This window comes from Pseudomonas sp. PDM09 (genome assembly GCF_014852305.1).
GTDB lineage: Bacteria > Pseudomonadota > Gammaproteobacteria > Pseudomonadales > Pseudomonadaceae > Aquipseudomonas.
The window spans coordinates 115,344-346,029 of record NZ_JACVBI010000003.1; the positions used below are offsets into that span (position 1 = coordinate 115,344).

General features: G+C 59.1%; 193 protein-coding genes, 4 tRNA genes and 8 pseudogenes (2 of these 205 only partly in view). 136 read left to right on the top strand and 69 right to left on the bottom strand.

From position 1 onward, the window contains the following. The 8 genes from gcvP to arcD (IB250_RS09290) all read right to left on the bottom strand — a co-directional run. Window positions 1-1,697, bottom strand: the 5' portion of a protein-coding gene (gcvP, locus tag IB250_RS09255; protein WP_192343876.1) for an aminomethyl-transferring glycine dehydrogenase. The gene continues 1,171 nt to the left of window position 1, outside the view; the window shows 1,697 of its 2,868 coding nt (coding positions 1-1,697); its start codon is at window positions 1,695-1,697; its stop codon lies beyond the left edge, outside the window. Window positions 1,698-1,708: 11 nt separating this feature from the next. Then, entirely contained in the window at window positions 1,709-2,083 is a 375-nt protein-coding gene (gcvH, locus tag IB250_RS09260) for a glycine cleavage system protein GcvH (protein ID WP_192343877.1), read from the bottom strand. 430 nt (window positions 2,084-2,513) lie between these two features. Continuing rightward, window positions 2,514-4,022, bottom strand: a complete 1,509-nt coding sequence (locus IB250_RS09265; RefSeq protein WP_192343878.1) for a sigma-54-dependent transcriptional regulator — start codon at window positions 4,020-4,022, stop codon at window positions 2,514-2,516. Window positions 4,023-4,229: 207 nt separating this feature from the next. Further along, the gene (locus IB250_RS09270) at window positions 4,230-4,592 is read right to left on the bottom strand and encodes a DUF5064 family protein (RefSeq protein WP_123495482.1); all 363 of its coding nucleotides are present in this window, start codon (window positions 4,590-4,592) and stop codon (window positions 4,230-4,232) included. 12 nt (window positions 4,593-4,604) lie between these two features. Beyond that, complete coding sequence (gene arcC / locus IB250_RS09275) at window positions 4,605-5,534, bottom strand: carbamate kinase (protein WP_192343879.1); 930 nt, start codon at window positions 5,532-5,534, stop codon at window positions 4,605-4,607. A 191-nt stretch (window positions 5,535-5,725) separates the two neighbouring features. Beyond that, window positions 5,726-6,736 carry an ornithine carbamoyltransferase gene (locus IB250_RS09280; RefSeq protein ID WP_123495477.1) on the bottom strand — a complete coding sequence of 337 codons (1,011 nt, stop codon included), beginning with the start codon at window positions 6,734-6,736 and terminating at the stop codon, window positions 5,726-5,728. A gap of 69 nt (window positions 6,737-6,805) precedes the next feature. Next, on the bottom strand, window positions 6,806-8,062 hold the full coding sequence (gene arcA / locus IB250_RS09285; protein ID WP_123495475.1) for an arginine deiminase: 1,257 nt from the start codon (window positions 8,060-8,062) through the stop codon (window positions 6,806-6,808). 35 nt (window positions 8,063-8,097) lie between these two features. Further along, window positions 8,098-9,525 carry an arginine-ornithine antiporter gene (gene arcD, locus IB250_RS09290; RefSeq protein WP_192343880.1) on the bottom strand — a complete coding sequence of 476 codons (1,428 nt, stop codon included), beginning with the start codon at window positions 9,523-9,525 and terminating at the stop codon, window positions 8,098-8,100. A gap of 446 nt (window positions 9,526-9,971) precedes the next feature. Here arcD (IB250_RS09290) and arcD (IB250_RS09295) point away from each other — a divergent pair, with 446 nt between their 5' ends. Both arcD (IB250_RS09295) and IB250_RS28675 read left to right on the top strand, forming a co-directional pair. Further along, window positions 9,972-11,399, top strand: a complete 1,428-nt coding sequence (gene arcD, locus IB250_RS09295) for an arginine-ornithine antiporter (protein WP_192343881.1) — start codon at window positions 9,972-9,974, stop codon at window positions 11,397-11,399. Between the two features lie 60 nt (window positions 11,400-11,459). Beyond that, window positions 11,460-11,567, top strand: a pseudogene (locus IB250_RS28675) (DNA-3-methyladenine glycosylase 2 family protein); the annotation flags it as partial. Between the two features lie 125 nt (window positions 11,568-11,692). Here the strand turns inward: IB250_RS28675 and IB250_RS09300 are convergent. The 3 genes from IB250_RS09300 to gap all read right to left on the bottom strand — a co-directional run bounded on the left by IB250_RS09300 (window position 11,693) and on the right by gap (window position 14,772). Further along, complete coding sequence (locus IB250_RS09300) at window positions 11,693-13,024, bottom strand: CoA transferase (protein WP_192343882.1); 1,332 nt, start codon at window positions 13,022-13,024, stop codon at window positions 11,693-11,695. 194 nt (window positions 13,025-13,218) lie between these two features. Further along, window positions 13,219-13,683, bottom strand: coding sequence for a methylglyoxal synthase (locus IB250_RS09305; protein WP_123495468.1), 465 nt, complete (start codon window positions 13,681-13,683; stop codon window positions 13,219-13,221). Between the two features lie 87 nt (window positions 13,684-13,770). After that, window positions 13,771-14,772, bottom strand: a complete 1,002-nt coding sequence (gene gap / locus IB250_RS09310) for a type I glyceraldehyde-3-phosphate dehydrogenase (RefSeq protein ID WP_008013978.1) — start codon at window positions 14,770-14,772, stop codon at window positions 13,771-13,773. Between the two features lie 219 nt (window positions 14,773-14,991). Between gap and edd the strand changes: the two genes are divergently transcribed. The 11 genes from edd to IB250_RS09365 all read left to right on the top strand — a co-directional run bounded on the left by edd (window position 14,992) and on the right by IB250_RS09365 (window position 28,778). After that, window positions 14,992-16,818: a phosphogluconate dehydratase gene (gene edd, locus IB250_RS09315; protein WP_192343883.1), complete on the top strand. Its 1,827-nt coding sequence runs from the start codon at window positions 14,992-14,994 to the stop codon at window positions 16,816-16,818. Then, window positions 16,815-17,774, top strand: a complete 960-nt coding sequence (locus IB250_RS09320; RefSeq protein ID WP_192343884.1) for a glucokinase — start codon at window positions 16,815-16,817, stop codon at window positions 17,772-17,774. Before edd ends, IB250_RS09320 begins: the two co-directional genes overlap by 4 nt. A gap of 177 nt (window positions 17,775-17,951) precedes the next feature. Continuing rightward, complete coding sequence (locus IB250_RS09325; RefSeq protein ID WP_008006907.1) at window positions 17,952-18,683, top strand: response regulator; 732 nt, start codon at window positions 17,952-17,954, stop codon at window positions 18,681-18,683. Window positions 18,684-18,714: 31 nt separating this feature from the next. Beyond that, window positions 18,715-20,142 carry an ATP-binding protein gene (locus IB250_RS09330; RefSeq protein ID WP_371317148.1) on the top strand — a complete coding sequence of 476 codons (1,428 nt, stop codon included), beginning with the start codon at window positions 18,715-18,717 and terminating at the stop codon, window positions 20,140-20,142. A 227-nt stretch (window positions 20,143-20,369) separates the two neighbouring features. Continuing rightward, window positions 20,370-21,629: an AGE family epimerase/isomerase gene (locus IB250_RS09335; protein ID WP_192343886.1), complete on the top strand. Its 1,260-nt coding sequence runs from the start codon at window positions 20,370-20,372 to the stop codon at window positions 21,627-21,629. A gap of 129 nt (window positions 21,630-21,758) precedes the next feature. Then, window positions 21,759-23,066 (top strand): ABC transporter substrate-binding protein, encoded by a 1,308-nt coding sequence (locus IB250_RS09340; protein WP_192343887.1) that lies wholly within the window; start codon window positions 21,759-21,761, stop codon window positions 23,064-23,066. A 157-nt stretch (window positions 23,067-23,223) separates the two neighbouring features. Then, window positions 23,224-24,132, top strand: a complete 909-nt coding sequence (locus tag IB250_RS09345; RefSeq protein ID WP_007902369.1) for a carbohydrate ABC transporter permease — start codon at window positions 23,224-23,226, stop codon at window positions 24,130-24,132. Further along, a complete protein-coding gene (locus IB250_RS09350) occupies window positions 24,125-24,970 on the top strand; it encodes a carbohydrate ABC transporter permease (RefSeq protein ID WP_102616685.1) in 846 nt (281 codons plus the stop codon). The genes IB250_RS09345 and IB250_RS09350 overlap by 8 nt, the downstream gene beginning before the upstream one ends. A gap of 3 nt (window positions 24,971-24,973) precedes the next feature. Then, on the top strand, window positions 24,974-26,134 hold the full coding sequence (locus tag IB250_RS09355) for an ABC transporter ATP-binding protein (RefSeq protein ID WP_192343888.1): 1,161 nt from the start codon (window positions 24,974-24,976) through the stop codon (window positions 26,132-26,134). Window positions 26,135-26,330: 196 nt separating this feature from the next. Further along, the gene (locus IB250_RS09360) at window positions 26,331-27,677 is read left to right on the top strand and encodes a carbohydrate porin (protein WP_192343889.1); all 1,347 of its coding nucleotides are present in this window, start codon (window positions 26,331-26,333) and stop codon (window positions 27,675-27,677) included. A gap of 231 nt (window positions 27,678-27,908) precedes the next feature. Then, a complete protein-coding gene (locus IB250_RS09365) occupies window positions 27,909-28,778 on the top strand; it encodes a D-hexose-6-phosphate mutarotase (protein ID WP_192343890.1) in 870 nt (289 codons plus the stop codon). Between the two features lie 108 nt (window positions 28,779-28,886). Here the strand turns inward: IB250_RS09365 and IB250_RS09370 are convergent, their stop codons facing one another. Further along, on the bottom strand, window positions 28,887-29,747 hold the full coding sequence (locus IB250_RS09370; RefSeq protein ID WP_177319492.1) for a MurR/RpiR family transcriptional regulator: 861 nt from the start codon (window positions 29,745-29,747) through the stop codon (window positions 28,887-28,889). Window positions 29,748-29,975: 228 nt separating this feature from the next. Here IB250_RS09370 and zwf point away from each other — a divergent pair, with 228 nt between their 5' ends. The 4 genes from zwf (at window position 29,976) to IB250_RS09390 (ending at window position 33,899) form a co-directional block, all read left to right on the top strand. Continuing rightward, window positions 29,976-31,445, top strand: coding sequence for a glucose-6-phosphate dehydrogenase (gene zwf, locus IB250_RS09375; protein WP_008072962.1), 1,470 nt, complete (start codon window positions 29,976-29,978; stop codon window positions 31,443-31,445). Then, window positions 31,432-32,145, top strand: a complete 714-nt coding sequence (pgl, locus tag IB250_RS09380; protein ID WP_192343891.1) for a 6-phosphogluconolactonase — start codon at window positions 31,432-31,434, stop codon at window positions 32,143-32,145. Before zwf ends, pgl begins: the two co-directional genes overlap by 14 nt. A gap of 17 nt (window positions 32,146-32,162) precedes the next feature. Then, the gene (locus IB250_RS09385) at window positions 32,163-32,828 is read left to right on the top strand and encodes a bifunctional 4-hydroxy-2-oxoglutarate aldolase/2-dehydro-3-deoxy-phosphogluconate aldolase (RefSeq protein WP_008072964.1); all 666 of its coding nucleotides are present in this window, start codon (window positions 32,163-32,165) and stop codon (window positions 32,826-32,828) included. 345 nt (window positions 32,829-33,173) lie between these two features. Further along, window positions 33,174-33,899, top strand: coding sequence for an intradiol ring-cleavage dioxygenase (locus tag IB250_RS09390; protein ID WP_192343892.1), 726 nt, complete (start codon window positions 33,174-33,176; stop codon window positions 33,897-33,899). 2 nt (window positions 33,900-33,901) lie between these two features. On the opposite strand, the gene IB250_RS09395 is transcribed toward IB250_RS09390, so the two are convergent. Next, entirely contained in the window at window positions 33,902-35,083 is a 1,182-nt protein-coding gene (locus tag IB250_RS09395) for an aminotransferase class V-fold PLP-dependent enzyme (protein WP_192343893.1), read from the bottom strand. A gap of 25 nt (window positions 35,084-35,108) precedes the next feature. Further along, a complete protein-coding gene (locus IB250_RS09400; RefSeq protein WP_007949456.1) occupies window positions 35,109-35,345 on the bottom strand; it encodes a DUF3820 family protein in 237 nt (78 codons plus the stop codon). Window positions 35,346-35,549: 204 nt separating this feature from the next. On the opposite strand from IB250_RS09400, the gene IB250_RS09405 reads away from it, so the two are divergent. The 4 genes from IB250_RS09405 (at window position 35,550) to IB250_RS09420 (ending at window position 39,228) form a co-directional block, all read left to right on the top strand. Further along, a complete protein-coding gene (locus IB250_RS09405) occupies window positions 35,550-36,017 on the top strand; it encodes a PA2169 family four-helix-bundle protein (protein ID WP_192343894.1) in 468 nt (155 codons plus the stop codon). A 157-nt stretch (window positions 36,018-36,174) separates the two neighbouring features. Further along, window positions 36,175-38,163: an FUSC family protein gene (locus IB250_RS09410; protein ID WP_192343895.1), complete on the top strand. Its 1,989-nt coding sequence runs from the start codon at window positions 36,175-36,177 to the stop codon at window positions 38,161-38,163. Next, window positions 38,150-38,356, top strand: coding sequence for a DUF1656 domain-containing protein (locus tag IB250_RS09415; RefSeq protein WP_008069143.1), 207 nt, complete (start codon window positions 38,150-38,152; stop codon window positions 38,354-38,356). The genes IB250_RS09410 and IB250_RS09415 overlap by 14 nt, the downstream gene beginning before the upstream one ends. Before the next feature lie 11 nt (window positions 38,357-38,367). After that, complete coding sequence (locus IB250_RS09420) at window positions 38,368-39,228, top strand: HlyD family secretion protein (RefSeq protein ID WP_063341287.1); 861 nt, start codon at window positions 38,368-38,370, stop codon at window positions 39,226-39,228. A gap of 83 nt (window positions 39,229-39,311) precedes the next feature. Here the strand turns inward: IB250_RS09420 and IB250_RS09425 are convergent, their stop codons facing one another. Further along, a complete protein-coding gene (locus IB250_RS09425; protein ID WP_007902410.1) occupies window positions 39,312-39,782 on the bottom strand; it encodes a MaoC family dehydratase in 471 nt (156 codons plus the stop codon). 43 nt (window positions 39,783-39,825) lie between these two features. Then, window positions 39,826-40,770: an alpha/beta hydrolase gene (locus tag IB250_RS09430; protein WP_192343896.1), complete on the bottom strand. Its 945-nt coding sequence runs from the start codon at window positions 40,768-40,770 to the stop codon at window positions 39,826-39,828. Between the two features lie 257 nt (window positions 40,771-41,027). On the opposite strand from IB250_RS09430, the gene fadD2 reads away from it, so the two are divergent. Then, the gene (gene fadD2, locus IB250_RS09435) at window positions 41,028-42,716 is read left to right on the top strand and encodes a long-chain-fatty-acid--CoA ligase FadD2 (protein ID WP_192343897.1); all 1,689 of its coding nucleotides are present in this window, start codon (window positions 41,028-41,030) and stop codon (window positions 42,714-42,716) included. A 383-nt stretch (window positions 42,717-43,099) separates the two neighbouring features. Beyond that, the gene (gene fadD1 / locus IB250_RS09440) at window positions 43,100-44,800 is read left to right on the top strand and encodes a long-chain-fatty-acid--CoA ligase FadD1 (RefSeq protein ID WP_192343898.1); all 1,701 of its coding nucleotides are present in this window, start codon (window positions 43,100-43,102) and stop codon (window positions 44,798-44,800) included. A 171-nt stretch (window positions 44,801-44,971) separates the two neighbouring features. On the opposite strand, the gene IB250_RS09445 is transcribed toward fadD1, so the two are convergent. Then, window positions 44,972-45,349 carry a hypothetical protein gene (locus tag IB250_RS09445; RefSeq protein ID WP_192343899.1) on the bottom strand — a complete coding sequence of 126 codons (378 nt, stop codon included), beginning with the start codon at window positions 45,347-45,349 and terminating at the stop codon, window positions 44,972-44,974. 191 nt (window positions 45,350-45,540) lie between these two features. On the opposite strand from IB250_RS09445, the gene IB250_RS09450 reads away from it, so the two are divergent. The 3 genes from IB250_RS09450 to def all read left to right on the top strand — a co-directional run bounded on the left by IB250_RS09450 (window position 45,541) and on the right by def (window position 47,385). Next, entirely contained in the window at window positions 45,541-45,732 is a 192-nt protein-coding gene (locus IB250_RS09450; protein WP_192343900.1) for a CsbD family protein, read from the top strand. Between the two features lie 172 nt (window positions 45,733-45,904). Continuing rightward, a complete protein-coding gene (locus IB250_RS09455; protein WP_192343901.1) occupies window positions 45,905-46,849 on the top strand; it encodes a YihY/virulence factor BrkB family protein in 945 nt (314 codons plus the stop codon). After that, window positions 46,846-47,385: a peptide deformylase gene (gene def, locus IB250_RS09460; protein ID WP_008069131.1), complete on the top strand. Its 540-nt coding sequence runs from the start codon at window positions 46,846-46,848 to the stop codon at window positions 47,383-47,385. Before IB250_RS09455 ends, def begins: the two co-directional genes overlap by 4 nt. A gap of 138 nt (window positions 47,386-47,523) precedes the next feature. On the opposite strand, the gene IB250_RS09465 is transcribed toward def, so the two are convergent. Then, window positions 47,524-47,940, bottom strand: coding sequence for a GNAT family N-acetyltransferase (locus IB250_RS09465; protein ID WP_192343902.1), 417 nt, complete (start codon window positions 47,938-47,940; stop codon window positions 47,524-47,526). A gap of 342 nt (window positions 47,941-48,282) precedes the next feature. Between IB250_RS09465 and IB250_RS09470 the strand changes: the two are divergent. The 4 genes and pseudogenes from IB250_RS09470 (at window position 48,283) to IB250_RS09485 (ending at window position 51,952) form a co-directional block, all read left to right on the top strand. After that, window positions 48,283-49,225: pseudogene (locus IB250_RS09470) on the top strand (fatty acid desaturase). A 138-nt stretch (window positions 49,226-49,363) separates the two neighbouring features. Next, entirely contained in the window at window positions 49,364-50,155 is a 792-nt protein-coding gene (locus IB250_RS09475; RefSeq protein ID WP_192343903.1) for a phosphate/phosphite/phosphonate ABC transporter substrate-binding protein, read from the top strand. A gap of 238 nt (window positions 50,156-50,393) precedes the next feature. Further along, window positions 50,394-50,942, top strand: coding sequence for a sigma-70 family RNA polymerase sigma factor (locus tag IB250_RS09480; RefSeq protein ID WP_192343904.1), 549 nt, complete (start codon window positions 50,394-50,396; stop codon window positions 50,940-50,942). Next, on the top strand, window positions 50,939-51,952 hold the full coding sequence (locus IB250_RS09485; RefSeq protein ID WP_192343905.1) for an ABC transporter substrate-binding protein: 1,014 nt from the start codon (window positions 50,939-50,941) through the stop codon (window positions 51,950-51,952). The genes IB250_RS09480 and IB250_RS09485 overlap by 4 nt, the downstream gene beginning before the upstream one ends. A 250-nt stretch (window positions 51,953-52,202) precedes the next feature. Here IB250_RS09485 and IB250_RS09490 read toward each other — a convergent pair whose 3' ends face one another. From IB250_RS09490 to IB250_RS09500, 3 genes are all read right to left on the bottom strand, one after another. Beyond that, entirely contained in the window at window positions 52,203-52,946 is a 744-nt protein-coding gene (locus tag IB250_RS09490; protein ID WP_192343906.1) for an NAD-dependent epimerase/dehydratase family protein, read from the bottom strand. 43 nt (window positions 52,947-52,989) lie between these two features. Further along, the gene (locus tag IB250_RS09495) at window positions 52,990-53,622 is read right to left on the bottom strand and encodes a glutathione S-transferase family protein (RefSeq protein WP_192343907.1); all 633 of its coding nucleotides are present in this window, start codon (window positions 53,620-53,622) and stop codon (window positions 52,990-52,992) included. A 67-nt stretch (window positions 53,623-53,689) separates the two neighbouring features. Next, window positions 53,690-54,721 (bottom strand): LacI family DNA-binding transcriptional regulator, encoded by a 1,032-nt coding sequence (locus IB250_RS09500; protein ID WP_192343908.1) that lies wholly within the window; start codon window positions 54,719-54,721, stop codon window positions 53,690-53,692. A gap of 215 nt (window positions 54,722-54,936) precedes the next feature. Here IB250_RS09500 and IB250_RS09505 point away from each other — a divergent pair, with 215 nt between their 5' ends. Both IB250_RS09505 and IB250_RS09510 read left to right on the top strand, forming a co-directional pair. Then, window positions 54,937-55,470 (top strand): gluconokinase, encoded by a 534-nt coding sequence (locus IB250_RS09505; protein ID WP_192343909.1) that lies wholly within the window; start codon window positions 54,937-54,939, stop codon window positions 55,468-55,470. Window positions 55,471-55,553: 83 nt separating this feature from the next. Continuing rightward, complete coding sequence (locus IB250_RS09510; RefSeq protein ID WP_192343910.1) at window positions 55,554-56,906, top strand: GntP family permease; 1,353 nt, start codon at window positions 55,554-55,556, stop codon at window positions 56,904-56,906. A 94-nt stretch (window positions 56,907-57,000) separates the two neighbouring features. On the opposite strand, the gene alaC is transcribed toward IB250_RS09510, so the two are convergent. Beyond that, window positions 57,001-58,218 carry an alanine transaminase gene (gene alaC / locus IB250_RS09515; RefSeq protein ID WP_038982007.1) on the bottom strand — a complete coding sequence of 406 codons (1,218 nt, stop codon included), beginning with the start codon at window positions 58,216-58,218 and terminating at the stop codon, window positions 57,001-57,003. Window positions 58,219-58,355: 137 nt separating this feature from the next. On the opposite strand from alaC, the gene IB250_RS09520 reads away from it, so the two are divergent. The 3 genes from IB250_RS09520 to IB250_RS09530 all read left to right on the top strand — a co-directional run bounded on the left by IB250_RS09520 (window position 58,356) and on the right by IB250_RS09530 (window position 60,155). Next, window positions 58,356-59,018 (top strand): LysE family translocator, encoded by a 663-nt coding sequence (locus IB250_RS09520; RefSeq protein WP_192343911.1) that lies wholly within the window; start codon window positions 58,356-58,358, stop codon window positions 59,016-59,018. Between the two features lie 66 nt (window positions 59,019-59,084). Further along, complete coding sequence (locus IB250_RS09525) at window positions 59,085-59,570, top strand: GyrI-like domain-containing protein (protein ID WP_192343912.1); 486 nt, start codon at window positions 59,085-59,087, stop codon at window positions 59,568-59,570. A 96-nt stretch (window positions 59,571-59,666) separates the two neighbouring features. Beyond that, window positions 59,667-60,155: a GNAT family N-acetyltransferase gene (locus IB250_RS09530; RefSeq protein WP_192343913.1), complete on the top strand. Its 489-nt coding sequence runs from the start codon at window positions 59,667-59,669 to the stop codon at window positions 60,153-60,155. Between the two features lie 45 nt (window positions 60,156-60,200). Here IB250_RS09530 and IB250_RS09535 read toward each other — a convergent pair whose 3' ends face one another. The 4 genes from IB250_RS09535 to IB250_RS09550 all read right to left on the bottom strand — a co-directional run bounded on the left by IB250_RS09535 (window position 60,201) and on the right by IB250_RS09550 (window position 64,421). Next, window positions 60,201-62,033 carry an ABC transporter ATP-binding protein gene (locus IB250_RS09535; RefSeq protein ID WP_192343914.1) on the bottom strand — a complete coding sequence of 611 codons (1,833 nt, stop codon included), beginning with the start codon at window positions 62,031-62,033 and terminating at the stop codon, window positions 60,201-60,203. Window positions 62,034-62,118: 85 nt separating this feature from the next. Continuing rightward, complete coding sequence (locus IB250_RS09540; RefSeq protein WP_192343915.1) at window positions 62,119-62,676, bottom strand: peptidylprolyl isomerase; 558 nt, start codon at window positions 62,674-62,676, stop codon at window positions 62,119-62,121. A gap of 3 nt (window positions 62,677-62,679) precedes the next feature. Beyond that, window positions 62,680-63,483, bottom strand: coding sequence for an alpha/beta fold hydrolase (locus IB250_RS09545; protein ID WP_192343916.1), 804 nt, complete (start codon window positions 63,481-63,483; stop codon window positions 62,680-62,682). A gap of 14 nt (window positions 63,484-63,497) precedes the next feature. Continuing rightward, window positions 63,498-64,421 (bottom strand): LysR family transcriptional regulator, encoded by a 924-nt coding sequence (locus IB250_RS09550; RefSeq protein WP_192343917.1) that lies wholly within the window; start codon window positions 64,419-64,421, stop codon window positions 63,498-63,500. A gap of 49 nt (window positions 64,422-64,470) precedes the next feature. On the opposite strand from IB250_RS09550, the gene IB250_RS09555 reads away from it, so the two are divergent. The 3 genes from IB250_RS09555 to IB250_RS09565 all read left to right on the top strand — a co-directional run bounded on the left by IB250_RS09555 (window position 64,471) and on the right by IB250_RS09565 (window position 66,761). Beyond that, complete coding sequence (locus IB250_RS09555) at window positions 64,471-64,800, top strand: 3-phosphoglycerate kinase (RefSeq protein ID WP_192343918.1); 330 nt, start codon at window positions 64,471-64,473, stop codon at window positions 64,798-64,800. A 151-nt stretch (window positions 64,801-64,951) separates the two neighbouring features. Continuing rightward, window positions 64,952-65,551 (top strand): FMN-dependent NADH-azoreductase, encoded by a 600-nt coding sequence (locus IB250_RS09560; RefSeq protein ID WP_192343919.1) that lies wholly within the window; start codon window positions 64,952-64,954, stop codon window positions 65,549-65,551. 343 nt (window positions 65,552-65,894) lie between these two features. Beyond that, a complete protein-coding gene (locus IB250_RS09565) occupies window positions 65,895-66,761 on the top strand; it encodes a carboxylate/amino acid/amine transporter (protein WP_192343920.1) in 867 nt (288 codons plus the stop codon). A 108-nt stretch (window positions 66,762-66,869) separates the two neighbouring features. Here IB250_RS09565 and IB250_RS09570 read toward each other — a convergent pair whose 3' ends face one another. Continuing rightward, the gene (locus IB250_RS09570) at window positions 66,870-68,168 is read right to left on the bottom strand and encodes a mechanosensitive ion channel family protein (protein WP_192343921.1); all 1,299 of its coding nucleotides are present in this window, start codon (window positions 68,166-68,168) and stop codon (window positions 66,870-66,872) included. Between the two features lie 193 nt (window positions 68,169-68,361). On the opposite strand from IB250_RS09570, the gene IB250_RS09575 reads away from it, so the two are divergent. Next, window positions 68,362-69,708, top strand: coding sequence for a DEAD/DEAH box helicase (locus IB250_RS09575; RefSeq protein ID WP_008153197.1), 1,347 nt, complete (start codon window positions 68,362-68,364; stop codon window positions 69,706-69,708). Window positions 69,709-69,844: 136 nt separating this feature from the next. Here the strand turns inward: IB250_RS09575 and IB250_RS09580 are convergent, their stop codons facing one another. Next, window positions 69,845-70,123 carry a hypothetical protein gene (locus IB250_RS09580; RefSeq protein WP_192343922.1) on the bottom strand — a complete coding sequence of 93 codons (279 nt, stop codon included), beginning with the start codon at window positions 70,121-70,123 and terminating at the stop codon, window positions 69,845-69,847. Window positions 70,124-70,634: 511 nt separating this feature from the next. On the opposite strand from IB250_RS09580, the pseudogene IB250_RS29025 reads away from it, so the two are divergent. From IB250_RS29025 to IB250_RS09615, 8 genes and pseudogenes are all read left to right on the top strand, one after another. After that, window positions 70,635-71,417, top strand: a pseudogene (locus tag IB250_RS29025) (filamentous hemagglutinin N-terminal domain-containing protein); the annotation flags it as partial. Between the two features lie 33 nt (window positions 71,418-71,450). Continuing rightward, window positions 71,451-80,222: pseudogene (locus IB250_RS09585) on the top strand (beta strand repeat-containing protein); the annotation flags it as partial. A 1,816-nt stretch (window positions 80,223-82,038) separates the two neighbouring features. After that, window positions 82,039-82,581 (top strand): hypothetical protein, encoded by a 543-nt coding sequence (locus IB250_RS09590; RefSeq protein WP_192343924.1) that lies wholly within the window; start codon window positions 82,039-82,041, stop codon window positions 82,579-82,581. Between the two features lie 169 nt (window positions 82,582-82,750). Then, window positions 82,751-83,047: pseudogene (locus IB250_RS29030) on the top strand (DNA/RNA non-specific endonuclease); the annotation flags it as partial. Then, window positions 83,047-83,373, top strand: a complete 327-nt coding sequence (locus IB250_RS09600; RefSeq protein WP_192343925.1) for a hypothetical protein — start codon at window positions 83,047-83,049, stop codon at window positions 83,371-83,373. The pseudogene IB250_RS29030 and the gene IB250_RS09600, both read left to right, overlap by 1 nt. Before the next feature lie 431 nt (window positions 83,374-83,804). Next, window positions 83,805-85,511 carry a ShlB/FhaC/HecB family hemolysin secretion/activation protein gene (locus tag IB250_RS09605; protein WP_192343926.1) on the top strand — a complete coding sequence of 569 codons (1,707 nt, stop codon included), beginning with the start codon at window positions 83,805-83,807 and terminating at the stop codon, window positions 85,509-85,511. Between the two features lie 25 nt (window positions 85,512-85,536). After that, window positions 85,537-96,225: a hemagglutinin repeat-containing protein gene (locus IB250_RS09610; RefSeq protein WP_225603394.1), complete on the top strand. Its 10,689-nt coding sequence runs from the start codon at window positions 85,537-85,539 to the stop codon at window positions 96,223-96,225. After that, a complete protein-coding gene (locus IB250_RS09615) occupies window positions 96,222-96,713 on the top strand; it encodes a hypothetical protein (RefSeq protein WP_192343927.1) in 492 nt (163 codons plus the stop codon). The genes IB250_RS09610 and IB250_RS09615 overlap by 4 nt, the downstream gene beginning before the upstream one ends. 7 nt (window positions 96,714-96,720) lie before the next feature. Here the strand turns inward: IB250_RS09615 and IB250_RS09620 are convergent, their stop codons facing one another. After that, complete coding sequence (locus tag IB250_RS09620) at window positions 96,721-97,350, bottom strand: DUF4291 domain-containing protein (protein WP_192343928.1); 630 nt, start codon at window positions 97,348-97,350, stop codon at window positions 96,721-96,723. A 160-nt stretch (window positions 97,351-97,510) separates the two neighbouring features. On the opposite strand from IB250_RS09620, the gene IB250_RS09625 reads away from it, so the two are divergent. The 5 genes and pseudogenes from IB250_RS09625 to IB250_RS09650 all read left to right on the top strand — a co-directional run. Then, window positions 97,511-98,071 (top strand): hypothetical protein, encoded by a 561-nt coding sequence (locus IB250_RS09625; RefSeq protein WP_192343929.1) that lies wholly within the window; start codon window positions 97,511-97,513, stop codon window positions 98,069-98,071. Between the two features lie 142 nt (window positions 98,072-98,213). Next, window positions 98,214-101,292 (top strand): annotated as a pseudogene (locus IB250_RS09635) (DUF637 domain-containing protein); the annotation flags it as partial. Window positions 101,293-102,264: 972 nt separating this feature from the next. Next, window positions 102,265-102,903 (top strand): hypothetical protein, encoded by a 639-nt coding sequence (locus IB250_RS09640; RefSeq protein ID WP_192343932.1) that lies wholly within the window; start codon window positions 102,265-102,267, stop codon window positions 102,901-102,903. A 372-nt stretch (window positions 102,904-103,275) separates the two neighbouring features. After that, entirely contained in the window at window positions 103,276-103,524 is a 249-nt protein-coding gene (locus tag IB250_RS09645) for a hypothetical protein (protein ID WP_159439161.1), read from the top strand. A gap of 40 nt (window positions 103,525-103,564) precedes the next feature. After that, window positions 103,565-104,038: pseudogene (locus tag IB250_RS09650) on the top strand (hypothetical protein); the annotation flags it as partial. A gap of 286 nt (window positions 104,039-104,324) precedes the next feature. Here the strand turns inward: IB250_RS09650 and IB250_RS09655 are convergent. Further along, entirely contained in the window at window positions 104,325-105,059 is a 735-nt protein-coding gene (locus tag IB250_RS09655) for a DUF899 domain-containing protein (protein WP_192343933.1), read from the bottom strand. A gap of 202 nt (window positions 105,060-105,261) precedes the next feature. On the opposite strand from IB250_RS09655, the gene IB250_RS09660 reads away from it, so the two are divergent. After that, window positions 105,262-105,654 carry a transcriptional regulator gene (locus IB250_RS09660; protein WP_192343934.1) on the top strand — a complete coding sequence of 131 codons (393 nt, stop codon included), beginning with the start codon at window positions 105,262-105,264 and terminating at the stop codon, window positions 105,652-105,654. Between the two features lie 123 nt (window positions 105,655-105,777). On the opposite strand, the gene IB250_RS09665 is transcribed toward IB250_RS09660, so the two are convergent. The 3 genes from IB250_RS09665 to IB250_RS09675 form a co-directional block, all read right to left on the bottom strand. After that, on the bottom strand, window positions 105,778-106,647 hold the full coding sequence (locus IB250_RS09665; RefSeq protein ID WP_192343935.1) for a DUF6279 family lipoprotein: 870 nt from the start codon (window positions 106,645-106,647) through the stop codon (window positions 105,778-105,780). Between the two features lie 76 nt (window positions 106,648-106,723). Continuing rightward, window positions 106,724-107,440 carry a TorF family putative porin gene (locus IB250_RS09670; protein WP_123494648.1) on the bottom strand — a complete coding sequence of 239 codons (717 nt, stop codon included), beginning with the start codon at window positions 107,438-107,440 and terminating at the stop codon, window positions 106,724-106,726. Window positions 107,441-107,650: 210 nt separating this feature from the next. Further along, on the bottom strand, window positions 107,651-107,839 hold the full coding sequence (locus IB250_RS09675) for a hypothetical protein (RefSeq protein ID WP_017337097.1): 189 nt from the start codon (window positions 107,837-107,839) through the stop codon (window positions 107,651-107,653). Between the two features lie 351 nt (window positions 107,840-108,190). On the opposite strand from IB250_RS09675, the gene IB250_RS09680 reads away from it, so the two are divergent. Beyond that, a complete protein-coding gene (locus IB250_RS09680; protein ID WP_008076708.1) occupies window positions 108,191-109,027 on the top strand; it encodes a S1 RNA-binding domain-containing protein in 837 nt (278 codons plus the stop codon). A 188-nt stretch (window positions 109,028-109,215) separates the two neighbouring features. After that, window positions 109,216-110,148 (top strand): DMT family transporter, encoded by a 933-nt coding sequence (locus tag IB250_RS09685; protein WP_192343936.1) that lies wholly within the window; start codon window positions 109,216-109,218, stop codon window positions 110,146-110,148. On the opposite strand, the gene IB250_RS09690 is transcribed toward IB250_RS09685, so the two are convergent. After that, window positions 110,084-111,274, bottom strand: coding sequence for an MFS transporter (locus IB250_RS09690; protein ID WP_192343937.1), 1,191 nt, complete (start codon window positions 111,272-111,274; stop codon window positions 110,084-110,086). The two genes, IB250_RS09685 and IB250_RS09690, sit on opposite strands and share 65 nt — an antisense overlap. A 104-nt stretch (window positions 111,275-111,378) precedes the next feature. Between IB250_RS09690 and ptrR the strand changes: the two genes are divergently transcribed. Both ptrR and IB250_RS28830 read left to right on the top strand, forming a co-directional pair. Continuing rightward, complete coding sequence (gene ptrR / locus IB250_RS09695; RefSeq protein WP_192343938.1) at window positions 111,379-112,272, top strand: putrescine utilization regulator PtrR; 894 nt, start codon at window positions 111,379-111,381, stop codon at window positions 112,270-112,272. Window positions 112,273-112,411: 139 nt separating this feature from the next. Next, window positions 112,412-112,543 (top strand): PA1414 family protein, encoded by a 132-nt coding sequence (locus IB250_RS28830; protein ID WP_256348862.1) that lies wholly within the window; start codon window positions 112,412-112,414, stop codon window positions 112,541-112,543. A 186-nt stretch (window positions 112,544-112,729) separates the two neighbouring features. Here IB250_RS28830 and IB250_RS09700 read toward each other — a convergent pair whose 3' ends face one another. From IB250_RS09700 to speB, 6 genes are all read right to left on the bottom strand, one after another. Then, on the bottom strand, window positions 112,730-112,981 hold the full coding sequence (locus IB250_RS09700; protein ID WP_192343939.1) for an acyl carrier protein: 252 nt from the start codon (window positions 112,979-112,981) through the stop codon (window positions 112,730-112,732). A 55-nt stretch (window positions 112,982-113,036) separates the two neighbouring features. Next, window positions 113,037-113,762 (bottom strand): MBL fold metallo-hydrolase, encoded by a 726-nt coding sequence (locus IB250_RS09705; protein WP_008013544.1) that lies wholly within the window; start codon window positions 113,760-113,762, stop codon window positions 113,037-113,039. A gap of 85 nt (window positions 113,763-113,847) precedes the next feature. After that, window positions 113,848-115,227 carry a sodium:solute symporter gene (locus tag IB250_RS09710; protein WP_192343940.1) on the bottom strand — a complete coding sequence of 460 codons (1,380 nt, stop codon included), beginning with the start codon at window positions 115,225-115,227 and terminating at the stop codon, window positions 113,848-113,850. A gap of 163 nt (window positions 115,228-115,390) precedes the next feature. Further along, window positions 115,391-116,902 (bottom strand): purine-cytosine permease family protein, encoded by a 1,512-nt coding sequence (locus tag IB250_RS09715; RefSeq protein ID WP_192343941.1) that lies wholly within the window; start codon window positions 116,900-116,902, stop codon window positions 115,391-115,393. Between the two features lie 54 nt (window positions 116,903-116,956). Then, window positions 116,957-117,379, bottom strand: a complete 423-nt coding sequence (locus IB250_RS09720; protein ID WP_192343942.1) for a YybH family protein — start codon at window positions 117,377-117,379, stop codon at window positions 116,957-116,959. 9 nt (window positions 117,380-117,388) lie between these two features. Next, a complete protein-coding gene (speB, locus tag IB250_RS09725) occupies window positions 117,389-118,339 on the bottom strand; it encodes an agmatinase (protein ID WP_007905133.1) in 951 nt (316 codons plus the stop codon). 360 nt (window positions 118,340-118,699) lie between these two features. Between speB and IB250_RS09730 the strand changes: the two genes are divergently transcribed. Next, window positions 118,700-119,593: a LysR family transcriptional regulator gene (locus IB250_RS09730; RefSeq protein ID WP_008013540.1), complete on the top strand. Its 894-nt coding sequence runs from the start codon at window positions 118,700-118,702 to the stop codon at window positions 119,591-119,593. Window positions 119,594-119,597: 4 nt separating this feature from the next. Continuing rightward, window positions 119,598-120,191 (top strand): tRNA-uridine aminocarboxypropyltransferase, encoded by a 594-nt coding sequence (locus tag IB250_RS09735; RefSeq protein ID WP_192343943.1) that lies wholly within the window; start codon window positions 119,598-119,600, stop codon window positions 120,189-120,191. Between the two features lie 114 nt (window positions 120,192-120,305). Here IB250_RS09735 and IB250_RS09740 read toward each other — a convergent pair whose 3' ends face one another. The 3 genes from IB250_RS09740 to IB250_RS09750 form a co-directional block, all read right to left on the bottom strand. After that, window positions 120,306-121,670 carry an HlyD family type I secretion periplasmic adaptor subunit gene (locus IB250_RS09740; RefSeq protein WP_192343944.1) on the bottom strand — a complete coding sequence of 455 codons (1,365 nt, stop codon included), beginning with the start codon at window positions 121,668-121,670 and terminating at the stop codon, window positions 120,306-120,308. 95 nt (window positions 121,671-121,765) lie between these two features. After that, window positions 121,766-123,925 carry a type I secretion system permease/ATPase gene (locus IB250_RS09745; protein ID WP_192343945.1) on the bottom strand — a complete coding sequence of 720 codons (2,160 nt, stop codon included), beginning with the start codon at window positions 123,923-123,925 and terminating at the stop codon, window positions 121,766-121,768. Between the two features lie 151 nt (window positions 123,926-124,076). Continuing rightward, complete coding sequence (locus IB250_RS09750; protein WP_192343946.1) at window positions 124,077-125,435, bottom strand: TolC family outer membrane protein; 1,359 nt, start codon at window positions 125,433-125,435, stop codon at window positions 124,077-124,079. Between the two features lie 591 nt (window positions 125,436-126,026). Between IB250_RS09750 and IB250_RS09755 the strand changes: the two genes are divergently transcribed. Next, entirely contained in the window at window positions 126,027-132,419 is a 6,393-nt protein-coding gene (locus IB250_RS09755; protein ID WP_192343947.1) for a retention module-containing protein, read from the top strand. Between the two features lie 395 nt (window positions 132,420-132,814). On the opposite strand, the gene xopAW is transcribed toward IB250_RS09755, so the two are convergent. From xopAW to IB250_RS09770, 3 genes are all read right to left on the bottom strand, one after another. Continuing rightward, window positions 132,815-133,675, bottom strand: coding sequence for a XopAW family type III secretion system calcium-binding effector (xopAW, locus tag IB250_RS09760; protein ID WP_192343948.1), 861 nt, complete (start codon window positions 133,673-133,675; stop codon window positions 132,815-132,817). A 237-nt stretch (window positions 133,676-133,912) separates the two neighbouring features. After that, window positions 133,913-134,965 carry a sensor histidine kinase gene (locus tag IB250_RS09765; protein ID WP_192343949.1) on the bottom strand — a complete coding sequence of 351 codons (1,053 nt, stop codon included), beginning with the start codon at window positions 134,963-134,965 and terminating at the stop codon, window positions 133,913-133,915. Then, window positions 134,965-135,723: a response regulator gene (locus tag IB250_RS09770; protein WP_192343950.1), complete on the bottom strand. Its 759-nt coding sequence runs from the start codon at window positions 135,721-135,723 to the stop codon at window positions 134,965-134,967. Before IB250_RS09770 ends, IB250_RS09765 begins: the two co-directional genes overlap by 1 nt. 292 nt (window positions 135,724-136,015) lie before the next feature. On the opposite strand from IB250_RS09770, the gene pyrF reads away from it, so the two are divergent. Next, entirely contained in the window at window positions 136,016-136,714 is a 699-nt protein-coding gene (gene pyrF / locus IB250_RS09775) for an orotidine-5'-phosphate decarboxylase (RefSeq protein ID WP_192343951.1), read from the top strand. A gap of 139 nt (window positions 136,715-136,853) precedes the next feature. On the opposite strand, the gene IB250_RS09780 is transcribed toward pyrF, so the two are convergent. Next, the gene (locus IB250_RS09780; protein ID WP_192343952.1) at window positions 136,854-137,858 is read right to left on the bottom strand and encodes an NADP-dependent oxidoreductase; all 1,005 of its coding nucleotides are present in this window, start codon (window positions 137,856-137,858) and stop codon (window positions 136,854-136,856) included. Window positions 137,859-138,093: 235 nt separating this feature from the next. Between IB250_RS09780 and IB250_RS09785 the strand changes: the two genes are divergently transcribed. The 4 genes and pseudogenes from IB250_RS09785 (at window position 138,094) to IB250_RS29040 (ending at window position 142,713) form a co-directional block, all read left to right on the top strand. Then, window positions 138,094-138,855, top strand: a complete 762-nt coding sequence (locus IB250_RS09785; protein WP_192343953.1) for an SDR family oxidoreductase — start codon at window positions 138,094-138,096, stop codon at window positions 138,853-138,855. 338 nt (window positions 138,856-139,193) lie between these two features. Next, window positions 139,194-140,570, top strand: coding sequence for a PLP-dependent aminotransferase family protein (locus tag IB250_RS09790; RefSeq protein WP_192343954.1), 1,377 nt, complete (start codon window positions 139,194-139,196; stop codon window positions 140,568-140,570). Window positions 140,571-141,627: 1,057 nt separating this feature from the next. Further along, window positions 141,628-141,852 (top strand): annotated as a pseudogene (locus tag IB250_RS29035) (HAMP domain-containing protein); the annotation flags it as partial. Next, complete coding sequence (locus IB250_RS29040; RefSeq protein ID WP_412548339.1) at window positions 141,850-142,713, top strand: methyl-accepting chemotaxis protein; 864 nt, start codon at window positions 141,850-141,852, stop codon at window positions 142,711-142,713. The pseudogene IB250_RS29035 and the gene IB250_RS29040, both read left to right, overlap by 3 nt. Before the next feature lie 248 nt (window positions 142,714-142,961). Here the strand turns inward: IB250_RS29040 and IB250_RS09800 are convergent, their stop codons facing one another. Next, window positions 142,962-143,720 (bottom strand): hypothetical protein, encoded by a 759-nt coding sequence (locus tag IB250_RS09800; protein WP_185022054.1) that lies wholly within the window; start codon window positions 143,718-143,720, stop codon window positions 142,962-142,964. Window positions 143,721-144,116: 396 nt separating this feature from the next. On the opposite strand from IB250_RS09800, the gene IB250_RS09805 reads away from it, so the two are divergent. The 4 genes from IB250_RS09805 (at window position 144,117) to IB250_RS09820 (ending at window position 144,529) form a co-directional block, all read left to right on the top strand. After that, a tRNA-Glu gene (locus IB250_RS09805) sits at window positions 144,117-144,192 on the top strand. Window positions 144,193-144,194: 2 nt separating this feature from the next. Then, window positions 144,195-144,270, top strand: a tRNA-Gly gene (locus IB250_RS09810). A 104-nt stretch (window positions 144,271-144,374) separates the two neighbouring features. Continuing rightward, window positions 144,375-144,450: transfer RNA gene (locus IB250_RS09815), tRNA-Glu, on the top strand. A gap of 3 nt (window positions 144,451-144,453) precedes the next feature. Further along, a tRNA-Gly gene (locus IB250_RS09820) sits at window positions 144,454-144,529 on the top strand. A 281-nt stretch (window positions 144,530-144,810) separates the two neighbouring features. Here IB250_RS09820 and IB250_RS09825 read toward each other — a convergent pair. Next, window positions 144,811-145,677, bottom strand: a complete 867-nt coding sequence (locus tag IB250_RS09825) for an AraC family transcriptional regulator (protein WP_192343956.1) — start codon at window positions 145,675-145,677, stop codon at window positions 144,811-144,813. 410 nt (window positions 145,678-146,087) lie between these two features. On the opposite strand from IB250_RS09825, the gene IB250_RS09830 reads away from it, so the two are divergent. From IB250_RS09830 to IB250_RS09885, 12 genes are all read left to right on the top strand, one after another. After that, complete coding sequence (locus IB250_RS09830) at window positions 146,088-146,279, top strand: Flp family type IVb pilin (protein ID WP_192343957.1); 192 nt, start codon at window positions 146,088-146,090, stop codon at window positions 146,277-146,279. 155 nt (window positions 146,280-146,434) lie between these two features. Further along, window positions 146,435-146,626, top strand: coding sequence for a Flp family type IVb pilin (locus tag IB250_RS09835; protein WP_192343958.1), 192 nt, complete (start codon window positions 146,435-146,437; stop codon window positions 146,624-146,626). A 29-nt stretch (window positions 146,627-146,655) separates the two neighbouring features. After that, window positions 146,656-147,186: a prepilin peptidase gene (locus IB250_RS09840; RefSeq protein WP_192343959.1), complete on the top strand. Its 531-nt coding sequence runs from the start codon at window positions 146,656-146,658 to the stop codon at window positions 147,184-147,186. Window positions 147,187-147,188: 2 nt separating this feature from the next. Then, window positions 147,189-148,523, top strand: coding sequence for an AAA family ATPase (locus IB250_RS09845; protein ID WP_192343960.1), 1,335 nt, complete (start codon window positions 147,189-147,191; stop codon window positions 148,521-148,523). 15 nt (window positions 148,524-148,538) lie between these two features. After that, the gene (gene cpaB, locus IB250_RS09850) at window positions 148,539-149,351 is read left to right on the top strand and encodes a Flp pilus assembly protein CpaB (protein ID WP_192343961.1); all 813 of its coding nucleotides are present in this window, start codon (window positions 148,539-148,541) and stop codon (window positions 149,349-149,351) included. 75 nt (window positions 149,352-149,426) lie between these two features. After that, a complete protein-coding gene (locus tag IB250_RS09855) occupies window positions 149,427-150,764 on the top strand; it encodes a Tad domain-containing protein (protein ID WP_192343962.1) in 1,338 nt (445 codons plus the stop codon). 8 nt (window positions 150,765-150,772) lie between these two features. Beyond that, the gene (locus tag IB250_RS09860) at window positions 150,773-151,252 is read left to right on the top strand and encodes a TadE/TadG family type IV pilus assembly protein (RefSeq protein ID WP_192343963.1); all 480 of its coding nucleotides are present in this window, start codon (window positions 150,773-150,775) and stop codon (window positions 151,250-151,252) included. After that, a complete protein-coding gene (locus tag IB250_RS09865) occupies window positions 151,252-151,746 on the top strand; it encodes a TadE family protein (protein WP_192343964.1) in 495 nt (164 codons plus the stop codon). Before IB250_RS09860 ends, IB250_RS09865 begins: the two co-directional genes overlap by 1 nt. Continuing rightward, window positions 151,740-152,960 (top strand): AAA family ATPase, encoded by a 1,221-nt coding sequence (locus tag IB250_RS09870; protein ID WP_192343965.1) that lies wholly within the window; start codon window positions 151,740-151,742, stop codon window positions 152,958-152,960. The genes IB250_RS09865 and IB250_RS09870 overlap by 7 nt, the downstream gene beginning before the upstream one ends. Before the next feature lie 3 nt (window positions 152,961-152,963). Next, complete coding sequence (locus tag IB250_RS09875; RefSeq protein WP_192343966.1) at window positions 152,964-154,406, top strand: CpaF family protein; 1,443 nt, start codon at window positions 152,964-152,966, stop codon at window positions 154,404-154,406. Continuing rightward, window positions 154,403-155,389, top strand: a complete 987-nt coding sequence (locus tag IB250_RS09880; protein WP_192343967.1) for a type II secretion system F family protein — start codon at window positions 154,403-154,405, stop codon at window positions 155,387-155,389. The genes IB250_RS09875 and IB250_RS09880 overlap by 4 nt, the downstream gene beginning before the upstream one ends. A 30-nt stretch (window positions 155,390-155,419) precedes the next feature. Beyond that, window positions 155,420-156,382: a type II secretion system F family protein gene (locus IB250_RS09885; protein ID WP_192343968.1), complete on the top strand. Its 963-nt coding sequence runs from the start codon at window positions 155,420-155,422 to the stop codon at window positions 156,380-156,382. A gap of 513 nt (window positions 156,383-156,895) precedes the next feature. On the opposite strand, the gene IB250_RS09890 is transcribed toward IB250_RS09885, so the two are convergent. The 6 genes from IB250_RS09890 to IB250_RS09915 form a co-directional block, all read right to left on the bottom strand. Continuing rightward, window positions 156,896-157,168: a DUF3613 domain-containing protein gene (locus tag IB250_RS09890; protein ID WP_192343969.1), complete on the bottom strand. Its 273-nt coding sequence runs from the start codon at window positions 157,166-157,168 to the stop codon at window positions 156,896-156,898. An 18-nt stretch (window positions 157,169-157,186) separates the two neighbouring features. Then, the gene (locus IB250_RS09895) at window positions 157,187-157,897 is read right to left on the bottom strand and encodes a tetratricopeptide repeat protein (protein ID WP_192343970.1); all 711 of its coding nucleotides are present in this window, start codon (window positions 157,895-157,897) and stop codon (window positions 157,187-157,189) included. Window positions 157,898-158,010: 113 nt separating this feature from the next. Continuing rightward, window positions 158,011-159,240 carry a type II and III secretion system protein family protein gene (locus tag IB250_RS09900; protein WP_192343971.1) on the bottom strand — a complete coding sequence of 410 codons (1,230 nt, stop codon included), beginning with the start codon at window positions 159,238-159,240 and terminating at the stop codon, window positions 158,011-158,013. Between the two features lie 752 nt (window positions 159,241-159,992). Then, the gene (locus IB250_RS09905; protein ID WP_192343972.1) at window positions 159,993-160,535 is read right to left on the bottom strand and encodes a hypothetical protein; all 543 of its coding nucleotides are present in this window, start codon (window positions 160,533-160,535) and stop codon (window positions 159,993-159,995) included. An 82-nt stretch (window positions 160,536-160,617) separates the two neighbouring features. Continuing rightward, entirely contained in the window at window positions 160,618-161,421 is an 804-nt protein-coding gene (locus IB250_RS09910) for a putative hydro-lyase (protein WP_192343973.1), read from the bottom strand. A 91-nt stretch (window positions 161,422-161,512) separates the two neighbouring features. Then, complete coding sequence (locus tag IB250_RS09915) at window positions 161,513-162,460, bottom strand: LysR family transcriptional regulator (protein ID WP_192343974.1); 948 nt, start codon at window positions 162,458-162,460, stop codon at window positions 161,513-161,515. A gap of 276 nt (window positions 162,461-162,736) precedes the next feature. Here IB250_RS09915 and IB250_RS09920 point away from each other — a divergent pair, with 276 nt between their 5' ends. Next, entirely contained in the window at window positions 162,737-164,020 is a 1,284-nt protein-coding gene (locus IB250_RS09920) for an MFS transporter (protein ID WP_185022051.1), read from the top strand. Window positions 164,021-164,139: 119 nt separating this feature from the next. Beyond that, window positions 164,140-165,381, top strand: a complete 1,242-nt coding sequence (locus IB250_RS09925) for an OprD family porin (protein ID WP_192343975.1) — start codon at window positions 164,140-164,142, stop codon at window positions 165,379-165,381. Between the two features lie 62 nt (window positions 165,382-165,443). Here IB250_RS09925 and IB250_RS09930 read toward each other — a convergent pair whose 3' ends face one another. The 3 genes from IB250_RS09930 to IB250_RS09940 all read right to left on the bottom strand — a co-directional run bounded on the left by IB250_RS09930 (window position 165,444) and on the right by IB250_RS09940 (window position 167,573). Further along, the gene (locus IB250_RS09930; RefSeq protein ID WP_192343976.1) at window positions 165,444-166,082 is read right to left on the bottom strand and encodes a LysE family translocator; all 639 of its coding nucleotides are present in this window, start codon (window positions 166,080-166,082) and stop codon (window positions 165,444-165,446) included. Window position 166,083: 1 nt separating this feature from the next. Further along, a complete protein-coding gene (locus IB250_RS09935) occupies window positions 166,084-166,854 on the bottom strand; it encodes a 2OG-Fe(II) oxygenase (protein WP_008070203.1) in 771 nt (256 codons plus the stop codon). A 92-nt stretch (window positions 166,855-166,946) separates the two neighbouring features. Then, window positions 166,947-167,573, bottom strand: coding sequence for an alanyl-tRNA editing protein (locus IB250_RS09940; protein ID WP_192343977.1), 627 nt, complete (start codon window positions 167,571-167,573; stop codon window positions 166,947-166,949). Window positions 167,574-167,663: 90 nt separating this feature from the next. On the opposite strand from IB250_RS09940, the gene IB250_RS09945 reads away from it, so the two are divergent. Beyond that, entirely contained in the window at window positions 167,664-168,662 is a 999-nt protein-coding gene (locus IB250_RS09945) for a LysR family transcriptional regulator (protein ID WP_192343978.1), read from the top strand. Between the two features lie 194 nt (window positions 168,663-168,856). Here IB250_RS09945 and IB250_RS09950 read toward each other — a convergent pair whose 3' ends face one another. Together IB250_RS09950 and IB250_RS09955 are read right to left on the bottom strand one after the other, a co-directional pair. Beyond that, the gene (locus IB250_RS09950; RefSeq protein WP_007905217.1) at window positions 168,857-169,264 is read right to left on the bottom strand and encodes a PA2817 family protein; all 408 of its coding nucleotides are present in this window, start codon (window positions 169,262-169,264) and stop codon (window positions 168,857-168,859) included. 100 nt (window positions 169,265-169,364) lie between these two features. Then, window positions 169,365-171,812, bottom strand: coding sequence for an acyl-CoA dehydrogenase (locus IB250_RS09955; protein ID WP_192343979.1), 2,448 nt, complete (start codon window positions 171,810-171,812; stop codon window positions 169,365-169,367). Between the two features lie 248 nt (window positions 171,813-172,060). Here IB250_RS09955 and IB250_RS09960 point away from each other — a divergent pair, with 248 nt between their 5' ends. The 4 genes from IB250_RS09960 to IB250_RS09975 all read left to right on the top strand — a co-directional run bounded on the left by IB250_RS09960 (window position 172,061) and on the right by IB250_RS09975 (window position 175,228). Further along, entirely contained in the window at window positions 172,061-172,720 is a 660-nt protein-coding gene (locus IB250_RS09960; RefSeq protein ID WP_192343980.1) for a transglutaminase-like domain-containing protein, read from the top strand. A gap of 43 nt (window positions 172,721-172,763) precedes the next feature. Beyond that, window positions 172,764-173,387: a glutathione S-transferase family protein gene (locus tag IB250_RS09965; RefSeq protein WP_192343981.1), complete on the top strand. Its 624-nt coding sequence runs from the start codon at window positions 172,764-172,766 to the stop codon at window positions 173,385-173,387. A gap of 132 nt (window positions 173,388-173,519) precedes the next feature. Next, window positions 173,520-174,452 (top strand): ABC transporter ATP-binding protein, encoded by a 933-nt coding sequence (locus IB250_RS09970; RefSeq protein WP_123494600.1) that lies wholly within the window; start codon window positions 173,520-173,522, stop codon window positions 174,450-174,452. Then, a complete protein-coding gene (locus IB250_RS09975; RefSeq protein WP_007905224.1) occupies window positions 174,449-175,228 on the top strand; it encodes an ABC transporter permease in 780 nt (259 codons plus the stop codon). The genes IB250_RS09970 and IB250_RS09975 overlap by 4 nt, the downstream gene beginning before the upstream one ends. 166 nt (window positions 175,229-175,394) lie before the next feature. Here IB250_RS09975 and IB250_RS09980 read toward each other — a convergent pair whose 3' ends face one another. Continuing rightward, window positions 175,395-175,910 carry a DUF2062 domain-containing protein gene (locus IB250_RS09980; RefSeq protein WP_192343982.1) on the bottom strand — a complete coding sequence of 172 codons (516 nt, stop codon included), beginning with the start codon at window positions 175,908-175,910 and terminating at the stop codon, window positions 175,395-175,397. A 136-nt stretch (window positions 175,911-176,046) separates the two neighbouring features. Here IB250_RS09980 and IB250_RS09985 point away from each other — a divergent pair, with 136 nt between their 5' ends. From IB250_RS09985 to IB250_RS10040, 12 genes are all read left to right on the top strand, one after another. Then, window positions 176,047-178,281 carry a DNA internalization-related competence protein ComEC/Rec2 gene (locus IB250_RS09985; RefSeq protein ID WP_192343983.1) on the top strand — a complete coding sequence of 745 codons (2,235 nt, stop codon included), beginning with the start codon at window positions 176,047-176,049 and terminating at the stop codon, window positions 178,279-178,281. A 97-nt stretch (window positions 178,282-178,378) separates the two neighbouring features. Further along, window positions 178,379-179,014, top strand: coding sequence for a MotA/TolQ/ExbB proton channel family protein (locus IB250_RS09990; RefSeq protein WP_007904057.1), 636 nt, complete (start codon window positions 178,379-178,381; stop codon window positions 179,012-179,014). Next, window positions 179,011-179,439, top strand: coding sequence for an ExbD/TolR family protein (locus IB250_RS09995; RefSeq protein WP_007904055.1), 429 nt, complete (start codon window positions 179,011-179,013; stop codon window positions 179,437-179,439). Before IB250_RS09990 ends, IB250_RS09995 begins: the two co-directional genes overlap by 4 nt. Continuing rightward, window positions 179,439-180,449: a tetraacyldisaccharide 4'-kinase gene (gene lpxK / locus IB250_RS10000; protein WP_192343984.1), complete on the top strand. Its 1,011-nt coding sequence runs from the start codon at window positions 179,439-179,441 to the stop codon at window positions 180,447-180,449. Before IB250_RS09995 ends, lpxK begins: the two co-directional genes overlap by 1 nt. Before the next feature lie 25 nt (window positions 180,450-180,474). After that, window positions 180,475-180,660 carry a Trm112 family protein gene (locus IB250_RS10005; protein WP_003179363.1) on the top strand — a complete coding sequence of 62 codons (186 nt, stop codon included), beginning with the start codon at window positions 180,475-180,477 and terminating at the stop codon, window positions 180,658-180,660. Continuing rightward, entirely contained in the window at window positions 180,657-181,421 is a 765-nt protein-coding gene (gene kdsB, locus IB250_RS10010; RefSeq protein WP_123494595.1) for a 3-deoxy-manno-octulosonate cytidylyltransferase, read from the top strand. The genes IB250_RS10005 and kdsB overlap by 4 nt, the downstream gene beginning before the upstream one ends. Next, window positions 181,421-181,885 carry a low molecular weight protein-tyrosine-phosphatase gene (locus tag IB250_RS10015; protein WP_192343985.1) on the top strand — a complete coding sequence of 155 codons (465 nt, stop codon included), beginning with the start codon at window positions 181,421-181,423 and terminating at the stop codon, window positions 181,883-181,885. Before kdsB ends, IB250_RS10015 begins: the two co-directional genes overlap by 1 nt. After that, window positions 181,882-182,901: a UDP-N-acetylmuramate dehydrogenase gene (gene murB, locus IB250_RS10020; protein WP_192343986.1), complete on the top strand. Its 1,020-nt coding sequence runs from the start codon at window positions 181,882-181,884 to the stop codon at window positions 182,899-182,901. The genes IB250_RS10015 and murB overlap by 4 nt, the downstream gene beginning before the upstream one ends. A gap of 236 nt (window positions 182,902-183,137) precedes the next feature. Continuing rightward, window positions 183,138-183,608 carry a (2Fe-2S)-binding protein gene (locus tag IB250_RS10025; RefSeq protein ID WP_192343987.1) on the top strand — a complete coding sequence of 157 codons (471 nt, stop codon included), beginning with the start codon at window positions 183,138-183,140 and terminating at the stop codon, window positions 183,606-183,608. Beyond that, complete coding sequence (locus tag IB250_RS10030) at window positions 183,605-185,926, top strand: xanthine dehydrogenase family protein molybdopterin-binding subunit (RefSeq protein ID WP_192343988.1); 2,322 nt, start codon at window positions 183,605-183,607, stop codon at window positions 185,924-185,926. The genes IB250_RS10025 and IB250_RS10030 overlap by 4 nt, the downstream gene beginning before the upstream one ends. After that, the gene (locus IB250_RS10035; RefSeq protein ID WP_192343989.1) at window positions 185,926-186,909 is read left to right on the top strand and encodes an XdhC family protein; all 984 of its coding nucleotides are present in this window, start codon (window positions 185,926-185,928) and stop codon (window positions 186,907-186,909) included. Before IB250_RS10030 ends, IB250_RS10035 begins: the two co-directional genes overlap by 1 nt. Further along, the gene (locus IB250_RS10040) at window positions 186,906-187,499 is read left to right on the top strand and encodes an NTP transferase domain-containing protein (RefSeq protein ID WP_192343990.1); all 594 of its coding nucleotides are present in this window, start codon (window positions 186,906-186,908) and stop codon (window positions 187,497-187,499) included. The genes IB250_RS10035 and IB250_RS10040 overlap by 4 nt, the downstream gene beginning before the upstream one ends. Window positions 187,500-187,694: 195 nt before the next feature. Here IB250_RS10040 and rne read toward each other — a convergent pair whose 3' ends face one another. Continuing rightward, window positions 187,695-190,889, bottom strand: coding sequence for a ribonuclease E (gene rne, locus IB250_RS10045; protein ID WP_192343991.1), 3,195 nt, complete (start codon window positions 190,887-190,889; stop codon window positions 187,695-187,697). Between the two features lie 700 nt (window positions 190,890-191,589). Here rne and rluC point away from each other — a divergent pair. From rluC to sppA, 3 genes are read left to right on the top strand one after another with little or no spacing between them, the layout of a single operon-like run. Further along, window positions 191,590-192,552, top strand: a complete 963-nt coding sequence (gene rluC, locus IB250_RS10050; protein WP_008014368.1) for a 23S rRNA pseudouridine(955/2504/2580) synthase RluC — start codon at window positions 191,590-191,592, stop codon at window positions 192,550-192,552. Beyond that, on the top strand, window positions 192,539-193,201 hold the full coding sequence (locus IB250_RS10055) for an HAD-IA family hydrolase (protein ID WP_192343992.1): 663 nt from the start codon (window positions 192,539-192,541) through the stop codon (window positions 193,199-193,201). Before rluC ends, IB250_RS10055 begins: the two co-directional genes overlap by 14 nt. Window positions 193,202-193,227: 26 nt before the next feature. Next, complete coding sequence (gene sppA / locus IB250_RS10060; RefSeq protein ID WP_192343993.1) at window positions 193,228-194,217, top strand: signal peptide peptidase SppA; 990 nt, start codon at window positions 193,228-193,230, stop codon at window positions 194,215-194,217. A 149-nt stretch (window positions 194,218-194,366) separates the two neighbouring features. Here the strand turns inward: sppA and IB250_RS10065 are convergent, their stop codons facing one another. After that, the gene (locus IB250_RS10065) at window positions 194,367-194,945 is read right to left on the bottom strand and encodes a Maf family protein (protein ID WP_192343994.1); all 579 of its coding nucleotides are present in this window, start codon (window positions 194,943-194,945) and stop codon (window positions 194,367-194,369) included. Window positions 194,946-195,049: 104 nt separating this feature from the next. Here IB250_RS10065 and IB250_RS10070 point away from each other — a divergent pair, with 104 nt between their 5' ends. The 17 genes from IB250_RS10070 (at window position 195,050) to IB250_RS10150 (ending at window position 208,804) form a co-directional block, all read left to right on the top strand. Then, window positions 195,050-195,577: a YceD family protein gene (locus IB250_RS10070; RefSeq protein WP_004371317.1), complete on the top strand. Its 528-nt coding sequence runs from the start codon at window positions 195,050-195,052 to the stop codon at window positions 195,575-195,577. Between the two features lie 13 nt (window positions 195,578-195,590). After that, window positions 195,591-195,773: a 50S ribosomal protein L32 gene (rpmF, locus tag IB250_RS10075; RefSeq protein ID WP_003179396.1), complete on the top strand. Its 183-nt coding sequence runs from the start codon at window positions 195,591-195,593 to the stop codon at window positions 195,771-195,773. Between the two features lie 4 nt (window positions 195,774-195,777). Next, window positions 195,778-196,788, top strand: a complete 1,011-nt coding sequence (plsX, locus tag IB250_RS10080; protein WP_192343995.1) for a phosphate acyltransferase PlsX — start codon at window positions 195,778-195,780, stop codon at window positions 196,786-196,788. Between the two features lie 124 nt (window positions 196,789-196,912). Next, window positions 196,913-197,851, top strand: a complete 939-nt coding sequence (gene fabD / locus IB250_RS10085) for an ACP S-malonyltransferase (RefSeq protein ID WP_052964852.1) — start codon at window positions 196,913-196,915, stop codon at window positions 197,849-197,851. A gap of 16 nt (window positions 197,852-197,867) precedes the next feature. Then, complete coding sequence (gene fabG / locus IB250_RS10090) at window positions 197,868-198,611, top strand: 3-oxoacyl-ACP reductase FabG (RefSeq protein WP_192343996.1); 744 nt, start codon at window positions 197,868-197,870, stop codon at window positions 198,609-198,611. A gap of 191 nt (window positions 198,612-198,802) precedes the next feature. After that, a complete protein-coding gene (gene acpP, locus IB250_RS10095; protein WP_003175607.1) occupies window positions 198,803-199,039 on the top strand; it encodes an acyl carrier protein in 237 nt (78 codons plus the stop codon). Between the two features lie 108 nt (window positions 199,040-199,147). Further along, window positions 199,148-200,392: a beta-ketoacyl-ACP synthase II gene (gene fabF, locus IB250_RS10100; protein ID WP_008067780.1), complete on the top strand. Its 1,245-nt coding sequence runs from the start codon at window positions 199,148-199,150 to the stop codon at window positions 200,390-200,392. Then, window positions 200,392-201,207, top strand: a complete 816-nt coding sequence (pabC, locus tag IB250_RS10105) for an aminodeoxychorismate lyase (protein ID WP_192343997.1) — start codon at window positions 200,392-200,394, stop codon at window positions 201,205-201,207. Before fabF ends, pabC begins: the two co-directional genes overlap by 1 nt. Before the next feature lie 3 nt (window positions 201,208-201,210). Further along, window positions 201,211-202,437, top strand: a complete 1,227-nt coding sequence (gene mltG / locus IB250_RS10110) for an endolytic transglycosylase MltG (protein ID WP_192343998.1) — start codon at window positions 201,211-201,213, stop codon at window positions 202,435-202,437. A gap of 19 nt (window positions 202,438-202,456) precedes the next feature. After that, the gene (tmk, locus tag IB250_RS10115) at window positions 202,457-203,089 is read left to right on the top strand and encodes a dTMP kinase (protein WP_008067785.1); all 633 of its coding nucleotides are present in this window, start codon (window positions 202,457-202,459) and stop codon (window positions 203,087-203,089) included. Next, window positions 203,082-204,068 (top strand): DNA polymerase III subunit delta', encoded by a 987-nt coding sequence (locus IB250_RS10120; RefSeq protein WP_008067787.1) that lies wholly within the window; start codon window positions 203,082-203,084, stop codon window positions 204,066-204,068. The genes tmk and IB250_RS10120 overlap by 8 nt, the downstream gene beginning before the upstream one ends. Before the next feature lie 43 nt (window positions 204,069-204,111). Then, entirely contained in the window at window positions 204,112-204,468 is a 357-nt protein-coding gene (locus IB250_RS10125; RefSeq protein ID WP_008014345.1) for a PilZ domain-containing protein, read from the top strand. Window positions 204,469-204,482: 14 nt separating this feature from the next. Continuing rightward, window positions 204,483-205,274 carry a TatD family hydrolase gene (locus IB250_RS10130; protein ID WP_123494576.1) on the top strand — a complete coding sequence of 264 codons (792 nt, stop codon included), beginning with the start codon at window positions 204,483-204,485 and terminating at the stop codon, window positions 205,272-205,274. 383 nt (window positions 205,275-205,657) lie between these two features. After that, the gene (locus tag IB250_RS10135) at window positions 205,658-206,296 is read left to right on the top strand and encodes a TetR/AcrR family transcriptional regulator (protein WP_008067794.1); all 639 of its coding nucleotides are present in this window, start codon (window positions 205,658-205,660) and stop codon (window positions 206,294-206,296) included. A gap of 139 nt (window positions 206,297-206,435) precedes the next feature. Next, complete coding sequence (locus tag IB250_RS10140; protein WP_192343999.1) at window positions 206,436-207,404, top strand: GTP 3',8-cyclase MoaA; 969 nt, start codon at window positions 206,436-206,438, stop codon at window positions 207,402-207,404. 217 nt (window positions 207,405-207,621) lie between these two features. Next, a complete protein-coding gene (locus IB250_RS10145; RefSeq protein WP_192344000.1) occupies window positions 207,622-208,227 on the top strand; it encodes a DUF4823 domain-containing protein in 606 nt (201 codons plus the stop codon). 16 nt (window positions 208,228-208,243) lie between these two features. Next, window positions 208,244-208,804: a DUF1285 domain-containing protein gene (locus IB250_RS10150; protein ID WP_192344001.1), complete on the top strand. Its 561-nt coding sequence runs from the start codon at window positions 208,244-208,246 to the stop codon at window positions 208,802-208,804. Between the two features lie 59 nt (window positions 208,805-208,863). On the opposite strand, the gene IB250_RS10155 is transcribed toward IB250_RS10150, so the two are convergent. Beyond that, the gene (locus tag IB250_RS10155; RefSeq protein WP_192344002.1) at window positions 208,864-209,736 is read right to left on the bottom strand and encodes an esterase/lipase family protein; all 873 of its coding nucleotides are present in this window, start codon (window positions 209,734-209,736) and stop codon (window positions 208,864-208,866) included. Window positions 209,737-209,983: 247 nt separating this feature from the next. Between IB250_RS10155 and IB250_RS10160 the strand changes: the two genes are divergently transcribed. From IB250_RS10160 to IB250_RS10205, 10 genes are all read left to right on the top strand, one after another. Further along, window positions 209,984-210,700: a FadR/GntR family transcriptional regulator gene (locus tag IB250_RS10160; RefSeq protein WP_050683259.1), complete on the top strand. Its 717-nt coding sequence runs from the start codon at window positions 209,984-209,986 to the stop codon at window positions 210,698-210,700. Window positions 210,701-210,829: 129 nt separating this feature from the next. Then, on the top strand, window positions 210,830-211,705 hold the full coding sequence (locus IB250_RS10165) for an SMP-30/gluconolactonase/LRE family protein (RefSeq protein ID WP_192344003.1): 876 nt from the start codon (window positions 210,830-210,832) through the stop codon (window positions 211,703-211,705). A gap of 269 nt (window positions 211,706-211,974) precedes the next feature. After that, the gene (locus tag IB250_RS10170; protein WP_123494571.1) at window positions 211,975-212,793 is read left to right on the top strand and encodes an SDR family oxidoreductase; all 819 of its coding nucleotides are present in this window, start codon (window positions 211,975-211,977) and stop codon (window positions 212,791-212,793) included. A gap of 130 nt (window positions 212,794-212,923) precedes the next feature. Continuing rightward, entirely contained in the window at window positions 212,924-213,928 is a 1,005-nt protein-coding gene (locus IB250_RS10175; protein ID WP_192344004.1) for a substrate-binding domain-containing protein, read from the top strand. Between the two features lie 66 nt (window positions 213,929-213,994). Continuing rightward, window positions 213,995-215,539 (top strand): L-arabinose ABC transporter ATP-binding protein AraG, encoded by a 1,545-nt coding sequence (gene araG / locus IB250_RS10180; protein WP_192344005.1) that lies wholly within the window; start codon window positions 213,995-213,997, stop codon window positions 215,537-215,539. A gap of 9 nt (window positions 215,540-215,548) precedes the next feature. Continuing rightward, window positions 215,549-216,517, top strand: coding sequence for an L-arabinose ABC transporter permease AraH (gene araH, locus IB250_RS10185; RefSeq protein WP_123357792.1), 969 nt, complete (start codon window positions 215,549-215,551; stop codon window positions 216,515-216,517). 264 nt (window positions 216,518-216,781) lie between these two features. Continuing rightward, window positions 216,782-217,495, top strand: a complete 714-nt coding sequence (locus tag IB250_RS10190) for a GntR family transcriptional regulator (RefSeq protein WP_192344006.1) — start codon at window positions 216,782-216,784, stop codon at window positions 217,493-217,495. Beyond that, window positions 217,492-218,499, top strand: coding sequence for an ADP-ribosylglycohydrolase family protein (locus IB250_RS10195; RefSeq protein ID WP_192344007.1), 1,008 nt, complete (start codon window positions 217,492-217,494; stop codon window positions 218,497-218,499). Before IB250_RS10190 ends, IB250_RS10195 begins: the two co-directional genes overlap by 4 nt. Window positions 218,500-218,710: 211 nt before the next feature. Further along, window positions 218,711-220,177, top strand: a complete 1,467-nt coding sequence (locus IB250_RS10200; protein WP_192344008.1) for a purine-cytosine permease family protein — start codon at window positions 218,711-218,713, stop codon at window positions 220,175-220,177. Continuing rightward, entirely contained in the window at window positions 220,170-221,099 is a 930-nt protein-coding gene (locus IB250_RS10205; protein ID WP_192344009.1) for a PfkB family carbohydrate kinase, read from the top strand. The genes IB250_RS10200 and IB250_RS10205 overlap by 8 nt, the downstream gene beginning before the upstream one ends. Window positions 221,100-221,249: 150 nt before the next feature. Here the strand turns inward: IB250_RS10205 and IB250_RS10210 are convergent, their stop codons facing one another. The 5 genes from IB250_RS10210 to IB250_RS10230 all read right to left on the bottom strand — a co-directional run bounded on the left by IB250_RS10210 (window position 221,250) and on the right by IB250_RS10230 (window position 224,477). Next, entirely contained in the window at window positions 221,250-221,630 is a 381-nt protein-coding gene (locus IB250_RS10210) for a Rho termination factor N-terminal domain-containing protein (protein WP_192344010.1), read from the bottom strand. Window positions 221,631-221,742: 112 nt separating this feature from the next. After that, on the bottom strand, window positions 221,743-221,997 hold the full coding sequence (locus IB250_RS10215) for a hypothetical protein (protein ID WP_007903936.1): 255 nt from the start codon (window positions 221,995-221,997) through the stop codon (window positions 221,743-221,745). 54 nt (window positions 221,998-222,051) lie between these two features. After that, entirely contained in the window at window positions 222,052-222,366 is a 315-nt protein-coding gene (locus IB250_RS10220) for a hypothetical protein (RefSeq protein ID WP_192344011.1), read from the bottom strand. Between the two features lie 140 nt (window positions 222,367-222,506). Then, window positions 222,507-223,712, bottom strand: a complete 1,206-nt coding sequence (locus tag IB250_RS10225) for an MFS transporter (protein WP_192344012.1) — start codon at window positions 223,710-223,712, stop codon at window positions 222,507-222,509. Window positions 223,713-223,799: 87 nt separating this feature from the next. Then, a complete protein-coding gene (locus tag IB250_RS10230; RefSeq protein ID WP_192344013.1) occupies window positions 223,800-224,477 on the bottom strand; it encodes an HD domain-containing protein in 678 nt (225 codons plus the stop codon). Window positions 224,478-224,834: 357 nt separating this feature from the next. Here IB250_RS10230 and IB250_RS10235 point away from each other — a divergent pair, with 357 nt between their 5' ends. The 6 genes from IB250_RS10235 to IB250_RS10260 form a co-directional block, all read left to right on the top strand. Further along, complete coding sequence (locus IB250_RS10235; protein WP_095634928.1) at window positions 224,835-225,317, top strand: GNAT family N-acetyltransferase; 483 nt, start codon at window positions 224,835-224,837, stop codon at window positions 225,315-225,317. Window positions 225,318-225,532: 215 nt separating this feature from the next. Then, on the top strand, window positions 225,533-226,525 hold the full coding sequence (locus IB250_RS10240; protein WP_192344014.1) for a 2-dehydro-3-deoxygalactonokinase: 993 nt from the start codon (window positions 225,533-225,535) through the stop codon (window positions 226,523-226,525). Window positions 226,526-226,544: 19 nt separating this feature from the next. Beyond that, window positions 226,545-227,165 carry a 2-dehydro-3-deoxy-6-phosphogalactonate aldolase gene (locus IB250_RS10245; protein ID WP_192344015.1) on the top strand — a complete coding sequence of 207 codons (621 nt, stop codon included), beginning with the start codon at window positions 226,545-226,547 and terminating at the stop codon, window positions 227,163-227,165. A 46-nt stretch (window positions 227,166-227,211) separates the two neighbouring features. Continuing rightward, window positions 227,212-228,360 (top strand): galactonate dehydratase, encoded by a 1,149-nt coding sequence (dgoD, locus tag IB250_RS10250; protein WP_007903915.1) that lies wholly within the window; start codon window positions 227,212-227,214, stop codon window positions 228,358-228,360. Window positions 228,361-228,561: 201 nt separating this feature from the next. Beyond that, entirely contained in the window at window positions 228,562-229,872 is a 1,311-nt protein-coding gene (locus IB250_RS10255) for an MFS transporter (RefSeq protein WP_192344016.1), read from the top strand. Between the two features lie 60 nt (window positions 229,873-229,932). Then, on the top strand, window positions 229,933-230,686 hold the 5' portion of the coding sequence (locus IB250_RS10260) for an IclR family transcriptional regulator (protein WP_008012044.1). The gene runs 50 nt beyond the window's last position; the window shows 754 of its 804 coding nt (coding positions 1-754); its start codon is at window positions 229,933-229,935; its stop codon lies beyond the right edge, outside the window.

The following is a 230,686-nucleotide window of genomic DNA, read 5'->3' on the forward strand; positions in this document are numbered from 1 at the left end:
ATCGAGTCGTAACCGGTGGCGGCGCAGAGCATCGCTTCCAGTTCATCGGTCAACTGCTGATAGCCGGCGCTTTGCTCGGCCGGGGCGAACGGGTGCAGGGCTCCGAATTCAGCCCAGGTGACCGGGATCATTTCGCTGGCGGCGTTGAGTTTCATGGTGCAGGAACCCAGCGGGATCATGGTGCGATCCAGGGCCAGGTCCTTGTCGGCGAGCTTGCGCAGGTAGCGCATCAGCTCGGTTTCCGAGTGATAACGGTTGAACACCGGGTGGCTGAGGATCGGCGATTGGCGAACCAGCGCAGCCGGGAGGGTGCTGTCGACCGAGGTGGCGAGGGTGGCGAAGTCCGGCAGGGTTTTGCCGTCGGCCAGCACGCTCCACAGGGTTTCAACGTCAGCTTGCGACGTGGTTTCGTCCAGCGACAGGCCCAGACGTTCAGCATCGACGACGCGCAGGTTGATCTGCTGAGCACGCGCCTGGTCGTGCAGCTTGGCGGTGTTAACGCCGGTTTTAATTGTCAGCGTGTCGAAGAAGTTGGCTTGCTCGACGGTCAGACCCAATGCGCTCAAGCCTTTGGCGAGGATCGCGGTCAGGTGATGAATGCGCTGGGCGATCTGCGTCAGGCCTTTCGGGCCGTGGTACACGGCGTACATGCTGGCAATGTTGGCCAGCAGAACCTGGGCGGTGCAGATGTTGCTGGTGGCTTTCTCGCGGCGGATATGTTGCTCGCGGGTCTGCATGGCCAGGCGCAGGGCCGGCTTGCCGAAACGGTCCACGGAAACGCCGACCAGACGGCCTGGCATGTCACGCTTGAACGCGTCTTTGGTGGAGAAGTAGGCCGCGTGCGGGCCACCGAAACCCAGCGGCACGCCGAAGCGTTGCGCGCTGCCGATGGCCACGTCGGCGCCGAATTCGCCTGGCGGAGTCAGCACGGTCAGGGCCAGCAGGTCAGCCGCGACGGCGACCAGCGCGTTGGCGGCGTGGAAACGCTCGGTCAGTTCGCGGTAGTCGAACACATCACCGTTGCTGGCCGGGTATTGCAGCAAAGCGCCGAAGAACGCGCTGACGTCGGTCAATTCGCGCTCGTCGCCGACCACCACGTCGATGCCCAACGGCTCGGCGCGGGTGCGCAGCACGTCGAGGGTTTGCGGGTGGCAATGCACCGAGGCGAAGAACGCGTGACTGCCTTTGTTCTTGCTCAGGCGTTTGCAGAAGGTCATGGCTTCGGCAGCGGCGGTGGCTTCGTCGAGCAGCGAGGCGTTGGCGATCGGCAGGCCGGTGAGGTCGCTGATCAGGGTCTGGAAGTTCAGCAGCGCTTCGAGACGGCCTTGGGAAATTTCTGGCTGGTACGGAGTGTAAGCGGTGTACCAGGCCGGGTTTTCCAGCAGGTTGCGCAGGATCGGCGACGGCGTGTGAGTGCCGTAGTAGCCCTGACCGATGTAGGTCTTGAACAGCTGGTTTTTGCCGGCGATGGATTTGATCAGCGCCAGGGCATCCGCTTCACTCAGGCCGTCTTCCAGGCCGAGGACGCTGGTGCCTTTGATGCTCTCGGGAATGACGCTGGCGCTCAGGGCTTCCAGGGAGTCGAAACCGAGGCTGTTGAGCATGGCTTGCTCATCACCGGCACGCGGGCCGATGTGGCGGGCGATGAATTCGTTGGCGGTGCTGACATTTACAGAAACAGGAAGTACTTGAGTCATGTCGGCGCTCCTCAGGCTTGGGCAATCAGACGGTCGTAAGCGTCTTGATCCAGCAGTTGGCCGACAGCCGAGGCGTCGGTTGGCTTGAAGCGGAAGAACCAGCCTTCGCCCAGCGGATCTTCGTTGACCAGTTCAGGGCTGCTGTCCAGCGCCGGGTTCACTTCCAGCACTTCACCGTCGAGTGGCATATACACGCTGCTGGCGGCTTTTACCGATTCCACGGTGGCGGCTTCAGCGCCTTTGTCGTAGGACTGCAGCTCAGGCAGTTGTACGAAAACCACGTCGCCCAGGGCGTTTTGTGCGAAAGCGGTGATGCCGACGGTGACGGTGCCGTCAGCTTCGGTGCGCAGCCATTCGTGATCTTCAGTAAAACGCAACTCGCTCATGGAAACTCCTAAGGGGGCCAGACTCGTCTGGTGGACGCGATTGAATGCTCGGCAATGCCGTACTTTATGGATGGTTACTAAGCAAAAACGCGGCCAATGTTATTTATTCTTTATAAATCAATAAGTTATTTGTTTTTGCGGAAGAGGGAGAAGGGCTCGCTGTAGCGAAATCGCTACAGCACAGACTGAAGAAAAAAGCTGAGGTGGATCAAAGCCTTGCACAGCGGCGATCAGGAGAGGGTGTATCGATATCATTCCACTGTAGCGCTTTCAGTACAGATGGAGGTCGTTTTTGAATTCTGTTTTGAAGGGGATGCAATACGTGTGGGAGCGGGCTTGCTCGCGAAAGCGGTATAACACTCAACATGAATGTTGACTGACACTCCGCCTTCGCGAGCAAGCCCGCTCCCACATTTGACCGAGTGATGTTTTAAGGCTTATTGGGTATGCCGTACTTACGCAACCGATGGGCGATCGCGGTATGGGAGGTTTGCAGGCGGCTGGCCAGTTGGCGGGTCGAGGGGTAGCTGACGTAGAGCTTTTCCAGCAGGGTTTTCTCGAACTCTTCCATGGCCTGTTCGAGGCTGTCGACCTCGCGGTCGCTCTGGCGCGCCACGGAGGTGCCAGCGATGTCGAGGTCGCCGATGTCCACCAGGCTGCTTTCGCAAATCGCCGCGGCGCGGAAGATTACGTTCTGCAATTGCCGCACGTTCCCCGGCCAGCGATTGTCTAGCAGCGCCGGATAAGTGCCCGGCGCAAGGCGACAGACCGGGCGCTGGATCTGCGCGCAGGCCTGCTGCATGAAGTAGCGTGCCAGCAGCAGAATGTCCTGGCCCCGTTCGCGCAACGGCGGGACTTCGACATTCAGCACGTTGAGGCGATAAAACAGGTCTTCGCGGAAGGTACCTTCACTGACCATTTTTTCCAGATCGCGGTGAGTCGCGCTGAGGATCCGCACATTGACCTTCACTTCGCGATCGCCACCAACCCGTCGGAAGCTGCCGTCGTTGAGAAAGCGCAGCAGTTTCGCCTGCAAATACGGCGACATTTCACCGATCTCGTCGAGAAATACCGTGCCCTGGTTGGCCAGTTCCATCAGCCCCGGTTTACCGCCCCGTTGCGCGCCGGTGAAGGCACCGGGGGCATAGCCGAACAGCTCGCTTTCGGCGAGGTTTTCTGGCAATGCCGCGCAGTTCAAGGCCAGGAACGGCGAACCGTGGCGGGCGCTGATGGCGTGGCAGGCGCGGGCCACCAGTTCTTTACCGGTGCCGGTCTCGCCCTGGATCAGCAACGGTGCATCGAGGGCCGCAACCCGTTGGGCGCGAGCCTTGAGCGTACGAATCGCCGGGGATTCGCCGAGCAGGGCATCGAAGCCTTCGGCGTGATCGTGGTGCAGCGCCGAGAGGCGTTCGCCGATGCGGTTCGGTTGATACAGGGTCAGCAGCGCGCCGGCGTCGGTTATCGGCGTGGCGTCCAGCAGCAGGGTCTGGCCGTTGACGGTGATCTCCCGCAGCGGCAGGCGGAAGCCGTTTTCCAGCAACGTGTCGAGCAGCGCCGGGTCGGCAAACAGCTCGCTGATACTTTCACCCGCCGGTTCGCGGCCGTACAGGGCAATCAGTGCCGGGTTAGCCAGCAGCACCTTGCCAGCGCTGTCCAGAGCCAACACCGGGTCGGTCATGGCGGCGAGCAACGCATCGAGCTGCAAGTGACGGCGCTGGCCGGGAAGGATGTCGACCACCGTCACCGCTTGCACGCCGCGCACGCTGAACAGTGCGTCGCGTAGCTCTTCGAGCACTGCCGGGCTCAAGGTCGGGGCGTCGATGTAGACGTTGGGCGGGACCATTTCCACCGCATCCAGATTGAGATTGCGCCCACCGAGCAGGGCCAGGACTTCCTGGGTGATGCCGACGCGGTCGATGAAGCTGACGTGGATACGCATGGGGCGGTTGGGTTCTGGAGTGCGAAGGGTGGCAAGTATGCCTTGGGGCGGGCCAATGGTGAAATCCTGCGCAGGACTTCAGGGCTACACCGAACCAATGTGGGAGCGGGCTTGCTCGCGAAAGCGGTATAGCAGGCAACATTTAGTCGACTGACACTCCGCCTTCGCGAGCAAGCCCGCTCCCACAGGTTCAGCGTTCATCCAGGGTTATTCGAAGTTCTCGAGGTTTACCGGGTCGCCGGATTTCATATCCAACTGCTTCCGGATGTCTTCAAACATTAAATCGTAATGCTTGTGAACCGAGCCGATCTGGCTGTGTGTCTTCGGGATTCCGTACTTCTCGGCGATTTTCGTCACGTTGTTGGCGAAGTTGTAAGCCTCCTCCTTGGGCAGAAAGAAGGTCTCCGTCATGTCTTTTCCCTGCATGCTGCCGTGCATGGTGAACAGAATCCCTTTGCCTTTCTTGGGATCCTGCGAGACTTCATAGTCGAGGTGCACGTTGTAGTTGACATCATCCGGGGTCAGCGCGTGGCGCTCGATGTGCAGATGACCGGGCTCAAACGTTGCCATTGACGTCTCTCCTTACAAGTAAGTTATGCCAGGTGTCGCCGTACTGATACGCGTGCCGGCCTTGCCCTGGACGATCGCTTCGATGTCCGAGAGTGAACCGATCACCGCGGTTTTTCCAGTATGGCGGGCGAACTCGCAGGCCGCCTGGACCTTCGGTCCCATGGAGCCGGCGGCGAAGCCGAGTTTTTCCATCTCATCGGGGTGGGCCTGGGCGATGGCTTTCTGGGTGGGTTTGCCGAAGTCGATGAACGCCGCATTGACGTCGGTGGCGATCACCAACAGATCGCTTTCAAGCTGTTCGGCCAGCAGCGCCGAGCACAGGTCCTTGTCGATCACCGCTTCCACGCCTTGCAGTTTGCCGCTGGCGCCATACATCGTCGGGATGCCACCACCGCCCGCGCAGATCACGATGCTGCCTTTTTCCAGCAGCCACTTGATGGGGCGGATTTCGAAGATGCGTTTAGGTTTCGGGCTGGCCACCACGCGACGGAACTTGTCGCCGTCCGGCGCAATCGCCCAGCCTTTCTCGGCGGCGAGTTTTTCCGCTTCGGCCTTGGTATAGACCGGGCCGATGGGTTTGCTCGGATGCTGGAACGCCGGATCGTTGGGGTCGACTTCGACCTGGGTCAGCAGGGTGGCGAACGGGACTTCGAAGTCCAGCAGGTTGCCCAGTTCCTGTTCGATGATGTAGCCGATCATGCCTTCGGTTTCGGCACCCAGCACGTCCAGCGGGTAAGCGGACACCTGGGTGTAGGCCGCCGCTTGCAGCGACAGCAGGCCGACTTGCGGACCATTGCCGTGGGCGATCACCAGTTGGTTGCCGGGATGGACCTTGGCGATCTGTTCGGTGGCGATCCGGATGTTGGTGCGCTGGTTGTCCGCGGTCATGGGTTCACCCCGGCGGAGCAGGGCGTTACCGCCCAGAGCAACGACGATACGCATAATTCAGTCCTTTCAGAGAGGGAGCGAACAACACGATGATCGTTCCCTCGCTGATCGTTCCCACGGTCCCCGTGGGAATGCCGCCCGGGACGCTCTGCGTCCCATGTGACGCGGAGCGTCACCGGATGCATTCCCACGCAGAGCGTGGGAACGATCAGCGGAGAGCGTAGGAACGATCACCGCGTCAGTCTTTAAATATCCGCCAGCGCCGACACCAGAATCGCCTTGATGGTGTGCATGCGGTTTTCCGCTTGCTCGAAGGCGATGTTGGCCGGCGATTCGAAGACGTCTTCGGTCACTTCGACGCCGTTGGCCAGGTGCGGATAGCGCGCGGCAATGTCTTTGCCGACCTTGGTTTCGCTGTTGTGGAACGCCGGCAGGCAGTGCATGAATTTCACGCGCGGGTTGCCCGAGGCCTTCATCATCTCGGCGTTGACCTGGTAGGGCAGCAGTTGCTCAATGCGCTCGTCCCACGCCTCCACCGGCTCGCCCATCGACACCCAGATGTCGGTGTGGATGAAGTCCACGCCCTTGACCGCTTCCTTCGGGTCTTCGGTGATGGTGATGCGCGCGCCGCTTTCCTCGGCGAAGGCTTTGCACTGATCGATGAAGTCCTGATGTGGCCACAGCGCTTTCGGTGCGGCGATGCGCACGTCCATGCCGAGTTTGGCGCCGATCATCAGCAGCGAATTGCCCATGTTGTAGCGGGCATCGCCGAGGTAGGCGTAGCTGATGTCGTGCAACGGCTTGTCGCTGTGTTCACGCATGGTCAGGGTGTCGGCGATCATTTGCGTCGGGTGGAATTCAGCGGTCAAACCGTTGAACACCGGCACGCCGGCGAACTTCGCCAGTTCTTCGACAATTTCCTGTTCGAAGCCACGGTACTCGATGGCGTCGAACATCCGCCCCAGCACGCGGGCGGTGTCTTTCATGCTTTCCTTATGGCCGATCTGCGACGACACCGGGTCGATGTAAGTGACGTGGGCGCCCTGGTCATGGGCCGCGACTTCGAAGGCGCAGCGGGTGCGGGTCGAGGTTTTTTCGAAGATCAGCGCGATGTTTTTGCCTTGCAGGTGCGGACGCTCGGTGCCGGTGTACTTGGCGCGTTTGAGGTCACGGGACAGGTCCAGCAGGTAATTGAGCTCGCGAGTGGTGTGGTGCATCAAACTCAGCAGGCTGCGGTTGCGCATGTTGAAAGCCATGATTGGATCTCCTTGGGTATCGGTTATCCCCCGGGCCGCGCTGGATAAGCGGCGGCCAGGGTTTGAGAGTTAATAGTCGATAGGGTCACGGATGATCGGGCAGGTCATGCAGTGGCCGCCGCCACGCCCGCGACCGAGTTCACCGGCGCTGATGGTGATGACCTCCACACCGGCCTTGCGCAGCAGGGTGTTGGTGTAGGTGTTGCGGTCGTAACCGATCACCACCCCGGGTTCCACGGCCACCACGTTGTTACCGTCGTCCCATTGCTCGCGTTCGGCGGCGAAGGCGTTGCCACCGGTTTCCACCACGCGCAGCGCTTTGAGGTTGAGGGCCTTGGCCACGGTGTCGAGGAAGCTGGTTTCTTCGCGGCGAACGTCGACGCCGCCCGGTTTGCTTTCGTCAGGGCGCACACTGAAGGCGACGATCTGGCTCACCACTTCCGGGAAAATGGTCACAAGGTCGCGGTCGCAGAAGCTGAACACGGTGTCCAGGTGCATCGCGGCGCGGGACTTCGGCAGGCCGGCGACGATCACCCGCTCGACGGCTTTGTTCTTGAACAGGTTGACCGCCAATTGGCCGATGGCCTGGCGGGATGAACGCTCGCCCATGCCGATCAGCACCACGCCGTTGCCGATCGGCATCACGTCGCCGCCCTCAAGGGTGGCGCTGCCATGGTCCTGATCCGGGTCGCCGTACCAGATCTGGAAGTCGGCGTTGGTGAACTGTGGATGGAATTTGTAGATGGCGGTGGTCAGCAGGGTTTCCTGACGGCGCGCCGGCCAGTACATCGGGTTGAGCGTCACGCCGCCGTAGATCCAGCAGGTGGTGTCACGGGTGAACTGGGTGTTGGGCAGCGGCGGCAGAATGAAGCTGGAGTGACCGAGAAATTCGCGGAACATCTGGATGGTCTTGCCACCAAAGCTGTCCGGCAGGTCATCGGCCGAGACACCGCCAATCAGAAACTCGGCGATCTTGCGCGGCTCCAGGCTACGCAGCCAGGATGCGGTTTCATTGACCAGACCCAAGCCCACCGAATTGGCGGTGATCTTGCGCTCCAGGATCCAGTCCAGCGCTTCAGGAATCGCAACGATGTCGGTCAACAGGTTGTGCATTTCCAGCACATCGACGTTGCGCTCGCGCATTTTGGTGACGAAGTCGAAATGGTCACGCTTGGCTTGAGCCACCCACAGCACATCGTCGAAAAGCAGTTCATCGCAGTTGTTCGGGGTCAGCCGCTGGTGGGCCAGGCCGGGGGAGCAAACCATGACTTTACGCAGTTTGCCGGCTTCGGAATGGACGCCGTACTTAACTTTTTCGGTGGTCATTACAGTGATCCTCCAGATGACAAATGGGTCAGGTGTTACAGGGTCAGGAAGCCGTCATACAGCCCGTAAGCCGCCACCAGGGCGCCCACGACGACCGCTGCGAAAATCAGCTTCTCGACGTTGGTGAAAACCGGTTTGTTGACTTCAAGCTTGGCCTTGGCGAACAGGACCGCGCCGGGCGCATAGAGCAAGGCGGAGAGCAGCAGGTATTTGACGCCGCCGGCATAGATCAGCCAGACCGCGTAGGTCAACGCGATGGCGCCGATGAACAGGTCTTTCCTGCGCTCGGCCGCAGCGTTTTCATAACTCTCGCCGCGCACCGCCAACAGCAGCGCGTACGCCGCCGACCACAGGTACGGCACCAGAATCATCGACGTGGCGAGGTAGATCAGCGACAGGTAAGTGCTGGCCGAGAACAGCGTGATGATCAGGAACAGCTGGACCATGGCATTGGTCAGCCACAGCGCATTGACCGGCACATGGTTGGCGTTTTCGCGGCGCAAAAAGGCCGGCATGGTGTGGTCCTTGGCGGCGGCGAACATGATCTCCGCACACAGCAACACCCACGACAGCAGCGCACCGAGCAAGGAGATGATCAGGCCGACGCTGATCAGCACCGCCCCCCAATGACCGACCACGTGTTCCAGCACCGCGGCCATGGACGGATTCTGCAGTTTGGCCAATTCCGGTTGGGTCATGATGCCCAGCGACAGCACGTTCACCAGCACCAGGAACAGCAGCACGGTGATGAAACCGATGACGGTGGCTTTACCCACGTCGCTGCGTTTTTCCGCACGGGCCGAGAAGATGCTCGCGCCTTCGATGCCGATGAACACCCAGACGGTGACCAGCATCATCTTGCGCACCTGGTTCATCACACTGCCCAGGTCAGGGTTTTTCAGGCCCCAGATGTCGGCGGTGAAGATGTCCAGTTTGAACGCGAACACGGCGATCAGCACGAACAGCAGCAACGGTACGACCTTGGCGACGGTGGTCACCAGGTTGATGAACGCCGCTTCCTTGATGCCCCGCAGCACGAGGAAATGTACGCCCCAGAGCAACACAGACGCGCCGATCACGGCAGCAACCGTGTTGCCTTCGCCGAAGATCGGAAAGAAGTAACCGAGGGTGCTGAACAACAGAACGAAGTAACCAACGTTACCCAGCCAGGCACTGATCCAGTAACCCCAGGCGGAGGAGAAACCCATGTAGTCGCCGAAACCGGCCTTGGCGTAGGCGTAAACACCGCCGTCAAGATCTGGCTTGCGATTGGCCAGGGTCTGGAACACGAAGGCCAGGGTCAACATACCGACGGCGGTAATTGCCCAACCGATAAGAACGGCGCCCACGTCGGCACTGGCGGCCATGTTCTGGGGCAGCGAGAAAATCCCGCCACCGATCATCGAGCCGACCACCAGCGCAACCAGGGCGCCAAGTTTCAGTTTTCCTGGGGATTCAGACATTGCATGACTCCAGTGCAGGAGAAAGAGAGAAAACAGATTAATTTCGTTTGCTTTTCAATCATCTGACTTGGATCAATGCATGATCACATTCCATTGTTAATTAATGACTTATGTCGTTTTTATAGGCGTAAGGTTATTGCCGGAAGAGCTCTTTCCAGAGGCCTCGGCTGACGGTTGTAGAAACAAAGCGCATCGATTGAAGTTTAGACGCTAGTTTGTTTTTATGTTTTGGCAAGTGATCAGTTCTGATTTTGGAGTGATATGGATTTATTCGAATATACAGACAAAACTGCGATTTCCAGTCAGCGCGTTAGCGTGATCAGCTATAAGTAAAAGACAGAGGTTGGCGTTAATGGATAAACGTTATTACGCTTTATCTATTTAGTTAAAACTAACAATGTGACGGTCTCGCGGTGATAGTCGCGGCGGGAAATGGAGACGCCCGAATGCCGCAACCGACGCAAAAGCTTCGCCTGAGTGCGCTGATCGCTTTGGTGGTGGGATCGATGATTGGCGGTGGGATTTTTTCCTTACCGCAAAACATGGCAGCGCGTGCCGATGCCGGGGCGATATTGATTGGTTGGGCGATTACTGCTGTGGGCATGCTGACTCTGGCCTTCGTCTTTCAGACCCTGGCCAATCGCAAGCCGGAACTGGACTCCGGGGTGTACGCCTACGCCAAGGCAGGTTTCGGCGATTACATGGGTTTCTCGTCGGCCTGGGGATACTGGATGAGTGCCTGGCTGGGCAACGTCGGTTATTTCGTCTTGCTGTTCAGCACCCTCGGTTATTTCTTTCCGGCCTTTGGCCAGGGAAACACACCCATCGCCATCGGCTGCGCGTCGGTGCTGCTGTGGGCGGTGCATTTTCTGGTGCTGCGCGGAATCAAGGAAGCGGCGTTCATCAATCAACTGACCACCGTGGCCAAGATCGTGCCGCTGATCATGTTCATCGTCATCGCCGCCGTGGCCTTCAAGGCGGACATCTTCACCCGCGACATCTGGGGTCGCAGCAACCCGAATTTCGGCGGCGTGATGGACCAGGTGCGCAACATGATGCTGGTCACCGTGTTCGTCTTCATCGGCATCGAAGGCGCCAGCGTGTATTCGGCGAGGGCGCAGAAACGTTCGGACGTGGGCCGGGCGACGGTCATCGGTTTTATCGGTGTGTTGGCGCTGCTGGTGCTGGTGAACCTGTTGTCGCTCGGCATCATGAGCCAACCGCAATTGGCTACCTTGCAGAACCCGTCGCTGGCGGCGGTGCTGGCACATATCGTCGGCCCTTGGGGCGCGCTGCTGATCAGCATCGGCCTGGCTATTTCACTATTGGGAGCTTTGCTGTCCTGGGCGTTGCTGTGCGCCGAAATCCTTTTCGCCACCGCGAAAGACAAGACGATGCCAGCCTTCCTGAAAAAAGAGAACGCCAACCATGTGCCGGTCAACGCACTGTGGCTGACCAACGTGATGATCCAGATTTTTCTGTTGATCACGCTGTTTTCCGCCGGTACTTACACCAGCCTGATCTACCTCGCCTCGTCGATGATTCTGGTGCCGTATCTGTGGTCGGCGGCGTATGCGGTGTTGTTGAGCGGGCGAGGAGAAACCTATGAGCATGCTTCGGCCGAGCGCACGAAAGACTTGCTGATCGGTGGCATTGCCCTGTGTTACGCGGTTTGGTTGTTGTATGCCGGTGGCGTGAAATACCTGCTGCTCTCGGCGTTGTTGTATGCACCGGGGGTGATTCTGTTTGCCCAGGCCAAGCGGGAGCAGGGCAAACCGCTGTTTACGTCGGTGGAGAAGGGGATTTTCAGCTGTGTGGTTGCCGGGGCGGGGTTGGCAGCCTATGGGTTGTACAGCGGGTTACTGTCGTTGTGAGGTTGTTGCTGGCGTAACAGCCTTGCGGCTGTTGCGGGGGATGGATGCGTTTCCGGGTGGGGGCTGACGGCTCGGGAATTTTGGGTGCGGACCGAGGCTTGGCGGCCCTATCGAGGGTATGCGGCGCAGGTGCTTTGGACATCGCTGAGCCGGCCGGATTTGAGCTGAGCTGAGCTGTGTAGTGAACCTACGGGCCCCTTCGCGAGCAAGCCCGCTCCCACATGTGATCGCATTCCTCCAGGGAAACCCGGTCAACTGTGGGAGCGGGCTTGCTCGCGAAGGGGCCCGAACAGTCACCACCACTGCGCGCGATGGGAACCCAATTCCCCGGCCGGCAGCGCCCACTGTAGCGGTGTCCCGGTGATTTTCAGCGGCACATGAAGCCGATGCGCCGGCCCCCAAGGCGTCTGTTCAACCAACATCCCTTGATCGCTTTGATCCTCCACCCGCAATGCCTCATCGGTCCCTGCACCCTGTTCAATCAGCAACCTGGCGGTCCGCGCCAACGACAACCTGGCCGACCCGCCACGTCCCAATAACGTGATCGCCGCCGCTGCCATCAAATACCCGGTGGCGTGATCAAGCGCCTGCACCGGCAGCGGTGTCGGCTGGCTCGCTTTCTTCCACTGCATCCCCGCTTCGGCAATCCCGCTGCTCATCTGTACCAAACTGTCGAACCCTCGACGGTTCTGCCAAGGGCCGCTCCAACCGTAGGCGTTGAGGCACACATCAATCAGGCCCGGCGCCAGTTTTTGCCGCACGGCGACGCCGTAGCCCAACCTTTCCAATGCATCGGCGCGGTAGCCGTGGAGCAGGATATCGGCGTCCTTGAGCAGGCATTCGAACACCGCACGATCAGTCTTGTCGTGCAGATCCAGGCGCGCACAGCGTTTGCCCAAAGTGACTTCCGGCACCACGCCCGGTTCGTTCCAGGTCGGTGGGTCGATGCGCAACACATCGGCGCCGAGGCCGGCGAGAAAACGGCTGGCGATGGGGCCGGCCAACACGCGGGTCAAATCCAGCACCTTGATGCCCGCCAGCGGTTGCGCCACCGAACCCCGCCACGGCTTTGCATTTTCGCCGCTGTCGGCGCTGAACTGAATCAACGGCTCGGCATTCACCGCCAAACCTTGGGGATGCGCTTGCCATTGCGCCCAGCTGCGCATTTCGGCCGCGCAACCACCAGCATCGACTACGGCCTGTTCCAGATCGCTTTTGGCCCATTGCGCAACCTTGCTCGCCATCGCGGCGCGGTCGGCACACGCGCCGAGCACGCTTTCAGCGGCGGCCCGGTGATGAGGTGCGTTGGTATGCAGGCGGATCCAGCCGTCCTTGGTCGCATAGTCGCCGGCGATCGCATCCCACAACGGTGGAACGCTCCAGCCCACGGGGCGGATCGACGTCGCGAACCAGAACGATGCCAGGCGCCGGTCGACTTCAAGAGTGGGCAAACGGCCGGTGTGTTGTTGCAGCCATTCACTGACAGCCTGACCGGCAGCGGCAATGCTGGCGCAGGCAAGGTCGGTGACGGCAAACGCCGAGGGCAGGGCGCCCCTCGAGGTGAACGGGATGGGTGTGTGGGGCAAGCCGAGTGCGGCTTGAATGGACGTGAGTAAATCAGTCATCGAAGGCCCTCCGGAGCGAGAGCCCGAGCATAGATCAAAAAACTGGCGGGTCGGATGAAATCCTGTGGGAGCGAGCCTGCTCGCGATAGCGGTCTTTCAGTCGACATCATGGTGAATGTCAGTCCGTCATCGCGAGCAGGCTCGCACACAGGGGATTATGTGTCAGGAGGGTATCGAGAGTGATTCCGGGCGCTTTACCCGCGCCCTAGCAAATAGGTCGCGTAATCCGGAATGCGGTGTTCGTGAGCCTGATCCATCAACGGACTGCTGAGCAGGTAATCGGCGCTGCACTCGTTGCAGGCCACCGGGATGTTCCACACCGCCGCGACCCGTAGCAGCGCCTTGATGTCCGGGTCGTGGGGTTGCGGTTCGAACGGGTCCCAGAAGAACACCAGCATGTCGACCCGCTGCTCGGCGATTCGCGCGCCCAGTTGCTGATCGCCGCCCAGCGGACCGCTGATCATGCTTTCCACCGGCAGGTCGAGGCGTTGTTGCAACAACAACCCCGTCGTGCCGGTAGCGACCAGTTCATGTTGCGCGAGTTTGTTTTTTTGCCGCTCAGCCCAGTCGAGCAAAAATACCTTGCAGTGGTCGTGGGCAACCAGGGCAATACGCTTGCGCGCTGCCAGGGTTTTTTGCGTAAAGCTGATACCGATCATTGCTTGCTTCTCCAGACGAGAATGCGCCTGGGACGACGCATTTTTCGGCGTTTTCACATACCTGCGTCGACATAGGTGTCGAGCCGTTTATTCTGCGTTGCAGAGCGCCAGGCAGTTATCGAGCATGCGGTTGGAGAAGCCCCATTCGTTGTCGTACCAGGCCAGCACTTTGAGCAGCTTGCCGCTGGACTTGGTGTGGTTGGCGTCGAAGATCGACGACAGCGGGTTGTGGTTGAAGTCGCTGGAAACCAGCGGCAGGGTGTTGTAGCCGAGAATCTTCGAGTGCTGGCTGGCTTGTTTGAGCATCGCGTTGACTTCATCGGCCGACGCTTCGCGCTTGAGCTGCACGGTCAGGTCCACCAGCGACACGTTGATCACCGGAACACGCACCGCCATGCCGGTCAGTTTGCCCGCCAGTTCCGGCAGCACCAGGCCCACCGCTTCAGCGGCGCCGGTCTTGCTCGGGATCATGTTCTGGGTGGCGGAACGGGCACGGTACGGGTCGGTGTGGTAGACGTCGGTCAGGTTCTGGTCGTTGGTGTAGGCATGGATGGTGGTCATCAGGCCGCTTTCGATGCCCAGCTCGCGGTGCAGCACCTGGGCCACCGGGGCCAGGCAGTTGGTGGTGCACGAGGCGTTGGAAATGATCTGGTGCGATTGGCGCAGAATGTCGTGGTTAACCCCATAAACCACGGTGGCGTCGGCGCCTTTGGCCGGGGCCGAGATAATCACTTTGCGCGCGCCGGCCGTAATATGCGCGGCGGCTTTGGCACGGTCGGTGAACAGACCGGTGCATTCGAACACGACGTCGACCTTTTCCGCGGCCCAGGGCAGTTCGGCCGGGTTGCGAATGGCGCTGACCGAAATACGGTCGCCGTTGACGGTCAGGCTTTCCTGATCGTGCTGGACATCGGCATCGAATGTGCCGTGAACGGTGTCGTACTTGAGCAGATGAGCATTCATCGAGCTGTCGCCCAGGTCGTTGATCGCTACGATCTGCAGATCCTGACGATAGCCTTGGGTATACAGTGCGCGCAGGACATTACGGCCGATACGGCCAAAACCATTGATTGCAATTCGAAGAGTCATTTACAGCGCCGCCGTCGTTTTGTTGTTGGAATTACAAGATTATTCGCAAAAAAATAGAAAACAAGCCTTTTTAGTGGCAATATTTTGTTTTATCTACAACGAGTGACCTGAATCAACTGGTCCGAATGATCAAGAAAACCGTCTGTCACCCCGATCACAGCGGTGCTTGGTCAGCATAGACAATCAGGTCGCCACATCCGTTAGCCTGGAGTTCTACACATGCATCCCCGCGTCCTTGAGGTCACCGAACGGCTTATCGCCCGCAGCCGCGCCACGCGTGAGGCTTACCTTGCATTGATCCGCGGCGCCGCCAGCGACGGCCCGATGCGCGGCAAGCTGCAATGCGCCAACTTCGCCCATGGCGTAGCCGGGTGTGGCAGCGACGACAAGCACAGCCTGCGGATGATGAACTCCGCCAACATCGCCATCGTTTCGTCATATAACGACATGCTCTCGGCGCACCAGCCGTACGAAGTCTTTCCTGAACAGATCAAAAAAGCCCTGCGCGAAATCGGCTCCGTCGGCCAGTTCGCCGGTGGCACCCCCGCGATGTGCGATGGCGTGACCCAGGGCGAACCGGGCATGGAACTGAGCCTGCCGAGCCGAGAAGTGATCGCGCTGTCCACCGCTGTAGCGCTGTCCCACAACATGTTCGACGGCGCGTTGATGCTCGGCATCTGCGACAAGATCGTGCCGGGCCTGATGATGGGCGCGTTGCGTTTCGGTCATCTGCCGACGATTTTCGTGCCGGGCGGGCCGATGGTGTCGGGCATCTCCAACAAGCAGAAAGCCGATGTGCGTCAGCGCTACGCCGAAGGCAAGGCGACGCGCGAAGAGCTGCTGGAATCGGAGATGAAGTCCTATCACAGCCCTGGCACCTGCACTTTCTACGGCACTGCCAACACCAACCAGTTGCTGATGGAAGTCATGGGCCTGCACTTGCCGGGCGCCTCTTTCGTCAACCCGAACACCCCGTTGCGTGATGCCCTGACCCGCGAAGCGGCGCACCAGGTCACCCGCTTGACCAAGCAGAACGGCGACTTCATGCCGATCGGCGAAATCGTCGACGAGCGTTCGCTGGTCAACTCCATCGTGGCCCTGCACGCCACAGGCGGCTCGACCAACCACACCCTGCACATGCCAGCCATCGCCATGGCCGCGGGCATCCAGTTGACCTGGCAGGACATGGCCGACCTCTCCGAGGTGGTGCCGACCCTGAGCCACGTGTACCCGAACGGCAAAGCCGACATCAACCACTTCCAGGCGGCGGGCGGCATGTCGTTCCTGATCCGCGAACTGCTGGAAGCCGGCCTGCTTCACGAAAACGTCAACACGGTGCTGGGCCACGGCCTGAGCCGCTACACCAAGGAACCGTTCCTCGATAACGGCGAACTGGTCTGGCGCGAAGGTCCGATCGAAAGCCTCGACGAAAACATCCTGCGTCCGGTCGCTCGCGCATTCTCGGCAGAGGGTGGCTTGCGGGTGATGGAAGGCAACCTTGGCCGTGGCGTGATGAAGGTCTCGGCAGTCGCGCTGGAAAACCAGGTCGTCGAAGCGCCAGCCATGGTGTTCCAGGACCAACAGGACCTGGCCGATGCGTTCAAGGCCGGTTTGCTGGAGAAGGATTTTGTCGCGGTGATGCGCTTCCAGGGGCCGCGTTCCAACGGTATGCCGGAACTGCACAAGATGACGCCGTTCCTCGGCGTGTTGCAGGATCGCGGTTTCAAAGTCGCGTTGGTGACTGACGGGCGTATGTCCGGCGCCTCGGGGAAAATCCCGGCGGCGATCCACGTCAGCCCCGAAGCTTATGTGGGCGGCGCTTTGGCGCGAGTGCAAGAGGGCGATATCATCCGCGTCGATGGCGTCAAAGGCACCCTGGAGCTTAAGGTGGACGCCGAAGAATTCGCAGCGCGCGAACCTGCCAAGGGTCTGTTGGGCAACAACATTGGCAGCGGTCGCGAACTGTTTGGTTTCATGCGCATGGCCTTCAGCTCCGCAGAGCAAGGCGCCAGCGCCTTTACTTCTGCCCTGGAGACGCTTAATTGAAACTGGCTCTGGTCGGTGACATCGGTGGCACCAACGCACGTTTCGCGTTGTGGAAGAACCAGCAGCTGGAATCGGTCCAGGTGCTGGCGACGGCAGACCACGCCAGCCCGGAAGAGGCGATTGCGCTCTACCTGAGCGGGCTCGGTCTGGCGCCGGGTTCGATCGGTTCGGTGTGCCTGTCGGTGGCGGGCCCTGTGAGTGGCGATGAATTCAAGTTCACCAACAATCACTGGCGGCTCAGTCGCCAAGGGTTCTGCAAGACCTTGCAGGTGGATCAACTGCTGTTGATCAACGATTTTTCGGCGATGGCCCTGGGCATGACCCGCTTGCAACCGGGCGAATTTCGGGTGGTCTGCGAAGGCACGCCGGAACCGTTGCGGCCAGCGGTGGTGATCGGCCCGGGCACAGGCCTGGGCGTGGGCACGTTGCTCGATCTGGGCGAGGGCCGTTTTGCCCCGCTGCCGGGGGAGGGCGGTCACGTCGACCTGCCACTGAGCAGCCCGCGAGAAACCCAACTGTGGCAACAGATCTTCAATGAGATCGGCCATGTCAGCGCTGAAACCGCGTTGAGCGGCAGTGGTTTGCCGCGGGTCTACCGGGCGATCTGCGCAGTGGACGGTCACACGCCTGTGCTCGACACGCCTGAGGCGATCACAAAGGCCGGGCTGGCGGGCGATCCGATTGCCCTGGAAGTGCTCGAGCAGTTCTGCTGCTGGCTCGGTCGCGTGGCTGGCAACAACGTCCTGACCACCGGGGCGCGCGGCGGTGTATACATCGTTGGCGGGGTGATTCCACGGTTTGCCGATTTCTTCGTCAAAAGCGGTTTCGCCCGCTGCTTCGCCGACAAGGGCTGCATGAGCGATTACTTCAAAGGCATTCCGGTGTGGCTGGTGACCGCGCCGTATTCCGGGTTGGTGGGCGCGGGTGTGGCGTTGGAGCAATCCATTCCAGCCTGAAATGCAATCCAGTGTGGGAGCGAGCCTGCTCGCGATGACGGAGTGTCAGTCAACAAGTATGTTGAATGTGATGGCCCCATCGCGAGCAGGCTCGCTCCCACAATTGGTTTTGCGGTGTTTGTAGATTTCTTGCTTAAGGCATAATCCAACCAATTCAAACAACAAGGATGCCGCCCCGTGAGCTCAGTCAACAAGTCGATTTTGTTGGTCGATGACGATCAAGAGATACGCGAGTTGCTGGACACCTACCTGACCCGCGCCGGTTTCCAGGTCCGTACCACGCCCGATGGTGCAGGCTTTCGTCAGGCCTTGAACGAGGCGCCGAGCGATCTGGTGATTCTCGACGTGATGCTGCCGGACGAAGACGGGTTCAGCCTCTGCCGCTGGATCCGCCAGCACCCGCGTCAGGCCCATGTGCCAATCATCATGCTCACCGCCAGCTCCGACGAGGCCGACCGCGTCATCGGCCTGGAACTGGGCGCAGACGACTACCTCGGCAAACCCTTCAGCCCCCGTGAATTGCAGGCGCGCATCAAAGCCTTGTTGCGCCGCGCGCAGTTCGGTCAGGAGCGTTCCGGCAGTGAAGTGCTGGCCTTCGATGACTGGCGGCTGGACATGGTCAGCCATCGGCTGTTCCATATCGACGGCGAGGAAGTGATTCTCTCGGGCGCCGATTTCGCGCTGCTGAAACTGTTCCTCGATCACCCCCAGGAAATCCTCGACCGCGACACCATCGGCAACGCCACCCGTGGCCGTGACCTGATGCCGCTCGATCGCATCGTCGACATGGCGGTCAGCCGTTTGCGCCAGCGCCTGCGCGACACCGAAAAGCCGCCACGGCTGATCCGTACCGTGCGTGGCAGTGGCTACCAACTGGCAGCCAACGTGGTTGCCAGCAATGGCCACTGAGTTCCTGCGCAAGCTCGCCGGGCGGGTGCCGGTGCCGCGCTCGCTGCTCGGGCGCATGTTGCTGCTGACCCTGCTGGCGGTGCTGTTCGCCCAGACACTGTCGAGCGTGATCTGGGTGTCGCAATTGCGCGCCACGCAGCTCGAAGGTCTGGTCACCAGTGCTCGCAGCCTGGCCCATTCGATGACGGCCAGCGTCAGTTATTTCCGCTCGTTGCCGGTGGCGTTTCGGCCGCTGGTACTCGATCAGTTGCGCAGCATGGGCGGCACTCGATTCGTGGTGACCCTCAATGACAAACCACTGGGCATGGAAGTGCTGCCGATCACCCCGCGCAAAGCAGCGGTGCTCAAAGCGGTGGACGAAGTGCTGCGTCAGTCGTTGGGCCAGGACACCGACATCTCGGTGACCTTCGTCAGCCCCGAAGACCTGCGGATTTTCAATGGTGGCTTGAAGCTCGATGAGTTGCCGCGCTCCTGGGCGCATTACGCGTTGACCCTGGAGCCGGTGAACCCGCCGGTACTGGTCACGCAAATCCAGATGGCACCGGGGGAATGGCTATACATCGCCTCACTGTTGCCCGAACCCTATACCAGTCTTGAGGAACAAGGCCTGCCGGCGCAGCAGGTCTGGTTCATCGTGCTCACCAGCGGTTTCCTGCTGCTGTTCATCGGTCTGTTGGTGCACTGGCAGAGCCGACCGCTCAAGCGATTGGCGCGGGCGGCGCGGGACATGTCTCTGGGTGCCGAAGTCGAACCGGTGGCCGAGGGCGGCGGCAGTGAAGTGGTGGAAGTGGGTCGCGCCTTCAATGCGATGCGCGAACGTATCAGCCGTTACCTGACTGAACGCAGCCAATTGTTCAGCGCGATTTCCCATGACTTGCGAACGCCGATTACCCGGCTGCGATTGCGGGTGGAATTGCTTGAAGACGAAAAACTGCAAGCCAAGTTCGGCCGTGATCTGGATGAGCTGGAGTTGCTGGTAAAGGGCGCGTTGCAATGCGTGAAAGACACCGACATCCACGAGAACATCGAGCCGGTGGACCTCAACCATGTGCTCGACTGCCTGGTGGAACCGTATCTGGCGCCCAACGGCAACGGTCGCGTGACCCAGCATGGCCGGGCGCTGGCGCCGTATCCCGGCAAGCCGCTGGCGCTCAAGCGTTGCATCGGCAACCTGATCGACAACGCCTTGAAATATGGGCAGAACGCGCATCTGCACATCGATGACGATGAGAGCGCGTTTGTCCTGCATGTCGACGATGAAGGGCCGGGCGTACCTGAGCAGCGGCTGGAGCAGGTGTTCGAACCGCACTTCCGCTTGGCCGGACAGCAGCAGGGTTATGGCTTGGGGCTGGGGATTGCGCGCAACATTGCCCATAGCCATGGCGGTGAAGTCAGCCTGCAAAACCTGCGTGAAGGCGGGTTGCGTGTGACGTTGCAGTTGCCGCGTAGTGTTGATTAGCGGCACCGCGTTATCGTTCTTCGCGAGCAAGCCCGCTCCCACATTGGATTTGTGTACGACGCAGAACCACTGTGGGAGCGGGCTTGCTCGCGAAGGCGTCAGTCCCTTCAATACATCCCTCAAGGCAAATGTCACAGCTCGGTGACATAACTCGCCCCCTTCGTTACCTGCCCGCCATCGCCCGTTGTTTAGACTCCCCCAGTCATAACAACAAAAAAGGTCTTCCCATGGACACCTTCCAACCCGCCTTCAGCAGTTGGCTGAACGCGCCTGCCCATCAGCAATGGCTCGCCGCCGAAGGCCTGCGCCTGCTGGCATTCGCCAAGGCTGCAAAGCTTGCCGAAGGCTTCGGCAATCTCGATGAAAAGGGTCGCCTGGCGGCCAACGCGCAAGCTGAAACCATGAACACCGCGCGCATGACCCACAGCTTCGCCATGGCCCACATCCAGGGCCTGCCGGGTTTCGCCGAGCTGGTGGATCACGGCATCCAGGCCCTCAGCGGGCCGCTGCGTGATGCCGAACACGGCGGCTGGTTCGCCACGCCCGAACACCGTGACGGCAATACCGGCAAAGCCGCTTACCTGCATGCTTTCGTGGCGTTGGCCGCGAGTTCTGCGGTGGTCGCCCAGCGCCCCGGCGCACAAGCGCTGCTGGACGATGCAATCCACATCATCGACAGTCATTTCTGGAGCGAAGAGGAGGGCGCGATGCGCGAATCCTTCAACCGCGACTGGAGCGTCGAGGAAGCCTATCGCGGCGCCAACAGCAACATGCACGCCACCGAAGCCTTTCTCGCCCTGGCCGATGTCACCGAGGACAACCGCTGGCTGATTCGCGCCCAGCGCATCGTCGAGCGCGTCATTCATGATCATGCCGCGGCCAATGATTATCTGGTGATCGAGCATTTCGACCGCGACTGGCAGCCGTTGCGCGACTACAACCACGACAACCCGGCTGACGGATTCCGCCCTTACGGCACCACGCCGGGCCATGGTTTTGAATGGGCGCGGCTGTTGCTGCATCTTGAAGCTGCGCGGGTGCAGGCCGGGATACTTACACCGGGTTGGCTGGCAACCGATGCGCAAAAACTCTTCGAGCACAATTGCCGTCACGGTTGGGGTGTCGACGGAGCGCCGGGGATTGTCTACACCCTCGACTGGGACAATCGCGCAGTGGTTCGTCATCGCCTGCACTGGACGCACGCCGAAGCCAGCGCTGCCGCCAGTACGCTGCTCAAACGCACCGGTGATGAGCAATATGAGCGCTGGTACCGGCTGTTCTGGGAATTCTGTGACAGTCATTTCATTGACCGTTGCGATGGTAGCTGGCATCACGAACTCGATCCGCTGAATCGTCCGAGCGCCGATATCTGGGCCGGTAAACCCGACCTCTATCACGCCTGGCAAGCCGTATTGATCCCACGCCTGCCGCTGGCGCCGAGCATGGCCACTGCGCTGGCGCAGTTGTCCCAGAGCGTTGCTGTGTAACCAGCTATGTAACCATGTGGTGACATTCGCGCGTCCCTTCGTTACCTGCGAAGGGGCATCCCCTGTTTAGAATCCTATGCAGCGCAAGCACCAGACTTGCATGCATAACAACAAGAAAGGTACTACTAGATGAATGCGATTTCTCGCCTCGCTACTGTCATTTCTCTCGCTTCACTGCTTCCTGTTGCTGCATTCCCCGTCAGTGCCCTTGCCGCCGATGCCAAAGGTTCGGTGGAAGTCGTTCACTGGTGGACGTCTGGTGGTGAAAAAGCAGCCGTCGATGTGCTCAAGGCCCAAGTCGAAAAAGACGGTTTCACCTGGAAGGACGGCGCAGTTGCCGGCGGTGGCGGCTCCACGGCCATGACCGTACTCAAAAGCCGCGCCGTGGCCGGTAACCCGCCGGGCGTTGCCCAGATCAAGGGGCCGGACATCCAGGAGTGGGGCAGCACTGGCCTGCTCAGCACCGACACCCTCAAAGAGGTTTCCAAATCCGAAGGCTGGGATAACCTGCTGATCAAGAAAGTCTCCGACACCGTGAAATACGAAGGCGATTACGTCGCCGTGCCGGTGAACATCCACCGCGTCAACTGGCTGTGGATCAACCCGGAAGTCTTCAAGAAAGCCGGGATCGACAAAGCGCCGACCACCCTCGAAGAATTCTATACCGCTGGCGACAAGCTGAAAGCCGCCGGCTTCATTGCGCTTGCCCACGGTGGTCAGCCTTGGCAGGACAGCACCGTGTTTGAAGACGTGGTGCTCTCGGTCATGGGCGCAGACGGTTACAAGAAAGCCCTGGTCGATCTGGATCAGAAAACCCTCTCGGGGCCTGAGATGGCCAAGGCCTTCACCGAGCTGAAAAAAATCACCGGCTACATGGACCCGAACCGCGCCGGTCGTGACTGGAACATCGCTGCCGCCGACGTCATCAACGGCAAGGCCGGCATGCAGATGATGGGCGACTGGGCCAAGAGCGAATGGACCGCCGCGAAGAAAGTCGCGGGCAAGGACTACCAGTGCGTGCCATTCCCTGGCACCGAAAAAGCCTTCACCTACAACATCGACTCGATGGCTGTGTTCAAGCTCAAAGCTGATCGCAAAGGCGACATCGCCGCCCAGCAAGACCTGGCCAAGGTCGCTCTGGGCAAAGACTTCCAGAAAGTCTTCAGCATCAACAAAGGCTCGATCCCGGTGCGTACCGACATGCTTAACGACATGAGCGCGCTGGGCTTCGATTCTTGCGCTCAAGCGTCCGCCAAGGATTTCCTGGCCGACGAGAAGACCGGCGGCCTGCAACCGAGCATGGCGCATAACATGGCCACTTCCCTGGCTGTGCAGGGCGCGATCTTCGATGTGGTCACCAACTTCATGAACGACAAGAACGCTGACCCGGCCAAGGCCAGCGCGCAACTGGCCTCGGCTGTCAAAGCCGCCCAGTAATCCCTGACGCCGCGTGACCCCTGTGGGAGCGGGCTTGCTCGCGAATGCGGTCTGACATTCAACACGAATGTCGACTGATACACCGCCTTCGCGAGCAAGCCCGCTCCCACAAGGGATCGCCGTGCCGATTTCATTCCTCTTCACCTGGATTATCCCGATGAGCTCTGTGGCGGTTTTCAGCAAAGCCTCACCGTTCGACGCATTGCAGCGCTGGCTCCCCAAACTGGTTTTGGCGCCAAGCATGCTGATCGTCCTGGTTGGTTTTTACGGTTACATCATCTGGACATTCGTTCTGTCCTTCACCAATTCCAGCTTCATGCCGAGCTACAAGTGGGTCGGCCTGCAGCAATACATCCGCCTGATGGACAACGATCGTTGGTGGGTCGCGAGCAAGAACCTCGCGGTGTTCGGCGGCATGTTCATCGGCATCAGCCTGGTGCTGGGGGTGTTCCTCGCCGTGCTGCTGGATCAGCGCATTCGCAAGGAAGGCTTCATCCGCACCGTTTACCTGTACCCGATGGCGCTCTCGATGATCGTCACCGGTACTGCGTGGAAATGGTTGCTCAACCCAGGCCTGGGTCTGGACAAAATGCTGCGTGACTGGGGCTGGGAAGGCTTCCGTCTCGACTGGCTGGTGGATCAGGATCGCGTGGTGTATTGCCTGGTGATCGCCGCCGTGTGGCAAGCCTCCGGGTTTGTGATGGCGATGTTCCTGGCCGGCCTGCGTGGCGTCGATCAATCGATCATCCGCGCGGCGCAAGTCGACGGTGCGAGCCTGCCGACCATCTACCTGAAGATCGTATTGCCGAGCCTGCGCCCAGTGTTCTTCAGCGCTTTCATGATCCTGGCGCACATCGCGATCAAGAGCTTCGACCTGGTGGCGGCGATGACCGCGGGTGGCCCGGGCTACTCGTCTGACCTGCCGGCGATGTTCATGTACTCCTTCACTTTCAGCCGTGGCCAGATGGGCATTGGTTCGGCGAGCGCCATGATGATGCTCGGCGCGATCCTGGCGATTCTGGTGCCGTACCTGTACTCCGAATTGCGAGGCAAACGCCATGAGTAATCAACTCGGAAAACCGGGCATCAGCTTCAGCCGCATCGCGATCTACGCAACTCTGTTGCTGGCCGCGGCGATCTATCTGGTCCCGCTGGTGGTGATGCTGCTGACCAGTTTCAAATCCCCGGAAGACATCCGCACCGGCAACCTGTTGAGCTGGCCGCAAGTGATTGACGGCATCGGCTGGATCAAGGCCTGGGACAGTGTCGGCAGCTACTTCTGGAACTCGGTGAAAATCACTGTGCCGGCGGTACTGATCTCTACGTTCATCGGTGCCATGAACGGCTACGTGCTGTCGATGTGGCGCTTCCGTGGTTCGCAACTGTTCTTCGGCCTGTTGTTGTTCGGCTGCTTCCTGCCGTTCCAGACCGTGCTACTGCCAGCCTCGTTCACCCTCGGCAAGATCGGCCTGGCCAACACCACCACGGGCCTGGTGCTGGTGCACGTGGTCTACGGGCTGGCGTTCACCACGCTGTTCTTCCGTAACTACTACGTGAGCATTCCGGATGCGCTGGTCAAGGCGGCGCGGCTGGATGGCGCGGGCTTCTTCACGATTTTCTGGAAGATCCTGCTGCCGATGTCGATCCCGATCGTGATGGTCTGCCTGATCTGGCAGTTCACGCAGATCTGGAATGACTTCCTGTTCGGCGTGGTCTTCGCCAGTGGCGATGCCCAGCCGATTACCGTGGCCCTGAACAACCTGGTCAACACCAGCACCGGGGCCAAGGAATACAACGTTGATATGGCCGCCGCGATGATCGCCGGGCTGCCGACACTGCTGGTCTACATATTCGCTGGCAAGTATTTCCTGCGTGGGCTGACGTCCGGCGCGGTCAAGGGGTAGAACATGGCAACTCTCGAATTACGCAACGTCAACAAGACCTACGGTGCCGGTTTGCCGGACACCCTGAAAAACATTGAACTGAAGATCAATGACGGTGAGTTCCTGATCCTGGTCGGTCCATCGGGCTGTGGTAAGTCCACGCTGATGAACTGCATCGCAGGACTTGAAAACATCAGCGGCGGCGCGATTCTGGTGGACGACGCCGACATCAGCGGCATGAGCCCGAAAGATCGCGACATCGCCATGGTGTTCCAGTCCTACGCGCTGTACCCGACCATGAGCGTGCGCGACAACATCGCGTTCGGCCTGAAGATTCGCAAAATGCCCACCGCCGAAATCGACGAAGAAGTCGCTCGTGTGGCCAAGCTGCTGCAGATCGAACACCTGCTCAGCCGCAAGCCGGGCCAGCTTTCCGGTGGTCAACAACAGCGCGTGGCCATGGGCCGGGCGCTGGCGCGGCGGCCGAAGATTTACCTGTTCGACGAACCGCTGTCCAACCTCGACGCCAAGCTGCGGGTCGAGATGCGCACCGAAATGAAACTGATGCACCAGCGTCTGAAAACCACCACGGTCTACGTGACCCACGACCAGATCGAAGCCATGACCCTGGGCGACAAAGTGGCGGTGATGAAGGACGGGATCATTCAGCAGTTCGGCACGCCGAAAGACATCTACAACAACCCGGCCAACCTGTTCGTGGCGAGCTTCATCGGTTCGCCGCCAATGAACTTCATTCCTCTGCGGTTGCAGCGTAAGGAAGGTCGTCTGGTGGCTCTGCTCGACAGCGGTCAGGCGCGCTGCGAATTGCCGCTGGGCATGCAGGACGCCGGGCTCGAAGACCGCGAAGTGATCCTCGGCATGCGCCCGGAGCAGATCGTGCTGGCGAACGGCGAGCCGAATGGTTTGCCGACCATTCGTGCCGAAGTGCAGGTCACCGAACCGACCGGTCCCGACACCCTGGTGTTCGTCAATCTCAACGACACCAAAGTCTGCTGCCGCCTGGCACCAGACGTCGCGCCGGCCGTGGGCGAGACCCTGACCCTGCAATTCGATCCATCGAAAGTGCTGTTGTTCGATGCCAAGACCGGTGAACGCCTGGGGGTGGCCGGCCTGCCAAAAACCGAAGCTCACAGCGCCAACGTAGCCCAATTCAAAGGCCGCTGAAGATCAAAAATGTGGGAGTGAGCCTGCTCGCGATGACGGACTGACATTCAGCATCGATGTCGACTGATACACCGCTATCGCGAGCAGGCTCGCTCCCACAGGGGGAATCCGTGGCGCCCGGACTGTCGTGCGTCACGACCGTTGTAAACCGCGTTAGATAAAAACAGTTAATAACAATAAAGACGAGGATGTAGGGATGAAGAAGAACAACAACGCTCAGCTTATCTGCCAATTGTCAGCTCTTGCGATGATGACTATGGCCGGTAGCGCACACGCGGCTGACGCGTTCAGTGCCGACTCGCAGTGGATGACCGGGGATTGGGGCGGCGAGCGGACCAGGCTGATCGAGCAAGGTATCGACATCAAGGCCGACTACGTTGGTGAAGTGGGCGCCAACCTGCATGGCGGCTACAACGACGACAAGACGGCGCGTTACGCCGACCAGTTTGGCTTGGGCGTGGCGCTGGACCTGGAAAAACTGTGGGGCTGGGATAACACCCAGGCGAAGATCCAGCTCACTAACCGGAACGGCCAGAACATCTCCAATGACCGTGTCGGCGACCCGCGTGCCGGCACCTTGAGTTCCTCCCAGGAAGTCTACGGCCGTGGCCATATGGTTCGTCTGACCCAACTGTGGATCAAACACCAGTTTCTCGACGGTAAACTGGACGTCAAGGCCGGTTACTTCGGCGAAGGCGAAGACTTCAACACCTTCCCTTGCGAGTTCCAGAACCTGGCATTCTGCGGTTCACAAGCGGGTAACTGGGCGACCAACATCTGGTACAACTGGCCGGTCATGCAGGCAGCGCTTCGCGTGAAGTACAACATCACGCCTGAGTTCTATGCGCAGATCGGCGCGTACAACCAGAACCCGTCGCAACTTGAGCACGGTAACGGCTTCAAGCTCAGCGGCAGTGGTACCGAGGGCACCGTCTTGCCGGTTGAATTGGTCTGGTCGCCGAAGGTCAACAACCTGCCGGGCGAATACCGTGTCGGTTACTACAAGAGCACTGCCAACGCCGATGACGTACGTAAAGACGACAACGGCGACGATGCCGCGACCAGCGGCAACGCCTATCGCAGTCACGATAGCAAGCACGGCTACTGGTTCGTGGCGCAGCAACAACTCACCACCCACAACGGTGACGCTTCGCGCGGTCTGAACATCGCGGCCAACGCCACCTTCCACGACAAGGACACCAACTTCGTCGACAACTACCAGTCGCTGATGTTTGTGTACAAGGGGCCGTTCGATGCACGTCCTAAAGACGATGTCGGAATCGGTTTCGCCCGTATCCATGTCAACGATGACGTGAAGAAAAACGCCGAGTTGGTCAACGCTGCCAATGGTGTCACCGACTACGAAGACCCGCTGTTCTCGCCGTTGCGTTCCACCGAGTACAACTACGAGATCAACTACGGTTTCCACGTTACCAACTGGCTGACCGTCCGTCCTAACCTGCAATACATCACTCACCCGGGCGGTGTGGATGAAGTCGACAACGCTCTGGTGGCTGGTCTGAAAATTCAGTCGGTGTTCTAACGCTGTTGCGATAAGCTCCTCTCTATGTGCGCATTTTTGCGGACGGCCATGGCTGTCCGCTTTTTTTTGGGGGCAGCGCACCCCTTGGACAGATCGTTCCCACGCTCTGCGTGGTAACGCCGCTCTGGACGCTCTGCGTCCATCGTATGTGACGCAGAGCGTCACGGGATGCATTCCCACGCAGAGCGTGGGAACGATCAGGTAGAAAAATGATTTTCAGGACCGCGGCACATGCTTGAGCATCCGCTACAACGCTTCTTCAAATCCTTGCGCGAACGTCCGGTGTTTGCGTGGGAGCGCTATCAGATGCGCGATGTGCTGGTGATCGACCATCCGCTGTGTCAGGCGGTATTCAGTCGGCAGGGCGCGCAGTTGCTGCACTTCCAGCCAAAGGGTCAGAAACCCTGGCTGTGGTGCGCGGCGAAGTGGCCGCATGTCGGTGCGATTCGCGGCGGTGTGCCGGTGTGCTGGCCGTGGTACGGCCGTCATCCGAGCGAAAACGCCTGGCCGTCCCATGGCTGGGCGCGTTTGCTCGACTGGAAACTGCTCGACAGCAGCGCTGATGACGATGGCGTGCACCTGCACTGGCAGTTACAGCTGTGCGACTGGCAAGCGGACTTGCACGCGCACTTGGGTGAACGCATGGATTTGCACCTGAGCACCGAGCATCAGGACGACATGCCGTGCCAGTTGAGCCAGGCGTTGCACGCCTATTGGCGTATTGGTGACGTGGGTGAGGTAGCGCTGTCTGGGCTCGATGGCGCACAAGGTTACGACCAATTGAGCCGCCAGGTTTGCCAGCAGGAAGGCGAGTTGCGGGTCGACGGCGGTTGTCAGCGAGTGTTCCAGCATGACGGCGAATTGCAGCTCAAGGATCACGCCTGGCAGCGGCAATTGTGCATCGACACCGGTGACCATGCAGACACAGTGGTCTGGCATCCGGGCTCGCGGCCATTGCTGGGCGTGAGCTGGAACGAGATTTTAGAGTTTGTTTGTGTGGAAGCGGCCAGCGGCGGGACCGACAGCTTGAGCCTGGCACCGGGTGAGCGGGCGCATTTGAGTTTGCAGGCGCGGGTGATCGTTCCCACGCTCTGCGCTTGATCGTTCCCACGCTCTGCGTGGGAATGCAGCCCGTGACGCTCCGCGTCACTGGACGCGGAGCGTCCCTAGAGGCGTTCCCACGCAGAGCGTGGGAACGATCGGTATGAGTTAATTAAACTCATCACCAATCGGATACCGACTGGCATTCAGGCTTTCCTTGATCTTGCGCAAATGCGGCTGGAAATCCACGCCCCGGCGCAGGGTCATGCCGGTGGCGAGTACATCGAGCACGGTCAGTTGAATGATCCGCGACGTCATCGGCATGTAGATATCCGTGTCTTCCGGCAGCGGAATGTTCAGGCTCAAGGTGCTGGCCTTGGCCAGCGGCGAACCCTCCGCCGTCAGGCCCAGCACCGAAGCACCGTTTTCCCGGGCGATGCGCGCCACTTCCACCAGTTCCCGGGTGCGGCCGGTGTAGGAAATGATCACGAACAACTCACCTGTGTGGGCCACCGAGGCAATCATGCGTTGCATCAGCACGTCGGCATGGGCGGTCACTGCCAGGTTGAAACGGAAGAACTTGTGCTGGGCATCCAGCGCCACCGGAGCCGAAGCGCCGAGGCCGAAGAAGTGGATCTGGCGGGCCTGGATCAACAGGTCGACGGCGCGGCTGATCAGGCTCGGGTCAAGCGCCTGCAACGCACTGTCCAAAGAGGCGATGGCGCTGCCGAAAATCTTTTTTGTATACGCTTCCGGATTGTCATCGGCTTCCACCGCCCGGCTGACATACGCCGCGCCACTGGCCAGGCTCTGGGCCAGCTGCAGTTTCAGTTCCGGGTAGCCGCTGACGCCGAACGAGCGGCAGAAACGGTTCACCGTCGGCTCGCTGACCTTCGAGGCCTGGGCGAGGGCGGCAATGCTGAACCGGGTGGCCTGCTCCGGGTTGAGCAGAATCACTTCGGCGACTTTGCGTTCAGCCTTGTTCAGGTCTTCAAGGCGATTCTGGATCTGTTCCAGTAAATTTCGCACGCGATCCATTTCATGTTCCTTAGGTCAGCAGCGCAAATAAGCGTTCGACTAATGCAAATTGGGCCTTTGATACGGCCCATAACGGTGGCCTATCCTACTGATGGCTCCGACCGACCACCACTCGGAATCTGTATTTTGCGAAAATGTTGTGGTTATTACTACATTTTCCCTTGAGTGATGCCTTGAAAAAAGGTATTTGTAGCTTAACTTGATAAAAGAACAAACATCATGCCTTCGATTACGGTTGAACCTTGCACCTTTGCCTTGTTCGGCGCTCTCGGCGATCTAGCCCTGCGCAAGCTGTTTCCTGCCCTTTATCAACTCGATGGCGCCGGCCTGCTTCATGAGGATACGCGCATTATCGCGCTGGCCCGTGAACCCGGCAGCGAGCAGCAGCATCTGGCATTCATCGCCACTGAACTGCGCCGCTACGTGGGCGCCAAAGAGCTGGATGAAGCGGTGGTCGAGCGCTTCCTGGCCCGTTTGAGCTACCTGCACGTCGACTTCCTCAAGGCTGACGATTACGTCGCCCTGGCCGAGCAGGCCGGCAGTGCCCAGCGGGTGATTGCCTACTTCGCCACCCCGGCGGCGGTGTATGGCGCTATTTGCGAGAACCTGTCGAAGGTCGGCCTGACCGAAAACACCCGCGTGGTGCTGGAAAAACCCATCGGTTCGGACCTGGAATCCTCGCGCAAGGTCAACGACGCCGTGGCGCAGTTCTTCCCGGAGAACCGCACCTACCGCATCGACCACTACCTGGGCAAAGAGACCGTACAAAACCTGATCGCCCTGCGTTTCGCCAACAGTCTGTTCGAAACCCAGTGGAACCAGAATTACATCTCCCACGTGGAAATCACCGTGGCCGAGAAGGTCGGGATCGAAGGCCGTTGGGGCTATTTCGACAAGGCCGGGCAGCTGCGGGACATGATCCAGAATCACCTGCTGCAATTGCTCTGCCTGATCGCCATGGACCCGCCGGCCGACCTGTCCGCCGACAGCATTCGCGATGAGAAAGTCAAAGTCCTCAAGGCGCTGGCGCCGATCAGCCCGGAAGGCCTGACCACTCAAGTGGTGCGCGGCCAGTACATCGCCGGGCACAGCGAAGGCAAATCGGTACCCGGGTATCTGGAAGAGCCTAATTCCAACACCCAGAGCGACACCGAAACCTTCGTCGCCCTGCGTGCCGACATTCGTAACTGGCGCTGGGCCGGTGTGCCGTTTTACCTGCGGACCGGCAAGCGCATGCCGCAAAAGTTGTCGCAGATCGTCATCCACTTCAAGGAGCCGTCGCACTACATCTTCGCCCCTGAGCAGCGCTTGCAGATCAGCAACAAACTGATCATCCGCCTGCAACCGGATGAAGGCATTTCCTTGCGCGTGATGACCAAAGAACAAGGCCTGGACAAGGGCATGCAGCTGCGCAGCGGTCCGTTGCAGCTGAATTTTTCCGACACCTATCGCAGCGCGCGGATTCCCGACGCCTACGAACGGTTGTTGCTGGAAGTGATGCGCGGCAATCAGAATTTGTTTGTCCGTAAAGATGAAATCGAAGCCGCGTGGAAGTGGTGTGACCAGTTGATCGCCGGGTGGAAAAAATCCGGCGATGCGCCCAAGCCGTACGCGGCCGGGTCGTGGGGGCCGATGAGCTCCATTGCACTGATTACGCGGGACGGGAGGTCGTGGTATGGCGATATCTGAATTGAAACTGCCTCAGGGCGTTAGCGCCCATGAGTTCAAGAGCCCGGTGCTGCTGGCCGAAGGCCTGGCATTGACGGTGGCCAAGCAACTGAGCGACGCCATTGCCGCACAAGGCGCCGCGACGCTGGTGGTGTCTGGCGGGCGCAGCCCGGTGGCGTTTTTCCAGCACCTGGCCAAGCAGAAGCTGGACTGGTCGAAAGTGGTGGTCAGCCTGGCTGACGAGCGCTGGGTGCCGGTGGAACATGCCGACAGCAATGCCGGTCTGCTCAAGCGTTACCTGTTGCAAGGCCCGGCGGCCAAGGCTCAGTTCCTGAGCCTCTACAGTGCCACCGCCAACCTGGAGCAGGCCGCCGAGCAGGCTGATCGCTTGCTCGCCGAATTGCCGCCGATCGACGTGCTGGTGCTGGGCATGGGTGACGATGGTCATACCGCGTCGCTGTTCCCCAACAGCCCGAACCTGGCCGATGCCTTGAAAGTCGACGGCACCCGCCGTTGCTGGCCGATGCTGGCGCCGACCGTGCCCCATCAACGCCTGACCATGAGTCGCGCGCTGCTGGCTTCGGCGAAGCACACCGTTCTATCGATTTCCGGTCAGTCCAAGCTGACCACCCTGAATGCCGCACTGGCCGGTGACGATGTCGCCGCCATGCCGATTCGGGCGTTTCTGCAACCTACGTTAGAGATTTACTGGTGCCCATGAACCAAGGATCAGCCGCTATGACAAACACATCCCCGACCGTTTCCATGGCGGACAAAGTTGCCCTGATCGACAGCCTTTGCGCCAAGGCGCGGATCCTGCCGGTGATCACCATCGCCCGTGAACAGGACGTACTGCCGTTGGCCGACGCCTTGGCGGCCGGTGGCCTGACGGCGCTGGAAGTGACCCTGCGTTCGCAGTTCGGTCTCAAGGCGATCCAGATCCTGCGCGAGCAGCGTCCGGAACTGGTAACCGGCGCCGGCACCGTACTGGATCGCAGCATGCTGGCCGCTGCCGAAGCGGCCGGTTCGCAATTCATCGTCACACCGGGTATCACCCGTGACCTGCTTGAAGCCAGTGTCGGCAGTCCGATCCCGTTGTTGCCGGGCATCAGCAATGCCTCCGGCATCATGGAAGGCTATAGCCTGGGTTATCGCCGCTTCAAGCTGTTCCCGGCGGAAGTCAGCGGCGGCGTCGCGGCTATCAAGGCCCTGGGCGGTCCGTTCGGCGAAGTAAAATTCTGCCCGACCGGCGGCGTCAGCCCGGCCAACATCAAGAGCTACATGGCGTTGAAAAACGTGATGTGCGTGGGCGGTAGCTGGATGCTTGACCCCGAGTGGATCAAGAACGGCGACTGGGCCCGCATCCAGGAGTGCACCGCCGAGGCGTTGGCCCTGCTGGACTGATTTACCGGATTTTTACCAAACACTTCGTTGTGTGTTCTACGGCTTTACGGTGCGCTTGGTCGGTGCACCGTTTTTTTTTGCCTGCTGAAAATTTCTGTGACTGTCGAAACGCTCTTTGTAGCAGCTGCCGAGCCTGCGAGGCTGCGTTCGGCTGCGTAGCAGTCGTGAGTCCGGCTGATGCGGTTTTCCTGATGCACCGCAAGCTCTGGTTTGACGACTGCTACGCAGCCGAACGCAGCCTCGCAGGCTCGGCAGCTGCTACACGACATCACGCGATACATAGTTACCGCATCTCGTCGCTCGTCCGGCGTTAACCTGCGTTCATCTTATGGAAGAGAGAACGTCATGGACGACAATACTGCAATGACATCCCCACCTCCGGCTTGCCAACTGTCACCCGAACAGATCGCCGGCCCGTATTTTCGAAACCCGAAACTGATCAGACGCAACATCAGCGAAGGCATGGATGGCATCCCCTTGGTTCTGCGGCTGACGATCGTCGATGCGATGACCGGTCAACCGGTCACCGGGGCGGTGGTCGATATCTGGCATTGCAACGCGCGCGGGGCGTATTCGGGGTGGAGCAAGATCAACCCAGACAAGAAAGTCAGCGTCGGCGATATCGGGTCGATCCCGCGTACCGATGATGATACCTACCTGCGTGGTGGGCAATTCACGGACAAAAACGGCATCGTCCGGTTTACCACGATCTATCCGGGGTTTTATGCCGGCCGAGCGCTGCACATACATGTCGCGGTACGCATCACAGCCGGCAACAACTATCTCGAAGAACGCCATGTCGCCTGGGTTGGCCAACTCTACTTCCCGGACGTAGCGTCGAGATCGGTGCTTGATGCCAGAGAATACGGCGGGCGCACGGTATCAGCGCTGACAAACGATGAAGATTTTCACTACAAGCACCGAGGCGGCGAAGCCTCGACCTTGAATGTCCATGCCATCGGTCGAGACTCGAACGACGACGGCTTTTTCGGGCACATGACCATCGGCGTCGACACGTTTGCGGTGTCATCGCAAATCAAGCCCGAGGACTTCGACAAATACACCGTGTGACCTCAGCGCAATTCAGTCAGCGCCCGTGCCAACCGATCCATGTCGGCTGCGGTGGTGGTGAGGCCCGGCGTAATGCGGATGCACGGGCCACACGCCGCACCGCTGCGCATCACGGTAAACAGGTTGTAGTCGTTGAGCAGGCGCTCGACCATCGCCTGCTGATCGGCATGCCGGGTAAAGCGCATCGAGGTGATGGCGCAATACAGGCGCGGGTCATCGGGGGTCATGATTTCGATCCCCGGTAACCCCCGAACGGCATCGACCCATCGGTTGCGCAGGTAATTGAGCCGCATGCCCTTGGCGACGGAACCGCCCATGGCGTGATGTTCTTCGAACACCAACGGCAGGGTAAGCAGGGCCGGAATATTGGGCGTGCTGTAGGGCATGCGGGCGCGAATGTCGGTGACCGGGAAATGCATCTCGCCCATGTCCGGGTCAATATCGGCCAGGCGCTCGGGGGCGATGTAAATGAAGCCCAGCGTCAGCGGCGCACCGATCCATTTGTGCAAGTTGTAGCCAGCAAAAGCGATGCCCAGTTTCTCGAGATCGAACTCGATCTGACCGAGGGCATGGGCGCCGTCGAGGATCACATCGATCCCGTGTTCCCTGGCGGCAGCGGCAATCGCCTGCACCGGCATGACCAGTCCGGTACGATGGGTGACGTGGGTCAGCGCCATCAGCTTCAGTCGCGGATAACGCACGAAAGCTTCGCGGTAAGCGGTGAGTAAACTGTCGAAACTGGCGGGGTGGTGGTGTTCGATCTCGATCACTTCCACGCCTCGATAACGTGCCAGCCAACGCATTGCACCCTTGACCGTGTCGTACTCCAGATCGCTTATCAGCACCTGATCGCCCGGTGCCAGGCGATTGTAGTTGCGGATCAGCGATTGCAGGCCATCCGAGGCGTTGCAGGTGAAGGCAACGGCTTCGGCGGGGGCACCGATCAGCTCGGCCAATTGCGCACGAATCTTGACGCTTTCGCCCTGTTCGAAGCGTTGGCGCACATGCACCGAGTTGCCGCGGTTGATGAGTTCGATGTTGCGCTGATACTCCTCGACCACGGTGCGCGACATGCGCCCGAAATAACCGTTTTCCAGGTTCAGGGGGCCGGGTTCGACGGCGTAACGGTCGGCAAAGGTCTGCCAAAAGGCTTCATCGCGGGTACGGCGGGTGTTATCGGGCATGAGCAACTCGGTGAGGTAGGGCGGGTCAGTGGCGAGGCGCGGGTTTGCCGTGTTTGGCGCGCAGGGGTTCGAGCAGTTCCGACAAGCCGTTGTGGTCGATTTCCTGCATCAAAGCCAGCAAACCGCCGAGTTCACCGTGGGGGAAACCTTCGCGAGCGAACCAGTTCAGGTACTGACCGGGCAGGTCAGCGATGATGCGGCCCTTGTATTTGCCGAAGGGCATTTCGCGGGTAATCAGCAGTTCGAGCTTTTCGGGATTCATCATCAGTCATCTTGATTCAAGGCAGTCTGGAAAATACAGGCATTCTGCATGCAGGCCAAATGACAGATCATGCAAAAAAAGCGGATACAGATTCCTCGTTAAAACCTAACCAATTGAAATATAAGTAAAAAGTTATCAATTCAAAGCTGGCATGCAGGCTGCAACTACTTATTGCATCTTTCATCAACCGCAAGGAATTGAAAAATGACCGACATTAATAAAGAAGCGATCTCTGTACTCAACGACCTGATTGAAACCAGTAAAGACGGTCAGGAAGGGTTCAAGACTTGCGCTGAAGACATCAAGCATCCAGAACTTAAGAACCTGTTCATACAGCGCTCCGCCGACTGCGCTGCTGCCGCTGCCGAGCTGCAGGCTGCCGTGCGTTCCCTGGGCGGTGATCCGGAAACCTCCACCAGTGTCAGCGGCGATCTGCACCGTCGCTGGGTCGATGTGAAGGCGATGTTCACCGGCAAGGATGAAGAGGCGGTGCTGAACGAAGCCGAACGCGGTGAAGACCACGCGCTGAAGGCGTACAAGGAAGCGCTGGAAAAAATCAACAAAGACAACCTGGTGAGCATTCGTGACATCGTTGAACGCCAGTATCACGGCGTGCAACGCAACCACGATCAGGTGAAAGCCCTGCGTAACCAGGCTCGCGCACGCTCATAAGCGTTCGTTATCTGTCAAAAACGCCAGCCAGTCTGGCGTTTTTTTATGTTCGGGATTTAACACTGGACGGGATATAGATAGCTAGCTAATAATTTGTCATTCAAATCATCTCGCCTAACCGGGCTATCGTTAAACCGTCCTTTCAAGAGTGTCCTACGTGCCTATCACTTTGCAGGCCTTGTTCGCGCCTGACCGCCGCGCCTTGCAGTTCGCGATCAAGACTTTGATCGGCGGCGGCCTGGCACTGTGGCTGGCGTTGCGCTGGGGGCTGGAGCAACCGTCGTGGGCGTTGATGACGGCATTTATCGTCGCCCAACCGTTGTCCGGGATGGTGGTGCACAAGGGTTTGGCACGGCTGTTGGGTACGCTGGTCGGGACGATCATGTCGGTGGTGTTCATGGGCCTGTTCGCTCAGACGCCCTGGCTGTTTTTGCTGGCGTTGGCGTTGTGGCTCGGGCTGTGTACGGCGAGTTCGACCTTGCTGCGCAGCGCCTGGTCCTATTCCTTTGTGTTGGCCGGTTACACGGTGGCGATCATCGCATTGCCGGCCATTGCCCATCCGCTGACGGTGTTCGATCAAGCCGTGGCGCGCTGCACGGAAATCTGCCTGGGCATTCTCTGCGCCACCGCTGCCAGTGCGTTGCTCTGGCCATTGCGGGTCGAACGGCAACTGGCGGACCAGGCGCGAGCTGCCTGGCAAAGCGGCATGAATGCCGCGCGTGCGACATTGGCCGGCGACGCTCAGGCGCGTAAAGGCTTACTGGAAATACTCGGGAAAATCGTCGCGGTCGATGCCCAGCGCGAGCATGCCTGGTTTGAAGGTAGCCTCGGTCGGCAACGAGCGCGGGCCATCAGCGGTTTGAGTCAGAAGCTGTTGATGCTGTTGCGCATCGCCCGTTCGGTACGCCGTCAATGGAATCAATTGGAACTGCTCGAAGCCGAGCAACTGATGCCATGGATGACCGAGGTTCAAGAAGCGATTGGCGCTTGTGATACCGCCCAGTTGCAAGCCTTGCGCCCCAGATTGCTCGACGCCTCCCACGATGCACGCATCAGTGCTGCGCAAAGTTACTGTCTGGCCCGTTTCACTTTGTTGCTCGATACCGCCATGGCGGCCTGTACTGCATTGAAAGCGGTGCAGGAGGGGCGTGAAACGGCCGACCCGCCGAGAACCCTTACGCCGCATCGCGACCTGTCATTGGCGCTGGTCTTTGGCGCGCGCAGTGCACTGGCGTTTCTGGTGGTGTCGGGTTTCTGGCTGGCGACGGCATGGCCTGCGGCGTCGGGCGCTCTGGTGCTGACGTGTGTGGTGTGCAGTCTGTTTGCCAGCCGCGAGAATGGGGCGCAAATCGGCATGAGCTTTCTGCGCGGCATCCTGCTGGCGATTCCATCGGCGTTTATCGTCGGGCAGATTCTGCTGCCGCAATGGAGCGGGTTTGCGCTGCTGTGCATGGGCATGGGCGTGCCGCTGTTTCTCGGCGCGCTGGGCATGGCCAAACCGCAGATCGGCGCCACGGCCACGTCCTTCTGTCTGCACTTTATTGTGCTGGTTTCGCCGCTGAACACGATGAAGTTCGATGTCGCGAATTTCTTCAATAGCGCTCAGGCCATGTTGATCGGTGTCGGCGCTGCCGTATTGGCGTTTCACTTGCTGATCATGCGTAACCCGACATGGCATGGCCGACGCTTACTGGCGGCGACCCTCGCCGATCTGGTGCGCCTCACCCGACGCAATCTGCGCGGCGCCGAAAGCTGGTTCGGCGGGCGCATGGCCGACCGTTTGCTGCAACTGGCGCGGCATTATCCCGAGTTGCCGGAGCCGGCGCGCAGCCGCTGGGATGACGGCTTGCTCGGCCTGGACATCGGCGATGAGTTGCTGCATTTGCGCTTGAGTCTGGCGGCCGCACAGGTGCCGGTCAGTGCGCCCCAGCGGCGTTATCTCGAGCAACTGGAAAAAGTCCTCGGGCAAGGCCCGGCCGGCAATCGCGCCGAGGCGCTGGCGCAACCCAGCGAAGCGTTATTGAAAACCTTGTACGCGTTACCGCCCAGCGACGCGGTGAAACTCGCCCAGGGCGCTGTGCTGCAATTGCAAAGCAGCTGGCGTGCCTGGTGTCACCAACAGGAGCAAAGCCATGGGCTTGCGTGAGTGGTCGGTGGGCGGCGTGCTGCTCAGTCCGTTTCTGATTGATGTGTTGCTGGCGTTGCTGGTGACCGGAGCGTTGCGCATGGTATTGCGCCTGACCCCGGTCGGCCGCTGGATCTGGCACGAAGCATTGTTTGATTGCGCCTTGTACGTCTGTGTATTGACTCTGATCACCGTCGTACTCGGGCCTTTATAAAGGAGTTGAATATGCGTACATCCGTACGTGTCGCGATAACCCTGAGCCTGACGGCGCTGGCGATTTTTGCCGGCTTCCATCTGTGGCAGTACTACATGTTGACGCCCTGGACTCGCGACGCGCGGATCCGCGCCGACGTCGTAGTCATCGCCCCCGACGTGTCTGGCTGGGTGCGAGAGCTCAAGGCTTTCGATAACCAACAGGTCAAGGCTGGCGATGTGTTGCTGAGTATCGACCGTGATCGTTTCGAAGCCGCGCTGGAGAAGGCGCAAGCGGTGGTGCAGACCCGTCAGCAGCAACTCGGTTTGCGTGAACACGAAGCCAGCCGCCGTGCCAGTCTCGGGCCGCAGGCGATCAGTGCCGAACTGCGCGAGAACGCGCAAATCAATGCGGGCATCGCCCGGGGCGAACTGCGCGAGGCTCAGGCTGAAGCCAAGGTCGCGCAACTCAACCTGACCCGCAGCGAGGTGCATGCGCCGCGCAGCGGTCACGTCACCAACCTGCGTCTGGCCCAGGGTAATTACGTGAATGCCGGGCAACCGGTGATGGCGTTGATCGACGATTCGACCTTTTATGTGCAGGCGTATTTCGAAGAAACCAAACTGCCGCGAATTCGCGTCGGCGATCCGGTCAAAGTCTGGCTCATGAGCGCCGGGGAGGCGTTGCAGGGGCACGTCGAAAGCATCAGTCGCGGGATTACCGACCGCAATACCACGCCCGATGGGCAGTTGCTGGCCGAGGTGGAACCGACGTTTAACTGGGTACGCCTGGCGCAGCGGATTCCGGTGCGGATCAAGCTCGACACGTTGCCTGAAGGGATCAGTTTGAGCGCGGGGATGACGGCGAGTGTGCAGGTGCAGGAGGGACGGTAAGATCAAAAGATCGCAGCCTTCGCAGCACCTACACCGATCTCTGTAGGAGCTGCCGAATGCTGCGATCTTTTGGGGCTTGTAAATCAGCCGATGCTGATCGCCGGCAACGTCGGCAACGTCACGGTCTGTTGCTTGCGCGGCGCCAGAATCTCTGCCTCGCCATCCACGACCAACTCATCGCGCTGGTTGAACACCCGAGTGGCGATACGTACACGAAACTTCGGCAGTTTCTCGAGAATTTCCAGGCGCACAGTCAGCGTGTCGCCAATTTTCACCGGCTTTTGAAAGCTCATCGTCTGACCGATATAAATCGTCCCCGGCCCAGGCAACTCGCAAGCCACCGCCGCGCTGATCAACGCGCCGCTGAACATGCCGTGGGCGATACGCTCCTTGAACATGCTGGCGGCGGCGAACTCGGCGTCCAGGTGCACCGGGTTGTGGTCGCCGGACATCGCGGCGAACAACTGAATGTCGCGCTCTTCGACGGTCTTGCTGTAGCTGGCGGTCTGGCCGACTTCAAGGGCTTCGTAAGGCGTGTTGGTAACCTGGGTCATCTGTCTCGATTCCTGTGACGAATTAAAAAAAATCCACAAAAAACTATTCGGTTCTGGGTGGCCGGCGAGCGCTCAAGTCCTGGGCGATCCAGTTCAGCACATCGGCAGTCACTTCATCGCGATTGATTTCATTGAACAGTTCATGCCGGGCCTGCGGGTAAATAGTCAGCTGCAGGTTCTGGCAGCCAGCGTCGCGCAGGGCGTGGGCCAGATCTTTCAGACGTTTGCCTTCGCTCACCGGATCACATTCGCCGCCGATCACCAGCAGCGGCAGGCCCGGATCGATCTGGGCGAGATTGGACGCTTTGCTGATTTGCTGCAAGCCGCCGAGCAAATCGATCCACAATTGATTGGTGCAGCGAAAGCCGCAGAGCGGGTCATTGGCGTATTTGTCGACTTCGGCCGGGTCGCGGCTCAGCCAGTCGAACGGCGTGCGCGCCGGTTTGAATTTCTTGTTGAATGAGCCGAACGACAGCCATTCGATCAGCGCACTGAGCCCCTTGGGCCCTTGGCGCAGGCGTTCGAGGCGAGCAATCTGTCGCGCTGCGCGATAGAGCGTTACGGGCTGGAAGTTCGAGCCGCTGAGAATCGCCCCGTGCAGGCTGGCGCTGTGGTGCAGCAAATAGGCCTGGGCGATGTAGCTGCCCATGCTGTGGCCGAGCAACACGATCGGCACGCCGGGATGCTGTTGGCCGATATGTTGGTTGAGGCTGGCCAGGTCGCCGACCACTTTGCACCAGCCATCATCATCGGCGAAATGGCCCAAGGTGCCGTTTTCGGCAGTTTTGCCATGTCCACGCAGGTCGGGCGCATAAACGCCGTAATCCTGATCACAGCATGCTTGCGCCAGACGGGCGTAACGGCCGCTGTGTTCCGCCATGCCGTGGGCCAGCAGGATCACCGCCTTGAGCGGCGCGGCCGGCAGCCACTGGTTGACGAAGAGGCGGCTGCGGTCACTCGCGGTCAGCCAGAAGGTGTCGTGGATCATGGCGATTCCTTTGCGTTGGGCTGCATGAGGCTGCCGGGTGGGAAACAGCCTCGATGCATTGTATAGCGCATCCCGTCGCCTACTGTCTGATCAGGCCACGGCGGGGCAGCAAGATTCACGCGATCAATGACGACCGTGCGCATATTTGCCTGATTCGTTATAGCTGCTAGTGTCCGGGAAGCACCGCTTTTTCGCTTCCTGTTTTTGAGAAAGGACGGAGCGGCCCCGGATAGGCTCAGGTAAAGAGGACAAGAACAATGCAACCTGATTTCTGGAATGACAAGCGCCCGGCCGGCGTGCCCCTGGATATTGATCTTGGAGCCTATAAGTCGGTGATCGAGGTGTTCGAGCGTTCCTGCAAGAAATTTGCCGACCGCCCGGCGTTCAGTAACATGGGCGTGACCCTGACCTACGCCGAACTGGAACGCTACAGCGCCGCGTTTGCCGGGTACCTGCAAGCCCACACCGACCTGGTGCCGGGGGATCGCATCGCGGTGCAGATGCCCAACGTCCTGCATTACCCGATTGCCGTGTTCGGTGCCTTGCGCGCCGGGCTGATCGTGGTCAATACCAACCCGCTGTACACTGCGCGGGAGATGCGTCATCAGTTCAAGGACTCCGGTGCCCGGGCGCTGGTTTACCTGAACGTGTTCGGACAGAAGGTCCAGGAAGTGCTGCCCGACACCGACATTCAGTACCTGATCGAAGCGAAGATGGGCGACTTGATGCCCACCGCCAAGGGTTGGCTGGTCAATACCCTGGTGAGCAAAGTCAAGAAAATGGTCCCGGACTATTCCTTGCCGCAGGCCATTTCCTTCAAGAGCGCGCTGCGTCTGGGCCGGGGCCTGGGCATCAAACCGCTGAAGGTCGGCCTCGACGACATCGCCGTGCTGCAATACACCGGCGGCACCACCGGGCTGGCCAAGGGCGCCATGCTGAGCCACGGCAACCTGGTGGCGAACATGCAGCAGGCGCGGGCGTGTCTGGGGCAATTCGGCGCCGACGGTCAGCCGCTGCTGCGCGAAGGGCAGGAAGTGATGATTGCGCCGCTGCCGCTGTACCATATCTATGCCTTCACGGCGAACTGCATGTGCATGATGGTGACCGGCAACCACAACGTGCTGATCACCAATCCACGGGACATTGGTAACTTCATCAAGGAACTGAAGAACTGGCGGTTTTCGGCGCTGCTGGGGCTCAACACGCTGTTCGTCGCGCTGATGGACCACCCCGACTTCAAGACCCTGGATTTCTCCAGCCTCAAGCTCACCAACTCCGGCGGCACCGCGCTGGTCAAGGCCACGGCCGAGCGCTGGGAGCAGCTCACCGGTTGCCGCATCACCGAAGGTTACGGCCTGACCGAAACCTCGCCGGTGGCCTGCACCAACCCTTATGGCGACAAGTCGCGCATCGGCACGGTCGGCCTGCCGGTGCCAGGCACAACCCTGAAAGTGATCAACGATGAAGGCGTCGAGCAACCGCTGGGTGAGCGTGGCGAACTGTGCATCAAGGGCCCGCAGATCATGAAGGGCTACTGGCAGAAACCCGAAGCCACCGCCGAAGTGCTGGACGCCGACGGCTGGTTCAAGTCCGGCGACATTGCGGTGATCGACCCTGACGGTTTCGTGCGCATCGTCGATCGCAAGAAAGACATGATCATCGTCTCGGGCTTCAACGTGTACCCCAACGAGATCGAAGACGTGGTGATGGCTCACCCGAAAGTCGCCAACTGCGCGGTGATCGGCGTGCCGGACGAGCGTTCGGGGGAGGCGGTGAAGTTGTTTGTGGTGGCCCGTGAATCAGGTGTCAGCCTTGAAGAGCTGAAGGCCTACTGCAAGGAAAACTTCACGGCGTACAAAGTCCCCAAGCACATTGTCTTGCGAGAGTCGTTGCCGATGACGCCGGTGGGCAAGATTCTGCGGCGGGAGTTGCGAGAGATCGCCTGATCGTTGAATGGCCGCGCTTTGCGCGGATCGCGGGCAAGCCACGCTCCCACACGTTCAGTTTGTGCACAAAGAATGTGTACGACGCGGACCTTGTGGGAGCGGGCTTGCCCGCGATGCTTTTAAGGGGTTGAAGCCCCTATTTCAAAGGCTTTCAAGGTGCTATAGAATTTTTGCTCTAAAAGTGACTATTGATTAGTCAAGAGTCAAAAATGTGACTATGGAGGCCGTTTTTGGCTCTAGTCGGCCCTTGGCAAAGCTGCTACTCTCGGCGCGCTTTGTGACTTCTCGGCCTTGTTAAAAGCCAGACTCACCAATAATCAAACACCAATAATAATCGCATCAAATGCGGTATTTGAATTCGCGTTGCTGAGGAGTGGGCTTCCATGATCGAAGACTTTTGGAAGGATAAGTACCCAGCTGGAATTGCTGCCGAGATCAATCCAGACGAGTATCCGAATATTCAGGCAGTGTTGAAGCAATCCTGCCAACGCTTCGCTGACAAACCGGCATTCAGCAATCTGGGCAAGACAATCACCTACGGTGAGCTGTACGAATTGTCCGGTGCCTTTGCCGCTTACCTGCAACAGCATACCGATTTGCAACCAGGCGATCGAATCGCCGTGCAACTCCCCAACGTGCTCCAGTACCCGGTCGCCGTTTTCGGTGCCATCCGTGCCGGGCTGATCGTGGTTAATACCAACCCGTTGTACACCGCGCGGGAAATGGAACACCAATTCAACGATTCCGGTGCCAAAGCCCTGGTCTGCCTGGCCAACATGGCGCATCTGGCCCAGACCGTCGTGCCGAAAACCGGCGTCAAGCATGTGATCGTCACTGAAGTGGCCGACCTGCTGCCGCCGCTCAAGCGTCTGCTGGTCAACAGCGTCATCAAGTATGTGAAGAAGATGGTCCCGGCGTATCACTTGCCCAAGGCCATCAAATTCAATGACGTGCTGCGCAAGGGCCATGGCCAGCCAGTGGCGGAAGCCAACCCGACCAGCAGCGACGTTGCCGTGCTGCAATACACCGGTGGCACTACCGGCGTGGCCAAGGGGGCGATGCTGACCCATCGCAATCTGGTGGCGAACATGCTGCAGTGCAAAGCGCTGATGGGTTCCAACCTCAATGAAGGTTGCGAGATCCTGATCACCCCGCTGCCGCTGTACCACATCTATGCGTTCACCTTTCATTGCATGGCGATGATGCTGATCGGCAACCACAACATCCTGATCAGCAACCCGCGCGACCTGACGGCGATGGTCAAGGAACTGTCGAAGTGGAAGTTCAGCGGTTTCGTCGGCCTGAACACGCTGTTCGTCGCGCTGTGCAACAACGAAGCGTTCCGCAAGCTGGATTTCTCCAGCCTGAAAATCACCCTGTCCGGCGGCATGGCGTTGCAACTGGCCGCGGCCGAACGCTGGAAAGAGGTTACCGGTTGCCCGATCTGCGAAGGTTACGGCATGACCGAAACCAGCCCGGTGGCCACGGTGAACCCGAGCCAGAACATCCAGATCGGCACCATCGGTATTCCGGTGCCATCGACGCTGTGCAAAGTCATCGACGATGCCGGTGTTGAACAGCCGTTGGGCGCCATCGGTGAACTGTGTGTGAAAGGTCCGCAAGTCATGAAGGGCTACTGGCAGCGTCAGGATGCCACCGATGAAATACTCGACAGCGAAGGCTGGTTGAAGACCGGTGACATCGCGCTGATCCAGCCTGACGGTTACATGCGCATTGTCGATCGCAAGAAAGACATGATCCTGGTGTCTGGTTTCAACGTGTATCCCAATGAGCTTGAAGACGTGCTGGCGACTTTGCCGGGCGTGCTGCAATGCGCGGCCATTGGTGTGCCGGACGAGAAGTCGGGCGAGGCGATCAAGATCTTTATCGTCGCCAAACCGGGTGTGACCCTGACCAAGGACCAGGTGATGGAGCACATGCGCGCCAACGTCACCGGCTACAAAGTGCCGAAAGCCGTGGAATTTCGCGACGCGCTGCCGACCACCAACGTCGGCAAGATCCTGCGCCGCGAGCTGCGCGACGAAGAGCTGAAGAAGCTTGGCGTGAAGAAAGTCAGCGCCTAGTCAGACAAAAGCCCCGCAGATGCGGGGCTTCTTGTTCTGGCCGGGACATTTTCAGCGCCTGTCAGGCCGCCTTCGCGAGCAAGCCCGCTCCCACATTTGATCGCATTCCTTCTGAAGGAACTCGGTTAAATGTGGGAGCGGGCTTGCTCGCGAAGCTTTTAGCTTTTGCTGTTACTGGCGGAACTGCGCGAAATCAACGTTGGTACCGGCCGGGCGCATGTCCTGCAGGTAGGAGTCCTTGTCGGCGCTCAGTTCCAGGCTCAGGGCTGCCTTGCGCTTGCCTTGGTTGCGCACCACCAGGCCTTCGAGTTTCTCGCGCAGGAACACCGTCGGCACTTTAAGGTGCAGCAGTTCGTCGGTATCCGGGGTGTGCATCAGCAAGTGAATCCATTCGTACTGACCAACGGCCAGGCGCGCGACCGGAATATCGAACCAGAAGATATTGCGGTTGCGGTTCAATTCGGTGAAATGGCAATTGTTGACGCCAAGCACAGCACCGCCGAGTTCCTGGTTTCTGCGGGCAATGGCCTGCTTTTTATCGAGTTTCATAACGTTCCTACGGGATTGGATCTTCAGCGCCATGGCCTGAATACGTTGCGCATTCTCGGGGCAAAGGCTGCAAACATAAAGCCCAACCTGCGAAATGTCCGGTTAATAAATAAATGAAACTCCGGGCAAAGGCCCCCGGTCAATCCTTGTGTAACTACTTTCCCCATTGAAATGTTCGCAGGAGAAATACCATGGGCAGCACTGGCGATAAAGTTAAAGGCATGGCAAACGAAGCGGCCGGCAACGTCAAGCAAGGCGTCGGCAAGGCCACCGGCAACGAAAAACTGCGCTCCGAAGGCGTGGCGCAGGAGAGGAAAGGCGAAACCCAGCAAGCGATCGGCAAAGCCAAGGATGCTCTCAAAAAAGGCATCGATAAGGCGTAATCCGGCATTTGACGAGTAACAGAAACGGCCATCCGAAGATGGCCGTTTTTGTGTTGGATAGGCGAGATATACCCTGTGATTGTTTCAAAGTCGCCAAGTAGGCTACTTTGTTGTAGAAAACGGCCCCTGAGTCGCCATGACTTCAACCTTTTTGCGGCGAAAGGAGACGCTAATGTTTTTTCCGACCATGAAAGGTTTGCCCCTGCATCGGGTGATGATGCGTACGGTCACCGAATTCGTCGACGACGAGATGTCGACCTATGCCTCGGCGCTGGCCTATCAAATGCTGTTCTCGCTGTTCCCTTTTATCCTGTTTCTGATCGCCCTGATCGGTTTTCTGCATTTGCCGGACTTCTTTTCCTGGCTGCGCCTGCAATCAGAGCTGGTTCTGCCACCCCAGGCGCTGGAGCAGGTGAACCCGGTGATCGACCAGCTCCAGCAATCCAAGGGCGGCTTGCTCTCGGTGGGTATCGTGATCGCCCTGTGGACCGCGTCCGCCGGTGTGCGGCTGATGATGAGTGCGATGAACGCCGCGTATGACGTGGTTGAAGGCCGTCCGGTCTGGAAACGTTTTCCACTGTCGATTTTCTACACCATCGGCATCGCCGGCATGTTGCTGATTGCTGCCGCCCTGATGGTGCTCGGGCCGCAGGTGATGGGTTGGATTGCCTCGCAAGTGGGCCTCGAAGATTTTATCGTGACCCTGTGGACCATCGTTCGCTGGCCGGTGATCGTGGTTCTGTTGATGATGGCGGTGGCGCTGATTTACTACGTCATGCCTGACGTCAAACAAGAGTTTCGCTTTATCACCCCGGGTGCGGTGTTGTCCGTGGTGGTCTGGATCATCGCTTCGCTGGGCTTTGGTCTCTATGTCAAAACCTTCGCCAATTACAACGCCATGTATGGCAGTATCGGCGCGATCATCGTGTTGCTGCTGTACTTCTATATTTCCGCTGCCGTGCTGTTGCTCGGCGCGGAAATGAACGCGGTGATCGAGCACATGTCATCCGAAAGCAAGAAACACGGCGAAAACGTGCCCGACGAACCCAAACACCACGTTTCGGGACTGGGACGGGACCACTCAATCAAGACGACCACTGACGAAGCCCTGAAATGATCCGTGAAATTCTGAAAATGGGCGATGAACGCCTGCTGCGCATTGCCCCACCGGTGCCGACAGAAATGTTCGACAGCCCTGAGTTGTGGCAATTGATCGACGACATGTTCCAGACCATGGAAAGTGTCGGCGGAGTCGGCCTGGCCGCGCCCCAGATCGGTGTCGACCTGCAACTGGTGATCTTTGGTTTCGAACACAGCGAACGCTACCCGGACGCCGAAGCGGTGCCGCAGACGATTCTGATCAATCCGCTGATCACGCCATTGAGCCCGACCCTCGAAGAAGGTTTCGAAGGCTGCCTGTCGGTGCCGGGCCTGCGGGGTGCGGTGGATCGTTATCAGCAGATTCGTTATGAAGGCTTCGATCCCAAGGGCGAGCCGATCGTGCGCATTGCCTCGGGATTTCATGCGCGGGTGGTGCAGCATGAATGCGATCACCTGATCGGCCGGTTATACCCGTCGCGCATCAGTGATTTCAGCAAATTCGGCTTTACCGAGGTGATGTTCCCGGATCTGGACCCAGCGGCGGACGACTGAGATCGTCCTTCGAATCCAACACAAAATCAATGTGGGAGCGGGCTTGCTCGCGAAGGGGCCGGCACATCCGACATCTCTGTCGACTGACACACCGCTTTCGCGAGCAAGCCCGCTCCCACATTTAATCTTTACAAGTCTCTAGTGCTTCGGTTCCAGCCCCATCGCAATCATCGGTTTGCTCCGCGCATAACGGCTCAACCGTTCAGCCATGGCGTAGGGCAGGGGCGGGTCGAAGGTAAAACCGCGACGTTCATAAAAACCACGCAGATCCGGATGGCAGAACAACCAGACGGGTTCTTCGAGGTGCTTGATGGCGTGGGCGATCAACGTCGCGGCGATCCCTTGCTCGCGACAGCGCGGGTCGACGAACAACCCGGTCAGCCAATGCCCGCCGGCCACTGGCCGCAAACATAACGCCGCAATGATCTCATCGCGTTTTGCGACCCACAGCCGAGCGTCGCGGACTGCTTTCATCGACGATTGGTGGGCGCGGTAAAACTTGTTCATCAACGGCCATAACGGCTCGTCGAGCAAGGTGTACTGGGTGTTGGGCATGGGCCTGGACTTTCAGTGCGCAAAGCGGGTGATTATAAAAGAACGCTGGCGCCGCGATAGGTGTATACCTGATCTCACGTCCCGTATGAGTGGAGTATGTATCATGGCCAAAGGCATGGATTCAAAGAAAGCGGCAAAGAAGAAACCGGCGAAAACCGCCGATGAAAAACGTGCGGACAAGAAGGCCAAGAAGGTGGGCGTGTTCGGCCACTGATCCCGCGTCAACGGAGCCCGAGTCCTCGGGCTCCTTGTTTTTCAGGCCTATCGAAATAACCAGATAATCTGCAAGAAATCCCTGCGCCATTGCACAGAGGGGGACTGGTTCCCGATCTGAGCAAAGCCATGCCCCATTATTTTGATGCTGCCCACCGTGAAGAAATCGAAACCCTGCGCCAACGCTTGACCGCTCGCACCGAGTGGCCGACCTGGCTGCTGTTGATCGGCGTGTACGTCGGCTGGTTCAGCATTGTCCTGGGCAGCGCCCAATTGGGGCTTTGGTGGAGCACGTTGTTGCTGATTCCACTGATGGTGTTGTGGTTGTCGGTGCAGCACGAATTGCTGCACGGCCATCCCACCCGTTGGCAAACGCTGAACAAAGTCCTCGGTTATGCGCCGTTCGCGGTCTGGTATCCCTACACCTTAGTACCGCGACAGCCATTTGCTGCATCACCGCGACGAAGACTTGACCGTCCCCGGTCGCGACCCGGAAAGCCGTTACCTGAGCGCAGAACAATGGCAGCGCCGTTCACCATTCGAACAAGGCCTGCTCTGGCTGAACAAAACCGTGCTCGGGCGCTTTGTCCTCGGTGCGCCACTGGCCTTGCTCGCGCTGGCCCGGGAAGAGCTGCAACGGCTAAAAACGGGTGAGCGCCAGACCTGGTTGATGTGGTTGACCCACGGCGCGCTGACGCTGCTGATGCTGACGTTCATCGCCCGCTATAGCGTGCTGCCGGTCTGGCATTACCTGTTGCTGATCAGCGTGCCGGCGGTGTCGATTGCGATGATCCGCTCTTACTATGAACACCGTCCCCACGTGCAACCCGAGCACCGCACCGTCATCAACGAAGCGGCATGGCCGTGGCGCTGGCTGTTCCTGAACCTCAACCTGCACCTGGTGCACCACGACTTGCCGGGCCTGCCCTGGTACGACCTGCCGCGGGCCTATCGCACGCGCCGCGAGCAATGGCAGGCGCGCAGTGGCGGATTTCTGGTGCAGGGTTATGTTCAGTTGATCCGACAGCATGGGATCAAGGCAATTGACAGTCCGCGGCATCCGTTTAGTTGATGCATGGCCACCATTGAACCCTGTAGGAGCGGGCTTGCCCGCGATTGCTATTTCACATCCAACACACCTGGTGACTGGTCCGGCGCTATCGCGGGCAAGCCCGCTCCCACAGGGTTATTTGTTGCCTAGAGGGTTTCAATGACACAACACCTCGCTGAATTACTGATGTACATCGCCCCCGAGCCGATCCGCCAGGCCAACGAGCGTTGGCTGGCGCGGATTCTCGAACAGCTCGGCAGCACTCGCCTCGATGCCGAAGGGCTGTCGCTGATGGACCTTTGGCTGTCCCCGCACCTGCTGCTGACCCAGACCTGCGGCTATCCCTTGATGACGGCTTTACGCGGTCGCGTCCGGGTTATCGGTCGTCCTCGTTACGAACTCCCGGACAGCAACGGTGGTAACCATTGCAGCCTGTTATTGACTCGCGCCGATGATCCTCGATGTAGCTTGTCGGCCTTGCGAGGCAGTCGTGGTGTGATCAACGGCGAAGACTCCAACAGCGGGATGAACCTATTGCGTCACCGATTGGCACCGTTGCAGCGCGACGGAGAATTTTTTGCCACCGTCGCCATCAGCGGCAGCCACCGCGAAAGTCTGCGTTGGCTGCGTGATGAGCTGGCAGACCTGGTCGCCATCGACAGCGTGACTTTCGCTTATCTCGCGCAATATGCGCAGGCCGAGGTCGAAGGCCTGCGCGTGTTGGCGCGCACGGCGTTCAGCCCGACGCTGCCCTACATCGCGGCCGCTGGCACCACCGATGAACAGGCTGAACAGCTTCGACGGGTGATGAACACGTCATTGCATGAGTTGCCCGATGTCGCGGAAATCCTCGGCCTGCAAGAAGTGCTGCCGGCTACCGAAAGCGACTATCAAGTCATTCTCGATTATCAGCAGGAGGCCGAAGCGCTGGGGTACGGGCGGTTGCGATGAGGCTTGAGGCTTGTGCCGACAGTTCCGTCAATCGCGGGCAAGCCACGCTCCCACTGATTTCGGGTGGACTTGTGGGAGCGTGGCTTACCCGCGATAGCGATGTATCAGGCGCCGCTTATTTAAATTCACTTATGGAATATAAAAATTCGTTTTAAGTATTATTAATGAATAAGGCTCCTTGCTAGGATCGCGCCACCGGATCACCGGACATTCAGCGACCCTAACCCATGGAGCCTCTATGTCCGGCGCCGACCTTTCTCATCGCAACGACGTGGGCGGATTGTTCCGCGCCCACTATGCCTGGCTGTGCGCACGGCTACGCCATTACCTGGGGGCCAGTCCCAGCGTCGAAGACATCGCCGCCGAGACCTTCGTGCAGTTGCTCGAATCGCCAGGTCTGACGCCAATTCGCGAACCTCGCGCCTTGCTCACCACCATTGCCCGTCGGTTGATTTATCAGCTGTGGCGTCGTCGCGATCTGGAACGCCAGCACCTCGATCAGCTACTGCTGATTGACCCGCTCGGTGGACCATCGCCTGAAGACCTGGCGCAGTTTTTCCAGGCCCTGACACGCCTTGAACAAACCCTCGGCCGCTTGCCGGGCAAGGTCAGGGCAACGTTCCTGCTGTCGAGAGTCGACGGCCTGACCTACCCACAAATCGCCGCCGAACTGGGCATTTCCCAGCGCTCGGTCAGCATCTACATGACCCGCTCCCAGGCACTGTGCGCCCAGCACAGTGCCAACGAACCCTTGAACCGATTACCCCTGACCCAGAGGTCCGCATGAGATCGATCAAAACCCTGCTCGGCAGTTCGCTGCTGGCCCTGAGCCTTGTGGCTGGCCACGTTTCAGCCGCAGAAAAAACCACGCCCATCCACTTTGGTGACATCACCTGGGAAAGTGGCAGCCTGATCACCGAGATCCTGAGGTTGATCGTCGAGAAAGGCTACGGCTACCCGACCGACACTTTGCCGGGCAGTACCGTCAGCCTCGAAGCAGCGTTGGCCAAGAACGATATTCAAGTGATTGGCGAAGAGTGGGCCGGGCGCAGTCCGGCCTGGGTCAAGGCGGCATCGGAGGGCAAAGTGTTTGGTTTGGGTGATACGGTCAAAGGCGCCACCGAAGGTTGGTGGGTACCGGAATACGTGATCAAGGGTGACCCGGAACGTGGCATTAAACCTTTGGCGCCGCAGCTGAAATCCGTCGCCGATCTGGCGCGCTACAAGGACGTGTTCCGTGACCCGGAAGACCCAAGCCGCGGACGTTTTCTCAACAGCCCGACCGGTTGGACGTCAGAGATCGTCAACAGCCAGAAACTCAAGGCCTATGACCTGACTGCCAGCTACGTCAACTTCCGCACCGGTTCCGGCGCTGCGCTGGATGCCGAGGTCGCTTCATCGATCCGCCGTGGCAAACCGGTACTGTTTTACTACTGGTCGCCGACGCCTCTGCTGGGTCGATTCAAACTGGTGAAACTCGAAGAGCCGCCGTTCGATGCGCAAGCCTGGAAGACCCTGGCCGATGCCAACAACCCGAACCCCAAGGGCACACGTTCGATGCCGGCCAGCCTGGCTATCGGTGTGTCGGCACCGTTCAAGGCGCAGTACCCGGACCTGGTGGCGTTCTTCGAAAAGGTCGATTTGCCGATCAATCTGCTGAACCAGACCCTCGGGCAGATGAGCGAAAAACGCCAGCCACCGCGTCAGGTCGCCGAAGCGTTTTTGCGCGATCAGCCGCAGGTGTGGAAGGCCTGGGTGCCGGGTGAGGTGGCCACGAAGGTGAGTGAAAGTTTGTAGTTTTTGTCTTGTGTTTTTTAGTGCCTGAACTGCCGCCTTCGCGAGCAAGCCCGCTCCCACAGTAAATTTGTTGTGAACACACTATTGGTGAACACCGACAATCAAAATGTGGGAGCGGGCTTGCTCGCGAAGACGGCGGCACAATCAACATTGATGTCGTCTAATACACCGCTTTCGTTGGAACACCGCTGGGAGCAAGCCCGTTCCCCCAGCGCAAGAACCACGTTGTCCGGATTCTGAAAAAGCACAGTCAAGGAAACCCGATGGGAATGTCGAACTCCTGAAATGCATCATCCACCGGCCTATAACCCAACACCCGGGTAGTTTCACTGAGGTCCAGGCGTTTGAAACGGTTATTGGAAATACCGTGGGCGATCAGGTGTTGCACACCTTTGACCTCTACCGAGAGTTGCAGTAACTGCACCGCATCACGAGGGCTCAGCCAGGCGCTCAGGTCACGAGCGTTGGTCAATTCGTGACGGTCCGCAAACTCGAAAGCGCCGATGCGTATGGCGATGCTCGATAGGTTGTGTTTGGCAGCGTAGAACGCACACAAGGCTTCGCCATAACACTTGCTGACGCCATACAGATTGGCCGGCATCACCTGCATGCCCGGTGTGATCTGCCGGTCCACCGGATAACCCTCGATGGTCTGCGCGCTGCTGGCGAACACCAGCCGTTTACAACCCGCCGCCACGGCGGCTTCGAACAGGTAAGTGGTGGCCAGAATATTGTTGGGCAGTAACTCATCGAAAGAGGCGGTGGCGTGAGGGATGCCAGCCAGATGCACGATGACGTCGATTCCCTTCAGCTCTTCGCTTATGGCGGTGAGGTCGGACAGGTCCTGGCGTACAAAGCGATGCGGTGCATCGACATTGAAGTCGGGCTCGATGCGATCCGTCAGCACGAAGGTGTAGCGGTCCTGCGAAGCTTCGAAAAAGGTTCTGCCGATTCTGCCGCAGGCGCCGGTCAGCAGTACGTTGAGTCCGTTCATGGGGTTCTCTTTTTATGGAAGGGCAGAGGGGGCGGATTTGGCGTTATGGCACGCCATTGCAGGCGTGTTCCATAAACCCCGGCCGCAACGCCAGTCGTTGGCAATAGGCGTCGACGGCGGGATAGTCCGGGCGTTCCATCGGGGTCATCCGCCAGCGGTTGACCGACAATCCGATGAGGATATCGGCCAGTGTGAATTGCGGTCCGGCGACATATGCTCCGGTCGCCGCGAGTTGCTGTTCGAGGATGCCCATTTTCGCGTTCCAGCCGCGAACGCCATCGGCAATCCGCTGCGAGTCCTGGAAGTTCGGCAATTGCCTGACCAGCGCAAAAAAAGCGTAGCCCCAAGACGGGTTGAGTTCGGTGGCTTGCCAGTCCATCCACTGCTCCACGCGAGCGCGGGCCGCTGGTTCGATGGGCAACAGGTCAGTGTTTTGGTGTTTGCCGGCCAGGTACCGGCAAATGGTATTGGATTCCCACAGCACGCCGGCTTCGTCGATGAGGACCGGCACTTGTGCATTGGGGTTGAGCTGGAGAAACTCCGGGCTCTGGGTCGATGCGAAACCGCTGCCCCAGTCTTCGCGTTCGTATGAAACGCCCAGTTCGTCGCAGGTCCACAGGACTTTTCTGACGTTGATTGACGAGGCCCGACCCAAAATCTTCAGCGTATGTCCCATTGAGCTTCTCCGTTTGCTGTTCCAGGTCTCGGGAATCTAGCACGCGGAGCGTGGGAATGGTCGCGCTTCAGGTGCTCTCGCGCACCTTCAATTCAAACCCCATATCCTGCACCGGTCTGGTCACTGAATTGCCGGCCAGCAAGGTCAGCATCAGCTCTGCGGAGCGACGGCCAATGGCTTCTCGTGGGGTGCTGATGCTGCTCAGGCGCGGGACCATGTGTTCGGACATGGGCAAGTCGTTGAATCCGAGAATCGCCACTTGTTCGGGGATCTTGATCCCGCAGCGCAACGCTTCGAGCAACGCGCCCTGGGCCAGGTCGTCGTTACCGAAGAAGATCGCATCGACGTCTGGATGGGCAGCGAGCAGTTGCAGGAACAATTCGCCGCCCAGACCCACCGACGAGGCTCGCGGTGTCAGCACTTCCAGGGCTGGATCATACAAACCGGCCTTTTGCAGCGCGCGGCGGAAACCTTCGCCACGCAGTAGCGTTCGTTGATCGAGTTGCGCGCCGATGTAGGCCAGGCGTTTGCGACCGCGTGACAGTAAATGCCCGGCAGCGGTTTCGCCGGCAGCGACTTGCGAAAAGCCGACGCAATTGAGCCCGGCCGCGCTGTCCAGTTCCATCATGTAGACGCAGGGAATGTTGCTGGCCTCGATCATCCGCCGCGAACTTTCGGTGCGGTCGAAACCGGTCAGCAACAGGCCGCGAGGCTGATAAGCCATGTAATTGCGCAGCAGGTTTTCTTCTTCATCACGCGAGTAATGGAAGTTGCCGATCAGCACTTCGAAGCCCTTTGGTCGCAAAACCTGATGAATGGCTTCCAGCGTGTCGATGAACAGCAGGTTGGACAATGACGGCACCAAAACCACCACGGAATGGCTCTGGGCCGAGGCCAGAGCGCGGGCGGCAGGGTTGACCACGTAGTTCAGGTCGAGGGCGGCCTTCTGGACTTTTTCCACCAGTTCGGTGGCCACCGTGCTGACGCCGCGCAGCGCGCGGGAGGCGGTAATCGGGCTGACACCGGCCAGGCGCGCGACTTCGTTGAGGGTAGGGCGGCCAGTGGTGCGAGTATTTTTATCGTTTTTAGGGGTATTCATCGGACGGCTTGCCAAACAAAATTCAAGGCACTAAGGTAGCGCTGTCTCGATGCAGCTGCAAATGCGTGAACGAGGTTTGCCTGATCCTCGCTTTTTGGCCTCGAGAACGAACATGCTGCAACCCACAAAAATGACAAGAAGGCGTCGGCAACTTCTGCTTTTGCACTTGAGTCTTACGTAGCAAAGGTAGCGCTGTCTGCGCGCTGAGGTGTTACATGAATCATCCCATCACCGCCCTGGTCATCATGGGCGTTGCCGGTTGCGGCAAGACCTGCGTCAGCCAGTCCCTGTGCCAGCTTAGCGGCGCGACCGCCATTGAAGGCGATACTTTCCACCCTGCCGCCAATATCGAAAAGATGAGCGCGGGTATCCCCCTGAACGATGAAGACCGTGCCGGCTGGCTCGACAGCCTGTGCGATGAACTGCGCCGCGTCGATGCCAAAGGCGAGCGCCCGGTGCTGACCTGTTCGGCCCTCAAACACAGTTACCGCGAACGCTTGCGCAGTGCCTTGCCGGGCCTGGGCTTCGTTTTTCTTGAGCTGTCCCCCGAAGTCGCCGCCGATCGTGTGTCTCATCGGCCGGGCCACTTCATGCCGTCGACCTTGATCGATAGCCAGTTCGCCACACTTGAATCGCCCGTTGGTGAGCCCCTGACCCTGGCTCTGGATGCGTCCAGCCACAGCGTCGATGAATTGGCGAAGCAGGCTCATGCATGGTGGCTCGATCATGGCTTGAAACTCGCCAGTTGAGTTTTGCTCCAAGAGATAGCGCTGTCCTGACGGCATTTGAATAATTGCTTTCATAACAACAACAAACAACGGAGACACCCCCCATGTTTGGCATGTCCCACGAGTCATTCCTGCTGCTAGACGCAGTGGTCACAGTGATCGGGCTTATCGTCCTGATCACCAAGTTCAAGTTGCACCCATTCCTCGCACTGATCATCGCCGCCGCCTTCCTCGGGCTGACGTCCGGCATGCCGATCGGCACCATCATCAAGGCGTTCCAGGATGGCTTCGGTGGGGTACTCGGTTTCGTCGGGATCATCCTGGCGCTGGGCACGATGCTCGGCAAAATGATGGCCGAATCAGGCGGTGCGGATCAGATTGCGCAGACGTTGATCCGCGCCTTCGGCAAGGACAAGGTGCAGTGGGCCATGATGTTCGCCGCGTTCCTGGTCGGCATTCCGCTGTTCTTCGAAATCGGCTTCGTGCTGCTGATTCCGCTGGTGTTCATCGTGGCTCGTCGCACTGGCGTGTCGATCATCAAGATCGGTATCCCGCTGCTGGCTGGTCTGTCCGCGGTACACGGCCTGGTGCCGCCGCACCCGGGTCCGCTGCTGGCCATCGGTGTGTTCGGTGCCGACATCGGTAAAACCATTCTGTACGGCCTGATCGTTGCGCTGCCAACGGCCATCATCGCTGGCCCGATCTTCGGTACGTTCATTGCCAAGCACATTCCCGGTCATCCGAACCAGGAGCTGGTGGATCAACTGGCGCGCGAAACGGATTCGGCTGAACTGCCGAGCTTCGGCATCACTCTGGTGACCGTGCTGCTGCCGGTGTTCCTGATGTTGCTCAAGACATTTGCCGACGTGGTGCTGCCCGATGGCAACATCTTCCGCGCTTTCATGGATCTGATTGGTCACCCGATTTCGGCGTTGCTGCTGGCATTGCTGCTGTCGCTGTATACCTTCGGCTACAAGCAGGGCATCGGTTCCAGTCAAATGATGAAATGGCTGGATGCCAGCCTTGCGCCGACCGCCGCGATCATTCTGATCATCGGTGCCGGTGGTGGCTTCAAGCAGATGCTGGTGACCAGCGGTGTGGGTGATGTGATCGGCCACATGGCGGTGAACGCACAGATCTCGCCGATCCTGCTGGCCTGGCTGGTGGCGGCGGTGATTCGCATCGCGACCGGTTCAGCGACCGTGGCAACCATTACCGGCGCAGGCATCGTGGTGCCGGTGGTGGGGATGATTCCGGGCGTGAACCGTGAGCTGCTGGTACTGGCCACCGGTGCCGGTTCGTTGATCCTGTCCCACGTCAACGACGCCGGTTTCTGGCTGGTGAAGCAGTACTTCAACATGACCGTGGCGGAAACCTTCAAGACCTGGACCGCGATGGAAACCATCCTGTCCGTGGTGGGCCTGGGCTTCATCCTGCTGTTGTCGTTGTTCGTCTAAGCACACTGCACTGATGCATTCCCACGCAGAGCGTGGGAATGATCAAGCACAAAAAAACCGCATCGCTGCGGTTTTTTTGTGTCTGTTTGATAAATCAGGCGTTGGTTTTCTGAACCAACCCATCCGCCCGAAACATCCCGCGAATCCCGCGCACGGCCTGACGAATCCGGTCCTGGTTTTCGATCAGCGCGAAGCGCACATGATCATCCCCATACTCGCCAAATCCCACACCCGGCGAGACACAGACCTTGGCCTCGGCCAGCAGCTTCTTGGCGAACTCCAGCGAACCCATGTGTGCGTATGCCTCGGGAATCTTGGCCCAGACGTACATCGACGCTTTCGGGTTTTCGACCATCCAGCCCAGTTCATGCAAGCCTTTGACCAGCACGTTGCGACGCTGCCGATACTGATCGGCGATGTCTTTGACACATTGCTGATCGCCTTCCAGCGCCGCGATGGCCGCGACCTGCAGCGGGGTGAACGTGCCGTAATCGTGGTAGCTCTTGATCCGCGCCAGGGCGTTGACCAGTTCCGGGTTGCCGACCATGAAACCGATGCGCCAACCAGCCATGTTGTAGCTCTTGGACAGGGTGAAAAACTCCACCGCGATGTCCTTGGCGCCGGGCACCTGCATGATCGACGGGGCTTTCCAGCCGTCGTAGACGATGTCGGCGTAGGCCAGGTCGTGCACCACCAAAACGTCGTACTGTTTGGCGAGGGCGATCACCCGCTCGAAGAAATCCAGCTCCACGCACTGGGCGGTGGGGTTGGACGGGAAGCCGAGGATCATCATTTTCGGTTTCGGGATCGAGCCGCGAATCGCCCGTTCCAGCTCGGCGAAGAAATCCACGCCAGGAATCAGCGGCACCGACCGCACCTGGGCACCGGCAATCACGGCACCGTAGATGTGAATCGGATAGCTGGGGTTCGGCACCAGCACGGTGTCGCCCTGATCGAGGGTGGCCAGCATCAAATGCGCCAGACCCTCCTTGGAACCAATGGTGACAATGGCTTCGGTTTCCGGGTCGATGTCGACTTCGTAGCGATCCTTGTACCAGTTGGAAATCGCCCGGCGCAGGCGCGGAATCCCTTTGGACGTGGAGTAGCCGTGGGTGTCTTCACGCTGGGCAACAGTGACGAGTTTTTCGACAATGTGCGGCGGCGTGGCGCCGTCGGGGTTGCCCATGCTCAAGTCGATGATGTCTTCGCCACGACGACGGGCGGCCATCTTCAGCTCGGCAGTGATGTTGAAGACGTAAGGGGGGAGTCGATCTATGCGCGCAAAGCGGCGCGGCGAACCTTGTTCGGCCATTGTTGCCTCGGATAACGTAAGCGCCCGGAACCGTCCGAGCGACGCTGGCCACTGCGGTGGCCTGTGCGGAATGTAAGGGCAGCTGTGGCAGACTGTCCAGCGTCTATGTAAACAATTTTTGCGAAGGAAATCGGTTGATGGAATTTACCAGCGGCTTTTTGCTGAGCCTTTCGCTGTGCCTGGACATCGGTGTGGCCAATATCGCAATGATCACGTTGGCGATGCAGCGCGGCTATTTCCAAGGCTTTGCCCTGGGTCTGGGGACGTGTGTCGGCGACCTGATTTACGCCGTGCTGGCATTGGCCGGGATGACCGTATTGCTGCAATACGAAACCGTGCGTTGGGTGTTGTGGATTGGCGGGTCGGCGCTGCTGCTGTATTTCGCGGCGAAGATGATTTATTCGGCGATTCACCATGAAGCGCTGTTGGCGCAGACCGCTGAAGTCGGTCACAACTCCCACCGCAAGGCGTTCTTTCGCGGGATTTTCCTCGCCATGTCCTCCCCCAGCGCCATTCTCTGGTTCGCCGCGGTAGGCGGAACACTGATCGCCCGTTCCGGCGGCGGTGGCGCGGTCAGCTCGGCGCTGTTTCTTGGCGGTTTCTTGTGCGCCGGTGTGCTCTGGTGTGTTGGTCTGTGCTTCGCTGCGAGCCACGGCGGCAAATTGCTCGGGGACAAACTACTGCGTTATTCCTACATGGCTTCGGCAGCGATCTTCTGTTATTTCGCGGTCTACGTGATCCTATCGGGTTACAACGAGTTCATCGGCCCAGGCGCCATCGAACAGTTGCATGCACTGTAATTTGGCGAATCGGGTTTGGCTTCTATACTCCCAGCCGAACCCACCTTTTGTACTAGGAGTTGAGTCATGGATGAGCAAACAGGCGCCGAGAAGGTCGAGCCACGCTTCGAAAACGGGCACTTCATGCTCATAGCGGGGCTTGGTGGACGATTTACTGCGGATACGACCAAAGCGATCCCCGATCTATGGGAGAGATTCATTCCCGAGATGGGCAAAATTCCCGGTCAGAAAAGCGAAGTAACCTACGGCATCTGCTGCAATCCGGATGGCAAGGGTGGTTTCGAGTACATCGCCGGTGTCGAAATCAGCAAGCTCGACGACCTGCCCGAGAAGTACCGCTGGATCGAAGTTCAGCCTCAGAAGTATGCAGTCTTCGAACACAAGGGCTCTCTGGATGCCTTGCCCCAGACCTTTCAATACATCTGGAAAACCTGGCTGCCGAAGTCCGGTCATGAAGCGGCGGACGCTCCGGAGTTCGAACGCTACAGCGACGATTTCAACCCCAAGCTCAATACCGGCGTGCTGGAAATCTGGCTGCCGCTCAAGGCGTAATGAGCGGGTCGAGTGGCGGATCGGTGATTCGCCTCTCGATGTCGTATTGATGCTGATTTATGATCCCAACCTTTCCCACGCCGATTCCGAACTGCCATGAACACCGTCATCCGCCACGTCAGCCCCGCTGACCTGGACCGTTGCTATGCCATCGAAACCGTTGCCTACGAAGGCGATGAAGCCGCCACCCGCGAGAAAATCGCCACCCGCATCGCCACCTGGCCCGAGGGCTTCATCGTTGCTGAAGTGAATGGCGTTGTAGCCGGTTTCATCAATTCCGGTGCGGCATTTCAGGTGGAGATGTCGGACGAAGCGTTCAAGGAACTGATCGGCCACGACCCGGCCGGCCCGCACGTGGTGATCATGTCGGTGGTGGTGCATCCGGACTATCAGGGGCAGGGTCTGGCGAAACGCTTGATGAGTGAGTTTATCCAGCGCATGCGTGCACTGAACAAGGCCAGCATCCACCTGATGTGCAAAGAGCGGCACATTCCGCTTTATGCCGGGTTTGGTTTTGCCTACATCAAGCCCTCGGCGTCCGATCATGGCGGCATGGCGTGGCATGAGATGGTGTTGACGCTGTAACCCGTGTGGGAGCGAGCAAGCCCGCTCCCACAGGTTGGTGTTGCCTCAATCGATCCCGACAAACCCCCCGGTCTGGTGCTGCCACAACCGCGCATACAAGCCGCCATGGGCCAGCAGTTCGGCGTGGCTGCCGGTTTCGGCGATTTTGCCGTTTTCCAGCACCACCAAGCGGTCCATCCGTGCGATGGTCGAGAGGCGGTGGGCGATGGCGATCACGGTCTTGCCCTGCATCAGGGTTTCGAGGCTTTCCTGGATCGCTGCTTCGACTTCCGAGTCCAGGGCCGAGGTGGCTTCGTCCATGATCAGGATCGGCGCGTCCTTGAGCAGCACCCGGGCGATGGCAATCCGCTGACGCTGGCCACCGGAGAGCTTCACACCGCGTTCACCGACATGAGCATCGAAACCGGTGCGACCTTCAGAGTCCGACAGCAACGGGATGAACTCGTCGGCCCGGGCCTTGTGCACCGCTTCCCAGAGTTCGGCATCGGTGGCGTCGGGTTTGCCGTACAGCAAATTGTCGCGGATCGAACGGTGCAGCAGCGAAGTGTCCTGGGTGATCATGCCGATGCGTTCACGCAGGCTTTCCTGGCCGACTTCGGCGATGTTCTGGCCATCAATGAGAATCCGCCCACCCTGCACGTCATAGAGGCGCAGCAGCAGATTGACCAACGTCGATTTGCCGGCACCGGACGGGCCGATCAGGCCGATTTTCTCGCCGGGTTTGATCGTCAGGTTGAGGTCGCTGATGATCCCGCTTTTCTTGCCGTAGTGGAAATCGACGTGATCGAAACGCACCTCGCCACGGGCCACCTTCAAAGGCTTGGCCTGCTCGCGGTCGGTGATGCTGACTGGCTGGGAAATGGTCTGCAAACCGTCCTGAACCATGCCGATGTTTTCGAAAATGCCCGTCACCACCCACATGATCCAGCCAGACATGTTGACGATGCGGATCACCAGGCCCGTGGCCAAGGCAATTGCACCCACTGAGATCAACGACTGCGTCCACAGCCACAGCGCGAGGCCGGTGGTGCTGACGATCAGCAGGCCGTTCATGCTGGTGATGGCCACGTCCATGCTGGTCACCACACGGCCAGCCAGTTGGGCTTTTTCGGTTTGTTCCTTGATCGCTTCGCGGGCGTATTGCTGTTCGAAGTTGGTGTGGGCGAACAGCTTCAGGGTGGTGATGTTGGTGTAGCCATCGACGATCCGTCCCATGAGTTTGGAGCGCGCATCGGACGACACCACCGAGCGTTCCTTGACCCGTGGCACGAAGTAGTAGAGGGCGCCGATGAAGGCGGCGATCCAGGTCAGCAGCGGGATCATCAGGCGCCAGTCGGCTTCGGCGAACAGCACCAGTGAACTGATCGCGTAGATCAGCACATGCCATAGCGCGTCTACCGCTTGCACAGCCGAATCGCGCAACGAGTTGCCGGTCTGCATGATGCGTTGGGCGATGCGCCCGGCGAAGTCGTTCTGGAAGAAATTGAGGCTCTGTTTGAGCACGTAACTGTGGTTTTGCCAGCGGATCAGGCTGGTCAGGCTAGGGCTCAAGGTCTGGTGCACCAGCAAGTCATGCAAGCCGACGAATATCGGGCGCAGGACCAACGCCACCACCGCCATCCAGGCCAGTTCGATGCCGTGTTCCTTGAAAAAATTGACGTTGGGCGTGCCTTGGGCGAGGTCGATGATGCGGCTCAGGTAGCTGAACAGTGCCACTTCGATCAGCGCGCCGAACAGGCCGACGATCAACAGGACGGCGAAACTCGGCCAGACCTGCTTCAGGTAATAGGTGTAGAAGGGGAGAACCCGATCCGGCGGAGCCGCCGTCGGTGCATCGCGGAATATATCGATCAGTTTTTCAAAACGGCGATAAAGCATCAGTTCTCCGCCCGTGCACGGGCTCTCCTTTAAACGATATGAGCGGCGCCGGAGACCGACAGCCGCTCAAGCACTCCTGTGCAGATTAGTCTATGCGTTTGGCCGACTTGATGAAGACCGGGTCGGCCGGCACGTCTTTCATGCCGCTTTTGGTGGTGGTCTGGGAGTTCACGATGACATCGACGACGTCCATCCCTTTAACGACTTTACCGAACACGGCATAGCCGTCGCCCTGGTCGAGAAAGTCGTTGTCTTTGACGTTGATGAAGAACTGGCTGGTGGCCGAATCCGGGACGGACGTACGAGCCATGGACAGGGTGCCACGCACGTTATGCAGGCCGTTCTTGGATTCGTTCTTGATCGGCGCCTTGGTTTCTTTTTGCTGCATCTGCTGAGTGAAACCGCCGCCCTGGACCATGAAGCCCGGAATCACACGGTGAAAAATCGTGTTGTTGTAGAAGCCGCTGTCGACGTACTCAAGGAAGTTCTTGGTACTGATCGGCGCCTTGACCGGGTCCAGTTCGATTTCGATCTGGCCATTGGTGGTTTCCAGCAGCACGTGCGGCGCCTTGGCGGGCGCGGCGGCCATCAGGTTGGCGGCAAACAGAACGGAGCCGGCGACGAGGGCGATTTTTTTCAGCATAAGTCAGTGATCCTGAGTAGTGGTGTCGACTGCGGTGAGAAACTCGAGCAGCGTTTGGTTGAAGCGTTCCGGTTGATCCAGCGGGGTGGCATGGCGCGAGTCGGCGATCACCACCAGCCGCGCATCGGGCAGCAGTTTTACGTACGTTTCCTTCACCGAGACCGGAGTGTAATCGTGGTCTGCGCTAACGATGAGGGTTGGACAGGTGACTCGCGAAAGTCGTTCCTGAACCCCCCAGCCTATGAGGGCATCGAAGCTGGCGAGATAAGCATGTTTGTGGTTCTTTGCCCAGCGCACGGCAATTTTTTGCCGCAAATCGGCTTGGTCGGGTTTGGGAAACAGCATGCGTCCCACGGCTTTGCCGATTGTTTCCATGCTCAGCAGTCGGGCCATGCTCCAGCGTTTGATTAGCCACCAGTAGTCACTGGGTTTTTGCATTTTGACTTGCGGCTGGCTATTGACGATGCACAGACTTTTGAGCAATTGCGGCTGATCCACCGCCAGTTGAAAGCCGATTATGCCACCCATGGAAAGCCCTACATAATGTGTCGGGCCCAGGTGCAAGTGTTCAATGAGAGCGATCAGGTCGGCGCTGAATCCGGCGATGCTGTAACGCTCACGGGGTTTGTCGGAGCGCCCGTGGCCGCGTACGTCCGGGACGATCACCCGGTAGCGGGCTGACAGCGCCGGGATCTGCATTTCCCAGTCCAGGGTGCTGGAGCCCAACCCGTGAACCAATAGCAACGGCGTGCCGTGGCCATATTCCTCATAGTGCAGGTTGCAACCTTCATGTTCGAAATAGGCCATACGTACACTCCATGTCAGGCTTGTTCAGGGGCGGCGAAAGGTGCATCCAGCGGCGCGGTATCAAAGGTGCGCAGCAGTTCGATGAGAATCTGCGTCGCCGGGCCCAAGGGTTTGTCCTTGTTCGAATACAGATAGAAGCTCGGGTTGCGGCTGCCACCCTGGTCCAACGGTAGCACTTTGAGCGTACCTTCCTTGAGTTCGCGCTCGATCATGTGCCGGGGCAGCCAGGCGAAACCCAGGCCGCTGCTGACGAAAGTCGCGGCGGTGGCCAGGCTGCCGACGGTCCAGCGCTGTTCGGCGCCGAGCCAGCCGACGTCTCGCGGTTGCTGACGGCCGGAGTCGCGGATCACCACTTGCATCTGGCTTTCCAGGTCCTGGAAGCTCAGTTCGCGGTTCAAGCGATGCAAGGAATGCTCGGGGTGGGCGACCGCGATGAATTCGACGTCGCTCAATTCTGCGCCCAGATAACCGGGAATACTGAACCCGGTGATGGCCAGATCGGCCACGCCTTCAAGCAACACTTCCTCGACACCCGATAACACTTCTTCGCGCAGACGCACCCGGCAGCCACGGCTTTGCGGCATGAACGCGGTCAGGGCGCGAACGAGGCGGGCGCTGGGGTAGGCGGCGTCGACCACCAGCCGCACTTCCGCTTCCCAGCCTTGCTCCATGTGATGGGCCAGGTCTTCCAGTTGGCTGGCCTGTTTCACCAGTTGTCGGGAACGGCGTAACAACACGCCGCCGGCCTCGGTGAGCACCGCTTTGCGGCCGTCGATGCGTAGCAATGGCACACCGAGCTGGTCCTGCATGCGCGCTACGGTGTAGCTGACCGACGATTGCGAGCGGTGCAGCGCTTCGGCGGCCTGGGCGAAACCGCCGTGATCGACCACGGCCTGCAATGTTCGCCATTGATCAAGGGTCACGCGGGGCGCTTTCATGTTGAGCTCCTCTTGTCCTAAGCTGGCAGTCCTTATTGGAGGCTGCTGAATGAAAAAACTTTGTTGTGTGATGGCGGGTTGTGCGGCGTTGGCGATGTTGCCGCTGACGGCGTTTGCCTATCCGATCGACGTTCAAAAGCAATTGAACGGCTTGAGCATCGATTACAACGCCTTTGATACAGATGCCGATATCGCCTCCATTCAGGTGAACAACTACGGCAGCACCGATGCGATCTGCAGGGTGGTTTTCAACAATGGCCCGGAAGCGCCGCGTAACCGCACAATCGAAGTGCCTGCCGGTAAACACAAAAACGCCACCGCCAAGTTCACCCGCACCATCATCAAGATGCGTATCAACCTGACCTGCACCCCGAAATGACATCGAGCGGAGCGGCCCAGCTGGGACATGCTCCGCTTATAAACGAATTTATCGATGCTTTATAGCAGTTATTTGCGCTTTTTCATCGATATGACTCTGTTTAACCTTCACTCCATCGACCTACAGCATTCTCAGATGGAGGCTACATCCCATGTCCCGCGTTCTGATCATCGAAAGCAGCGCCCGTCAGCAAGACTCGGTTTCCCGCCAGCTGACCCAGACCTTCATCAGCCAGTGGAAAACCGCACACCCGGCCGACCAGATCACCGTCCGTGACCTCGCCACCACCCCGGTGCCGCACCTGGACATCAACTTGCTGGGCGGCTGGATGAAACCTGCCGAACAACGCAACGACATCGAGCAGGCCTCGCTGGAGCGCTCCAACCTGCTGACCGACGAGCTGCTGGCCGCCGACGTGCTGGTGATGGCGGCGCCGATGTACAACTTCGCCATCCCTAGCACCCTCAAAGCCTGGCTCGACCACGTGCTGCGTGCCGGTGTGACCTTCAAGTACACCGAAACCGGCCCGCAAGGTTTGCTCAGCGGCAAGCGGGCTTATGTGCTGACTGCTCGCGGCGGGATCTACGCCGGCAGCACCGCCGATCACCAGGAACCGTACCTGCGCCAGGTCATGGCCTTCATCGGCATCCACGACGTCACGTTCATTCACGCCGAAGGCATGAACCTGGGCGGTGACTTCCAGGAGAAAGGCCTGAACCAGGCCAACGCCAAGCTTTCCCAGGTCGCCTGAGCCGTTAATCGCCAGATAATCGCTGGATGGTCTAGTGACCTGGCGCAACCCTTCAAGCCTGCACGCGCATCGAACCTCCCTTTGCACTTGTTGCTCCTGAGTGCTCTAGCCCGATTGAACGCATTAGCGAGATCGGGCTTTTTTTTGCCTGCGATTTAATGAATGAGCACACACCCCTGTGGGAGCGGGCTTGCTCGCGAAGAGGGCGTGTCAGTCGACATTAATGTTGCCTGACCCACCGCATTCGCGAGCAAGCCCGCTCCCACAGGGTTTTGTGTGTTGGCTGACTGTCGCGATGACGGGCAAAACCCGCTATCGTCGCGCCATTCGAAATGAGGCGACCATGGGCTATCTACTTTTTGTCACGCTGATCCAGGCGTTTTCCTTCAGCTTGATCGGCGAATACCTGGCCGGGCATGTCGACAGTTACTTCGCGGTGCTGGTTCGGGTGTTGCTGGCGGGGCTGGTGTTCATTCCGCTGACGCGCTGGCGTCAGGTCGAGCCCGCGTTCATGCGTGGGATGTTGCTGATCGGGGCGTTGCAGTTCGGCGTGACTTACGTCTGCCTGTACCTGAGCTTCCGGGTGCTGACGGTGCCGGAGGTGTTGCTGTTCACCATCCTCACACCTTTGCACGTGACCCTGATCGAAGATGCGCTGAACCGGCGCTTCAATCCGTGGGCCTTGATCGCGGCATTGGTGGCGGTACTCGGGGCGGCAGTGATTCGCTATGACCGGATCAACCCGGATTTCTTTATGGGTTTCCTGCTGCTGCAACTCGCCAACTTCACCTACGCCGCCGGGCAGGTGCTCTACAAACATCTAGTGGCCCGCCATCCGAGCGATCTGCCGCATTACCGACGCTTCGGCTACTTCTATCTGGGCGCGTTGGCGGTGGCGTTGCCGGCGTTTCTGCTGTTCGGCAAACAGAACTTCCTGCCCGAAGCGCCGCTGCAATGGGGCGTGCTGCTGTTCCTCGGCCTGGTCTCGACCGCGCTGGGTTTGTACTGGTGGAACAAGGGCGCGTGCCTGGTGAACGGCGGGACGCTGGCGGTGATGAACAATTTGCATGTGCCGGTTGGGTTGCTGATCAACTTGCTGATCTGGAATCAGCATGAAGAGCTGGGGCGGTTGTTGTTTGGTGGGTCGGTGATTCTGATGGCGGTGTGGATCAGTCGGTTGGGTGTACGCCAATCAGTAACAGCACGCTGAACCTGTGGGAGCGGGCTTGCCCGCGAATGCGGTATGACATTCAACATAGATGTCGGCTGACACTCCGCCTTCGCGAGCAAGCCCGCTTCCACAAAGGGATATGTGGTGCTACATGATGTGTTTTTCCGGCTCGGGAATGTGGCTCGCGCCCAACACCGCCGGGAGTAACCCCGACCGCAAATCCCCGCCGCTCGGCTGCTGATAAAGGCTCAAGCCAAACTCCGGCAGCACCGCCAGCAGGTAATCGAAAATATCCCCCTGAATCCGCTCGTAATCGGCCCACACGGTGGTGCGGGTGAAGCAGTAGATTTCCAGCGGGATACCCTGAGCGGTGGTCTGCATCTGGCGAACCATGCAGGTCATGTTCGGCTGGATTTCCGTGTGACTCTTCAGATAGGCCAGCGCATAGGCGCGAAAGGTGCCGATGTTGGTCATCCGTCGACGGTTGGCCGACATCGCTGCGACGTTGCCTTGAGCTGCGTTCCAGGCCTTGAGTTCGGCCTGTTTGCGGTTGATGTAGTCGGTCAGCAGATGCACCTGAGACAGCTTCAGCTCTTCGTCATCGCGAATGAACCGCACGCCGCTGGCGTCGATGAACAAGCTGCGCTTGATCCGGCGGCCACCGGACTGCTGCATGCCGCGCCAGTTCTTGAACGACTCGGACATCAGGCGCCAGGTTGGAATCGAAACGATGGTCTTGTCGAAATTCTGCACCTTGACCGTGTGCAAGGTGATGTCCACCACGTCACCGTCGGCACCGACTTGTGGCATCTCGATCCAGTCGCCGACCCGCAGCATGTCGTTGCTGGTCAGTTGCACGCTGGCGACGAACGACAGCAGGGTGTCTTTGTAGACCAACAGAATCACCGCCGACATGGCGCCCAGACCCGACAGCAGCAACAGCGGCGAACGGTCGATCAGCGTGGCAACGATGATGATCGCGCCAAACACGAACAACACCATTTTCGCCAGTTGCACGTAGCCTTTGATCGAGCGGGTGCGGGCGTGTTCGGTGCGGGCATAGATGTCCAGCAGGGCATTGAGCAATGCGCTGACGGCCAGCACCAGGAACAGAATGGTGAACGACAGCGCCACATTGCCAAGGAAGTTAAGGGCGGTTTTGCTCAGCTCCGGCACCAGGTGCAGACCGAACTGGATCACCAGCGAGGGCGTCATCTGCGCCAGGCGATGAAACACTTTGTTGTGGCGAAAATCGGTGATCCAGTGCAGCGACGGCTGGCGACCGAGGATTTTGGTCGCGTGAAGAATGAGGTAGCGCGCCACTCGTCCGAGCACCAGCGCCACCACCAGCAGCAACATCAGCGCGAGCGTGGAATGCAGGAGCGGGTGCTGATCGAGAGCACCCCAGAGGTCTTGGGCGTTGAGCCAGAGCTGTTTGATATCCATGGGTGAAAACGGTTCTTCTGTAGGACGCGACGGGGCGATTAGAGCATTTAAGACGTTCCGGATGACGTTTTGAGACAAAACAGGTAACAAAAAAACCACTGTTTGCAGCCGTTTGTATAAAGAAACTCGGCCTTCGCGCTCGAAACCGTTACCCTATGCAGCTGTTTTTTTGTATTTCTTCGAGGTAGCACCCGTGTTTTCCCAATTCGCCCTGCACGAACGCCTGCTCAAAGCCGTGGCCGAGCTTAAATTTGTCGAGCCAACGCCTGTGCAAGCAGCGGCTATTCCGCTGGCGCTCCAAGGGCGTGACCTGCGGGTGACGGCGCAAACCGGTAGCGGCAAAACCGCTGCATTCGTTTTGCCGATCCTCAACCGCTTGATCGGCCCGGCCAAAGTCCGCGTCAGCATCAAGACCCTGATCCTGCTGCCGACCCGCGAGCTGGCCCAGCAGACCATCAAGGAAGTCGAGCGCTTCGCTCAGTTCACCTTCATCAAGTCCGGCCTGATCACCGGCGGTGAAGACTTCAAGGTCCAGGCTGCCATGCTGCGCAAGGTGCCGGACATCCTGATCGGTACGCCGGGCCGGATGATCGAGCAACTGAACGCCGGCAACCTCGACCTCAAGGAAGTCGAAGTGCTGGTGCTCGACGAAGCCGACCGCATGCTCGACATGGGCTTTGCCGAAGACGTGCAGCGTCTGGTGGAAGAGTGCACCAACCGTCAGCAGACCATGCTGTTCTCCGCCACCACCGGCGGTTCGGGCCTGCGCGAGATGGTCGCTAAGGTTCTGAACAACCCTGAACACTTGCAGCTGAACAACGTCAGCGATCTGAACGCCACCACTCGTCAACAGATCATCACCGCCGACCACAATCAGCACAAAGAACAGATCGTGAACTGGCTGCTGGCCAACGAGACCTATCAGAAGGCCATCGTGTTCACCAACACCCGGGCCATGGCCGACCGTATTTACGGCCGTCTGGTGGCGCAGGAATACAAAGCGTTCGTGCTGCACGGTGACAAAGACCAGAAAGACCGCAAGCTGGCCATCGACCGTCTGAAGCAAGGCGGCGTGAAAATCCTCGTGGCCACCGACGTCGCCGCCCGTGGCCTGGACGTGGAAGGCCTGGACCTGGTGATCAACTTCGACATGCCGCGCAGCGGCGACGAATACGTTCACCGCATCGGTCGCACCGGCCGCGCCGGCAACGATGGCCTGGCCATCTCGCTGATCTGTCACGGCGACTGGAACCTGATGTCGAGCGTCGAGCGCTACCTCAAGCAGAGCTTCGAGCGCCGCACCATCAAGGAAGTCAAAGGCACCTACGGCGGACCGAAAAAGGTCAAGGCCTCGGGCAAAGCCGTTGGCGTGAAGAAGAAAAAGGTCGACGCCAAAGGCGACAAAAAGAAAACCGGCGCCAAGGCCCCGACCAAGCGCAAGATCGCCAACCGCCCGAAGACCGACGCCCTGTCGCTGGTCAGCAAGGACGGCATGGCGCCTTTGAAACGCCGCAAGCCGGAAGCGCCAGCGGCTGAATAAAGCGCTGTAGCGTTCCCATAAAAAACCCGGACAGTGTCCGGGTTTTTTTACGTCAAAAAATCGCAGCAGCTCTTACAGCTGCGCGCTCAAACCCATGTAGGAGCTGCCGAAGGCTGCGATCTTTTGATCTCGCCGTTCAGCTCTCGGCTTTCTTCTCCGCCGACTGCAACTCCTTGAGACGCTGATCAATCAACTGGCACTTATCCGGCAGATCCTTGCTGGCCGTCTCCAGGTCCATCTTCTGCAACTCATCATTGATCTCCTTGGCCTTGGCCGGGTTTTGCTCCGTGATCTTGGCGACTTCCTTGGCCAGTTGTTCGCGCTTGGCGGTGGCTTCGTCGGGCGGGCAGGCCCAAACGGGGAGGGCACAGGCGAGGCTGGCGGCGAGGGTCAGTTTCAGCAGGGTGGTTTTCATGAGTGAGCCTCATTTATCAATGTCACGGCGTTATTGAGTGGAGGGTTTTTCCACCCGGAAAGTTCAGGTCATGAACCAAAACCCGTGAGCTAGAGCGTTTGTCGAAAAACACTCGGAACGGCTTATTGACGTCAGAATGATGGCAACTTAACATCGCGCCATCACATTGATATCACTTCGCCGTTTTCGAGGGACCGAACAGACCATCCGCTCTCTGATGCAATGGTCGTTTACGCCACGCTTTGGACCTTCTGACCCAAGCGCGCATTTATCCCCTTTGACGTATTCGCTCTGCAAACGCCCCCAGCATTTGCCGTGTCGGGACGGCTGTGTCTGTGAATTGTTCATTCCACTCCTGCTGATCGAAACGAGACCTTTTGACATGGACGTTCGCCATTACGCCTTCCTCGCTGGCCAGCCTTCTGCTGCGGTTAAAAACCGCGAGCACTTCTGGGGCATGCCCAAGCGCGGGTTGGCGTTCCTGTTGGCCAACGTCATGTTCTGGCAGCCGATGTGGGCCCAGGCGGACGGGATTGTGGTGGCTTCGCCGGGCACCAGTCTCGGTCAGGCGGGCAACGGTGTACCGATTATCCAAATCGCCACGCCCAACGGCAGCGGCCTGTCGCATAACCAGTTCCACGATTACAACGTCGGCAGCCAGGGCGTCATCCTCAACAACGTCGCCAACCAGACCGGCGCCACGCAACTGGGCGGCATCATCGTCGGCAACCCCAACCTGACCAACCGGGTCGCCGCACAAACCATCCTCAACGAAGTGGTCGGCGGCAGCCCCAGCCAGTTGCGCGGTTACACCGAAGTGGCGGGGCAGTCGGCGCGGGTCATTGTGGCGAACCCCTACGGCATCAGCTGCAACGGCTGCGGCTTCATCAACACCCCGCGCGTGACCCTGACCACCGGCAAGCCGGTGCTGGACAACGGTCGCCTGGATCGCTTCCAGGTCGATCAGGGCGGCGTTGCCATCGACGGCGCCGGGCTGAACGCCAGCAACGTCGACCGCTTCGAAATCATCACCCGCAGCGCCAAGATCAACGCCGAGATTCAGGCCAGGAACCTGACCATCGTCGCCGGTCGTAACGACGTCAACGCCGACAGCCTCAATGCCACCGCCCGCGCCGATGACGGCAGTGGCAAACCGGGGTTGGCCATCGACAGTTCGGCCCTCGGCGGCATGTACGCCGGGGCGATCAAACTGGTGGGCACCGAAGCCGGGGTCGGGGTGAAACTCGACGGCAAACTGATCGCCAGCGGTGGCGACATCCAGCTCGATGCCAACGGCCACTTGAGCCTGGTCGACACCTCCGCCACGAACGGCGCAGTCAACGTCAAAGCCGCCAGCCTCGATGCGCGCGGCCCGGTCTATGCCGGTACGGCGCTGAACGTGCAAACCCAAGGCAACCTGACCAACCAGCAAACCCTCGCAGCCCGCGACAGCATCACGCTGAGTGCCGGTGGTCATCTGACCAACAATGGCGTCATCGAAGCCGGAGTCAACGCTGACACCAGCCGCAATGCCAACGGTGATGTGAGTCTGAGTGCGCAGAACCTCACCAACACTGGCAAAAGCGTGATCGCCAGCCGCAATTTGACGGTCAATATCAGCCAGACCCTGAACAACCAGAACGGCACCTTGAGCGCCGGGCAAACCGCCAACATTACTGCAACCACACTGAACAACCGCAGCGGTCAGGTCCTGGGTGACCTGGGTTTGAACATCGACCTCAGCGGCGCACTGGATAACCGCGATGGTGTATTGGGTTCGGGCAAGAGCGTGGATCTCAAAGCTGCCAGCCTCGACAACCGCGACGCCGGTGTGGTGGTCAGCGATGGCAGCCTCACCGCGCGCATCACCGGTTTGCTGGATAACCAGAACACCGGTGAAATCAGTGCCAAGGGCATCATCGATGTGCGCACAGGCAGCCTCGACAACCGTGGTGGCAACGTCAGCGGTCAAGACACGCTGACCATAACCGGCAATTCTGCCGACAATCGCGGCGGGGTGATCCAGGCCGACAAACAGTTGAAGCTGCAAGTTGGCCAACTGGATAACCGTGACAAAGGCTTGATCAGTGGCAAGGCCGGTATTGCCTATGACGGTACTCGCCTGGACAACAGTGGCGGTTTGCTCAGTGCCATCGGCGCAGTCACCCTCAATGCCGGTGAAGTGCAAAACGCGACCGGGCGGATCTCCAGCCAAAGTGACCTCACCGCCACCATTGGCCTGCTGCAACAACAAGGCGGAGCATTGGTCGCCCAAGGCAATCTGAGTCTGACCGGTGCGACCCTCGATAACCGCAATGGCGGCCTGATAGGCACCACCAAAGCGCTGACGCTGAAAGTTGACGACATCGACAACCGTGCAGGTGAGCTCTCCAGCAGCTTGTTGCTGAACATCAAAGGTCAGCGCCTGGACAACAGTGACGGCGGGAAAATTCTGGCCGCTACCGATCTGCAAATGGTCGTTGCCAAACTGATCAACCAGAACAAGGGCCTGATTGTCGCCAAGGGCGCGACGACGCTGACCGGCACCACGCTGGATAATACCGGCGGCACCTTCGACAGCCTCAATGGTTTGGTGATTACCCTCGACAATGCCTTGCTCAACGGTCAGGGGTTAATCAGCAGCGAAGGAACGTTGACCGTCGACGCGGGCAGCCTCGATAACAGCGTCGGCAGCCTGGGCAGTGCCGGTGCGTTGTCCGTGACCAGTCGTGGCGGCTTGCTCAATCTGGGCGGCTCGATCAGCACCGACAACACCTTGACCCTCGACAGCGTCAGCCTGGATAACAGCCAGAAAGGCCTGATATCCGGTAAAGACGCCACCCACGTCATCACTGGCAACGTTGATAACAGTCAGGGCGGTCGCCTCATCAGCGGCGCCACCCTGGAGCTCACCGCCAAGCAGGTCAACAACGCCGCCGGACGCATTGCCAGCCAGCAAGCGTTGACCGCCTCGGTCACCGGGCTCAACCAACAGGGCGGTGAGCTGTTCAGCCAAACCAGCCTGAGCCTGGACCTGAACAACGGCCAACTGAACAACCAGAGCGGTCTGATCAATGCGCCGTTGCTGATGTTGAAAAACCTCAAGGACGTCAACAACCAGAACGGTGAAATCTCCGGCGCTCAAGCCTTCACACTGGTCGCTCAGAACCTGGACAACAGCAATGGCAAGTTACTGAGCAATCAGGGGCTGACCCTGCGCATCGAAAAAGCCCTGAACAACCTCAAAGGCGTGATTTCCGCCGCGTCCCTCGATAGCCACAGCGACAGCCTCAACAACAGCGAAGGCTTGATCAGCAGTCACGACCGGCTGGAGCTCACCACCGACAACACGCTGGATAACCAGCAAGGCACGCTCATCGCTGACGGTGAACTGTTGCTCACCGCCGACACCCTGGACAACCTTGGCGGCAATATTGCCGGCAAGGCCGACGCCACCGTTCAGGTCAAAACCCTGAATAACCAGAAAGGCAAATTGATCACCACCGGTGTGCTCAAGCTGACCGCCGACACCCTCGACAACCGCGAAAAAGGTCTGCTGGGTTCCACCAAAGCCATGACCCTGACGGTCGATGACCTCGATAACCGTGGCGGTGAAGTCAGCACCAACGCCGATTTGTCGGTCACCGGTACAAAACTCGACAACAGCGATGGCGGCCAGGTTTTCACCGGTCAGGCGCTGACCCTCACGGTGGACCAGTTGCTCAACCGCAACAAAGGCTTGCTCAGCGCCACGACCCAGTTGAACCTGCAAGGACGTTTGCTGGATAACAGCGGCGGCAACCTGCTCAGCGTGCAGAACATGCACTTGAACCTGACCGGCGCCTTGGACAACAGCCTGGGCCAGGTCAGCAGCGAAGGTGCATTGACCGTCAAAACCACGCAGTTGACCAATACCCAGGGCAGTCTTTCCAGCGCGGCCGATCTAATGCTCACCAGTGATGACAGCGTCAGCAACCAGGGCGGTGAACTGGTTACCGATGGCGCGCTCACGCTCATCAGCGCCAGTCTCGACAACCGTCAGCAAGGCAGCATCAGCGGCAAAGGCGCGGTGAAGGTCACCACCGGCGCGTTCGATAACAGCCAGGGCGGCCGACTCAACAGCGCCAGTACCCTGAACCTGATAGCGGGCCAGGTTACCAACCAGGACGACGGCCGTATCGGCAGTCAGGGCGCCTTGACCGCTTCGGTCACCGGGCTGGATCAGCGGGGTGGCAAGCTGTTCAGCAACAGCAGCCTCACCCTGGACCTGAACAACGGCCAACTGAATAACCAGAACGGCCTGATCAATGCTCCCGGTGCCTTGCTGCTCAAACAACTCAAGGGCGTCAACAATCAGGGCGGTGAAATATCCAGCGGCGAAGCCTTCACGCTAACTGCGAAAAGCCTGGACAATAGCAACGGCAAATTGCTGAGCAATCAGGGCCTGACCCTGCGCATCGCCGAGGCGCTGGACAACGTCAAAGGCCTGATCGGCGCTGCGTCCCTCGACGTGCACGCCGCCAGCCTGAACAACAGCGGCGGCAGCCTGACCAGCCGCGGCGATCTGGAACTGACCGTCGACGGAGTGTTGCGCAACGATGCCAAGGGCCTGATCAACGCAGCTCAGCTACTCAAAATCGGCAGCGCCGAATTCAATAACCAGAGCGGCACGGTGCTTGGCGCCAGCGCCGTCATTCTCAACGCCATGGCGCTGAACAACCGCGACAGCGGGTTGATCAACAGCCAGGGCAAACTGACCCTGACCGCCACCAACCTGGACTCCAGCAACGACGGCGAAGTCTCGGCCAAGGGCGACATCGACCTGACCCTGACGTCCCTGACCCAGAATGGCGGCCGCCTGCTTGGCGAAAAAGCCGTCACCGTGGAACTGGCCAACGGCGATTTCGACAATCGCAACGGCCTGCTCACGGCCAAGGGGCCACTAACGCTCAAGCACCTGCGCGATCTCAACAACCGGAACGGCGAAATCTCCAGCAACCTCGGTTTCGATGTGATTGCCCGTGCCCTGGATAACAGCGCCGGCAAGCTGATCAGCAGCCAGCTACTGACGGTCAACGGCACCAGCCTGGTCAACCAGAAGGGTCTGATTTCCGGCTGGCAGGGCCTGACCGTCAACGGCGATAGCCTCGATAACCGCGACAGCGGCACACTCTCGAGCAGCAACGGTGATGTTGCCGTGGACCTCAAGGGCGCCTTGCTCAACAGCAATGCCGGGGCACTGGTCAGCCAGGGCAGCCTGAGCGTCAAATCAAAGAGTCTGGATAACAGTAACAAAGGCATCCTCAGCAGTGCGGCAGGGCAGACCCTGACCCTGGGTGAGTCCCTCAACAACAACCAGGGCGGCCTGATCGACAGCGGCGCCGCACTGGACATCACCGCCGGCGCATTGACCAACGCGGGCGGTACGATCAACGCGCAAAAGGCAATCAATGCCACGGCCACCGGCCTGGACAATACGGGCGGGAGCATCGCCGGTAATGGCGCGGTGACGCTGGATCTGCTCGGTGCATTGACCAACACCAGCGGCAAACTGGTCGGCGCCGGACCGGTGCTGATCAAGGGCGTTACCGACCTCGCCAACCAGAACGGCCAACTCGCCAGTCAAAGCACCCTGACCCTCTTGACCGGTTCGCTGGACAACAGCAACAACGGCACCCTCGCCGCCAAGGACGCCTTGCAGATCACCGCCAGCGGCGCGGTACGCAACGACGTCAACGGTTTGATCTACAGCCAGAACGCCGGCCTGAACTTGCAAGCCGCCAGCCTGGCCAACGGCAAAGGTACGATTCAGACCAAGAACGGCCTGACCCTCGACATCAGCGGCGACCTCGATAACCAGAGCGGCAAAGTTATTGCCGAGAACGGCTTGGTGATGGTCAAAGCCGCCAACATCGACAACCGCGGTGGGGTGCTGTCGAGTATCAAAGGTGCCCTCGAGGCGCGAGCCGTCGGCATGTTGCGCAACGGCTACGACCTTAACAACAACCGCCAGGGCGGGATCATTCAAGCCCAGGGTCTGACGCTGTCGGCACTGGCCGGCCTGGACAACAACGGCGGGCGGATCTCGGCGCAAGCCACCGACGCAAGCATCACCACCGCCGCGTTCGACAACCGCAACGGCGTGCTCTATGCCAAGGGCCTGGCCGGCGTGATCGGCACCAGTCTGGACAACGGTAACGGTCAGATTGCCGGTAACCGCATCGACCTCAGCCTCAGCGGCGCCCTAGGCAACCGTGCCGGTATCGTTGAAAGCGACACCACGCTGACGGTAAAAGCTGCCAGTGTCGATAACCAGACTGGCCGGCTTCGCTCTCTGGGCACTACCGGTAAGACCAGCTTCCAGATCGGCGGCCTGCTGGATAACCGTAATGGCGTACTCGAGACCGCCAACACCGATCTGACCTTGGCCGTTGGCAGCTTTCTCAATACCGGTGGCCAACTCAATCACGTCGGTCTTGGCCGGTTTGATGTCTCCACCGCCAACGTCATTGGCGCCGGAGGCGGCATCACCACCGCCGGCACCCTGGATCTGAATGCCGATACCTGGACCAACTCCAGCGTCATCCAGGCCGGGCGCTTGAATGTCAATGTCGGTAATTTCAGTCAGACCGCCAGTGGCAAGCTCCTGGCCTCTGACTACTTGCAAGCTCGTGGCGGCAACTGGACCAACGATGGCCTGATCGCCAGCGATGGTGTGGTGGATATGCAGTTGGGCGGTAGCTATAGCGGCAATGGGCGGATGTCGAGTATTGGCGCTCTTTCCCTGACCGCGGCGCAGTTGAACCTTAGTGCTGCCTCAAGCATTGCTGGTGGTGGTGATTCCATAGTCAAGATCGGCGGACAGCTGACCAACGCCGGGCGACTGACTTCCAATGCTGACCTGACAGTCGAAGCCGGCAATCTTGCCAACTATGGAACGCTGGGGGCCGCTCAAAACCTCAACCTCAATACTCCGTCACTGCTCAATGATCGCGGGCTGATTTTCAGCGGCGCCGACATGACATTGGGCGTTGGCAACTTCAACAACCAGAACGGCGACCTGTACGGTCTGCGTGATGTCGTCGTCAAAGGATACGGCGCAGCAGCCCAGGCTAACCAAGTGTCGAACATCTCCGGCTCTATGGAGAGTGGTGGCAAGTTCACACTCAACGCCGGGTCCTTCACCAACCGTACTTCGGGGGACGACGGTACGCAGAACTTTGCCCTGACGCGTACTCTGGTTTCCGGTTTCCTGGCCGTTCAGTGCGGCGATTGCAGTGGCGACCACTACGACGTCAATTACATCGCCCGGGAAGTCTTCGAAGGCGGACAGGACAGCGACACCACGGCATCCGCCTTGTTGACCGCAGGCGGTGACTTCGTCTTCAACGGTGGCAATTTCCTCAATAGCAAAAGCACTGTCAGTGCGACCGGCAACATCACCATCAATGCCAACAACCTGAAAAACATTGGTACGGTCAGCGGCAGCATCGAGCGCACGCGTACCTATCGGACTGGTCGGGTCACCGATGGAACGGTCAATCGCTTCATGCCGCAGGTGGTGGCATACAACCAGCGTAACAACCCGGATTTCCCGAACCTTTACTACATCGACGGTTCTGGAGGTTTTAGTTTAGGTACTGCTTCGTCTAGCTCCCGCCCGGAGGGTGGCCGGGAGGGTGGCAGGATCGAAACAGTCGTGGTCAAGGACACCGTGACGAATCAGGTGGTGACCAATACCCTCTCGGGTTATTCCTACGGCTCCACCAGCCCGCAATCCCAATACGACCGCAACAACCTGGTGGAACTGCCGACCGGCCTGCAGAACTACACCCTGGTCAGTGACATTGAAACCGCGCGTGATGGTGGAAGCGTCACCGCCGGGCGCAATGCCGTTATCCAGGCTGGCGGCAACGTTTCAATCACGGCTACCCAGGATCTGCAGAACAGTGTCATCCACCAGGACTACGGTTCCACCGGCGGCACCAATAAAGTCGCGGATACCAAGGCAAGCGGTGCCGGCACCACTGTCATAAGGCTCAATAGTCAACTGCCGCCCGATCTCGCCCAACAACAAGTCAACCCGTTGACATTACCGGGCTTTAGCCTTCCCACGGGGGAGAATGGCCTGTTTCGTCTGAGCACTCAGGACGCGAGTGGCTTGGCGCCGGATGCGGGCACGCTGCAGCCGCCGGGTTGGACTATGGGCAGTGAAAACGTCGTCACGCAAGGACACGCGGTCGCCGCTGTCAGCGGTGGTCCGCGCAGTTTGCTGGTAAACACCCCGGCGATCCTCACCAGCAGTGATCCCGCCATAGACCCGGTTAGCCACACATCGACGGCGACTGCGAGCGGCGCTAGCACACTCGACGTTTCCGTGAAGTCGGCCGGTCCGCGCAGAGGCGGACTGGGCAACGATACCAGGTCCACGATCGGCATTCGTCCTGTGAATCGCGTCACCGGTTTGCCGGACGTGAAAGCGCCGGCCAACGGCCACAAATACTTGATCGAAACCAATCCGGTACTCACCAACCTCAAGCAGTTCATGAGTTCGGACTACCTGCTGAGCAACCTCGGCTACGACCCGGACACCAGCGCCAAACGACTGGGTGACGGCCTCTACGAACAGCGCCTGATCCAGCAAGCAGTCGTCGCTCGCACCGGCCAACGCTACATTAACGGCCAGACCACCGACGAAGGCCTGTTCAAGTACCTGATGAACAACGCCATCGCCAGCAAGGACGCCCTCAATCTGTCGGTGGGTGTCAGCCTCACCTCGCAACAAGTCGCGGCACTGACCCACGACATCGTCTGGCTCGAAGAGCACGAAGTGAACGGCGAAAAAGTGCTGGTGCCGGTGCTCTATCTGGCACAGGCCGAAGGCCGCCTCGGCCCGACCGGTGCGCTGATTGCAGGCAACGACGTAACGCTGATCGCCGGTCAGAACCTCGACAACGTCGGCACGCTGCGCGCCACCAATAACCTGTCGGCGACGGTGGGCAAGGATTTGGTCAACAGCGGGTTGATTCAGGCGGGTAATCGTCTGGATGTGTTGGCGGGGAATGACGTAATCAACAAGTCGGGTGGCATTCTTGCGGGTCGTGATGTGAGCGTGAACGCGATCATGGGCGACGTGCTCAACGAGCGAACCATTACTTCGCAAGACAGCAAAACACGCTTCGGTACGCAACATCACGACTTCGCTGACAGCGCTGCACGCATCGAAGCCGCTAATGACCTTAGCGTCTCGGCGGGGCGGGACATCAACAATATTGGTGGTGTGCTGCAGAGCGGCCGTGACATGGACCTGAATGCCGGACGGGACCTCAACGTGTCCTCGGCGCAGGTCACCAACAGTGTATTCCGCGACAAAAGGCACAACAGCAGCGACATCACTCAATTGGGGGCGAGCGTCAGCGCCGGTCGTGACCTGTCGGCCCAGGCAGGGCGTGATATCAGCGTGATCGCCAGCCAGATCGATGCCAAGCGCGACATCGCGATGGCGGCGACCGAGAACATGATCATCAGCTCTGCCGCGGATGAGGAGCACTCCCTGTCCAAGAGCAAAAAGCTCACCAGACAGGAAGATCACGTCAGCCAGGTCATGTCGGGTATCACGGCCGGCGGCGATGTGGCATTGAGTGCCGGTGATAATCTCGCCGTGGTCTCCAGCCGCATCACCGCTGGCGACGAAGCGTATCTGGTAGCGGGCGACAGACTCGACGTCCTCGCGGCGCAGGACACTGACTACTCGCTATACGACAAAAAGAAAAAAGGATCCTTCGGCTCGAAGAAAACCAAGCGCGATGAAGTCACCGATGTGAAGAACATCGGCAGCGAAATCACCTCCGGCGGCAACATGGTGCTCGCCAGTGGCGGTAATCAGCATTACCAGGTTGCCAAGCTCGATAGTGGCAACGACCTGACTATCAGCAGTGGAGGTGCAATCACGTTTGAGGGCGTGAAGGACTTGCATCAGGAGAGCCACGAGAAAAGTAATTCCAGCATGGCCTGGAACTCAATGTCGGGCAAAGGCAATACCGACGAGACCCTGCGGCAAAGTCAATTGGTGGCTCAGGGGCAATTGGTGATCAGGGCGGTTGATGGCCTGAACATCGATATTAAACAGATCAACCAGAAATCGGTCAGCCAGACCATTGATGCAATGGTGCAGGCAGATCCGCAACTTGCGTGGCTTAAGGACGCCGAGACGCGTGGGGATGTGGACTGGCGTCTGATCAAGGAAACCCACGAGTCGTTCAAATACAGCAGTTCGAGCCTCGGCCAGGGCGCGATGCTGGCGATCATTATCATTGTCACGGTGTTGACGGCGGGCACCGGAACAGCAGCAACTGTTGGCGCAACTGCAGGCACAGCGGCTTCTGGTGCGGCAACGGCAGCAGGGGTGTCAGCGGCCACTGCAGCGTCTATAGGCGCCGCTGCATCGGCTGCCGCAACGGCAAGCTTTTCGGCGGCGGTTGCGCAAACTGCTGTCAGCGCGATAAACAACAAGGGCGATCTGGGTGGCACCTTCAAGGACGTCTTTTCATCGGAAAGCCTGAAAGGCTATGTACTCGCTGGGATTACGGCAGGTATTGCATCAAAGTTCGGGTTCACACCTACGGACCTGAAGTTCGACTTGGCCAGCGCTCAAACCGTTGCGATCAAGACTGCGGCCGATGCGTTGGCAAAAACTGCCATCATGGGCGGCAGCCTCAAGGACAATCTGGTTGAATCCGCGTTGGGGACAGGCATCAGTATTGCCGGAGCAATCGGGGCCAACAAAATTGGCGATGTAACCCTGTTTGAAAACGGCAAGTTGACAAAAGTCGCGATGCACGCTGCGCTGGGTGGCCTGATGGCTGAGGCGATGGGGGGCGACTTCCGTACCGGGGCGATTGCAGCGGGGGCGAATGAAGCGCTGGTTGATTTCCTGGCTGACAAGTTGTTGCCGGTCGGAGTCGACAGAAACAGCCTCGAGTACCAACAAGGGATTAATAAACTGCTGGCGGCCTCTCAACTGATCGGCGTGTTGACGGCGGCCGTTACGGGGGGCGATGCGTCATCCGCCGCTGCAGTGACGGCAAACGCAACGCAATACAACAACCTCGACCACCCTTCGGCTGAGCGATTGCTTAAAGAGCTTGAGGGCTGCCGGGCCACACAGGGTTGTAGTGCCGAGAACATTCGCGAGATTGTCGGGAACTATGAAGATCTGTCGACCAAACGTTCGATGGCCATCAATGCCTGTGACAGCAGGGCTTGTGTAGAGTCGATCCAGAAAAGTGCGGTTTCACTGGAATCACCGGTGGCCAAGGATTTGATGGACTTCCTGCGGCGTAATATTTCCTACGATATGGCCGGGCTCCTCACTGGGAATCCAGGGGTAATTGCTGTTCCATCGCAGGGTGTTGATGGTTGGGGAGCGCTGTTTACTTCGGATAAGCAAATGGCCTTTGCGAAGAATCTCAAGGAGGGCTGGCTGACGCCTGCCGAGTTGGCCGGTGTCGATCAATGGGTCAAAGAGACCAGTTGGCTGGACCAAGCCGCTGGACAGCCGCTTTCTCTGAACGAGCGAGCAACGCTGATGACTGAACTCCAGACGGCAGTAGGTATCTTGCTCATTGGTAAGAGCTCGCCCCCTTCGACATCTATCGAATTCGGGAAAAAACTCACACGGAATAGCTCAGGCCAAATTGAGGCTCAAACGACGCCTGCGCAAGCAATTAAAATGCTTGAATCCAATGGTTACACCAAGTCGTTTTCGAAGGATGGTACGGTATCAATTCTGGTGAAGGGGGATAGGACCTATAGGTTTTATCCAAAGTCAACATCAACGAACGAGCCGACGGCATCACTAGATATTGCCGGAATTAAAAAAACGATAGTCAAAATCAGGCTGAAAGGAGAGTGATATGACGGTGCATAAGCTTGAGTCAGAAGACTCTCATCATATAACGCAAGACTTATCAACTGTTATTAATTTTGCGACAGACCTACCGGCCATGGTTTTTCGTGCGAGCGATTTTGAGTTTTGTTTTTTTGAAAGATCGTTAGTCAGTTTTTCAGATGTTTTGATTGAGCTGATTTCTGCGAGTTATGAAGACTTTTCATCAGATGTGTTTATAAGGTTTGGTGGGAGCTCGGAAAATACATGTTTTTTGCTGGACGGTGTTGATGTTGAGGGGGATGTGGAGTTCATAAATAAAGGATTTCGTGATTTTTTTGCAGGCGAGGTTGATTACCCAATGGTCATTGGGGATCTAGAATTTGACTGGCTAGCATTTGAGAGCGCACACGAAGAGTTTGGAGTGTTGGCAGTGAAATCCGGTCTTAATGTCTCATCGTTTTCCAAGATGCTTAAGAAAAACTTTATAAGCTCAAGAGCTTTTCAGAAGCTTGCGGGTCAACATGAGGTAATGAATAAGATAGTTAAAGCATTTCACGGTTATTTTTGAAGTGAAACAGGCGCCCCAAAGGTCGCCCATTTTCATTCACTTCGCAGCCTGTGCTCGTAACCGTCTACCAATCACATCCATGGAGAAGAGAAAGGGGATGGATTTATTTGGCTGGCTTGATCAGAAAATATATCTGTCCCCTTTTTCCCTTTAGTATCAACAATGTACAACCGGCAAATGTGGTCTGGATAACGATGAGGGTGGCCACCTGCTTGCGAGTGTATTGGACGGACCAGGCGAGAAAATCAATCTTGTTCCTATGGACGGTAATCTTAACAAAGGCACCTGGAAATCGATGGAAAACGCTTGGGTGAAAGCGGTAGATGAAGGTAAGAAGGTCAATGTTAAGATCGAGCCTGTATATGGTGGTAAAGGGGTGCGGCCAGATCGATTCGTGATCAGTTACTCTATCAATAGGGGGCGGCCGGTTACCATCGACTTCAAGAACGCCCCGGGAGGTGTTTGATGGCGCAGGAACAGGATTTATTGCAAGAGATCGGGCAACTGTTGGTTGACGCAGGCCCCGAAAGCGCCAATGTAATTGTCGTAAGGGCTGAGTTGTATCCAGAAGGTGACGCTTGTAGGTACGAATTCGACTATGTCGATAGCAGCGACAAGACTGATTGGTTCAGACCAGCCGCTCGGGCGGTAGGGGATTTGACAGAGCTTTTGGTCAAGTTAAGAAATAGCTCACTTTTAAGTGGAGGGGCTGTTTGGACGAAATGTGAAATAAATTTAGATGTTCTGCGTAATAAGTTGAAGATCAATTACGGATATGACGAGATTGTTTGAAAAGCGGGGACAGACCTGGAGGGATCCCCGCAAATCTACTCCAACGCCTGTGCTTGTCGATGGGGGATAAACGGGGCAGACCAAATTTATTCTGAGAAAGAGGCAGTGCTTCTTCGATTAAACGTGCACTGTCCCAGATTTTCGTCCGGTGAAATTACCGTAGAAAAATTGGCGCGAAAAGGGTGTCCCATCCTGAATAAGATTTACACGTACGCGCAATATAAAACGGGCGACCCAAAGATAGTCCGTTTTTCATTTACCCTATCAGCCCCCCATCGCCGCAATGATCCTGCCTAATAAAAGGCGAGCGAAACACCCCCTACCGTCCGTCAACCCCCACCCCCAAATGGATCCATTCATTGACGCCAGAATAATGGCCATCTAACATCGCGCCACTATTCTGCTATCACTCTCCATTCGAGGGAACGAACATGTACCCACCCGCCCTCGTGGCGAGGTTGTGCCTGGCTTTGCTGTGCCTTTCTCCGCTGAATCTTGCTCACGCCGCCCCCACCCCCGGTGAAACCGATCTGATCCGCGAACGTCAGGATCGCTTGCTCGAAGAGCAGCGTCGGCGTCTCGAAGAGCTCAAGGAGTTACCCGGCAAGGAAGCCAAACCCACACCACCGACGGCCCCGGCCGACGCCCGTTGTTTCCCCATCAAGGACATCGAGCTCAAAGGCGCCGACAGTCTTTCGGACGGCGAAAAAAATCGCCTCCTCAAGCCTTATATCGGTCAGTGCCTGGGCGTCACGCAGCTCAACGAGTTGCTGAAAGTCATCACCGATCACTACATCGAAAAAGGCCTGGTCACGAGCCGGGCCTATTTGCCGCAGCAGGATTTGTCCGGTGGGCATTTGAAGGTGCTGGTGGTCGAGGGCAGGCTCGAAGGATTGAAGGGCGCGGAGGGCAGCAAGCTGTCGGACCGCGAATTGGGTATGGCTTTTCCCGGCAAGAGCGGTGAGCTGGTCAATCTGCGGGAAATCGAGCAGATGGTGGATCAGTTGAACCGCTTGCCGTCGAATCAGGCGCAGATGGAATTGTCGCCGGGCAAGAACGTCGGCGGCAGCGAAGTGCTGGTCAAGAACACGCCACAGAAGCCGTGGCGTGCAGGGTTGTCCCGCAGCAATGACGGCCAGCGCAGCACCGGCGAACAGCAGTGGGGCACGACGTTTGATTGGGACAGCCCGCTGGGCCTGGCTGATCAGTTGATGCTGCGCGGCGGTCACGATGCGATGTCCGATCACCAGCACACCTCCAACAACGCGATGCTCAATTACAGCGTGCCGTGGGGCTGGTGGAATTTCAGTTACACCTACAGCCAGAGCGAATACCGCTCGCAAGCGCAGGCCAACGGTTTCAACTTCAAACAGACCGGCGACAGTGAAAACCATCAGCTGCGCGCCGAGCGGGTGATCCATCGCGATGCCCTGAGCAAGACCTCCCTCAGCACCGGTGTCTCGTACCTGCGCACCAATAATTTCATCGAAGACAGCAAACTCAAGCTGAGCAGCAACCGCATCAGCGAAGCGCAGTTCGGCATTAACCACGGTCGACGGGTCGGCAGCGCCTTCGTCAACCTCGACCTGGGGATGCAGGAAGGCATCGGCATTCTGGACGCCCAGGGCAACGGTGATCCAGGCCCCGGCGAGCCGAATGCGCGTTACCGCAAATACACCGCCACCGCGAGCTATTTGCAGCCGTTCAAAGTGTGGGGCGAGTCCTTCAGTTTCAGCAGCCTGATGACCGGCCAGCGTAGCGAAGACGTGCTGTTCAGCCCGCAACGCACCAGCCTTGGCGGGCAATCGTCGATCCGTGGTTACAAGGATCAATCCTTGTCCGGCGACAGCGGCGGCTACTGGCGCAACGACCTGCGCTGGAGCCGCCCGGTGACCCTGGAATGGCTGCGCCCGGTGTTCGCCGAATACGGCACCAGTCTCGGCTACGACCAGGGCGTGATCCGTGGCGACCGCTACAACGGCGATCAGCACGGGCGCATGTCGAGCAACTCCGTGGAGCTGTTTGCCCGAGGTCAGCACCTGGCCGCCAGCGTGACCTTTGCCCATTCCCTGGAACGCCCGGACACCCTGACCGAGCGTGAAGCGCCGATCTATTTCCGCGTGGATGTCTTCCTCTAAATTCTGCTTTAACGGGATTCAAATCATGGACGTTCGTCAACTGGCCCTTCTGGCTGGTCAGCCTTCTGCTGCCATCAAAAAACGCGAGCACTTCTGGGGCATGCCCAAGCGCGGGTTGGCGTTCCTGTTGGCCAACGTCATGTTCTGGCAGCCGATGTGGGCCCAGGCGGACGGGATTGTGGTGGCCTCGCCGGGCACCAGTCTCGGTCAGGCCGGCAATGGGGTGCCGATCGTCAATATCGCCACGCCCAATGGCACGGGCCTGTCGCATAACCAGTTTCACGATTACAACGTCGGCACCCAAGGCGTGATCCTCAACAACGTCGCCAACCAGACTGGCGCCACGCAACTGGGCGGTATCATCGTTGGCAACCCCAACCTGACCAATCGGGTCGCGGCGCAAACCATCCTCAACGAAGTGGTCGGCGGCAGCCCCAGCCAGTTGCGCGGTTACACCGAAGTGGCGGGGCAGTCGGCCCGGGTGATCGTCGCCAACCCCTACGGCATCAGCTGCAACGGCTGCGGCTTCATCAACACCCCGCGCGTGACCCTGACCACCGGCAAACCGGTGCTAGACAACGGTCGGCTGGATCGCTTCCAGGTCGATCAGGGCAGCGTTGCCATCGACGGCGCCGGGCTGAACGCCAACAACGTCGACCGCTTCGAAATCATCACCCGTAGCGCCAGGATCAACGCCGAGATTCAGGCCAGGAACCTGACCATCGTCGCCGGTCGTAACGACGTCAACGCCGACAGCCTCAACGCCACCGCCCGTGCCGATGACGGCAGCGCCAAACCACAACTGGCCATCGACTCCTCGGCCCTTGGCGGCATGTACGCCGGGGCGATCAAACTGGTGGGCACCGAGGCCGGAGTCGGGGTGAAACTCGACGGCAACCTGGCCGCCAGTGGCGGAGATATCCAGCTCGATGCCAATGGGCATCTCAGCCTCGCGCAGACGTCGGCCACAGGCGCAGTGAACGTCAAAGCCATCAGTCTCGATGCCCAAGGCCCGGTCTACGCCGGCACCGCCGTCAACGTGCAAACCCAAGGCAACCTGACCAACCAGCAAACCCTCGCCGCCCGGGACAACATCACGTTGAGTGCCGGCGGTGTACTGACCAACAACGGCATTATCGAAGCCGGAGTCAACGCTGACACCAGCCGCAACGCCAACGGCGATGTGAGCCTGAGCGCGCAGAACCTCAATAACACCGGCAAGACGGTGGTGGCCAGCCGTACCCTGACGGTCAACACCAGCCAGACTCTGAGCAATCAGGGCGGCACATTGAGCGCCGGGCAAACCGCGAACATCACGGTTGGAACGCTGGACAATCAAAATAACGGGCGGGTGTTGAGCAAGGGCAATCTCAACCTTACGGGCAGTCAGGTGCTCAACGGCCAAGGACTGATTAACAGCAGCGGTAATCTCAACGCCACCCTTGGCCACCTGAACAACCGCAATGGCGAGGTGTCCAGCACGGGCATCACCACGGTTGTGGGCCAGAGTCTGGACAACAGCGATGGCAGCCTTGTCGTTCAGCGCGGGCTGGATATTCGCCTCGACAATGCGTTGAGTAACGTCGAAGGCCTGATCAGCAGCGAAGGCACTCTGACGGTCAACGCGGCCAGCCTAGACAGCACTCGCGGCAGCTTGTCGAGCGCCGGCGCGCTGACGCTGACCACCACGGGAGTGCTGAACAATCAGGACGGTTCGATCACCACCGACAGCGGCCTGACCCTCAAAAGCCAAAGCCTGAACAACCGCCAGAGCGGCCTGATCAGCGGCAAAAACGCGACCACCGTCACCACGGGTACGTTCGACAACACTCAGGGCGGGCAATTGATCGGCGGCGATACGCTCGATTTGACCGCGACCCAAGTCAGCAACGGTGTTGCCAGCCGAATCGCCAGCGACAAGGCCCTGACCGCCAGTGTCACCGGTTTCGATCAGCAGGGCGGTCAGCTGTTCAGCAAAACGTCCCTGAGCCTGGACCTGAATCAGGGCCAACTGAACAACCAGAACGGGCTGATCAACGCACCGTTGCTGATGTTGAAAAACCTCAAGGACGTCAACAACGGCGGCGAAATTTCCAGCGCCGAGGCCTTCACACTGGCCGCGCAGAACCTGGACAACAGCAACGGCAAATTGCTGAGCAATCAGAACCTGACCCTGCGCATCGATCAGGCGCTGACTAACCTCAAAGGCCTGATCAACGCCACCACCGGCCTGACAATCAACAGCAGCGGCCTGAATAACCAGAACGGTTCTTTGCTGGGCAGCGCCATTGCCATCGACTTCGGGGCGGCCACCGGGGACCTGAACAACAGCGGCGGTCTGATCACCACCGCAGGCTTGCTGAGCCTCCAGCACCTGCGCGACCTGAACAACCAGAACGGCGAAATCTCCAGCAGCCAAAGCCTCGACCTCACGGCCCGCGCCCTGGATAACAGCGGCGGCAAGCTGATCAGCAGCAACCTGCTGACGGTCAACGCCGACACGGTACTCAACCAGGGCGGCCTGATCTCCGGCTGGCAAGGCCTGAGCCTCACCAGCAACAGCCTGGACAACCGCAACAAAGGCACGCTGTCGAGTCACGACGCCGATGTGGTCGTCAGCGTCAGCGGTGCGATTCTCAACAGTGGCGAAGGTGCGCTGGTCAGCCAGAAAATCCTGAGCGTCAACGCGGCCAGCCTGGACAACAGCAACGGCGGCATTCTCTCCAGCGCCGGCGCCCAGACCTTGACCCTCAGTGGTCTGCTGAACAACGCCCAAGGCGGTTTGATCGACAGCGGCGCAACCCTGGCCATGCAGGCCATGACGCTGGGCAATGCCGGCGGCACGGTCAACGCAAAACAGGACCTCAGTTTCACCGGCACCATACTGGATAACACCGGCGGCAATCTGATCGGCAACGCTGCCGTGACCCTGGACCTGCTCGGCATCCTGACCAACACCAAAGGCAAGCTGGCCAGCGCCGGCCCGCTACTGGTGCAGCGTGCCACGCAAATCAATAACCAGGGTGGCCAGCTCACCAGCGAAGGCTTGATGACCCTGCTCACCAGTGGCCTGGACAACCGCAATCTCGGCACCATCGCGGCCAAGGATCTACTGACCATCACCTCGGACGGTACGCTGCAAAACAGCGCCGCCGGCCAGATCTACAGCCAGAAGGGCGACCTGCAAATCCAGGCCGCCAGCCTCGCCAACGCCAAGGGCACCCTGCAAAGCCAAGGGGCTTTGAACCTCACGGTCAGTGGCGATATCGACAACCAGAGCGGCCGCATCGTCGCCACGGACGGTGACCTGACCATCAAGGCCACCAACCTCGACAACCGCGGCGGCGTGCTCGCCAGCCTGCAAGCCGCGTTCACGGCCAACCTGAGCGGTGTGCTGAAAAATGGCTATGACCTGAACAACAACCGCCGCAGCGGCGTCACCCAGGCCCAGCGCCTGAACCTGACCGCTCTGGGCGGCATCGACAACTACGGCGGGCGTATCGCTGCGCAAAGCGGCGACGCGATCATCGTCACGGGCAACTTCGACAACCGCAACGGCGGCCTCTACGCCAAAGGCAAGGTCAACGTCACCGGCCACAACTTTGACAACAGTGGCGACAATGACGGCCAGATCGCCGGTCAACAGATCGACCTCAATCTCAGCGGCGCCCTGAACAATCGACTGGGCATCATCGAGAGCGACACTACCCTGGCGATCAAGGCCGCCAGCCTCGACAACCAGACCGGCCAACTGCGCGCCCTCGGTACCAATGGCAAAACCAGCTTCCAGATCGGTGGCCTGTTCGACAACCGCAACGGCACCCTGGAAAGCGCCAACACCGACCTGTCCATGGCGGTGGGCAGTTTCCTCAACGGCGGCGGCAGTTTGTTGCACGTGGGCAACGGCACCTTCGACATTTCCACCGCCAACGTCACCGGCGCCGGCGGCAGCATCGTCACCCGTGGCGGCCTGACCCTCAACGCCGACAGCTGGACCAACAGCAACGTCATCCAGGCCGGGCGTCTGAAGGTCAACGTCAACAGTTTCACCCAGACGGCGAGCGGTCAGTTGCTGGCCTCGGAGAGCCTCGTCGGTACCGGTGTCAACTGGTTCAACGAGGGATTGATTGCCAGTGACGGCAGCCTGCAGCTCAACCTCAGTGGTGCCTATACCGGTGCAGGTCGAGTCACCAGCCTGGGGAGTCTTTCGCTCAGCGCGGCCAGTCTGAATCTGGCCGAAGCCGGCCGAATTGCCGGCGGCGGGCCCACAGATATCAGTGCCTCCGGCCCGATCATCAACTATGGGCGGATCACGTCAAATGACGATCTGCTGCTCAATACGGCATCCCTCAGCAACTACGGCACCGTGGGAAGTGCACAAGACCTTACGGTTAACGCCTCGCAATTGCTCAATCAGCGGGGCCTGATTTTCAGCGGCGCGGACATGCAGCTGCGTAGCAATACGCTGACGAACAACTATGGCGACATTTACAGTCTGGGTGATTTGACCGTCTCCCGGAACGCGGCGGGCGAGCGGGCCGACGCTATCGAAAACATCTCCGGCAGCCTGGAAAGCGCCGGTGACATGCGCTTGCTGGCAACTTCAATCAGCAACCGCAGGGACGTGCTGACCTTCGCGGAGCAACGGGTGAATGGCACTATCACCCACAGCTGTAGCCATTGCTCGGACGAGTGGAACGTCTGGTACTACGTCACTGAAGTGTATGAGCGCACGGTCGATAAAGACTCGCCGTCGGCCTTCCTGACCTCCGGAGGCAATCTCGATGTCACGGGATCGAGCTTTCTCAATCAATACAGCTCGGTGTCGGCTGCCAACAACATCAACATCACGGTCGATACCTTCAAGAATGAAGGGGTGAACCTGGAGACCATTACCTATCGCAGTCACTACAGAAATCCGGCCGACCAGGAGCCGGGAAGCATCTACCTGGGGTTGATCGATCCGGGCGGTGCGGTCAACGAGTACAACAAGTACAGCGCCAAATACGTGCCGTTATACCGGCGGGCCAATGGCGGTTACTTCTACCAACAGGAGAGCGGATTAAGCACCGAACTCAACCCTGATTACGATCCGTCGAAAAACCTGCCGGTGCCTGAAGCGGTCACCAAATATGGGGTTTTCTCGGCCACGCAAACCGCCAGCACCGGTAAAAGCATCAACGCCGTTATTCAGTCCGGTGGCAGTACGACCATCACCGCTTCGACTTCTTTCAACAACAGCGTGCAAACGGTCAACGCGCCCATTGTCACCAGCGACAGCAAGGTGGACGCCACCGGCACCCAACGCGCGACCACTCCATTCATCGTCCACCTCAACAGCCAACTCCCACCGGACCTGGCCCAACAACGGGTCGATCCCCTGACACTGCCGGGCTTCGTGTTGCCGCAAGGTACAAACGGCCTGTTCCGCCTCAGCACGCAAGGCACGGCTTCTGGCGCCGCCAACAACGGTCCGCAAAGCTGGACCCTGGGCGGTGCCAGCATCAGCCCGACCCAGCGGCAGCAAACGGTACCCGCCACCAGCGCCGTCACGATCAACCGTGTGCAAGGCCTGCCGAACAATGCCGGCAAATCCCAGCCGCACAAATACCTGATCGAAACCAACCCGGTACTCACCGACCTCAAGCAGTTCATGAGCTCGGACTACCTGCTGTCGAACCTCGGTTACGACCCGGACACCAGCGCCAAACGACTGGGCGATGGCCTCTACGAACAACGCCTGATCCAGCAAGCGGTAGTGGCCCGCACCGGCCAACGCTTCATCGGTGGCCAGACCTCCGACGAGGGCTTGTTCAAATACCTGATGAACAACGCCGTCGCCAGTAAACAGGCACTCAACCTGTCGCTCGGCGTCAGCCTGACCTCCGAACAGGTCGCAGCCCTGACCCATGACATTGTCTGGATGGAAACTGCCGAGGTGAACGGCGAGCAAGTGCTGGTGCCGGTGCTCTACCTGGCCCAGGCCAACAACCGTTTAGCACCCAACGGGGCGTTGATTGCCGGCAACGACATCACCCTGATCGCCGGCAAGGACCTGAACAACGCCGGCACCTTGCGCGCCTCCAACAACCTGTCGGCCACCGCCGCCAACGACCTGGTCAACAGCGGCCTGGTGGAAGCCGGCAACCGCCTCGACCTGAAAGCCAGCAACAACCTAGTCAACAAGGCGGGCGGCATCATCGCCGGCCGTGACGTCACGCTCACCGCCACCCGGGGCGACGTGATCAATGAACGCACCGTCAGCAGCTACGACGACCAGAACGGCCAATGGTCCTGGTCCCAGGGCTTTGCCGACAGCGCGGCACGGATCGAAGCGGCCAACAGCCTGACCATCAATGCCGGGCGCGACTTCAACACCATTGGCAGCGTGGTCAACAGCCGGGGTGAGCTGACGATTAAAGCGGGCCGGGACGTGAACATCGTGTCGGCGCAAAAGAGCAACAGCATCACCGATGGCCGGGATCATAACGATGCGTCGGTGACGCAGCTTGGCGCGCAGGTCTCCGCGGGTCGCGACCTGACCATTGACGCCGGCCGCGACCTGAGCGCCATTGCCAGTCAGATCGATGCCCAAGGCGACATCGCCATGGCTGCCGCAAACAATCTGACCCTGGCCTCGGCGGCGGATGAACAGCACTCGTACGAAAAAACCAGGAAGGCCGCCAGGCAGGAAGACCATGTCAGGCAGGTATCTACGACCGTTAATGCGGGAGGCAGCGTTGCCCTCAATGCGGGCAAGGATCTGGATCTGATTGCCAGCCGAGTGAGTGCGGGGGATGAGGCCTATTTGTTTGCGGCCAATAACCTGACGCTGCAGAGCGCAGAAGACAGCGATTACAGCTTCTACAGCAAAACCAAGAAAAGCTCCTCGGGCAAGAAGAGTCGACTCGACGAGGTGGCCAGTACCACCAATATCGCCAGCGCAGTGACCTCCGGCGGTAACACCACCCTGCTGGCCGGTAACGACATGCTGATCAAAGGCAGCGAGATCGCAGCCGATAAAGGCGGAGTGCAACTGGTAGCTGGCAACGACATCCAGATCGTTGCTGCCACAGACTCGAACAGCGCCCGCCATGAAAGCAGCTCCAGTAAAAGCAGCTGGGGTGGCTTGAAGTCGAGCAAGGTCAAGGATCAGGTTTCCGAGACGCAAACCACTGCTGTCGGTAGTGTGATCTCGGGTAATACCGTGGATGTGGTGGCCAATCGCGACGTCACAATCACCGGCTCATCGTTGGTAAGCACACAGGATCTGACTGTGCAGGCGGGTCGTGACGTCACCATCAACGCAGCGGAAAACACCTTTACCCGCAATGAACTTCATAAGGAAAAGAACCGCGACCTGACCGGCGTACTGACAGCCAACAACCTGGGCGTCGATGACATCATCGGTAACCAGCACCTGTCGATCAGCAGTCAGAATCACACCGGCCAATCGTCTCAGACTACGTTGACCGGTAGCACCATCGGCTCCAGCGAGGGCAATGTCAGTCTCACCAGCGGTCGTGAACTGAGTGTGACTGCCAGCGATTTGATCAGTACCAAGAATATGAGCCTGATCGGTTCCAAGGTGACTATCGCTGCCGGCATGGAAAGCGCGAGCCAGAGCAGCACTGATAAATCCAGCAGCTTGGCGGTCGGTCGGGTCATTGGCGGCATGATCGTTGATACGGTCAATACGATTCGCAGTTCAGTTGAAGCGGCCAAAAACGCAGATGACCCACGACTTAAAGCGGTCAAGTTGGCTCAAGCAGCCATGGCATTCAACGATCTGGGAGGAATGGGCGGTGACGCCGAAGGCGCAGGCGCGGACTATGGGAAAAAGCAGGGTACTGCCAGCAATGGATCTCTGATCAAGATTGGCACCGAACTGGCGAACACCCACAGCAAAAGCACTAGTGAATACACCAGTCAGAGTGCCAAGCAAAGTACGATCAACGCTGGCAAAGGCTTATTGATTCTTGCGGATGGCAGTGCCCCGGGAACAGTCGGTGATATTCATGTCATCGGCAGCAGTTTGAAAGCCACCGACACCGTGTTGCTGGCAAAAAACAACATCATACTGGAAAGCGCGCAGAACGCTGCCGACTGGGCTAACAACAGCAGCAATAACAAAACTGCCATCGGCGCCAGCTTCAACTTGGGTGCGCAGAACGGATTTACCCTTGACCTTGGAGCGTCCATTGCCAAGAGCATGGGAACCGGTAGCTCGGTTACTCAGGTAAACACTACTCTGGATACCGGCTCTCTCTCCTTGCACAGTGGGAATGACACGACCCTAGCAGGTGCGCAAGTTCGGGCCGACAGCATCAAGGCGTTGATCGAGGGTAACCTCAACATCACCTCGCGTCAGGACACCGAGACCCAGAAGAACAAACAGGGCAGTGCCGGTTTCGGTGGCAGCATCTGTATTCCGCCGTTCTGCTACGGCGCACCGGTGACCGCATCCGCAAGCTTGGCCGCTGGCAACATGAACAGCGACTATAAGGCAGTGACAGACCAGAGTGGTTTGTTTGCTGGCAAGAATGGTTACGATATCACCGTCGGTAAAAACACGACCTTGCAAGGCGCGGTCATTGCCAGTGAGGCATCAGCCGACAAGAACCTGCTCAGCACTGATCGCCTGATCGTTAGTGACATCAAAAATATCAGCGAAATCAGTGCCCAATCGGCGGGGGTCTCGGCCTCTTATGGCGGCAGTGCCGGCTCAAGTGTGGGTGGTAGCGTTCCACTCTCGTTGAGCGATTCGGATCACAGCAGCACCCGCAGTGCTGTCAGCGAAGGCACCATCATCGTGCGCAACGCCGAGGGTGCGAATGATCTGGTTGGTCTGAATCGCGATACCGCAAACGCCAATCAGACGCTGGATAAGCCTGATGAAAAAGCGATCCAGGAACGGATCGATCTTATTCAAAGCACGGTTTCGCTGTCGAAAGACATCATCGGCAAAGTAGCCAATGCCCAGCAGCAAGCCGCCAGCGACAGAGCCAAGTCAGCGAGCAGTGACAAAGAGCGCCAAGCAGCGATTGATGACTACAACAGCTGGGGTGTGGGTGGTGATAAACGCTTCATGGCAGATATCGCCGCAGGCGTGATTGCCGCAGGCTTGGGTAGTGTAGGAGGTGCCACAGCGGTAGGTCTGGTTGCCAATACCACAGCGGCAGATACCTACAAAAAAATCGGTGATTACGCCGATCAACAGCTAGCAGATGCAACGCGAAGCAAAGACAAAACCCTGCAAGCGGCATGGGCTGAAGGAGGCTCTGCTCGCATCTTGTTGCACAGTTTGGCAGGAGCCTTACAAGGCTTGTCCAGTGGCATGGCGGTAAATGGTGCCATTAGTGCAGGCGCGTCGGCGGCGATTATGCCGGCATTGGATGAAGTGCTGAAAAACTTCGGAATTGGCCTGGAAAGTCGAGATGCGTTCGACACTTTGATTGCAGCAGGACTAGGGGCTGCTGCGGGTGGCGGTAGTTCGATTGCGCAGATGGGTGGGGCTACCACTGCTGGCAACATCGAAAAATACAATCGTCAATTCCACCCAACAGAAGCAAGGCTTATCGAACAGGAAGCGCCAAAACTTGCGACCCAACTTGGCATCTCTGTGGCTGAAGCTGAGCAACGCATGGCTCGTGCATTCGCCTTTTATACGGATGCTCAGTGGCAAAAAACGATTGGCGGCGCCGACAGCCAGTTCGATGCGGCCACGCTAGAGCACCTCGGCATTGCTCTCTCGCCGCTGGCGGGTCGTTATGACACCGTTGTGTCAGTACTCGAGAATGGGAATAAGGCTTATACCGTCGATGAAACGCTGAGTTTGATAAAAAACTACAATGTGGTTCATTCAGCTGACTTTAAAAACTATGATATCAACATCGGCTATCTCGGCGATCCCGACGGGTTCGATACAAATAGCCTTGTTGACTTCTACAACCTGAATCTGGATTTTAGTGGAAAAAAAGCCGGGGTCTTTGATCCTGTTACGGGAACGGTGGCGGGTGGCGCTTTAAGTGTCTGGACTGGCTTGCGATCAATGGCATCTATGGGCAATGAGCTTCTGTCCGGCCATGCGTTAAATGCTGCAAATAGTCTTCTAGATCCGTTTGTCGATCCAGATGCGTCAATGGTTTCCAATTGGTTGGCCACCTACAGCGGCCAAAATTTTGTCTTCGGGCTACAAAACAACAGCTATCAGAAGGCCTTGCAGACGGGACAGAATGTTGCTGATCTTGCTACGCTTATAATACCGGGGGCGGGAGAGGCTGCAGGATTCGGGAAAATAACTAAAACTTCTGTGTTGGGTGGGAAGCTTGTAGATGAGGAGATTTTCTTTCGTGCTATGAGTCCGGAACATTATGATACGTTGTTAGAGACAGGGAAGGTGTCGGCAACAGGGGAAACATTTATTTCACCTACACAGGGTTTTTCTTCAACATATACAGGTGTTCTAGTGCAATTTAATTTGTGGCCAGGTGCTCTTGATGCGCTTTCCGGACTAGGAGTCCGTGATGCCTCTAAAGCGGTTAAAAATGCATATCCAGACATGCCGCCAATGTCTTCACTGCCTGAAGGTTGGTCTTTTACCAATGTATATTTCAAAAAGGAAAGGGACCAAATTAACATCGGTCTAGGTAAAGGGTCGGGGTTGGATGTTTTTAATTATTATATAAAGTCATTTTCGGAGATTAAGCGATGAACCATGAGCAGCAAAAATTGGTGTTTGATCTTATGTTTAAAAGAATTTCAAAGGAAAAGTTTATTGAATTGTTTTTCGTGGGAAGGGACATCCCGGAAGATTACGTATGCCAGGAGCTAAAGGCTGCGCTTGCAATTAAAGATGCTGATAGCGTGGAATGTTTGCTGATTGTTGGTTTTATATTTGGCTTTTCGAGGGAGTGTCCAGATGTTTTGAGCCGGCTGTTAGTTGAAGATTGGCATGTTTGCCATGAAGATATTGCCAGTGCACTTCAGTCGCTTAAATATCCTGGTGCTGTTGATTATTTGTTTGAGGCTGCCCTGGCTGATTACCCGTATATAGGTTCTGAATATTCTTTAGGTGTTAAATGCATACACGCGCTACATGATGTGGGTACAGATAGCGCTAAGGAAAAACTGCGAATTTTGGCACAGGCAGAAAATCCTGTTCTGTCCGAGCTTGCAGGCCGACTACTAGCATCTATGTAATGGATTTTTAGTTAAAGTTTGGTTTGGAATATATTATGTTGTTTGTTGTTGGGTGGTATGTTTTTTCGAGCGGAAGCATTTTTCGTGCTTTTTCGATTTTGTTGTCAAGGACCAAGTCGTGAATATTGTGCGCCAATGATGTTATATCAGTTATGTTCTGTATCCATTCATTGACGTAAAGCTCTACGGCTTGCCTGCTTAGGCCTATCTGAATCGCGCGGTGTGTTTGCGGTTGTAGGTACAAGTCTCGTTCTGGATCCCACTGTATGCGGACTGGTGTATTTTCCTTCACATTGAGCCATTCCTCTTTGCTCATTAATTCGTCGGGATGGCTGGGGCAGCTATGGGCTAATGCCCACTCGAAGCCTTCTCGTGAAATATCGATTGCCAATATTCGGGACTGCCCCGCCTCCTTCAGACCCCAGCCGGCTCGGTACATCATCCATAGAAATGATGGCTTTATCCATGTCATCCGCTCCATCTTGAACGGCGGTGACGCGAAGGTACCAAGGGTCAGCGCTGCATCGGCGATAGCATCCGAATAAGCCTGGTAGACGCGAATTGTCTTATCGTCGTACAAGCCGCGAATCTGGCGGAGAGGTGTAATTTGAGAGGCGAACCCCAACTGATTTTGCATGCTCGTACTCAACATCTAATGAAAATAAAGGATTGACTATGTCTTGGGGTATTTTTGACTCAAGGGACGGATTTTTTTTTGTATCTCGACTTTCTTGGCGCATTGCGTCTTGAGACAAGTTTTCCCATCAGCCAAAAATCCCGTAAAAGGACATTCATACGTGAACAAAATCTCACTATTGCTACTAACCCTGATTCTGGCATTACCAGGCTGCCATTCCAACGTCAGAGACTCTTCCCCTAGCCTACTGAAAGACGGTGTCCAGCTGCACCAGAACAAGGTGACAGTCGATGCGCAGCACGCCAAGGTCATCATGAAAGCCTCAGGTAACACTTCTCCGGTAGAGTTCGCAATCAGGCGCGCAGCGGATCCTGACCAGCGTATGGAGGTGCTTGGAACCGTGGTGGATTCAGGCCAGGGGAAGGTGTTCGGCTGGATCGCCAAACTTAACGAAGTGGCCAACAGCGCGACTGTTAAACGCTTCCCACAGCTGGAAGTACAGGCCGATACCGATCAGCCGTTCCAGGTGTCGGGTTATTCAAAGGGTGGGGGAGTCGGGAATACTTACAGCTGCGGTCCGCTCAAAACCACTTTCACGCCGGAAAGAAGCAAGGTCTATTTGGTGGAGTTCCAGTTTGTTGGTAGCCGCTGTGAGCAACATGTCTACGATGTTACCCAGCCTGAGCAGCGCATTCCCGTGACGAGCACACCTTCAGCGTAAGGGGCAGATTTAATTATTTGTTTTTGGCTGAGGTAAGCAAGTACAGATCACGTTTTTTCTGAGGGTGGGGTAGTACTCCTTCGATTTCTTTCTGGCCTGGATGGGCGAAACACTGCCGGCCAGCACCCACGTCGTCAGCGGCGAGTCTCTGGATGCAATCATCCAGGCGGGTGGAAACGTCACCCTCGATGCCTCCCAGAACATCAACAACAGTTTGGTCCGCCCGTTCTATGCTTATGTGGCGGCGGGTCGTACCCAAACCGACACCGGCGCGGGCAGTGGCTACTCGACGCGGATTCAGATCAACCAGCAACTCGCCCCCGATCTGGCCCAGCAACAAGTCAACCCGCTGGCCTTCCCGGCTTCAGCCTGCCCAGCAACCAGAACTGCCTGTTCCGTCTGAGCAGGAAGGCAGCACCCACCCGACCGGCACCGGCCCGCAAAGCTGGACCATGGGCGGTGCCAGCATCACCCCGACCCAGCGGCAGCAAACGGTACCTGCCACCAGCGCCGTCACGATCAATCGTGTCCAGGGTTTGCCGGACAGCAGCGCGCCGTCCAAACCGCAGAAATACCTGATCGAAACCAACCCGGTACTCACCGACCTCAAGCAATTCATGAGCTCGGACTACCTGCTGTCGAACCTCGGTTACGACCCGGACAACAGTGCCAAACGACTGGGCGATGGCCTCTACGAACAACGCCTGATCCAGCAAGCGGTAGTGGCCCGCACCGGCCAACGCTTCATCGGTGGTCAGACCTCCGACGAGGGCTTGTTCAAATACCTGATGAACAACGCCGTCGCCAGCAAAACGGAGCTCAACCTGTCTCTGGGCATCAGCCTGACCTCCGAACAAGTCGCGGCGCTGACCCACGACATTGTCTGGATGGAGGAGCACGAAGTGAACGGCGAGAAGGTGCTGGTGCCGGTGCTCTACCTGGCCCAGGCCAACAACCGTTTAGCACCCAACGGGGCGTTGATTGCCGGCAACGACATAACCCTGATCGCCGGCAAGGACCTGAACAACGCCGGCACCTTGCGCGCCTCCAACAACCTGTCGGCCACCGCCGCCAACGACCTGGTCAACAGCGGCCTGGTGGAAGCCGGCAACCGCCTCGACCTGAAAGCCAGCAACAACCTAGTCAACAAGGCGGGCGGCATCATCGCCGGCCGTGACGTCACGCTCACCGCCACCCGGGGCGACGTGATCAATGAACGCACCGTCAGCAGCTACGACGACCAGAACGGCCAATGGTCCTGGTCCCAGGGCTTTGCCGACAGCGCGGCGCGGATCGAAGCGGCCAACACCCTGAACATCAATGCCGGGCGCGACTTCAACACCATCGGCAGCGTGGTCAACAGCCGGGGTGAGCTGACGATTAAAGCGGGCCGGGACGTGAACATCGTGTCGGCGCAAAAGAGCAACAGCATCACCGATGGCCGGGATCATAACGATGCGTCGGTGACGCAGCTTGGCGCGCAGGTCTCCGCGGGTCGCGACCTGACCATTGACGCCGGCCGCGACCTGAGCGCCATTGCCAGTCAGATCGATGCCCAAGGCGACATCGGAATGGCTGCCGCAAACAATCTGACCCTGGCCTCGGCGGCGGATGAACAGCACTCGTATGAAAAAACCGAGAGTGTCACCCGCCAGGAAGACCATGTCAGTCAGGTATCCACGGAGATCACCGCGGGGGGTAGCGTTGCCCTGAAGGCGGGCAAGGATTTGACGCTGATCTCGAGCAAGGTCACCGCTGGGGATGAGGCCTATCTGGTGGCCGGTGACAAGCTCGAACTGCTGGCGGCGCAAGACCGCGACTACACGCTGTATGACATGAAGAAAAAGGGCGGCTTCGGCGCCGAGAAAACCCAGCGCGATGAAGTCACCGATGTAAAAAACATCGGCAGTGCAATCACCACCGGGGGCAACCTGAGCTTGGTCAGCGGTGGGGATCAGCGGTATCAGGTGGCGAAGTTGGAGAGTGGTAAGGACATCATCCTCGACAGTGGTGGGGCGATCGTTTTTGAAGGGGTGAAGGACCTTCATGATGAGAGCCATACCAAGAGTGATGGTGATCTGGGGTGGTTCGAAGCCAAAGGTTCGGGCACCACAGACGAAACTCTCCGTCAGAGCCAGCTAGTCGCCCAAGGACGACTGGTGATCAAAGCGGCTGGCCAGATCAGCATCGATGTCAAACAGGTCGACCAGCAAAGCGTCAGCCAGACCATCGATGCGATGGTCCAAGCCGACCCGAACCTTGCATGGATGAAACAAGCAGAAGCGCGTGGTGACATCGACTGGCGTCAGGTGAAGGAGATCCACGAGAGCTTTAAGTACGACAATTCAGGGTTAGGGGCGGGGGCGAAGATCGCCATCGCCATCCTGATGTCTTTCATCATGGGCCCGGCGGGGCTAGGCCTGGTGGGCGGCGGTGCCGCGGGCGCGTTTGCCACAAGCCTGGCGACTACTGCCGTTACCAGCACCATCAGCAACAAAGGCAATCTTGGCGCGGCGTTCAAAGAAACCTTCAGCGCTGACAGCCTCAAGGGCGCCGCCATTGCCGACTTCACTGCGGGCATGCTCGATTACGCGGACGCCAACTGGTTCGTCGGTGCGGCGGAAGGTGCAAAGTCCGCGAGCATTCTTACTAGCACCAACTTCACCGACATTGCGATACGGGTGGGTGGCCGTGCGGTGATCTCCAGCGGCATCTCAACCGCCATCGGGGGTGGCAGTTTTGGCGACAACTTCAGTGCGGCGCTGCTGGGTGAGGCTGGCAATGTGGCCATGGCTACCGGGTTTAACTGGATCGGCGACACCATCAAGTTTCCGGACGGGAGCCTCGAGAAAGTTGTCGCTCATGCGTTGATGGGAGGCTTGCTGTCGAAGGCGACTGGTGGTGATTTCGCGACTGGCGCTGCAGCGGCAGGGCTGAATGAAGCGTTGATGAATCAACTGGTCAGTATTGCGGATGGCAACGACCAGTTGCACGTAATGATGTCGCAGTTGACGGGGCTTGTGGCCGCAGCGGCGGTGGATGGGGATCTTCAGCAGGGAGCAGATATTGCGAAGAACGCCACGCAGTACAACTGGCTGCTACACAAAGAAGTTGCTGAGGCGGATAAAGCTCGAGCAGCTTGTGGTTCGGGGCCTGGTGCTCAAGTGTGCCAGGACAACATCACCCGGGCAATAGCAGCATTGGATGCCGAAAGACAACGTGATATGGAGGAGTTTGGGCGTCAGATTCAGCTGCGTGGACTACAAGAAGGGTGGACGCTCGATGAAATAAATGCGGCCAAGGCTAGATATTTTTCAGGCATTGACACAAAAGAACTTACAACTGTCTACCCCCCGTCGATGGAGCCTGGGTTTCTGGCCAGAGAAGGGTTGACGGGGTTCAAGGACCGAGCTGTTGCGTGGCCAGGAGGGGTGGTTGACACAGCAAAATCGGCTTGGAATGCCATTTCATCCCCTTTCGATACGATTGGCGGGATAGCGCTCGGGATTAAGGACTGGATTACCAGTCCGATCCCGTCGCATGCGCTAGAACGGGAGTTTGATAAAGTGGCGACCGCCTCTGCCCAGCAGTTAGGTGGTATGGTTTTTGACACGACTACTGGGTTTGCCACAGCTTATATTGGTGGGAAAGCTGTTGCGTGGGTTGGTGGGAAATGGGTTGATGCAAAAGCCCCAGGTGATACTGTTGTGCGCAGCGATAATGATTTTTCATCACCGGTCGGGGGAAATGGAAAACCAAAGGCATATATCAATGAGAATGGCGATTTGGTTCCTCCTAACCCAGAAGGGACCGGCAGCGTTCAAACACATGTGCGTGGAGGTGGTTCTGAAAACTCTCCCTACATCTCCGTAACCGACCCGAACGCTGCCTCGAATCCTAAGGACTACGGCACGCATAAAATCGAAATCGACGTGACGCGATTGCAGCAGGATATTGATTCCGGTGTATTGCCAAATACCAGGTTCTTGAGCAGCCGTGAAATCGCGGCCGAGTTGCAATCAAGGGTAGATGCGGCACGGGAGAAATACACGAACAACCCGTCCACGAAAAATGAGACTTCATTGACGAGAGCAGAGGCAGACTTGAGGAACGCCACACGTGATGGAGAGTGCTTGATCAAGGGCTGTGTCCCGGCCGACTATATTAAATTTATCGATAAATAGGTATTTGTCATGGATCGGAAAACAAACGACCTGCTTAATAGTATTCCGGAACATGCAGATTATGCTGCTGATGCAGGAGACCTGGACCCCGAGGATATTCCGCAGGAAAGAATGGATGCTGTGAAGGGGTTGCTTCTTCACGCAGATAATGATGTGGTGCGCTTCCTAGCTGCGAAGTTATTGACCAGTTGGGGGGTCCATGAAGGCCTGATTGCCTTGGAGAAGAGCATGGAAAGACCTGGAATTATCGAAGGCATCTATTCTCATAGGCTGCATGGATACGATGACACTTATCGTCAGATACTTATGGCAGTGACCATGTATTTTGCCAATATGGCTGACAGGGGGGGAAGAGAGGTGGCGAGAACCCAAGTCTACTCGCCCTTGTCGAAAATCATAGCGTTGGCGGGCAGCAAACCTTTTGAAATAGCCGATGTTTTTGCCTTCGTGAAGCGTGAAAGATATCTGGAGTATATACCTCCTATTGAACAGCATCTTGTTTCGATAATTGATCATCCAGAAATACATCGTTGGAAGATTTATGATGCTATCGAATTGTTAATGGATTTTGATCCTGAGTTTGTCATGTCTCTGTTGAAAGAAAAAAACAAGACGATTGATGATTTCAAACCAACAGTACAGGATTGACGCCAGTAAGCGGGAGGCAGGGATCAGGTCGACTCCTAGATGACTCTCAGACCACGTTTATTCTGGGACCGTAAAGGGGACGCCCATTAGCCGGTCTCAAGTCAAGGTTAAAAGCCTCCGCACCCTGCGGTTTTTAACTGCAGGGATTGCTCTTTAACTCAACCTGATCGGTTGAACCCGTCGAACCCGTTTCCTCTTCATTGGCTACGACCGAGTCGTGCCTGACACCCATGTGGATCAAGCGGTAGCGATACAGCGAGCACCGCCCTGGCAGTTTATTTTCTAAGAGTGGTGGCCAGAAAATAGGCCAGAAAATAAATCTGAGAATCATCTGGCCGGAATGGTTTGATAGTATTAAATGGGACTGATGAGATGATTGACTCAAAAACTGGTGAGCGAATTTTGGTCCAGCTGGATGAGGTTTATGGTCCATATATTCGCGTGTCAACATTTCAAGATGGTGGCGCACTGGAAGAAGTTTTGGATGAGATTTATTATGTGCTTTATTGGAAAGGAGTCCCTGAGGATCTCAAAGACTTTGGCGGTAATGAATACTATTTTGGCGGTGCTGCTGATCCGGTAAAGTTGCAAGTTATTCTGGATGCCATTGAGTTTAACTGACGGCGGGGAACCGAAACGGGATGGATTTGTTTGCTAAGGGTTAAAAGACGGTGTCCAGCTTCGTCAGAACACGGTGATGGTGGATGCGCAGCACGCCAAGGTCATCATGAGAGCCTCCGGTTATACGCACCCGGTAAAGTTTTCGATCAGGCGCGCAGCAGATCCCGACCAGCGCATGGAGGTGCTTGGAACCGTGGTGGATTCAGGTCAGGGGAAGGTATTCGGCTGGATCGCCAAACTTAACGAAGTGGCTAACAGCGCTACGCTTAAACGCTTCCCGCAGTTGGAGGTTGAGGCCGATGCCGATCAGCCATTCCAGATGTCGGGTTATTCGAACGGCGTGGGTGTTGGGAATACCTATAGCTGCGGTCCGCTCAAAACCACATTCACACCGGAAAGAAGCAAGGTCTATTTGGTGGAGTTCCAGTTTGTTGGTAGCCGTTGTGAGCAGCATGTTTACGATATAACTCAGCCTCAGGAACGCATTCCCGTGATGAGCATGCCTTCTGCGTAAAAGACGTTAGTTTATTGGTATTCACTATGTAAATCGGGCGGCCCATAGGTCGCCCGTTTTTCATTCTCTCCGCAGCCTGCGCCCGCAGCGGTCTGCCAATAACATCCATCAATTCACAATCATCACGCAAGCTCGTGGGAGCGAGCCTGCTCGCGAAATCGGTGTATCAGTCGACATCAATGTTGAATGTCAGTCAGTCATCGCGAGCAGGCTCGCTCCCACAGGGGATTTGTGGTGTTCACGGATGTTGTGTTCAACCCGAGCCAATGCCCGCGATGGCTGCGGTCTACCCCCCATGACAGCAACTGGCCGGCGCCTTGTCCTCATACCGATCGTGATGCCGCACCCAGTCCATAATCTCCTCTTCATTACGCCCCTTGGGCGTGAGGTCCAGATAGTTATAGGCACCCACCAGCAAATCCAAACCTCGGGCATACGTTGAATAGGTGTGAAAAATCTCCCCCGCTTCATTGCGATAAAACACGCTGAGCCCTGGGAGTTCTTCTTCAGCCCCGTCGGATTTTTCGTAGTTGTAGGTAGCTTTTCCAGCGGCGACGTCTTCGGCCCGGGCTGAGACGCCAAAGTCATAGTTGAAGTCGCAGCCTTCGGACGAGACCCAGTCGAATTTCCAGCCCATGCGCCGTTTGAAAAGCTGGAATTCGGCGAACGGTGCGTGGGAAACCGCGACCACGGCTACATCGTGATGGGCCAGGTGTTGGTTGGCGCCGTCGATATGGTCGGACAGGAACGAGCAGCCTGGGCAGCCTTCGTCCCAGCCTGCGGCGAACATGAAGTGGTAGATGATCAATTGGCTGCGCCCGCCGAACAGGTCGGCCAGGCTCAGTTCGCCGTTGGGGCCCTGAAAGCGGTAGGGTTTGTCGATTTTCACCCAGGGCAAAGCGCGGCGTTCGGCGCTGAGTTTGTCTCGTTCCTTGGTGAAGGCTTTTTCGTGGGCCAGGTGTTGTTTGCGGGCAGCGAGCCATTCTTCCCGGGACACGACCGGATGGTTCTGAATGTTCATGGTGATTTCTCCTGCATGCTTTGGCGAAAGTCGATCCGCGCAGAGGGGTAAACCGTCTTACACAGCCTAGTCGTTTGGCCTGTGCCCTATTCGACATACCGCTGGTCGGTAGGGCGAAATACCTCGGCTGAACGGCTGCCCACAGCGTCGGTCACAACCTATGAAGGCCATCTCATTCGTGGGTACTGGAGGTTGAATCAGGATGACGATTTATAACTGGGATTTGATTGAACGCTTGCTGCATGAAGTGCAGAACGGCGCTGGCCACAGTTTCACCCCACGGCCTTATGCCGAGCAGTATGCGGCGGAGAAAGCTGCCGCGGGTGAGCCGTTTGAGAACCTGGATCACCTGAAAACCGTGGCTGGCGAGTATGAAAAATTACTGCTGCTGCGGGGTTATATCGAGCCTCGGCCTGAGGACCAGGGTGGTAATGGCGAGAATTACATTTTGACGCCCAGGGGCTCGAGTTTGTTGAGCCTGATCGATAGCAGCATTCCGGGTAATGAGCATCCGCGGCAGGTGCTGGATGAACAGGAAGATGCGCTGGAGGAATTGACGTTTGATGAGGTGGCGTCGAAGGCGCAGATTGCCTGATTTTGTAGCGACAGCAAAAGCTCGCAGCCTTCGGCAGCTCCTACATGGAGTCGCGTACACCCTTAAACATCGGGCGGACACAAATTCTGTAGGAGCTGCCGAAGGCTGCGATCTTTTGATCTTCTAGTCTTGCCGCGCCGCTTTCAGGCATTTCAAATCAGCGAAATCCTTGCGCACACCTTCAATTTTTTGCAGCAACCGTTCACGTTGAACCGGTGTGCTGTCGGCCATCACGTCCACCAGCAACGCCCGAGCCTGGGCTTCGGTGTTGGCGTAGGCCTGGCGGTAAGCCGGCGTCCACAAACTCTCGCGATTTACCAGAAGTGTCTCGATTCGCTGTGGGAATTCCGGGCTCTGCCGCTGCGCGACTGCCGCGCTGAATTGCTGTTGCCAATGGGCGCGGTTGGCAATCCATTGCTTGTTCTGATCACCCAAGGCATTCGACCAGGCCACGACCCGTTGCTGTTGGCTTGGGTTGAGCGGGCCGAGCCAGTCATTCAGGCGTTTCTCCATGCGCTTGCTCCGCTCTTTGATCTGTTGCTCCAGAGACGGCTTGAGGTAGGCCTCCTGGCGTTTGCGTTGGTCCTTGGTGAAGGCGTCGTTCATTTCCGCGACTTGCTTGTCATCAAGGCCCTGCAACAGCTCGATGGCCGACGGGGTGATTTCCCGGGCGGTATCGGCGATGGCCTGTTTGGCTTCCTGGGTGCGGGTTTGCAATGCGGCGTCGGTGATCTGGTTGGCCTCGACCATGGCCTGCAAACGATCCAGCCAGTCGAGGTAACCGGGCAGTTGCGTGGTGCAGTGCCAGCTCAGGTGTTCTTTGAGGCGCTCGTTGAACCAGTCTTTTTGCTCGTGATTCATCTCCAGGTAGTCGCTGAGCGTCCAGGGAATGATCACGTCGAGATTGCGGTAAGCCAGGCCCACGCGGCTGCACGCGGCGACAGTGAGGCTGAGGGTGATGATGACGCCGAGCTGTTTCCACCAGTGCGACATGGCGAGTCCTTGCGAAGACCTGGTTTCTTAAGGGTTCTCTTGTGTGATCGCGGGATAAGCCCGGCAGTTCAGCCAATTAATAGAAGCTGTGCGCAGCCTTGAGCGTCACCAGGCCGTCGCACTGGCTATTGTGGCCAGAATAAGCGGAACAATCGCTGCCGCTCAGGCTTGAATCACTGTAGATCAAGTCCAGATCGATGCCCATGAATGGCCGGGACAATTTCACTGACCAGTCGGTAAAACTGCCTACATACCCATCGTCGACGGACACCGGTGTGTTGAGTTGGTGGGTGGTGTATTTCAGGCTGATCCCGATGCCGAACGGCTGATTGCCACTGAGGTCGGCGAACAGGGTGCTGTTCTGTTTGTCCGGGTCGTTGCTAAAGGCCGCGCCGAAGCGGCTGCCCAGCAGGGTCAGGCCGCCGAACAGCTCCTGGCTGTCGAGGGTGTCCACTTTCGGGTAGCTGTATTGGATCATGCCCACTTCGTAGCCGAGGGAGTGATCGAAAGGCTGTTTAAAGCCCATGTAGGAATCGACTTCAAGGTTGCTCGACGGGCTGAGTCCCATGCTGGGGGACCATTGACCTACATAGAAGCCGCTGTCGTGGCTCAGGTCGAGGCCACCGTGGAACGAGCCGGTCGTCGAGGGTTTGACCAGCCCTTGGGCCATGCTGCGGCTGGGGGTGGTCGCGAGCTTGAGATCGAAATCGCCCAGTTCGCGCTGGAAGACTTGTGCTTGGGCGACCGAATACCACAGCAGGCTGCCGAGCAGAAAAAGAGAGGGCTTGAGCATGCGTCACTCCATGAACAGCGAGGAGCAGGTCCTGAAAACCTGCTGAAACGCTTGATCCAGACACGTGCAAGCATACCGGCGAATGTTCGGCATCGAGGGCCGTTCGTCGATTTTTGAAATATTGATTTGTTTTATGGGGTATTGCGGGAGGGTTCCAGTCCAAGCGCTTCGAAGCTCAAAGCGCTTAGGGACCAGTTAACGCGGGGGAAATTACTTCTTGCCCAGCGTGATCTGCTTGGACGGGCCGAACGTCTGGCCGCTGACGCCTTTGGCAATTTGCTGGATCTCTCCGCCGGACTTGAGGAACGCAGCGATCTGGTTGTTGATCGATTCGCTGGTTTCAACGGCTGGAGCTGGCTTTGCTTTGCTGTTGGATGCTTTTACACGCATGGCGGCCATTAACCTGTAGAAATTAACTTGGCCAGGCATCGTACAGGAAATACTTGACAATTGCTTGGTAAATATCCTCCCGAAATACACCTTGGAGCAACGCAATTTATCGCAAGTTATTATTCGCAATGTTCCCGTAAGCTGCTGTTTTAACTAAGAACCCAAGTGAGGAAAAAGCGCTTTTCGGATGGGCTGGCGAGGGGGAGGAACAGCCGAACGGCCTGACGAGCGGCCAAACGCACGCGGCAAAACCCAGGAAAATTAAGGCCTTCGACGGATTTTCTTGTGCCACCGGACCGGCCGCCGAACGCGGCCCGCAAAACCGGGTAGAATGCCGCCCACGCAATGAGGGTATTGGACATGGCTTTAGTCGGGCGCTACAACAGTTTGCAAGTGGTTAAACACACTAACTTCGGTTTATATCTGGACGGTGGCGCGGATGGCGAAATCCTTCTGCCTAACCGTTATATTCCCAAAGATATTCCCAGCGAAGATGAAGACTGGCTAAACGTTTTTATTTATCTGGACAGCGATGACAAACTTATCGCAACGACCGAAAAGCCGAAAGTTCAAGTCGGTGAATTCGCCAGTTTGAAAGTTGTTGAAGTCAACAGCATCGGCGTGTTTCTGGATTGGGGTTTGCCGAAGGACCTGCTGCTGCCGTATTCCGAAGAAAAGCGCCAGATGACCGCCGGCGAGTACGTCGTGGTGCATGTCTACCTCGACAAACACACGCGACGCATCACCGCGACGGCGCGTCTGGACCGCTACCTGGACAAGACCCCGGCCAATTACACCCCGGGTCAGGAAGTTGATTTGCTGGTGGCCGAAGCGACCGATATGGGCTTCAAGGCAATCATCAACAACAAGCACTGGGGCCTGATCCACAAGAACGAAATCTTCAAGTTCATGCGCGCCGGTAAAGAAGAGAAGGGCTTTATCAAAGAAGTCCGCGCTGACGGCAAGATCAGCCTGAGCCTGCAACCGGTGGGCGAGGAAGCTGCCACTAGCCTGAACTCGAAGATTCTTGCCAGGTTGCGCGACAACAACGGCACTCTGCCAGTCAGCGACAAGAGCGACCCGACGCTGATCAGCAGTATGTTCGGCGTCAGCAAGGGCAACTTCAAAAAGGCCATTGGTGCGTTGTACAAGAACGGCCAGATCGTCATTCACGCTGATCGTATCGAACTCAGCTGACCCTACGCCGGCCACGGCCGGATGACGCACGTGATGATTTAAAGGTCTTTTGCAGACACCTTTTTCTGTCCATCTGGTTAATAATCGACGGCATAATTTTTCGCCCCGGCACTCTGTTCAGTCAGAAGGTCGGGGCTTTGCGTTTACTGTCGAGTCACTGCCATGGATTGTGTTATCGAGGTGTTCCGGTGAGCGCCACCCGGCGTAGCGCCGATGGATTTGCCCTGCAAGTGATGGTCGGGTTGTGCCTGATCTGGGGCGTGCAGCAGGTGATGATCAAGTGGGCCGCGCCCGACATCGCGCCGGTCATGCAAGCGGCGGGGCGGTCGGGTATTTCCGCATTGCTCGTAGGATTGTTGATCTGCTGGAAGGGCGGTTGGGATCAGGTCGGTAATACCTGGCGCGGCGGCTTGCTGGCGGGTGCGTTGTTTGGCCTGGAGTTCTTCTTCATTTCCGAAGGCCTGCAATTGACCACGGCGGCGCACATGTCGGTGTTCCTTTATACCGCGCCGATCTTCACCGCATTGGGCGTGCATTGGCTGCTGCCCAGTGAACGTTTAAGACCGGTGCAGTGGCTGGGGATTGTTCTCGCCTTCATCGGCATTGCCATTGCGTTTGCCGGTGGCGTGTCGTGGGACAACCTCGACCACCGCATGCTGATGGGCGATGCGTTGGGCGTGCTGGCTGGCGCGTCGTGGGGCGCGACCACCGTGGTGGTGCGCGCCTCGCGCCTGTCGGAAGCGCCGGTGACGCTGACGCTGTTTTATCAACTGATCGTCGGCTTCGTCGGCCTGCTGTTGATCGCGATCCTCAGCGGGCAGGTCACTCCTGTCAGGCTGACCACTGTTGCCGTGGCCAGCGTGCTGTTCCAGGGGTTGGTGGTGTCGTTCTTCAGTTACCTGACCTGGTTCTGGCTGCTGCGTCGTTATCTGGCGGCGAACCTGGCGGTGTTTTCGTTCATGACGCCGCTGTTCGGCGTCACATTCGGCGTGGTGCTGCTGGGCGAAGAACTGAGCCTGAACTTTGTGATCGGCGCGGTGCTGGTGCTGCTCGGGATCACTTTTGTGAGCGCAGAGCAGTGGGTCCGCCGTCGTTTGCGCAAAGCACTTGGGCAACCCTGACCGGGCGCAGCAACAAACCTCCTGCGATGAGCAAACCGCTGCCGGCGATCACCAGCGCGGGTTGCAATCCACCGCTGAAATGACTGCTCAGCGCGGCCAGCAACGGCCCGCTGAGCTGACCCACGGCGAAGCACGCGGTCAGCAGCCCGGCGTTGCGCTGGGTGGCATGGGGCGCCAGTTCCCGGGAGCGCTGCATCACCAGTTGCATGCAGGCCAGGAACGGCCCGCCACACAAGATCACCCCCAACGCCAGGCCGGCACCGCTACCCAACAGGCAGGCGAAGACCCCGGCCGCTTGCAACCACAATGTTGCCATCAGCCAATGGCGAGTGGCATTCGGGTTGTGCCGACGCAGGCTCACCAACACCACCCCGATTGCCGCCGCCAGACCGAAGCATGGCCAGAACAGATCGGCTTGCCATTGCCCATGGAACTGTGCGCTGGCCATTTGCGAGAGGAAAGTGGCCGGGATGATGTAGCCCAAACCGTATAACCCATAGATCACCGGTAAACGTCCGACACCTTGGGCACCCGATGTGACGGCAGATGGGGACGCCGTAGAAAGAGCGGCCGGTTGCGGCAGGAACGGCAGAATCCCCAACAGCATCACCACCCCGACTCCGGCATACACCAGCCACAAGACTGCGGACGTCTGCCCCAGCAGGTTCGAGCCCAAGGCCAACAACCCTGTCAGAAAAATCCCCAGACCCGGCCCGGCAAAGACCAGGGCGCCAAGCCGCGGACGACCGGCCGCCGCTGCCAACGGTTGACTCAATGCAGTAATCATCACCAACACCCACGCACTGGCCACGCCTGTGCCGAAACGCAATGCCAGATGCGACCAGAACCCGTTGGCCCAGAACGAGGCCAGAGTCAGCAGCACACAGAGCCACAAACCGCCGAGCAGGCGTCGACGAACCTGGTCGGGGCGACGAGCGAACATCGCGTCCACCGCGCCGACGAAGTAGCCGAGGTAGTTGGCGGCGGCAATCAGACCGGCGGCAGTCAGGTCGATCTGGCCTTCGCTGAGCAAGTGCGGCAGTTGCGGGGTCAGGGCGAAACGCCCGATGCCCATGGCCATCATCAGGGCGATGAAGCTGGCGGTTAAGCGAATCAGAGGGGACATGGTCTGAGTTCCGTTTCGAGGATCAATGACCGTCAGGCTAGGACTGATTGACTTTCTTTAAAAATGAATAATAGTGAGAAACTTGTTCTGATTTGGAGAATTGCGTGGAATTCAGCCAATTGCGGATTTTCCAGGCGGTGGCGCAGGAGGGCTCCATTACCCGCGCTGCTGAACGATTGCATCGCGTGCCGTCCAACCTGTCGACCCGGCTCAAGCAGCTCGAAGAGCAACTCGGTGTCGAACTGTTCGTACGTGAGCGTCAGCGTTTGCAGTTGTCACCTGCGGGAAAAGTCCTCTTGGACTACACCGCCAAGCTGTTCGCCTTGCACGACGAAGCCCACGCGGCAGTGCAGGGCGGGCAACCGGCCGGGGACTTCGTACTGGGCACCATGTACAGCACCGCCGCAATTCACCTGCCAGAGCTGTTGGCGCGTTATCACCGCAGCTATCCGGCGGTGAACCTGCAAGTGCAATCGGGCCCCAGCGGCGAATTGCTCGAAGGTCTGCTCACCGGGCGCCTCGATGCGGCGCTGGTGGACGGTCCGCTGGAACTGGCCGGGCTCGACGGCGTGCCGTTATGCCACGAACGGCTGGTATTGATCAGCGAGGCCGATCATCCGCCGGTACGCAGTGCACTGGATGTCGAAGGACGTTCGGTGTTCACGTTTCGGCAGGGCTGTTCCTATCGGATGCGTCTGGAAGCCTGGTTTGCCCATGACCATGCAGCCATGGGCCGGGCGATGGAGATCGAGTCTTATCCGGGAATGCTTGCCTGCGTGATTGCCGGCTCCGGCGTAGCGCTGATGTCGGAGTCGATGCTCGCTAGTCTGCCGGGGCGCGAAAGTGTGGCGGTGCACCCGTTGGCCGAGCCGTTCGCCAGCGCGACCACGTGGCTGATGTGGCGCAAAGGCATGGTCGGGGCCAACCTGAATGCATGGATCGAGCAGCAGCAGGCGGTGTATCCGTCGGCAGCGATTCAGACCCAGGCAATTGCTTGAACGGGCGGTCTGGGATTTGGATCAATTTAGTAACAGATCATTGCGATCTTGGGCGAGCATTGCGTAGGACTTCGGACTATTATCAGTGCGAAGGGGCTACAGAACTTCAGCCGCTCGGCACTACCCTGAAGGGGGCACCATGAAAGAGAAAATCCAAAACTGGCTGCATGACCTGGGTGTCGCACTCGGTTTGATCGAACCGCCTCTGCAACCCATACCCATTCGCACTGACGACGAACAACGTCGCCGCCAGCAGCAGCGCCGCCGGTAATTCTGGCAAATCACCTGTGGCGAGGGAGCTTGCTCCCGCTGGGGCGCGCAGCGGCCCCATTCATCGCCACAGAGGTGGATCAGGTCGAGCACGGATGCAGCTTGCGATTGCTGCGCAATCGAGCGGGAGCAAGCTCCCTCGCCACAGAGGTTCATTCGTCATATCGGTGGTATCTGACAACCCGTCTCAATACCGCCCGATCTCAATCAAAAACCGGCTCAAGTCGTCGACGGTCGTCGCAGTCTTGAGCATCCGGTCTTCTTCGGCGGTAAACGCTGTCAATCCCAGCTTATCTTCCAGATGGAAAATCAGATCTTCAATGTCTTCTTTATCCAGTCCCAACTGCACCAGAGGGGTGTTGTCGTCGAAGTCATCCCGGCCCTCGAGCAGGCGGCTGATGAAGCGGTGCACGGCTGTATGAACGGCGTCTCTTGTCATGATTGTTCTTCGAGGGCGTTATTGTTGTTGTCCCTGGTGCTGAGTACAGCAGGCTTCAGGCGTGTCGGCGCTGCCACTCGTCAATCATCGTGCGCAAATACTCCCCGGAAAAACTCCCGAAATGCCCGCCATGCACGGTGCGGATCGGCAGCGCACGCAAGCGTTGCAGGCTGCGGGCGTAGTCGTCGAGGTTGGAGTGATAGGCGTCTTCGATCAGTGGCCCGTCGTAAATGATGTCGCCGCTGAACAGGGTTTCGGTCGCCGCTTCAAACAGGCTGATGCCGCCCGGTGAATGACCCGGTGTGTGCAGCACTTGCAAGACCCGATCACCGAGATCGAGCACGTCACCTTCTTCAATCAAACCCGTGGCCGGTGCGGCTTTGACCCGGTATTCGGCGTAGCACAACGGGCAGTCGGGGTGAGCCTCGAACATGTCGTCACCGACGAAAGCCTTGCTCAGGGTGTTGTCGCCATCGGGCTCGGCGAGGATCTGTGCTTCGGCCGGGTGCACCAGCCGTTCGGGAAACTCGTGATGGCCGGCGATGTGGTCGAAATGGCAATGGCTGGCCACCGCCACCAGCGGTCGTTCGGTGATCCACGGCAATTGCTCGCGCAGGCTGACCAGCCCGGAACCGCTGTCCAGCAGCAAATCCTTGTCACGCCCCTGAATGTGCCAGAGGTTGCAGCGGTAAAAGGGCCTAATGTAAGGCTCGTGAATCAGGCGTATGCCGTCGCTGAGCTGTTTGACCTCGAACCACTGATCGCGAGAAACAATCTTCATTAAAGGTTTTCTCCAGACGAAAAAAAACGGGTGTGGCAACCGACGCCACACCCGTCGAAGAAAGCATCAAGTCGTTATGTTCAGCTTAGGCAGGGCTGGCCACCACTGCCGGGCGACGGGACAGCAGGCTGACCACCACGAAACTCACCAGGCCTACGCCGAGGCTGTAGTAGATCGGGGTGTTGGCGTCCATGCCGTCCTTGACCATGAACAGCAGCGCGGTGGCGAAGCCCATGCCCATGCTGGCGATAGCGCCGGCGGTGGTTGCGCGTTTCCAGAAGATTGCACCGATCAGCGGGATCAACATGCCGCCCACCAACAGGTTATAGGCCAGGGTCAGGGCACTGATCACGTCGTTGACGACCAGCGCGATACCCAGCACGGCGATGCCGGTCAGCAGGGTGAACAGGCGGTTGACCGCCAGGCTCGACTGTTTACCGCCGCGCAGTTTCGGCAGCAGGTCTTCGGTCAGGGTGGTGGCCGCGGCGAGCAGGCCGGCGCTGGCGGTGGACATCATGGCCGCCAGGGCAGCCGCAATCACCAGGCCACGGATTCCGTCCGGCAGGGACAGTTTGACGATGGCGGCAAAGGCGTTGTTGACGTTGTCCAGGTCCGGGATCAGTACATGAGCGGCCATGCCGATCAGGGCGCAGGCCAGTCCGTAAAGGATGCAATAGAAGCCTGCGAATGTGCCGGCGACCTGAGCCACTTTGGCGCTCTTGACGGTGAACACACGCTGCCAGATGTCTTGGCCAATCAGGATCCCGAAGAAGTAGATCATGAAGTAGGTGATGATGGTGTCCCAGCCAATCGTGGTGAAGCTGAAGGCGGTTGCCGGCAGTTTCAACACCAACTCATCCCAACCACCGACGCGGTACAGGCAGATTGGCAACAGGATGAACATCAGGCCCACGGTCTTGATGACGAACTGGACGATGTCGGTCAGGGTCAGGGACCACATGCCGCCGATCGCCGAATAAATCACCACCACGCCACCGCCGACCAATACCGACAGCCAGAATGGCAGGTCGAACAGCACTTGCAGCACGGTGCCAATGGCCAGGATCGAGACCACGCCGATCATCAGCGCATACGCCAGCATGATCACCGCGCTCGCGGAGCGGGCCATCGGGTTGTAGCGTTTTTCCAGCACCTGGGTAACGGTGTAGATTTTCAGTTTCAGCAGCGGTTTGGCGAGGAACAGGTTCAGCGCCACGATCCCGCAACCGAGGGCCGCGCAGAGCCAGAAACCGGAGATGCCATGGACGTAACCCAGGCGCACGGTGCCGACGGTAGATGCGCCGCCCAGAACGGTCGCGGCCATGGTGCCCATGTACAGGCTCGGGCCGAGGTTACGACCGGCGACCAAAAAGTCTTCGTTGGTCTTGGCCTTGCGCATGCCGTAGTAGCCGAGTATCAGCATCGCGGCGGCGTAGATGAGTACGACGAATAAATCCAAAGCCATGATGGCGTGTCTCCGATTGTCTTTTTTATGGTGAAACAAAGATGGTTCTGTGGACCGGCCCCTGTGGGAGCGAGCCTGCTCGCGATAGCGATTTATCAGTCACATCAATGTCGGATGTGCCGCAGTCATCGCGAGCAGGCTCGCTCCCACAGGGGTGTCGGTGTCAGGCTGGCTGACGCATTTCAGGTTTTGCGATGGTGTGTGCGCCCTTGCTGCGTGCATCGTTGGGGCCGAACACCGCAGCCGGTTCCGGGAACAGACTCAGCAGCGTCAGGTACACCACGGAGGCCAGGCCCAGCGTCACCGGCAGGGATATGTCGATGCCCCCGGCCAGATCACCCAGCACACCAACAAACTGCCCCGGCAGGTTCACGAAGCACAAACCCACCAATGCACTTGGGATCCAGGCACCCAGGCCGCGCCAGTTCCAGCCGTGGGTGAACCAGTAACGGCCGCCTTTCTCGCCACGGGTGAACACTTGCAGGTCATCCGGGCAGTAGAAGCCGCGACGCACCAGCAGGCCGATGATCATGATCACCATCCACGGGGTGGTGCAGGTGATGATCAGCACGGCGAAGGTCGACACGCTCTGCACCAGGTTCGCCGCAAAGCGCCCGATGAAGATGAAGGCAATCGACATCACGCCGATCAGCAACGTTGCCTTGACCCGCGACAGCACCCTCGGGAACACGCTGGACATGTCCAGCCCCGTGCCATACAGCGACGTGGTGCCGGTGGACATGCCGCCGATCACCGCAATCAGGCACACCGGCAGGAAGAACCAGCTTGGTGAAACCGCCAGCAGACCGCCGACGTAATTGTTGGCCGCGATGTAGTCCGGTGCCTTGATCGCCACGATGGTGGCAGTGGCGAGGCCGAACAGGAACGGGATGAAGGTGGCGATCTGCGAGATCACCACGGCGGCCATGATCCGGCGCTTGGAGGTGTCACGCGGGATGTAGCGCGACCAGTCGCCGAGGAACGCCCCGAAGGAAATCGGGTTGCTCATCGCTACCAGCGCAGCGCCGATGAAGGCCGCCCAGAAACCCGGTTGACCGAGACTGACGTTGCCGGCGTAATTCACATCGAAGGGACCGGCGAAAGCAAAGATGCCCAACAGGAACAACAGGCTGGCGCTCCACACCGCGATCTTGTTGACCCACAGCAGGAAGCGGAAACCGTAGATGCACACCGTCAGCACCAGGATCGCGAACAGACCGTAGGCAAGGCCCAGGGTCAAGTCGGTTTCCGGCAGGCCGATCAGGCGTTTTGCGCCACCGATCAACGCATCGCCCGAGCTCCACACCGAAAGCGAGAAGAAGGCGATGGCGGTCAGCAGCGACAGAAACGAACCGACGATCCGCCCATGCACGCCAAAGTGTGCACCGGACGACACGGCGTTGTTGGTGCCATTAAGCGGACCGAACAAACCCATCGGCGCAAGGATCAGCGAACCCAGCAACACGCCCAGCACAATCGCCCAGACGCCCGCCTGGAAAGACAGGCCGAACAGCACCGGGAAACTGCCGAGCACGGCGGTGGCAAAGGTGTTGGAACCGCCGAAGATCATCCGGAACAAGTCCGTCGGGCCTGCGGTGCGTTCGTTGTCCGGGATCTGTTCGACCCCGTGGGTTTCGATTTGCGTAAGGCTTTGGTCTTTGTTGTTGTTATTCATGATCTGCTCCGATCATAAAGGCGCGCTCATCGTGTGTGAGCGTCACCTGTTTGGCTAAGGGGGTGGCAGCCCTTCCGGCATTGCGGACAAATGTTCGTGGCAGGCCAGCCATAGGCCTTGTTGTTCTTGGCCAGACGTCTGTTTTTTGAAAACAATCGTCTCGCGTTCCTGGCTGAAGTGTTGCTCCCCTTGCATGCGCAGCTCGGTGGCTACGTCATGGATGAAAATCGCCACGTCACCTTGCAGGCTGACGAAGGCGTTGCTCGAGGTGCACGACAGCACCTCGAAGCCATCCTCGACGCGCCAGGTGTCCCACAATGCCTGATAGGCATCGCGCGACAGCAGGGGCTGCTCGAGGGTGTAGAACACGAAGCTGGCATCAACGCTGAATGCGCCGAAGTAAGCTTCGCGATCGTTACGGGCAAAGGCCGATACCAGCTCGGCGGCGGCGTTGAGAACCTGATCACGTTCGCTCATGACCGATCCTCAGCGATGGACCACGCCCGGCAGTACGCAGAGCATTTCGTACAGCAGATTGGCGCCCAACAGCGAGGTATTACCGGTGGTGTCGTACGCTGGCGAGACTTCCACCAGATCGCAGCCGACCAGGTCGAGGCCTTGGCAGCCGCGCACGATTTCGATCGCCTGAATGGTCGTCAGACCGCCGATTTCCGGGGTGCCAGTGCCTGGTGCCCAGGCCGGGTCGATACCGTCGATATCGAAACTCAGGTACACCGGACCGCCGCCGACTTTCTCGCGAACTTCGGCCATCAGCGGTGCCAGGGATTTGTGCCAGCATTCTTCAGCCTGAACCACACGGAAGCCTTGATTGCGGCTCCAGTTGAAGTCATCAGCGGTGTAACCCTGAGCGCGCAGGCCAATTTGCACCACGCGGTCGCAATCCAGAAGGCCTTCTTCTACGGCGCGACGGAAGGTGGTGCCGTGGGCGATCTTCTCGCCGAACATGTGATCGTTTACATCGGCGTGAGCGTCGATGTGCACCAGACCGACCTTGCCGTGCTTTTTATGGATGGCGCGCAGGATCGGCAGGGTGATGGTGTGATCGCCGCCGAGGGTCATGGGAATCACATCGTGTTCGAGGATGTTGTCGTAGGCCTCTTCGATGATCCGCACGGCGTCCAGCAGGTTGAACGTGTTGATCGCCACGTCACCGATGTCGGCAACCGACAGCGAGTCGAACGGCGCGGCGCCGGTGGCCATGTTGTACGGGCGAATCATCACCGATTCCGCACGGATTTCACGCGGCCCGAAACGGGTGCCGGGGCGCAGGGACGTGCCGATGTCCAGGGGGATGCCGATAAAGGCAGCGTCCAGGCCGGCGGCGGATGGCAAATGGGGAAGTCGCAGCATGGTGGCGATGCCGCCGAAGCGCGGCATTTCGTTGCCGCCCAGTGGTTGGTGAAGAATCTTGTCCACGGGTAAGGCCTCATCGTCGTTGTTTTATTTATGTCGGTTGCACGCTCGGGGAGAGACGGGCACCGCTGTGGGCCGATTCTGCGAAATGTAGTGACCGGGAAGAATCGCTATGGGCAAATACTTAGTTCAGATTTTTCTAAACTAATGGGCGCAGCGGCGATAGACTTGCAGTGCTCATGTAGCAGCTGCCGAGCCTGCGAGGCTGCGTTCGGCTGCGAAGCAGTCGTAAAACCTGAGCACGAGGATTACCCGAAACACCGCGTCGCCTGATTTCACGACTGCTTCGCAGCCGAACGCAGCCTCGCAGGCTCGCAGCTGCTACAGGCGTCATCGTCTGCGTGTTTTCTGCTGGAGTCCCCCATGGCCAACGCTTTACCCGACCTGAAACTATTGCGCATCTTCGTCAGCGTGGTCCGCCATCAGGGGTTCGCCAACGCCCAGCAAGAGCTCAACCTCTCGACCTCGGCCATCAGCACTTACATGAGCCAGCTCGAAGCGGCCTTGGGCCTGGTGCTTTGCCATCGCGGTCGCGGTGGTTTCAGCCTGACCAGCAAGGGTGAGCTGTTCCATCAGGAAACCCTGCGGCTATTGGCCGAACTCGAAGGTTTCGAACAATACGCCGCCGCCCTCAAAGGCGAGCTGCGCGGCACCTTGAACCTGGGCGTGATCGACTCCACCGTCAGCGATAAGGCCTTGCCCTTCGCCGAAGCCATCGGCGCCTACAGTCAGGAGCACCCGGCGGTGCATTTGCATCTGTCGGTCATGAGCCCCTACGAGCTGCAACTCGGCGTGCAGGACAACCGCCTCGACCTGGCCATCGGTGCCTTTTCCACGCGCATGAGCGGTCTGGTCTACATGCCGCTGTACCGCGAGCAACACTGGCTGTATTGCAGCAGTCGCCATCCGCTGTTCACCGAGCGGCGTATTCCCGAGCAAGTCATCACCCAACAGCGCATGGTCGGTCGCGGCTATTGGAGCCAGGCGGAACTGGCCCGCCACGGCTTCAAACACAGCGCGGCGACTGTGGAAAGTATGGAGGCCCAGTTGATTCTGGTGCTGTCCGGCGCCTACATCGGTTACTTGCCGGAGCACTACGCCCAGGCGTGGGCCGACAAAGGTGATTTACGCGTGCTGCTGCCGGCGACGTTCGGTTATCAGGCGCCGTTCTCGATGATCGTGCGCCGTGGCCGCAGCCGCGAACCGCTGATCCAGACCTTCCGTGATCTGCTTAAAGCACAACTGAATCAGGCTTAAGACGATGTCCAGAATCCAGTGCCCACGCTGTCTACGCCCGCAAACCCATTGCCTGTGCCCGCTGATCCCGAGCCTCGACAGCCGCACCCGGGTGTTGCTGCTTCAGCATCCAAGCGAAGTGAACCATGCGCTGAACACCGCGCGATTGGCCGCGTTGGGGTTGAAGAATGCCGAGTTGATCGTTGGCGAGGTGTTCGAGGATTTGCCGGTGCTGTTGAATCAGCCGGGCTATCAGGCGCGGCTGCTGTTTCCCGCCGAGGATGCGCAACCGTTGCAGGCTTACACCACCCATGATGAACCGCTATTGCTGGTGGTCCCGGACGGCACCTGGCGCAAGGCGCGCAAAATGCTGCACCTCAATCCATTGTTGTCGGCGTTGCCCAGGGTGACATTGGCCGAGGGCGGGGTGTCGCGTTATCGCTTGCGCAAGGCTCCGGGGCCTGGGGCGTTGTCGACGGTGGAGGCGATTGTGCAGGCGTTGCAGATTCTCGAAGCACCGACCACTTTCGAGCCGTTGTTGAAACCGTTCGAGGCGTTGATCGAGGGGCAGATTGCGGCGATGGGGGAGGAGACCTACCAGAAAAATCACGGGCGATGATCGTTCCCATGCTCTGCGTGGGAATGCATCCAGTGACGCTCTGCGTCACATCCGGGAAGGGACGCGGAGCGTCCCGGGCGGCATTCCCACGCGGAGCGTGGGAACGATCACTGACTACCGCTCGCGCATCGCCTCGGTCCGAGCTTTCAACACCGGTTTAAGCAGATAATCCAGCACGCTTTTCTCCCCGGTAATAATGTCCACCGTCGCCACCATCCCCGGGATGATCAGCAGCGGTTTCGCATCCCCGCCCAAATGATTCTTATCGGTGCGCACCTGAATCAGATAAAAGCTGTTGCCCTTGTCATCGGTGATGGTGTCCGCGCCAATTAACTCCAGCTTGGCACTCAGCCCGCCGTAAATCGTGTAGTCGTAAGCGCTGAACTTGACCATGGCTTTCTGGCCCGGGTGCAGGAACGCCACGTCTTGAGGGCGGACTTTGGCTTCGATCAGCAGGTTGTCTTCCAGCGGCACGATTTCCACCATGTCGTTGCCCGGCTGGACCACGCCGCCGATGGTGTTGACCTTCAGCATTTTGATAATGCCGTGAACCGGCGACACCACGGTGGTGCGCGTCACCCGGTCGTCGATGGCAATGCTTGTCGCAGTGATTTTCGACAGGTCGGTGCGTTTCTCATTCAGCTCTTTTGCCGCGTCCGAACGGAAGGATTGTTCCGACTCGTCGATCTTGCTTTTGATCTCATTGATCGCCGATTCGGCACGGGGAATCGCCAGGGTCGTGGCATTCAGCGAGCCGCGGATTTCCACCGCGCTGCGTTTGAGCCGCAGGATTTCCACCGGCGAAACCGCTCCGGTGCCCACCAGTGGCGCCGACATGTTCATTTCTTGTTGCAGCAGCGCCAGGCTGGAACTGAACTGCCCCTGTTTGGAACGGAATTCCGCCAGTTCCTGGGTTTTCTGCCGAAGTTGTTCGGTCAGCGTGCGCTGTTCGCTGGCCAGTCGGCGCTGGCGTTGTTCGTACAGCGAGCGTTCGTCCTCGGCCACTTGTGGCGCCTTGGCGATGACTTCCGCAGACAGCTTGAACGGCCGACCTTCCGCTTCGGCCGATAACCGTTCGACCTGTGCAGTCAGTGCATAACGATCCGCTTCGCTTTCACCTTTGTTCGACAGAAATCGCGTGTCATCCAGGCGCAGCAAGGTGTCGCCCTTGTTCACCATTTGCCCTTCGCGCACGAAGATTTCCGTGACGATGCCGCCCTCCAGGTTCTGGATCACCTGAATCTTGCTCGAGGGAATCGCCTTGCCTTCGCCCGTGGTGACTTCCTGCAACACGGCGAGCTTGGCCCAGACCAGCGAGGTGATCAGCAGCGCCGCCGCCAGCCACACGGTGATCCGCGACCAGCGCGGCGAATCCTGCAACGAGGCGCCGGCGGTTTCCGGCATGAATTCGCTTTCGGCACTTTTGCTGAAACTGCCGAGGTAGCTTCGGGCCGCTGAATCCGGTGTTTGAGCAGACATGGGCGATACCCGTCAGTTAGAGAAATAAAGCCGAACACAAACCTGTGGCGAAGGAGCTTGCTCCCGCTCGGCGGCGAAGCCGTCGTAAAGTGCCCCTAAACCGTCGCAGAGCCGACACGGCCCTTGCGCAGTGCATCGATGACCGCTTCTTTCGGGCCGTCGGCGACGATCCGCCCGTTGTCCAGCACCACCAACCGGTCCACCAGGCTGAGCATTGAGGTGCGGTGAGTGACCAGCAGCAGAGTTTTGCCCTGAATCCAGCCGTGGAGTTTTTGCCGCAGGACGTCTTCGCTGCTGTTGTCCATGGCGCTGGTGGGTTCGTCGAGCAGCATGATCGGTGGGTCGAGCAACAAGGCCCGCGCCAGCAACACTGCTTGGCGTTGACCGCCCGACAGCAACTGACCGCGTTCACCCACCGGCCGGTCGAAGCCCTGGGGATGTTGGCGAGCCAGTTCGGTGACGCCGGTCAGTTCGGCGACTTCAAGCATCCGGGCATCGCTGATGTAGCGCGCGCCGAGGGTCAGGTTGTCGCGCAGGCTGCCGGCCAGCAATGGCAGGTCGTGGGCGACGTAACCGATCTGTTGGCGCAGGTCGGCGACGTCCAGTTGCCGCAGGTCCAGGCCATCGAGCAGCAACTGGCCTTCTTCCGGTGCATAGAAACCCATCACCAGCCGCGCCAACGTGCTTTTGCCTGAACCACTGCGGCCGATGATGCCGATCCGTTCGCCCGGCTTCATGCTGAAGCTGACGTTAGCCAGGGCCGGAGCATTCTGGCCGTTGTAGTGGAACGTCACGCCGCTGACGTCGAGTGCGCCTTGCAGTTGCGTGCGCTCCAACGGCCGCTGTTTAGCGTCACGTTCTTGCGGCAACGACATCAGCGCATCGGTGCTTTTCATGGTCAGTTGTGCTTGCTGATAACGGGTGATCAGCCCGGCGATCTGTCCCAGCGGCGCGAGCACGCGGCTGCCGAGCATGTAGGTCGCCACCAGCGCACCAACGCTGAGGTTACCGGCAATGATGCTGTAGACCCCGGCGACGATGGTCGCCATACCGGAGAACTGCTGAATGAACAACGTGCCGTTGGTGGCCAGCGCCGAGAGGTTGCGCGCGTGGCTGTCGAGGCGGGTGAGGGCGCCGTGGGTGCTTTCCCATTTGTGCTGGCGTTCGCTTTCGGCGCTGCAGGCCTTGAGGGTTTCCAGGCCGCCGAGGGTTTCGATCAGCAAGGCCTGACGTTCGGCGCCGAGGCTCAGACTCTTCTGTACGGTGTCGCGCAGACGTGCCTGAATCACCATGGCAAAGATGATCGTGATGGGGAAGGCCAACAGCGGAATCACCACCAGCCAGCCACCGAGCAGGCCGATTACCACCAGCATCAGTACCGCGAAGGGCAGGTCGATCAGGCTGGTCAGCGTGACGGCGGTGAGAAATTCCCGCAGGCCCTGAAAGTCATGAATGCTCTGGGCGAAACCACCGATGGTTGCTGGCCGCGCTTTCATCGCCATGCCGGTGATGCGTTCGAACAAGGTCGCCGAAAGAATCACGTCGGTTTTCTTCCCGGCGGTGTCCAGCAAGTGCGCGCGAACCACCCGCAGCACCAGTTCGAAGCCAGTGCCGATCAGCAAGCCGATCGACAGCACCCACAACGTTGAAGTGGCTTGGTTCGGCACCACTCGGTCGTAGGTCTGCATCACGAACAGCGGCACCATCAAGCCCAGCAGGTTGATCAGAAAGCTCGCCAGAATCGCATCGCTGTACAGCCACTTCGACAACTTCAACGTGTCGCGAAACCATGCCTCGACTCGTGGCACCAGCGGCGCGCGCAAATCTTCGAGTTCATGCCGCGGCCGGGCGAACAAGGCCTGGCCGCTGTAGTTGGCGGCCAGCTCGTCCGTGCTGACCCATTGTTCTCCACCGTCGGCTTCGCTCGGCAGAATCAGCGCCTGACCGTCATCGCCGAAGCGACGCAAGATTGCGCAGCGGCCATGGTTGAGGATCAGCATCACAGGCAGGTTGAGCGCGGAAATCTCCCCCAGTTCACGGCGCAGCACGCGCGCCTGCAAACTGGCCCGGGCCGCTGCGCGCGGCAGCAGGTCCAGGCTCAAACGTTGGTGTGCCATTGGCAGCCCGGCACTCAGGCTGGCGCGACTGACCGTCGCGCCATGAAGTTTGCAGAGAATCAACAGACCGTCCAGAAGCGGGTCGTCGAAGCTCAGACGCGGATCGACGCCAGTGTTGCCGGGTTCCATGCTGGTCACTTGATCGCTCCCGTTGCGCTGCGGCAATTGGCATAAATATCGACACATCTCCCCCGTGTAGGAGCTGCCGAAGGCTGCGATCTTTTGATTTTGCTTTTAAAGATCAAGATCAAAAGATCGCAGCCTTCGGCAGCTCCTGCACGGGGTTATTTCATTTCAGTTCAGGCAAACGAGCTTCGTTTTTCACTTCGGTGGCGGCGATCGCATCGGCGGGCAGCACCACCCGTTGTTTGCTCAGCAACTGACCCATGTTCGCCAGCACGCGGTACATCGAAAACTCCTCGGTGTAGCGCACTTCGGTGTAGCGGCGATTGGCGTTGTAGAGCTCGTTTTCACTGTCGAGCAAGTCGAGCAAGGTCCGTTGACCCAGGCCGAACTGATCCTGATACGCGGCCCGCACACGGGTGGTGGTTTCGGCGTATTCACGGGCGGTCGGGGTTTGTTTCTTGGCGTTGAGCATGGCGTTCCAGGCCAGGTGGATGTTCTCGTTGAGTTGGCGCAGGGCGTTGTTGCGGATGTCCAGCGCCTGGTTGATCTGGTGCGCGTCGGAGGCCAGCCGGGCCTTGTCGCTGCCACCGCGGAACAGGTTGTAGTTCATCACCACACCCACTCGCCATTCGTTGTCGTGGCCTTCGTCGCCCTGAATATTGTTATTCGCGCCCACCGCTGCTTCAGCGTCAAAACGCGGGTAGAACGGCGACTTGGCGACTTCGTACTGGCTTTCAGCCGATTGCACATCGGCCTGGGCGGATTTCAGGTACGGGTTGTTTTCCACCATGCTCTGTTGGGCTTCCGGCAGGGTGGCGGGCAATTCGCCGCGGGTCGATGGCGGTGCTTCGAGTTCATCGGGCATGCGCCCCACGACGCTGTAGAAATTTGTCTCGGCATCGGCCAGATCGACTTCGGCGGTATCGAGGTTGTTTTGCGCCAGCGCCCGGCGGGCGGTGGACTGGTCGGAGTCGGCGTTGCTGCCGACCCCTCGCTGAGTGCGCAGGCCGATCTGATCATTGACCCGCATGTGCGCTTGCAGGTTGTTCTTGGCCAGGGTCACCAGTTCGCGACGCTTGAGCACTTCGAGGTACACCTCGACAGTGCGCAGGGCCAGATCCTGGGCGGTGCCCTGAGCGTAATAGGCCCGCGAGTTGGCCACGCCTTTGGTGCGCGCGACTTCGTTGGAGGTGTTGAAACCGTCGAACAGCATCTGCCGCAGGCGCAGTTCCGATTGGGTGTAGTTGAGGATTTCGGTGTGGTGATTGCCCTGCGCCCGAGTGGTGGTGTTATCGCTGTACCCGCGCCCGTAGCCGGCGTTCAAGTCCACCGATGGATAAAAGCCCCCTTTGGCGACTTTAATCTGCTCGTCGGCCGAGAGCCGGGCATCGACCCGCGACGCCAGTTCCGGGTGGGTCGCAATGGTGCTCTGGATCGCCTCGGTCAATGACATCGCCTGAGCCTGAGAAGTGCAGGCCATGGCCAGCAAAATCGCGCTGCAGAGGGGGGTTAAAACGCGCATGGATGCCTCTCCCTGATTCCTGATGGTACTTAGTGAGTCGCCAAATATTTGACGTTATTTTTAAGTGAAACCGTCTCACCCTTGTTACAACAGAGCTAAGAACATCCTGACGCGAAGCTAAGAAGGATTTCTCATAACGCTTATGCCGAAAAAAACTTATGCGCTCTGAAAAATCCAGCACATTGTTCAATGCGAAAGCCTTTGTTTATGAGCTCTCAGGAGCATCGAAGGGCTTGAGGAAAGTTCAATTCACTTTTCGACACAGAGCGAAGAAGTGCTGGAGGGGAGGGAAGCGAGACGGTTTAGAGGCGACAATTTTTTGTCACTCGAGTGATTCAAAACCGTTACGCATCGTTAGCAGGGCGGTTATTTTGGAAGTGGATCCCGATGCCGTTGATTGCACAGGGTTTTATCCCGATCCAGAAGTTCCCCTTGCGAGCGACACGCCTGGCGAAAGTGTCGGGAGGCAGTGGTTTACCTCAGGTAAACGCTTTCTCGGCAAACGATCCGTCAGGCCAACCTGCTTGAACCATGGGCACGTTCTTCGCGCAAACAGGATGCCGACAGCAGTTGGCAGCGGAGGAAATGCACATGGCAACGCTCATCGGTATCGTCAGTAAGGTCATCGGTCAGGTGTACGCAGTGGCGGGTGATGGCACCCGACGCACCCTGGTCGAGGGCGATCGGCTGTTTGCCGGCGAGCAACTGGTCACCGGGGCCGAAGGCGCGGTGGCGGTGCAGTTGAAAAATGGCCAGGAGCTGACCCTGGGGCGTGACAGCAGCCTGCAGATGACGGCCCAATTACTGGCGCATCAGGTCCCGCACGTGGAGACCTCTGAGGCGATAACGCCGAGCCAGGCGCAATTGACCGATGTCGAGCAGCTGCAAAAAGCCATTGCCGCCGGTGCCGACCCGACTCAGACGGGTGAAGCCACTGCCGCCGGACCGGGCTCGGGCGCACCGGGTGGATTGGGCGGCGGTCACAGTTTTGTGTTGCTGGAGGAAGTGGCGGGCCGGGTCGATCCCACGATTGGTTTCCCCACCGCGGGCTTCAACGGTATTCCCGAATTCCCCCTGGCGCGCCGGGACCCGGACAACGGCGACAACGGCGACAACGGCGCAGGTGGTGCGGGGGGAGCAGGCGCGCCGAATAACCCGGTTACCCTCATTGGCCTGTCGGCGGCGGGGGGCGAACTGACCCTCAATGAAGCCCACCTGGCGGAAGGTTCGGCCAGCAACCCCGGAGCGCTGACTCAAAACGGTACCTTCACAGTCATTGCCGCTGATGGGCTGACCAGCCTGAACATCGGCGGGATCAACGTGATCAGTGGCGGTGTGCCCGCCGGTTTTCCGCAGTCGATCACCACTCAATTGGGCAACACCCTGACGATTACCGGCTACAACCCGGCCACCGGCGTAGTGAGTTACAGCTACACCCTGGTCGACAACGAAACCCACTCGGCTGGCGATGGCGCCAACAACCTCAGTGAACAGTTCACCGTGGTCGCGAGTGACAGCAATGGCGATACCGCCACCGGTTCGCTGGACGTCAACATCACCGATGATGTGCCCAAAGCCATTGATGACACCAACGCCAATACTGCCTCGGAAACCTTGCTGACCCTGACCGGCAGCGTGCTGCCCAACGACATCCAGGGCGCCGATCGCATTGCCACCGGCCCCGACAGCGGACCGGTCATCGGCGGCACGTTCAACGGGACTTACGGCACCCTGCTACTCAACGCCAACGGCACCTATACCTACACCCTGAACACCAGCGATGCCGACTTCAAAGCCTTGAACGGTGGGGGAAGCGCTACCGAGAGTTTCGTTTACACCCTCACCGATTCCGATGGCGATACCAGCACCGCGACGCTGGTGCTGGAGATTCACAACAACGATGACCCGGTGACCCTCGATGGCCTGAACGTCAACGGCGGCGAACTCAACGTTTATGAGAAAAACCTCAGCGACGGCACCAGCCCCAACACACCCGCCTTGACCCAGAGCGGCACCTTCACCGTCACCGCCCTCGACGGTTTGCAAACCCTGACCGTGGGCGGCATCGCCGTGGTCACCGGTGGCGTGGCCGGCGGTTTCCCGCAATCGATTGTCACTGCACTCGGCAATACGCTGACCATCACCGGTTTCAACAGCACCACAGGCGTAGTCAGTTACAGCTACACCCTGACGGATAACGAAACCCACCCGAACGCGGACGGCACCAACAGCATCACCGAGAACCTCAACGTCGTTGCCACCGACGTCGATGGCAGCACGGCATTGGGTCAGATCAACGTCAACATTGTCGATGACTTGCCCACCGCCAACCCTGATCTCGCCACGATAGCCGAAGGCGCAACGGCCTCGGGCAACGTGCTGAACAATGACGTCGGTGGCGCCGACGGCCCGGCAATCAGTGGTGCGGTGGTTGGCGTGCGCGCCGGCAGCGACACCTCGACTTCGGCTATTGGTGGCTTGAACACGCAAATCAACGGCACCTACGGCTACCTGACTCTGGATGCCAACGGTAACGCCGTGTACCACAGCAACCCGAATTCGGTCAGCGCACCGGGCGCCACGGACGTGTTCACCTACACCGTGCGTGATGCCGATGGCGATGAAAGCACCACGACCATCACCATTAACGTGGCCGATTGCACCCTCGTAGCGGCCAGCGACAGCGACGTGACGGTTAACGAAAAAGCCCTGGATCTGACCCAGGATGGCCAGGACCTGGCAGCAGGCACCGTCACCGGCAGCGAGCCGGGCAATGCCGGTGAAACCGGCTCCGGTACATTGGTGGGCTCGGTTACCGGCGCCACTGGCACGATCACTTACACCTTGGTCGGCAGCGCCACCGGGACTTATGGGCAAATCCTGCTCAACCCCGACGGCAACTACACCTACACCCTGACCTCCCCACCAACGACCACGCCCCACGCCAACGACGGGCCGAATACCCTGAGTGAAAGTTTCACCTATCAAGCGACTGATCCCTTGGGCAACAGCGTCACCAGTACCATCGTGATCAACATCATCGATGACGTACCCACCGCTCATGCCGATGCAGTCTCGGTGGCGGAGGGCGGGACGGTCAGCGGCAATGTGTTGGGCAATGATGTGCTCGGTGCCGACGGCCCTGCGTCGGGTGGTGCAGTGGTCGGCGTGCGCGCCGGCAGCGACACCTCGACCTCGGCCATCGGCGGTTTGAACACGCAAATCAACGGCACCTACGGCTACCTCACACTGGATGCCAACGGCAACGCCGTGTACCACAGCAATCCGAACTCGGTCAGCGCACCGGGTGCCACGGACGTGTTCACCTACACCGTGCGTGATGCCGATGGCGATGAAAGCACCACGACCATCACCGTCGACGTGGCCAACTGCTCCCTCGTTGTGCCCCCCGATACCGACGTGACGGTTCAGGAGAAAGCGCTGGATTTGACCAAGGATGGCCAGGACCTGGCAGCAGGCACGGTCACCGGCAGCGACCCTGGCAATACCGGCGAAACCGCTTCCGGCACGCTGGCCGGTTCCATCACCGGTGCCACTGGCGCAATCACTTATACGTTGGTCGGTAACCCCACTGGCACCTACGGGCAAATCCTGCTCAACCCGGATGGCAGTTACACCTACACGCTGACCTCCGCACCCGCGACCACGCCCCATGCCAACGACGGACCGAATACCCTGAGCGAAAGCTTCACCTATCAGGCCACCGATTCTCTAGGCAACAGCGTCACCAGTACCATCGTGATCACCATCGTCGATGACGTGCCGACTGCTTACTGCGATTCAGTCGCGGTGGTAGAGGGCGGGACCGTCAGCGGTAATGTGCTGGCCAACGATGTGCTCGGTGCTGACGGCCCGTCAGTGGGAGGTGCAGTGGTCGGCGTGCGCGCCGGCAGTGACACTTCGACTTCAGCCATTGGCGGCCTGAATACGCAAATCAACGGCACCTATGGCTACCTGACGCTGGATGCCAGCGGTAACGCCGTGTACCACAGCAACCCTAACTCGGTCGGCGAGCCGGGCGCCACGGATGTATTCACTTACACCGTGCGTGATGCCGATGGTGATGAAAGCACTACCTCCCTGACCATCGACGTCCATAACAGCTGCCTCGTAACGGTCCCCGATACCGACGTGACCGTCTACGAAAAAGCCCTGGATTTGACCAAGGACGGCCAAGACCTGGCAGCGGGCACGGTCACCGGCAGCGAGCCTGGCCACACCGGTGAAACCGGCTCCGGTACGCTGGTCGGTGCGGTCACCGGCGCCAGCGGAGCCATCACTTACACCCTGGTTGGCAGCGCCACCGGCACCTACGGGCAGATCCTGCTCAACCCCGACGGCAGCTACACCTACACCCTGACCTCTGCGCCAAAAACTTCGCCCAACGCCAATGACGGCGCGAACACCCTGAACGAAAGCTTTACCTACACAGCCACTGATGCCGTGGGCAACAGCACCACCGGCACCCTTGTGGTCAGCATTGTCGATGACGTGCCGTCTAACACCGTCGCCTCGGACCGTTCGGTGCCCGCGGTGCAGATCGACTCCAACCTGCTGCTGGTGATCGACGTGTCCGGGAGCATGGACGATCCCTCCGGCGTATCGGGCTTGTCGCGGTTGGACCTGGCCAAGCAGGCGATCAGCGCACTGCTCGACAAGTACGACAATCTGGGCGACGTGAAGGTGCAGATCGTCACCTTCAGCAGCAGCGCCACGGACCAGACCTCGGTGTGGGTCGATGTGGCGACGGCCAAGTCGATCATCGCGACGTTGACGGCGGGTGGCGGGACCAACTACGACGTGGCCGTGGCGACCATGCAAACCGCGTTCGATACCTCGGGCAAACTCACCGGGGCGCAGAACGTCGGCTACTTCTTCTCCGATGGCAAACCCAACGAAGGCGACATCGGCACCGCGGATGAGGCCGCGCTCAAAGCCTTCCTCGACGCCAATGGCATCAAGAACTACGCCATCGGCCTGGGCAGCGGCGTCAGTAATGACAGCCTCGATCCAGTGGCCTATGACGGCAGCACGCACACCGACACCAATGCCGTGGCAGTGACCGACCTCAATCAACTCAACTCGGTACTCTCGGGCACCGTGCAAGGTGCGCCGGTCACCGGCTTGCTGCTGGGCGAGGGCGAGGGCGGTACGTTCGGCGCCGATGGCGGCTTCATCAAAACCGTCACCGTCGATGGCACCACTTATACCTATGACCCCAAAGGCAACAGCAATCAGGGTTCGCTGATCTTCAGCGGCGGCGTCAACCACGGCACCTTCAACACCGCCAACAACACCTTGAGCATCGCCACCGACAACAGCGGCACGCTGCTGGTGAACCTCGACACCGGCGAGTACATCTACCTCTCGCAGAAAACCACGGCCGTGACGATCACCGAACACATTGGCTTCACTGCCAGCGACAACGACGGCGATCTGGCCAACTCTACGCTGGTGATCAACGTGATTCCGAACACGCCACCGTTGGCGGTCGATGACCATGTCATCACCAACGTGCTGTCGGGCAGCATTGTGCTGCCGGGCGAACTGCTGCTGGCCAACGACAGCGACGTCAATGGCGATGCGCTCACGGCAACGCCGGCCACCTTCAATACCGGGTGGGTGCTCAAGGGCGCGGACTTTACCGGCACCAACCCGAACTTCAGTTTCACCGGAAACAACCAGGCCGTGACCATCGCTCGCAGCGCATTCGTCGCCAACACGGCAGCCATGACCGCGGTACTGGTAGTCAGCGGGGCATTGGGGGCGGTCAGCAACAACAATACCAACGACGAGGACCAGATCACCGTCAACCTCAAACAGGGCGAAACCCTCAACCTGGACCACAACCTGGCGGCCGGTCACGTCACCATGGAGTACTCGGTCAACGGCGGCGCTTTCATTGCCATCGCTGACGGCCAGACCATCACCGCTTCTGCGGACGGCACGTACCAGATCCACATCACCAACATCGACGACGGTGGTCCGGGCAACAGCGGCAAGGGGTCGGAAAGCTACCAGTTGACCATGACTGTCAACTACGCCGGGGCTCATGACAGCACCCCGGATTTCCACGGCACCTACACCGTCAACGACAACCACGGCGGCAGCGACTCGGCCAATGTGACCATCAGCTATCAGGACGGCCATACGCTGACCGGCACGTCAGGTGACGACGTACTGGTGGCCGGCGCTGGCAACAACGTCATCAATGCCGGCGACGGCAACGACGTACTCACCGCAGGTGGAGGCAACAACGAAATGCACGGTGGCGCCGGTAATGACTTGCTGTTCAGCGGAGCGGGCAATGACCTGCTCGATGGCGGCACCGGCAACGACACCGCGAGCTACGCCCATGCCACCGCCGGGGTCATCGCCGACCTGAGTCTGATTACCGCGCAAAACACCCTTGGCGCGGGCACCGACACCCTGACCGGCATCGAAAACCTCACCGGCTCGAACTTCAACGACAGCCTCATGGGGGATAACAACAGCAACATCATCAACGGCGGTTTGGGCAACGATGTGCTCAACGGCGGGGGCGGCGACGACTTCCTCATCGGCGGCCTGGGCAACAACACCCTCACCGGCGGCAGCGGCGCCGACACCTTCCAGTGGCTCAAAGGCAACAGCGGCCACGACGTCATCACCGACTTCACCCCAGGCACCGACAAACTCGACCTGTCGCAACTGCTGCAAGGGGAAAACGGCACCGCGGCATCGCTGGATGACTACCTGCACTTCACTGTCAGCGGCAGCGGCGCATCGGTCATCACCAGCATCGACGTCAGCGCCATGGCCGGCGCTACGCCGAACCAGACCATCGACCTTGCCGGTGTGAACCTGGCCAGCCACTACGGCGTCACCCCCGGGGCGGGTGGGGTGATTGCCGGCGGCGCGGATACGGCGACGATCATCAACGGCATGCTCAATGATCATTCGTTGAAGGTGGATACCGTGTGAGTTGAAACGACAAAACCCGCCATTCCGGTTGCACGGGAGGGCGGGTTTTTCATGGTGGGTGTTTTGAGCATCAGAGGATGTGTTGCCTGCAGAACAGCCATCGCGAGCAGGCTCGCTCCCACAGTTGACTGCATTCCCTCTGTGGGAGCGAGCCTGCTCGCGATGACGCCCCTATCAACACCGCATTACTCATGATCGACATAAAACCCGTGGCGAGGGGGGCTTTCTGTGGCGAGGGGGCTTGCCCCCGTTGGGTTGCGAAGCGACCCCAAAACCTGCAATCGCGGTTTTCAGGCAAACCGCACTCGCCGGTTTTACGACTGCTGCGCAGCCGAACGGGGCGATGCGGCGTTCCGACAAGCCCCCTCGCCACAAACTCTCGCGAAGCTTTTGACTCAGGTCGCCTCGTTCAGGTATTTGCCCACGGTCGCCACGTTGTCGAGTGAATACTGCTTGCTCAGGTTGGCGATCATTTTGTTCAGGGCTTCGGTCACGTTGAACTGATTGGTGGAGCTGTCAGTGTTCTGCTCGCGGCCGGCTTGCAGGGCGGTTTTCAGTTCATCGCTGCTCACGCCACCGCTGCTGTCGCTGTCCAGGATCTTGAGCAGTGCGGCGCTGGTGTCGGTGCTGGTCGACGAGGTGCTGTCGCTGGCCAGGGCGCTGCTCAGTTCGGTGGCTGTGACACTGCCGTCGCTGTCGGTATCAAGCTGGCTGAACAGCTCTTCGCTGGACACCTGCTGAGGTGGTGGAGGCGGTGGGGTCAGGCTGGCGACAAGTTCGTCCTGACTGACGGTGCCGTCTTCGTTCTTGTCCAGGGCCGAGAAGATTTCCGTGCTGTCGGCCGTGCTGTCGGCCGTGCTGCCGGCATTGCTCAGGCCGCTGCTCAGTTCATCGCTGCTGATAGCGCCGTCGCCGTCAGTGTCCAGAGCGCTGATCAGCGCATCGGCCAGTTCGGTGCTCGGTGCCTGATCATGCGGTGGCGGTGGAGGGGCCATCGCGGCCATTTCCTCACTGCTCAGGCTGCCGCTTTCGTCGCTGTCCAGGTCGCTGAAGTTCTTGCTCAGGCTGACCAGCAAACCGTCATCGGTTTTCTGCGACAGGGCGCTCGTGAGCTCGTCCTGATCCACCGCGCCGTCGCTGTTGCTGTCGAGCTTGGCGAGCAGTTCTTTCTGGAATTGCTGGCTGCGGGCGCTGTTGGTGGAGGTGCTGCTGGTGCTGGTATAGCTCGTGTAGTTGCTGCTGACACTGCCGATCATTGTGCTCACTCCTTGGAATGGGAAACCGGTGAGTGCACCGGCTTATGCAGCCTCAAGGGGTGAGTTGTCGTGGGTATGTGGGGTTTGTACCGATGGGTACACAAACAGATATCAGGCCCGCCTACGATCTTGTGGGAGCGGGCTTGCTCGCGAAGACGGCGGCACAGTCAACATTGATGTCACCTGACACACCGCTTTCGCGAGCAAGCCCGCTCCCACATTGGATTTGTGTGTGATTTAGACGCGCGGCAGGCGGATGACCGCCGTCAGGCCGCCACCGGAGGTCTCTTCCAGACTCAACTGCCCACCCAACCGCTCCGCTGCTTCCCTTGCGATGGTCATGCCCAGGCCGACGCCGCCGGAGTTGCGATTACGTGAACCTTCCAGGCGAAAGAATGGCTCAAACACCGCTTCACGTTTATCCGCCGCGATACCCGGGCCATGGTCGATGACCCGGATCACCAGTTCCTCGCGACTGTCCTCAAGCGTGATCAGCGCGTCCCCGGCGTAACGCAGGGCGTTGTCCAGCAGGTTATTGATGCACGAGCGCAAGGCCATCGGCTGAACCTGCAACGGGGCGCAATGGCCGCTGGCCTGGACATTGGAACCCTGGTCCTGGGCGTTTTCGCTCAGGGATTCCACCAGCGCCTGCACGTCCATCCATTGTGGCGCCTCACTGGTGCGCTGTTCGTGCAGGTAGGTGAGGGTGGAATCGAGCATGCTGATCATGTCGTTCAGGTCCTGACGCATCTGGCCTTGCAGTTTGTCGTCGTCGATCTGTTCCAGCCGCAGCTTGAGCCGCGACAGCGGCGTGCGCAGGTCATGGGACACCGCGCCAAGCATCCGCGAGCGCTGCTGCACCTGTTCAAGAATGCGCTTCTGCATCAGGTTGAAGGTGTGCGCCGCTTGCCGCGCTTCCCGTGGGCCCGACTCATCCAGCGGTGGGCTATCGAGGTTTTCACTCAGGCGCTCGGCGGCGTCGCTCAGGCGTTGAATCGGGCGGGTCAGCAGCTTGGCGCCGTACCAGGCGGCGATGATCAGCGAGACAAACTGAAAGGTCAGCGGCACCAGCGGCCCGCCGAACCACGGCCGTGGCGGCCGATTGCCGAAGCGCGGGTCCGGTGGTGGGCGTTGTCCGTCGACGTGCTCGGAAAATTCCGACGGCGCAGGCGGGGGAGGCGGTGGACCGTAATGCCTGAACCAGAAGAACGCCAACAGGTGCGCCAGTACGATCGCCAGCAGCAGCACACCAAACAGGCGGCCGAACAGCGTATCGAAGCGCGTACGCATCAGCCGATATCTCGTGCGTCGAACAGATAACCCTCGCCTCGAACGGTCTTGATCAGCTGTGGGGCTTTCGGGTCATCACCCAGTTTCTGGCGCAGGCGCGAGACGAGCAAGTCGATGCTGCGATCAAACGCTTCGATCGAGCGGCCACGGGCGGCGTCCAGCAGTTGTTCGCGGCTGAGTACCCGGCGCGGACGTTCGATGAATACCCAGAGCAAACGGAATTCAGCATTGGACAACGGCACCACCAAGCCATCGGCGGCGATCAACTGGCGCAGCACACTGTTCAGGCGCCAGGTGTCGAAGCGAACATTCGCACGCTGTTCGGTGCGGTCGTCGCGCACCCGACGCAGAATGGTCTGAATCCGTGCGACCAGTTCCCGCGGCTCGAATGGCTTGGCCATGTAGTCGTCGGCGCCCAGTTCCAGGCCGATGATCCGGTCAGTGGGTTCGCAGCGGGCGGTGAGCATCAGGATCGGGATGTCTGATTCGGCGCGCAACCAGCGGCACAGCGACAAACCGTCTTCGCCGGGCAGCATCAGGTCGAGCACCACCACGTCGAAATGCTCGGCTTGCAGCGCCTGACGCATGGCAGCGCCATCGGTGACGCCGCTGGCCTGGATATTGAACCGGGCCAGGTAGTCGATCATCAGTTCACGGATCGGGATGTCATCGTCGACGATCAGGGCGCGAATGCTCCAGCGTTTATCGTCGGCCGGCGCTTTTTGATCGTCGTTCAGAGGTGCTGGGGAGTTGTGCATGCGTGCGTTCATCTGCCAGATAGGCTGCCAACCACAAAGATAGGCTGCGAGGTTGTGGCTTCAGCATAGGCGTCCGGCCGTGAGGCGGGAAGTGCTGTAGGACCTGTTGCGGCTGCCGAGGGTAGCGCCGAAGGGTGTTGTAGGCGTGTCGTGTGTGTACCGAACTCGACACAATTGCCGCAGGAGCTAGTCTTGTCTAAGCCGCGATGACGAATTACCGATCACCGGGTCCCGCAGCGGCGCTGGTTCCGCTACAATGCGCGCCGATTTCGACTTGCCTGAGAGCCCACTCATGTCCGCCTGCCAGACGCCTATCATCGTCGCCCTGGATTTCCCTACCCGTGACGCCGCACTGAAGCTGGCCGATCAGCTGGACCCGAAGCTGTGCCGGGTCAAAGTCGGTAAAGAACTGTTCACCAGTTGCGCCTCGGAAATCGTCGGCACTTTGCGCGACAAAGGCTTCGAAGTGTTCCTGGACCTCAAGTTCCATGACATTCCGAACACCACCGCCATGGCCGTCAAGGCCGCTGCGGAAATGGGCGTGTGGATGGTCAACGTGCACTGCTCCGGTGGTCTGCGCATGATGGCTGCCTGCCGTGAAGTGCTCGATCAGCGCAGCGGCCCGAAACCGCTGTTGATCGGCGTGACCGTGCTGACCAGCATGGAGCGTGAGGACCTGGCGGGTATCGGTCTGGACATCGAGCCGCAGGAGCAGGTGCTGCGTCTGGCCGCGCTGGCGGAAAAAGCCGGGATGGACGGTCTGGTCTGCTCGGCCCTGGAAGCCCGGGCCTTGAAAACCGCGCACCCGTCGCTGCAACTGGTGACCCCGGGGATTCGTCCGGCGGGCAGCGCCCAGGACGATCAGCGCCGCATCCTGACCCCGCGTCAGGCGCTGGAGGCTGGTTCCGACTACCTGGTGATCGGCCGTCCGATCAGCCAGGCGGCGGATCCGGCGAAGGCGTTGGCCGATGTAGTGGCAGAGCTCGCTTAACCAAACACTGAAGATCCAAATGTGGGAGCGAGCCTGCTCGCGATGAGGGAGTGTCAGTCGACATGAATGTTGGCTGATCCGCCGCCATCGCGAGCAGGCTCGCTCCCACATTGGTTTTGTGGTCATTTCAGGGTATGGGTTAAACCTTCAACACCAACTTCCCGAAATTCTCGCCGCTGAACAACTTCATCAGCGTCTCCGGGAACGTTTCCAGTCCTTCAACGATATCTTCCTTGCTCTTGAGCTGCCCCTTGGCCATCCAGCCGGCCATTTCCTGCCCGGCAGCAGCGAACTGCGCGGCGTAATCCATCACCACAAAGCCTTCCATCCGGGCGCGGTTGACCAGCAGCGACAGATAGTTGGCCGGGCCTTTGACCGCTTCTTTGTTGTTGTACTGGCTGATGGCACCGCAAATCACCACCCGCGCCTTCATGTTCAGACGATTCAGCACGGCATCGAGAATATCGCCGCCGACATTATCGAAATACACATCGACGCCTTTCGGGCACTCGCGTTTGAGGCCAGCGTGTACATCTTCGTTTTTGTAGTCGATGGCACCGTCAAAACCCAGCTCGTCAATCAGGAATTTGCACTTGTCCGAGCCGCCGGCAATGCCGATCACCCGGCAGCCTTTGATCTTGGCAATCTGCCCGGCAATGCTGCCCACCGCGCCTGCCGCGCCCGACAGCACCACGGTGTCACCGGCTTTCGGCGCGCCGACATCGAGCAGGGCGAAGTAGGCGGTCATCCCGGTCATGCCCAGCGCGGATAAATAACGCGGCAGCGGTGCCAGTTTCGGATCGACTTTGTAGAAACCTCGTGGCTCGCCGAGGAAGTAATCCTGCACACCGAGGGCGCCGTTGACGTAGTCCCCCACGGCGAAACCCGGGTTGTTCGAAGCGATGACTTTTCCTACGCCCAATGCACGCATCACTTCGCCAATGCCGACCGGAGGGATGTAGGACTTGCCCTCGTTCATCCAGCCACGCATGGCCGGGTCCAGGGACAGGTATTCGTTTTTGACCAGAATCTGACCCGCCGCCGGTTCGCCAACCGGTACTTCTTGATAGGTGAATGTTTCACGGGTGGCCGGCCCCACGGGACGTTTGGCGAGCAGAAACTGGCGATTGGTCTGGGTAGTCATGACAGGCACTCAAGATGAATGAAGTCTTGTTGATAGACCTTCATGGGCGATGTCGCAAGGTTGGCTGACGCTGCGAATGCACATCGATCCAGTGCGGTGATAGTCATGGCGCCCGTTCTATCACTGCAACTCATGGGCACCCAACCGGCCTTCTGATAGTGCTGCCGCGCCACACGCCCCTGTGACTAGACTGGCCACACGCGATCCCCTGCATCTTCCTTCTGAGGACATAACAATGAGCATGACGTTTTCTGGCCAGGTTGCCGTTGTGACAGGCGCGGCCAATGGTATTGGCCGCGCGACCGCTTTGGCGTTCGCCGCCGAAGGTTTGAAAGTGGTGGTCGCCGATCTGGACGCAACCGGTGGTGAAGGCACTGTGGCGCTGATTCGCACCGCCGGCGGTGAAGCGACCTTCGTGCGCTGCAACGTCACGGTGGAAAGCGATGTAAAAAATCTGATGGACGAGGTGGTGAATACCTACGGCCGTCTCGACTATGCCTTCAACAACGCTGGTATCGAAATCGAAAAAGGCAAACTGGCCGACGGCACAGTCGATGAGTTCGACGCGATCATGGGCGTCAACGTCAAAGGCGTCTGGTTGTGCATGAAGTATCAGTTGCCGTTGCTGCTGGCCCAGGGCGGTGGCGCGATCGTCAACACCGCTTCGGTCGCTGGCCTGGGCGCTGCGCCGAAGATGAGCATCTACGCAGCCTCCAAGCACGCGGTGATCGGCCTGACCAAATCGGCGGCCATCGAATACGCCAAGAAAAAAATTCGCGTGAATGCGGTGTGCCCGGCGGTGATCGACACCGACATGTTCCGTCGAGCCTATGAAGCGGACCCGAAAAAGGGCGAGTTCGCCAATACCATGCACCCGGTCGGGCGTATCGGCAAGGTCGAAGAAATTGCCAGCGCGGTGCTGTACCTGTGCAGCGATGGAGCGGCATTCACCACCGGTCATTCGCTGGCGGTGGATGGTGGGGTTACGGCGTTTTAATGCTGCAGGCCGCAATGCACTCCTTGTAGCAGCTGCCGAGCCTGCGAGGCTGCGTTCGGCTGCGCAGCAGTCGTGAGTACGGCTGACGCGGTCTGCCTGACGTACCGCAATCTCTGGTTTTACGACTGCTGAGCAGCCGAACGCAGCCTTCGGCAGCTGCTACAGATCGCATTGAGGCTTATCTGACAGGTAATACGATTGACGCCGGTTCCGCGAAGACGCCAATCATTGTGTTTCAAATGGTTAGAACCGAGGGTTTTGACGGCGTTGTCGCACATCCCCTGAAGCGCTCCTGTGATTAACTGTTCCCCGCAAAACGGACAGGAGTTTGCTTGCTCATGGAGTTGAGAATCGATCGGGAGGCATTGGTGCCTGTCGTGCAGCAAATCGTCGACGCATTGGCCGACTGGCTCCGTCGCGGCGAGGTGACGCCGGGGGGACGTTTGCCTTCCGTGCGACAAATCGCGCGGATCAATCTGCTCAGTCAATCCAGTGTCGTCGAGGCCTGTGAACGGCTGGTGGCTCAAGGGGTACTGGAGACGCGAAACGGGGCGGGTTTCTTTGTCGCGGCAACGGTGCTGGCCGCTCAGGAGCAACGCGATCTTCCCTGGTCCGAAGGGGTTGAGTCGCAAAGTGGTCTCGTCGGCGAACTGAAACTGGGTTGCGGCGGACTACCCGAAAGCTGGCGCGAGACTGACGACCTGAGCTACGCCATACGCCAGGTCAGCCGCACCGACATGGCCGGGTTGTTCAACTACAGCACGCCGCTGGGCCTGCCTGCTTTGCGCCAGCAGATCCTCAAGCGGTTGAAACAACTGAGTATCGAGGTGGATGAAAGCCGAATATTGACCACGGCAGGGGCCAGTCATGGGCTCGATCTGATTGTGCGCACGCTGTTCAAACCGGGCGATTGCGTGGTGGTGGAGAGTCCCGGTTATTCGATGCTGTTCGATCTGCTCAGGCTGCACGGGGTCAGCATGATCGAGGTGCCACGAACCCCGCGCGGGCCAGACACCGAAGCACTCGAGGCAGTGCTGATGAAGTACAAACCCCGTGGCTTGTTCATCAACAGCTTTTATCACAACCCCACTGGCAGCAGTTTGACCCCGGGGGTGGCTCAGCAGGTCCTGCAACTGGCCAAAAACCATGGCGTGCGGGTGATCGAAGACGACGTCTATGCGGATTTTCACAGCGGTCCCGGCACACGCCTTGCGGCACTGGGCATCGATGACAACGTGATCTACGTCGGCAGCTACTCCAAAACCCTCAGCAGTTCGTTGCGGGTTGGCTTTGTAGTGGCCAGTGCCGATGTGATTTCGCGACTGGCGCAGGTCAAGATGATCAGCAGCATGGGCGCTTCACGGTTCAGCGAGTCGGTGCTGGCAAGTCTGTTGGCCAGCGGTGCCTACCGCAAATTGGTGCAGCGTCAGCGCCAGCGTTTAAGTATTGGCAGGGAAGCAGCCTTGCAGGTCCTCGAAGACGCGGAGTGGGAGGTTTTCGGCAAACCGGTTGGCGGCCTGTTCATCTGGGCGCGATCGCGCAACGCTGACTATGCCCAGGTGCGCACTCAGGCTCGGCGCTTCGGTGTCCTGCTGTCTTGCCCGACGGCGTTCAGTCCGACCGGCCAGGCTCATGACTGGCAGCGGATCAACATAGCTTATGCCTGTGATCCTCGCGCCCGGGCATTTTTTCAAGCCACCGCCAGGGTCTGTTGACGTTTGGTGACGAACCGCGTTGCGCTGCCAAACGTCAACAGACCCTGAGGATCGACCTCGAGCGTTCTGAAAGCGACGCGGGCGTAGCTTTTTGCCATTATTCCGCAGCCAGAGACTTGTGTTGGCACAAGCCCGTTGCGAATCTGCATCAACAGATAATGGCAGGGGACTAAGCGCAATGATTTCGGCCGTGCAAGGACGTTTTGCCAACCTCGGTATGGCGAAAAAACTGGGTGTCGGGTTTGTACTGGTGCTGCTGTTGACCGCACTGGTAGCGGCCATCGGCGTATGGTCCCTGCAAACCATCAGTCAGCGCTTCGACGGGCTCAAGCAGATGTCGTCGCTCAACAGCGGTTTGCTCAAGGTTCGCCTGCTCGAGCAGGAATACGCCTTGCACGGTAATCCGAAAACCGTGGACGCCTTGCACGCCGGGGTGGACGCTCTGATCGCTCTGGCGACCCAGCTCAAGGCCCAGTCAGCGGCCAACGTGCCGGTCATGAATGATGTCGAACAATCTCTGGGGGCCTATCGCAAGGCTTTTGACGAGTTTGTCTCGCTGAGTCAGGCCAAGGACCTGGCACTGGAAATGGCCAGTTGGTCGGTGTCCAGCGTGGCCAATAACCTGGACGTGCTGCAGGCGGGGCTCGCCGATGATGGTGCCTATAACTTGAAGGAATCCGAGGGCAAGGACGGCGCGCAATTCATCGAACAAGCCAATCAGGTCAGCCAGGTTGCACGGCTGATGTTGCAGGCCATGAACGAAGCACGCGTACGCCTGGACCAGAGCCGCAAGGGCGACGACAGCGGCGGGCAGGGCAAGATCGAGCAGGCCGATCAGGCGCTGACCCAGGCCGAGCAACTGAAAACCACGATCAAGGATGAGGGTTACCAGACTGTCCTCAATGAAGTGTCCGGTCACATCGCCGGTTTCAGTGAAAAACTCGCCGAGTACACCGGACTGTTGGCAGAGGAAAAAACCGTCTACGAGCAACTCCACCAGCGCGCCGCTCAAGTGGTGGAACGGGTGGATCAGGCCTACGTTGCCGAAGACCTGTCGATGCAGGCAGAGCTGAAAAAGAACTCGCTGTTGATCATCGGTTCTTCGGCACTGGCCTTGCTGGTGGGGCTGATTGCTGCGTGGGTGATCACCCGGTTGATCGTCGCGCCGCTGCGCAGCGTAATTGGTGTTGCTCAACGGATCGCCGCGGGCGATTTGAGTGCAACGATTGAAGTGACCCGCCGTGACGAGATCGGCCAGTTGATGCAAGCCATGCAGCAAATGGGCGCAGGGCTGAGCAGTATCGTCAGTGGGTTGCAGGCCGGTATCGAACAGTTGGCAAGCTCTGCTCAATCGCTGTCGGCGGTAACCGAACAGACCAACCTTGAAGTCAGCAGCCAGAAGGAAGAAACCGAGCAGGTCGCCACCGCGATGAATCAGATGACCGCCACGGTGCACGACGTCGCACGTAACGCGGAAGAGGCTGCTCAGGCGGCGCAGACTGCCGATGGCAAGGTTGAGAGCGGTCAGCAGGTGGTGCGTCAGAGCATGGTGCGGATCGAACAATTGGCGGACTCGGCCACCTCGGCCAGTTCCAGCATCGAAAGCCTCAGTGCGGAAATCCAGAACATTGGCACGGTACTCAGCGTGATCAAAAGCGTTGCCGAGCAAACCAACCTGTTGGCGCTCAATGCGGCCATCGAGGCCGCGCGGGCTGGCGAGCAGGGCAGGGGGTTTGCGGTGGTAGCCGATGAAGTTCGGGCGTTGGCCAAGCGAACCCAGCAATCAACCGAGGAAATCGAACGGCTGGTCAGTGCCCTGCGCTCGGCGGCGCAGTCGTCGGTGCAGCAGATTCAGAACAGTGGCGAGTTGGTGAAGCTGGCGGTGAGCGATGCATTGCAAACCGAGAGCGCGTTGGGAAGCATTGCGGTAGCGGTGTCGTTGATTCAGCAGATGAACCAGCAGATCGCAGCGGCTGCGGAAGAGCAGAGTTCAGTGGCCGAGGAGATCAATCGCAGTGTCACCAGTATCCGCGCCAGTGCGGATCAGTCGTCGCTGGCGATGCAGGGCAATGCCGCGTCGAGTATTGAGTTGGCGCAGCTGGGGGTTGAACTGAAGGGGATGGTGGGGCACTTCAGGCTCTGAGCAATGCAGGACTCAAGGCTAATGCCAGTTAGTTAAGCGCCGCAATTCATGTGGGAGCGGGCTTGCTCGCGAAGAGGGAGTGTCAGTCAACCTCAATGTTGACTGTGCCGCCGCCTTCGCGAGCAATCCCGCTCCCACAGGTGCTGCACCTTAACTGACCGGCATTAGGGCTCAAGGCCCTATTGCCCATCGTCGGCAAACGGCGCGCAAAAAAAGCCACCTTTCGGTGGCTTCGTTGTTTGTTCTGATCAGTCGTAGATCGCTTTTTTCTTCCAGTCGGCGTCAGCCTCGACGTCTTTGAGGCCTTCAGTCAGTTGGTTCATCTCGCCTTCCACCGGAGCGATCTTGTCCATGACCTGGGCGTTGGCGCGGGCCAGGAGTTTCTCCAGGTATTCCAGCTGTTCTGCGTAAATCTGCGGTTCCTGTTGTTTGCGCAGGTATTGCACGCCGCGTTCGAAGGCCAGACGAGCCTGGCCGGGCTGGTTCTGCTGCAGCGAGTGCTGGCCCAAGTTGTTGAAGAATTCGATGTGCAGCAGGACCAGGATGTGGCGCACTTCACGGATCCAGCGCTTGGCTTCGTTGGGCGGCAGGAAACCGTCCTGTGCCGCGCGGGTGATCTGGCCATGCAGGGCTTCGAGCAAAAAGCGCACGTCTTTGGCTTTGGCTTCGGTCTGGATCGGTGCCGGCGGGTTGTTGACCGGGATCGATTCGCCTTGGGCGACGAGGGCACTCAACTCGGCAATCCGTGCCTTTAAGGTGCTGTTGGATTTTTCCAGGTTCAGCAAGCGCTGGCAGACGTTCAATTCAAGACGGGTCAACAGCAGCTTGAGGGTCGGTGTCATCAACTGACCGGGGAAGGTCTCGGTGATTTCACCGCAGCGACGCAGACGGTCATTGAGTTCAACCTTGGTGCGGGCCTTTTCCAGCTTATTGTTCTCCACCACATGGTTCATGTAGCCAATGGCGATCAATAGTGCGATCCCGGCTACGACTAGCAGGGTGATCATGAGTGGTGTCACCGGTAAGACCTCTTTTATTAGGGTTCGCGTGCGAGTCGAGTGTAGTAGCTTGGCATTTGGGCGCCTAGGGTCGCTCGACGAGTTGAATCGGCAATGGCTCTGCTTATATCGGCCGTAACGCCGCATAGATAAGTAAATAGCGTGCGAGGTGCACATTGCCATCATCCGGGCCGGGACTATAGCGCCTTGCTGGATGCCAGAATATAGGCGCCAAAGGTCAGTCGACGGAAAAGCCTCAATCGCTGCTGAAAGCAGGGCGAAGTCATTGATTTAAATAAATTTATATCTGGGGGTTGACGACCCCTCAATCCATCCATAGAATGCGCGCCACTTACAGCGTAAAGCACACAGCGAAACGCGGTAGGGAGTGAATGTTGTACGTGTGTCCCCTTCGTCTAGTGGCCTAGGACACCGCCCTTTCACGGCGGTAACAGGGGTTCGAGTCCCCTAGGGGACGCCAATGCGGGAATAGCTCAGTTGGTAGAGCACGACCTTGCCAAGGTCGGGGTCGCGAGTTCGAGTCTCGTTTCCCGCTCCAGTTTTAAACGGCTTTGCTTTCGGGCAGGGCTGAGTGAAACCAGAACCAAATCTTCGGATGCGGATCTGGGCACCGAAACACACACCATGTGTTCCGGGCAGCGTGTCCCCTTCGTCTAGTGGCCTAGGACACCGCCCTTTCACGGCGGTAACAGGGGTTCGAGTCCCCTAGGGGACGCCATTTGCGGGAATAGCTCAGTTGGTAGAGCACGACCTTGCCAAGGTCGGGGTCGCGAGTTCGAGTCTCGTTTCCCGCTCCAAATTCAAAAAAAACGCCGCTCATTGAGCGGCGTTTTTTTATGCGCGTTATTTGTCATTTTCATTGATTGGAATAAAAACCTTCGGGTAATCCGTAGCAGCTGCCGAGCCTGCGAGGCTGCGTTCGGCTGCGCAGCAGTCGTAAAGTCAGAATTCGCGGTGTGTCAGACAGTCTGCGTCGGCCGGAATCACGACTGCTGCGCAGCCGAACGCAGCCTCGCAGGCTCGGCAGCTGCTACAAGGAATGCGTCGTGGCTGAAATTGTGTGAGGGTAAAAACCGCCTCAACTTCCGAGGCTCTGTACCAGGCTTTCGAGCACTTCAGCGGTTGTATCCTCCAGCGCCGGTTGCGCTGCTACTGCTCTGAGTTGGCAGGTCAAACGGTATTCGCTGGGCGTGCAGTTGACGAACTGCTTGAAGGCGCGAGCGAAGTAGGACGGATCCTTGAAGCCGGCTTCATAGCCGATGCTGGTAATAGGCATCTGGCTATTGTCGAGCAGTTGTTTGGCGAAGCTCATGCGCTTGTTCAGGATGTAATCGGTAAAACCGACGCCATTGGCTTCCTTGAACAGGCGGCTGAAGCGAAAGGTCGTCATGCCGCAGCGCTTCGCCAGCTCCCTCTGATCGATGCTGTCGCGAAAGTGCTGGTCGATGTACAGCATGACGTGGCTCAACGCCTGGTGTTTTTGGTGTCCCGAGGTCAATCGGATGCTGTCCGGCAAGGTCGGGGAGTGATCGATCAGCGATGTCTGGCCCTGGCCGTTGGCATTTCTGCGCAACTCGCACAGCTGCACCACTGCTGTCAGATAGCGCTTCCTCTCGGTGGCCGAAAGGGGGAGCACCATGTATTCCCAGACACTGGAACGCATGGCCCAGACAGCCAGTTCTTCCGAGTGCTGCACGGTGAACATGGTGATGGGGATGGTGGGGGTGGTGCGTTTGATCTCCAGCAACAGCCTCAAGCCTGGTGTGTCGGGGCGATCAAAATGGATGCAGATCATGTCTGCCTGTTGGCCGTGGGGCAATACGGAGTTTTTCGCCAATTTGCAGTCGCAGGCGCTCTCGAACTGCGCGATGAGTTCCTTGGTGGAACGATCGTGGGTCAGATCGAACCACAGTAGCGATGGCCTTCTGGTCAAATTGGACGTCATGTCTCTACTCTGCGGTTCTTCGTGCCCCTCTTCGCAGAGTAGTATTGCTAAGGTGCTATCACTTTGCAGACTAAATGCTGATAAGAAAGTCGAATGTTAGTTCTATTTGCTCTATGTGTTGCCTGAAGTCTGTCTAGGGCAACTGTTTGTTGACGTGGCTTGGCACACACGGCGTCAACCGCTCGTCGCTTGTGAATCAATGGCAATCGCCTTTGCCTGCCACTTCTCGTTTTGCCCCCTCTTATTACTTCTTCAAGGGCCAATGACCCGTATTTGGCTCAGCCGCAAAAAAGTCCTAGTGATGTGCAAAATCTTCCTAACGCCCATGCCTTGCCCCTGACTAGTGTTGCATCCAGGCAGCACAGAACGTACTGCCTCCGGAAAAACAACATTCGAGTGAGGTGGGCAAAATGAATCTGCAAACAATCAAGGCTTCGGTAGTGAAGTTCGCCAAAGATGAAGATGGCCTGACCATTGTGGAATACGCCGTGGCCGGTGGGCTGATTACGGTGGCTGTTGCCGCAATGTTCGGCAAATTGGGCACCGAGGTGACCGCCAGGATCACATCGCTGTGCGCTGCGGTCAAAGGCGCTGCCTGCTGATAACGGCAACTCACGGTAGGGGGGGGCGGCGACCTCCATGGAGCAACCAGTTGTTACTGTTTCGCTGATAGAGCAACTGGGCAACTCAATGGATTTCGCGCTGTCCCCGCCAATGTACTTCTGATCCGTATGACCGCCGAAGTGAGGCACACAAAATGACTCTGCGAACAATCAGAACTTCGATAAGCAAGTTCGCCAAAGATGAAGATGGCTTGACCATTGTGGAATACGCGGTGGCTGGTGGGCTGATTACGGTAGCTGTTGCCGTAATGTTCGGTAATTTGGGCACCGAGGTGAACACCAGAATCACAGCGCTGTGCGCTGCGGTTAAAGGTGCTGGCTGCTAACGATAATTCCGGTAGGGGAGAGACGCGCCATGTCCATGGAATTGCTGGTATCCACTGTTTTACTGCTAGGACTATTGGGCGTGGCGGTGGCGAGCGATCTACTTCGCCACCGTATCCCCAACGCGCTGGTCCTGTTAGGCCTTGCCCTAGGATTGGCCGGTCAGATTTATTCAGCTGGTGTCAGCGGATTGGGTGACAGCCTGTTGGGCATCCTGATCTGTTTTGGGCTGTTTTTGCCCATGTATGCCTCGGGTGGAATGGCCGCCGGCGACGTCAAGTTAATGACCATGGTCGGCAGTTTTTTACCGGTTCATTACGCATTGTGGGCTGCCTTATTCAGTCTGATAGCCGGTGGCGTATGTGGTTTTCTGATAATTCTGGTTCGCGGTCAATTGCGTCAGACCTTCGGACGTTATTGGTTGATTCTAAGAGCGCAGGCCTATTTTGCGCCGACTTCAGATGAAGTAGCCGGTAAGCCTTTCCCTTATTCGATTGCAATCTTGATAGGCACTTTGAACAGCGTCTACTGGCAACTCGTTGCCGGTGGATTGGGAGCTTAGTCATGCACGTCATCGTCGATAGTGATGCCTACCCCAGCGATCGGGAAGCGGTGCAACGACTGGCGCCTCAGCCGTGCACAATCCGCGAAACCGGTCTGACCGACAGTTTTCTTGGAGAATTGGTTTGCAAGCATTTGCATGACGCCGGCGTGCTGGACATGCCGCGGCTGGTAGAGCGCCTGGCGCTGACCGGCGCTGTACTTGAAGAAGTCCTGGCGTTCTTGCGCAAGGATGGTCGTGTCGAAGTGCTGGGCCAGATGGGGCCGCAAACGACGAGTGGGCAGATGTTGCGTTATGGTCTGACCGAGCGCGGTCGCAGTGCCGCCCGTGATGCCTTGTCGCGCAGTGGCTACATCGGCGCGGCACCTTTCCCGGTGAGTTCCTACCGCTCCCTGATCAAAATCCAGACCATTCACCATGGCCGCATCAACTCCAACGATATGCACAACGCCCTTGCTGGCGTGGTGCTTACCGAAGGTATGCTCGATCAGTTGGGCGTGGCGCTGAACTCCGGGCGCGCGATCATGATTTATGGCCCCGCGGGTACCGGCAAGACGTATGTCAGCAGTCGGCTGATTCGTCTGTTCGCCGAGGCCATCTGGGTGCCTCATGCCATCGTGATCAACGAGTCTGTGATCGAGATCTATGACCCGCAGGTGCATCAGCGCCTGGATGACAACAGCCAACAAAAAAATCTGATGCTCAACGAAGGGATCGACCGTCGTCTGCTGTGCTGCAAACGCCCGATCGTCATTACGGGCGGCGAGCTGAGCATGGAGCAGCTGGATGTTCGCTATGACCCTTTCACCCGTCAGTACCAGGCTGCCTTGCAACTCAAGGCCAGTAACGGCCTGTTCATCATCGACGACATGGGACGCCAGCGCATGGCCCCCGCCGAACTGTTGAACCGCTGGATCGTCCCGATGGAAGAGAAGCGCGACTTCCTCAACCTGGGCGGTGGTCGGCATTGCGAGCTGCCGTTTGATCTGATTCTGGTGTTCTCCACCAACCTCAATCCTCTGGAGCTGGCTGATGAAGCCTTTCTCCGTCGGATTGGCTACAAGCTGCAATTCGGTTACCTGAAGCCTGAGGAGTACGAAAAGATCTGGCGTCAGGAAAGCGAGCGCCTGGGCATTCCTTTTGACCCGCTGCTGCTGCGTTATGTCCTGCAAAGGCTTTATGCAAGTGAAGGCATGCCCCTGGTGCCTTGCCATCCCCGCGATCTCCTGAACATGGCGCTCGATCGCCAGCGTTACATGGGTGGTTCCGGACCATTGTCACCGCAAGAGTTGGAATGGGCCTGGCACAACTACTTCGTCCAGCTCGACTTTCTTTGATACGGAGATACTGACATGAGCTCTCGTACTCTTACCCTGGTAGGCGTTTCCCTGGTCATGGGCCTTGGTGCTGCATGGATGGCTGACTCCTGGCTGAGCGCCCGGCTCAATGCCAGCCCGGATGATCATCTTCGAAGCGTGGTGGTCGCCACGGTAGAAATTCCCTTCGGCCAGATGGTCGAGGCCCAGCAGGTCACGACCATGCGCATGCCCATGGACACGATCCCGGACGATGCCTTCGACTCCAGCGACAAAGCAGTGGGCAAGATCGCAACGTTCGACATCCTGAAGGGCGACATCATGCGCGGCGCGCGTCTGAGTGAGCACTTGGGTGGCAGCACCCTGGCCTCTCTGATTGCTCCGGATAAACGCGCCATCTCGGTACGTGTGGACGATGTGGTCGGTGTGGGCGGGTTCCTGTTGCCGGGCAACCGGGTCGATGTACTGGCGACCAAAACTACTAGTGCCGGCAGCAACAGCGCCGTGTCCAGGACCATCCTTGAAAACCTGCGTGTGCTGGCGGTGGACCAGACGGCAGGTACCGACAAGACCCAACCAGTGGTGGTGCGTGCAGTGACGCTGGAGATGTCGGCTGCCGAGGCAGAAACCCTGGTCACGGCGCAGACGGAAGGCAAGTTGCAACTGGCTTTGCGCAACCCGCTGAACCTCGAGAAAAAGACCGCAGTCATCGCACCTGCCGCTCCGCCGGTCATGGCAGTGGCCACCGCCACGGTGCCAAAACGCGTGGTGCACCGCAGCAGCGGCGAGGGTGGCGGTGCCATCACCATTATCCGCGGGATCGAAACCAAAGTAGTCAACATTCGCTGACAGAACGCAACAGGCGCCTGGACACCCAGGTATTGGCGGAGCCGATCCGGATCAGTATCGGTAAATGAGGGCTTGATGATGAATCTTCGAATTCAGCAGCCGTTCACTGCGACGCCAAGGCGCCAGGAAGGTTCGGTGAGCGTATTGATGGTGATCGCGTTGGCGGTGATGGCGATGATGGCAGCGTTGGCTCTGGACGGTGGGCACATCATGCTGAACAAGACCAGGCTTCAGAATGCGGTGGATGCCGCCGCCCTGAGTGGCGCCAAAACCCTGAGTCAGGTGGAAGGTGGTGCCAACAGTGCCAGCACGACGCGGGCTGCGGCGCTCAATACGCTCAACCAGAATGCCAATGCCGCGGGGAACAACGAATTGGCTACGGCTGTCGCCGGCAACCCAGGCGCATTTGCGGTAGTTGAGCTGGCAAGCAGCGTCTATGGGCCGTTCTCCTATCCTGGACCGGTGGATGCCAAATACGTGCGGGTCTCGGTACCGAACTATAGCCTGACAGGATTTTTCTGGAGTTTCGTTCAGTCATTTGGCGTGGTGGGGAACAAGGCCGTGGCGGCGATCGCCACCGCTGGACCCAGCCCCACTAGCCCGTGTGACCTCGCACCGTTGATGATCTGTGGCGACGCGAGCCAATACAACCCGGCCACTGGCATGTTCTGGGGGTTCCAGTTTGGTGATTTGCAGGTGTTGAAATCGGCGGCTGGCAATTCGTCCGCCATTGGCCCAGGCAACTTTCAGTTGCTCGATTTTGGTTCGGGTGGCAGTTCGGTCAGAGAAGATCTGGCCGGAGGCGGCTCGGTCTGCCGCAACGTGGGGGAAACGGTCCAGACCTCACCCGGCAACATGGTCGGCCCTGCATCTCAAGGCTTGAATACGCGCTTCGGTATCTACAACGGCCCGGTCAGTGCCTCGGACTATCCACCAGACCTGGTGACGTCGTCGAGCAACCCAGCGATCACCTACAACGACTCAGTCACCCCGGCGCAGACGCTGTACAAGGGGCAACCTGTCACTTCAAGCGGCGGCGATCTCACTGCAGGCAGCAATACGATAATGGACTATAACGACTGGAAGGCAAGCGTTGCCGCCTGTGTGGCGGGATCCGGCAGCGGCTGTGAGAGCAACGGGGTATTCGAGCGCCGGATGCTCAAAGTCGTCGTTGGCGACTGCACCGGCAAACAGGGCGGTTCAACCACGATTCCCGTCCTGGGCTTTGGCTGCTATTTCGTGGTGCAGCCAATGAGTAGCGGCGGCACGCAAGCGCAGATCTTCGGCCAGTTTGTGAAGGAGTGCGAAGGCGATAACGTGGCAGGCCCCTCGCCTTACAACGATTCCGGCCCGCAGATCATCCAGCTCTACAAAACCTATCTCGGCAACGGCACTCCGAGCACTGACTCGTAGGAGGCGTCATGAGACATCACACTTTTAAACGACCGCAGGCACAGCAAGGCGTGGCCTTGGTGGAGTTCACCCTGGTGTTGCCGCTGTTGCTCCTGTTGTTGCTGAGCCTGGGCGAGTTCGGCCGCATGCTTTACCAGTACAACGTACTGCTACAGGCCAGCCGTGATGCCGACCGTTTCGTCGCCAGCCAGGCCTGGAACTCGACACTGGGCATTATCACGTTGAGCAGCGCGCTCCAGACCCAGACAAAAAATGTAGCGGTGTATGGCGTACCCAGCCAGACCGGCACCCCTGTGGTGTCTGGGCTGACGACCGCGAACGTAGTGGTCGCTGCAGAGGGCGCCAACCATGTTCGAGTCACCATCACCTATAACTTCTGCCCGGTGATTGGCAGTGGCAATTGTAATGGAGCGATTCCGGGGTTCTTCGGTAATCCGATTGCGCTGAGTATTCCGCTGGTCGCCACCACTGTCATGAGGGCTTTGTGATGAATCGCAAACGCATGCACGGCACCTATGTCGTGGAATTCGCCATCATCGGTATGCTCGTATTCACGCTGTTGTTCGCCGTGCTGGAAATGGGCCGACTGTACTTCACCGTCAATGCACTGGATGAAGCCGCTCGCCGTGGTGCACGCCTGGCGGCAGTGTGCAACATCAGCGATCCAGTCGTTTTGCGACGGGCGATCTTCAATGCCGCGACCGACGCCGGTACCAGCCAGCTGATCACCGACTTGACCACCAGCAACCTGACGCTGACCTACCTGGACGAAAACGGCGCCTTGGTGACCAACCCCGCCGACACGAGTGGGACCAACGGTTTTCGTGCCATCCGCTATGTCCAGCTGAGCCTGCAAAACTTCGTTTTCAATCTGTTCATTCCCGGGTTCGGCGTGCCCATTACCTTGCCCACATTCAGGGCAACCTTGCCACGCGAAAGCCTTGGGCGTCATTCCGATTCCGGGGAGATCACACCATGCTGAATACCAAGGAAACTCCAGTCTCCAGCTCGACCGGCAAAGCCGGGCTGCGGTTGCTGATCAGCAGCCGCGATGCCACCTCTTTGCGCGACCTGCAGAGTGTCTGCCAGCGCATGCCTTGCCTTGAGGTGAGCACTCGCCTGGTGAGCAATGGCCATGTCGACCCGCTCTACGGTCTGGACCGGATGCCCGATCTGTTGCTGTTGCGCGTCAGCCACCTGTGGCGCGAGGAACTGGCGGCGTTATTGCAACATCCAGCCCATGAGCGTCCGCCGATGTTGGTGTGCGGCCTGCTGAGCGAACAGGAAGCCATGCGCCTGGCGATGCAGGCTGGCGCCCGGGATGTGTTGCCAGAGCCCATCGCCGAAACAGAACTGGTCGCCGCCTTGAATCGTCTGGTCACGGAGGTCCGGACCGGCAGTGGTGCAGAAGGGAAGCTGATCGCCGTGATGAGCGCCAAGGGCGGTTCCGGTGGAACCCTGGTGGCCTGCAACCTGGCTCAGCAGCTCAGTGCCAAGGGCGGCAGCACGCTGTTGCTGGACATGGACCTTCAATTTGGCAGCGTCACGCATTATCTGGATGTGGCGCAGACACACAGCCATCTGGAGGTGCTGCATCAGATCGACGGCATGGACAGCGTCGCGCTACGCGGTTTTTGCAGTCACTTCAGCCCAACATTGCATGTACTGGGTGGTCGGGCCGGTGAGTTGTGTCTGCCGCAAGATGCCCAACCCGAGCAGCTTGATGCCCTGTTGAAACTGGCCCGCGCCAGCTACGACTGGGTGGTGATCGACCTGCCGCGGCAAATCGACCACCTCACCGGCTCCGTGTTGGAACAGGTGGACCGGGTGTACGTGGTGGTGCAGCAGAGCGTCAGTCATCTACGGGATGCCAGCTCCCTGGTGCGAATTCTTCGCGATGACCTGGGTGTGCGCGGCGATCAATTGCAGATCGTGGTCAACCGCTTTGACAAGTCGGCAGCGATTAGCCTCAAAGACATCGGTGAGGCGCTGCGCTGCACCAATCTGTCGAAATTACCCAACGACTTCAACCTGGTCAGCCAGAGTCAGAACACTGGCGTGCCGTTGGGGCTGCATGCGCCGAGAGCAGCGATTACTACCGCTCTGCGCGACATGACCGAGGACCTGGTCGGTCAACAGGTGGCCGGGAACAAAGGCTTACTCAAACGCGCCTTCAACCGTTTTTTCGGGGGATGACCCATGATCAGCGACTTTCGTAACCGCTTGCGCAAACAGTCCGGTAAACCCGCCGCTTCGTCGGCTACTCAGCTGGGCGACGACCTGCTGGACCCGGCAGAGGAATTAATGGCGTGGGAACGTGCGGCGCCGGACGTTCTTTACGAAACCAGAAGCCAGGTTACCCCGGTGGAAGCCGAGTGGCGGGAAAAGATCTACCAGCAGTTGCTCAAGGTCATGGACCTGTCCTTGCTGGACTCCCTTGAACAGGCCGAGGCCACGCGGCAGATTCGCGACATTTGCCAGCGCTTGCTCGATGAGCATTCGGCGCCGGTGAGTTCTGTCAGCCGCCAATTGATCATCAAGCAAATCACTGACGAAGTGCTTGGCTTGGGTCCCCTGGAACCGTTGCTGGCCGATCACAGCGTGTCCGACATTCTGGTCAACGGCCATGCCTCGGTCTATGTCGAACGCTTCGGCAAACTGCAACGGACCGATGTGCGCTTTCGCGATGATCAGCATTTGCTGAACATCATCGACCGCATCGTCTCCAGCCTGGGTCGTCGTATCGACGAGTCCTCACCGTTGGTGGACGCCCGGCTCAAGGACGGTTCGCGGGTTAACGCGATTATTCCGCCGCTGGCCATCGACGGCCCGAGCATGTCGATTCGCCGCTTTGCGGTGGACCTGCTCAATACCGACAGCCTGATCTCGGTGGGGACGTTGACCCCGGCCATTGCCCTGCTACTCAAGGCGATTGTGCGCGGACGCTTGAACGTGCTGATTTCCGGCGGTACCGGCAGCGGCAAGACCACCATGCTCAATGTGCTGTCCAGTTTTATCCCGCAAAACGAGCGGATCGTCACCATTGAAGACTCGGCCGAACTGCAACTGCAGCAGCCCCATGTGGTGCGCCTGGAAACCCGCCCTTGCAACATTGAGGGACGAGGCGAGGTGAGTCAGCGGGAGTTGGTGCGCAACAGTTTGCGGATGCGCCCGGACCGCATTGTGATCGGCGAAGTGCGCGGCGCTGAAGCGCTGGACATGCTCACCGCGATGAACACCGGTCACGACGGCTCGCTGACCACCATCCACGCCAACACTGCACGTGATGCGTTGGGACGAATCGAGAACATGGTGTCGATGACCGGTGCGACCTTCCCGATCAAAGCCATGCGTCAGCAGATCGCTTCGGCCATCGATGTGGTGATTCAGCTGGAGCGTCAGGAAGACGGCAAGCGCCGACTGGTCAGCGTGCAGGAGATCAACGGCATGGAAGGCGAGATCATCACCATGACCGAAATTTTCTCCTTTGCGCGTCAAGGCATGGGCGAGAACGGCGAAGTGCTTGGCGATTATCGCCCCAGCGGCATGATCCCGGCCTTCCGCGATGTGCTGGCCAAGCGCGGCATCGAATTGCCGCTGACGATGTTCAGGCCTGAATGGATGGAGGCACGACAGTCATGAACAATATTCCTGGTGAATTCATTCTGATGTTCCTCGCCATGGTGTTTATCGCCGTGTTTCTTCTTTCCCAGGGCGTGGTGGTGCCGGTGTTCGGCGAGGCCGGCAAGATGCGCAAGCGCATCCGCGGCCGCTTGCATGTGATGGAGAAGGCCAACAATCTGCCCAACATGCAGACGGTATTGCGGCAGAAATACCTGACGCGTTTGTCACCACTGGAGGCCATGCTCGAGCAGTTGCCTTTTATGGCGAGCCTGACCCAGATGATCGAGCAGGCCGGCCATGAATATCGCGCTTATCGGGTGATAGTCCTCGGGCTGTTCCTGGGCGTCTGTGCGGGTATCTCGATCTGGATGATCTCGTCGGTCTGGTGGATGGCGCCGCTGGCGGCGTTCGGGGCGTTCTGGGTACCCCTGCTGAAAATCTCTCGTGACCGGGGCAAACGTTTCGCTGAGTTTGAGGAAGGTCTGCCGGATGCACTGGATGCCATGTGCCGTGCTCTGCGCGCCGGGCACCCGTTCAACGAAACCCTGCGCCTGGTCGCCGAAGAGCACAAAGGGCCGGTTGCACATGAGTTCGGCCTGACCTTCGCCGATATCAACTATGGCAACGATGTACGCCGGGCCATGCTCGGCCTGCTGGAGCGCATGCCAAGCATGACAGTGATGATGCTGGTGACCTCGATCCTCATCCATCGCGAGACCGGCGGCAATCTGACAGAAGTGCTGGAACGTTTGAGCCGGCTGATCCGCGGGCGTTACCGCTTTCAGCGCAAGATCAAGACCCTGTCGGCCGAAGGGCGGATGTCGGCCTGGATACTGGTGGCCATTCCCTTCGTGCTGGCGATTGCGATCATCGTTACAAGCCCCACTTACTTGCCTGTGCTGCTCAACGATCCCTTAGGCCACAAGCTGATCATCGGGGCTTTCTGCGCCATGTTGATCGGGATCTTCTGGATAAAAAAAATCATCCGGATTCAGGTTTAAGCGGTAGTCGCTACCGGGAGGTATAGGATCATGGACTTTTTACTCGGTTTGTTCAGTCGGGTCACGGGGAACGAAGAGCTGGCGCGCATATTGTTTATTAGCGTGGTCGGTTTTAGTGCGGTGCTTGCGGCTTCTGCTGTGATGTTGCTGATGTTGGGCCTTCAAGACCCGGTGCAGCGTCGCCTGGCGTTGATCAAGCGTGGTCATTTAGGCAATACGACCGGGCAGGACGCTCCAGGCAATCTGCAACTGTTGCTGGAGCGGGTCGGTCAGCGCTTTGCCTCGAGCGAATCGGCTCAGGCATCTGCCACCCAGACCCTGTTGACGCACGCGGGGTACCGTTCTGCTTCGGCGGTGCAGATGTACTGGGCGGTGCGTTTGATGTTACCGCTGTTGCTGGTCGGCGTTGCATTGCTGCTATTACCTTTGATTCCCAAGGTTTCGCTGACCATTGGCCTGCTGTTGGTGGTCATGGCGGCGGGTATCGGATGGCTGCTGCCGGCCCTGTATGTCGGCAAGCGCAAGCAGGCGCGTCAAAACCGGCTGCGCGCCGCGTTTCCGGATGCACTGGACCTGATGGTGGTGTGCGTGGAGTCGGGCCTGGCCCTGCCCACGACCATCGAGCGGGTGGCTGAAGAAATGTCGGTCAGTCAGGTTGAGCTGGCTGAAGAGCTGGCCCTGGTCAATGCGCAAATCCGCGCGGGCATTTCCAGTACCGAGGCGCTCAAGCAACTGGCCGTGCGCACCGGTCTTGATGACGTACAAGGGTTGGTCAGTCTGTTGGCGCAGAGTATTCGCTTCGGTACCAGCGTGGCCGATACCCTGCGCATCTATGCCGATGAGTTCCGTGACCGGCGTACGCAGGCTGCCGAAGAGGCAGGGGCGAAAATCGGCACCAAGCTGATATTTCCGCTGATCTTCTGCCTGTGGCCGAGCTTCTTCCTGGTCGCCATCGGCCCGGCCTTGATCGGAGTAATGAAAGCATTTGGTTGAAATAACGGACGGAGGCTGTCGAGTACGATGGCCTTGCCACTCAAGCCTGATCTGCAATTTCCTTCCATAGGTCCACATCCCTGTAGGAGCTGTCGCAGGCTTCGATCTTTTGATTTTTCTGGCAGGCAATTCGTTGTCCAGGCCTCTGAATCAAAAGATCGCAGCCTGCGACAGCTCCTACAGGGATTTGCGCATATCTGTTCATCACGACTGGGCGCTGATTGTCGCGATACGCTCGGTGACAGGCTGATCAAGGCGCAAGTAATGGGTTACCAGACACATCCTCCTGGAACACCGAGCGGGCAGGAGCTGGCGAAGCCTGCAATCTTTTGATTTTGATGGCCGAGGGATTGCTGAAGAGCAACGATCGCAGCCTTCGGCAGCTCCTACGGGAGAATCCGGGCAGGATTGGAAAATGTGGATATCAATACTTTTCTGCATACGTCATTAAGCCCGGCTTGCAGCCAGGCTTACTCTGGACGATGCCAGAGGCTGATCACCCATTGACGTATTTCAGTTGCTGCTGCTGGCGGCGTCGCCGCCTACATCCTGGTCAAAAAACTCCGGAATCGGGTAGTTGAAGCTGTTCAGCCAACGCTGCATGGCCAGGTCGCGTTCGGTGGCCGAAGCGGTTTGCAGTTTGGGTGAAGCAACTATCCCGCGAATCTGTAGCTGCATCCACTGCTCGGTGCCTTTTTGCTCCTTCGAAGAGGGGCCTGGTTCAAAAGCCCAGGCACTGGTGGACAGGCAAGCCATGCACACGATCAACAGCCTCTTGGTATTCATCTCGACTCCTCGTACGTTTTACTTGGTCGCACTGGATGAGGCATCGGCTACCTCAGTTCTGCGATTCCCCTCGGAAGCCACCGCTTTTTTAGCAGAAGCCTTGAGTTTTTCCGCGCGGGTTTGAGCCTCTGCGACTTGCTGAGGGCTTAAGCTGGCGCGGGTCACGAGTTCGGAAGCTGCCTTCCAGTTATCCTGATAGATCAGCAGCGTCACCATATTGATTGCCGCCAGTGAATTGGACTGTTTGAGCTCCATGGCGGTCATGAACTCAAAGCGTGCTTCAGGGATCCGTCGCTGATTGAGGTAGACCACCCCCAGGTCATTGCGCATCCTTTCGTCGGTGGGGGCCATCTTCACCGCACGCTCAAGGTGAGTGGTAGCGTTGGCGTAATCATTTTTGGCCGCGGCCAACTGGCCCAAGCCATGTTCCCCGTCGGCGGCCAGACAGGTGCCGAGCAAGCTTTGATACAACGGCCCCGCCTCGTTACGCCCCATCAAGCGCAGCACCCGAGCCTTGCGCAGGCGAACCTGAACCAGGTTGTCGGGCAAACCTTCAAGATTTGCCAGGCTGGCATACAAACGGCCTTCGCTGACCATGTTGTCGGCCAGGCTCAGGGCCAACTCTTGATCCGAAGCGGGCTTGGCACATTCAGACGGTCGCGAAGACAGGCCATTGCTGGCACAACCTGTGAGCATTATTGTCGCCGCTATTGCAATGACTGCTTTCATCGAGTGTCCTCTGGCTACAACACGTTGAACGCCTGGCCAATGGCAATAAAGCTGGCTTGGCAAGCGTTCAAGATCACCGTTACGAGTGAGGGCGAGGCAAGTCTGATTCAGGCTCATTGCGAGAGCCCGGAGCGACTGTCGAAATCGCCATTTTCGAGGAAGAACATACGATAGAAGTTCGGGTCGTAATTGCGCAGTTGTTCGCCAGGCAATGACGGTAGTTGTGCATTGGCAGCCAGTGGCTGGACCAGATGCGGAGTCACGATCATCAGCAGTTCACGCTCTTCACGGTTGATGCTGTTGTCGCGGAAGAACGCGCCCAGAATCGGGATATCGCCCAACCCTGGAAACTTGTTCACCTGGGAACTGTTGCGGGTGCTGATCAGGCCGCTGATGACGAAGCTTTCGCCGTCCGCCAGGGAGATGCTGGTGTCGGTACGTCGAATGGTCAGTGCCGGAACGATGGTGCCGGCGATGCTTACGGCGTTGGTGAAGTCCAGTTCGCTGACTTCCGGCGCCACCTTCAGCGCGATACGGTTTTTCCCGATGATGGTCGGGGTCAGGGTCAGGCGAATACCGAATTCCTTGTACTCGATAGACACGTTATCGCTGCCTGAACTGGGTACCGGAATCGGCACTTCACCACCGGCCAGGAAGCTCGCACTCTGCCCGCTGAGCGCTACCAGGCTTGGCCGTGCCAGGGTGTAGGCGAAACCGCTGCCTTCCAGTGCGTTGATTGACACTAGAGTATCGCTGGACGCAAAAGCGAAGTTGAACATGCCGTTGTTCACCGGCACCGACGGCGTGACAATGCCGCCGATGGTGGGCAAGGTTCTCGGTGAGCCGAACAGGAAGTTGCCTTGGCGGCCAAAAATCGAGGCATTGGCTTCCTTGAGTTTGGTCCGGCTGACTTCAACGAAGCGGATGTCAGTTTGCACCTGGATCGGCAACAGCGGGTCTTCGGAAGGCACTGTCGAGACGCTGGTGAGCGCCGCGGTGGCCTTGCCCTTGACGAACACCATGCTTTGGCGCGGCGTTGCCGAACAGGCAGTCCAGACCATCAGGCTGGTGGTCCCCGGCGCCATACCGGTGAGCAAGAAAGCATTGGGGTTGTTGCCGCTGGGTTGCACGTCGGCGATTTTAGGATCGCCGACTGCCAGCTGTGTCACCGGGACGGGGACGCGCAGTTCATTCTGAAGCCCCTGACCGACCTCAAACGTTGTCGGCATATTATCCAGTTGCGAACAATTGGCCGGCGCGGCCTGAGCCGCATTCACGCTGAGGCCCGTCCAGAACAGACCATGGATAATTCGCTTGAAAGCGGGCACGGTACGATAGCTCATTAAGTGCATCCTCGCTGAATAGCCATCTTTGAGGCAAAACCAGGTTGCCTCGGATCACTACAAGGGGCCTTGGTCGGCCCTCTACCCCGCCAGACCCCTGACTAATGGCCCCGGCAACATTCTTTGGTGCTACATGCAAGCAGCTGCAATACGCTGTTCTGACTGAACGGCGAGCGACCTTCGCTATAACGGTTTTTAGTGATCCAGATGCCTGGGCTGTCAACCCGAACGATATGCGCAGGCTCGACAGCAGCTAAAGACGGCACTTTGCGCCGACCTGACTCCCCTAAAAAGCAACCGGCAATTAACGCACTGAGCCGGAAAACGCTTGTCAGGATCATAGTGAGGTAACTCCTTTTGCCAATCCGCTATCTGATCGCTGAACCTAACGTGGCATTTCGAACCGTTATGTTTTCTTCTTGTTTGAAAGGTAGTTCAACCAAGGCAAAGCGCCATGCTTCGAACGAAAACTTTCGATACAGATGTTGGTTTTTTTTCTGAAAAGCACGGTCAGGCCACGCAATCATTGGTATTGCGCCGGATGCTGATGGAATAAGGGGTGCTTTACGGTCCTGCGAGTTTTTCTTTGGGTTTTGCGCTGCATATTTCACAAAAACGCCACTCATTGAGTGGCGTTTTCAGACGTGCCGGTTTGTACTTTTCGGATGCTGACCAATCGTAACAATGGCATCTGGCGGGATATGACAAGGAAGCTGAATATGACAGATTGTGTAGTTCTACACCTGCGAAGTTCAGGTTGGCGTATTGGCCGTAAGGTACTGGATCACCTCTTCAAGCATGTCTATATCAGGAGCATCACTCACTAACGCTTGCGAACTGCACCATGGGTAATCCAGATGCGATACCCACTCCATGATGCAGTGCAGATCAGTCGCTGGCAGGGTTTTCATGTGCTCAATGGTGATAGTGAGCCTCTCGACAAGCCCCGACTCGGGGCTGAACTGCCACTCATACAGACCGCAACCGACTCGAACTTCGCCGCCGCTCTTGTCGGACATGCCGACCAGCCATTTGCACTGGAATGTTTTGGCCTGCGGTTCAGGTGGACGTCCCAGGCAAAAGGTATAGACGTTTTCGAAAGTCTGGCCGAATCGCCTGACGAGCACATCGCCGATAGATCCGAGGCCTTCAACGTGGGGTGGAAACGAGATAGATCCGGTGTGCACGACCATGTCCAGGATCGCGTCTGGCGCAAAAGCCTGGGGTAACAAATGTGGGCGGTTACCGTCCTTGGCTTTTATGTACTGTTGAATCGATTGTTGAGCAGTGTTCATTGTTTGTCCGTGGCATCCATATCAGGTTGAAAACAGGCCAATCCAAGGCTCACGTTACTATTCCACGCGAGCCCGCACTCATTTACAAAGCGCTATTCAAAACATCCGTTACCAGCATGCAGCCGGGGGCGTGGGTGATGCACAGCGGCGGACGCGAAGTTTGCACCACCGATTGCGGGGTCACACCGCAGGCCCAGAATACCGGGATTTCGTCGGCTTCGACTGGCACGGCATCGCCGTAGTCCGGGCTGCTTAGTGAATCGATGCCGATCAGCGCCGGATCACCGATGTGTACGGGCGCGCCGTGGACGTTGGGCATGCGTGCGGTGATCTGGATCGCCTGGATCGCCGCGGCGGCCTGCATCGGGCGCATGCTCACCACCAGCTTGCCGCTCAGGCGCGCGGTAGGGCGGGTGTCTATGTTCGTCCGGTACATGGCGACATTGCGCCCCAGATCGATGTGCCTGAGGGCGATGCCGGCATCCAGCAGCGGTTGTTCGAAGGAGAACGAGCAACCGATGGCGAAGGCCACCAGATCGTCCTGCCACAAATGCTCGATATCCGACGGTTCTTCGCTCAGTTCGCCATGCCGATAGACCCTGTATCGGGACACCTCGTGGCGGATATCAATGGCTGTGCCGAGATTGCGAAAATACGGATCACCCGGTTCGGTAACGTCGAGCACCGGGCAAGCCTGCCGATTGAGCGTGCAATACCGGAGAAACTCGTTAGCCCAATCATTGGGTAGAATCACGAGATTGGCTTGCACCCGACCTTGGGCCAAGCCGCTGGTGTGGCCCTGATATTGTCCGGCAGCGATGCATTGGCGCAGGGCCAGTGGAACGCTGTGCCTCAGTTGTTCGAAAGACAGAGTGGGTTGGCTCATCACGGCATCTCTTCAGGTTCGATGACCCTTTTTAGAAAACCATGACGATGCCGTCCAACCAGGAATGTTGTTACCCCCCGACAACTAAAAGTTATTCAAGAGTCCGTCGGCTGTTGAGACCGGGTGCCGGAACCATTCGAAGCGGGCCGACATCCGCAGCGTATTGGGAGACCACCTGGCGGCTCATGTCGACGATGCTCTCGATCAACTCCAGGCCGACGCCGGCGCGCCACGAAGCCACGACATCCAGTTGCGGCAAGCGAGTGCCCGGTTCCAGCTGAATCAGCTCGCCGCTGGCCAAGGGCTTGGCCACCAGCGCGGCCGGCAAGGCGCCAATACCGAATCCGTCACGAATCAGCCGGGTCATGGCCGACACCGAGTTGACGCAACTGACGCGTGGCGTGCTGATGCCGTGGGCGTGCAGCAGGTTGAGTACATCCTGATGCGGCCGGGAGTTTTTAACGAAGGTGATGATGCGCTCACTGGCCATTTCGGCCAGTGAGGCATAGGGGCGGGCATAGATTGAGTTACTGGCGGCGATCCAGTGCATGGGATAGTGCGCCAGTTCGAGGTTGCGCACACTTTCGTGGCGGATCAGGTCCGTCTGGAACACGATGTCCAGATAGCCCTTTTGCAGCTGATCGCACAGATTACGCGCGGCGTCGGCCGTGATCTCGATCTCCACGGCGGGGAAGGTCTGCATCAAGGTCGACATCAACGGGCTGAGCCAAGTGTGGATCACCGTATCCATCACACCGATGCGCACCAGGCCCTGTTGCGGGTTGGTGTTATCCAGTGAGTGTTTCAATGCTCGCTGAACCTCGAGCATCTGCTCGGCGTAGTCGAGCACCTTGAGGCCTTCCAGCGTTAGCGATACCCCGCGCGAATCGCGCACGAACAAACGCAGGCCCAACTCTTCTTCCAGCGAGGCAATCCGGCTGGAGATAGCCGCCTGAGTGCTGAACATTTTCTCTGCGGTAAGGCTGAAGCTTTGCAGGCGTGCGACCCAGACGAAGGTTTCGAGAAATTTGAGGTTCATGGCAGTTCTCGTGGTGGGGCGTTCACTGTTTTTCCACAGAGAACCGTGGTGGGGGTGCAGTAATTGTTACTCCAGAGTTCGTCGCCGGGGGTATCAAATTTTCTTATGCATAACCTCGTTTTTTTCCCGTTTGACGCAGTTTGGCCTTGGCGCGAAGAATCCGCTCCACGACGCAGCCACTGCGTCTGCCCCCCCACGACAACGCCTTCACAAAAAAATAATGAGGCGTGTCCGTCATCTTCGCTTGCTGCCGCAGGAACTCCCATGGAAAAGACCATGACTGACCACGTGCTTTCAGGTTCGGGCCGCACCGGCCCGTTCAGTTGGTACGGCCCCCTGTCGAAAAATGAAAAGCGTACCTTCTGGAGTTGCAAGATCGGCTATGCCCTGGATGGCATGGACACACAGATGCTCAGTTTCGTCATTCCGACCCTGATCGCCACTTGGGGCATCTCCAAGGGCGATGCCGGGATGATTGGCACTTGTACGCTGCTGGCCTCGGCAGCGGGTGGCTGGATCGCCGGAATACTGTCCGACCGCATCGGTCGGGTGCGCACCTTGCAACTGACGGTGCTGTGGTTCGCCTTCTTCACTTTCCTCTGCGGACTGGCACAGAACTACGAGCAACTGCTGGTGGCCCGGACTTTGATGGGCTTTGGCTTCGGTGGTGAATGGACAGCGGGTGCGGTGCTGATTGGCGAGGTGATTCGTTCCAAGGATCGCGGCAAGGCAGTGGGCATGGTGCAGGCCGGATGGGCGCTGGGGTGGGGGCTGACGGCATTGCTCTATGCCGGATTATTCAGCTTTCTGCCACCAGAAGAGGCCTGGCGGGCGCTGTTCATGATCGGGTTGGTGCCAGCGCTATTCGTATTGGTGATCCGCCGACTGGTCAAGGAGTCGGACACCTTCGAGCAGGCCTGCATTGAGCGCAAGGCCAAGCCTGAAAAGGATTCGCGTTGGGCCTTCTTCGAAATTTTCGCGCCTCGGATGCTCAGTACCACCTTGCGCGCTTCGTTGTTGACCACTGGTGCGCTGGGCGGTTATTACGCGATCACCACCTGGTTGCCGACCTACCTGAAAACCGAGCGCGGCCTGAGCGTGCTCGGCACTGGCGGCTATCTGGCGATGGTGATCGTCGGTTCCTACATTGGCTATGTGACCAGTGCGTTGCTGACCGATGCCATCGGCCGAAAGAAGAACTTCATCCTGTTTGCCGTCGGCTCCATGGCGATCGTTCTGGCTTACACCCAACTGCCCATCGACAACACCTGGATGCTCTGGCTGGGCTTTCCATTGGGTTTTTTTGCCTCGGGCATTTTTGCCGGCATGGGCGCTTTTCTGACCGAGTTGTTTCCGACCCGCATGCGCGGTTCGGGCCAGGGCTTTTGCTATAACGCCGGGCGTTCCATTGCGGCGCTGTTTCCATTGTTCATCGGTGCGCTGAGCGAAACGTTGCCGATTGGTACGGGGATCGGAATCTTCGCTGCCGGTGCCTATGGCGTGGTGATTCTGGCCGCGTTAAGCCTGCCGGAAACCCGCGGTCGCCAACTCGAATCCTGAACCCCGACACGTCTGGGCCATTGTGCCCAGACGTCGCTGATCCATTGCTAATCGACAAACATCGGCCGCGATCGCAACGCCCCCGAGAGGGCTCGCTCGCGTCCGTAACAGGAGCAGGCATGAACTATTTGCTTTCCACCCAACGGTTGTACCTCCCGGTCGGCACATTGCTCGGGTTGAGCTTGCTCGGCGCACCGGCCGCTCAGGCGGATTTCATTACCGACAGTAAAGGCAGCCTGGAAGCACGCAACTTTTACTTCAATCGCGATTTCCGCCAGGACGGCTCGCGAGACAAAGCCGAGGAATGGGCACAGGGTTTTCTGTTGCGGATGGAGTCCGGGTATACCGCTGGCACGCTGGGGTTTGGTCTGGATGCACTGGGCATGGCCGGTTTTAAACTGGACTCCGGCGGCGGCACGGCGGGCACCAATCTGTTGCCGCCGGATTTGTCGGGCGGCTCGCAGGATCGCTATGGCGAGTTGGGCCTGACCGCCAAAGTGCGTTTGTCCAAGAGCACCCTGAAGCTGGGGACGTTGCAGATCAAGGATCCGGTGGTGAACTCCAACGACACTCGCCTGTTGCCGTCAACTTTCAAAGGCGGCCTGGTCAATGTGCAGGAAATAGACCGTTTGAAGCTCACCGCCGGTCAACTCACGCAGATAAATTTTGTCGATTCCACTGACTACCAGGACATGACTGCCAATCGCATCGGCGGGCAAAGCGACAAGTTCCAGTTCGCCGGGGCTGACTATCAATTCCTGCCGAACCTGACAGCGCAGTACCGCTACGGCAAGCTGGAAAATATCTACCAGCAAAACTACCTCGGATTGGTGCACCTGCTGGATCTGGGGGCCGGTCAGTCGCTCAAGAGCGACGTGCGCTATGCGCGCAGTATTGAAGATGGCAACTTTCGTGACCTCGACAACCAGGCTCTCGGTGCGATGTTTACTTACAGTCGCGGCGGTCACGCGCTGGGCTTCGGCTACCAGCGCATGAGCGGCGATGATCCGTTTCCGTACATCGGCCGCAGCGATCCGTACCTGGTCAACTTCGTGCAGATCAATGACTTCGCCAACGTTGACGAACACTCCTGGCAAACGCGCTACGACTATAACTTCGCCGCATTGGGTGTGCCGGGGTTGAGCTTTATGACCCGCTATATCTCGGGGGATAACGTGCAGCGCAGTGCTGCGGGTGAAGGCAAGGAATGGGAGCGCGACACCGATATCGCTTACGTGGTGCAGGACGGTACGTTGAAAGGCTTGGGCTTTAAATGGCGCAACGCGTCGGTGCGTTCGAACTTTGGCAATGATCTGGATGAGAATCGCTTGATCGTCAGCTATACCCTGGCGCTTTGGTAAGTGTCTGGGTTATCGAGGAAATGATATCGACGGCCCGCCAGTCAGACTGGCGGGCGGTTTTGTTACATCGACAGAATCAACCGGCCAGCGAACAGAATCAGGATCACCCCCATGGTTCGTTCGAACCAGTGCCCCATGCGCATGAACAGCAGTCGCACCCGGGCGCTGGAAAAAAACAGCGCCACGATCACGAACCACAAGGCATTCACGAAACACATCCATAGCCCGTACAGCGCCTGAATCTGCAGCGGTGTCGTGGCGCTGATGATCGTGGTGAAGATCGCCAGGAAAAACAGCGTGGCCTTGGGATTAGTGGCGTTGGTCAGAAACCCCGTGCTGAAGGCCTTGAACAAGGTCTGCCGTTCAGTTGACGCGTCTGCATCCTTGTCGCCTTCAATCGCTGATTTGGGTTTGCTGCGTATCAGGCTCACGCCGAGGTACAAAATGTAGGCCCCCCCCACAACCTTGGCCACCGTCAACAACCAGGGCGTGGTATGCATCAGCGCGCCGACGCCGAGCAAGGTGTAAAGCACATGCACGGAAATGCCCGCGCCGATGCCCAGCGCCGTGCAAATCCCCACTAAACGGCCGAAACGCACACTTTGGCGGATGGTCACGGCAAAATCCGGTCCGGGGGCGACCACGGCCAGAAAGTGGATGGTTGCCAGCGCCAGAAACTCGCCCAGGTAATTCGAAAACATCTCAGCTCCAGAAAGTCAGGGGTGAAGCATTGCCGCGATAGCCGACAAAGAAGGAAAGGCTCAATCGCGGATCGTCCACCCCCGGGGTCACCGAGTGCATGCAGCGCGAATTGAACATGATGAAATCACCCGGCTCAGGACGAATCTCCAGGGTCGGAGGGCCGAGCAAAGCCGGGTCGATGCCGTAACTGTCGCCACGCATTTCATCGAACTGGTCCGGAGAAATGTCGTGGTCCCACATCTGCAACGCGCCGCCCTCGGTCGGCATGTTCAGGTAGACGTTGCAGGCGAACTGCGCTTCCAGGCTTCTGGCCTGGAAGCTGTCCGGGGCGTCCTTGGCGAAAATGTCGTGATGGGCGAGGAAGCACACCCCGGGCTTAACGACCCGGGACAGGCCCACATACATCTTGCGGCCATAGAGATTTTCCAGATGCGCCCCCGCCGGCCAAGACTCGTCGAGCATGCAGCGCAACGTGTCGACAGGAGAGGAGTAGGGCGCACAACGGCTGCGCAATTCGGCGATATTGCTGGTGGCGCGCTCGAAATAGTCCTCGATCAGCAGCGGCTGGTTTTCCGCTTCATAAAACGCCATGCCAATGCGGCCGATACTCGGCGCGTTGATGTAGCCTTCGAAGCCGGGGGCGAGGATCTTGTCGCCGATCTGGATCGCCAGCGGCCCAGGCAACAAGCCCTTGACGCGGATGGCGAGGACTTCTTCGTTGGCCAGTTTTTGTATGCACGTCTCATCGAGACGCTCGACGTCAAGCATCATGTCTTTAGGTCCATCTATCGATAGTCAACAGAGCCCGCGAATGCAGGCTCCCCCGGCGTCAGGCGATGACGGGGCCGACATCGCCCAAATGTTCAGTCCACGCTGTAGTGGACTGACAGCGTTCCCTTTTTCTGTGAAAGGGAAGCGATCGTGACCGTGCCCAAATCCTTCAGGCTCCGTACATGGGTGCCGCCGCAACCGTAGGCGGGCAGTTCACCGAAACCGATTTCCCGGGCGCCTTCGCGCAACGACGTCAAGCGCGGCAGGTCATGGGCGATCCATTGCGTGACGCCGTGTTGAATCGTCTGGGCATCGACTTCCTGCGCGCTATCACCCGGTTTGAACTGAACGCGTCCTTCATCGGGCCAGTGATGAGCCTTGATCGGCATCCAGCCCATTGCCTGGACGAAGTGACCGATCAGGTGACCCGCCGAATGCATGCGCGTGTTGAACCGGCGTCGTTGCTCGTCAACCCGAATCTGGGTCATGCCGAGTTTTACCGGGTGGTCGACAAAATGGATGATCCGGTCCGGATCCTGAACCACGCGCAGCACCTGGCTTTCGCCGATCCAGCCGGTATCCCAGGGTTGCCCGCCGCCTTGAGGATGAAACAGTGTGGCCCGCAACACCACAGCGAATTCGTTCTCCTGGGGTGTGCATTCCAGGACTTCCACGTTGGCCTTGAGCTCATCACTATGGAAGAAGAGGCGAAGCGTCATATTCCATGCTCTTATTAAAGTTTCTATTTTTATTATATGAACCGTGGAATTGCGTGATAATCCGTTCAATCATCAAAGGACTGTTGCGCTGTGAGCATAAATCTTCCCCTGACGTTGCTCGGTGAAATGGCGATTTTCGTCAAGGTTGTCGAGACTGGCAGTTTCTCCGAAGCGGCACGCCAACTAGGTTCTTCACCCTCGGCGGTAAGTCGCAGCATTTCGCGGCTGGAGAAGGCACTCGCCACGCGGCTGCTGCAGCGAACCACGCGCAAGCTGCGCCTGAGTGACGGTGGCGAAGAGGTGTTCAAGCGTTGCCAGGAGATGGTCAGCGCGGCGAAGTCGGTGATGGAAATCAGCGGTCAGTTCACCCATGAAGCGGAAGGGCTGGTGCGTGTCAGCGTGCCCAAGGCTGTCGGGCGATTCGTGATTCATCCGCACATGCCCGAATTCCTGCGGCGCTATCCCAAAGTGAATGTGGAGTTGTTGCTCGAGGACCGTCAGATGGATTTGATCGACGACAACGTCGATCTGGCGATCCGTATTACCGACCGCCCGCCCGCGGGGCTGGTGGGGCGGCAGTTGTTGACCATCGATCATTTACTCTGTGCAACGCCACAGTACCTGGCCGAACACGGCACCCCGACTCATCCCCATGATTTGCTCAACCACAGCTGTATCTATCTGGGCGAAACCCCGAGCGATGCGCGCTGGAAATTCAAGAAAGGCAGCAAAGCCGTGACCGTCGGCGTGCGCGGCCGTTATGCCGCCAATCACACGGGGGTGCGGCTGGGCGCGGTATTGCAACACATCGGAATCGGCAGCCTGCCGTACTTCACCGCCCGTTATGCGCTGGAACAAGGGCTGATCGTTCAGGTTCTGCCAGACTGGACTTTTCTGGCGTCCTACCACGGAGGCGCCTGGCTGCTGCATTCGCCCACCCGCTATCTACCGCCCAAGTTACGGGTGCTTATCGATTATCTGGTGGAGTGCCTGGAGAAGGAGCCGACCTTGAGCCGGCCGGGCAAACCGGGTGCATTGGGCAAGGTCGCGGCAGAGTATGAGTTGCCCGAAAGTGATGGGCTGCTTTGACGGGCCTCTTCGCGAGCAAGCCCGCTCCCACAGTGGACTTCTGTCGTACACAGAATCTGTGTCCACTGAAGATCAAATGTGGGAGCGGGCTTGCTCGCGAAGACGGCAGCCCAAACACCACATCACTCGGCAATGCCAAAAAAAAAGGCCCGCATGAATAACCATGCGGGCCTTTGCATTTGCTGACAGTGGAATCAGTGCTTGCTGTCCTGGTTCGACATCGCCAGCAGCTGTTTTTCCTGATTCCAGTCGAACGGTTCGTCGTTCTGTTCGGCTTCGAAGCGACGTTCTTCAAGGGCCTGGTACAGGTCGATTTCATCATCGGGCATGTAATGCAGGCAGTCGCCGGCGAAATACCACAGCAGGTCGCGCGGGACCAGGTGGGCGATTTGCGGATAACGAGTGATCACCTGACACAGAATGTCCTGGCCCAGGTATTGGCTTTCGATCGGGTCGACCGGCAGCAATGCACGCAGTTCGTCGAAGCGCTCCAGGAACAAGGCATGGCTTTCTTCGGGAACCTGTTCGGCCTCACCTACGGCGACCAGGATGCTGCGCAGGTGGTCGAGCAAGACGAGATGATCGGCAACGACGTTGGACACGAGATAAGTCCTCAAGAGCAAAACGGGCGCGGGAGTATAAAGCTCCTGCGCCCCTTTTCACATATTAAAGAACCCCATGCAAGACACAGGGTCCGCCGGATCAGCGGACCTTGCCTTTGGCCAATACCAGCTCCTTTGGGTCGAAATCATCGACATCGATCACCTTGCGTCGCGCCACTTCTGCCTCGCGCAAGGTCTGGGCTTCAAGCGGTTGCAAGACGCCAGCCTCCAGGGCGGCATCAATGGGAGACTCTCCGACAGTGGGTTTGACCTGGCGACTTTTCAGTGCCGTATTGAGTTTTTTCTGTAGCGGCTTGGCGGCGTTCAACAAGTCGCAGGCGTGCTGCAGGGCGCCGACCGAATCTTCTGGTGATTGCGGGCGATAGCAGCCGCCCAGCAACTCCTCAAGCGTTGGATCGCCCTTGGGACGGCCGATGACGGCTGCGACATTGGCCGCCAGTCTGTCCGACGGGCCTCTGTGACGACGACCGAACGGGAACACCATCACCCGCAGCAGGCATCCGAGTACCTTGTTCGGGAAGTTGGTCAGCAGTTCGTCCAGCGCACGTTCGGACTGACCGAGGCTCTCTTCCATGGCCCAGGCGAACAGCGGATGCATATGCTCCGGCGAATCGAGATCGTGATAACGCTTGAGTGCGCCGGAGGCCAGATACAGGTAGCTGAGTACATCGCCCAGACGTGCGGACAGCCGTTCGCGACGTTTCAAATCACCGCCCAGCAGCATCATGCTCAGGTCTGCAAGCAAGGCAAAGGCCGCGGCCTGACGGTTGAGGGCGCGGAAATAGCCTTGGCTGAGCCTGTCCCCGGGCATGTGTTCGAAATGCCCGAGGCCGAGGTTCAGCACCAGCGTGCTGGCGGCGTTGCACACGGCAAAACCAATGTGGTCGAGCAGCAGTGCATCGAACTCGATCAGTGCCTGTTGTTTGTCTTCGCGATGGGCGAGGGCCATTTCCTTGAGCACGAACGGATGGCAGCGAATAGCGCCCTGGCCGAAGATCATCAAACTGCGTGTCAGGATGTTCGCACCTTCAACCGTGACGGAAATGGGCGCACCTTGCCAGCCACGCGCCAGGTAGTTGTTCGGGCCCATGATGATGGCCCTGCCGCCGTGAACATCCATGGCGTGGCTGATGCATTCGCGGCCGCGTTCAGAGAGGTGGTATTTGATAATGGCCGAAGGTACCGACGGTTTTTCGCCGAGGTCGACCGCGTTGGCGGTGAGCATCCGTGCGCTGTCCATCAGCCAGGTACTGCCGCCGATCCGCGCCAGTGCTTCCTGAATCCCTTCGAAGGCTGACAGCGGTGCGTTGAATTGTTCGCGAACCTGCGCGTATTGGCCTGTCACCAGACTGGTGAACTTGCCCGCAGCAGTACCGATGGCAGGCAGCGAAATGGAACGCCCGACCGACAGGCAGTTCATCAGCATCATCCAGCCTTCGCCGAGCATCTCCTGACCGCCGATGATGAATTCCAGCGGTACGAACACGTCCTTGCCGGAGTTCGGGCCGTTCATGAACGAGGCGCCCAGCGGCAGGTGACGGCGACCGATTTCTACACCGGGGGTCTGGGTTGGAATCAAGGCGAGGCTGATCCCCAGGTCGACTTTGTCGCCCAGCAGATGGTCCGGGTCATAGGCCTTGAAGGCCAGGCCGATCAAGGTCGCAACCGGGCCGAGGGTGATGTAGCGTTTTTCCCAGTTCAGACGCAGGCCGAGGGTTTCCTTGCCCTCCCATTCACCTTTGCAGATGACCCCGGTGTCGGTCATCCCGCCGACGTTGGAGCCCGCCATCGGGCCGGTCAGGGCAAAGCAGGGGATATCTTCGCCACGGGCCAGCCGTGGCAGGTAATGATTGCGTTGTTCGTCGGTGCCGTAATGCAGCAGCAGCTCCGCAGGTCCCAGGGAGTTGGGCACCATGACGGTCGACGCCAGGTCGCCGCTGCGGGTGGCCAGTTTCATCGCCACTTGGGAGTGGGCATAGGCCGAGAAGCCTTTGCCACCGTACTCTTTGGGGATGATCAGGGCAAAAAAGCCATGTTGTTTAATGTGATCCCAAGCCTTGGGCGGCAGATCCAGCAACTGGCCGATCTGCCAATCGCTGACCATGGCGCAGAGCTCTTCGGTCGGGCCATCGATGAACGCTTGTTCCTCTTCGCTCAGTTGCGCTTTTGGATAAGCCAGCAGCTTGTTCCAGTCCGGGCGCCCGCTGAACAGCTCGCCGTCCCACCAGACCGTGCCCGCTTCAATGGCTTCACGTTCGGTTTGCGACATCGGCGGCAGGTTTTTTTGAAACCAGCCGAATATCGGCGTCGTGAAGAGTTTTCGGCGCAGGTCCGGCAGCAACAGGAAAGCGGTCACGACCGCGAGCATTACCCAGAAAATCAGCATGAGCCAGACGGGGGCATGGCTGAAGATGCCCATCGCCAGCAGATAGGCCGCAATGATGCCCAAGGCGGGCAGAGGCGCGGTGCGGCGATGTGCCAGGTAGGCAATCCCGACCACCAGAACCAGTATCCACAACAGCAACATATTCAATTCTCCATGAAGCCAGGGGCAAAACCACTTTCAGAGCTTAGACGGCATCCATAAAAGTGGGGGGCCAGCGCATGAGTCTGAGCGTGTAGGAAGCAACGGCTGAAATTCGTCAGTTATTTCGAGGGCGGACGGTTAAGCGCTGTTATCGACAGCGCGGCAAACGCTGATATTTGGCCGAAACGTCGTTATCTCTGTGCTGAAGGTGTCGCTAGACTCGTGGCTTCCCCCTGGAGATTGTTGCCATGCATGCGTATCTGAGCCCCGGCCGCTTCATCGACAGTGACCACCCCTCGGTGGTGGCGTTCGCCGAAAAACACCGTGGCACCGGGCGCGATCCGCTCGAGCAGGCGATCAATCTCTATTACGCGGTGCGCGAGGCCGTACGCTACAACCCTTACACCTTCAGCCGCGATCCAGAAACCTTGCGCGGCAGCTATGCGCTGGCGGCGGGGGAGAGTTATTGCGTGCCCAAAGCCACGCTGCTCGCCGGTGCAGCCCGGCATTGCGGGATCCCGGCGCGTATCGGTCTGGCAGATGTGCGTAATCATCTGTCGACGCCGCGTCTGCTCGAACTGCTCAAAAGCGATGTATTCGCCATGCACGGCTACACCGAGTTGTATCTGAACGATCGTTGGGTCAAAGCCACGCCGGCTTTCAATCAACAACTCTGCGAACTGTTCAATGTCGCGCCGCTGGAGTTCGACGGGATCAATGACAGTGTGTTCCACCCCTTCAATCGTGACGGCGCGCAGCTGATGGAGTACCTGATCGATCACGGCCAGTTCACCGATGTGCCTGAAGCGTTCTTTTTCGAACACCTGGAAAAGTGCTATCCGCATCTGTTTGGCGAGCAGCTGCCGGTGCTGCTGGGGGACATGCAGAGCGATTTGAGTCGCGCCTGATCCGGCGTATGCTGCCTGCGCATTCATCCAAAAAGGGGCGGTCATGCTGAAGATCTGGGGTCGGAAAAATTCGTCGAATGTCAGGAAGCCGTTGTGGGCGGCCGAAGAACTGGGCCTGGCCTATGAAGCCATCGATGCCGGCGGCGCCTTTGGTGTAGTCGACACGCCTGAGTACCGCGCGATGAATCCCAACGGCCGCGTGCCGGTGATCGAAGACGACGGTTTTGTGCTGTGGGAATCCAACACCATCGTCCGTTACCTGATGGCCCGTCATGCCAGCGGTACTGCCTGGTATCCGACAGACCTGCAAGCCCGAGCCTCTGCCGAAAAGTGGATGGACTGGACCACCTCAAGTTTTGCCGCCCCGTTCCGCACGGTGTTCTGGGGCGTGTTGCGCACCCCGGAAGACCAGCAGGACTGGCCGGCCATCAAGGCTGCAATCAAGGAGTGCGACGGTCTGCTGTCGATGGCCGATCAAGCGCTGGCGGCCAAACCGTATCTGTCGGGCGATGAGATCGGCATGGGCGACATTCCCCTGGGCAGTTTCATTTATGCCTGGTTCGAGATGCCGATCGAGCGCGCGCCGCAGCCTCATCTCCAAGCCTGGTATGCGCGATTGAAACAGCGTCCGGCCTATCAGAAGGCGGTCATGACCGCGTTGACTTAATACTCACTATCGACACGCTTGACTGTACTTGTGCGGCAGCGACAAGCACCATTGCGCTCATGCGCCGCGGTTGCATTGCTCGCCGCTCGCCCTTATTTATTCCTTTCTTCCCTTCTTGGTGCGTAATCCGATATGAGTTCCGCTCTGTCCATCCGGCAGCTAACCAAAACCTACGGCAACGGTTTCCAGGCCTTGAGTGGTATCGATCTGGACGTCGCCGAAGGTGACTTTTTTGCCTTGCTCGGCCCGAACGGTGCCGGCAAATCCACGACCATCGGCATTCTCTCGACCCTGGTGAACAAGACCAGCGGAACGGTGAATATCTTCGGTCACGACCTGGACAAGGAACCGGCGGCGCTCAAGCGCTGCATTGGTGTGGTGCCCCAGGAATTCAACTTCAACCAGTTCGAAAAGACGTTCGACATTGTCGTGACCCAGGCCGGTTACTACGGCATCCCGGCGAAAATCGCCAAGGAGCGCGCCGAGCAGTACCTGACCCAACTGGGCCTGTGGGACAAGCGCGATGTGCCGTCGCGTTCCCTGTCCGGCGGCATGAAGCGCCGACTGATGATCGCCCGTGCGCTGGTTCACGAACCGCGCCTGCTGATCCTCGACGAACCGACGGCGGGGGTGGACATCGAATTGCGTCGCTCGATGTGGACCTTCCTCACCGAACTGAACAAGAAAGGCATCACCATCATCCTCACCACCCACTATCTGGAAGAGGCTGAGCAGTTGTGCCGCAACATCGGCATCATCGACCACGGCACCATTGTCGAGAACACCAGCATGAAGCAGTTGCTCAGCCAGCTGCATGTCGAAACCTTCCTGCTGGATATGAAGAATACGTTGCAAGTGGCCCCGCAGTTGCTCGGCTACCCGGCCAAACTGATCGACAGTCATACCCTGGAAGTCCAGGTCGACAAGGCCATGGGCATTACCGCGCTGTTCACCCAATTGGCGCAGCAGAACATCGAAGTGTTGAGCCTGCGTAACAAAACCAATCGCCTCGAGGAGTTGTTCGTGTCCCTGGTGGAGAAGAATCTGTCGAAGGTGGCGGTATGAGTTCCGAGCTGCAACCCAACCTCGTTGCCCTCAATACCATCGTCTACCGTGAGGTCAAACGCTTCACCCGGATTTGGCCACAGACCCTGCTGCCGCCGGCCATCACCATGGTTCTGTACTTCGTGATCTTCGGCAATCTGATCGGTCGGCAGATCGGCGACATGGGTGGTTTCACCTACATGGAGTACATCGTGCCGGGGCTGATCATGATGTCGGTGATCACCAACTCCTACGGCAACGTGGTGTCGAGTTTCTTTGGCAGCAAGTTCCAGCGTTCCATCGAAGAATTGATGGTGTCGCCGGTGTCGCCCCATACGATTCTGATCGGCTACACCCTGGGCGGCGTGCTGCGCGGGTTGATGGTCGGGATCATCGTGACCCTGCTGTCGTTGTTCTTCACTCAATTGCAGGTGCATCACTTGGGCGTGACCGTTCTGGTGGTGGTGCTGACGGCGACGATTTTCTCGCTGCTGGGTTTCATCAACGCGGTATTTGCGCGCAACTTCGATGATATTTCGATCATCCCGACGTTCGTGCTGACGCCGTTGACGTACCTGGGCGGGGTGTTCTACTCGATCAGTTTGCTGCCACCGTTCTGGCAGACCGTGTCGCTGGCCAACCCGGTGCTGCACATGGTCAATGCGTTCCGTTACGGCATCCTCGGTGTATCGGATATCAAGATCAGCGTGGCGATCACCTTCATGCTGATAGCGACCGTTGTGCTGTATATCGGTTGTGCGCGGTTGCTGGTGAGTGGGCGTGGGATGCGTACCTAAGGAACACCGCGTCGCCTGCTTCGCGAGCAAGCCCGCTCCCACAGGATTGGTGTTGCCCACATATTTTGTGATCAACCGAACCCATGTGGGAGCGGGCTTGCTCGCGAAGGCGTCAGCACAAACACCGCAAAAAAACGGCCTCCACATTGGAGGCCGTTTTGCATTCTTACATCCGGCTACGCTTACGCCGCTTCCACTGCCGACTCACCCACCAGCGCCAATACATCATCACCAGGCAATAAGCGAGGGCACCCAGCACCAACCCCGTCACCACCGAGCCAAGCAAGAACGGTTGCCACAGGCTCGAGAGTTCGCCGCTGATCCATTCCCAGGTCAGCTCATCCGGCAGGCTGCGGGCGGGGACGTCCATCAGCCAGGCGCCGGTCTGGTAAGTGCAAAAGAACACCGCCGGCATGGTGATCGGGTTGGTCAGCCAGACCAGGCTGACAGCAATCGGCATGTTGCCGCGTACCACAATGGCAAGGATGGCCGCCAACAGCATCTGCAACGGAATGGGCAGGAACGCCGCGAACAGACCGACCGCCATGGCCCGCGCGACGGAGTGGCGATTGAGGTGCCAGAGGTTCGGGTCATGCAGCAGGGTGCCGAGAAAGCGTAAGGATTTGTGTTCCCTGATGCTGGTCGGGTCTGGCATGTAACGTTTGAACAAGCGCCGGGGCATAAGGCTTCTCGGTCGGTTAAGGCGGCAAGTATGTCTTGATTCTACGAGTCGCCCATTCAGACTTTGTGACAATTGATAACGACGGACGTGCGGCGCACCGGCTAAGCCTAGGGAGGGGACTCTCAAGGACGGGCTTATGCGCACAGGGATGATGGCGCTGGCGTTGGGTCTGTTGGCCCTGCGTTTTTTACCGGTATTAGCGCCGGCGGGGTTGTGGCTGTTGTTGCCGGTAGTGGGTTTGATGTTGTTGCCGTTTCGCACCTTCCCCCTGGCATTTTTGCTGTTCGGCTTCAGTTGGGCGGGCGCGAATGCACAGTGGGCGCTGAATGATCGCCTGGCAGCGACGCTTGATGGCGAGACTCGCTGGCTCGAAGGTCGTGTGACCGGGTTGCCGCAGCAGGCCGAGGGCGTAGTGCGTTTCGAACTGACGGACAGTCAGTCGCGTCGCACCAGACTGCCTCGGCACCTGCGGCTGGCCTGGTATGGCGGGCCGCCCGTCAACAGCGGCGAGCATTGGCGGCTGGCGGTCAAATTGAAGCGTCCTGCCGGGTTGCTCAACCCGCATGCGTTCGATTACGACGCCTGGTTACTGGCCCGGCACATCGGCGCCACCGGGACCGTCAAGGATGGCCAGCGACTGATGGACGCGCAATGGGCCTGGCGTGACGGCATCCGTCAGCGTTTGCAGGCCGTGGATGCCCAGGGACGAACGGGGGCGCTGACGGCGTTGGTGCTCGGGGATGGCGCCGGGTTGAGTCGTGAGGACTGGCAGGTGCTGCAAGACACCGGCACCGTGCATTTGTTGGTGATTTCCGGGCAGCACATCGGTTTGCTGGCGGGAGTGATGTATCTGCTGATTGCCGGGTTAGCGCGTTTTGGCTTATGGCCCAAGCGCTTGCCGTGGCTGCCATGGGCATGCGGACTGGCGTTCGCGGCGGCGCTCGGTTATGGGCTGCTGGCCGGTTTCGAAGTGCCGGTGCGGCGAGCCTGCCTGATGATCGGTCTGGTGCTGTTGTGGCGACTACGGTTTCGTCACCTTGGCGCATGGTGGCCGCTGCTGTTGGCGCTTGACGGTGTTTTGCTGCTGGACCCGCTGGCGAGTCTGAAACCGGGTTTCTGGTTGTCCTTTGCGGCGGTCGCGGTGCTTATTTTCACCTTTGGCGGGCGATTGGGGGCGTGGCGCTGGTGGCAAACCTGGACCCGCGCTCAATGGCTGATTGCGATCGGCCTATGCCCGCTGCTGTTGGTGCTGGGGTTGCCGATCAGTCTCAGCGGGCCGCTGGCCAATTTGCTGGCGGTGCCCTGGGTCAGCCTGGTGGTCCTGCCGCCGACTCTGCTTGGGACGATGTTGTTGCCCGTTCCTTATGTGGGCGAAGGATTGCTGTGGTTGGCCGGCGGTCTGATCGATCTTTTGTTCAAGGGGTTGGCGTTGATCGCCGGGCAATTGCCCGCGTGGGTGCCGGTGGCGGTCCCGTTGTGGGTATGGGCGCTCGGCACACTGGGGGCTTTTCTGCTGTTATTGCCGCGAGGCGTACCGTTGCGCCCGTTGGGCTGGCCAATGTTGCTGTTACTGGTTTTTTCGCCCCGGCACACGTTGCCTGAAGGCATGGCCGAGGTCTGGCAGCTGGATGTCGGTCAGGGTTTGGCAATCCTGGTGCGTACCCGCCATCACACCTTGCTGTATGACGCCGGGCCGAGGTTCGGCGATATCGACCTGGGTGAGCGGGTGGTACTGCCGTCATTGCGCAAACTAGGCGTGAACGGCCTCGATCTGATGCTGATCAGCCACGCCGATGCCGATCACGCCGGCGGTGCGCGAGCCATTGCCAACGCAATACCCGTGAAGCAAGTCCTGAGTGGCGATCACCCGGCCCTGCCAGACGAACTGCACGCCGAGGGCTGCGAGAGCGGTCAGCAATGGGCCTGGGACGGGGTGAAGTTTCAACTCTGGCAGTGGTCATCGGCCAGCGACAGCAATCAGAAATCCTGCGTGCTGCAGATCGAGGCCAACGGCGAGCGGTTGCTGCTGACCGGTGATATCGATAGCGCGGCCGAGCGGGCGCTGCTCGACGGTCCATTGGCGGTGCCGACGGATTGGTTGCAGGCTCCGCACCATGGCAGTCGCAGTTCGTCTTCGATGGCGTTGCTCAGCGTATTGCAACCCAAAGCGGTGCTGATCTCCCGTGGTAACGGCAATTCTTTCGGTCATCCCCATCCCACGGTCGTGGCGCGGTATCAAAAGCGCGGGGTGACGATTTACGACAGCGCCGAGCAAGGTGCCATTCGTCTGCAACTGGGGCGCTTCAAGCCGCCGTGGACGATGCTTCAAGAACGGCGCTTCTGGCGTGATCTGCCACCATCCAGCCAGTAACCCGAACTGTCGAAGCCCGACCGGATACGACATCGCGGTCTTCGGTGCGTCCACCCCCTATGTTAGAGTGGCGCACTTTTTCGAGGGGACTGTCACTGTGTGGGAATTGGTCAAATCCGGCGGCTGGATGATGCTGCCGATCATTCTGAGTTCCATCGCGGCCATGGCGATCGTTGCCGAGCGTCTGTGGACCCTGCGTGCCAGCCGCGTGACCCCGGAGCACTTGCTCGGGCAGGTCTGGGTCTGGATCAAGGACAAACAACTCAATAAAGAAAAACTCAAGGAACTGCGTGCCAACTCTCCGTTGGGCGAGATCCTGGCCGCCGGTCTGGCGAATTCCAGGCATGGCCGCGAGATCATGAAAGAGTGCATCGAAGAAGCCGCTGCGCGGGTGATTCACGAGCTCGAACGCTACATCAATGCCCTCGGCACCATTGCCGCCATGGCCCCGTTGCTGGGGCTGCTGGGTACGGTGCTGGGCATGATCGATATTTTCAGTGCGTTCATGGGCACGGGCATGGGCACCAACGCCTCGGTGCTGGCCGGTGGTATTTCCAAAGCGCTGATCACCACCGCTGCGGGCCTGATGGTCGGCATCCCGGCCGTGTTCTTCCACCGCTTTCTGCAACGCCGGATCGATGAACTGGTGGTGGGCATGGAGCAGGAAGCGATCAAGCTGGTTGAGGTTATACAGGGCGACCGCGACGTGGACCTGGCTGAGGGCAAAGCGTGAAATTCCGTCGTAAACCACGGGAGACGATAGACATCAACCTCGCGTCGCTGATCGACGTGGTGTTTATCCTGCTGCTGTTTTTCGTTGTGACCACCACATTTACTCGTGAAACCCAGTTGCGCGTCGACCTGCCGGAAGCGGTCAGCGGTTCCCCGGCCGAAGACCAACAGGCCAAGCAACTGGACATCGCCATCAGCGCCGAAGGAGTGTTCTCGGTCAACAACCAATTGTTGCCCAAGAATGACCTGACCAGCCTGATGGAAGCGCTGCAGAAGGAATCCAACGGCGACACCAACCTGCCGCTGTCCATCAGCGCCGATGGCAAGACCCCCCATCAGTCCGTCATCACTGCAATGGACGCTGCCGGCAAACTCGGTTTCAGTCATTTGCGCATGACCACTGTCGAGGCGGCGCCGGCATCCTGATGGCCATGTCCGATCGATTGCTCGCTGCGTGGTACGAAGGCCATCCGGCGCTGAAGCTGTTGCAGCCTCTGGAATGGCTGTATCGGCGTGTGGTCATCGGCAAGCGCGAGCGCTTTCTGGCGGGTGAGGGCGAGATCTATCAGCCGCCGGTGCCGCTGATCGTGGTCGGCAACATCACGGTGGGCGGCACCGGCAAGACGCCGCTGATTCTATGGATGATTGAGCATTGCCAGCGCAGCGGTTTGCGAGTTGGCGTTGTCAGCCGTGGTTACGGCGCCAAACCTGCGCAATTGCCGTGGCGGGTCGAGGCGGATCAAGGTGCGGACGTGGCGGGCGATGAGCCATTGTTGATCGTCCAGCGCACCGGCGTGCCGCTGATGATCGACCCGGACCGCAGTCGTGCGGTAAAAGCCTTGCTGGCGAGCGAGCCGCTGGACCTGATCCTTTCCGACGACGGCATGCAGCATTACCGGCTGGCCCGGCACCTGGAACTGGTGCTGATCGATGCCGCCCGGGGGCTGGGCAACCAGCGCTGCCTGCCTGCCGGGCCGTTGCGTGAACCGATCGAGCGTCTGCAAAGCGTCGATGCGGTGCTTTATAACGGTGCCACGGCCGACCGCATCGACGGTTTTGCCTTCCAGCTGCAACCCACGGCATTGGTCAATCTGCAAAGCGGCGAACGCCGGCCCCTTGACCACTTCCCCCCAAGCCAGGCCATTCACGCCGTGGCCGGGATCGGCAATCCCCAGCGTTTCTTCACGACCCTCGAAACGCTACACTGGCGGCCAGTGCCGCATGCATTTGCCGACCACGCGGAGTACAGCGTGCAGGCCTTGAATTTCACACCGTCATTGCCAGTGGTGATGACGGAAAAAGACGCGGTGAAGTGCCGTGCCTTCGCCGCCGCCGATTGGTGGTACCTGGCGGTCGATGCTGCGCCATCGCCGGCCTTCGTGGCCTGGTTCGATACGCAGCTGATGCGCCTGTTGCCGGCTCGTCTTTTGCCTTAAATCCGTTTCTATCCAGGGAATGTTCATGGACACCAAATTGCTCGATATCCTCGCTTGCCCGGTCTGCAAAGGCCCGCTCAAGCTCAGTGCCGACAAAACCGAGCTGATCAGCAAGGGCGCTGGCCTCGCATACCCGATTCGCGACGGCATCCCGGTGATGCTCGAAAGCGAAGCGCGCACCCTGACCACCGACGAGCGTCTGGATAAATGACCACAGCCTTTACCGTTGTCATTCCATCGCGCTATGCCTCCACCCGTCTGCCGGGCAAACCCCTGCTGCTGATCGCCGGCAAGCCGATGATCCAGCATGTCTGGGAACAAGCGAGCAAAAGCAGTGCCCAGCGCGTGGTCGTTGCCACTGACGATGCGCGCATTGTCGAGGCCTGCAAAAGCTTTGGTGCCGAAGTGGTGCTGACGCGCGAAGACCATAATTCCGGCACCGACCGTCTGGCCGAAGTCGCAGCGAAACTGGGCCTGGCCCCGGACGCCATCGTGGTCAACGTTCAGGGCGACGAGCCGTTGATTCCGCCGAGCGTGATCGATCAGGTTGCCGCCAACCTGGCCGCCCACACCGAAGCGCGCATGGCCACCCTGGCCGAGCCGATCGAAGACGTGGAAACCCTGTTCAATCCCAACGTGGTCAAGGTGGTCAGCGACCTCAATGGCCTGGCGCTGACGTTCAGTCGTGCCACCTTGCCGTGGGCTCGCGATGCATTCGCCAAGAGCCGCGAGCAATTGCCGGAAGGTGTGCCGTATCGCCGCCACATCGGCATTTATGCCTATCGCGCCGGTTTTCTGCATGACTTCGTCACCTGGGGCCCATGCTGGCTGGAAAACACCGAAGCGCTGGAGCAACTGCGGGCGCTTTGGCACGGCGTGCGGATTCACGTCGCCGATGCGCTGATCGCCCCGCCTACCGGCGTCGATACCATTGAAGACCTCGAGCGCGTTCGTCGCTTGCTGGAGGCCTGATGCGGGTTCTGTTCGTCTGCCTGGGCAATATCTGCCGTTCCCCTACGGCCGAAGGCGTGTTGCGGCACAAACTGCGTGAGGCGGGGCTGGCCGATCAAGTCGAAGTGGCTTCCGCCGGCACCGGTGACTGGCACGTCGGCAAGGCCCCGGACAAGCGTAGCCAGGCCGCGGCGAAACTGCGTGGCTACGACCTGTCCGCCCAACGCGCGCGGCAAGTCAGCCGTGCCGATTTCGCCACCTACGACCTGATTCTGGCGATGGACAACAGCAACCTGCGCCACCTCAAGGCCTTGCAACCGGCCAAGGGCAAGGCCGAGCTGGACCTGTTCCTGCGTCGCTACCAGTCGGAAATCGATGAAGTGCCGGATCCTTATCACGACAGCGACCAGGGTTTCGAACAGGTACTGGACCTGATCGAGCGCGCCAGCGATCTGCTGGTCATCGAATTGAAGGGCCGGTTATGAGTTTGCAGATACAAGCTCAGGTATCGCTCAAGCCGTTCAACAGCTTTGGCGTGGATGTTCAGGCCCGGCTGTTCGCCGAAGCCCATAGCGATGCCGACGTGCGCGAAGCGCTGGCCTATGGGTTGGAACATGATGTGCCGGTGCTGGTGATCGGTGGCGGCAGCAACTTGTTGCTGACCGCCGATGTGCAGGCGCTGGTGCTGCGCATGGCCACACGAGGGATTCGCCTGCTGAGCGATGACGGTAACCAAGTGGTGATCGAAGCCGAGGCGGGCGAGCCGTGGCATCCGTTTGTGCAACATACCCTGGCGCAAGGGTTGGCGGGACTGGAAAACCTCAGTCTGATTCCCGGCACCGTGGGCGCGGCACCGATGCAGAACATCGGCGCTTACGGTGTCGAGATCAAAGACGTTTTTGCCGGCCTGACGGCCCTCGATCGCCAGACCGGCGAGCTACGGGACTTCACGCTGGCCGAGTGCAACTTCGCCTACCGCGACAGCCTGTTCAAACAGGAGCCGGGGCGTTGGTTGATCCTGCGGGTGCGTTTCACCCTCACGCGCACCGCGCACCTGCACCTGGAATACGGTCCGGTTCGCCAGCGTCTCACATCGCTGGGCATCGATCACCCGACGCCTACCGATGTCAGCCAGGCCATTTGCAGCATTCGCAACGAAAAGCTCCCGGATCCGGCGGTGCTCGGCAATGCCGGCAGCTTCTTCAAGAACCCCTTGGTGCCGGCGACATTGGTCGCGCAACTCAAGGAGCAATACCCGGAGCTGGTGGCCTACGCGCAACCCGACGGGCAAATGAAACTGGCGGCGGGATGGCTGATCGAACGGGCCGGCTGGAAAGGCTTTCGCGACGGTGATGCCGGGGTGCATAAATTCCAGGCGCTGGTGCTGGTCAACTACGGCACCGCAACGGGCCTGCAATTGTTGAGTCTGGCGCAGCGTATTCAAAAAGACATTTCAGAACGTTTTCACGTCGACCTGGAAATGGAGCCCAATCGGTATTGAGGCTACGCTTTCACGGCTGATTTCAAAGCCCTGTACATCTTCAAATGTGCAGGGCTTTTTTGTTAATGCTGGGTTAACTTAGCTACCTAACGATGCAAGCATTTGCTCCACCAAAGGCCCGGTGCAGACGTTGCCGTCCGCATAAGAGAGCCCATTAGCCTGAGTCGATCTGCGTGAAGGAACCCACGCGGCAGATTGCTCGACCCCATAACCTCTATAACTATGCGGGCGTGCCCATGATTACCCTGAAACTCAATGGTCAAGATCATCAACTCGATGTCACCGAGGACATGCCGCTGCTCTGGGCGATCCGTGACGTGGCCGGTTACAACGGCACCAAATTTGGCTGCGGCATGGGCCTGTGTGGCGCCTGCACCATTCATATCGACGGCGCGCCTGCGCGCAGTTGCATCACGCCGATCGGCTCGGTAGTCGGCCAGAACGTCACCACCATCGATAACCTGCACGCCGACCCGGTTGGCAAAGTCGTCCAGCAAGCCTGGCTCGACAGCGCCGTGGCCCAGTGCGGTTACTGCCAGGGCGGGCAGATCATGTCGGCCACGGCGTTGCTGAAAACCAATCCGAACCCCAGCGACGAGCAGATTGAAGAGGCGATGGTCGGTAACATTTGCCGTTGCGGCACCTACAACCGGATCAAGACCGCCGTCCGCCAGGCATCCACTCACCTGAAGGAGGCCAAGGCATGAGTCAGCTTCCCAATGATTTTGCGCTGAGTAACCTCAGCCGCCGTGGCTTCCTCAAAGGCGTGGGCGCCACCAGTGCCCTGGTGCTGGCTGCCAGTTGGGGTTGGCAGGACGCGCTTGCCGCCGAAAAAGACAAGAAGTTCGGCGCCGACGGCATGCCCAACGGCTGGATCGATGATCCAAAGGTTTACGTCAGCATCGCCGCCGATGGCAGCGTGACCGTGGTCTGCAACCGCTCGGAAATGGGTCAGGGCGTACGCACCAGCCTGACCATGGTAGTAGCTGATGAACTGGACGCCGACTGGGCGCTGGTCAAAGTGCAACAGGCGCCGGGCGACGAAGTGCGTTTCGGCAACCAGGACACCGACGGTTCGCGCAGCATGCGTCATTGGTACGAGCCGATGCGCCGTTGCGGGGCTGCCGCGCGGACCATGCTTGAGCAAGCCGCCGCCGCGCAGTGGAAAGTGCCGGTCAGCGAGTGCCATGCGCAACTGCATAAAGTCATTCACCAACCGACCGGTCGTGAACTGGGCTACGGCGCATTGGCCGCTGCTGCCGGGGCACTGGCGGTACCGGCCCGCGACAGCCTGCGGCTCAAGCAACCATCGGAATTCCGTTACATCGGCAAGGAAGGCTCCAAGGCCATCGACGGTGCGGACATCGTCAACGGCCGGGCGGTCTACGGCGCCGATGTGCATTTCGACGGAATGCTTTTCGCCACCATCGCGCGTCCAGCGGTCTATGGCGGCAAGGTCAAATCCTTCGATGCCAGCGCCGCGATGAAAGTCCCGGGTGTGATCAAGGTCCTGCAAGTCGAAAGCCGTCCATTGCCGTCTGAGTTTCAGCCTTTGGGTGGTGTGGCCGTGGTGGCCAGCAATACCTGGGCGGCGATCAAGGGCCGCGAAGCGCTGAAAATCGAATGGGATGACGGCCCCAACGCCAGTTATGACTCGATCGCCTACCGCAAGGAACTCGAAGCAGCGTCCCTCAAACCCGGCAAAGTGGTGCGCAATACCGGCAGCATCGACCAGGCCATGAGCAGTGCCGACAGCACCCTCGAAGCCTCTTACTACCTGCCGCACCTGGCGCAATCGCCAATGGAACCGATGGTCGCCATCGCCCGTTTCAAGGACGGCGTGTGCGAAGCCTGGGCTCCAAGCCAGGCGCCGCAAGTCACCCGCGAACGGATCGGCGAACGCCTCGGCATTCCATTCGATAACGTCACGTTCAACGTCACCTTGCTCGGCGGCGGTTTCGGTCGCAAGTCCAAGCCGGACTTCGTCGTTGAAGCGGCGATCCTGGCCAAGGAGTTCCCGGGCAAGGCGGTGCGGGTGCAATGGACCCGTGAAGACGACATCCACAATTCCTATTTCCACACCGTGTCGGCCGAATACCTGAAGGCCAGCCTGAACAAGGACGGCCTGCCGTCCGGCTGGCTGCACCGCACGGTGGCGCCGAGTATCACCGCACTGTTCGCGCCGGGCATGAACCATGAGGCGGCTTTCGAGCTGGGCATGGGCTTTACCAACATGGCTTACGCGATCCCCAACGTGCGCTTGGAAAACCCTGAAGCGACGGTCCATACCCGGGTTGGCTGGTATCGCTCGGTGTCGAACATTCCCCACGGTTTTGCGATTCAGAGTTTTGTCGATGAACTGGCCCACAAGGCTGGCCAGGATCCACTCAAGTACCAGATCAAGTTGCTTGGGCCGGACCGTCAGATCGATCCGCGCACCTTGAGTGAAGAGTGGAACTACGGCGAATCTCCCGAGCGTTATCCAATCGACACTGCACGGATGCGTATCGTGCTCGAAACCGCCGCCAAAGCGGCCGGTTGGGGGCGTGAGATGCCCAAGGGTCGAGGCTTGGGCTTGGCGGTGCACTATAGTTTTGTCACTTATGTGGCGGCGGTGATCGAGGTGGAAGTCAAAGACGATGGCACGCTGATCGTGCACAAGGCCGACATCGCCGTGGATTGCGGCCCGCAGATCAACCCCGAGCGGATTCGCTCGCAGTTCGAAGGTGCCTGCGTCATGGGGCTGGGCAACGCTGTACTGGGGGAAATCAGCTTCAAGGACGGCAAGGTTCAGCAGGACAACTTCCACATGTACGAAGTGGCGCGCATGTCCCTGGCGCCGAAGGAAGTCGCCGTGCATCTGGTCACGCCACCGGGCAATGTGCCGTTGGGCGGAGTTGGTGAGCCGGGCGTGCCGCCGATTGCGCCAGCGCTGTGCAACGCGATCTTCGCCGCCACCGGCAAGCGCATCCGTAATCTGCCGGTACGCTATCAGTTGCAAGGTTGGCAGAAGGCGCAAGCCTGATGGACAGCGTCGATCTGAACGTCCTGCGCAGCGTGCTGGAATGGCGCCGCGCCGGTCAGCGGGTGATGTTGTACAGCGTGGTCCAGACCTGGGGCACCGCACCCCGGGCACCTGGCGCCATGCTCGCCTTGCGTGAAGACGGCGTGGTGATTGGCTCGGTGTCCGGTGGCTGTGTCGAGGATGACCTGATTGCCCGGCTGCACGATGGCCGTATCCCGGCCGAGGGGCCGCCGGTGCAGTTGATTACCTATGGCGTCACTCGGGAGGAGGCCGCGCGGTTTGGTTTGCCATGTGGCGGCACGTTACGCCTGACCGAGGAGCGCGTCGGTGATCCGGCGTGGGTTGCCGAATTGCTGACCCGCTGCGAGGCCCATGAAATCGTTGCGCGTGAGCTGAATCTGGCGACCGGTGAAGTAATCCTGCAGCCAGCGAGCAAGACCGATGCGCTGGTGTTTGACGGACAGACCTTGCGCGCCATTTATGGTCCGCGCTGGCGGCTGTTGCTGATCGGCGCCGGCCAACTGTCGCGCTACGTTGCCGAGATGGCGCGGCTGCTGGATTTCGAAGTGCTGATCTGCGATCCGCGCACCGAGTTCGTCTATGGCTGGGAAGAGCAACACGGTCGCTTCGTCCCGGGCATGCCCGACGAAGCGGTGCTGACCATCCAGACCGACGAGCGCACAGCGATTATCGCGCTGACCCACGATCCACGCCTGGATGACATGGCGCTGCTCACGGCGCTGGATTCCAAGGCATTTTATGTTGGTGCGCTGGGTTCACGGGTCAACAGTCAGAAGCGCCGGGACAATCTGGCTCAGCTAGGCTTGTCACAACAGGCCATCGAGCGCTTGCACGGCCCGATCGGTTTGCACATCGGCAGCCATACACCGGCGGAAATCGCCTTGTCGCTGCTGGCCGAAATTGTGGCGATCAAGAACGGCGTCGAGCTGAAACAGAAGAGGCCGTTGCAGGAGGGCGTATGAGCGACTCCATTGGCGTTATCGTTCTGGCCGCAGGGCAGGGCAGTCGGTTTCGACAGGTGGCGGGCGACGAGAAGGACAAGCTGCTGGTGGATTGCACCGCTCGTGACGGCGTCACCGTGCATTCGATGATCGAGCAGGTGCTGGTAAATCTGCCGGCCACGCTTGAGAAGCGCGTGCTAGTGACCACGGCGGATCGCCCGCAAGTGATTCGCATGGCTCAGGCTTATGGTTGTGAAATTGTGCGGATCGAGTCGACCGGTCTGGGCGACAGCATTGCGGCGGGTGTGGCGGCGTGCTCACAACTCGGTGGCTGGCTGATCGTGCTGGGGGATATGCCGTTTATCCTGCCGTCCAGCATTGAGCGGGTTGTCGCGAATATTGCCGATGATGCCATCAGCGTGCCGGTGCATGAGGGGCAATATGGGCATCCGGTGGGGTTCGGGCGAAGCTTTGGTCCAGGGTTGATGGCGTTGACCGGTGATCACGGTGCCAAGTCGCTGTTCGCACAGGCGAGGGTGGTCGAGGTGGCGGTGGAGGACCCCGGGGTGTTGTGGGATGTGGATGTGCCTGAGGCGTTGATCTTCGTCTGATGGATGATCGTTCCCACGCTCTGCGTGGGAATGCCTCAATGGACGCTCTGCGTCCGCTTGGGACGCGGAGCGTCCCGGGCTGCATTCCCACGCAGAGCGTGGGAACGATCCACAACGCGGTCCCGCTACTTCCCTGCAAACATAAAAAAGCCCCGCCTGGGATCACCAGGCGGGGCTTTTTAATGGCCGATGGAATCAGGCGAGGGGTTTAGGCTCGTGCTCTTTTTCCTGGGCTTGCTCGTGTTGCTCCACCGCTTCCTGAACGGAGCGCGGTGCTTCGTCGAACGCGGATTCAACCGGTTCGGCAGGGACTTCAGCGGCCGGGGCAGGGGCTGCCTCGACAACTTCAGCAACAACCGGGGCTGGCTCGGCAGCGGCCGGAGCAGCAGTGGCAGCCAGTTCGGCTTCCTTCTGCAGACGCTCGGCTTCACGCTTGCGACGACGTACTTCACGCGGGTCGTTCGGCGCACGGCCACTTGGGGTCAGAGCGCTGACAGGGGCGGCTTCAGCCACCGGTGCAGCCTCTTCGGCAACAACGGGCGCTTCAACAACCGCTGGAGCAGGCTCGGCAGCAGCAACCACTGGCTCGGAGACCATGGCTTCGGCAACCGGAGCTTCAGCGACTGGCGCTGGCGCTTCGACCGCTACAGGTGGCTCGGCAACCCAGTTGAACGTGGTTTGCTCTTCGCGAACTTCACGTGCCGGTTCAGCCGGCGCTTCAACCACAGGCTCGGTAGCAGCCACTGGTTCAGCGACGACGGCCGGCTCAGCGGCAGCTTCAACTTCAGGCTGGGCTTCACGAACCGGTGCCACTTCGATTTCCGGAGCAGCGGTGACTTCTACTGGTGTGGTTGCTTCAACGACTGGCGCTTCAACCGGAGCAGTTTCCAGCGTGGCGGCAGTGGCGCGTTCAGCTTGCTCGTTGGCTTGTGCTTCAGCAGGCGCGCTGATCACGGAGCTGGCAACGGCTGCGGTAACAGCCAGGCCGGCGGCCAGATCGGCAGCGCTTGGCGTTTCGGCGTTTTCAGCTGATTCGGACTCTTCCGAACCTTCGATCACATTGCCGTTGGCATCGCGTTGACGCTCACGACGGTTGCTGCGACGACGCTGGCCACGGGAGCGGCGGCGCGGACGATCGCCTTCGGCGCCTTCCTGACCGTCTTCCTGCAGTTGCTCTTCGTTGGTGGGCAACTCTTCTTCAGCAACGGCAGCAGCAGCTTGCTCGGTACGTGGCTGACGTTCTTCACGCGGTGGGCGTGGAGCGCGTTCTTCACGTGGCTGACGGGCTGGACGCTCTTCAGCGTTGGCAGCGGCGGCCGGAGCGGCATCCAGAGGCTCGCGCAGTTCACGAACCGGACGTTCTTCACGCTCGCCACGTGGCTTGCGATCTTCACGCGGGGCGCGCGGTGCACGTTCTTCACGAGGGGCGCGTGGTGCGCGCTCTTCGCGCGGAGCGCGTTCCTGGGCAACTGCTGGAGCTTCTTCGCGGGCTTCACGTGGCTCACGTGGTGCGCGTTCTTCACGCGGTGCACGTTCCTCACGAGGCTTGCGCTCTTCATCGCGGCGACCGTTACGGTTGCGGCTCTGCTGACGGCCGTTACGGCGCTCTTCGTTGCGAGCAGGGCGTTCGGTGGCTGGCTTTTCAACCACAACCGGCGCAGCAGGCTCTTCCTTGGTGGCGAACAGGCTGACCAGCGACTTCACCAGGCCTTTGAACAGGCTTGGCTCTGGGGCAACGGCCGGTGCAGCCACCGGCGTCGCGACGACTTCGGTCGGAACCGGAGCGTTGGCGCGGGCCGGAGCGGTCTTGACCGCGGCTTCCTGGCGAACCAGGGTGCGGGTCGCGGCGGCTGGCTGGACTTCTTCGACCTCGGCAGCGGCAGCGGCGATTTCGTAGCTGGACTGGCCGACCGCGGCTTCCGGGCTGTCATCGCGCAGGCGCTGAACTTCGAAGTGCGGCGTTTCGAGGTGATCGTTCGGCAGAATGACGATGCGGGCACGGGTGCGCAGTTCGATCTTGGTGATCGAGTTGCGTTTTTCGTTGAGCAGGAAAGCTGCGACCGGAATCGGCACTTGTGCGCGAACTTCGGCGGTGCGGTCTTTCAGGGCTTCTTCTTCGATCAGGCGCAGGATCGCCAGCGACAGCGATTCAACGTCACGGATGATGCCGGTGCCGTTGCAACGCGGGCAGACGATGCCGCTGCTTTCGCCCAGCGATGGACGCAGGCGCTGACGGGACATTTCCAGCAGGCCGAAGCGCGAGATGCGACCGACTTGCACGCGAGCGCGGTCGGCTTCCAGGCATTCGCGGACTTTCTCTTCCACGGCGCGCTGGTTCTTGGCAGGGGTCATGTCGATGAAGTCGATGACGATCAGGCCGCCGATGTCGCGCAAGCGCAACTGACGGGCGATTTCTTCGGCGGCTTCAAGGTTGGTCTGCAGTGCGGTTTCTTCGATGTCGCTGCCTTTGGTGGCGCGCGCCGAGTTGATGTCGATGGACACCAGGGCTTCGGTCGGATCGATAACGATGGAGCCGCCGGAAGGCAGTTCGACGACGCGCTGGAAGGCGGTTTCGATCTGGCTTTCGATCTGGAAACGGTTGAACAGCGGAACGCTGTCTTCGTACAGTTTGATTTTGCTGGCGTACTGCGGCATCACCTGACGAATGAAGGTCAGGGCTTCGTCCTGGGCTTCAACGCTGTCGATCAGTACTTCGCCGATGTCCTGGCGCAGGTAATCGCGGATGGCGCGGATGATCACGTTGCTTTCCTGGTAGATCAGGAATGGCGCGGAACGGTCCAGCGAAGCTTCTTTGATGGCGGTCCAGAGTTGCAGCAGGTAATCGAGGTCCCACTGCATTTCTTCGCTGCTGCGGCCAAGGCCGGCAGTACGAACGATCAGACCCATGTCGGCCGGGGCAACCAGACCGTTCAGGGCTTCACGCAGTTCGTTGCGCTCTTCACCTTCGATGCGACGGGAGATACCGCCGGCACGCGGGTTGTTCGGCATCAGCACCAGGTAACGACCGGCCAGGCTGATGAAAGTGGTCAGGGCGGCGCCCTTGTTGCCACGTTCTTCTTTTTCGACCTGAACGATGACTTCCTGGCCTTCGCTCAGGACGTCCTTGATGTTGACGCGGCCTTCGGGGGCTTTCTTGAAGTATTCGCGGGAGATTTCTTTGAGGGGCAGGAAGCCGTGGCGCTCAGAGCCGAAATCGACAAAGGCAGCCTCAAGGCTTGGTTCGATGCGAGTAATCCGGCCTTTATAGATGTTGGCCTTCTTCTGCTCGCGTGCACCGGATTCGATGTCCAGGTCGTAGAGGCGCTGGCCATCTACCAGTGCAACACGCAACTCTTCGGGTTGAGTTGCGTTAATCAGCATTCTTTTCATGTAGTACCGTCGGTTTCCGGGCTGCCGGAAACGGCGTTCGGCACACACGACTTCTCACGGTCGGTGTCAGGTGCGTCAGGAGTGGTTGGCCACTCCAGTGTCTAGCGAACCCCGGCCAATTGGGCCGGTGTCGCGACGTACGCGTCCTGCTTGCTGTGGCTACTTAAGCACTCAGTCAGGAGGAGGAATCAACCGGCGGCTGTGGACGAGATGAAGCGTCTTGATAAAGCCTATTGCTACACAGTCCAGCGGTTGTGCATCTCCACCCTACACGTATCCCTGATAATTCGGGTGCTGCCGCGCGCAGAATCCGCAGCGGGTTGGCATTTACCGTGAGCTCCGAAAGGGGAGGTCACGCATCATGGCTAATTTAGGCGGTGTTTCCGAAGCGTTCGCTCGGGGTCGTTCGCAGCTGACTGCACTTTGTGAACTGGCCGTGAATATTTGCTCGGAAGGCGAGTGAAAACTCTGCTTTGCGGCATGATTCAGGCCTTATGTCACCTGCGCTCGTTACAACTGCAAACTCTGCCGTTACGTAGCGAAAGCCCCGTAGGACGGCCTCTCGTCCTCGTGAATTGCGTTGGTCAGGGCCGGTTTTTGACCGTTAGTCCGCTGTCCAGGCCACTTTTGGCGGCGTTCGCGACTATAGCAGCAATGATTAAGTGCTTCAATTCCATAAAAAATTGTTATCATCCGCGCCATGACGACTACTGCCCCTTCGACCCCAGCCGTACAACTGCTGGAGGTCTCGCCGGAATATGCCGGCCAACGTATTGATAACTTCCTTCTCGCTCGGCTCAAAGGCGTGCCCAAGACCTTGATTTACCGCATTTTGCGCAAGGGCGAAGTGCGGGTGAACAAAGGTCGGATCAAGCCCGAATACAAGCTGCAGGCGGGCGATATCGTGCGCGTGCCGCCGGTTCGCGTGCCTGAGCGCGACGAACCCGTACCCTTGGCCCAAGGGCTGCTGCAGCGGCTTGAAGCCTCGATTGTCTACGAAGACAAGGCGCTGATCGTGGTCAACAAGCCTTGCGGCATTGCGGTTCATGGCGGCAGCGGCCTGACTTACGGAGTGATCGAAGCCTTTCGTCAGTTGCGTCCCGATTGCAAGGAGCTCGAACTGGTTCATCGTCTCGATCGTGATACCTCCGGCCTGCTGATGATTGCCAAAAAGCGCAGTATGTTGCGCCACTTGCACACGGCATTGCGCGGCGATGGCGTCGATAAGCGCTATATGGCGCTGGTGCGCGGCAACTGGGCGGCCTCGATCAAGCAAGTCCGGGCGTCGCTGGGCAAGAGTAATCTGCGCTCCGGCGAGCGCATGGTCGAGGTGGACGAGGAGGAGGGCAAGGAGTCTGTGACCGTGTTCAAGGTCCTGCGTCGTTTTGGCGACTTCGCTACCCTGATCGAAGCCAAGCCGATCACAGGTCGCACTCACCAGATTCGCGTCCATACTCTGCATGCCGGACATTGCATCGCGGGTGATACCAAGTACGGCGATGAAGGTTTCAGCAAAGAGATTCGTGATCTCGGCGGCAAGCGTCTGTTTCTGCACGCCTACATGCTGACGGTGCCACTGCCTGATGGTGGTGAGCTCAAGTTGCAGGCGCCGGTCGACGAGATGTGGGCCAAAACCGTGGAGCGCTTGAGTGCACCCTACTGATTACAAGCTGCTGATTTTCGATTGGGACGGCACGCTGGCTGACTCCATTGGTCGGATTGTCGAGGCAATGCATGTCGCGTCCGAGCGGTCCGGTTTTCAGCTGCGTGATGATTTTGCCGTCAAAGGCATTATCGGTCTGGGCTTGCCGGAAGCGATTCGCACCCTGTACCCCGAGATTGGCGACACCGAGCTGATAGCATTCCGTCAGCACTATGCGGATCACTACATTGCGGCGGAGGCCGAGCCTTCCCCGCTGTTTGAGGGCGTTGTCGAGTCTCTCGAAGCGTTTCGTGTCGAGGGGTATCATCTGGCAGTAGCGACCGGCAAGGCTCGTCGCGGGCTGGATCGGGTGCTGAAGTCTCACGGTTGGGAAGATTATTTCGATATCACCCGTGCCGCTGATGAAACCGCCAGCAAGCCCCATCCGCTGATGCTTGAGCAGATTCTCGCCCATTGTGAGGTTCGTCCGGAGCAGGCGCTGATGGTCGGCGATTCGTCGTTCGACCTGCAGATGGCGCGCAACGCGGGCATGGATTCGGTGGCGGTCAGCTATGGCGCTCAATCGATCGACGCCTTGAAGCTATTTGAACCGAAACTGGCCATTGATCGTTTTTCAGAGTTGCACGCCTGGCTGAGTCAGCGGGTTTAATTGGTTTTTTTGCTGGGGTGCATGGCATGACCGACGAATGGAAAGCGCCCGCCAAGGCGAGTGCGGAAACGGGTGACGAGAAAAGCTGGAAGCTGCTGGAAAAAACCTTGCTGGCTGGTGTGCAGGAACAGCGCCGGTCTCGTCGCTGGGGGATATTCTTCAAGTCGCTGACTTTTTTGTACCTGCTCGGCGCGTTGATTCTGTTATCGCCGTTGATAGGCATGGAGAAAGGCGCAAGCCTCGGCTCTGGCTACACGGCGCTGATCGATGTGACGGGCATGATTGCCGACAAAGAGCCGGCCAGTGCCGATAATATCGTCGGCAGTCTGCGTGCAGCCTTCGAGGACAAGAAGGTCAAGGGTGTGATTCTGCGGATCAACAGCCCTGGCGGCAGTCCGGTGCAGTCGGGTTATGTCTACGACGAGATCCGTCGTTTGCGCGGCCTGAATCCAGATACCAAGGTTTATGCGGTGATCTCGGATCTGGGCGCTTCCGGTGCCTATTACATTGCTAGCGCCGCGGATCAGATCTACGCCGACAAGGCGAGCCTGGTGGGTTCCATCGGTGTGACGGCGGCCGGTTACGGTTTTGTCGGGACCATGGAAAAGTTGGGTGTGGAGCGTCGTACCTACACCTCTGGGGAGCACAAATCGTTCCTCGATCCGTTCCAGCCGCAGAAGCCTGCGGAAACCCAATTCTGGCAGAGCGTGCTCGATACCACTCATCAGCAGTTTATCAGTAGCGTCAAGAAGGGTCGGGGTGATCGCCTTAAGGATAAAGAGCATCCAGAGCTGTTTTCCGGGCTGGTCTGGTCCGGCGAGCAAGCGCTGTCGCTGGGCTTGATCGATGGTCTGGGTAATGCCAGTTCGGTTGCGCGCGATGTGATCGGCGAGAAAGAACTGGTGGATTTCACTGTTGAGGAATCGCCATTCGATCGCTTCTCGAAAAAGCTTGGCGCCAGCGTGGCTGAGCATTTGGCGATGTGGATGGGCTTTCAGGGGCCGTCGTTGCGCTGATCTTCTTGCTGCATAAAAAAAACCGGCTTTTTGCCGGTTTTTTTACAGTCAAAAGATCGCAGCCTCGTTTCACTCGACAGCTCCTGCAAGGGAATACGCATTTCAATGTAGGAGCTGTCGAGTGAAACGAGGCTGCGATCTTTTGACCTTTAAGGTATCTGCATGCCTTCGGCCAGCAACATGTCCACCAGGCGAATCAACGGCAGGCCGATCAGGCTGGTGGCGTCAGGGCCTTCGGTGCTTTGAAACAGGCTTACCCCCAAACCTTCGGCCTTGAAGCTGCCAGCGCAGTCATAGGGCTGTTCAGCGCGCAGGTAGCGTTCGATGCGCGCTGCGTCGAGCGTGCGCATGTGTACGGTAAAAGGCACGCAGTCGACCTGGCAGTGGCCGGTCTGGCTGTTGAGCAGTGCCAGGCCGGTCAGGAAGGTCACGCTGGCGCCGCTGGATGCGAAGAGTTGTTCGCGGGCCTTTTCGAAGGTATGGGGCTTGCCGATGATCCGCTCGCCGAGTACCGCGACCTGATCCGAGCCGATGATCAGGTGGGCCGGATGACTGCCTGCCAGTGCACGGGCTTTTTCTTCGGCGAGGCGCTTTACCAGTTCGATGGCTGATTCGCCCGGGCGATGACTTTCGTCGATATCCGGCGAGCTGCACGTGAACGGCAACTGCAAACGGGCCAGCAATTGCCGGCGATAGGCCGAGCTTGAAGCGAGTAATAAAGGCAGCATGCGCATCTCCAAAGGGCAGGGGCGAATTCTAGCGCAGGCTCAAGTGACGGGCAGGGCTGAATTTCCTTTGACATGGCTGGGGGCATCCCTATAATGCTGCGCCTATGTTGAATGACCCGATTCCACCTCACGTTGACCCGCGCAAATTGGCTGACCGTGGCACCACCCTTCAAGGTGAACTGCTGCTGGCCGATTTGGAGAGACTCTGCGACCCGCTTTCCGATACTGTCGGTACGGTGCAGGCTAAATTCGTTTTTGAACGAGATGAACGTAAATCTGTGGTAATTCACAGCTTTATCGACACCGAAGTCAAAATGGTTTGCCAGCGTTGTCTTGAGCTGGTCACCCTGCCGATCCATAGCGAATGCAGTTATGCTGTGGTGAAGGAGGGTGCGAATACCCAGTCGTTGCCGAAAGGTTATGACGTGCTGGAACTGGGCGAAGATCCTTTGGATCTGCAGTCACTGATCGAGGAGGAGCTTCTGCTCGCCTTGCCCATTGTGCCTGCTCATCATCCGGAAGAATGCCAGCAGCCGGCGGGTCTCGATGAGCCCGAACCGAGCGAGGACGAGGTAACGCGGTCCAACCCGTTCAGTGTATTGGCGCAGTTAAAGCGTGACCCAAACGTTTAGGAGTTAATCAATTATGGCTGTTCAGCAGAACAAAAAATCCCGCTCTGCCCGTGACATGCGTCGTTCGCACGACGCTCTCGAGGCTAGCACCCTGTCTGTAGAAAAAACCACCGGTGAAGTTCACCTGCGTCACCACGTATCGCCAGAAGGCGTATACCGTGGCCGTAAAGTGATCGACAAGGGCGCTGACGAGTAATCACTTGTCCGCTCAAGTCATCGCGATTGACGCAATGGGCGGGGACTTCGGTCCCCGCAGCATTGTTCAGGCCAGCCTTGCTTGTCTGTCTGCTACACCCTCGCTGCACCTGACCCTCGTCGGTCAACCCTCCCTTCTTGAAGAACTGCTCGCCAGCCAATCGGCTGTGGATCGCGCGCGCCTGTCGATTACGCCGGCGTCCGAAGTCATCACCATGGACGAAAAGCCTGCCCAGGCCTTGCGCGGCAAACCCGATTCGTCGATGCGCGTGGCGCTGGAGTTGCTGCGAGACGGCAAGGCCCAGGCCTGCGTCAGTGCCGGCAATACCGGTGCCCTGATGGCGTTGTCGCGGTTTGTGCTCAAGACCTTGCCGGGCATTGATCGACCGGCAATGATTGCGGCCATTCCGACACAGAAGGGCTACTGCCAGTTGCTCGATCTGGGTGCCAACGTCGATTGCAGTGCCGAGCACTTGTTGCAGTTTGCAGTGATGGGCTCGGTCGCGGCAGAAACCCTGGGCATCGTTCGCCCGAGGGTCGCATTGCTGAACATCGGCACCGAAGATATCAAGGGCAATCAGCAGGTCAAACTGGCGGCCACCTTGTTGCAGGGTGCTCGTGGCATCAACTACATCGGGTTTGTCGAAGGTGACGGCTTGTACCGTGGCGAAGCGGATGTGGTGGTGTGTGACGGCTTTGTCGGCAATATCCTGCTCAAGTCCAGCGAAGGCCTGGCGACCATGATTGCCGGGCGCATCGAGGCGTTATTCAAGAAAAATTTCGCGTCCAAAGTGGTGGGTGCGCTGGCGCTGCCGCTGATGAAACGCTTGCAGGCCGAGCTGGCGCCGGCGCGACATAACGGCGCAAGTTTCCTCGGTTTGCAGGGAATTGTCGTGAAAAGCCACGGTTCGGCGGGGGTGCAGGGTTTTCAAAGTGCGATACAGCGAGCGCTGATCGAGATCCAGGAAAACCTGCCTGAGCGGCTTCATGGGCGCCTGGAAGATTTGTTGCCTTAGGCGTTTTCGTCGGACAATGCTTAAATGTGACCGCTCAGTTCAATGGGCCATCCAACTGTGAGTTTCTTGCGTTCCAGAAACGGGACGTCATTCTCCGACGACAAGATCATTAGGGGCTTGTTACATGTCTGCTTCCCTCGCATTCGTCTTTCCAGGACAGGGTTCGCAGTCCCTCGGCATGTTGGCCGAGTTGGGCGCGCAACATCCGGTGGTCCTCGAAACATTCAAAGAAGCTTCCGATGCTCTGGGTTACGACCTGTGGGCACTGACCCAGCAAGGGCCGGAAGAACAACTCAATCAAACCGATAAAACCCAGCCGGCCATTCTGACCGCCTCGATCGCCTTGTGGCGCCTGTGGCTGGCTGAAGGCGGCGCGCGTCCGGCTTACGTTGCCGGTCACAGCCTGGGCGAATACAGCGCCCTGGTGGCTGCAGGCAGTCTGAGTCTGGGCGATGCAGTGAAACTGGTAGAGCGTCGCGGTCAGTTGATGCAAGAGGCCGTTCCGGCCGGGCAGGGCGGCATGGCTGCAATCCTGGGTCTGGAAGACGCCGATGTGTTGGCCGCCTGTGCCGAAGCGGCGCAAGGCGAAGTGGTGAGCGCGGTCAACTTCAACTCCCCGGGCCAGGTAGTCATCGCTGGCGCCAAGGCGGCGGTCGAGCGCGCCATCGAAGGCTGCAAGGCACGTGGCGCCAAGCGCGCCATGCCATTGCCGGTCAGCGTGCCGTCCCACTGCGAATTGATGCGTCCGGCCGCCGAGCGGTTCGCCGAATCGATCGCAGCGATCGACTGGCAGGCGCCGCAGATCCCTGTGGTACAGAACGTCAGCGCTAACGTGCCGGCGGATCTGGAAACCCTCAAGCGCGATCTGCTTGAACAGCTCTACAAGCCTGTACGCTGGGTCGAGTCGGTCCAGGCGCTGGCGGCCAAGGGTGCGACCGAACTGGTTGAGTGCGGGCCTGGCAAAGTGCTGGCCGGTTTGAACAAACGTTGCGCCGAAGGCGTGTCGACCTCTAATCTCAATACCCCAGATGCTTTCGCTGCCGCCCGCGCAGCGCTGGCCTGAACAAGGAGAGGCTTGCATGAGTCTGCAAGGTAAAGTTGCACTGGTCACCGGTGCCAGCCGTGGTATCGGCCAGGCTATCGCTCTGGAATTGGGTCGTCAGGGTGCTATTGTCATCGGCACCGCGACTTCCGCTTCGGGGGCCGAGCGTATCGCTGCGACCCTGAAAGAAAATGGTATTCAGGGCACTGGCCTGGAACTCAATGTCACCAGCGACGAGTCCGTAGCGGCCGTGCTGGCGAGCATTCAGGAGCAATTCGGTGCGCCGTTGATCCTGGTCAATAATGCCGGTATCACCCGCGATAACCTGATGATGCGCATGAAAGACGACGAATGGCATGACGTCGTCGATACCAACCTGAACAGCTTGTTCCGTCTGTCCAAGGGCGTTCTGCGCGGCATGACCAAAGCCCGTTGGGGACGAATTATCAGTATTGGTTCGGTTGTGGGTGCCATGGGCAACGCAGGCCAAGTAAACTACGCTGCCGCCAAGGCCGGTCTGGAAGGTTTCAGCCGTGCACTGGCGCGTGAAGTCGGTTCGCGTTCGATTACGGTAAACTCGGTGGCCCCAGGGTTCATCGACACCGATATGACCCGTGAACTGCCCGAGGCGCAGCGTGAAGCCTTGCAGACGCAGATTCCGCTGGGTCGTCTGGGGCAAGCTCAAGAGATCGCGTCTGTGGTCGCTTTTCTTGCATCTGACGGTGCGGCTTACGTTACTGGGGCTACAATCCCGGTGAACGGCGGGATGTACATGAGTTAAATGTGACGGATTGCTTCAAAAAAATGTCATACGAGCTGTCTAAAATCCGTTATAAAGCTGCAATCTATTTATAGACAGAGGGTCGCCGGGTTTGAGGAGTGAAGCTTTCAGTTGAAAAACTGAAAAGTCTTTCTATACACTTACCCACCGGCCAGCTGCCTGAATTTGTCCATTAGGAGTGAAAACAAGGTATGAGCACCATCGAAGAGCGCGTCAAGAAAATCGTTGCTGAGCAACTGGGCGTTAAAGAAGAAGAAGTGGTCAACACTGCTTCCTTCGTTGAAGACCTGGGTGCCGACTCCCTTGACACTGTTGAGCTGGTGATGGCTCTGGAAGAGGAATTCGAGACCGAAATCCCTGACGAAGAAGCTGAGAAAATCACTACTGTACAAGCAGCAATCGACTACGTTACCAGCCATCAGGCGTAATAGTTTTTAGTCGTCGCTCGCTGTCATGGAAAAACCGCACTGCCATCCTGGCGTGCGGTTTTTTCTTTAGGCCTGATGCAAAGTCGTCATTTGAAAAAGGAGAGTGCTGTGTCGCGTAGACGCGTCGTAGTCACCGGTATGGGTATGTTGTCGCCACTGGGCACGGATGTGCCGAGCAGCTGGCAGGGCATTCTGGCTGGCCGCAGTGGCATTGGTCTGATCGAACACACCGACCTTTCTGCCTATTCCACCCGTTTTGGCGGCTCGGTAAAGGGCTTCAATGTCGAGGAATACCTGTCGGTCAAGGAAGCTCGCAAACTCGACCTGTTCATTCAATACGGTCTGGCTGCAGGTTTTCAAGCCGTGCGTAACGCAGGCCTTGAGGTCACCGACGCCAATCGCGAGCGGATCGGCGTGGCCATGGGCTCGGGTATTGGCGGTCTGACCAATATCGAAGAGACCAGCCGCACACTGCATGATTCCGGGCCACGACGGATTTCTCCGTTTTTCGTGCCTGGCTCGATCATCAATATGATTTCCGGTTTCCTGTCCATCCATCTTGGGGCACAGGGACCTAACTACGCCATCGCAACGGCGTGTACCACCGGTACGCACTGCATCGGCATGGCGGCACGCAACATCATGTACGACGAAGCCGACGTGATGATCGCCGGTGGTGCCGAGATGGCCGCGTGTGGTCTGGGCATGGGCGGCTTCGGTGCCTCCCGCGCACTGTCGACCCGCAACGACGAGCCGACCCGCGCCAGCCGTCCATGGGACAAGGGCCGTGATGGCTTCGTGCTGTCCGACGGTGCCGGCGCACTGGTGCTCGAAGAACTGGAGCACGCAAAGGCCCGTGGCGCGACCATCTACGCCGAGCTGATCGGCTTCGGCACCAGTGGCGATGCTTACCACATGACTTCGCCACCGGCCGATGGCGCGGGTGCTGCGCGTTGCATCACCAATGCCTTGCGCGATGCGAAGATCAATAGCGATCAGGTTCAGTACATCAACGCCCACGGCACTTCGACCTCGGCGGGCGACCTCGCCGAAGCCTGTGCGATCAAATCCGTGTTCGGTGATCACGCCTACAAGCTGGCGGTCAGTTCGACCAAGTCCATGACCGGTCACCTGTTGGGTGCGGCGGGCGCGGTCGAGGCGATTTTCAGCGTACTGGCGATCAACAGCCAGGTAGCACCGCCGACCATCAACCTCGATGAGCCGGACGAAGGCTGCGACCTCGACTTCGTACCCCACACCGCGCGTGGCATGGATATCGACGTGGTGCTGTCCAATTCCTTCGGATTTGGTGGTACCAATGGCTCGCTGGTGTTCCGCCGGTTCGCTGACTGATGGACAGCTGGGTCGACGGTCAACCGGCTGACGCTTTGTCGCTGAAGGATCGCGGCCTGGCTTATGGTGATGGTCTGTTCGAGACCATTGCGGTCAAGGGCGGGCAGCCGCTGCTGCTGGATCGACATCTGTCGCGTCTGGCGGAGGGGTGTTCGCGCCTGGCGATTGCCGCCGATCATCAACTGATCCGCGCGGAGCTGCTGGCCTATGCCGCCGCGCTGAGTGAGGGCGTGCTCAAACTCATCCTCACCCGCGGCGACAGCCTGCGCGGTTATGCCGCCGATCCCTCGGCTCAGGCTCGACGTATTCTGCAAGGTAATCCTCCTGCAACTTATCCGGCTATTCATGCGGAGCAGGGTGTTCGCCTGTTTCCGTGTGCGACACGGCTTTCCAAACAACCATTGCTCGCCGGCCTCAAGCATTTGAATCGTCTGGAGCAGGTCATTGCCCGTTCCGAATGGCAGGACACCGAGCATGCCGAAGGCTTGATGCTGGATCAGGTCGGGCGGGTGATCGAAGGCGTGTTCAGTAATCTGTTCCTGGTACGCGATGGCGTGCTGGTGACCGCCAATCTCAAACGCTGTGGCGTGGCGGGCGTGATGCGTGCCGAATTATTGTTTCAAGCCAAGTCATTGGGGATTCCCACGCAAATCACCGATATCACCCTCGAGCAGCTGCAATGGGCTGACGAGGTCTTTGTCTGCAACAGCGTGTATGGCGTTTGGCCGGTGCGCGCCTATGCCGCACTGAGCTGGCCGGTTGGGCCGCTCACCCGTAAACTCCAAACCATTGCCCGTGCGCTACTGGATGCTTGATTCGTGAGACGTAAATTCTTGCTGCTGCTGGAAACCGGATTGGTTCTGGCGGGGCTGTTGGCCGGCGCTTGCGCCTGGAAAATCGATTCGGCGCTGGAACAGCCGCTGAACATCGCCCAGGAAGAGCTGCTGGAAGTGCCCAAAGGCACTACGCCAAACCGCACCTTCCTTCGACTCGAAGCCGATGGCGTCATCAAAGACGCTTTCTGGCTGCGCGTGTATTGGCGCTTTAATCTGGCAGGGCAACCATTGCACAGCGGTGAATACCGTATGGTGCCGGGTATGACAGTCAATGGGCTGATCGACCTGTGGAAGCGCGGAGAAATGGTGCAATACAGTCTGACGTTGGTCGAAGGCTGGAATTTCCATCAGGTTCGCGCAGCGCTGGCCAAGGATGAAAAACTCGAACAGACCCTGAACGGTCTGAGCGATAGCCAAGTGATGGACAAACTCGGGCACAGCGGGATTTTCCCCGAAGGACGATTCTTCCCCGACACCTATCGTTTCGTGCGCGGCATGACCGACGCCGATCTGCTCAAGAAAGCTTACGACCGCCTCGATGAGGTCCTCCTCAAGGAATGGAACCAGCGCGCTGCCGACGTCCCTTACACCGAGCCCTATCAGGCGCTGATCATGGCCTCGCTGGTGGAAAAGGAAACCGGTGTGCCGCAGGAGCGTCGGCAGATCGCCGGCGTGTTCGTGCGGCGCATGGAGATGGGCATGCTGTTGCAGACCGATCCGACCGTGATTTACGGTCTGGGTGATCGTTACAATGGCAAGTTGACCCGTGCTCATCTCAAGGAGCCGACGCCTTATAACACTTACATGATTGCTGGCCTGCCGCCGACGCCGATTGCGATGGTGGGCCGCGAAGCGATCCATGCGGCGCTGAATCCGGCGGACGGCAACAGCCTGTATTTTGTCGCGCGCGGTGATGGCAGCCACGTGTTCTCCGATGATCTGGACGCTCACAACAATGCGGTGCGGGAGTTCCAGATCAATCGACGTGCCGATTACCGCTCCAGCCCTGCGCCGACTGTTATGCCGCCGACAGAGGATACCCAGGCGCCAATCCCGGCGGCTTCGCCCAATACTGCGCCCGAAGAAATGCCGCCAGTAGCGCCGCAAGACTCTGAGCAAGGCTCTGCACAAGAGCCTGCACAAGAGCCTGCACAAGAATCTGCGCCAGTACCCGAAGCGGATGCACCTGCGCCGCAAAGCCCGCAATGACTCTGACTAAGGACTGCCTGTGACTGGCTTGTTTATTACCCTGGAAGGCCCGGAAGGTGCCGGCAAGAGCACCAATCGCGAATACCTGGCCGAGCGTCTGCGCGCTGCCGGAATCGAGGTGGTGTTGACCCGGGAGCCCGGCGGCACGCCCCTGGCTGAGCGGATTCGCGACGTGCTGTTGGCGCCGGTCGATGAGGTCATGAACCCCGACACCGAGCTGCTGTTGGTGTTCGCCGCGCGAGCCCAGCATCTGGCCGAGGTGATCCGTCCGGCGCTGGCCCGTGGCGCGGTAGTCCTGTGCGATCGCTTTACCGATTCGACTTATGCCTATCAGGGCGGTGGTCGCGGTTTGTCGCTGGAGCGCATTGCGACCCTCGAAACATTCGTCCAGGGCGATTTGCGCCCGGACTTGACGCTGATTTTCGATCTGCCGGTAGAAGTGGGCCTGGCCCGCGCCAGCGCCCGCGGTCGGCTGGACCGCTTCGAGCTCGAAGGTCGAGCGTTTTTCGATGCGGTGCGCACTGCCTTCCTTGAGCGTGCCAAAGCGGATCCTGCGCGTTATGTCCTGGTAGATGCCGCTCAGCCGTTGGCACAGGTTCAGCAGTCTCTGGATGCCTTGTTGCCACGTCTGCTGGAGCTGACCCGTGGCTGAAGCCTATCCGTGGCAGGACAGTCTCTGGCAGCAATTGGCCGGCCGTGCCCAGCACGCCCATGCCTATTTGCTGCATGGCCCGGCCGGGATCGGCAAGCGCGCGCTGGCCGAGCGTCTGATGGCCCATTTGTTGTGTCAGCGCCCGACCGCCCAAGACGCCTGCGGGGAGTGCAAATCCTGTCTGCTGCTGAAGGCTGGCAGTCACCCCGACAACTACATTTTGGAGCCGGAAGAAGCAGACAAGGCGATCAAGGTTGATCAGGTGCGTGATCTCGTTAGCTTCGTGGTTCAGACCGCGCAGATGGGCGGGCGCAAAGTGGTGCTGATCGAGCCAGTCGAATCGATGAACATCAACGCCGCCAACGCCTTGCTGAAAAGCCTTGAAGAGCCGTCCGGCGATACTGTTTTGCTGTTGGTCAGCCACCAGACCAGCCGTCTGCTGCCAACCATCAAGAGCCGTTGCGTGCAGCAAGCCTGTCCATTGCCAAGCGAAGCCATGAGTCTGGCCTGGTTGGCCAGCGCTTTGCCGGATTGTGCGCAAGAAGAGCGCATCGAGCTGCTTACCCTCGCCGCCGGTTCGCCATTGGCCGCGGTCAAATTGCAGGCACAAGGCGTGCGCGAGCAGCGGGCTCTTGTGGTCGAGGGCGTGAAGAAGTTGCTCAAGCACCAGCAATCGCCGACGCAACTGGCCGAGGAGTGGAAAACCATTCCCATGTTGCTGCTGTTCGACTGGTTCTGCGACTGGTCGAGCCTGATCCTGCGTTATCAATTGACTCAGGATGAAGCTGGGCTGGGGTTGGCGGACATGCGCAAAGTGATTCAATACCTGGCGCAGAAATCCGCTCAGGACAAAGTCCTGAATATCCAGGACTGGATCCTCGCCCAGCGCCAGAAAGTGATGAGCAAAGCCAACCTCAATCCGGCATTGTTGCTGGAGGCGCTGTTAGTGCAATGGGTATCTTTGCCTACCCAGAAGTGACCGTCTGACACTAGACTCTGATCATCAGACAGTGGAGGTCAACATGAACGAACCCATCAGTCCGGGGCCGCGAAATGGCATTTTGTCCTTGACCATCAAGGACAGGGCCGTGCTCTACGCGGCCTACATGCCGTTCATCAAGAACGGTGGCCTGTTTATCCCGACCAACAAAAGCTACAAGTTGGGCGATGAGGTCTTCATGTTGCTGCACCTGATGGATGAACCGGAAAAGATTCCGGTCGCTGGCAAGGTTACCTGGATCACCCCCAAAGGTGCCCAGGGCAATCGCGCCGCCGGGGTTGGCGTGCAATTCAACGAAGGCGACAACACCGCGCGCAGTCGAATCGAAACCCATCTGGCCGGAGCCCTGAAGTCCGACCGCCCCACTCATACGATGTAAGTTGCAGCCCTTTTATGCTCGTAGATTCCCATTGTCACCTTGATCGCCTCGACCTCACCGCCCACGACGGCTCCCTGGATGCCGCGCTCGATGCAGCCCGTGCGCGCGGGGTAGGGCACTTCCTGTGCATTGGCGTCAGCGCCGATAACGCCGCCGACGTCAAAGCGCTGGCCGAACGTTACGACGATGTCGACTGTTCGGTCGGAGTGCATCCACTCGATGTGCAGCCGGGTGCCGCACCGGCGCTGGACTGGCTGTTGCACGAACTCAATCATCCGCGGGTGGTGGCGATCGGTGAAACCGGCCTGGACTATCACTACGAGCCGGAAGCGGCAGCGTTGCAGCAGGAGTCGTTCCGTCTGCACCTGCAAGCAGCGGGGCAGACCGGCAAACCGGTGATCATCCATACCCGTGGCGCGCGGGCCGATACCCTTGAACTGCTGCGCGAAGCGGCACTGCCTCAGGCGGGTGTGCTGCATTGCTTCACCGAAGACTGGGAAATGGCCAAGGCTGCGCTGGACATGGGGTATTACATTTCCTTGTCCGGTATTGTCACTTTTCGCAATGCCGATGCCCTGCGGGATGTGGCCAGCAAGGTGCCGGCTGACCGGCTGCTGGTGGAGACCGATTCGCCGTACCTGGCGCCGATCCCTTATCGCGGCAAACCGAACCTGCCGCAATACGTACGTGAGGTAGCGGAGTTTCTGGCCATGTTGCGAGGTGAGTCCTACGAACGATTTGCCGAGCAAACCACCGAGAATTTCAAGCGTTTGTTCCCGTTGGCGCACGTCAGGGCACCGGTGTAACGTTAGAAAAGATCGCAGCACCTACGGGCTTTGGCCGCTGAATCACAGGCAAAAAAAACCCGGGTTCTGGGGGGGGAATCCGGGTTAAGACCATTAGGAGTAAAACAAAGGCACGCAATCCGTTGGTACCTTCATCGGCGCGACACTTGGGGGAGATGCCTCGCCGACAGTTGAAGTATTGATCAGTATTGCGCCGAGTCCAGTTTAGCTGGTCGGGTTTTTAAACAAATTTGGAATACGCGCGCTTCGGTTGAGTTCTCATCAACCCTCGAGGTGGCGCGAATTCATCAAGAAACACATATATGGTCGGATGATCCGTGCATTTTGGCGTAAGTTAGGCATAATACGCGGCTTCGAATTTTGACCCCTACAGACCTTTTCTTATGCATAAAGAACCTCGTAAGGTCCGTGAGTTTCGTCGCCGCGAGCAAGAAATTCTCGATACCGCGCTCAAGCTGTTCCTCGACCAAGGTGAAGACAGTGTCACCGTCGAGATGATTGCTGATGCCGTCGGTATCGGCAAAGGCACGATCTACAAGCACTTCAAATCCAAGGCGGAGATCTATCTGCGCCTGATGCTCGATTACGAGCGCGATTTGAACGAGCTGTTGCATTCGGCCGATGTCGATAAGGACAAGGAAGCCCTGTCCCGGGCCTACTTCGAATTCCGCATGCGCGACCCGCAACGCTATCGGTTGTTCGATCGCCTGGAAGAAAAGGTGGTCAAGGGCAACCAGGTGCCGGAGATGGTCGAGGAATTGCACAAGATCCGTGCCTCGAACTTCGAGCGCCTGACCCTGCTGATCAAGGGCCGGATCAGCGAAGGCAAGCTCGAAGACGTGCCGCCTTACTTCCATTACTGCGCGGCCTGGGCTCTGGTACATGGCGCGGTGGCGCTGTATCACTCGCCGTTCTGGAGCAATGTGCTGGAAGATCAGGAAGGTTTCTTCCAGTTCCTGATGGACATCGGCGTGCGCATGGGCAACAAGCGCAAACGCGATACCGACACGCCGAGCAACTGAACCCGTCAGTTGCCTTGTTGCGCCATGATTTAGCTACATGGCGCAGTACCGCAGGAATATACTCAGGCATAGGGCTTGCTAAAACTTGATTTGTGAGTCAAGTTTTGCGTGTTCGAATCTTCTTTCGCCGGAGTGATCCATGATCGTTGACCGTCAAGGCAGGCGTTTTCGCAATTTGCGGATCAGTCTGACTTCAGCCTGCAACTACGCTTGTACCTACTGCGTGCCCAACGGCAAGCGGCTGGTGGCTGCACAGGATGAGTTGTCGGCCGAGGCCATGGCACGCGGCGTGGCCTACCTGATCGAGGCCGCGGGCATCGAGCGTTTGCGCATTACCGGTGGCGAGCCACTGGTCAGCCCCAAACTCGAAGCCTTCATGACCGCCGTCGGTCAGATGGGCCTGGCGGACATCAGCCTGACCACCAATGGTCAGTTGCTGGCGAAGAAGCTGCCACTGCTGGTGGATGCCGGCATTCGGCGCATCAACGTTTCCCTCGATACCCTGGATGCCAGCGCTTTTCGCAGTATTGCGCGCGGCGGTGATCTGGCGACCGTTCTCGACGGCATGGACCAGGCCGCAGTGGCCGGCATGAAAATCAAGGTCAATATGGTGCCGCTGCGTGGGCAGAACCTTGATCAGGTAATGCCGCTGCTCGATTATTGCCTGGAGCGCGGCTACGAGTTGCGCTTCATCGAGTTGATGCGCATGGGCCACCTGGCCAGCGACTCCAATGCCTTCCTGCAACAGTTCGTCAGCCTTCAGCAGTTGCTGAGCCTGATTGGCGAACGCTACGAGTACCTTCAGGCCGATGCGCCAGTCGATGCCACGGCGGTGCGTTACCAGATTCCGGGGCTGGGCCACTTCGGCGTGATTGCCAACGAAAGCGTTCCGTTTTGCCGCACCTGTTCGCGTCTACGCTTGTCGTCCACTGGTTGGCTGCATGGCTGCCTGTCGTCGAGCAATCGTCACTATGTCGGCGATTTGTTGGACAAACCTCGTCACCAGGCGCTGCCGGCCTTGCAGCGACTGCTGGTTAAAGCGTTGGGGGATAAGCAGGAAGTGGCGTTCTCCGGTGGCGCGACCATCATGAAAATCATCGGCGGCTGATCGGGCCTCTTCGCGGGCAAGCCTCGCTCCTACAGGTCATGTGTCGGTCGCGGTTTCTGCATCCGACAGATGTCCTGTGGGAGCGTGGCTTGCCCGCGATAGCCATCTTCCAGTCCCCCCAAAAACACCTGACACATTCCCTGTACATTGAGCTGGCGCGGAAGCTGCATCCCATGGCCATTCGCCGGTTTTCCGTCACCGGCCTCTGGAGGGTAGGATGCGTAGCCTGGTTTTGCTGCTGGCCGTTTTGGCGCTTGGTGGCTGCATGAATGTCAGCGATATGGCCGAAGGGACTCGCTACCACATGAGCGACGCCGGCCTGCTGGACCACAGCGACAGCCGTCGCGTGAATAACTTCCGCATTCAGCCGGACTCGTTCATCTACATCGCCCAGGGTGCCTTCGCGCCCCCGGGCAATGCCTACCCACGACCTAACGTGGTGGCCGAAGAGGCCTTCAACGGCTTTATCGAATATTTCCCGATGGTCCGCCGCGCCCGCGCGCCGGAAGGCCTCGACGCTGCCATGGGCGAAGCCCGTGCCGCCGGCGCCCATTACTTGCTGTACACCCGTTTCGCCAAGGCTGACGACCGCATCGGCAACTCGGACGAATGGCTCGACCAGGAACACGTGGATCGCCTCGGAATCGACAACGGCGTGATTCAAATCATGTTGATCGAGACCAGCACCCAGTATTTGATTGATACTGCACGTATCAAGAGTCGTGGCGGTTTACTGACGTTCCATGACAACAAGCCAGAAGACTTGCTGGGCCCGCCGCTGGAGCAATACGCTCGCAGCCTGCTGGGGCTTAGCGACCAGTAATTCAAAGGAGAACGCCATGAGTGGCCCGCAAAAAGCCAACGATCTGTTGGGGCAAATCCCCAAAACCAAAGGCTTGCCGCCGGTCCACTTGTGGAACCCCGACTTCTGCGGCGACATCGACATGCGCATCGCACGCGATGGCACCTGGTATTACCTGGGTACGCCGATCGGGCGCAAGCCGATGGTCAAGCTGTTCTCCACCATCATTCGCCGCGACGGTGATGATTATTTTCTGATTACCCCGGTCGAAAAGGTTGGCATCAAGGTCGACGACGCGCCGTTCGTGGCGATTGCCGTGGAGGTCGACGGCGAGGGTGAAGCCCAGGTCTTGCGCTTTACCACCAACGTCGATGAAACGGCCGATGCCGGCGCCGAGCACCCTATGCGCGTGGTGATCGATCCGGTGACTCAGGAACCCGCGCCGTACGTGCATGTGCGCACCAACCTTGAAGCGCTGATCCATCGCAATGTGTTCTACCAACTGGTGGAGCTGGCGGTGAGTCGTGAAATCGACGGGCAGCGTTGGCTGGGCGTGTGGAGCAGTGGCGAATTTTTCCCTATCGGGCTTGAGCCATAGTCGATTGAGCGTTGGCAACGAAACGGCCCGTTATTGCAACGGGCCGTTTTTTTTTGGGCTTACAAACCTTTGCTCTTGAGTCGCTCAGCATGTTCCAGATAGAGCCTCACCGGGCTCACGTTCCAACTGGTGATCCCAGCCATTTGGTTGACGGCGTCAAAGTGGTCCATCGGGTAATCCGAGCGAATCACTTTGCCCAGATGCGAGCTGTAGCGGCCGACCAGCCCATCATTGGCGCGCTTCTCTTTATAAAATAACTTCGATAGCACGACAGTATTCAAATGACTCGGGTCGAGTGGTTGCAGACTTTGGAAGTTCTGCACGATCCCGCTCCAGGAGTAGTAATACACGCCGTTTTCGATTTCGTTGCCTTCGCCGCCCCAAACCTTTGGCACCCCTTGCGGGTACTTGCGATTGAAGGCAGCCAATCCCGCGCTGGTCAGCGATTCGAATGCTGCTTCAGCATCAATCGGGTTTTCCGGATGGCCGCTGATCAACGAAATGAAGGTGCCGACCGCGCCAAACAGGGCCAGTACGAACGCTTCGGGCAACTCTCCGGGCGTCAGCGCCTTATGCAATTGGTCGGCAATCTCGGAGCCATGATTGGGGCAACTGACAGACGTGACCGACGCGACCTTTTCCGGGTGCAGAGCTGCTACGTAGCGTGCGGCCAGAGGGCCTTGGCTGTGGCCGATCAGATTGACCTTGGCAGCTCCCGTTTCCAGCAAAATGCGGTTGACGTGCTCGAGCAGTTTTTCACCGCGTTCCTCATTGCCGTTGACGGTTGGAATATTGACGGCAAACACCTGGGCGCCGGCGCGTTCCAGGGCTTCCTCGATTTCGAAGAAGTAGGGATAACCGGCGATTTTATCGAAGCCGAAAAGGCCGTGAACCAACACAATGGGGTACTTCGTAGACGCATCCATGTCCATGTTCATACCTATCGATAGCGGATTTGAAGGAGAACAGACCGCTGACTGCCCGATCTGCTGCGGCTAACCGTAGTTTACAAAGTGGATGGGATCAAAGCGCTTCGAGCAGGATTCGGACGAACAGCCGTGTCCTCATGACGAGGCATCTGAAAATCCAATTGACACCCAATCATATGATGATTAGCGTGGACACCCATCGCGAACGGCTTTGTGTCGTTTCTTTTTATCACCGGTCGACGAGGTGCCCATGTCCAGCAGTTTTCATGCGTCGACGGTCGACTGGCTGGGGTGCTGGATTGCTGCCGGCCAGGTAAAACCCGGCGAAACCATCAAAGTCGAAGCCGACCTGGGCGAGCAGCTCGGTGTCAGTCGTACGGTCATCCGCGAAGCCATCAAAACCCTGGTGGCCAAAGGCATGCTTGAAGTCGGGCCGAAGGTCGGCACACGCGTATTGCCGGTGCGGCGCTGGAATCTCTTCGATCCGCAAGTCGTCGGCTGGCTGTCGCGCAGCGGCTTACCGGAAAACTTCGTCGACGATTTGCTCGACCTGCGCCGCACCATCGAACCCATGGCGGTGCGCTGGGCCTGCGAGCGGGCGACGGTGGAACAAGTGCAAGCCGTACTCCAGGCCTATAACGCGCTGGAACGGGCGGTGGACAGCGGCATCGATTACAACCGCGCCGACCAGTTCTTCCACGAGTGCATCCTCGCCGCCAGCCACAATCAATTCATCGAACAAATGGTCCCGGCCCTCGGCGCGTTGCTGGCCGTGTCTTTCGAAGTGTCTGCCGCTGATCCGGACGAACTGCGCCGAACCTTGCCAATCCACAAAGACATGGCCGACGCCATCGCCGCCCGGGATGCCGCACGGGGTGTGTGGGCTTGCATGACGCTGATCGATAACGCGGACCTGGCGATCAAACGCTTCTACCCGCAAGTCATGGCCGACAAGAAGGCCAGCTAACAATAAAGAACCCTTGTGGGAGCGGGCTTGCTCGCGAAGGCGATGTGTCAGGCGACAGAGATGGTGAATGTCACGGCCTCTTCGCGAGCAAGCCCGCTCCCACATAAAAGCATTAAAAAAGGAGGTTTCATGACGTGGACTGCGGTTACCGGACACCGTGCGCAACTCGGCGAAGGCCCGTTCTGGGATGCTCCGACCCAGGCGCTGTATTGGGTAGATATCGCCGGTAAGCAAGCGTTGAGGCTGATCGGCGCTAATGTGGAAATCTGGCAGATGCCGGAGCACGTGTCCGCATTCATCCCCTGCGAAAGCGGCGATGCCCTGGTGACATTGAGCAGTGGGGTTTATCGGCTGGATCTGGATTCCCCGGGCCTTGAACCTCGGCTGAGCTTGTTCTGCGTCGCCGATCCGCAACCCGGCAATCGCCCCAACGAAGCCCGCTGCGATGCCCAGGGCCGGCTCTGGCTGGGCACCATGCAAAACAACATCGGTGAGCAGGGCGAAGATTTGCCCGTCGTGCGCCGCTCCGGTGGCCTGTTTCGCATCGACCGCGATGCTCGGGTCACGCCGCTGCTTCGAGGATTAGGCATCCCTAATACATTGCTGTGGAGCGACGACGGCACAACCCTGTATTTCGCCGACAGCCTCGACAGCACGCTTTACCGGCATTTCATCCATACCGACGGCAACCTGGACACCGCCTATGTCTGGCTTGGCCCCCACGAACGCGGAGGCCCCGACGGCTCGGCGATAGATGCCGAGGGCTATATCTGGAATGCCCGATGGGATGGCAGTTGTCTGCTGAGGCTGAACCCGGACGGTTATGTGGATCGGGTGATCGAACTGCCGGTCAGCCGTCCCACCAGTTGTGTGTTCGGTGGCGAAGACTTCAAAACCCTGTACATCACCAGCGCCGCAAGCCCGCTCAATCATCCGCTGGACGGCGCGCTGTTATCCATTCGAGTGGATGTGCCCGGAAAACCCTGTCAGCGATTTGCTGGATAAATCCCAAAATATGGGATGTAAAATTATATATTGAGATTATTTGGTGGTCGGGTTTATAGTCGGCCCCATCAGTTACACGCACTCACACTTAAAAAAACAAAACAGGTGAAGTGATGCAGCGATATTCCACCGCACTCCCGTACGGAGTCAGTGCTTCAGGCCGCCTCGGCGCCCGGGCGTTTTCGCGCCTGCCTGGTCCCAACAGCTTTTTGACCGGACATCGACAGATGTCCGGTTTTCGTCGTGCCTTCAAACAGGAGTGTTGATCCATGGCTGAACCTCTTTCCTTGCCACCGGTGCCCGAACCGCCCAAGGGTGAGCGCCTGAAAAACAAGGTGGTGCTGTTGACCGGTGCCGCTCAGGGTATTGGCGAGGCGATTGTCGCCACCTTCGCCTCCCAGCAGGCCAAGCTGGTCATCAGTGATATCCAGGTCGAGAAAGTTGAAAAAGTCGCGGCGCACTGGCGTGAACAAGGCGCGGATGTCGTAGCGATCAAGGCCGACGTGTCGCGCCAGCACGACCTGCACGCCATGGCTGAATTGGCCATCGAACTTCACGGCCGGATCGACGTGCTGGTCAACTGCGCCGGGGTCAACGTGTTCCGCGACCCGCTGCAAATGACCGAAGAAGACTGGCATCGCTGCTTCGCCATCGACCTGGACGGCGCCTGGTATGGCTGCAAAGCCGTATTGCCGCAAATGATCGAGCAGGGTATCGGCAGCATCATCAACATCGCCTCCACCCATTCCACTCACATTATTCCCGGCTGCTTCCCGTACCCGGTGGCCAAGCATGGCTTGCTCGGGCTGACCCGCGCCTTGGGCATCGAATACGCACCGAAGGGCATTCGGGTCAACGCCATCGCCCCGGGTTACATCGAAACCCAGCTGAACGTCGATTACTGGAACGGTTTTGCCGACCCCCATGCCGAACGTCAGCGAGCTTTCGACCTGCATCCACCGCGGCGCATCGGCCAGCCGATTGAAGTGGCGATGACCGCTGTGTTCCTGGCCAGTGATGAAGCGCCATTCATTAACGCTTCATGCATCACCATCGATGGTGGGCGCTCGGTCATGTACCACGACTGAATGCCCCGGGTTTCAAACGCGAAACTACGTCTGAAATCCAATCATCATACGATATGACTATTGGCTGCGTGCTTCGACCGCTGTATTGGCTTTCAAATAACGCTCAAAAAAAATAACAAGGAGTCAGCTTATGAAACGTCGTCGTGGGATCCGTTCCCTGTGCTGTGCCGCTTTGGCGGTCACCGCGGTCAGCCTGAGCAGTACGTTGCTGGCGGCCGAGGAAGTGAAGATTGGTTTTCTGGTCAAGCAAGCGGAAGAGCCCTGGTTCCAGACCGAATGGGCCTTCGCCGAAAAGGCCGGCAAGGACAAGGGCTTCACCGTCATCAAAATCGCCGTGCCTGACGGCGAGAAAACCCTCTCGGCCATCGACAGTCTGGCGGCCAACGGCGCCAAGGGCTTCGTGATCTGCCCGCCGGACGTGTCCCTGGGCCCGGCGATCATGGCCAAGGCCAAACTCAACGGTTTGAAAGTGATCGCCGTCGATGACCGTTTCGTCGATGCCGGCGGCAAGTTCATGGAGAACGTGCCGTACCTGGGCATGGCTGCATTCGAAGTCGGCCAGAAGCAGGGCGCCGCCATGGCCGCCGAAGCGAAAAAACGCGGCTGGGACTGGAAAGACACCTACGCGGTGATCAACACCTACAACGAACTTGATACCGGTAAGAAACGCACCGACGGTTCTGTCAAAGCGCTGGAAGACGCCGGTATGCCGAAAGACCACATCCTCTTTTCGGCGCTGAAAACCCTCGACGTACCGGGCAGCATGGACGCCACCAACTCAGCCTTGGTGAAGCTTCCGGGGGCGGCGAAAAACCTGATCATCGGCGGCATGAACGACAACACCGTGCTGGGCGGCGTGCGCGCCACCGAAAGTGCTGGTTTTGCCGCGGCCAACGTGATCGGCATTGGTATCAACGGCACCGATGCCATCGGTGAACTGAAGAAACCCAACAGCGGCTTCTTCGGCTCGATGCTGCCGAGCCCGCACATTGAGGGCTACAACACCGCGAGCATGATGTACGAGTGGGTCACCACCGGCAAAGAACCGCCCAAATACACCGCGATGGACGACGTTACGCTGATCACGCGCGACAACTTCAAGCAGGAACTGGAAAAAATCGGCCTGTGGAACTGAGGCGCGGTTGATTTCATCGGCGGCCCTGGCGATGGGGCTGCCTGACCGGTGTGATGAGGTGGGTTTATGCACGCGCACGTACAAACAAATGAACAGAGTATTGGCGGCAGCTTGCGCTTCAACGGGATCGGCAAAACCTTTCCCGGGGTGAAGGCGCTGGACGGCATCAGTTTCGTCGCCCATCCGGGGCAGGTTCACGCCTTGATGGGCGAGAACGGCGCCGGTAAATCCACGCTGCTGAAAATCCTTGGCGGTGCTTACACGCCGAGCAGCGGCGATCTGCAGATCGGCGAGCGGACGAGGGTCTTCAAGTCCACCGCCGACAGCATTGGCAGCGGGGTCGCGGTGATCCATCAGGAGCTGCATCTGGTGCCGGAAATGACCGTCGCCGAGAACCTGTTTCTCGGGCATCTGCCGGCGAGTTTCGGTCTGATCAATCGCGGCGTTTTGCGGCAACAGGCATTGGCCTGCCTTAAAGGCCTGGCCGATGAAATCGATCCGCAAGAGAAAGTCGGGCGCTTGTCCCTCGGCCAGCGGCAACTGGTGGAAATCGCCAAGGCGTTGTCCCGTGGCGCGCATGTGATTGCGTTCGACGAACCCACCAGTAGCCTGTCGGCGCGGGAAATCGATCGCTTGATGGCGATCATCGGGCGCCTGCGCGACGAAGGCAAAGTGGTGCTTTACGTCTCCCATCGCATGGAAGAAGTGTTCCGCATCTGCAACGCGGTGACGGTGTTCAAGGACGGCCGCTTCGTGCGCACCTTCGAGGACATGAGTGCGCTGACCCATGATCAGTTAGTGACGTGCATGGTCGGTCGCGACATTCAGGATATCTACGATTACCGCAGCCGCCCGCGTGGCGCGGTGGCGCTCAAGGTCGACAGGTTACTGGGGCCGGGCTTGCGTGAGCCGGTGAGTTTCGAGGTGCACAAGGGTGAAGTCCTCGGGCTTTTCGGCCTGGTCGGGGCCGGGCGCACCGAGCTGTTCCGGATGCTCTGCGGGCTCACGCGCAACACCGCCGGGCGCCTGGAATTACGCGGTCATGAACTGAAACTGCGTTCGCCGCGCGATGCCATCGCCGCGGGGATTCTGCTGTGCCCCGAGGACCGCAAGAAGGAGGGCATCCTGCCGCTCGCCAGCGTCGCCGAGAACATCAATATCAGCGCTCGCGGCGCCCATTCCACCTTCGGCTGCCTGTTGCGCGGCCTGTGGGAAAAGGACAATGCCGACAAGCAGATCAAGGCGCTGAAGGTGAAGACGCCCAACGCGGCGCAGAAAATCATGTACCTGTCTGGCGGCAATCAGCAGAAGGCGATTCTCGGTCGCTGGCTGTCGATGCCGATGAAAGTCCTGCTGCTCGACGAGCCCACCCGGGGCATCGACATCGGTGCAAAAGCCGAGATTTACCAGATCATCCATAACCTGGCGGCCAGCGGCATCGCGGTGATTGTGGTGTCCAGCGACCTGATGGAAGTCATGGGCATTTCCGACCGCATCCTGGTGCTCTGCGAAGGCGCGATGCGCGGCGAACTGACCCGCGAACACGCCAATGAATCCAACCTGCTGCAACTGGCGTTGCCACGCCAACGCGCTGCCGACGTGGCGAACTGAGAGGTGACTATGACTATCCAAAACAACGCTTTGCCAACCCCGCGCAAACCGCTGGACCTGCGGCGCTTTCTCGATGACTGGGTGATGCTGCTGGCGGCCGTCGGGATCTTTGTGCTTTGCACCTTGCTGATCGACAACTTCCTGTCGCCGCTGAACATGCGCGGCTTGGGCCTGGCGATTTCTACGACCGGGATTGCCGCATGCACCATGTTGTATTGCTTGGCGTCCGGGCATTTCGACTTGTCGGTGGGCTCGGTGATTGCCTGTGCCGGCGTAGTCGCGGCAGTGGTGATGCGCGACACCGACAGCGTGTTCCTCGGCGTGAGTGCAGCGCTGGTGATGGGGCTGATTGTCGGGCTGATCAATGGCATCGTGATCGCCAAGCTGCGGGTCAATGCGTTGATCACCACGCTGGCGACGATGCAGATTGTGCGTGGCCTGGCTTACATTTTTGCCAACGGCAAAGCGGTGGGCGTTTCGCAGGAACAGTTCTTCGTCTTCGGTAATGGTCAGTTGTTCGGCGTGCCGGTGCCGATTCTGATCACCATCGTCTGCTTCCTGTTTTTCGGCTGGTTGCTGAACTACACCACCTACGGGCGCAACACCATGGCCATCGGCGGCAACCAGGAAGCGGCGTTGCTGGCCGGGGTGAACGTTGACCGGACCAAGATCATCATCTTCGCCGTACACGGTGTGATCGGTGCGTTGGCCGGGGTGATCCTGGCGTCGCGCATGACGTCCGGCCAGCCGATGATTGGCCAGGGTTTCGAGCTGACTGTGATCTCGGCCTGCGTGCTCGGCGGGGTGTCGTTGAGTGGCGGGATCGGGATGATTCGGCATGTGATTGCCGGGGTCTTGATTTTGGCGATCATCGAGAATGCGATGAACCTGAAGAATATCGATACGTTTTATCAGTACGTGATTCGCGGTTCGATCTTGTTGCTGGCGGTGGTGATTGACCGATTGAAACAGCGCTGACCTCCACTTGTGGGAGCGGGCTTGCTCGCGAAAGCGGTTTGTCTGTCGCATTGATGCTGGATGTGCCGACGCCTTCGCGAGCAAGCCCGCTCCCACAGTTGATTTGGGGCGTCCTCAAGTTGTGTGCACGGCAAATCCAGTGTGGCGATCCGACGATTGATCGCGCAGCGGTCGATTTTGAACCGGGATTCTTCACCCACTTTCACAAAATATCCCTTGCTCGCCCCAACCCGTTTCAGCTATGACGGTACACCCGAGGTGTACATGATTAGACCGCTACGAATTGACAAGAAACAACAGGTGGTCGACGAGCTCGTCCGGCGCATCGAAAACGGCCTCATGGAGGACGGCGTTCTATTGCCGGGCGAACATCAGTTGGCTCAAGAATTCAAGGTCAGCCGTGGCACGCTGCGTGAAGCCCTGGTCGAACTGAAGCGGCGCCACGACATCGCTACGCAAGGCGCAGTGGGATCCATCGTCACGTTCGACGGTGTGGTGCTCGATCAGCGCAACGGCTGGGCCCAGGCGCTGGCCGACAACGGGGCGCTGATCAATGCCGAAGTGCTGCGGCTGGAGGCGGTTACTCGTCCGGACCTGCTACCCCGTTTCGGCACCGATCAGTTCATAACGCTCGACCGGCGGCGGCGCGGCACCGATGGCACGCTGGTATCCCTTGAGCGCTCATTGATGCCCGCCACCGGAGGCCTGGAAGGCCTGCCGCGAGTCGGTCTGATCGATGACTCCCTGACCATCACGTTGGCCGCCTATGGCTACATTGGCGATCACGGCGATCAGTGGATCGGCGCCGAACCCTTGAATGCCGAAGACGCCGAATTGCTCGGGCGCCCGGAGGGCACGGTGTTCCTCAAGGCCCTGCGCACCACTTACGACCGTCAGAATCGCTTCATGGAACAGGTCGAAAGCCTGCTCGATCCGGTGCATTTTCGTCTGCACCTGCAAATTGGAACTCCAAAATGACCGCGCTCGACCGTGCGCTGGGCGCCTTCTATGGGCTGGCCCTGGGCGATGCGTTGGGCATGCCGACACAATCCCTGAGCCGCGCCGAGATCAAGGCGCGCTTCGGCGAGATCACCGATCTGCAAGACGCTGGCCCGGATCAACCAATCGCCGCCAACATGCCCAAAGGCTCGATCACTGACGATACGGAGCAGGCGATCCTGGTCGGTCAGTTGTTGATTGAAGGCGAGGGCTGGATCGAACCGCAGGTGCTGGCCCAACGCTTGATCAAATGGGAAGCCGGGATGCAGGCCAAGGGCTCGCAGGATTTGCTCGGCCCCTCGACCAAACGCGCGATCGAGATGATCCTCGCCGGCCACTCGCTGGAAGAGGCAGGCCGCCACGGCACCACCAATGGCGCGGCCATGCGTATCACGCCGGTGGGGATTGCGGCCGATATTGCCGATCCCGAGCGTTTCATCCGCGCCGTGGTGCAGGCCTGTCAGGTGACCCACAACACCACGCTGGGAATTGCCAGTGCGGCGGCGGTGGCGGCGGTGGTTTCTGCCGGGATCAACGGCATGGACCTGGGCGAAGCATTGAACCTTGGCCAGCAGATCGCTCGGCAAGCCGAAAGCCATGGCCACTGGGTCGCTGGCGGACGTATCGCCGCGCGCATCGGTTGGGCGTGGAGCATCAGCGTCGACAGCGACAAGGCATTGCTGGCGGATTTGCTGTACGAGGTGATCGGCACGTCGGTGGCCTCGCAGGAATCGGTGGTGGTGTCGTTTGCGCTGGCTCGGCAAGTGGCTATCGGGCAGATGACGGCCTTCGAAGCGTTGTGCATGGCTGCCGGTTTGGGCGGAGATACCGATACCATCGCGGCGATTCTCGGCGCCATGCTTGGGGCCTGCCTGGGGCTTGAGAGTTGGCCTGTCGCGATGATCGAGCAGGTTAAAGCAGTAAATGATTTGCAGCTGGAACCGTTGGTGCAGGGACTTCTGGCTTTGCGCTATTCGCACTGACGCCATCGCGAGCAGGCTCGCTCCCACAGGGTATGGTGCGATCTCAAGGCACACGCGGTACCTGTGGGAGCGAGCCTGCTCGCGATGGGGGCACCGCCTATTTAGAATTTCACCCGCAATGGAACGCACTGATATGGCAAGGATCGCCGGAATGTTATCTCGACTTCCGAAATTGCCCATAACCACAACAATGGCAACAGGAGCAGTTTTTATGAGTTCATCGAACACCGGGCAAAGTGCCGGGCAATTGGAAACCCGTGGCATCGAGCCGGTGCCGGAAGGGGAGTGCAACGGTCACCCACAGCAACTGTTTTGGGTCTGGTTTGCCGCCAACATTTCCATCCTCGGCTTACCGTTGGGCGCCACGCTGGTGGCCTTCCGCGGCCTGGCGATCTGGCAGGCGATCATCGTCGCCATCCTCGGTGCCGCCGGTTCGTTCGCGGTGGTCGGCATCATCTCCATTGCCGGTCGCCGTGGTCGCGCACCGAGCCTGACGCTGTCACGAGCAATTTTTGGTGTGCGCGGTAATATCGGCCCGACGCTGGTCTCGCTGATGTCGCGACTGGGTTGGGAAACCGTCAACACCACCACCGCCGCATTCGTCTTGCTGTCGCTGTGCTCGATTCTGTTCGGCTCGCCGGTTGAAGCCAAAAGCGCGCCGCTGCTGACCCTGGTGTTCATCGCGATTTTTGTGCTGCTGACGTTGTCGGTGTCTGGCCTCGGTCACGCCACGTTGCTGGTGATCCAGAGGTGGGCGACCTATGTGTTCGGTGGGTTGAACATTCTGGTCGGCGGTTTCCTTTGCGCAACCATCGACTGGAGCGCCGTATTCAACGCCACGCCAGCGCCCCTGAGCGCAATGATCATCGGCATCGGCACCATGGCCGCCGGCACCGGGATCGGTTGGGCCAACGCCGGTGCCGACATGTCGCGCTACCAGCACCGCAGCGTCAAAGCCGTGCGTCTGGTGGCGTCTGCGGCCTTCGGTGCGGGGATTCCGCTGGTCCTGCTGATCACCCTCGGTGGTCTGCTGTCAGTGGGCAATAACGATCTGGCCTCGGCCACTGACCCGATCGTCGCGATCCGCGACATGCTGCCGACCTGGATGGCCGTGCCGTACCTGATCACCGCATTCGGCGGGCTGCTGCTGTCGAACAACCTGTCGGTGTACTCCGCCGGTTTGACCACGCTGACCCTCGGCCTGAAGGTCAAGCGCGTGTATGCGGTGGTGCTCGATATCATTGCGATCTTCGCCGGTTCGATCTACTTCATGCTGATCGCCGAGAGTTTTTACGGCCCGTTCATCACCTTCATTTCCTTGCTGGCGGTGCCGATCACAGCATGGGTCGGGATCTTTGTGGTCGACCTGATTCACCGGCATTACTACAGCCCCAAGGACCTGCTGGACGTCAGCCCGAGCAGCGCCTACTGGTATCGCGGTGGCGTCGAGTGGCGCGCCTTCGGTGCATGGGCGGTGGCGATTGTGTTGGGTTTCAGTTTCACCACCATTGGCACCACTGAACACGATGTCTGGTTCCGGGGCTTTTTGTCCGACTCCTGGCTGGGCCACAACGGCCTGGGCTGGATCGTCACGTTCGTGGTCGCCGGTGGCATTTACTGGGTACTCGGCGGTGCGAAGGATCGCCGCACTGCGTTGATCGAGCCGGCTCATGCCTAATCTGCTACACACCGGCCAGGTCATGATCGACCTGGTCATGGCCGTGGATAAATTGCCTCATTCAGGTGGCGACGTGCTGGCGCGATCCGCCCGTTTCGAGGCCGGCGGTGGCTTCAATGTGATGGCCGCCGCCCGGCGAAATGGCTTGCCGGTGGTCTACCTCGGTGGCCATGGCAAGGGCCATTTCGGCGACATGGCCCGAGAGGCGATGACGGCTGAAGGCATTCGGATCGGCATCGATCAGAGCACTGAGCGCGACACCGGGCTGTGTGTCGCGCTGACCGAAGCCTCGGCCGAGCGCACGTTCATTTCCAGCATCGGTGCCGAAGGCGAATTGACCGCCGAAGACCTGGCGAGTGTGCCGATCGAGGCGGGCGATTTTGTCTATGTAAGCGGCTATAGCCTGCTGCATGGCGGCAAGGCTCAGGCACTGGTGAATTGGGTGCTGGATCTGCCGGACGGGATCAAGGTGGTGTTCGATCCGGGGCCGTTGGTGGATTTGCCGGGCGCGCCGCTGATGAAGGCCTTGTTGCAGCGCATCGATCTGTGGACCAGCAACCGTGTCGAGGCGCTGCGGTTTACCGGGGGGGCAGACATTGCCGAGGCGTTGAATGGGCTGGCGGATCATTTGCCGGCGGACGCCTTGATGGTGGTACGCGATGGGCCGCAGGGGTGCTGGATCAGCCAGCGTGGTGACCGTCAGCATGTGCCGGGATTCAAGGTCACGGCCGTCGACAGCAACGGTGCGGGGGATGCCCATGCCGGGGTGTTGGTTGCGGGGTTGGCGCAAGGTTTGTCAGCGATAGACGCGGCGCGGCGGGCCAACGCGGCAGCTGCTTTGGCCGTCACTCGTTGGGGGCCGGCGACTTCGCCGGGGGCGGTTGAGGTGGATGCGTTGATCCGCGAGACTTTAGGCGCTTGATCCACCGCTTTCGCGAGCAAGTCGAATCGTCGCACCGCCGCTCCCACATTTGATCTGTGTCGTTCACACATTTAACGACCAGCATAGATCCAATGTGGGAGCGGGCTTGCTCGCGAAGAGGTCCTCAAACTCACCATCAAATCCGAATCCTTACCCGGCCCTGCGCAACGCCTCGATCAACGCCTGCTTGCGCATGCTCGAGCGCCCCGGAATCTTCTTCGCCCGGGCTTCTTTCATCAGGCTGTCCACCGTTTGCGTCTCGCGCGAAGCCTTGCTGTTGCGCGGCTTGCCTTCACGGGTGGCCACCGCACGCCGGGCTGATTCCTTGCGATCTGCAGACTTGGCGCTGGCCGGCTTCTTGCGCCCCGAGCCGCCGGCGCGTTCACCTCCGCCTGACTGCTTGTTCACCGTGGCCCAGGCGCGAGCTTCGGCTTCATCTTTCGACACGCCTTTGTGCTCGTAGCTTTCTTCGATGTGTTCGGCCTTGCGTTTCTGCTCGGCGGTGTATTTGTCTTTGCTTCCACGAGGCATGGGATTTCTCCTGGCTGTAGGCGCTGGCGAAGGCTCGGGCCGCGTTCGGACGATCTTTGCTCTTCAAACATTCACAGGCAAAAGATTGCAGCCTGTTGCAGCGCCAACTCGGTTAGACATCCAGCTTGCGCGCCGCTTCAACCCCAGCGGCGCTGAGTTTGATTGGCAGGTTCAGCGAGTGCTCGCCGGCTTCGTTGCAGATCACATGACCGTGCTGGATCAGCCCGCGATCCTGCAGAGTGGCGAGGGTGCTGGCCACGACTTTCTCCCCCCGGTAATTGTCCAGAACCTCCTTGCCCAAGCCATTCGGGTGGGCGTGCAGCAGGCGGGTCAGGACTTCTTTTTCCAGGTTTTTATCGACGTTCATGGTTACCTCTTCGTTAGGACGGATAGGTATTGCAGGTCGCTCGCGTCGGCGATTTTATTGATTGACGCTACGGCCTTCGGAGCCCGAGCCACCGGTGGTGGTTTTCGAGCCGACGCCGGTTCCGGCGTTGTCGGGAGTCTGGGGACCGGGTGTATTCATCCCGCCCTGAGCGCCCGCGTCGTCGTGATAAATCCGTGGGTCTGTGGCCGTCGGAGAAGGCGATCGGCCGCTGTCGATGCCCTGGGTGGTCGCAGATTCGGGCCTTTGGAGTGGATCGGTCGGGTCGGTCCCGGAAGAGCTGGTCGCGGCGAGCGCGACAGAGGAGAGCAGCGTGGTGAGAGCGAGGGCGGTCAGTCGGGACGTGGTCATGGTGTCGTCTCCGTTGATTAGAGTCCTTACCTGATGTTGGTCCTTTCTGACCTGGATTGGTGCCTGATGAACGACGAATGGTCTAGGGGGCGTTCTCAATGATTTCCCGGCGCGACGGGGAAACTCATTGAGAACGCCCCCTAGGCCTGCTGCAACGATTTGATCCTGCTCACGTGACGCCAGATCAACCGACCTGCGGTGATCAGCCAGTTCAACAGGGCCACCGCCAGTACCGTGAGCAACAGTGTCACCATCCCGTGTTCGACGATGATTCTCCCAGCCAGCAACGGAAATCCGAACACGCCGACGAAGTAGGACAGGCTGAACAACAGCAAGGACTGCGAGGTGGTGCCGGACGGCGCTTCGTTCGCCGCCAGGCCATTGATCACCGAATACGTCAGCCCATAACCCACTCCAAGCATCATCGCCGCCAGCACGTAGCTGAACCCGTCATCGACGACAAAACCGAACATCAGGATCGAAACCATCATCAGGCCCGACAACAGGCAGGATGCACGCAATGGATCGCGTTTGACCACGAACCCGGCAATCAACATTCGGCTGCTGATCGCCGCGCCCATGAAGCCGAAAAAGAACAGTGAATAATCAAGTGAACGGGACGCCGCGTAACTGGTTTGAAAACTCGACAGACCACCGAATACACAGCCGCCGAGGCCGACCATGATGATCGGGAACACGGCTCTGGAGGACAATATCCGGGCCGTTGCGCGCCAGGATATTCGTGCGACTGACGCTGATGCCGAGGGCGTTTTCTTGAGCTGGGCATCCAGCCGCCAGAACAGCAAAGCACCGATCAGGCTGGCCAGCGCCGCGAGGTAAAACGCTGCCGTCACCGGATACCCGAGAGCGCTGGCTGCGCGGCCCAACAATGGACCGCTGCCGATCCCGGTCATCATGCTGCCCGACAGCAGCGCAAAGTATTTAGCCCGTTGCGCAGGCGTCACCATACTCGCGACGATGATCGGTCCGAGCGTGTAGAAAACGCCCCAGCCCAACCCTAGCATCAGTCCAAAAAACAGCAGCAGATTGCCAAAGCCAGGCGTCAAGGCAAATCCCAGGCTGGCGGCCACCAGCAAGAGGCTGAACAGTGCAATGGAGCGCGCCGCGCCGAGCAGGTCGGACAAGTGACCGGAAACAATTACCGCAGCAAAGGTGCTGAGCATCGCCGCCGAAATCACGCTGCCGGCATCGAGTTCGTTGCCACCGCGAGAGCCAATGAGCAACGACAGTAGAAAAGTCGAGCCATAGGACAACGACAACAAATAGCTGGCGAGGCAGAACAGGCTGAACAACCTGCTTGAGACGGGTGGGGCGGCGGTAGACATGAGTCGTTCCTTGACTTGATAGAAGTGATTGTCATCTATCTATCACGTAAGGTACCGATGATAGGTCTGTGGTTACCGATTTCAGGGTTAGCGCAGACCGGAGTAATGCTCTGGGCAGACGCCGATTTCTTCCTTGAACAGCTCCATGAAACCCTTCAGGCGTTCGTGGCGAATCTGTGCCAGACGTTGACCGGTGGTCGTTTGGAAACCGTCCGCCAGGTGCAGCAACTTGGTCTGGAAATGATCGAGGCAAAAGCGCTTGTCGTCGTAGTCCCGCACTTTTGCCTCTGGGTCCAACGGGTCGTACAACGCACTGCCCATGCGCCCGGCGATGTAGAAAGTACGCGCCACGCCGAGCATGCCAAGGGAGTCGAGGCGGTCGGCGTCCTGGATGATTTTCGCTTCGAGGGTGGTGGGCGTGATGTTGGCGCTGAAGCTGTGGGCTTCGATGGCATGAGCGACCGCTGTAATTTTTGCGCCAGGCCAATCCAGGGCTATCAGTACGGTCGAAGCTTTCTGCGCCGCCAGTCGTGATGCCTGTGAGCGCAGCGGCGAGTTCTTCTCCACCGCCACGCAATCGTGCAACAGCACGGCGGCCAGCAGTACCTCAAGATCACCGCCTTCTTGCGCATGAAGCGTGCGCACGTTGTGCCACACCCGCTGCAAGTGCGACAGATCATGGGCGCCATCCTCGCCAGGTTCCAGCGCGTGGGGCAGCAGGCTTGAGGCCAGATTATGCAGAGGCGCAAAAGCGATAGCGGTCATAAAAGTCCTTTAGTGTGGAAACGCTTTTGTGACTTGGGGGCTTGCCCCAATGCCAGTAAGTTAAGCCGTAAATGCGATCCGTAGCAGCTGCCGAGCCTGCGAGGCTGCGTTCGGCTGCGAAGCAGTCGTAAAACCAGGCATTGCGGTGCTTCAGACAAACCGCGCCAGCCGGATTCACGACTGCTTCGCAGCCGAACGCAGCCTCGCAGGCTCGGCAGCTGCTACATAGAGTATGTTGCGACTGTGATTTCTTAACGTATCGACATTAGCCACAAAACCCCGCTCCACCATTTCTCATGTGACGAGCGCCGCGCGCGGACTTAGTATGGCGTTTTCAACTTTTCACAAGGCACGTCCATGACGATCGAAATCCGCCCGGCAACCCCCAGCGATGCTCCGCAAATCCTCGCGTTCATCACTGAACTGGCCGACTTCGAACGTGCCCGCCACGAAGTCATCGCCAGCGTCGCCGACATCGAGCGCAGCCTGTTCAGCGAAGGCGCCACCGCCCATGGCCTGATTTGCCTGCGCGATGGCCTGCCGATCGGCTTTGCGGTGTTCTTCTTCAGTTATTCCACCTGGTTGGGCAGCAATTGCCTGTACCTCGAAGACCTCTACATCACCCCTGAACAACGAGGCGGCGGCGCCGGTAAAACCTTGCTGCGCCACCTGGCGAAAATCGCCTGCGCCAACGACTGCGGCCGTTTCGAATGGAGCGTGCTGGACTGGAACAAACCGGCGATCGACTTCTATAAATCCCTCGGCGCACAACCGCAGGAAGAGTGGGTGCGGTATCGGATGGATGGGGCGGTGTTAAGGGATTTTGCCGAGGGCAATTGATCCCCTAAAAGATCGCAGCCTTCGGCAGCTCCTACACGGGATTGTGTTCGACCGCGTTATTGCGTTGCACATCGATCTGTAGGGACTGCCGAAGGCTGCGATCTTTTTTTGTGCTCCTACCAATATATGGGATTGATATTTATATATTGAGATTTGCCTTCGTCCAGGTTTATAGTCCAGCTCACTCACTGCCAAAAACCAAAACAGGTGAAGCGATGCTGGCGCAATTGATCGCGCTCGATTGGGGGACAACCTCATTACGTGCTTACAAACTCGGCTTCGGTGGTCAGGTGCTGGAACAGCGCTCGCTGTCGTCCGGGATCATGCAGCTGCCCAAGACGCCGCGAATCATCGCCGGTCAGGAATGTGCCGACGGTTTTGAATTGGCCTTCGATGAGGCATGCGGTGACTGGCTCGACGCGCAGCCCGATTTGCCGGTGATTGCTTGCGGCATGGTCGGCAGTGCTCAGGGCTGGCGCGAAGCGGCCTACTGCGACACGCCGGCGAACGTCGCCAATCTCGGAACTACCCTACAAATCGTTCGCAGTCTTCGCGGTGTCGATGTGCATATCGTGCCGGGCGTGATTCAGCGTTCGCGCTTGCCGAACGTGATGCGCGGCGAGGAAACCCAGGTCCTCGGCGTGTTGCAGAATCTGCCGAGCGGGGCGGGCAACGATCTGTTGATCGGTCTGCCGGGCAGTCATTCGAAATGGGTGGAAGTGGCCGACGGCTGCATCGTGCATTTCGATACCTTCATGACCGGCGAAATCTTCGCCGTCCTCAGTGAACACAGCATTCTGGGGCGCACTCAGCAGCGCGGCGGGTCTTTCGATAGCGAAGCGTTTGATCGTGGCGTGCGAGTGGCTCTGTCGGTGGACGGCGAGATCGGACCGCTGTCGACATTGTTCAGTGCCCGCAGTCTGGGGCTGACCGGTGAACTGAGCGCCACGGCTCAACCGGACTTTCTGTCGGGCTTGCTGATTGGTCATGAACTGGCGGCGCTGGCCAACGTTCAGCGGCGTCGGCGCAACAGTGTCCATCTGCCGTCGATCATCCTCATCGGCAACGCCCAACTCTGCGCCCGCTACAGCCGTGCGCTCGACGCCTGCGGTTTTGCCCGGGTGACCCTGGCCGAGCAGGCCACCGAACGCGGGTTGTGGCAGTTGGCGCTCGCCGCCGGACTGATCGCGACACCCCCATCCCGTTAAACCTGACTGGAGGTCTGACATGCTCAAGCAAGCACTGGCACAAAACGGTCTGATCGCGATCCTGCGTGGCCTGCGCCCGCAAGAAGCGGCAGCCGTCGGCGAAGTCCTGTACGCGGCCGGATTTCGCGTCATCGAAGTGCCGCTTAATTCCCCCGAACCGTACGAAAGCATCCGCATCTTGCGCAGTACCTTGCCCGCCGATTGCCTGATCGGTGCGGGCACGGTGCTGACGCCGGAGCAGGTCGAGCAAGTGAAAGCGGCGGGCGGCCAAGTGATCGTCATGCCCCACAGCGATGCCAAGGTGTTGCGCGCGGCGAAAGCGGCGGGGCTGTTCCTGTCGCCGGGCGTGGCGACGCCGACCGAAGCCTTTGCCGCATTGGCCGAAGGGGCGGATGTGCTGAAGATGTTCCCGGCCGAACAAATGGGCCCCGCCGTTGTGAAAGCCTGGCTGGCGGTGTTGCCGGCAGGGACGGTGCTGGTGCCGGTGGGCGGGATTACGCCGGACAACATGCAGGTGTTCATCGAGGCCGGCGTCAAAGGTTTCGGCCTTGGTTCCGGGTTGTTCAAACCGGGCATGACACCTGAGCAAGTGGCAGTAAACGCCAAGGCGTACGTCGCTGCCTGGAATGCTTTGCGTTAAGACTTTTTGGCGCTGCGAGCGCTGCATCTAATAAGAGAGGCAATAGATGAAAATCACCAAACTCACTACCTTCATCGTTCCGCCGCGCTGGTGCTTCCTCAAGGTCGAAACCGACGAGGGCGTGACCGGTTGGGGTGAGCCCGTGGTCGAAGGCCGCGCGCACACCGTCGCTGCTGCGGTTGAGGAATTGTCCGACTACCTGATCGGCAAAGACCCACGCAACATCGAAGACATCTGGACCGTGCTCTACCGTGGCGGCTTCTACCGTGGCGGCGCGATCCACATGAGCGCTCTGGCCGGTATCGACCAGGCATTGTGGGACATCAAGGGCAAGGCGCTGGGTGTGTCGGTCAGCGATCTGTTGGGTGGTCAGGTGCGGGACAAGATTCGCGTTTATTCGTGGATCGGTGGTGATCGCCCGGCGGACACCGCTCGCGCTGCGAAAGAAGCGGTCAGCCGTGGTTTCACGGCGGTGAAAATGAACGGCACCGAAGAACTGCAATTTCTCGATTCCTTCGAGAAGGTCGACCTGGCCTTGGCCAACGTCGCCGCCGTACGCGATGCCGTCGGCCCGAATGTCGGCATCGGCGTGGACTTCCATGGTCGGGTGCATAAGCCCATGGCCAAGGTGCTGATGAAGGAACTCGACCCGTACAAACTGATGTTCATCGAAGAACCGGTGCTGAGCGAAAACTACGAAGCGCTGAAAGAATTGGCTCCGCTGACCAGCACGCCGATTGCCCTCGGCGAGCGGTTGTTCTCGCGTTGGGACTTCAAGCGAGTGCTCAGCGAAGGCTACGTCGACATCATCCAGCCGGATGCTTCCCATGCAGGCGGCATCACCGAAACCCGCAAGATCGCCAACATGGCCGAAGCCTACGACGTGGCACTGGCGCTGCATTGCCCGTTGGGCCCGATTGCCCTGGCGGCGTGCCTGCAACTGGACGCGGTTTGCTACAACGCGTTCATCCAGGAACAGAGCCTGGGCATCCATTACAACGAGAGCAATGACCTGCTCGATTATGTGAAAGATCCACGGGTGTTCGATTACGACAAAGGCTTCGTGAAGATCCCCAACGGCCCGGGCCTGGGCATCGAGATCAACGAGGAATACGTGATCGAACGCGCCGCCGTTGGCCACCGCTGGCGCAACCCGATCTGGCGTCATGCCGATGGCAGCTTTGCCGAGTGGTGAGTCCCTCCTGACTCAACACAAATCTAATGTGGGAGCGGGCTTGCTCGCGAAGGCGGTATCACATTCAACAGAGATGTCGACCGACGCACCGCTTTCGCGAGCAAGCCCGCTCCCACAATTGATCTCCATGGACAGGAGGATCCGCGTTCAGGCGCGAGCTTTTCATCGACCTCAATAAACATAAGAAGAGGCACCCCCCCCATGCAACCGCAAACCCTCACCGGGCAGGCGTCGTTGGTGACGCCCAGTCGCAAGCGCTTTTTCATCATGGTCCTGTTGTTTATCACGGTGGTGATCAACTACCTGGATCGCAGCAACCTGTCCATTGCCGCCCCGGCGCTGACCAGCGATCTGGGCATCGATCCGATCCATGTCGGGCTGATCTTTTCCGCGTTCGGCTGGACCTACGCCGCCATGCAGATCCCCGGCGGATGGCTGGTGGACCGGGTGCCGCCGCGCATCCTGTATAGCGTCGCATTGCTGCTGTGGTCGCTGGCCACGGTGATGCTTGGCTTCGCTGCCAGCTTCATCGCGCTGTTCGTGCTGCGCATGGCCGTCGGTGCGCTGGAAGCACCGGCGTATCCGATCAACAGCCGTGTGGTGACGACCTGGTTCCCCGAGTGCGAACGCGCCACCGCCATCGGTTTCTACACCTCCGGGCAGTTCGTCGGGCTGGCGTTTCTCACGCCGGTACTCGCGTGGTTGCAGCACCAATATGGCTGGCACATGGTGTTTGTCAGCACCGGTGCGGTGGGTATCATTTGGGCGGTGATTTGGTACGCGGTATATCGCGAACCACGGGATTTCAAGGGCGCCAACGACGCTGAAATCGAGTTGATCCGCGAGGGCGGCGGGTTGGTGGATATCCAGGCTGAAGCCGCCAAGACCAAGGCTAAATTCAGCTGGGTCGACCTCGGGATTGTCCTGAGCAAACGCAAGTTGTGGGGCATTTACCTCGGTCAGTTCTGCCTCAATTCGACGCTGTGGTTTTTTCTGACGTGGTTCCCGACCTATCTGGTGAAATATCGCGGCATGGACTTCATCAAGTCTGGCTTGCTGGCGTCGTTGCCGTTTCTGGCGGCCTTCGTCGGTGTGCTGTGTTCGGGGTTCTTCTCGGACTTTTTGATCCGTCGCGGCTACACGGTGGGTTTCGCCCGCAAGTTGCCGATCATTGGCGGCCTGCTGATTTCCACCTCGATCATCGGTGCCAACTTCGTCGAGTCGACGCCGCTGGTGATTGCCTTCCTCGCGCTCGCCTTTTTCGGCAACGGCCTGGCGTCGATCACCTGGTCGCTGGTGTCGACCCTGGCCCCGGCGCGCTTGCTTGGATTGACCGGTGGGGTGTTCAATTTCATCGGCAACCTGGCGGCGATTACCACGCCCATCGTCATCGGCTTCCTCGCCTCGGGTGATTCGTTTGCCCCGGCGATTACCTATATCTCGGTTCTGGCGTTGTTGGGTGCGCTTTCCTACGTGTTGTTGGTGGGCAAGGTCGAGCGTATCAAGTTGTAGTCGCGGCCTTCGGGCGACCATAATGCCGCCCGTTCACTCGCTCAACGGTAAAGGCTGGATATGCAGGAAGACGCCCCAAAAATCGCCAAGGACGCCGCGCCGACTGGCACCCAGACACTGCTTCGTGGTTTGGGTGTAGTTCAGGCCGTGGCCAGTGGCGCCCGCGATCTCAAGGAAATCGCCCGGCTGATCGGCACGACGCGCAGCACCACCCATCGTCTGGCTAGTTGCCTGGTGGACGAGCGTTATCTGCGCGTAGTGCCGCAAGTCGGTTATCTTCTGGGGCCGAAACTGATCGAGCTGGGTTTCCAGGCACGTGAAGAGCTGCCACTGGTGACGCTGGCCGGGCCGTACCTGGATGAGTTGTCGGCGTTGACCGGCGACACCATTCACTTGGCGATTCGTGAGGGCGACGAGGTGCTGTACCTGCACAAGAATCCGGGGCGCAACGGTCCGGAAATGCGTTCGCGGGTGGGGCATCGCATGCCATTGGCGCGTACCGGGATCGGTAAGGCGCTGATGCTCGATGACACGCAGGAAGAATGGCAACGGCTGTACGAAATCAGCTTGCCGGTGGGTGGGAAAAATCAGTTCTGGCCGCAGCACCCGGAGCAATCCTGGGAGCAGTTTCAGCAGCGCATGATTGAGTATGTGGCTGGCGGGTACGCCTTCGACCTGGAAGACAACGAACCGTCGATTCGCTGCGTGGCGGCGCCGATCCGCGATGCCAGCAAGCGCATCGTCGCCGGTATCAGCATCGCCAGCACTGTGCCGTACATGCCGCTGGAAAAAATGGCCGAGCTGATTCCCCTGA

Bases quoted from the DNA above. Each gene is read 5' to 3' on its own strand.
- IB250_RS09905 (WP_192343972.1), bottom strand. From the start codon at position 160,535: ATGAACACTGCTCAACAATCGATTCAACAGTACATAAAAGCCAAGGAC.
- IB250_RS09930 (WP_192343976.1), bottom strand. From the start codon at position 166,082: ATGTTTTCGAATTACCTGGGCGAGTTTCTGGCGCTGGCAACCATCCAC.
- IB250_RS10160 (WP_050683259.1), top strand. From the start codon at position 209,984: ATGTCCAGCAGTTTTCATGCGTCGACGGTCGACTGGCTGGGGTGCTGG.
- IB250_RS29040 (WP_412548339.1), top strand. From the start codon at position 141,850: ATGGGCGCAGGGCTGAGCAGTATCGTCAGTGGGTTGCAGGCCGGTATC.
- IB250_RS09645 (WP_159439161.1), top strand. From the start codon at position 103,276: ATGATTGACTCAAAAACTGGTGAGCGAATTTTGGTCCAGCTGGATGAG.
- IB250_RS10200 (WP_192344008.1), top strand. From the start codon at position 218,711: ATGAGTTCATCGAACACCGGGCAAAGTGCCGGGCAATTGGAAACCCGT.
- IB250_RS09940 (WP_192343977.1), bottom strand. From the start codon at position 167,573: ATGACGCTTCGCCTCTTCTTCCATAGTGATGAGCTCAAGGCCAACGTG.
- IB250_RS09615 (WP_192343927.1), top strand. From the start codon at position 96,222: ATGAACCATGAGCAGCAAAAATTGGTGTTTGATCTTATGTTTAAAAGA.
- arcC (WP_192343879.1), bottom strand. From the start codon at position 5,534: ATGCGTATCGTCGTTGCTCTGGGCGGTAACGCCCTGCTCCGCCGGGGT.
- IB250_RS09430 (WP_192343896.1), bottom strand. From the start codon at position 40,770: ATGATCCACGACACCTTCTGGCTGACCGCGAGTGACCGCAGCCGCCTC.
- IB250_RS09975 (WP_007905224.1), top strand. From the start codon at position 174,449: ATGAGTTCCGAGCTGCAACCCAACCTCGTTGCCCTCAATACCATCGTC.
- IB250_RS09485 (WP_192343905.1), top strand. From the start codon at position 50,939: ATGAGATCGATCAAAACCCTGCTCGGCAGTTCGCTGCTGGCCCTGAGC.
- IB250_RS09665 (WP_192343935.1), bottom strand. From the start codon at position 106,647: ATGTCGCACTGGTGGAAACAGCTCGGCGTCATCATCACCCTCAGCCTC.
- IB250_RS09825 (WP_192343956.1), bottom strand. From the start codon at position 145,677: ATGACGTCCAATTTGACCAGAAGGCCATCGCTACTGTGGTTCGATCTG.
- IB250_RS09300 (WP_192343882.1), bottom strand. From the start codon at position 13,024: ATGACTGATTTACTCACGTCCATTCAAGCCGCACTCGGCTTGCCCCAC.
- IB250_RS09495 (WP_192343907.1), bottom strand. From the start codon at position 53,622: ATGGGACATACGCTGAAGATTTTGGGTCGGGCCTCGTCAATCAACGTC.
- pabC (WP_192343997.1), top strand. From the start codon at position 200,392: ATGGACAGCTGGGTCGACGGTCAACCGGCTGACGCTTTGTCGCTGAAG.
- IB250_RS10035 (WP_192343989.1), top strand. From the start codon at position 185,926: ATGGACAGCGTCGATCTGAACGTCCTGCGCAGCGTGCTGGAATGGCGC.
- IB250_RS09845 (WP_192343960.1), top strand. From the start codon at position 147,189: ATGCACGTCATCGTCGATAGTGATGCCTACCCCAGCGATCGGGAAGCG.
- IB250_RS10005 (WP_003179363.1), top strand. From the start codon at position 180,475: ATGGACACCAAATTGCTCGATATCCTCGCTTGCCCGGTCTGCAAAGGC.
- IB250_RS09590 (WP_192343924.1), top strand. From the start codon at position 82,039: ATGACGGTGCATAAGCTTGAGTCAGAAGACTCTCATCATATAACGCAA.
- fabD (WP_052964852.1), top strand. From the start codon at position 196,913: ATGTCTGCTTCCCTCGCATTCGTCTTTCCAGGACAGGGTTCGCAGTCC.
- IB250_RS09835 (WP_192343958.1), top strand. From the start codon at position 146,435: ATGACTCTGCGAACAATCAGAACTTCGATAAGCAAGTTCGCCAAAGAT.
- IB250_RS09895 (WP_192343970.1), bottom strand. From the start codon at position 157,897: ATGAAAGCAGTCATTGCAATAGCGGCGACAATAATGCTCACAGGTTGT.
- IB250_RS09715 (WP_192343941.1), bottom strand. From the start codon at position 116,902: ATGAATAACAACAACAAAGACCAAAGCCTTACGCAAATCGAAACCCAC.
- IB250_RS09830 (WP_192343957.1), top strand. From the start codon at position 146,088: ATGAATCTGCAAACAATCAAGGCTTCGGTAGTGAAGTTCGCCAAAGAT.
- IB250_RS09355 (WP_192343888.1), top strand. From the start codon at position 24,974: ATGGCAACTCTCGAATTACGCAACGTCAACAAGACCTACGGTGCCGGT.
- IB250_RS10225 (WP_192344012.1), bottom strand. From the start codon at position 223,712: ATGTCTACCGCCGCCCCACCCGTCTCAAGCAGGTTGTTCAGCCTGTTC.
- IB250_RS10130 (WP_123494576.1), top strand. From the start codon at position 204,483: ATGCTCGTAGATTCCCATTGTCACCTTGATCGCCTCGACCTCACCGCC.
- xopAW (WP_192343948.1), bottom strand. From the start codon at position 133,675: ATGATCGGCAGTGTCAGCAGCAACTACACGAGCTATACCAGCACCAGC.
- fadD1 (WP_192343898.1), top strand. From the start codon at position 43,100: ATGATCGAAGACTTTTGGAAGGATAAGTACCCAGCTGGAATTGCTGCC.
- IB250_RS09305 (WP_123495468.1), bottom strand. From the start codon at position 13,683: ATGATCGGTATCAGCTTTACGCAAAAAACCCTGGCAGCGCGCAAGCGT.
- IB250_RS09350 (WP_102616685.1), top strand. From the start codon at position 24,125: ATGAGTAATCAACTCGGAAAACCGGGCATCAGCTTCAGCCGCATCGCG.
- IB250_RS09480 (WP_192343904.1), top strand. From the start codon at position 50,394: ATGTCCGGCGCCGACCTTTCTCATCGCAACGACGTGGGCGGATTGTTC.
- IB250_RS10065 (WP_192343994.1), bottom strand. From the start codon at position 194,945: ATGCTGCCTTTATTACTCGCTTCAAGCTCGGCCTATCGCCGGCAATTG.
- IB250_RS09780 (WP_192343952.1), bottom strand. From the start codon at position 137,858: ATGACTACCCAGACCAATCGCCAGTTTCTGCTCGCCAAACGTCCCGTG.
- IB250_RS09770 (WP_192343950.1), bottom strand. From the start codon at position 135,723: ATGCACAACTCCCCAGCACCTCTGAACGACGATCAAAAAGCGCCGGCC.
- IB250_RS09540 (WP_192343915.1), bottom strand. From the start codon at position 62,676: ATGCTGAAAAAAATCGCCCTCGTCGCCGGCTCCGTTCTGTTTGCCGCC.
- IB250_RS10165 (WP_192344003.1), top strand. From the start codon at position 210,830: ATGACGTGGACTGCGGTTACCGGACACCGTGCGCAACTCGGCGAAGGC.
- IB250_RS10150 (WP_192344001.1), top strand. From the start codon at position 208,244: ATGAGTGGCCCGCAAAAAGCCAACGATCTGTTGGGGCAAATCCCCAAA.
- IB250_RS10135 (WP_008067794.1), top strand. From the start codon at position 205,658: ATGCATAAAGAACCTCGTAAGGTCCGTGAGTTTCGTCGCCGCGAGCAA.
- IB250_RS10195 (WP_192344007.1), top strand. From the start codon at position 217,492: ATGACCGCGCTCGACCGTGCGCTGGGCGCCTTCTATGGGCTGGCCCTG.
- IB250_RS09510 (WP_192343910.1), top strand. From the start codon at position 55,554: ATGTTTGGCATGTCCCACGAGTCATTCCTGCTGCTAGACGCAGTGGTC.
- IB250_RS09395 (WP_192343893.1), bottom strand. From the start codon at position 35,083: ATGCCCGATAACACCCGCCGTACCCGCGATGAAGCCTTTTGGCAGACC.
- IB250_RS09935 (WP_008070203.1), bottom strand. From the start codon at position 166,854: ATGATGCTTGACGTCGAGCGTCTCGATGAGACGTGCATACAAAAACTG.
- IB250_RS09860 (WP_192343963.1), top strand. From the start codon at position 150,773: ATGAGACATCACACTTTTAAACGACCGCAGGCACAGCAAGGCGTGGCC.
- pyrF (WP_192343951.1), top strand. From the start codon at position 136,016: ATGTCCGCCTGCCAGACGCCTATCATCGTCGCCCTGGATTTCCCTACC.
- IB250_RS09985 (WP_192343983.1), top strand. From the start codon at position 176,047: ATGCGCACAGGGATGATGGCGCTGGCGTTGGGTCTGTTGGCCCTGCGT.
- IB250_RS09720 (WP_192343942.1), bottom strand. From the start codon at position 117,379: ATGAGCGAACGTGATCAGGTTCTCAACGCCGCCGCCGAGCTGGTATCG.
- IB250_RS09655 (WP_192343933.1), bottom strand. From the start codon at position 105,059: ATGAACATTCAGAACCATCCGGTCGTGTCCCGGGAAGAATGGCTCGCT.
- IB250_RS10025 (WP_192343987.1), top strand. From the start codon at position 183,138: ATGATTACCCTGAAACTCAATGGTCAAGATCATCAACTCGATGTCACC.
- IB250_RS09925 (WP_192343975.1), top strand. From the start codon at position 164,140: ATGAACTATTTGCTTTCCACCCAACGGTTGTACCTCCCGGTCGGCACA.
- IB250_RS09785 (WP_192343953.1), top strand. From the start codon at position 138,094: ATGAGCATGACGTTTTCTGGCCAGGTTGCCGTTGTGACAGGCGCGGCC.
- IB250_RS10215 (WP_007903936.1), bottom strand. From the start codon at position 221,997: ATGAACGTCGATAAAAACCTGGAAAAAGAAGTCCTGACCCGCCTGCTG.
- IB250_RS10015 (WP_192343985.1), top strand. From the start codon at position 181,421: ATGCGGGTTCTGTTCGTCTGCCTGGGCAATATCTGCCGTTCCCCTACG.
- araH (WP_123357792.1), top strand. From the start codon at position 215,549: ATGACTATCCAAAACAACGCTTTGCCAACCCCGCGCAAACCGCTGGAC.
- fabG (WP_192343996.1), top strand. From the start codon at position 197,868: ATGAGTCTGCAAGGTAAAGTTGCACTGGTCACCGGTGCCAGCCGTGGT.
- IB250_RS09450 (WP_192343900.1), top strand. From the start codon at position 45,541: ATGGGCAGCACTGGCGATAAAGTTAAAGGCATGGCAAACGAAGCGGCC.
- IB250_RS09580 (WP_192343922.1), bottom strand. From the start codon at position 70,123: ATGAAAACCACCCTGCTGAAACTGACCCTCGCCGCCAGCCTCGCCTGT.
- IB250_RS09555 (WP_192343918.1), top strand. From the start codon at position 64,471: ATGAAAAAACTTTGTTGTGTGATGGCGGGTTGTGCGGCGTTGGCGATG.
- IB250_RS09415 (WP_008069143.1), top strand. From the start codon at position 38,150: ATGGGCTTGCGTGAGTGGTCGGTGGGCGGCGTGCTGCTCAGTCCGTTT.
- IB250_RS09385 (WP_008072964.1), top strand. From the start codon at position 32,163: ATGACAAACACATCCCCGACCGTTTCCATGGCGGACAAAGTTGCCCTG.
- IB250_RS09880 (WP_192343967.1), top strand. From the start codon at position 154,403: ATGAACAATATTCCTGGTGAATTCATTCTGATGTTCCTCGCCATGGTG.
- IB250_RS09670 (WP_123494648.1), bottom strand. From the start codon at position 107,440: ATGCTCAAGCCCTCTCTTTTTCTGCTCGGCAGCCTGCTGTGGTATTCG.
- IB250_RS10140 (WP_192343999.1), top strand. From the start codon at position 206,436: ATGATCGTTGACCGTCAAGGCAGGCGTTTTCGCAATTTGCGGATCAGT.
- IB250_RS09445 (WP_192343899.1), bottom strand. From the start codon at position 45,349: ATGAAACTCGATAAAAAGCAGGCCATTGCCCGCAGAAACCAGGAACTC.
- IB250_RS09965 (WP_192343981.1), top strand. From the start codon at position 172,764: ATGCTGAAGATCTGGGGTCGGAAAAATTCGTCGAATGTCAGGAAGCCG.
- IB250_RS09705 (WP_008013544.1), bottom strand. From the start codon at position 113,762: ATGAAGATTGTTTCTCGCGATCAGTGGTTCGAGGTCAAACAGCTCAGC.
- IB250_RS09735 (WP_192343943.1), top strand. From the start codon at position 119,598: ATGTCCAGAATCCAGTGCCCACGCTGTCTACGCCCGCAAACCCATTGC.
- IB250_RS09660 (WP_192343934.1), top strand. From the start codon at position 105,262: ATGACGATTTATAACTGGGATTTGATTGAACGCTTGCTGCATGAAGTG.
- IB250_RS09870 (WP_192343965.1), top strand. From the start codon at position 151,740: ATGCTGAATACCAAGGAAACTCCAGTCTCCAGCTCGACCGGCAAAGCC.
- rluC (WP_008014368.1), top strand. From the start codon at position 191,590: ATGACGACTACTGCCCCTTCGACCCCAGCCGTACAACTGCTGGAGGTC.
- kdsB (WP_123494595.1), top strand. From the start codon at position 180,657: ATGACCACAGCCTTTACCGTTGTCATTCCATCGCGCTATGCCTCCACC.
- IB250_RS09390 (WP_192343892.1), top strand. From the start codon at position 33,174: ATGGACGACAATACTGCAATGACATCCCCACCTCCGGCTTGCCAACTG.
- IB250_RS09340 (WP_192343887.1), top strand. From the start codon at position 21,759: ATGAATGCGATTTCTCGCCTCGCTACTGTCATTTCTCTCGCTTCACTG.
- IB250_RS09680 (WP_008076708.1), top strand. From the start codon at position 108,191: ATGGCTTTAGTCGGGCGCTACAACAGTTTGCAAGTGGTTAAACACACT.
- IB250_RS09490 (WP_192343906.1), bottom strand. From the start codon at position 52,946: ATGAACGGACTCAACGTACTGCTGACCGGCGCCTGCGGCAGAATCGGC.
- IB250_RS09875 (WP_192343966.1), top strand. From the start codon at position 152,964: ATGATCAGCGACTTTCGTAACCGCTTGCGCAAACAGTCCGGTAAACCC.
- IB250_RS09960 (WP_192343980.1), top strand. From the start codon at position 172,061: ATGCATGCGTATCTGAGCCCCGGCCGCTTCATCGACAGTGACCACCCC.
- IB250_RS10240 (WP_192344014.1), top strand. From the start codon at position 225,533: ATGCTGGCGCAATTGATCGCGCTCGATTGGGGGACAACCTCATTACGT.
- IB250_RS09420 (WP_063341287.1), top strand. From the start codon at position 38,368: ATGCGTACATCCGTACGTGTCGCGATAACCCTGAGCCTGACGGCGCTG.
- zwf (WP_008072962.1), top strand. From the start codon at position 29,976: ATGCCTTCGATTACGGTTGAACCTTGCACCTTTGCCTTGTTCGGCGCT.
- IB250_RS09500 (WP_192343908.1), bottom strand. From the start codon at position 54,721: ATGAATACCCCTAAAAACGATAAAAATACTCGCACCACTGGCCGCCCT.
- IB250_RS09465 (WP_192343902.1), bottom strand. From the start codon at position 47,940: ATGCCCAACACCCAGTACACCTTGCTCGACGAGCCGTTATGGCCGTTG.
- IB250_RS09610 (WP_225603394.1), top strand. From the start codon at position 85,537: ATGGACGTTCGTCAACTGGCCCTTCTGGCTGGTCAGCCTTCTGCTGCC.
- IB250_RS10040 (WP_192343990.1), top strand. From the start codon at position 186,906: ATGAGCGACTCCATTGGCGTTATCGTTCTGGCCGCAGGGCAGGGCAGT.
- IB250_RS09690 (WP_192343937.1), bottom strand. From the start codon at position 111,274: ATGTCCCCTCTGATTCGCTTAACCGCCAGCTTCATCGCCCTGATGATG.
- arcA (WP_123495475.1), bottom strand. From the start codon at position 8,062: ATGACCACCGAAAAAGTTAAGTACGGCGTCCATTCCGAAGCCGGCAAA.
- IB250_RS09425 (WP_007902410.1), bottom strand. From the start codon at position 39,782: ATGACCCAGGTTACCAACACGCCTTACGAAGCCCTTGAAGTCGGCCAG.
- IB250_RS09455 (WP_192343901.1), top strand. From the start codon at position 45,905: ATGTTTTTTCCGACCATGAAAGGTTTGCCCCTGCATCGGGTGATGATG.
- araG (WP_192344005.1), top strand. From the start codon at position 213,995: ATGCACGCGCACGTACAAACAAATGAACAGAGTATTGGCGGCAGCTTG.
- IB250_RS10255 (WP_192344016.1), top strand. From the start codon at position 228,562: ATGCAACCGCAAACCCTCACCGGGCAGGCGTCGTTGGTGACGCCCAGT.
- IB250_RS09400 (WP_007949456.1), bottom strand. From the start codon at position 35,345: ATGAATCCCGAAAAGCTCGAACTGCTGATTACCCGCGAAATGCCCTTC.
- acpP (WP_003175607.1), top strand. From the start codon at position 198,803: ATGAGCACCATCGAAGAGCGCGTCAAGAAAATCGTTGCTGAGCAACTG.
- cpaB (WP_192343961.1), top strand. From the start codon at position 148,539: ATGAGCTCTCGTACTCTTACCCTGGTAGGCGTTTCCCTGGTCATGGGC.
- IB250_RS10235 (WP_095634928.1), top strand. From the start codon at position 224,835: ATGACGATCGAAATCCGCCCGGCAACCCCCAGCGATGCTCCGCAAATC.
- IB250_RS09800 (WP_185022054.1), bottom strand. From the start codon at position 143,720: ATGATCACCCTGCTAGTCGTAGCCGGGATCGCACTATTGATCGCCATT.
- IB250_RS10070 (WP_004371317.1), top strand. From the start codon at position 195,050: ATGTTGAATGACCCGATTCCACCTCACGTTGACCCGCGCAAATTGGCT.
- IB250_RS28830 (WP_256348862.1), top strand. From the start codon at position 112,412: ATGAAAGAGAAAATCCAAAACTGGCTGCATGACCTGGGTGTCGCACTC.
- IB250_RS10190 (WP_192344006.1), top strand. From the start codon at position 216,782: ATGATTAGACCGCTACGAATTGACAAGAAACAACAGGTGGTCGACGAG.
- IB250_RS09520 (WP_192343911.1), top strand. From the start codon at position 58,356: ATGGAATTTACCAGCGGCTTTTTGCTGAGCCTTTCGCTGTGCCTGGAC.
- arcD (WP_192343881.1), top strand. From the start codon at position 9,972: ATGCCGCAACCGACGCAAAAGCTTCGCCTGAGTGCGCTGATCGCTTTG.
- IB250_RS09755 (WP_192343947.1), top strand. From the start codon at position 126,027: ATGGCAACGCTCATCGGTATCGTCAGTAAGGTCATCGGTCAGGTGTAC.
- IB250_RS10230 (WP_192344013.1), bottom strand. From the start codon at position 224,477: ATGACCGCTATCGCTTTTGCGCCTCTGCATAATCTGGCCTCAAGCCTG.
- IB250_RS09700 (WP_192343939.1), bottom strand. From the start codon at position 112,981: ATGACAAGAGACGCCGTTCATACAGCCGTGCACCGCTTCATCAGCCGC.
- IB250_RS09790 (WP_192343954.1), top strand. From the start codon at position 139,194: ATGGAGTTGAGAATCGATCGGGAGGCATTGGTGCCTGTCGTGCAGCAA.
- IB250_RS09535 (WP_192343914.1), bottom strand. From the start codon at position 62,033: ATGCTTTATCGCCGTTTTGAAAAACTGATCGATATATTCCGCGATGCA.
- def (WP_008069131.1), top strand. From the start codon at position 46,846: ATGATCCGTGAAATTCTGAAAATGGGCGATGAACGCCTGCTGCGCATT.
- sppA (WP_192343993.1), top strand. From the start codon at position 193,228: ATGACCGACGAATGGAAAGCGCCCGCCAAGGCGAGTGCGGAAACGGGT.
- IB250_RS09640 (WP_192343932.1), top strand. From the start codon at position 102,265: ATGGATCGGAAAACAAACGACCTGCTTAATAGTATTCCGGAACATGCA.
- IB250_RS09335 (WP_192343886.1), top strand. From the start codon at position 20,370: ATGGACACCTTCCAACCCGCCTTCAGCAGTTGGCTGAACGCGCCTGCC.
- IB250_RS09730 (WP_008013540.1), top strand. From the start codon at position 118,700: ATGGCCAACGCTTTACCCGACCTGAAACTATTGCGCATCTTCGTCAGC.
- IB250_RS09270 (WP_123495482.1), bottom strand. From the start codon at position 4,592: ATGGCAACGTTTGAGCCCGGTCATCTGCACATCGAGCGCCACGCGCTG.
- IB250_RS09505 (WP_192343909.1), top strand. From the start codon at position 54,937: ATGAATCATCCCATCACCGCCCTGGTCATCATGGGCGTTGCCGGTTGC.
- IB250_RS10175 (WP_192344004.1), top strand. From the start codon at position 212,924: ATGAAACGTCGTCGTGGGATCCGTTCCCTGTGCTGTGCCGCTTTGGCG.
- IB250_RS09885 (WP_192343968.1), top strand. From the start codon at position 155,420: ATGGACTTTTTACTCGGTTTGTTCAGTCGGGTCACGGGGAACGAAGAG.
- IB250_RS09910 (WP_192343973.1), bottom strand. From the start codon at position 161,421: ATGAGCCAACCCACTCTGTCTTTCGAACAACTGAGGCACAGCGTTCCA.
- IB250_RS09605 (WP_192343926.1), top strand. From the start codon at position 83,805: ATGTACCCACCCGCCCTCGTGGCGAGGTTGTGCCTGGCTTTGCTGTGC.
- arcD (WP_192343880.1), bottom strand. From the start codon at position 9,525: ATGTCTGAATCCCCAGGAAAACTGAAACTTGGCGCCCTGGTTGCGCTG.
- dgoD (WP_007903915.1), top strand. From the start codon at position 227,212: ATGAAAATCACCAAACTCACTACCTTCATCGTTCCGCCGCGCTGGTGC.
- IB250_RS09570 (WP_192343921.1), bottom strand. From the start codon at position 68,168: ATGGATATCAAACAGCTCTGGCTCAACGCCCAAGACCTCTGGGGTGCT.
- IB250_RS09600 (WP_192343925.1), top strand. From the start codon at position 83,047: ATGGCGCAGGAACAGGATTTATTGCAAGAGATCGGGCAACTGTTGGTT.
- IB250_RS09280 (WP_123495477.1), bottom strand. From the start codon at position 6,736: ATGGCTTTCAACATGCGCAACCGCAGCCTGCTGAGTTTGATGCACCAC.
- IB250_RS09525 (WP_192343912.1), top strand. From the start codon at position 59,085: ATGGATGAGCAAACAGGCGCCGAGAAGGTCGAGCCACGCTTCGAAAAC.
- IB250_RS10125 (WP_008014345.1), top strand. From the start codon at position 204,112: ATGAACGAACCCATCAGTCCGGGGCCGCGAAATGGCATTTTGTCCTTG.
- IB250_RS09345 (WP_007902369.1), top strand. From the start codon at position 23,224: ATGAGCTCTGTGGCGGTTTTCAGCAAAGCCTCACCGTTCGACGCATTG.
- gcvH (WP_192343877.1), bottom strand. From the start codon at position 2,083: ATGAGCGAGTTGCGTTTTACTGAAGATCACGAATGGCTGCGCACCGAA.
- IB250_RS09365 (WP_192343890.1), top strand. From the start codon at position 27,909: ATGCTTGAGCATCCGCTACAACGCTTCTTCAAATCCTTGCGCGAACGT.
- IB250_RS09855 (WP_192343962.1), top strand. From the start codon at position 149,427: ATGATGAATCTTCGAATTCAGCAGCCGTTCACTGCGACGCCAAGGCGC.
- IB250_RS09915 (WP_192343974.1), bottom strand. From the start codon at position 162,460: ATGAACCTCAAATTTCTCGAAACCTTCGTCTGGGTCGCACGCCTGCAA.
- IB250_RS09955 (WP_192343979.1), bottom strand. From the start codon at position 171,812: ATGTTGCTGTTGTGGATACTGGTTCTGGTGGTCGGGATTGCCTACCTG.
- IB250_RS09530 (WP_192343913.1), top strand. From the start codon at position 59,667: ATGAACACCGTCATCCGCCACGTCAGCCCCGCTGACCTGGACCGTTGC.
- IB250_RS09970 (WP_123494600.1), top strand. From the start codon at position 173,520: ATGAGTTCCGCTCTGTCCATCCGGCAGCTAACCAAAACCTACGGCAAC.
- IB250_RS09900 (WP_192343971.1), bottom strand. From the start codon at position 159,240: ATGAGCTATCGTACCGTGCCCGCTTTCAAGCGAATTATCCATGGTCTG.
- IB250_RS09765 (WP_192343949.1), bottom strand. From the start codon at position 134,965: ATGCGTACGCGCTTCGATACGCTGTTCGGCCGCCTGTTTGGTGTGCTG.
- IB250_RS09980 (WP_192343982.1), bottom strand. From the start codon at position 175,910: ATGCCCCGGCGCTTGTTCAAACGTTACATGCCAGACCCGACCAGCATC.
- IB250_RS09865 (WP_192343964.1), top strand. From the start codon at position 151,252: ATGAATCGCAAACGCATGCACGGCACCTATGTCGTGGAATTCGCCATC.
- IB250_RS09550 (WP_192343917.1), bottom strand. From the start codon at position 64,421: ATGAAAGCGCCCCGCGTGACCCTTGATCAATGGCGAACATTGCAGGCC.
- IB250_RS09360 (WP_192343889.1), top strand. From the start codon at position 26,331: ATGAAGAAGAACAACAACGCTCAGCTTATCTGCCAATTGTCAGCTCTT.
- pgl (WP_192343891.1), top strand. From the start codon at position 31,432: ATGGCGATATCTGAATTGAAACTGCCTCAGGGCGTTAGCGCCCATGAG.
- IB250_RS09265 (WP_192343878.1), bottom strand. From the start codon at position 4,022: ATGCGTATCCACGTCAGCTTCATCGACCGCGTCGGCATCACCCAGGAA.
- IB250_RS09545 (WP_192343916.1), bottom strand. From the start codon at position 63,483: ATGGCCTATTTCGAACATGAAGGTTGCAACCTGCACTATGAGGAATAT.
- IB250_RS10245 (WP_192344015.1), top strand. From the start codon at position 226,545: ATGCTCAAGCAAGCACTGGCACAAAACGGTCTGATCGCGATCCTGCGT.
- IB250_RS09890 (WP_192343969.1), bottom strand. From the start codon at position 157,168: ATGAATACCAAGAGGCTGTTGATCGTGTGCATGGCTTGCCTGTCCACC.
- IB250_RS09565 (WP_192343920.1), top strand. From the start codon at position 65,895: ATGGGCTATCTACTTTTTGTCACGCTGATCCAGGCGTTTTCCTTCAGC.
- IB250_RS09740 (WP_192343944.1), bottom strand. From the start codon at position 121,670: ATGTCTGCTCAAACACCGGATTCAGCGGCCCGAAGCTACCTCGGCAGT.
- IB250_RS10205 (WP_192344009.1), top strand. From the start codon at position 220,170: ATGCCTAATCTGCTACACACCGGCCAGGTCATGATCGACCTGGTCATG.
- IB250_RS09560 (WP_192343919.1), top strand. From the start codon at position 64,952: ATGTCCCGCGTTCTGATCATCGAAAGCAGCGCCCGTCAGCAAGACTCG.
- alaC (WP_038982007.1), bottom strand. From the start codon at position 58,218: ATGGCCGAACAAGGTTCGCCGCGCCGCTTTGCGCGCATAGATCGACTC.
- IB250_RS09750 (WP_192343946.1), bottom strand. From the start codon at position 125,435: ATGCGCGTTTTAACCCCCCTCTGCAGCGCGATTTTGCTGGCCATGGCC.
- IB250_RS10170 (WP_123494571.1), top strand. From the start codon at position 211,975: ATGGCTGAACCTCTTTCCTTGCCACCGGTGCCCGAACCGCCCAAGGGT.
- IB250_RS10210 (WP_192344010.1), bottom strand. From the start codon at position 221,630: ATGCCTCGTGGAAGCAAAGACAAATACACCGCCGAGCAGAAACGCAAG.
- IB250_RS09840 (WP_192343959.1), top strand. From the start codon at position 146,656: ATGTCCATGGAATTGCTGGTATCCACTGTTTTACTGCTAGGACTATTG.
- IB250_RS09475 (WP_192343903.1), top strand. From the start codon at position 49,364: ATGACACAACACCTCGCTGAATTACTGATGTACATCGCCCCCGAGCCG.
- IB250_RS10220 (WP_192344011.1), bottom strand. From the start codon at position 222,366: ATGACCACGTCCCGACTGACCGCCCTCGCTCTCACCACGCTGCTCTCC.
- murB (WP_192343986.1), top strand. From the start codon at position 181,882: ATGAGTTTGCAGATACAAGCTCAGGTATCGCTCAAGCCGTTCAACAGC.
- IB250_RS10030 (WP_192343988.1), top strand. From the start codon at position 183,605: ATGAGTCAGCTTCCCAATGATTTTGCGCTGAGTAACCTCAGCCGCCGT.
- IB250_RS09620 (WP_192343928.1), bottom strand. From the start codon at position 97,350: ATGCAAAATCAGTTGGGGTTCGCCTCTCAAATTACACCTCTCCGCCAG.
- edd (WP_192343883.1), top strand. From the start codon at position 14,992: ATGCATCCCCGCGTCCTTGAGGTCACCGAACGGCTTATCGCCCGCAGC.
- IB250_RS09405 (WP_192343894.1), top strand. From the start codon at position 35,550: ATGACCGACATTAATAAAGAAGCGATCTCTGTACTCAACGACCTGATT.
- IB250_RS09920 (WP_185022051.1), top strand. From the start codon at position 162,737: ATGACTGACCACGTGCTTTCAGGTTCGGGCCGCACCGGCCCGTTCAGT.
- gap (WP_008013978.1), bottom strand. From the start codon at position 14,772: ATGACTCTTCGAATTGCAATCAATGGTTTTGGCCGTATCGGCCGTAAT.
- IB250_RS09710 (WP_192343940.1), bottom strand. From the start codon at position 115,227: ATGGCTTTGGATTTATTCGTCGTACTCATCTACGCCGCCGCGATGCTG.
- rne (WP_192343991.1), bottom strand. From the start codon at position 190,889: ATGAAAAGAATGCTGATTAACGCAACTCAACCCGAAGAGTTGCGTGTT.
- rpmF (WP_003179396.1), top strand. From the start codon at position 195,591: ATGGCTGTTCAGCAGAACAAAAAATCCCGCTCTGCCCGTGACATGCGT.
- fadD2 (WP_192343897.1), top strand. From the start codon at position 41,028: ATGCAACCTGATTTCTGGAATGACAAGCGCCCGGCCGGCGTGCCCCTG.
- lpxK (WP_192343984.1), top strand. From the start codon at position 179,439: ATGGCCATGTCCGATCGATTGCTCGCTGCGTGGTACGAAGGCCATCCG.
- IB250_RS10145 (WP_192344000.1), top strand. From the start codon at position 207,622: ATGCGTAGCCTGGTTTTGCTGCTGGCCGTTTTGGCGCTTGGTGGCTGC.
- IB250_RS10155 (WP_192344002.1), bottom strand. From the start codon at position 209,736: ATGGACATGGATGCGTCTACGAAGTACCCCATTGTGTTGGTTCACGGC.
- IB250_RS09675 (WP_017337097.1), bottom strand. From the start codon at position 107,839: ATGGCCGCCATGCGTGTAAAAGCATCCAACAGCAAAGCAAAGCCAGCT.